Annotated in this window: 213 protein-coding genes, 4 tRNA genes and 1 pseudogene (2 of these 218 cut by a window edge); 102 read left to right on the forward strand and 116 right to left on the reverse strand. The window is 66.4% G+C overall.

Annotated elements, in window-relative coordinates; genetic code table 11:
- On the forward strand, positions 1–143 hold the 3' end of the coding sequence (locus L8G49_RS02985) for a type II secretion system F family protein (RefSeq protein WP_242137890.1). 847 nt of this gene lie to the left of the window's left edge; 143 of the gene's 990 nt are visible here — the last part of the coding sequence; its start codon lies beyond the left edge, outside the window; it ends in the stop codon at positions 141–143.
- A 214-nt stretch (positions 144–357) separates the two neighbouring features.
- Here the strand turns inward: L8G49_RS02985 and ppdK are convergent, their stop codons facing one another.
- From ppdK to L8G49_RS03005, 4 genes are all read right to left on the reverse strand, one after another.
- Positions 358–3,024 carry a pyruvate, phosphate dikinase gene (ppdK, locus tag L8G49_RS02990; protein WP_242182346.1) on the reverse strand — a complete coding sequence of 889 codons (2,667 nt, stop codon included), beginning with the start codon at positions 3,022–3,024 and terminating at the stop codon, positions 358–360.
- A 79-nt stretch (positions 3,025–3,103) separates the two neighbouring features.
- Positions 3,104–5,563, reverse strand: a complete 2,460-nt coding sequence (gene glyS, locus L8G49_RS02995) for a glycine--tRNA ligase subunit beta (protein ID WP_242182347.1) — start codon at positions 5,561–5,563, stop codon at positions 3,104–3,106.
- Positions 5,560–5,838, reverse strand: coding sequence for a hypothetical protein (locus L8G49_RS03000; protein WP_242182349.1), 279 nt, complete (start codon positions 5,836–5,838; stop codon positions 5,560–5,562). Before L8G49_RS03000 ends, glyS begins: the two co-directional genes overlap by 4 nt.
- Positions 5,826–6,722, reverse strand: coding sequence for a glycine--tRNA ligase subunit alpha (locus L8G49_RS03005; RefSeq protein WP_242182351.1), 897 nt, complete (start codon positions 6,720–6,722; stop codon positions 5,826–5,828). The genes L8G49_RS03000 and L8G49_RS03005 overlap by 13 nt, the downstream gene beginning before the upstream one ends.
- Before the next feature lie 118 nt (positions 6,723–6,840).
- Between L8G49_RS03005 and L8G49_RS03010 the strand changes: the two genes are divergently transcribed.
- The 5 genes from L8G49_RS03010 to L8G49_RS03030 all read left to right on the forward strand — a co-directional run bounded on the left by L8G49_RS03010 (position 6,841) and on the right by L8G49_RS03030 (position 11,474).
- Positions 6,841–7,740: a TraB/GumN family protein gene (locus L8G49_RS03010; protein WP_242137542.1), complete on the forward strand. Its 900-nt coding sequence runs from the start codon at positions 6,841–6,843 to the stop codon at positions 7,738–7,740.
- Complete coding sequence (locus tag L8G49_RS03015; protein WP_242182353.1) at positions 7,740–8,603, forward strand: TraB/GumN family protein; 864 nt, start codon at positions 7,740–7,742, stop codon at positions 8,601–8,603. Before L8G49_RS03010 ends, L8G49_RS03015 begins: the two co-directional genes overlap by 1 nt.
- 448 nt (positions 8,604–9,051) lie before the next feature.
- On the forward strand, positions 9,052–9,747 hold the full coding sequence (locus tag L8G49_RS03020) for a 50S ribosomal protein L25/general stress protein Ctc (RefSeq protein WP_242182354.1): 696 nt from the start codon (positions 9,052–9,054) through the stop codon (positions 9,745–9,747).
- 292 nt (positions 9,748–10,039) lie between these two features.
- Positions 10,040–10,609, forward strand: coding sequence for an aminoacyl-tRNA hydrolase (pth, locus tag L8G49_RS03025; protein ID WP_242182356.1), 570 nt, complete (start codon positions 10,040–10,042; stop codon positions 10,607–10,609).
- Positions 10,610–10,859: 250 nt separating this feature from the next.
- The gene (locus tag L8G49_RS03030) at positions 10,860–11,474 is read left to right on the forward strand and encodes a TIGR02466 family protein (RefSeq protein WP_242137546.1); all 615 of its coding nucleotides are present in this window, start codon (positions 10,860–10,862) and stop codon (positions 11,472–11,474) included.
- A gap of 356 nt (positions 11,475–11,830) precedes the next feature.
- Here L8G49_RS03030 and L8G49_RS03035 read toward each other — a convergent pair whose 3' ends face one another.
- A complete protein-coding gene (locus tag L8G49_RS03035; RefSeq protein WP_242182358.1) occupies positions 11,831–12,532 on the reverse strand; it encodes a hypothetical protein in 702 nt (233 codons plus the stop codon).
- 185 nt (positions 12,533–12,717) lie between these two features.
- Between L8G49_RS03035 and ychF the strand changes: the two genes are divergently transcribed.
- From ychF to L8G49_RS03055, 4 genes are all read left to right on the forward strand, one after another.
- A complete protein-coding gene (ychF, locus tag L8G49_RS03040) occupies positions 12,718–13,818 on the forward strand; it encodes a redox-regulated ATPase YchF (protein WP_242182360.1) in 1,101 nt (366 codons plus the stop codon).
- A 38-nt stretch (positions 13,819–13,856) separates the two neighbouring features.
- On the forward strand, positions 13,857–14,174 hold the full coding sequence (locus L8G49_RS03045) for a hypothetical protein (protein WP_242182362.1): 318 nt from the start codon (positions 13,857–13,859) through the stop codon (positions 14,172–14,174).
- Positions 14,175–15,062: 888 nt separating this feature from the next.
- A complete protein-coding gene (locus L8G49_RS03050; protein ID WP_242182364.1) occupies positions 15,063–16,217 on the forward strand; it encodes a hypothetical protein in 1,155 nt (384 codons plus the stop codon).
- A 41-nt stretch (positions 16,218–16,258) separates the two neighbouring features.
- Entirely contained in the window at positions 16,259–17,518 is a 1,260-nt protein-coding gene (locus L8G49_RS03055) for a nucleotide pyrophosphatase/phosphodiesterase family protein (RefSeq protein WP_242182366.1), read from the forward strand.
- An 80-nt stretch (positions 17,519–17,598) separates the two neighbouring features.
- Here L8G49_RS03055 and L8G49_RS03060 read toward each other — a convergent pair whose 3' ends face one another.
- Positions 17,599–18,630, reverse strand: a complete 1,032-nt coding sequence (locus L8G49_RS03060; protein WP_242182368.1) for a hypothetical protein — start codon at positions 18,628–18,630, stop codon at positions 17,599–17,601.
- Positions 18,631–18,780: 150 nt separating this feature from the next.
- On the opposite strand from L8G49_RS03060, the gene L8G49_RS03065 reads away from it, so the two are divergent.
- Positions 18,781–19,230, forward strand: coding sequence for a MaoC family dehydratase (locus L8G49_RS03065; RefSeq protein ID WP_242137553.1), 450 nt, complete (start codon positions 18,781–18,783; stop codon positions 19,228–19,230).
- Positions 19,231–19,358: 128 nt separating this feature from the next.
- On the opposite strand, the gene L8G49_RS03070 is transcribed toward L8G49_RS03065, so the two are convergent.
- From L8G49_RS03070 to petA, 5 genes are all read right to left on the reverse strand, one after another.
- Positions 19,359–19,793, reverse strand: a complete 435-nt coding sequence (locus tag L8G49_RS03070; protein ID WP_242182370.1) for a hypothetical protein — start codon at positions 19,791–19,793, stop codon at positions 19,359–19,361.
- Between the two features lie 82 nt (positions 19,794–19,875).
- Positions 19,876–20,406, reverse strand: coding sequence for an adenine phosphoribosyltransferase (locus tag L8G49_RS03075; RefSeq protein ID WP_242137555.1), 531 nt, complete (start codon positions 20,404–20,406; stop codon positions 19,876–19,878).
- A 164-nt stretch (positions 20,407–20,570) separates the two neighbouring features.
- Positions 20,571–21,389 (reverse strand): cytochrome c1, encoded by an 819-nt coding sequence (locus tag L8G49_RS03080; protein WP_242182373.1) that lies wholly within the window; start codon positions 21,387–21,389, stop codon positions 20,571–20,573.
- Positions 21,390–21,403: 14 nt separating this feature from the next.
- Positions 21,404–22,708 (reverse strand): cytochrome b N-terminal domain-containing protein, encoded by a 1,305-nt coding sequence (locus L8G49_RS03085; RefSeq protein WP_242182375.1) that lies wholly within the window; start codon positions 22,706–22,708, stop codon positions 21,404–21,406.
- Between the two features lie 10 nt (positions 22,709–22,718).
- Positions 22,719–23,294 (reverse strand): ubiquinol-cytochrome c reductase iron-sulfur subunit, encoded by a 576-nt coding sequence (gene petA / locus L8G49_RS03090; protein WP_242137558.1) that lies wholly within the window; start codon positions 23,292–23,294, stop codon positions 22,719–22,721.
- Positions 23,295–23,483: 189 nt separating this feature from the next.
- Here petA and L8G49_RS03095 point away from each other — a divergent pair, with 189 nt between their 5' ends.
- The 3 genes from L8G49_RS03095 (at position 23,484) to L8G49_RS03105 (ending at position 25,626) form a co-directional block, all read left to right on the forward strand.
- Positions 23,484–23,939, forward strand: a complete 456-nt coding sequence (locus L8G49_RS03095; RefSeq protein ID WP_242182377.1) for a tRNA (cytidine(34)-2'-O)-methyltransferase — start codon at positions 23,484–23,486, stop codon at positions 23,937–23,939.
- Positions 23,940–24,175: 236 nt separating this feature from the next.
- Positions 24,176–25,021 carry an oxygen-dependent coproporphyrinogen oxidase gene (gene hemF / locus L8G49_RS03100; RefSeq protein WP_242182379.1) on the forward strand — a complete coding sequence of 282 codons (846 nt, stop codon included), beginning with the start codon at positions 24,176–24,178 and terminating at the stop codon, positions 25,019–25,021.
- A 14-nt stretch (positions 25,022–25,035) separates the two neighbouring features.
- Positions 25,036–25,626, forward strand: coding sequence for a GNAT family N-acetyltransferase (locus L8G49_RS03105; protein WP_242137561.1), 591 nt, complete (start codon positions 25,036–25,038; stop codon positions 25,624–25,626).
- On the opposite strand, the gene L8G49_RS03110 is transcribed toward L8G49_RS03105, so the two are convergent.
- Complete coding sequence (locus L8G49_RS03110) at positions 25,599–26,336, reverse strand: hypothetical protein (RefSeq protein ID WP_242137562.1); 738 nt, start codon at positions 26,334–26,336, stop codon at positions 25,599–25,601. The genes L8G49_RS03105 and L8G49_RS03110 overlap by 28 nt on opposite strands.
- Positions 26,337–26,344: 8 nt before the next feature.
- Entirely contained in the window at positions 26,345–27,181 is an 837-nt protein-coding gene (locus L8G49_RS03115; RefSeq protein WP_242182381.1) for a hypothetical protein, read from the reverse strand.
- A 135-nt stretch (positions 27,182–27,316) separates the two neighbouring features.
- Between L8G49_RS03115 and lipB the strand changes: the two genes are divergently transcribed.
- From lipB to L8G49_RS03130, 3 genes are all read left to right on the forward strand, one after another.
- Positions 27,317–28,003: a lipoyl(octanoyl) transferase LipB gene (lipB, locus tag L8G49_RS03120; protein ID WP_242182830.1), complete on the forward strand. Its 687-nt coding sequence runs from the start codon at positions 27,317–27,319 to the stop codon at positions 28,001–28,003.
- An 89-nt stretch (positions 28,004–28,092) separates the two neighbouring features.
- A complete protein-coding gene (locus L8G49_RS03125; protein WP_242137564.1) occupies positions 28,093–28,359 on the forward strand; it encodes a hypothetical protein in 267 nt (88 codons plus the stop codon).
- 170 nt (positions 28,360–28,529) lie between these two features.
- Entirely contained in the window at positions 28,530–29,204 is a 675-nt protein-coding gene (locus tag L8G49_RS03130; RefSeq protein ID WP_242137565.1) for a hypothetical protein, read from the forward strand.
- Positions 29,205–29,344: 140 nt separating this feature from the next.
- On the opposite strand, the gene queE is transcribed toward L8G49_RS03130, so the two are convergent.
- The 7 genes from queE to L8G49_RS03165 form a co-directional block, all read right to left on the reverse strand.
- Entirely contained in the window at positions 29,345–29,977 is a 633-nt protein-coding gene (gene queE, locus L8G49_RS03135; RefSeq protein ID WP_242182383.1) for a 7-carboxy-7-deazaguanine synthase, read from the reverse strand.
- Positions 29,978–29,981: 4 nt separating this feature from the next.
- Complete coding sequence (gene queC, locus L8G49_RS03140) at positions 29,982–30,680, reverse strand: 7-cyano-7-deazaguanine synthase QueC (protein WP_242182385.1); 699 nt, start codon at positions 30,678–30,680, stop codon at positions 29,982–29,984.
- A 213-nt stretch (positions 30,681–30,893) separates the two neighbouring features.
- Positions 30,894–31,328, reverse strand: a complete 435-nt coding sequence (locus tag L8G49_RS03145) for a DUF3617 family protein (protein ID WP_242182388.1) — start codon at positions 31,326–31,328, stop codon at positions 30,894–30,896.
- Between the two features lie 83 nt (positions 31,329–31,411).
- The gene (locus L8G49_RS03150) at positions 31,412–32,359 is read right to left on the reverse strand and encodes an Hsp33 family molecular chaperone HslO (protein ID WP_242182390.1); all 948 of its coding nucleotides are present in this window, start codon (positions 32,357–32,359) and stop codon (positions 31,412–31,414) included.
- Positions 32,360–32,512: 153 nt separating this feature from the next.
- Complete coding sequence (gene argF / locus L8G49_RS03155; RefSeq protein ID WP_242182832.1) at positions 32,513–33,430, reverse strand: ornithine carbamoyltransferase; 918 nt, start codon at positions 33,428–33,430, stop codon at positions 32,513–32,515.
- A 145-nt stretch (positions 33,431–33,575) separates the two neighbouring features.
- Positions 33,576–34,775, reverse strand: coding sequence for an aspartate aminotransferase family protein (locus L8G49_RS03160; protein ID WP_242182392.1), 1,200 nt, complete (start codon positions 34,773–34,775; stop codon positions 33,576–33,578).
- Positions 34,776–35,064: 289 nt separating this feature from the next.
- Entirely contained in the window at positions 35,065–35,919 is an 855-nt protein-coding gene (locus tag L8G49_RS03165) for an ABC transporter permease (protein WP_242182395.1), read from the reverse strand.
- A gap of 83 nt (positions 35,920–36,002) precedes the next feature.
- Here L8G49_RS03165 and L8G49_RS03170 point away from each other — a divergent pair, with 83 nt between their 5' ends.
- From L8G49_RS03170 to L8G49_RS03180, 3 genes are all read left to right on the forward strand, one after another.
- Positions 36,003–36,743: a GcrA family cell cycle regulator gene (locus L8G49_RS03170; protein ID WP_242137573.1), complete on the forward strand. Its 741-nt coding sequence runs from the start codon at positions 36,003–36,005 to the stop codon at positions 36,741–36,743.
- Between the two features lie 419 nt (positions 36,744–37,162).
- Positions 37,163–39,145 carry a DNA topoisomerase IV subunit B gene (parE, locus tag L8G49_RS03175; RefSeq protein WP_242182397.1) on the forward strand — a complete coding sequence of 661 codons (1,983 nt, stop codon included), beginning with the start codon at positions 37,163–37,165 and terminating at the stop codon, positions 39,143–39,145.
- Positions 39,146–39,174: 29 nt separating this feature from the next.
- Positions 39,175–40,398 (forward strand): hypothetical protein, encoded by a 1,224-nt coding sequence (locus L8G49_RS03180; protein WP_242182398.1) that lies wholly within the window; start codon positions 39,175–39,177, stop codon positions 40,396–40,398.
- 221 nt (positions 40,399–40,619) lie between these two features.
- Here L8G49_RS03180 and L8G49_RS03185 read toward each other — a convergent pair.
- Positions 40,620–40,694, reverse strand: a tRNA-Val gene (locus L8G49_RS03185).
- A 78-nt stretch (positions 40,695–40,772) separates the two neighbouring features.
- Positions 40,773–41,150 carry a response regulator gene (locus tag L8G49_RS03190; RefSeq protein WP_242137576.1) on the reverse strand — a complete coding sequence of 126 codons (378 nt, stop codon included), beginning with the start codon at positions 41,148–41,150 and terminating at the stop codon, positions 40,773–40,775.
- Positions 41,151–41,260: 110 nt separating this feature from the next.
- On the opposite strand from L8G49_RS03190, the gene L8G49_RS03195 reads away from it, so the two are divergent.
- Complete coding sequence (locus L8G49_RS03195; protein WP_242182400.1) at positions 41,261–42,118, forward strand: N-formylglutamate amidohydrolase; 858 nt, start codon at positions 41,261–41,263, stop codon at positions 42,116–42,118.
- 391 nt (positions 42,119–42,509) lie between these two features.
- Here L8G49_RS03195 and L8G49_RS03200 read toward each other — a convergent pair whose 3' ends face one another.
- Together L8G49_RS03200 and L8G49_RS03205 are read right to left on the reverse strand one after the other, a co-directional pair.
- A complete protein-coding gene (locus tag L8G49_RS03200) occupies positions 42,510–43,280 on the reverse strand; it encodes a SapC family protein (RefSeq protein ID WP_242137578.1) in 771 nt (256 codons plus the stop codon).
- Positions 43,281–43,337: 57 nt separating this feature from the next.
- Complete coding sequence (locus L8G49_RS03205; protein WP_242182402.1) at positions 43,338–44,801, reverse strand: FAD-binding oxidoreductase; 1,464 nt, start codon at positions 44,799–44,801, stop codon at positions 43,338–43,340.
- 271 nt (positions 44,802–45,072) lie between these two features.
- Here L8G49_RS03205 and L8G49_RS03210 point away from each other — a divergent pair, with 271 nt between their 5' ends.
- The gene (locus L8G49_RS03210) at positions 45,073–48,258 is read left to right on the forward strand and encodes a TonB-dependent receptor (protein WP_242182404.1); all 3,186 of its coding nucleotides are present in this window, start codon (positions 45,073–45,075) and stop codon (positions 48,256–48,258) included.
- Between the two features lie 88 nt (positions 48,259–48,346).
- Here L8G49_RS03210 and L8G49_RS03215 read toward each other — a convergent pair whose 3' ends face one another.
- Entirely contained in the window at positions 48,347–49,078 is a 732-nt protein-coding gene (locus tag L8G49_RS03215; protein WP_242182407.1) for a hypothetical protein, read from the reverse strand.
- A 289-nt stretch (positions 49,079–49,367) separates the two neighbouring features.
- Here L8G49_RS03215 and cobA point away from each other — a divergent pair, with 289 nt between their 5' ends.
- The 5 genes from cobA to L8G49_RS03240 all read left to right on the forward strand — a co-directional run bounded on the left by cobA (position 49,368) and on the right by L8G49_RS03240 (position 53,412).
- On the forward strand, positions 49,368–50,168 hold the full coding sequence (gene cobA / locus L8G49_RS03220) for a uroporphyrinogen-III C-methyltransferase (protein WP_242137582.1): 801 nt from the start codon (positions 49,368–49,370) through the stop codon (positions 50,166–50,168).
- Positions 50,165–50,461, forward strand: coding sequence for a DUF2849 domain-containing protein (locus tag L8G49_RS03225; RefSeq protein ID WP_242137583.1), 297 nt, complete (start codon positions 50,165–50,167; stop codon positions 50,459–50,461). The genes cobA and L8G49_RS03225 overlap by 4 nt, the downstream gene beginning before the upstream one ends.
- A 159-nt stretch (positions 50,462–50,620) precedes the next feature.
- On the forward strand, positions 50,621–52,252 hold the full coding sequence (locus L8G49_RS03230; RefSeq protein ID WP_242182408.1) for a nitrite/sulfite reductase: 1,632 nt from the start codon (positions 50,621–50,623) through the stop codon (positions 52,250–52,252).
- Positions 52,245–52,664 (forward strand): DUF934 domain-containing protein, encoded by a 420-nt coding sequence (locus L8G49_RS03235; protein WP_242182410.1) that lies wholly within the window; start codon positions 52,245–52,247, stop codon positions 52,662–52,664. Before L8G49_RS03230 ends, L8G49_RS03235 begins: the two co-directional genes overlap by 8 nt.
- The gene (locus L8G49_RS03240) at positions 52,657–53,412 is read left to right on the forward strand and encodes a phosphoadenylyl-sulfate reductase (protein ID WP_242182412.1); all 756 of its coding nucleotides are present in this window, start codon (positions 52,657–52,659) and stop codon (positions 53,410–53,412) included. The genes L8G49_RS03235 and L8G49_RS03240 overlap by 8 nt, the downstream gene beginning before the upstream one ends.
- Before the next feature lie 101 nt (positions 53,413–53,513).
- Here the strand turns inward: L8G49_RS03240 and L8G49_RS03245 are convergent, their stop codons facing one another.
- Positions 53,514–54,896: an RNB domain-containing ribonuclease gene (locus tag L8G49_RS03245; RefSeq protein WP_242182413.1), complete on the reverse strand. Its 1,383-nt coding sequence runs from the start codon at positions 54,894–54,896 to the stop codon at positions 53,514–53,516.
- A gap of 13 nt (positions 54,897–54,909) precedes the next feature.
- Positions 54,910–56,400, reverse strand: a complete 1,491-nt coding sequence (locus tag L8G49_RS03250) for a replicative DNA helicase (protein WP_242137588.1) — start codon at positions 56,398–56,400, stop codon at positions 54,910–54,912.
- Between the two features lie 439 nt (positions 56,401–56,839).
- On the opposite strand from L8G49_RS03250, the gene L8G49_RS03255 reads away from it, so the two are divergent.
- The 3 genes from L8G49_RS03255 to L8G49_RS03265 are packed head-to-tail and all read left to right on the forward strand — an operon-like array spanning position 56,840 to position 58,504.
- Complete coding sequence (locus L8G49_RS03255) at positions 56,840–57,322, forward strand: UPF0262 family protein (RefSeq protein ID WP_242137589.1); 483 nt, start codon at positions 56,840–56,842, stop codon at positions 57,320–57,322.
- 16 nt (positions 57,323–57,338) lie between these two features.
- The gene (locus tag L8G49_RS03260; RefSeq protein ID WP_242182416.1) at positions 57,339–58,028 is read left to right on the forward strand and encodes a GH25 family lysozyme; all 690 of its coding nucleotides are present in this window, start codon (positions 57,339–57,341) and stop codon (positions 58,026–58,028) included.
- Positions 58,025–58,504, forward strand: coding sequence for a cytidine deaminase (locus tag L8G49_RS03265; RefSeq protein ID WP_242137591.1), 480 nt, complete (start codon positions 58,025–58,027; stop codon positions 58,502–58,504). Before L8G49_RS03260 ends, L8G49_RS03265 begins: the two co-directional genes overlap by 4 nt.
- On the opposite strand, the gene L8G49_RS03270 is transcribed toward L8G49_RS03265, so the two are convergent.
- Entirely contained in the window at positions 58,501–59,199 is a 699-nt protein-coding gene (locus L8G49_RS03270; protein WP_242182417.1) for a hypothetical protein, read from the reverse strand. The genes L8G49_RS03265 and L8G49_RS03270 overlap by 4 nt on opposite strands.
- A gap of 95 nt (positions 59,200–59,294) precedes the next feature.
- On the opposite strand from L8G49_RS03270, the gene dcd reads away from it, so the two are divergent.
- Positions 59,295–59,849 (forward strand): dCTP deaminase, encoded by a 555-nt coding sequence (gene dcd, locus L8G49_RS03275; RefSeq protein WP_242137593.1) that lies wholly within the window; start codon positions 59,295–59,297, stop codon positions 59,847–59,849.
- A gap of 9 nt (positions 59,850–59,858) precedes the next feature.
- On the opposite strand, the gene L8G49_RS03280 is transcribed toward dcd, so the two are convergent.
- The 5 genes from L8G49_RS03280 to L8G49_RS03300 form a co-directional block, all read right to left on the reverse strand.
- Complete coding sequence (locus L8G49_RS03280) at positions 59,859–60,755, reverse strand: hypothetical protein (RefSeq protein WP_242182420.1); 897 nt, start codon at positions 60,753–60,755, stop codon at positions 59,859–59,861.
- Between the two features lie 154 nt (positions 60,756–60,909).
- Positions 60,910–61,338: a biopolymer transporter ExbD gene (locus L8G49_RS03285; RefSeq protein ID WP_242137595.1), complete on the reverse strand. Its 429-nt coding sequence runs from the start codon at positions 61,336–61,338 to the stop codon at positions 60,910–60,912.
- A 29-nt stretch (positions 61,339–61,367) separates the two neighbouring features.
- Entirely contained in the window at positions 61,368–61,847 is a 480-nt protein-coding gene (locus L8G49_RS03290; protein ID WP_242137596.1) for a biopolymer transporter ExbD, read from the reverse strand.
- A 93-nt stretch (positions 61,848–61,940) separates the two neighbouring features.
- Positions 61,941–62,747 carry a MotA/TolQ/ExbB proton channel family protein gene (locus L8G49_RS03295; RefSeq protein WP_242137597.1) on the reverse strand — a complete coding sequence of 269 codons (807 nt, stop codon included), beginning with the start codon at positions 62,745–62,747 and terminating at the stop codon, positions 61,941–61,943.
- A 63-nt stretch (positions 62,748–62,810) separates the two neighbouring features.
- Entirely contained in the window at positions 62,811–63,485 is a 675-nt protein-coding gene (locus tag L8G49_RS03300) for an energy transducer TonB (RefSeq protein ID WP_029623784.1), read from the reverse strand.
- A 222-nt stretch (positions 63,486–63,707) separates the two neighbouring features.
- On the opposite strand from L8G49_RS03300, the gene L8G49_RS03305 reads away from it, so the two are divergent.
- Positions 63,708–64,580: a hypothetical protein gene (locus tag L8G49_RS03305; protein WP_242182422.1), complete on the forward strand. Its 873-nt coding sequence runs from the start codon at positions 63,708–63,710 to the stop codon at positions 64,578–64,580.
- Positions 64,581–64,666: 86 nt separating this feature from the next.
- On the opposite strand, the gene L8G49_RS03310 is transcribed toward L8G49_RS03305, so the two are convergent.
- The 3 genes from L8G49_RS03310 to L8G49_RS03320 all read right to left on the reverse strand — a co-directional run bounded on the left by L8G49_RS03310 (position 64,667) and on the right by L8G49_RS03320 (position 66,068).
- Entirely contained in the window at positions 64,667–64,993 is a 327-nt protein-coding gene (locus L8G49_RS03310) for a Rossmann fold domain-containing protein (protein ID WP_242182424.1), read from the reverse strand.
- A 7-nt stretch (positions 64,994–65,000) separates the two neighbouring features.
- Positions 65,001–65,372 carry a dihydroneopterin aldolase gene (locus L8G49_RS03315; protein WP_242137600.1) on the reverse strand — a complete coding sequence of 124 codons (372 nt, stop codon included), beginning with the start codon at positions 65,370–65,372 and terminating at the stop codon, positions 65,001–65,003.
- A 63-nt stretch (positions 65,373–65,435) separates the two neighbouring features.
- Positions 65,436–66,068 (reverse strand): glutathione S-transferase, encoded by a 633-nt coding sequence (locus L8G49_RS03320; protein WP_242137601.1) that lies wholly within the window; start codon positions 66,066–66,068, stop codon positions 65,436–65,438.
- A gap of 109 nt (positions 66,069–66,177) precedes the next feature.
- Between L8G49_RS03320 and L8G49_RS03325 the strand changes: the two genes are divergently transcribed.
- The 4 genes from L8G49_RS03325 (at position 66,178) to L8G49_RS03340 (ending at position 69,126) form a co-directional block, all read left to right on the forward strand.
- A complete protein-coding gene (locus tag L8G49_RS03325; protein ID WP_242182834.1) occupies positions 66,178–66,690 on the forward strand; it encodes an N-acetyltransferase in 513 nt (170 codons plus the stop codon).
- 74 nt (positions 66,691–66,764) lie between these two features.
- On the forward strand, positions 66,765–67,325 hold the full coding sequence (locus L8G49_RS03330) for a DUF1285 domain-containing protein (protein WP_242182836.1): 561 nt from the start codon (positions 66,765–66,767) through the stop codon (positions 67,323–67,325).
- On the forward strand, positions 67,322–67,921 hold the full coding sequence (locus L8G49_RS03335) for a CoA pyrophosphatase (protein WP_242182426.1): 600 nt from the start codon (positions 67,322–67,324) through the stop codon (positions 67,919–67,921). Before L8G49_RS03330 ends, L8G49_RS03335 begins: the two co-directional genes overlap by 4 nt.
- Positions 67,909–69,126: a CCA tRNA nucleotidyltransferase gene (locus L8G49_RS03340; RefSeq protein ID WP_242182427.1), complete on the forward strand. Its 1,218-nt coding sequence runs from the start codon at positions 67,909–67,911 to the stop codon at positions 69,124–69,126. The genes L8G49_RS03335 and L8G49_RS03340 overlap by 13 nt, the downstream gene beginning before the upstream one ends.
- Here L8G49_RS03340 and L8G49_RS03345 read toward each other — a convergent pair.
- Both L8G49_RS03345 and parC read right to left on the reverse strand, forming a co-directional pair.
- Positions 69,096–70,787, reverse strand: coding sequence for a bifunctional diguanylate cyclase/phosphodiesterase (locus L8G49_RS03345; protein ID WP_242137605.1), 1,692 nt, complete (start codon positions 70,785–70,787; stop codon positions 69,096–69,098). The two genes, L8G49_RS03340 and L8G49_RS03345, sit on opposite strands and share 31 nt — an antisense overlap.
- A gap of 186 nt (positions 70,788–70,973) precedes the next feature.
- The gene (gene parC, locus L8G49_RS03350; RefSeq protein WP_242182428.1) at positions 70,974–73,235 is read right to left on the reverse strand and encodes a DNA topoisomerase IV subunit A; all 2,262 of its coding nucleotides are present in this window, start codon (positions 73,233–73,235) and stop codon (positions 70,974–70,976) included.
- A gap of 86 nt (positions 73,236–73,321) precedes the next feature.
- Between parC and L8G49_RS03355 the strand changes: the two genes are divergently transcribed.
- From L8G49_RS03355 to purQ, 5 genes are all read left to right on the forward strand, one after another.
- The gene (locus L8G49_RS03355) at positions 73,322–74,224 is read left to right on the forward strand and encodes an alpha/beta hydrolase (RefSeq protein ID WP_242182429.1); all 903 of its coding nucleotides are present in this window, start codon (positions 73,322–73,324) and stop codon (positions 74,222–74,224) included.
- A gap of 163 nt (positions 74,225–74,387) precedes the next feature.
- A complete protein-coding gene (gene kynU / locus L8G49_RS03360) occupies positions 74,388–75,602 on the forward strand; it encodes a kynureninase (RefSeq protein WP_242182430.1) in 1,215 nt (404 codons plus the stop codon).
- Positions 75,603–75,718: 116 nt separating this feature from the next.
- The gene (gene purC / locus L8G49_RS03365) at positions 75,719–76,498 is read left to right on the forward strand and encodes a phosphoribosylaminoimidazolesuccinocarboxamide synthase (protein WP_010162803.1); all 780 of its coding nucleotides are present in this window, start codon (positions 75,719–75,721) and stop codon (positions 76,496–76,498) included.
- A gap of 237 nt (positions 76,499–76,735) precedes the next feature.
- Positions 76,736–76,966, forward strand: coding sequence for a phosphoribosylformylglycinamidine synthase subunit PurS (gene purS / locus L8G49_RS03370; protein ID WP_242137609.1), 231 nt, complete (start codon positions 76,736–76,738; stop codon positions 76,964–76,966).
- Positions 76,963–77,634 (forward strand): phosphoribosylformylglycinamidine synthase subunit PurQ, encoded by a 672-nt coding sequence (purQ, locus tag L8G49_RS03375; protein WP_242137610.1) that lies wholly within the window; start codon positions 76,963–76,965, stop codon positions 77,632–77,634. Before purS ends, purQ begins: the two co-directional genes overlap by 4 nt.
- A gap of 40 nt (positions 77,635–77,674) precedes the next feature.
- Here the strand turns inward: purQ and L8G49_RS03380 are convergent, their stop codons facing one another.
- The 3 genes from L8G49_RS03380 to L8G49_RS03390 form a co-directional block, all read right to left on the reverse strand.
- Entirely contained in the window at positions 77,675–78,001 is a 327-nt protein-coding gene (locus L8G49_RS03380; RefSeq protein WP_242182432.1) for a Rap1a/Tai family immunity protein, read from the reverse strand.
- Between the two features lie 313 nt (positions 78,002–78,314).
- Positions 78,315–78,590, reverse strand: a complete 276-nt coding sequence (locus tag L8G49_RS03385; RefSeq protein WP_242182433.1) for a hypothetical protein — start codon at positions 78,588–78,590, stop codon at positions 78,315–78,317.
- A 204-nt stretch (positions 78,591–78,794) separates the two neighbouring features.
- A complete protein-coding gene (locus L8G49_RS03390) occupies positions 78,795–79,559 on the reverse strand; it encodes a queuosine precursor transporter (RefSeq protein ID WP_242137613.1) in 765 nt (254 codons plus the stop codon).
- A 78-nt stretch (positions 79,560–79,637) separates the two neighbouring features.
- Here L8G49_RS03390 and L8G49_RS03395 point away from each other — a divergent pair.
- A tRNA-Arg gene (locus L8G49_RS03395) sits at positions 79,638–79,714 on the forward strand.
- 56 nt (positions 79,715–79,770) lie between these two features.
- On the opposite strand, the gene L8G49_RS03400 is transcribed toward L8G49_RS03395, so the two are convergent.
- The 5 genes from L8G49_RS03400 to L8G49_RS03420 form a co-directional block, all read right to left on the reverse strand.
- A complete protein-coding gene (locus tag L8G49_RS03400; protein WP_242182435.1) occupies positions 79,771–81,432 on the reverse strand; it encodes a DUF5597 domain-containing protein in 1,662 nt (553 codons plus the stop codon).
- Positions 81,433–81,476: 44 nt separating this feature from the next.
- Entirely contained in the window at positions 81,477–83,048 is a 1,572-nt protein-coding gene (locus L8G49_RS03405) for a beta-xylosidase (protein ID WP_242182438.1), read from the reverse strand.
- A gap of 38 nt (positions 83,049–83,086) precedes the next feature.
- On the reverse strand, positions 83,087–85,606 hold the full coding sequence (gene galA / locus L8G49_RS03410) for a beta-galactosidase GalA (protein WP_242182440.1): 2,520 nt from the start codon (positions 85,604–85,606) through the stop codon (positions 83,087–83,089).
- Positions 85,603–87,117, reverse strand: coding sequence for a tryptophan halogenase family protein (locus L8G49_RS03415; protein ID WP_242182441.1), 1,515 nt, complete (start codon positions 87,115–87,117; stop codon positions 85,603–85,605). The genes galA and L8G49_RS03415 overlap by 4 nt, the downstream gene beginning before the upstream one ends.
- Before the next feature lie 131 nt (positions 87,118–87,248).
- Entirely contained in the window at positions 87,249–90,113 is a 2,865-nt protein-coding gene (locus L8G49_RS03420; protein WP_242182443.1) for a TonB-dependent receptor, read from the reverse strand.
- Between the two features lie 402 nt (positions 90,114–90,515).
- Here L8G49_RS03420 and L8G49_RS03425 point away from each other — a divergent pair, with 402 nt between their 5' ends.
- The 14 genes from L8G49_RS03425 (at position 90,516) to L8G49_RS03490 (ending at position 103,310) form a co-directional block, all read left to right on the forward strand.
- Positions 90,516–92,066 (forward strand): alpha-L-fucosidase, encoded by a 1,551-nt coding sequence (locus tag L8G49_RS03425; protein WP_242182445.1) that lies wholly within the window; start codon positions 90,516–90,518, stop codon positions 92,064–92,066.
- A 42-nt stretch (positions 92,067–92,108) separates the two neighbouring features.
- Complete coding sequence (locus tag L8G49_RS03430; RefSeq protein WP_242182447.1) at positions 92,109–94,187, forward strand: beta-galactosidase; 2,079 nt, start codon at positions 92,109–92,111, stop codon at positions 94,185–94,187.
- Between the two features lie 210 nt (positions 94,188–94,397).
- Positions 94,398–95,219 carry a hypothetical protein gene (locus tag L8G49_RS03435; protein WP_242182449.1) on the forward strand — a complete coding sequence of 274 codons (822 nt, stop codon included), beginning with the start codon at positions 94,398–94,400 and terminating at the stop codon, positions 95,217–95,219.
- The gene (locus tag L8G49_RS03440) at positions 95,216–96,085 is read left to right on the forward strand and encodes a metallophosphoesterase family protein (RefSeq protein ID WP_242182451.1); all 870 of its coding nucleotides are present in this window, start codon (positions 95,216–95,218) and stop codon (positions 96,083–96,085) included. The genes L8G49_RS03435 and L8G49_RS03440 overlap by 4 nt, the downstream gene beginning before the upstream one ends.
- On the forward strand, positions 96,085–96,453 hold the full coding sequence (locus tag L8G49_RS03445) for a hypothetical protein (RefSeq protein WP_242182453.1): 369 nt from the start codon (positions 96,085–96,087) through the stop codon (positions 96,451–96,453). Before L8G49_RS03440 ends, L8G49_RS03445 begins: the two co-directional genes overlap by 1 nt.
- A 166-nt stretch (positions 96,454–96,619) precedes the next feature.
- Positions 96,620–98,113 carry a helix-turn-helix transcriptional regulator gene (locus L8G49_RS03450; RefSeq protein WP_242182455.1) on the forward strand — a complete coding sequence of 498 codons (1,494 nt, stop codon included), beginning with the start codon at positions 96,620–96,622 and terminating at the stop codon, positions 98,111–98,113.
- A gap of 119 nt (positions 98,114–98,232) precedes the next feature.
- A complete protein-coding gene (locus L8G49_RS03455; RefSeq protein WP_242137625.1) occupies positions 98,233–98,490 on the forward strand; it encodes a GlsB/YeaQ/YmgE family stress response membrane protein in 258 nt (85 codons plus the stop codon).
- Between the two features lie 64 nt (positions 98,491–98,554).
- Complete coding sequence (locus L8G49_RS03460) at positions 98,555–99,172, forward strand: general stress protein (protein WP_242137626.1); 618 nt, start codon at positions 98,555–98,557, stop codon at positions 99,170–99,172.
- 25 nt (positions 99,173–99,197) lie between these two features.
- A complete protein-coding gene (locus tag L8G49_RS03465) occupies positions 99,198–99,506 on the forward strand; it encodes a hypothetical protein (RefSeq protein ID WP_242137627.1) in 309 nt (102 codons plus the stop codon).
- Between the two features lie 143 nt (positions 99,507–99,649).
- On the forward strand, positions 99,650–100,030 hold the full coding sequence (locus tag L8G49_RS03470) for a low affinity iron permease family protein (protein ID WP_242137628.1): 381 nt from the start codon (positions 99,650–99,652) through the stop codon (positions 100,028–100,030).
- A 130-nt stretch (positions 100,031–100,160) separates the two neighbouring features.
- A complete protein-coding gene (locus L8G49_RS03475) occupies positions 100,161–101,651 on the forward strand; it encodes a PAS domain S-box protein (RefSeq protein WP_242137629.1) in 1,491 nt (496 codons plus the stop codon).
- 128 nt (positions 101,652–101,779) lie between these two features.
- The gene (locus L8G49_RS03480) at positions 101,780–101,959 is read left to right on the forward strand and encodes a CsbD family protein (RefSeq protein ID WP_242137630.1); all 180 of its coding nucleotides are present in this window, start codon (positions 101,780–101,782) and stop codon (positions 101,957–101,959) included.
- Positions 101,960–102,015: 56 nt separating this feature from the next.
- Positions 102,016–102,915, forward strand: coding sequence for a hypothetical protein (locus tag L8G49_RS03485; RefSeq protein ID WP_242182457.1), 900 nt, complete (start codon positions 102,016–102,018; stop codon positions 102,913–102,915).
- A gap of 128 nt (positions 102,916–103,043) precedes the next feature.
- Complete coding sequence (locus tag L8G49_RS03490) at positions 103,044–103,310, forward strand: CsbD family protein (protein ID WP_242137632.1); 267 nt, start codon at positions 103,044–103,046, stop codon at positions 103,308–103,310.
- A gap of 65 nt (positions 103,311–103,375) precedes the next feature.
- Here the strand turns inward: L8G49_RS03490 and L8G49_RS03495 are convergent, their stop codons facing one another.
- The 6 genes from L8G49_RS03495 to L8G49_RS03520 form a co-directional block, all read right to left on the reverse strand.
- Complete coding sequence (locus tag L8G49_RS03495; RefSeq protein ID WP_242182459.1) at positions 103,376–104,248, reverse strand: RDD family protein; 873 nt, start codon at positions 104,246–104,248, stop codon at positions 103,376–103,378.
- A complete protein-coding gene (locus L8G49_RS03500; RefSeq protein ID WP_242182461.1) occupies positions 104,229–105,260 on the reverse strand; it encodes a stage II sporulation protein M in 1,032 nt (343 codons plus the stop codon). The genes L8G49_RS03495 and L8G49_RS03500 overlap by 20 nt, the downstream gene beginning before the upstream one ends.
- The gene (locus L8G49_RS03505) at positions 105,260–106,570 is read right to left on the reverse strand and encodes a DUF58 domain-containing protein (protein WP_242182463.1); all 1,311 of its coding nucleotides are present in this window, start codon (positions 106,568–106,570) and stop codon (positions 105,260–105,262) included. Before L8G49_RS03505 ends, L8G49_RS03500 begins: the two co-directional genes overlap by 1 nt.
- Positions 106,571–106,646: 76 nt before the next feature.
- The gene (locus tag L8G49_RS03510; protein WP_242182838.1) at positions 106,647–107,603 is read right to left on the reverse strand and encodes a MoxR family ATPase; all 957 of its coding nucleotides are present in this window, start codon (positions 107,601–107,603) and stop codon (positions 106,647–106,649) included.
- Positions 107,600–108,811: a hypothetical protein gene (locus L8G49_RS03515; protein ID WP_242182464.1), complete on the reverse strand. Its 1,212-nt coding sequence runs from the start codon at positions 108,809–108,811 to the stop codon at positions 107,600–107,602. Before L8G49_RS03515 ends, L8G49_RS03510 begins: the two co-directional genes overlap by 4 nt.
- Positions 108,808–109,512 (reverse strand): DUF4129 domain-containing protein, encoded by a 705-nt coding sequence (locus tag L8G49_RS03520; protein WP_242182466.1) that lies wholly within the window; start codon positions 109,510–109,512, stop codon positions 108,808–108,810. Before L8G49_RS03520 ends, L8G49_RS03515 begins: the two co-directional genes overlap by 4 nt.
- A gap of 135 nt (positions 109,513–109,647) precedes the next feature.
- On the opposite strand from L8G49_RS03520, the gene L8G49_RS03525 reads away from it, so the two are divergent.
- The 3 genes from L8G49_RS03525 to L8G49_RS03535 all read left to right on the forward strand — a co-directional run bounded on the left by L8G49_RS03525 (position 109,648) and on the right by L8G49_RS03535 (position 113,589).
- Complete coding sequence (locus tag L8G49_RS03525) at positions 109,648–110,430, forward strand: hypothetical protein (protein ID WP_242182469.1); 783 nt, start codon at positions 109,648–109,650, stop codon at positions 110,428–110,430.
- A gap of 80 nt (positions 110,431–110,510) precedes the next feature.
- Entirely contained in the window at positions 110,511–110,993 is a 483-nt protein-coding gene (locus tag L8G49_RS03530) for a DUF2141 domain-containing protein (RefSeq protein WP_242137639.1), read from the forward strand.
- Positions 110,994–111,000: 7 nt separating this feature from the next.
- Positions 111,001–113,589 carry an MMPL family transporter gene (locus L8G49_RS03535; protein WP_242182470.1) on the forward strand — a complete coding sequence of 863 codons (2,589 nt, stop codon included), beginning with the start codon at positions 111,001–111,003 and terminating at the stop codon, positions 113,587–113,589.
- Between the two features lie 193 nt (positions 113,590–113,782).
- Here the strand turns inward: L8G49_RS03535 and L8G49_RS03540 are convergent, their stop codons facing one another.
- A complete protein-coding gene (locus L8G49_RS03540; RefSeq protein WP_242182472.1) occupies positions 113,783–114,853 on the reverse strand; it encodes a VacJ family lipoprotein in 1,071 nt (356 codons plus the stop codon).
- A gap of 5 nt (positions 114,854–114,858) precedes the next feature.
- On the reverse strand, positions 114,859–115,464 hold the full coding sequence (locus tag L8G49_RS03545; RefSeq protein WP_242182474.1) for an ABC transporter substrate-binding protein: 606 nt from the start codon (positions 115,462–115,464) through the stop codon (positions 114,859–114,861).
- 295 nt (positions 115,465–115,759) lie between these two features.
- Here L8G49_RS03545 and ispH point away from each other — a divergent pair, with 295 nt between their 5' ends.
- Genes ispH through L8G49_RS03560 form a run of 3 tightly spaced genes read left to right on the forward strand, consistent with a single transcriptional unit; the run spans position 115,760 to position 118,247 of the window.
- Positions 115,760–116,719 (forward strand): 4-hydroxy-3-methylbut-2-enyl diphosphate reductase, encoded by a 960-nt coding sequence (ispH, locus tag L8G49_RS03550; RefSeq protein WP_242137642.1) that lies wholly within the window; start codon positions 115,760–115,762, stop codon positions 116,717–116,719.
- A gap of 8 nt (positions 116,720–116,727) precedes the next feature.
- Positions 116,728–117,873, forward strand: coding sequence for an adenosyl-hopene transferase HpnH (gene hpnH / locus L8G49_RS03555; protein ID WP_242182476.1), 1,146 nt, complete (start codon positions 116,728–116,730; stop codon positions 117,871–117,873).
- A gap of 56 nt (positions 117,874–117,929) precedes the next feature.
- Positions 117,930–118,247, forward strand: a complete 318-nt coding sequence (locus L8G49_RS03560) for a hypothetical protein (RefSeq protein ID WP_242182478.1) — start codon at positions 117,930–117,932, stop codon at positions 118,245–118,247.
- A 7-nt stretch (positions 118,248–118,254) separates the two neighbouring features.
- Here the strand turns inward: L8G49_RS03560 and L8G49_RS03565 are convergent, their stop codons facing one another.
- The 7 genes from L8G49_RS03565 to hpnA form a co-directional block, all read right to left on the reverse strand.
- Complete coding sequence (locus L8G49_RS03565; protein WP_242182481.1) at positions 118,255–119,025, reverse strand: phosphorylase; 771 nt, start codon at positions 119,023–119,025, stop codon at positions 118,255–118,257.
- Positions 119,022–121,082 carry a terpene cyclase/mutase family protein gene (locus L8G49_RS03570; protein WP_242182483.1) on the reverse strand — a complete coding sequence of 687 codons (2,061 nt, stop codon included), beginning with the start codon at positions 121,080–121,082 and terminating at the stop codon, positions 119,022–119,024. The genes L8G49_RS03565 and L8G49_RS03570 overlap by 4 nt, the downstream gene beginning before the upstream one ends.
- Before the next feature lie 10 nt (positions 121,083–121,092).
- Positions 121,093–122,361, reverse strand: a complete 1,269-nt coding sequence (hpnE, locus tag L8G49_RS03575) for a hydroxysqualene dehydroxylase HpnE (protein WP_277923022.1) — start codon at positions 122,359–122,361, stop codon at positions 121,093–121,095.
- A complete protein-coding gene (gene hpnD, locus L8G49_RS03580) occupies positions 122,358–123,197 on the reverse strand; it encodes a presqualene diphosphate synthase HpnD (RefSeq protein ID WP_242182485.1) in 840 nt (279 codons plus the stop codon). Before hpnD ends, hpnE begins: the two co-directional genes overlap by 4 nt.
- On the reverse strand, positions 123,194–124,033 hold the full coding sequence (gene hpnC / locus L8G49_RS03585; protein WP_242182488.1) for a squalene synthase HpnC: 840 nt from the start codon (positions 124,031–124,033) through the stop codon (positions 123,194–123,196). Before hpnC ends, hpnD begins: the two co-directional genes overlap by 4 nt.
- Positions 124,030–125,277 carry a glycosyltransferase gene (locus L8G49_RS03590; RefSeq protein ID WP_242182490.1) on the reverse strand — a complete coding sequence of 416 codons (1,248 nt, stop codon included), beginning with the start codon at positions 125,275–125,277 and terminating at the stop codon, positions 124,030–124,032. The genes hpnC and L8G49_RS03590 overlap by 4 nt, the downstream gene beginning before the upstream one ends.
- A gap of 367 nt (positions 125,278–125,644) precedes the next feature.
- On the reverse strand, positions 125,645–126,643 hold the full coding sequence (gene hpnA / locus L8G49_RS03595) for a hopanoid-associated sugar epimerase (protein ID WP_242182492.1): 999 nt from the start codon (positions 126,641–126,643) through the stop codon (positions 125,645–125,647).
- Positions 126,644–126,803: 160 nt separating this feature from the next.
- On the opposite strand from hpnA, the gene hpnI reads away from it, so the two are divergent.
- The 5 genes from hpnI to L8G49_RS03620 are packed head-to-tail and all read left to right on the forward strand — an operon-like array spanning position 126,804 to position 131,379.
- Positions 126,804–127,982: a bacteriohopanetetrol glucosamine biosynthesis glycosyltransferase HpnI gene (hpnI, locus tag L8G49_RS03600; RefSeq protein ID WP_242182494.1), complete on the forward strand. Its 1,179-nt coding sequence runs from the start codon at positions 126,804–126,806 to the stop codon at positions 127,980–127,982.
- A complete protein-coding gene (gene hpnJ, locus L8G49_RS03605; protein WP_242182496.1) occupies positions 127,979–129,424 on the forward strand; it encodes a hopanoid biosynthesis associated radical SAM protein HpnJ in 1,446 nt (481 codons plus the stop codon). The genes hpnI and hpnJ overlap by 4 nt, the downstream gene beginning before the upstream one ends.
- A 24-nt stretch (positions 129,425–129,448) precedes the next feature.
- The gene (locus L8G49_RS03610; protein ID WP_242182498.1) at positions 129,449–129,646 is read left to right on the forward strand and encodes a hypothetical protein; all 198 of its coding nucleotides are present in this window, start codon (positions 129,449–129,451) and stop codon (positions 129,644–129,646) included.
- Entirely contained in the window at positions 129,643–130,467 is an 825-nt protein-coding gene (hpnK, locus tag L8G49_RS03615) for a hopanoid biosynthesis-associated protein HpnK (protein WP_242182500.1), read from the forward strand. The genes L8G49_RS03610 and hpnK overlap by 4 nt, the downstream gene beginning before the upstream one ends.
- Positions 130,468–130,482: 15 nt before the next feature.
- Positions 130,483–131,379, forward strand: a complete 897-nt coding sequence (locus L8G49_RS03620; protein ID WP_242182502.1) for a ferritin-like domain-containing protein — start codon at positions 130,483–130,485, stop codon at positions 131,377–131,379.
- A 39-nt stretch (positions 131,380–131,418) separates the two neighbouring features.
- Here L8G49_RS03620 and L8G49_RS03625 read toward each other — a convergent pair whose 3' ends face one another.
- Complete coding sequence (locus tag L8G49_RS03625; protein WP_242182504.1) at positions 131,419–132,531, reverse strand: alpha/beta hydrolase; 1,113 nt, start codon at positions 132,529–132,531, stop codon at positions 131,419–131,421.
- Positions 132,532–132,874: 343 nt separating this feature from the next.
- Here L8G49_RS03625 and L8G49_RS03630 point away from each other — a divergent pair, with 343 nt between their 5' ends.
- Complete coding sequence (locus L8G49_RS03630; RefSeq protein WP_242182506.1) at positions 132,875–133,849, forward strand: lysylphosphatidylglycerol synthase domain-containing protein; 975 nt, start codon at positions 132,875–132,877, stop codon at positions 133,847–133,849.
- Positions 133,850–133,969: 120 nt separating this feature from the next.
- On the opposite strand, the gene L8G49_RS03635 is transcribed toward L8G49_RS03630, so the two are convergent.
- Together L8G49_RS03635 and L8G49_RS03640 are read right to left on the reverse strand one after the other, a co-directional pair.
- Entirely contained in the window at positions 133,970–134,353 is a 384-nt protein-coding gene (locus L8G49_RS03635; RefSeq protein ID WP_242137657.1) for a LysR family transcriptional regulator, read from the reverse strand.
- Positions 134,353–134,559 carry a TOBE domain-containing protein gene (locus tag L8G49_RS03640; RefSeq protein WP_242137658.1) on the reverse strand — a complete coding sequence of 69 codons (207 nt, stop codon included), beginning with the start codon at positions 134,557–134,559 and terminating at the stop codon, positions 134,353–134,355. Before L8G49_RS03640 ends, L8G49_RS03635 begins: the two co-directional genes overlap by 1 nt.
- 97 nt (positions 134,560–134,656) lie before the next feature.
- Here L8G49_RS03640 and L8G49_RS03645 point away from each other — a divergent pair, with 97 nt between their 5' ends.
- The gene (locus tag L8G49_RS03645; protein ID WP_242182508.1) at positions 134,657–136,717 is read left to right on the forward strand and encodes an NAD(+) synthase; all 2,061 of its coding nucleotides are present in this window, start codon (positions 134,657–134,659) and stop codon (positions 136,715–136,717) included.
- A 173-nt stretch (positions 136,718–136,890) separates the two neighbouring features.
- Here the strand turns inward: L8G49_RS03645 and L8G49_RS03650 are convergent, their stop codons facing one another.
- Both L8G49_RS03650 and L8G49_RS03655 read right to left on the reverse strand, forming a co-directional pair.
- Entirely contained in the window at positions 136,891–137,223 is a 333-nt protein-coding gene (locus tag L8G49_RS03650; RefSeq protein ID WP_010162756.1) for a DUF6481 family protein, read from the reverse strand.
- 36 nt (positions 137,224–137,259) lie between these two features.
- A tRNA-Ser gene (locus L8G49_RS03655) sits at positions 137,260–137,349 on the reverse strand.
- 149 nt (positions 137,350–137,498) lie between these two features.
- Here L8G49_RS03655 and hspQ point away from each other — a divergent pair.
- Positions 137,499–137,879 (forward strand): heat shock protein HspQ, encoded by a 381-nt coding sequence (gene hspQ / locus L8G49_RS03660; protein ID WP_242137660.1) that lies wholly within the window; start codon positions 137,499–137,501, stop codon positions 137,877–137,879.
- A 72-nt stretch (positions 137,880–137,951) separates the two neighbouring features.
- On the opposite strand, the gene L8G49_RS03665 is transcribed toward hspQ, so the two are convergent.
- Positions 137,952–140,489 carry a TonB-dependent receptor gene (locus L8G49_RS03665; protein ID WP_242182510.1) on the reverse strand — a complete coding sequence of 846 codons (2,538 nt, stop codon included), beginning with the start codon at positions 140,487–140,489 and terminating at the stop codon, positions 137,952–137,954.
- 513 nt (positions 140,490–141,002) lie between these two features.
- On the opposite strand from L8G49_RS03665, the gene rplU reads away from it, so the two are divergent.
- The 3 genes from rplU (at position 141,003) to L8G49_RS03680 (ending at position 142,338) form a co-directional block, all read left to right on the forward strand.
- Positions 141,003–141,353 (forward strand): 50S ribosomal protein L21, encoded by a 351-nt coding sequence (rplU, locus tag L8G49_RS03670; protein ID WP_242182513.1) that lies wholly within the window; start codon positions 141,003–141,005, stop codon positions 141,351–141,353.
- 13 nt (positions 141,354–141,366) lie between these two features.
- Positions 141,367–141,636 (forward strand): 50S ribosomal protein L27, encoded by a 270-nt coding sequence (gene rpmA, locus L8G49_RS03675; protein WP_242137662.1) that lies wholly within the window; start codon positions 141,367–141,369, stop codon positions 141,634–141,636.
- 165 nt (positions 141,637–141,801) lie between these two features.
- Positions 141,802–142,338: a GNAT family N-acetyltransferase gene (locus L8G49_RS03680; RefSeq protein WP_242182515.1), complete on the forward strand. Its 537-nt coding sequence runs from the start codon at positions 141,802–141,804 to the stop codon at positions 142,336–142,338.
- Positions 142,339–142,479: 141 nt separating this feature from the next.
- Here L8G49_RS03680 and L8G49_RS03685 read toward each other — a convergent pair whose 3' ends face one another.
- Positions 142,480–142,857 (reverse strand): hypothetical protein, encoded by a 378-nt coding sequence (locus L8G49_RS03685; protein ID WP_242182517.1) that lies wholly within the window; start codon positions 142,855–142,857, stop codon positions 142,480–142,482.
- A 134-nt stretch (positions 142,858–142,991) separates the two neighbouring features.
- Positions 142,992–143,738 (reverse strand): hypothetical protein, encoded by a 747-nt coding sequence (locus L8G49_RS03690; RefSeq protein WP_242182519.1) that lies wholly within the window; start codon positions 143,736–143,738, stop codon positions 142,992–142,994.
- Between the two features lie 471 nt (positions 143,739–144,209).
- On the opposite strand from L8G49_RS03690, the gene L8G49_RS03695 reads away from it, so the two are divergent.
- Positions 144,210–144,698 (forward strand): BLUF domain-containing protein, encoded by a 489-nt coding sequence (locus L8G49_RS03695; RefSeq protein WP_242182521.1) that lies wholly within the window; start codon positions 144,210–144,212, stop codon positions 144,696–144,698.
- A 538-nt stretch (positions 144,699–145,236) separates the two neighbouring features.
- Here the strand turns inward: L8G49_RS03695 and L8G49_RS03700 are convergent.
- Positions 145,237–146,145 (reverse strand): metal-dependent hydrolase, encoded by a 909-nt coding sequence (locus tag L8G49_RS03700; RefSeq protein ID WP_242182523.1) that lies wholly within the window; start codon positions 146,143–146,145, stop codon positions 145,237–145,239.
- Positions 146,146–146,185: 40 nt separating this feature from the next.
- Between L8G49_RS03700 and L8G49_RS03705 the strand changes: the two genes are divergently transcribed.
- The 10 genes from L8G49_RS03705 (at position 146,186) to lptG (ending at position 156,754) form a co-directional block, all read left to right on the forward strand.
- Complete coding sequence (locus tag L8G49_RS03705) at positions 146,186–146,797, forward strand: TetR/AcrR family transcriptional regulator (RefSeq protein ID WP_242182525.1); 612 nt, start codon at positions 146,186–146,188, stop codon at positions 146,795–146,797.
- A 17-nt stretch (positions 146,798–146,814) separates the two neighbouring features.
- Entirely contained in the window at positions 146,815–147,861 is a 1,047-nt protein-coding gene (gene obgE, locus L8G49_RS03710) for a GTPase ObgE (RefSeq protein ID WP_242137666.1), read from the forward strand.
- A gap of 274 nt (positions 147,862–148,135) precedes the next feature.
- Positions 148,136–148,693, forward strand: coding sequence for a Uma2 family endonuclease (locus L8G49_RS03715; RefSeq protein WP_242182527.1), 558 nt, complete (start codon positions 148,136–148,138; stop codon positions 148,691–148,693).
- A 55-nt stretch (positions 148,694–148,748) separates the two neighbouring features.
- A complete protein-coding gene (gene proB, locus L8G49_RS03720; RefSeq protein WP_242182529.1) occupies positions 148,749–149,855 on the forward strand; it encodes a glutamate 5-kinase in 1,107 nt (368 codons plus the stop codon).
- Positions 149,852–150,766: an NAD(P)H-binding protein gene (locus L8G49_RS03725; RefSeq protein ID WP_242182531.1), complete on the forward strand. Its 915-nt coding sequence runs from the start codon at positions 149,852–149,854 to the stop codon at positions 150,764–150,766. The genes proB and L8G49_RS03725 overlap by 4 nt, the downstream gene beginning before the upstream one ends.
- Positions 150,767–150,825: 59 nt before the next feature.
- The gene (locus tag L8G49_RS03730; RefSeq protein ID WP_010162746.1) at positions 150,826–151,068 is read left to right on the forward strand and encodes an acyl carrier protein; all 243 of its coding nucleotides are present in this window, start codon (positions 150,826–150,828) and stop codon (positions 151,066–151,068) included.
- A 7-nt stretch (positions 151,069–151,075) separates the two neighbouring features.
- Positions 151,076–152,335, forward strand: coding sequence for an aminotransferase class I/II-fold pyridoxal phosphate-dependent enzyme (locus L8G49_RS03735; RefSeq protein WP_242182533.1), 1,260 nt, complete (start codon positions 151,076–151,078; stop codon positions 152,333–152,335).
- 59 nt (positions 152,336–152,394) lie between these two features.
- Complete coding sequence (locus L8G49_RS03740; protein WP_242182535.1) at positions 152,395–154,347, forward strand: ATP-binding protein; 1,953 nt, start codon at positions 152,395–152,397, stop codon at positions 154,345–154,347.
- Between the two features lie 143 nt (positions 154,348–154,490).
- A complete protein-coding gene (locus L8G49_RS03745) occupies positions 154,491–155,663 on the forward strand; it encodes an LptF/LptG family permease (RefSeq protein WP_242137672.1) in 1,173 nt (390 codons plus the stop codon).
- Positions 155,660–156,754, forward strand: coding sequence for an LPS export ABC transporter permease LptG (lptG, locus tag L8G49_RS03750; protein WP_242137673.1), 1,095 nt, complete (start codon positions 155,660–155,662; stop codon positions 156,752–156,754). Before L8G49_RS03745 ends, lptG begins: the two co-directional genes overlap by 4 nt.
- Before the next feature lie 227 nt (positions 156,755–156,981).
- On the opposite strand, the gene L8G49_RS03755 is transcribed toward lptG, so the two are convergent.
- A complete protein-coding gene (locus tag L8G49_RS03755) occupies positions 156,982–158,097 on the reverse strand; it encodes a fatty acid desaturase (protein WP_242182537.1) in 1,116 nt (371 codons plus the stop codon).
- Positions 158,098–158,220: 123 nt separating this feature from the next.
- Between L8G49_RS03755 and L8G49_RS03760 the strand changes: the two genes are divergently transcribed.
- A complete protein-coding gene (locus L8G49_RS03760) occupies positions 158,221–159,378 on the forward strand; it encodes an N-acetyltransferase (RefSeq protein ID WP_242182539.1) in 1,158 nt (385 codons plus the stop codon).
- 50 nt (positions 159,379–159,428) lie between these two features.
- Here L8G49_RS03760 and L8G49_RS03765 read toward each other — a convergent pair whose 3' ends face one another.
- The 9 genes from L8G49_RS03765 to L8G49_RS03805 all read right to left on the reverse strand — a co-directional run bounded on the left by L8G49_RS03765 (position 159,429) and on the right by L8G49_RS03805 (position 167,788).
- Positions 159,429–159,689: a hypothetical protein gene (locus L8G49_RS03765; RefSeq protein ID WP_242182541.1), complete on the reverse strand. Its 261-nt coding sequence runs from the start codon at positions 159,687–159,689 to the stop codon at positions 159,429–159,431.
- A gap of 282 nt (positions 159,690–159,971) precedes the next feature.
- Positions 159,972–160,742: an exodeoxyribonuclease III gene (xth, locus tag L8G49_RS03770; protein WP_242182543.1), complete on the reverse strand. Its 771-nt coding sequence runs from the start codon at positions 160,740–160,742 to the stop codon at positions 159,972–159,974.
- 30 nt (positions 160,743–160,772) lie between these two features.
- The gene (erpA, locus tag L8G49_RS03775; RefSeq protein WP_242182545.1) at positions 160,773–161,114 is read right to left on the reverse strand and encodes an iron-sulfur cluster insertion protein ErpA; all 342 of its coding nucleotides are present in this window, start codon (positions 161,112–161,114) and stop codon (positions 160,773–160,775) included.
- A gap of 47 nt (positions 161,115–161,161) precedes the next feature.
- Positions 161,162–162,373: a M23 family metallopeptidase gene (locus tag L8G49_RS03780; protein WP_242182547.1), complete on the reverse strand. Its 1,212-nt coding sequence runs from the start codon at positions 162,371–162,373 to the stop codon at positions 161,162–161,164.
- A 208-nt stretch (positions 162,374–162,581) separates the two neighbouring features.
- Entirely contained in the window at positions 162,582–163,052 is a 471-nt protein-coding gene (locus tag L8G49_RS03785) for a peroxiredoxin (protein WP_242182549.1), read from the reverse strand.
- The gene (locus L8G49_RS03790) at positions 163,049–165,718 is read right to left on the reverse strand and encodes a DUF294 nucleotidyltransferase-like domain-containing protein (RefSeq protein WP_242182551.1); all 2,670 of its coding nucleotides are present in this window, start codon (positions 165,716–165,718) and stop codon (positions 163,049–163,051) included. The genes L8G49_RS03785 and L8G49_RS03790 overlap by 4 nt, the downstream gene beginning before the upstream one ends.
- A gap of 274 nt (positions 165,719–165,992) precedes the next feature.
- Complete coding sequence (locus L8G49_RS03795; RefSeq protein WP_242182553.1) at positions 165,993–166,640, reverse strand: sigma-70 family RNA polymerase sigma factor; 648 nt, start codon at positions 166,638–166,640, stop codon at positions 165,993–165,995.
- Between the two features lie 94 nt (positions 166,641–166,734).
- Entirely contained in the window at positions 166,735–166,878 is a 144-nt protein-coding gene (locus L8G49_RS03800; protein WP_242137683.1) for a hypothetical protein, read from the reverse strand.
- A 103-nt stretch (positions 166,879–166,981) separates the two neighbouring features.
- A complete protein-coding gene (locus L8G49_RS03805) occupies positions 166,982–167,788 on the reverse strand; it encodes a response regulator (protein ID WP_242137684.1) in 807 nt (268 codons plus the stop codon).
- 243 nt (positions 167,789–168,031) lie between these two features.
- Between L8G49_RS03805 and L8G49_RS03810 the strand changes: the two genes are divergently transcribed.
- The 3 genes from L8G49_RS03810 (at position 168,032) to L8G49_RS03820 (ending at position 170,260) form a co-directional block, all read left to right on the forward strand.
- Positions 168,032–168,229 carry a NepR family anti-sigma factor gene (locus L8G49_RS03810; protein ID WP_242137685.1) on the forward strand — a complete coding sequence of 66 codons (198 nt, stop codon included), beginning with the start codon at positions 168,032–168,034 and terminating at the stop codon, positions 168,227–168,229.
- Between the two features lie 7 nt (positions 168,230–168,236).
- Complete coding sequence (locus L8G49_RS03815) at positions 168,237–169,820, forward strand: histidine kinase dimerization/phosphoacceptor domain -containing protein (RefSeq protein ID WP_242182556.1); 1,584 nt, start codon at positions 168,237–168,239, stop codon at positions 169,818–169,820.
- A 305-nt stretch (positions 169,821–170,125) separates the two neighbouring features.
- Complete coding sequence (locus L8G49_RS03820) at positions 170,126–170,260, forward strand: entericidin A/B family lipoprotein (protein WP_242137687.1); 135 nt, start codon at positions 170,126–170,128, stop codon at positions 170,258–170,260.
- Positions 170,261–170,359: 99 nt separating this feature from the next.
- On the opposite strand, the gene tatC is transcribed toward L8G49_RS03820, so the two are convergent.
- The 8 genes from tatC to argS all read right to left on the reverse strand — a co-directional run bounded on the left by tatC (position 170,360) and on the right by argS (position 176,908).
- A complete protein-coding gene (gene tatC, locus L8G49_RS03825; protein ID WP_242182558.1) occupies positions 170,360–171,139 on the reverse strand; it encodes a twin-arginine translocase subunit TatC in 780 nt (259 codons plus the stop codon).
- Entirely contained in the window at positions 171,136–171,564 is a 429-nt protein-coding gene (locus tag L8G49_RS03830; protein WP_242182560.1) for a twin-arginine translocase subunit TatB, read from the reverse strand. The genes tatC and L8G49_RS03830 overlap by 4 nt, the downstream gene beginning before the upstream one ends.
- A gap of 18 nt (positions 171,565–171,582) precedes the next feature.
- Positions 171,583–171,819 carry a twin-arginine translocase TatA/TatE family subunit gene (locus tag L8G49_RS03835; RefSeq protein ID WP_242137690.1) on the reverse strand — a complete coding sequence of 79 codons (237 nt, stop codon included), beginning with the start codon at positions 171,817–171,819 and terminating at the stop codon, positions 171,583–171,585.
- Positions 171,820–171,846: 27 nt separating this feature from the next.
- A complete protein-coding gene (gene scpB / locus L8G49_RS03840) occupies positions 171,847–172,422 on the reverse strand; it encodes an SMC-Scp complex subunit ScpB (RefSeq protein ID WP_242137691.1) in 576 nt (191 codons plus the stop codon).
- Positions 172,419–173,159 (reverse strand): ScpA family protein, encoded by a 741-nt coding sequence (locus L8G49_RS03845; protein ID WP_242182562.1) that lies wholly within the window; start codon positions 173,157–173,159, stop codon positions 172,419–172,421. Before L8G49_RS03845 ends, scpB begins: the two co-directional genes overlap by 4 nt.
- Positions 173,160–173,451: 292 nt before the next feature.
- Positions 173,452–174,459 (reverse strand): glycoside hydrolase family 3 N-terminal domain-containing protein, encoded by a 1,008-nt coding sequence (locus L8G49_RS03850; protein ID WP_242182564.1) that lies wholly within the window; start codon positions 174,457–174,459, stop codon positions 173,452–173,454.
- Between the two features lie 47 nt (positions 174,460–174,506).
- Positions 174,507–175,184, reverse strand: coding sequence for an SPOR domain-containing protein (locus L8G49_RS03855; protein ID WP_242182566.1), 678 nt, complete (start codon positions 175,182–175,184; stop codon positions 174,507–174,509).
- Complete coding sequence (argS, locus tag L8G49_RS03860) at positions 175,184–176,908, reverse strand: arginine--tRNA ligase (protein WP_242182568.1); 1,725 nt, start codon at positions 176,906–176,908, stop codon at positions 175,184–175,186. Before argS ends, L8G49_RS03855 begins: the two co-directional genes overlap by 1 nt.
- Positions 176,909–177,073: 165 nt before the next feature.
- On the opposite strand from argS, the gene L8G49_RS03865 reads away from it, so the two are divergent.
- Positions 177,074–178,984, forward strand: coding sequence for a CocE/NonD family hydrolase (locus L8G49_RS03865; RefSeq protein WP_242182570.1), 1,911 nt, complete (start codon positions 177,074–177,076; stop codon positions 178,982–178,984).
- A 217-nt stretch (positions 178,985–179,201) separates the two neighbouring features.
- On the opposite strand, the gene L8G49_RS03870 is transcribed toward L8G49_RS03865, so the two are convergent.
- The 22 genes from L8G49_RS03870 to L8G49_RS03975 form a co-directional block, all read right to left on the reverse strand.
- Positions 179,202–180,350, reverse strand: coding sequence for a DUF1501 domain-containing protein (locus tag L8G49_RS03870; protein ID WP_242137697.1), 1,149 nt, complete (start codon positions 180,348–180,350; stop codon positions 179,202–179,204).
- A 5-nt stretch (positions 180,351–180,355) separates the two neighbouring features.
- A complete protein-coding gene (locus L8G49_RS03875) occupies positions 180,356–181,855 on the reverse strand; it encodes a DUF1800 domain-containing protein (protein WP_242137698.1) in 1,500 nt (499 codons plus the stop codon).
- A 220-nt stretch (positions 181,856–182,075) separates the two neighbouring features.
- Entirely contained in the window at positions 182,076–183,248 is a 1,173-nt protein-coding gene (locus L8G49_RS03880) for a deoxyguanosinetriphosphate triphosphohydrolase (RefSeq protein WP_242137699.1), read from the reverse strand.
- Entirely contained in the window at positions 183,245–185,683 is a 2,439-nt protein-coding gene (locus L8G49_RS03885) for an SPOR domain-containing protein (protein ID WP_242137700.1), read from the reverse strand. Before L8G49_RS03885 ends, L8G49_RS03880 begins: the two co-directional genes overlap by 4 nt.
- Before the next feature lie 159 nt (positions 185,684–185,842).
- The gene (gene ftsZ / locus L8G49_RS03890; protein WP_242137701.1) at positions 185,843–187,345 is read right to left on the reverse strand and encodes a cell division protein FtsZ; all 1,503 of its coding nucleotides are present in this window, start codon (positions 187,343–187,345) and stop codon (positions 185,843–185,845) included.
- A gap of 113 nt (positions 187,346–187,458) precedes the next feature.
- Entirely contained in the window at positions 187,459–188,721 is a 1,263-nt protein-coding gene (ftsA, locus tag L8G49_RS03895; RefSeq protein WP_242137702.1) for a cell division protein FtsA, read from the reverse strand.
- 39 nt (positions 188,722–188,760) lie between these two features.
- The gene (locus tag L8G49_RS03900; RefSeq protein WP_242182572.1) at positions 188,761–189,759 is read right to left on the reverse strand and encodes a cell division protein FtsQ/DivIB; all 999 of its coding nucleotides are present in this window, start codon (positions 189,757–189,759) and stop codon (positions 188,761–188,763) included.
- A complete protein-coding gene (locus L8G49_RS03905) occupies positions 189,756–190,676 on the reverse strand; it encodes a D-alanine--D-alanine ligase (protein ID WP_242137895.1) in 921 nt (306 codons plus the stop codon). The genes L8G49_RS03900 and L8G49_RS03905 overlap by 4 nt, the downstream gene beginning before the upstream one ends.
- On the reverse strand, positions 190,639–191,583 hold the full coding sequence (murB, locus tag L8G49_RS03910; protein ID WP_242182573.1) for a UDP-N-acetylmuramate dehydrogenase: 945 nt from the start codon (positions 191,581–191,583) through the stop codon (positions 190,639–190,641). Before murB ends, L8G49_RS03905 begins: the two co-directional genes overlap by 38 nt.
- Positions 191,584–191,623: 40 nt before the next feature.
- Positions 191,624–193,042, reverse strand: a complete 1,419-nt coding sequence (gene murC, locus L8G49_RS03915; protein WP_242182575.1) for a UDP-N-acetylmuramate--L-alanine ligase — start codon at positions 193,040–193,042, stop codon at positions 191,624–191,626.
- A complete protein-coding gene (murG, locus tag L8G49_RS03920) occupies positions 193,039–194,199 on the reverse strand; it encodes an undecaprenyldiphospho-muramoylpentapeptide beta-N-acetylglucosaminyltransferase (protein WP_242182577.1) in 1,161 nt (386 codons plus the stop codon). The genes murC and murG overlap by 4 nt, the downstream gene beginning before the upstream one ends.
- Positions 194,196–195,410, reverse strand: coding sequence for a putative peptidoglycan glycosyltransferase FtsW (locus tag L8G49_RS03925; protein WP_242182579.1), 1,215 nt, complete (start codon positions 195,408–195,410; stop codon positions 194,196–194,198). The genes murG and L8G49_RS03925 overlap by 4 nt, the downstream gene beginning before the upstream one ends.
- A 5-nt stretch (positions 195,411–195,415) precedes the next feature.
- Positions 195,416–196,804, reverse strand: a complete 1,389-nt coding sequence (murD, locus tag L8G49_RS03930; protein WP_242182581.1) for a UDP-N-acetylmuramoyl-L-alanine--D-glutamate ligase — start codon at positions 196,802–196,804, stop codon at positions 195,416–195,418.
- Positions 196,805–197,242: 438 nt separating this feature from the next.
- Positions 197,243–198,313, reverse strand: coding sequence for a phospho-N-acetylmuramoyl-pentapeptide-transferase (gene mraY / locus L8G49_RS03935; protein ID WP_010162697.1), 1,071 nt, complete (start codon positions 198,311–198,313; stop codon positions 197,243–197,245).
- Positions 198,313–199,692 (reverse strand): UDP-N-acetylmuramoyl-tripeptide--D-alanyl-D-alanine ligase, encoded by a 1,380-nt coding sequence (murF, locus tag L8G49_RS03940; protein ID WP_242182582.1) that lies wholly within the window; start codon positions 199,690–199,692, stop codon positions 198,313–198,315. The genes mraY and murF overlap by 1 nt, the downstream gene beginning before the upstream one ends.
- The gene (locus L8G49_RS03945) at positions 199,689–201,116 is read right to left on the reverse strand and encodes a UDP-N-acetylmuramoyl-L-alanyl-D-glutamate--2,6-diaminopimelate ligase (protein WP_242182584.1); all 1,428 of its coding nucleotides are present in this window, start codon (positions 201,114–201,116) and stop codon (positions 199,689–199,691) included. Before L8G49_RS03945 ends, murF begins: the two co-directional genes overlap by 4 nt.
- A 10-nt stretch (positions 201,117–201,126) precedes the next feature.
- On the reverse strand, positions 201,127–202,857 hold the full coding sequence (locus tag L8G49_RS03950; RefSeq protein ID WP_242182587.1) for a penicillin-binding protein 2: 1,731 nt from the start codon (positions 202,855–202,857) through the stop codon (positions 201,127–201,129).
- On the reverse strand, positions 202,854–203,495 hold the full coding sequence (locus L8G49_RS03955) for a hypothetical protein (protein WP_242182589.1): 642 nt from the start codon (positions 203,493–203,495) through the stop codon (positions 202,854–202,856). Before L8G49_RS03955 ends, L8G49_RS03950 begins: the two co-directional genes overlap by 4 nt.
- On the reverse strand, positions 203,495–204,451 hold the full coding sequence (gene rsmH / locus L8G49_RS03960) for a 16S rRNA (cytosine(1402)-N(4))-methyltransferase RsmH (RefSeq protein ID WP_242182590.1): 957 nt from the start codon (positions 204,449–204,451) through the stop codon (positions 203,495–203,497). The genes L8G49_RS03955 and rsmH overlap by 1 nt, the downstream gene beginning before the upstream one ends.
- Positions 204,448–204,948, reverse strand: coding sequence for a division/cell wall cluster transcriptional repressor MraZ (locus tag L8G49_RS03965; protein WP_242137714.1), 501 nt, complete (start codon positions 204,946–204,948; stop codon positions 204,448–204,450). The genes rsmH and L8G49_RS03965 overlap by 4 nt, the downstream gene beginning before the upstream one ends.
- A gap of 372 nt (positions 204,949–205,320) precedes the next feature.
- Positions 205,321–205,638, reverse strand: coding sequence for a hypothetical protein (locus L8G49_RS03970; protein ID WP_242137715.1), 318 nt, complete (start codon positions 205,636–205,638; stop codon positions 205,321–205,323).
- Positions 205,639–205,688: 50 nt separating this feature from the next.
- Positions 205,689–206,681 (reverse strand): cysteine synthase A, encoded by a 993-nt coding sequence (locus L8G49_RS03975; protein WP_242182592.1) that lies wholly within the window; start codon positions 206,679–206,681, stop codon positions 205,689–205,691.
- Between the two features lie 341 nt (positions 206,682–207,022).
- Between L8G49_RS03975 and L8G49_RS03980 the strand changes: the two genes are divergently transcribed.
- The 4 genes from L8G49_RS03980 to aat all read left to right on the forward strand — a co-directional run bounded on the left by L8G49_RS03980 (position 207,023) and on the right by aat (position 210,368).
- Positions 207,023–208,342 (forward strand): type VI secretion protein ImpB, encoded by a 1,320-nt coding sequence (locus L8G49_RS03980; RefSeq protein WP_242137717.1) that lies wholly within the window; start codon positions 207,023–207,025, stop codon positions 208,340–208,342.
- Between the two features lie 101 nt (positions 208,343–208,443).
- Positions 208,444–208,821 (forward strand): hypothetical protein, encoded by a 378-nt coding sequence (locus L8G49_RS03985; protein ID WP_242137718.1) that lies wholly within the window; start codon positions 208,444–208,446, stop codon positions 208,819–208,821.
- Between the two features lie 69 nt (positions 208,822–208,890).
- Positions 208,891–209,616 (forward strand): ParA family protein, encoded by a 726-nt coding sequence (locus L8G49_RS03990; protein WP_242137719.1) that lies wholly within the window; start codon positions 208,891–208,893, stop codon positions 209,614–209,616.
- 32 nt (positions 209,617–209,648) lie between these two features.
- Positions 209,649–210,368, forward strand: a complete 720-nt coding sequence (gene aat / locus L8G49_RS03995) for a leucyl/phenylalanyl-tRNA--protein transferase (protein ID WP_242137896.1) — start codon at positions 209,649–209,651, stop codon at positions 210,366–210,368.
- Positions 210,369–210,403: 35 nt separating this feature from the next.
- On the opposite strand, the pseudogene L8G49_RS04000 reads toward aat, so the two are convergent.
- The 5 genes and pseudogenes from L8G49_RS04000 to L8G49_RS04020 form a co-directional block, all read right to left on the reverse strand.
- Positions 210,404–210,571 (reverse strand): annotated as a pseudogene (locus L8G49_RS04000) (DUF2155 domain-containing protein); the annotation flags it as partial.
- Positions 210,572–210,828: 257 nt separating this feature from the next.
- Positions 210,829–211,221, reverse strand: coding sequence for an NADH:ubiquinone oxidoreductase subunit NDUFA12 (locus tag L8G49_RS04005; protein WP_242137720.1), 393 nt, complete (start codon positions 211,219–211,221; stop codon positions 210,829–210,831).
- A gap of 42 nt (positions 211,222–211,263) precedes the next feature.
- Positions 211,264–211,758, reverse strand: coding sequence for a DUF192 domain-containing protein (locus L8G49_RS04010; protein WP_242137721.1), 495 nt, complete (start codon positions 211,756–211,758; stop codon positions 211,264–211,266).
- A gap of 10 nt (positions 211,759–211,768) precedes the next feature.
- Positions 211,769–212,308: a cold shock domain-containing protein gene (locus tag L8G49_RS04015; RefSeq protein ID WP_242137722.1), complete on the reverse strand. Its 540-nt coding sequence runs from the start codon at positions 212,306–212,308 to the stop codon at positions 211,769–211,771.
- Between the two features lie 176 nt (positions 212,309–212,484).
- Positions 212,485–212,907 carry a RecX family transcriptional regulator gene (locus L8G49_RS04020; RefSeq protein WP_347272037.1) on the reverse strand — a complete coding sequence of 141 codons (423 nt, stop codon included), beginning with the start codon at positions 212,905–212,907 and terminating at the stop codon, positions 212,485–212,487.
- Positions 212,908–213,158: 251 nt separating this feature from the next.
- Between L8G49_RS04020 and L8G49_RS04025 the strand changes: the two genes are divergently transcribed.
- The 9 genes from L8G49_RS04025 (at position 213,159) to modC (ending at position 222,460) form a co-directional block, all read left to right on the forward strand.
- The gene (locus L8G49_RS04025) at positions 213,159–214,928 is read left to right on the forward strand and encodes a fatty acyl-AMP ligase (RefSeq protein ID WP_242137723.1); all 1,770 of its coding nucleotides are present in this window, start codon (positions 213,159–213,161) and stop codon (positions 214,926–214,928) included.
- 91 nt (positions 214,929–215,019) lie between these two features.
- Complete coding sequence (locus tag L8G49_RS04030) at positions 215,020–217,377, forward strand: EAL domain-containing protein (RefSeq protein ID WP_242182594.1); 2,358 nt, start codon at positions 215,020–215,022, stop codon at positions 217,375–217,377.
- A gap of 44 nt (positions 217,378–217,421) precedes the next feature.
- Positions 217,422–217,498 (forward strand) — tRNA-Trp (locus tag L8G49_RS04035).
- Between the two features lie 162 nt (positions 217,499–217,660).
- A complete protein-coding gene (gene secE, locus L8G49_RS04040; protein ID WP_242137725.1) occupies positions 217,661–217,858 on the forward strand; it encodes a preprotein translocase subunit SecE in 198 nt (65 codons plus the stop codon).
- A gap of 16 nt (positions 217,859–217,874) precedes the next feature.
- A complete protein-coding gene (gene nusG, locus L8G49_RS04045; RefSeq protein WP_010162674.1) occupies positions 217,875–218,414 on the forward strand; it encodes a transcription termination/antitermination protein NusG in 540 nt (179 codons plus the stop codon).
- Positions 218,415–218,540: 126 nt separating this feature from the next.
- Positions 218,541–220,001, forward strand: a complete 1,461-nt coding sequence (locus L8G49_RS04050) for an esterase-like activity of phytase family protein (protein WP_242137726.1) — start codon at positions 218,541–218,543, stop codon at positions 219,999–220,001.
- Positions 220,002–220,226: 225 nt separating this feature from the next.
- Positions 220,227–221,003, forward strand: coding sequence for a molybdate ABC transporter substrate-binding protein (modA, locus tag L8G49_RS04055; protein ID WP_242182596.1), 777 nt, complete (start codon positions 220,227–220,229; stop codon positions 221,001–221,003).
- A 3-nt stretch (positions 221,004–221,006) separates the two neighbouring features.
- Positions 221,007–221,690 carry a molybdate ABC transporter permease subunit gene (gene modB / locus L8G49_RS04060; protein WP_242182598.1) on the forward strand — a complete coding sequence of 228 codons (684 nt, stop codon included), beginning with the start codon at positions 221,007–221,009 and terminating at the stop codon, positions 221,688–221,690.
- Positions 221,687–222,460 carry a molybdenum ABC transporter ATP-binding protein gene (gene modC, locus L8G49_RS04065; RefSeq protein ID WP_242137729.1) on the forward strand — a complete coding sequence of 258 codons (774 nt, stop codon included), beginning with the start codon at positions 221,687–221,689 and terminating at the stop codon, positions 222,458–222,460. The genes modB and modC overlap by 4 nt, the downstream gene beginning before the upstream one ends.
- 84 nt (positions 222,461–222,544) lie before the next feature.
- Here the strand turns inward: modC and L8G49_RS04070 are convergent, their stop codons facing one another.
- Positions 222,545–225,778, reverse strand: the 3' portion of a protein-coding gene (locus L8G49_RS04070; RefSeq protein ID WP_242182600.1) for a glycosyltransferase. 150 nt of this gene lie beyond the right edge of the window; the window shows 3,234 of its 3,384 coding nt (coding positions 151–3,384); its start codon lies off the right edge, out of view — the gene reads right to left on this strand; the stop codon is at positions 222,545–222,547.

Genomic DNA, 225,778 nt, shown 5'->3' on the forward strand with positions numbered 1-225,778 from the left:
ACGAACGCATGATGCGCGCCGAGGAAAAGGCGGCCCGCCTGCCCGCGATCATGACGATCCCGCTGATCCTGTTCATCCTGCCCACGCTGTTCATCGTCATTCTCGGCCCGGCGGCCTGTTCCATCGCGGACGCGTTCAAATAAGGGTCAGCCCCCGCGCGACGGGAACGCGCGAGGCAGCCCCGTCACCCCGGCAGAGGCAGTGGCCGGGGCCGGGCAGCCGGCGCGCGTACCGGGCATTCCGGACGAAACCCTGCGGCCCCGGCCTTCGCCGGGGTGACGGGTGCTTTTGCCTTCTCCGGGAGGACGGCGGAGGAGCGGGACTCGCCCCTTCCGCACCCGCCGCTCCGCACCCGCCTCAGTCGCGCTTCGCCAGCGCCGCCTGTGCCGCCGCGAGCCGCGCGATCGGCACGCGGTACGGCGAGGCCGAGACGTAATCGAGCCCGACCTTCTCACAGAAAGCGATGCTTGCGGGATCGCCGCCATGCTCGCCGCAGATGCCGAGCTTGATATCGGGCCGCGTCTTGCGACCTCGCTCCGCCGCCATCGCGATCAATTGCCCGACGCCCTCGACATCGAGGCTGACGAACGGGTCGCGTGCATAAATCCCGCGCTCGACATAGGTGCCGAGGAACCGCGCGGCATCGTCACGGCTGACGCCCAGCGTCGTCTGGGTCAGGTCGTTGGTCCCGAACGAGAAGAACGCGCCGACCTCGGCGATCTCGTCCGCCATCAGGCAGGCGCGGGGCAGTTCGATCATCGTGCCGACATGGTAGTCCAGCGTCGTACCGGTCTGCTCGAACACGATCTGCGCCGCCTTGTCGACGACCGTCTTCATAAGCTCGAGCTCGCGCCGCGTGCCGACCAGCGGGATCATCACCTCGGGGATCGGCGCCGCACCCGAGCGCTGCGCCACATCGACCGCCGCCTCGAAGATCGCGCGCGCCTGCATTTCGTAGATTTCAGGATAGGTCACGCCCAGTCGGCACCCGCGATGACCGAGCATCGGGTTGAATTCGTGCAACTCCTGCGCCCGCCGCTTGAGCACGTCGACCGCGATTCCCGCGGCTGCCGCCACATCCGCGAATTCGGATTCTTCGTGCGGCAAGAATTCGTGGAGTGGCGGATCGAGCAGACGGATCGTCACCGGCAGACCCGCCATCACCTCGAACAGCTGCACGAAATCCGCGCGCTGCTCGGGGAGCAGCTTGTCGAGCGCGGTGCGGCGGCCCGCTTCGTCCTCGGCCAGGATCATCTGGCGGACGTTGGTGATGCGCTCGGCATCGAAGAACATATGCTCGGTCCGGCACAGGCCGATCCCTTCCGCACCGAACTCGCGCGCGACCTTGGCGTCGAGCGGGGTCTCGGCATTGGCACGGACCTTGAGGCGTCGCACGCCATCCGCCCACACCATCAGTGCAGCGAAATCACCCGACAGTTCGGGCTGAACGGTCGGGACTTCGCCCGCCATCACCTCGCCGGTGGTGCCGTCGATCGTCACCATGTCGCCCGCCTTGATCGTGCGCTCGCCGACCCGCATCGTGCCCGCCTTGGCATCGATCGCAATCGACCCCGCGCCCGAGACGCACGGCCGCCCCATGCCACGAGCAACGACCGCGGCGTGGCTGGTCATCCCGCCGCGTGCGGTAAGGATGCCGCGTGCCGCGTGCATCCCGTGAATGTCCTCAGGCGACGTCTCGGTGCGGATAAGGATCACCGCATCGCCGGCATTCGAGCGCTTTTCGGCGGTATCGCTGTCGAACACCGCGTGGCCCGACGCTGCACCCGGCGACGCAGGCAACCCCTTGGTCAGCACGTCGCGCGTCGCGCTCGGGTCGAGCGTCGGATGGAGCAACTGGTCGAGCGCCATCGGATCGATCCGCGCGACCGCTTCCTCGCGCGTGATCAGCCCCTCGTTCGCCATGTCGACCGCGATCTTGAGCGCGGCCTTGGCGGTGCGCTTGCCCGAGCGGGTCTGGAGCATCCACAGCTTGCCCTGCTGCACCGTGAATTCGATGTCCTGCATGTCGCGGTAATGCGTCTCGAGTAGGTCGAACACCTTCGCCAGCTCGCCATACACTTCGGGCATCGCCTCTTCCATCGAGGCGGGCTTGGCCCCTGCCGCTTCGCGTGCGGCGACGGTCAGATATTGCGGGGTGCGGATGCCGGCGACGACGTCTTCCCCTTGCGCGTTGATCAGGAACTCGCCGTAATAGGCGCGCGTGCCGATCGAGGGATCGCGGGTGAAGGCGACGCCGGTCGCCGAGGTCTCGCCCATGTTGCCGAACACCATCGCCTGGATGTTGACCGCGGTGCCCCAGCTTGCCGGAATGTCGTTGAGGCGGCGATAGACTTTCGCACGCTCCGACTGCCACGACCCGAACACCGCGCCGACCGCGCCCCACAATTGGTCATGCACGTCCTGCGGGAAGGGCTTGCCCCATTGCTGCTCGACCAAGCCCTTATACTCGGCGACGAGGCCGCGCAGATCGTCCGCGCTGAGATCGGTATCGAGGAAATAGCCGCGATCTTCCTTGGCGATTTCAAGCGCTTCCTCGAATGCGCCGTGGTCGAGCTCGAGCACCACGTCCGAATACATCTGGATGAAACGGCGGTAGCTGTCCCATGCGAAACGGGCGTCGCCCGACGTGGTCGCGAGACCCTCGACGGTCTGGTCGTTGAGCCCGAGGTTGAGGACGGTGTCCATCATCCCCGGCATCGATGCGCGCGCGCCCGAGCGCACCGAGACGAGCAGCGGGTCGGCGGCGTCGCCGAACGTCTTGCCGGTGATGCCCTCGATATGTGCGATCCCGGTCGCGACCTCGTCGCGCAGGCCCTGCGGGAACTGGCCGTCCTCATCGTAATAGACCGCGCAGAAATCGGTCGAGATGGTGAAGCCCGGCGGGACCGGCAGGCCGATCGACGCCATCTCCGCCAGATTTGCACCCTTGCCCCCCAGCAAATTCCGGTCGCCTTTGCCCCCATCGGACACCCCGCCGCCGAAGCGGTATACGTACTGAGTCATGCGTCTTCCCTCTAACAGGTTGAATTCGCTGGGGAGGCGATTGGAAGGTTAGGCTAAGGTTAGGCTCGAAGCGATTGCATCACCCCTCGATCCGCGAAAAGTCTGCGACATTGTGCACTGCAGCACGAACGCGGTCGAGCAGCGCGAGACGGGCCGTGCGCTTTTCGGGCGCGGGGTCGTTGACGATCACGGTTTCAAAGAACGTATCGATCGGCGCACGCAAACTGGCGAGCGCGGCCATCGCGGCTTCGAAGTCCTCGCGTGCGATCGCAGCGGTGGCGGCGGGTTCGGCGGAGTCGAGCGCGGTGGCGAGCGCAGTCTCTGCTGGTTCGGGCGTGTAGGACAGCGAAACCTTCTCCCTCTCCCCTTCAGGGGAGAGGGTCGGGGAGAGGGGCTGTACTGCATTACCGAGCGAGACGTCTGTGGATGCGTCCCCCTCTCCCCGACCCTCTCCCCGGAGGGGAGAGGGAGAAGAAGGGACGCCCTCTTTCTTCAGGATATTCGCGGCGCGCTTGTAGCCGGCGAGCAGGTTGGTGCCGTCCTCGGTCCCGATGAACTTCTGCAACGCATGGACGCGCGCAAGCAGGCGGACGAGATCATCCTCGCCGCCAAGCGCGAACACCGCGTCGATCAGGTCGTGGCGGACGCCGGCTTCGCGTTGCTGGACCTTGAGGCGGTCGGCGAAGAAGTCGAGGAGATCCTGTTGCCAGCCCGTCGAATTAAGCCAAGTCATCCATTCTAGCAGTGGCTCAACAAGCTTCGCGGAAACCTGAGCGATATTGATTCCGTCTACGGAAACAGCGTGCGTGCCATCCTCATGCCGATTGCCAATAGCCATTGCAGAGGGCTTACCTCGCACTAGAACTTGCATAAGCGGCGAGTTTTGGAAGGTACGGTCTGCTGTCTGAAGGCTTAACGGCAGGAAGACTTCCGCCATTAGCGGAGCTAACCCTACCCGCAAATTGTTCGATTGAAGCAATGATAGGATACCAAGAGCACCGCGCCGTAGGGCGTAGGGATCCTTAGAACCTGTCGGTTTCTGATCGGTAGCAAAGAACGCTACAAGCGTATCCAGCTTATCCGCCAGCGAAACCGCCACCGTCACCGGATCGGTCGGCACGTCGTCGCCCTGCCCGACCGGCTTGTAGTGATCGCGGATTGCGGCGGCGACGCGGGGGTCTTCGCCTTGCGCTGCGGCGTAATAGCCGCCCATCAGGCCTTGCAGCTCGGGGAATTCGCCGACCATGCCGGTGACGAGATCCGCCTTGCAGAGCAGGGCCGCGCGGTACGCGAGGTTGGCGAGCTCTTCCTTTAGCCCCTCCCCTTCAGGGGAGGGGTTGGGGTGGGGCGGTTCAGCAATCTGGCCTTCGGAAGCAGGCACGGCCCCACCCCCAACCCCTCCCCTGAAGGGGAGGGGCTTTATGACGCCCTCTTCGATCAGCCAGCGTGCCAGTTTCGCAACGCGCTCAACCTTGTCCGCGACCGTGCCCAACTTCTCGTGAAACACGATCCGGTCGAGCTTCTCCGCCTGCGCCTCCAGCGGCACCTTCAGATCGGTCTCGTAAAAGAACTTCGCATCCGACAGCCGCGCGGCGAGCACCTTGCGGTTGCCCTCGACGATCTTCTCGCCGCCATCGACCGCATCGATATTGGCGGTACACACGAACGCATCCGCCAGCGCGCCGCTTGCATCGCGGCACACGAAATACTTCTGGTTCACGCGCGCGGTCAGCTGGATCACCTCGGGCGGCACGCTCAGGAACGCAGCATCGAAGCGCCCGAGCAAAGGCACCGGCCATTCGGTCAGCCCGGCATTCTCGGTCAGCAGGCCCTCGTCCTGGACCAGTTCGAGCCCCGCCTTGCGCGCAGCCATCGTCGCGCCGAGCGCGATGATCTGGCGGCGTTCGGCCTGGTCGACGATCACATGGCAGGCGCGCAATTTCTCGACATAATCGTCCGCCGAGCCGATCGTGATGATCCCCGGGCGATGGAAGCGATGCCCGACGGTGGCGGCACCGCTGGTGATCCCGGCGATCTCGACGGGCACGATCTCCTCGCCGAACAGCGCGACGATCCCCTGCAGCGGGCGCACCCAGCGCAGCGATTCCATCGTGGTCGAGGCCCCGCCCCAGCGCATCGCCTTGGGCCAGGGGAAAGCGCGGATGATCGCGGGGATCGCATCCGCCAGCACGCCGGTGGTGGCGCGACCGGGCTTTTCGACCACAGCGAACAGCACGCCGTCGCGCTCGACCAGTTGCTCGCGCGTGAGGCCGGTCTTGCGGAGGAACCCCTCGAGCGCCTGCGGCGGCGCGCTGGCCTTGGGGCCCTTGGTTTCCTCGGACACCGCGGCGGTCTCGGTCGGGAGCCCGCGGGCGATCAGCGCGAGGCGGCGGGGGGTGGCGTAGGTGACGAGTTCGGTCGCGGCGAGACCGGCTTTCGCCAGTTCGGCGGCGAACAGCTTGGCGAGGTCCTCGCGCGCGCGGTCCTGCATCCGCGCAGGGATTTCTTCCGAGCGGAGTTCGAGGAGGAAATCGGTCATGCGGGCACCGTTGGGAGGTTATGTGCAGTCGTGGAGAAGGATTGGCTCGCACAAAGGCACAAAGACACGAAGGGAAGAAGGCGGAGAAGTCGACGGTCGTCAGCGCCAAAGACCGAGCGCAGCTCAATCACAAAATCGGGAACAGACCGACCGTCGGACACGAAGCGCAGCATCTTCGTGCCTTTGTGCCTTTGTGCGAAAAAAACCTTCTTCTCCCGCAAAGCCACAAAGCCACCAAAAGACAAATTGCCTGCGGCGCGGATCACGCCGTCCACCCCGGATAGGCGTCCTGCCACGCAGGCGTGTGCTTTTCGATCCACGCCTGGCAGCTGCCCTTCGCGAGATCGCGCACCCGCCCCATATACGCCTGCCGCTCGGCCACCGAGATGACGCCGCGCGCCTGCAACAGGTTGAACACGTGGCTCGCCTTGATCGCCTGCTCGTAGGCCGGAATCGGCAACCCCGCAGCGAGGCTGTTCTCGCATTCCGCGACATGCTTACGGAACGAATCGAACAGGCTGTCGGTGTCCGCCACTTCGAAGTTCCAGGTCGACATCTCGACCTCATTCTCGTGGAACACCTCGCCATAGGTCACGCCCGCGTCGTTGAACGCGAGATCGTAGACGCTGTCCTTGTCCTGGATGTACATCGCGAGCCGCTCGAGCCCATAGGTCAGCTCGCCCGCGACCGGCTTCATGTCGAACCCGCCCATCTGCTGGAAATAGGTGAACTGGGTGACTTCCATCCCGTCGCACCAGACTTCCCAGCCGAGACCCCAGGCGCCCAGCGTCGGCGATTCCCAATCGTCCTCGACGAAACGGATGTCGTGGCGTGTGAAATCGATCCCGATCGCGGCGAGCGAGCCGAGGTACAGTTCCTGCAGGTCCGCCGGGCTCGGCTTCAGGATCACCTGATACTGGTAATAATGCTGCAGCCGGTTGGGGTTCTCGCCATAGCGGCCGTCGGTCGGGCGACGGCACGGCTGGACGAAGGCGGCGTTCCACGGTTTGGGGCCGAGCGCGCGCAGCGTCGTGGCGGTGTGGAACGTGCCTGCCCCCATTTCCATGTCATAGGGTTGCAGGATCAGGCATCCCCTATCGCTCCAATAGTCATGGAGCGTTAGGATCATCCGCTGGAAGCTCATCGGGCGGTCGGTCATGATGGCGAGGCTTTGGCGCAGTGCCGCAAGGGGGTCAACGCCTCATCGGATGCTGTTAACCCGGGCCGGTTTAGACGATAGCGCGACAGCCACCGAACCGCGCCATGGAATTTCCCGCATGAAGATCATCCGCACGCTCCTTCCGCTGACCATGCTGCTGCTGGCAAGCGCCGCGCCGGCGCAGGTCGCGGCATCCGCCCCGGCGACCATCCCCGCCGATCCCGCGCTGTGGGTCGTGAAGGACAAGGACACGACCGTGTATCTGTTCGGGACGGTGCATGCGTTGAAGCCGCATCTCGGCTGGTTCGATTCGGCGGTGCGCAAGGCCTTCGATTCGAGCGGGCAGCTGATGCTCGAAATTCCCCTGCCCGATCCGGCCACCGCGCAGAAGGTGGTGCTGCCGCTCGCGACCGACACGACGGGCGTGCCGCTGACGCAGAAGCTCCCCGCGGGCGACCGCGCGGCCTATGCCGCGGCGATGACCAGGCTCGGGATCCCGCCCGCCGCGCTCGAGAAGTTCGAGCCGTGGTTCGTCGCGGTGACGCTGTCGCAGCTCGCATTGCAAAAGGCCGGGTTCAGCGCCGCCGACGGTGCCGAGGCGACGCTCACCGCCGCCGCCACCGCGCAGCACAAGCCGATCGCGGGGCTCGAGACGCTGCAGCAACAGCTCGGCTATTTCCACGGCCTGTCGCAGGCCGACCAGGTCGCTTTCCTCGTGTCGAGCGTAAAGGACATCGACAAGTTCGACGGCATGATCAACGCGATGCTCGACCGCTGGAAGGCGGGCGACGCCGAGGGGCTGAGCGCGCTGATGAACGAGGACCTGACCAGCCAGCCCAATTTGTACCGCGTACTGCTGGTCGAGCGGAACGCGCGCTGGGCGACGTGGATCGCGCAACGGATGAAGACGCCGGGGACGGTGTTCATCGCGGTCGGCGCGGGGCATCTCGCTGGCAAGGACAGCGTCCAGGCGCAGCTCGCGAAATACCGGCTCAAGGCCGTGCGCATTCCCTATTGATGCGCTGGCGGGCGGGCCTGGTCGCGGTCGCGGTGCTGCTGGCGGGGTGCGCGCGGCCCGCGCCGCCCGTCGACGCGCGGCCCGCGCTGTGGCGCGTGTCGGACGCGGACACGACGATCTGGCTGATCGGGACGATCCACGCGCTGCCGCCGCAGGTGCGGTGGGAAACGCCCACGGTTCGCGCGGCGATCGCGGCGGCGGATACGCTGGTGCTCGAGGTGCCGCCTGCCGCCGGCGACGCGCATGCGCAGTTCGAGGCGATGGCGCGCGCGCCGGGCCTGCCGCCGCTGTCGGCGCGGGTCGCGCCGGCGGACCGGGCGCTGCTGGCGCGGGGGATTGCGGCGGCGGGCCAATCGGCGGGGGACCTGCAGGGGTATAGGACGTGGGGGGCGGCGCTCGTGCTCGGTTCGGCTGGCGGGCATGTCAGCGATGCTTCCGGAGATCTGGGCGTCGAGCCGGTGCTGGCCGAGCGGTTCCGCGGCAAGGCGATCGGCGCACTGGAAACGCGCGCGGGGCAATTGCGGTTGTTCGACCGTCTGCCCGAGGCAGCGCAGCGCGTGCTGCTGCTGGATGCCGCGCAGGACGCCGTCGATCCGGCGCGGGGGTATCGCACGCTGCTTGCGGCGTGGGTGAAGGGCGACGCGGCGGCGCTGGCGGCAACGCTCGCGTCGGTGCGGCGTAATCCAGCGCTGGCGGACGCGCTGATCGTCCAGCGCAACCGGCGCTGGGCCGACGCGATCGTCCGACGGATGGCGCGGCCCGGGCGGGTGCTGGTTGCGGTCGGCGCGGGGCATCTGGTTGGAGCCGGATCGGTGGTTGATCTGCTGCGCGCGCGCGGCATGAAAGTAGAGCGACTGCAATGACTCGGACTGTAGACGCGGCTTGAACAACGCCGTCACCCCGGCGCAGGCCGGCGCCGCCATGCTAGGGGTAAAACCGGCGATACCGCACCCAGCCGTCCCGCCGCGCCAGGGTAACCACACGGCCCCGGCCTTCGCGAGACCTCTGCGAAAGTCCGTTTACGGATTCTTCGGTTGCTGTTTTCCCGCGAAGGCGGGAATCCAGAGTCAAGCAAAACAACGGCTTACAGTACTCGCGACTCCTGGACTCCCGCCTTCGCGGGAGAACACGTATGGTTTCGCAGAGGTCTCGCCTTCGCCGGGGTGACGGACATCGCTTTTTGGGCCACACCGCGCTCATCCCGCCATCTTGCCTTTTCCGGCTCGCTCCCCTATGCGCTCGCGCTTCGGTCAGGGTCATCCCTGGAGGCTTGGCCGGAACATACCACTTCAAGTATTTCGGAGCATTGCAATGAGCGAACAGATGACGCTCGCAGCCGAGACGCGCGAACAGGTTGGCAAGGGAGCCTCCCGTTTGCTTCGTCGTGAAGGCCGCGTCCCCGCCGTAATCTACGGCAACAAGCAGGAACCCCTGTCGATCCACGTCGAGGAAAAGGCGCTGATGCGTCTGCTCAACACGGGTCACTTCATGAATTCGGTCGTCATGCTCGACGCCGGTGGGAACCAGGTTCGCACCCTGCCCAAGGACGTCACCTTCGACGTCGTCACCGAGCGTCCGGTCCATGTCGACTTCCTGCGGATCGGCGCGCATTCGACCGTCACCGTCAGCGTCCCCGTCGTGTTCACCGATGAAGACGACGCGCCCGGCATCGCCAAGGCCGGCGGCGTGCTCAACGTCACGCGTCACGAGATCGAGGTCGTCTGCGACGCCGCCGAGATCCCCGGCGAGATCACCATCTCGCTCGCAGGGCTCGAAGTCGGCGCATCGATCCACATTTCGGACGTAAAGCTGCCGAACGGCGTCGAGCCGTCGATCTCGGATCGCGACTTCGCGATCGCCACGATCGTGCCGCCGACCGTCCCGACCGTCGAGGACGAGGAACTGGAAGCAGCGGTTGCCGAAGCGCAGTCGGCCGAAGCCGAAGCGGAAGCTGCTGAAGAAGCCGCCGCCGAGGACGACAAGGCCGAGGACGACAAGGCCGAATAAGCCTGTCTGCTCCTTCCTGCGCGCAGGGAGGGGTTGGGAAAGGGGACAGTCTGCGGCGTGCGCGTCCGGCAGGCTGTCCCTTTTTCGTGCATGCGCGACGGGTTCCTCTTGGCCATTCGGTTTACGCCGGCGTCACCCCGGCGAAGGCCGGGGCCGCCGGATTTGGGGCAGCCGTTTCGCAAAGCAACAGGACGGCCCCGGCCTCCGCCGGGGTGACGCGCGAGGCGCACAGGCGCTATGGTCCAGCGCGCGACAAACGGACTGAGCGATACAGAGGTAGGGACCGCAACACATGCAACTCTGGGCCGGTCTCGGAAATCCCGGTGGGCAATACGCACTTAACCGGCACAATGTCGGGTTCATGGCGGTCGATACGATCGCCGAGATGCACGGCTTCGGTAGCGTCAAGAAGGCGTTCCAGGGCTGGACGCAGGACGGCCGGATTGGCCAAGAGAAGATCCTGCTGCTCAAGCCCGCCACCTTCATGAACGAAAGCGGCCGCAGTATCGGCGAGGCGATGCGCTTCTACAAGCTCACCCCCGCCGACGTCACCGTCTTCTACGACGAGCTCGATCTCGACCCGTTCCGCGTGAAGGTGAAGACCGGCGGCGGTGCTGCCGGGCATAACGGCATCCGCTCGACCGCACAGCATATCGGCGAGGACTTCCGGCGAGTCCGCATCGGGATCGGCCATCCCGGACACAAGGACAAGGTGTCGCCTTATGTGCTCGGCAATTACGCCAAGGCCGAGCTGGATCCGTTGAGCGACGTGCTCGGCGCGATCGCGGCCGAGGCGTCGTGGCTGGCGGCGGGGGACGACCAGCGGTTCATGAGCGACGTCGCGTTGCGGCTGGCGCGGTAGCTCGGCTGCTTCCTTCTCGCTTCCTCTTCCTCTTGCTCTCCACTTCCCCGGCGAAGGCCGGGGCCCAGTCGCGAAGGTCGGAGTAACGACGCGCCGCCGCCGCCGTTGACGGCCCTCTCCTGGGCCCCGGCCTTCGCCGGGGAAGGGCAGCCGGGGGAAGCCGCAAGCCGACCGAAGAAAAAGCGCCTCCAGCATCCGCTCGTGCAACCGATCGCTTGGCAACGGCGGCGCACTGGAGGATAGGCAGCCCATGAAAACCTCCCCGGTCCGCAGCCTTTTCGCAACGCCGTTCTACGACGGCAAATTGAAGGACGCGGCGCTGGTGGCCGAGCTCGACCGGTCGTGCCGGATGCTCGCCGAGGACGATCGCGCCGGGCGGAGCTGGTCCAAGGCGCATGGCTATCGCGGCTACACCTCCTATGCGTCGCTCGACGATTTGCCGATGCGCGACCCGGCGTTCGGGGATCTCGTCAAGCTGCTCAACAAGCATGTCGCCAAGTTTGCCGAAGCGTGCGCGTTCGACCTGCAGGGCGGCAAGCTGAAGCTCGACAGCCTGTGGGTCAACGTGATGAAGCCGGGGGGCACGCATTCGGGCCACGTCCATCCGCATAGCGTCATCTCGGGCACGGTCTATATCGCGGTCCCCGAAGGCGCGGGCGCGCTGAAGCTCGAAGACCCGCGGCTGCCGATGATGATGGCCGCGCCGCCACGCCTCGGCGATGCGCGCGAGGACCAGCGCAGTTTCGTCTATGTCGCGCCCGAGGCGGGCAGCGTGTTCCTGTGGGAAAGCTGGCTGCGCCACGAAGTCGCGCCGGGCACCGCGAAGGCAGAGCGGATCAGCATTAGCTTCAACTATCGCTGGTGATGCTTCCGCTCGCGTCACCCCGGCGAAGGCCGGGGGCGGTCGGGTGGCTGGCGCGATACCGCAGTCCGCGCATTCCGCCTGGCGGCCCCGGCCTTCGCGATACCTCTGCGAAAGTCCGTTTACGGACCCTTCGATTGGTGTTTTCCCGCGAAGGCGAGAATCCAGAGTCAAGCAAAACAACGGCTCACAGTACGCGTGACTCCTGGATTCCGTCCTTCGCGGGAGAACACGTATGGTTTCGCAAAGGTCTCGCCTTCGGCGTGATGACGGGAGGGGGTAGATCGCGCGCGGCGCGCGGCCGGAACAGTTGCCGACGACAGCCAGCGTAAACGTGACGCCCGCCCGATGGCCAGGCCTCAGAACGCGTAGGTCATCACCACGTCCGCGACCGGGTTGCGCCCGACCCGGCTGCCGTCGCCCGTGCCCGGGACAGTTTCGTCGGCGTACATCGCGGTCGAGCGGCCGATCATCATGCCGCCTTCGATCCCGACTTTCATGCGGTCGCTGACGAACGTGTCATACCCCGCCATCGCGACCGGGGCGTATCCTTCATAGCCGTTCCGCAAATTCACCGCGCCGACCGGCAGGCGCATCAACGCGCCCGATCCAGCGGCGGCACCCGGGCCCTGTTCCGCGGCGCGATATTGCATGTGGTAGCTGCTCCCGACCGACATGCGCAGACCGTGGTCGCCGTGCAGATAGGCGTCGCGCATGCCCGTTCCGCGCAGCTGGAGATTGCGCTTGATCCTGGCGAGCTTGTTCGGCGCATCGCTCTGCGCGAGCCGCAGGTCGTAGAATCCGTCCGGTCCCCGTGCCCCGGGATCACTGGCCGAGTCGCTACCGGTCAGCCGCGTCGGGAGCGGCGTCATCGCGACGACCGTGGCGCGGGAGGGAAGGCTCAGCACCCGCATCGCGCGCGACCCAGCGCCAGGCGCGACCGCATGCGGCGCAAGCTCCGCGGAAACCGCGCCATTCGCCGTATCGGCGCGCGCCGCCGAAACGATGGCGCACGCCAGGCCGATGACTACGCCACAGGTGAATCGGGAAGGTCCAGGCATCGATTTCACCCCCAGGGAGAACCGTGACACGCCCCGGAGGTTAGCGCTTCACGCGTTTAAAATTCAACAACATATCGCAAGGTTTGTTCCGCCGATGCGCCCCACCCGCGCGTCGCGCTGGCATTCGCGCGCGCAAAGCCCTATCGCCCACGCTTCTTCGAAATATCGCGCTATCAAGGACCATCATGGGATTTCGCTGTGGGATCGTCGGGCTGCCCAATGTCGGCAAGTCCACCCTGTTCAATGCGCTGACGCAGACCGCGGCGGCGCAGGCTGCCAATTACCCGTTCTGCACGATCGAGCCCAACGTCGGCAACGTCGGCGTGCCCGACGAACGCCTCGCCAAACTGGCGGCGGTCGCGGGATCGGCCAAGATCATCGAGACGCAGCTGGGGTTCGTCGACATCGCCGGGCTGGTGCGCGGCGCGTCGAAGGGCGAAGGGCTCGGCAACCAGTTCCTCGGCAACATCCGCGAAGTCGACGCGATCGTCCATGTGCTGCGCTGTTTCGAGGATGACGACGTCACCCATGTCGAGGGCAAGGTCGACCCGATCGCCGACGCCGAGACGGTCGAGACCGAGCTGATGCTGTCTGACCTCGAAAGCCTCGAGAAGCGCGTCCCCAACCTTGCCAAGAAGGCGACGCAGGGCGACAAGGAAGCCAAGATCGGTGCTGCCGTGCTCGGCCAGGCGCTGGAGCTGCTCCGCGAAGGCAAGCCCGCGCGGCTGACGGTGCCGAAGGACGAGGACGAAGCCCGCGTGTTCGCACAGGCGCAGCTGCTGACCGCCAAGCCGGTCCTCTACGTCTGCAACGTCGAGGAGGCGAGCGCCGCCGAGGGCAACAGCCAGTCCGCGCGCGTGTTCGAAAAGGCCAGGGCCGAGGGCGCGCAGGCGGTGGTCGTCTCCGCCGCGATCGAGGCCGAGATCGCAACGATGGACGCCGAGGAACGCGGCGAATTCCTGTCGGAACTGGGGCTGGAGGAAACCGGTCTCGCGCGCGTCATCCGCGCCGGGTACAAATTGCTCTCGCTGCTGACCTTCTTCACAGTCGGTCCCAAGGAAGCGCGCGCCTGGACGGTCCATGCCGGGGCCAAGGCCCCGCAGGCGGCGGGCGAAATCCACACCGATTTCGAGCGCGGCTTTATCCGCGCCGAGACGATCGCCTATGACGACTATGTCGCGCTGGGCGGCGAAACCGGCGCGCGCGACGCGGGCAAGCTGCGGCAGGAAGGCAAGGAATATGTCGTCCACGACGGCGACGTGCTCAACTTCCGCTTCAACGTCTGATGGTGCCGGGCGGGCCTGGACGGCGTAAATCCGCCGCCGTGCTCGCCCGGCTGATCCTTGCGCTGTTGCTCGCGGCCTTCGCCTTTCCCGCGATGGCGAACGGGCCGTGCCATGATGCGCCCGCGATGATGCCGATGGCGCACCACAGGGATGCCCCACGCCACATGCCCGCATCGGACGAGCGCGGCGTTGCGCCGCATGTCTGCATCGGCTGCATTCCCCCGGCGACGATCGCGCCCCGCCCCGTCGCGACGCCCTTCGCCTATGCGCCGATGCGCCGCGCGATCGTTGCCAGCGCGGTCGCCCCCGGATTGCGCGCGCCCCCGATCCTGCCCCCTCCGCGACTGTCGGCCTGACCCGAGCGCGCGCCGCCAGTGCGCGCATCGATCGTACCGTTTCGCGAAGGACTTGAGATGAACCGACCCCTGCTGGTCACGGCCTGCGCCGTGGCCGCGCTGCTGCCGTCTGCGGCACAGGCGCAACATGCGATGATGCCTGGCATGCCAATGGACATGCCCCAGCCGGCGCCGAAGCCGAAGCCGGCGAACCCGCATTCAATCCCACGCCCGGCACCGACCGCCTCCCCGGCGAAGGCCGGGGCCCAGTCGCGCAGCGTCGATCGCCACGCGGGGCATGCGAAGCCCATGGACGCCACAACTGGGCCCCGGCCTGCGCCGGGGAAGGACGTACGCGTGGCGCGGGGCGAGTCTCGATCGGTCGCGGGCGGAACCAACCCTGTCCCCACGTCCACTTCCCCGGCGGAGGCCGGGGCCCAGTCGCGCAGCGTCGATCTTCATGCGCAGCATACAATGCCCATGGACACCACGACTGGGCCCCGGCCTGCGCCGGGGAAGGACGTACGCGTGGAGCAGGGCGAACCTCGATCGGTCGTGGGCGGAACCAACCCTGTCTCCACGTCCGCTTCCCCGGCGGAGGCCGGGGCCCAGTCGCGCAGCGTCGATCTTCAGGCGCAGCATACGATGCCCATGGACACCACGGCTGGGCCCCGGCCTGCCCCGGGGAAGGACGTACGCGTGGCGCGGGGCGAGTCTCGATCGGTCGCGGGCGGAACCAACCCTGTCCCCACGTCCGCTTCCCCGGCGGAGGCCGGGGCCCAGTCGCGCAACGTCGATCACCACGCGCAGCATACGATGCCCATGGACACCACGACTGGGCCCCGGCCTTCGCCGGGGAAGGAAGAGGGGGCCGGCCATGCCAGCGACGCAATGCCCGCCATGCCCGGCATGACGATGCTCCCGATGAACGGCGCGTATGGCGAAGGCTCGGGCACCGCGCGCAACCCCGCCAACGCCGGGCAGATGCTCGGCGAGCATGTCATGGCGGGCGACTGGGCGTTGATGCTCCACGGCTATGCCTGGGCGACCTATACCGACCAGGGCGGACCGCGCGGCGACGCCGACCTTTTCGTCCAGTCGATGGCGATGCTGTCGGCGACCCGCGGCCTTGGCACGGGCGCGCGGCTGCAATTGCGAACGATGCTAAGCCTCGAGCCCGCGATGGGCGCCAAGGGCTATCCCAACCTGTTCGCGACCGGCGAGACCGCCGACGGCGTCACGCAGCTGGTCGACCGCCAGCATCCGCACGACCTGTTCATGGAGCTGTCCGCGCGGATCGACGTCGACGCCGGCAAAGGCGCTGCGTTCCTCTACGGCGGCCCGGTCGCCGAGCCAGCGCTCGGCCCCTCGGCGTTCATGCACCGCGCGTCCGCGACCTATCAACCGATGGCGCCGATCACGCACCACTGGTTCGACAGCACGCATATCACCTATGGCGTCCTCACCGCGGGCTATGCCGCGCCGCGCTGGCAGCTCGAGGCCTCGGCGTTCCGCGGCCGCGAGCCAAACCAGTATCGCTGGGGAATCGAGCGCCCGAGCCTCGATTCGTGGAGCGTCCGCGCGACCTGGACTCCCTCGCCCGCCTGGGCGCTCCAGGCGAGCCACGGGCGGCTCAAGAGCCCCGAACAGCTCGAGGCGTTCCGTGACGAGGCCCGCACCACCGCGAGCGTGCAATATGCCAGCGGCAGGATCGCGACGCTGGTCGCCTATTCCGCCAAGCACAAATTGCCCGGCCGCGTGCTGAGCGCGTGGCTGGCGGAGGCGAACTGGGATCTCGACCGGCACAACACGCTGTTCGCGCGCGGTGAGAGCGTCGCCAATGACGAGCTGTTCCCCGACCCGCGCGATCCGCTCCACGACCGCAAATTCCGGGTCAACAAACTGGAAGGCGGCTATGCCTATCGCCTGCCGCTGGTCGGGCCGTTCGATGCGGCGCTGGGCGGCGCGGTCGGGGTCTATGCCAAGCCCAGGGCGCTCGACCAGGCTTATGGCACGTTCCCGGTCAGCCTGAGCCTGTTCGCGAAAGTGTCGCTGGCGCGGTGAAATGTCATTGAAGTGACGCGGTTTTGGCGCAAGGGCGAGCGATGCGTTGGACCACCCGTATCGTCGCCGCCGCGCTCTGCGCCGCCCTGCAAGCCTGCGTCACCGCCCCGATCAATGCCCCCCGCCCCGACCAGGCTCGAACCAGCCCGGTCGTGGCGGCGGAGCGGCGCGCACCGGTCACGATCCTCATCTCGATCGACGGCTTCCGCCCGGACTACCGCAACCGCGGCGTCACCCCCAATCTCGACGCGCTCGCGGCGGGCGGGATCAGCGCGGCGATGCGACCGAGCTTCCCGTCGATCACCTTCCCCAACCATTATACGCTCGTCACCGGGCTGCGCCCGGACCGGACCGGCATCGTCGGCAATCGCATGGAGGATGCCCGCCGCCCGGGCGAGGTGTTCACGATGCAGACCGACGACCCGTTCTGGTGGACCGAGGCCGAGCCCTTGTGGGTGACCGCCGAAAAGGCCGGGATCCGCAGCGCGACGATGTTCTGGCCGGGTTCGAACGTCGACTGGAAGGGCGTCCGGCCCGACGACTGGCAGCAATATGCGCATGCGGTCGATGATCGCCAGCGCGTCGATGCGGTGATCGACTGGCTCCGTCGCCCGGCCGCGACACGGCCACGGTTCCTGACGCTCTATTTCGATGCGGTCGACAGCGCTGGCCACAAATACGGCCCCGCCGACGCGCATGTCACCGCGACGGTCAAGGACATCGACACCGCGATCGGCCGGTTGCGCGCGGGGCTCGCCGACCTCGGCCAGCCCGCCAATCTGGTGATCGTCGCGGATCACGGGATGGCGGCGATCAGCGCGGACCGCGTCGTCCGGATCGACCGTATGCTTCCGCCCGCGAGCTTCCATGCGATCACCGATGGCCCCTATGTCGGGCTCGATCCCATGCCCGGGCATGAGGCCGAGGTCGCCCGTGCGCTGCTCGGCGCGCACGATCACCTGCGATGCTGGCGCAAGCGCGAGATCCCGGCGCGCTTCCATTACGGCCGGAACGCGCGCGTCCCGGCCTTCGTCTGTCTCGCCGAGACCGGCTGGCTGGCGCTGACGAAGGACGCGCCCGTCGATCATCCGACGGCGGGCGGCGCGCACGGCTTCGATCCGGCGGCGCCCGAGATGGCGGCGCTGTTCATCGCCAATGGCCCCGCGATCAAGCCGCTCGGCACCCTGGCGGGGTTCGACAACGTCGACGTCGCACCGTTGTTGCGCGATCTGCTGGGCCTGCCGGCGGACGGCGCCCTGGACGGCGATGACGCGCCGTTCCGGCCGGCGCTGGCGCGGTAACGGCGGGACGCGCGCGACAGGCGCAGCGCAGAACGATCGCTGCCGGACGCGCCGGTGCGGCGATCGCATGCGCGACGGGGTTACATCGCCTTCGGGTCGATCGTGATGGCGCCGCCCTTCGCCGTCCCGGTGCGTTTTCCCGATCCGACGAGCGCCCAGACCTGCGATGGCGTCGGCAGCGCGGTGAAGGACGGATAGGCGGATACCGTACCATCCACGTCCTGCAACGACACGGTGTACGTTCCGGTCTTGTCCACCATACCCATGACCGACGGATAGACGCTGACAACGCGACCTGCATCGCCCAGGGCGAGCACATACCCCTGCGCGCCACTGTCGGACCAATACACGCCATAATCCGCGTTCGCCTCGGCAGCCCGGCACCAGAGCGACGGCGGGGACGGCGGCGTGGGGGTCTTGTCGTCCGCCCTGGCCTTTGCCGCCACCGACTGCATCATAAGCGTCATCAACAGGTCCGCGCCGCTCGGCTTGGCGACCTTCGCCTTGCCAAACTGCAACGGCGTCGTGCAGGCGGTCATCGGCGCCGCGATACGCGCTTGCGTATCCGCGGCAGGCCAGCGGATCTCCGCGATCAGCTGTTGCAGACGGGTATCGAGTTGCGCGGCGTTCAACGTCGTCGCGCTGATCCGGATGCTGACGACCCATTCCCCGAGCGGAACGATGGCCAGTCCGGTGCTGCTGAGCGCACTCCCGGGGGTCGCGAAAAGCTGTCGCAAGGATGTCGCGGCATGCGCGCCCGCGGCGGCGAAGCTGATCGGCTGGGCGGTCGCAGCCGTCGCATTGCGAAAGATATCGCGGCGCCTGAGCGCGAGCTGCGACCGGTCGAACCAGAGGCTGACGTCGACGACAGCGGGATGGAACAGATAGAGCGTCGCCTGAACGCTGCCATCCGGTGCCGCGAACTGTGCGGCCACGTCCTGTTCGCCCTGCGTCGAATCGCTCAGTCCGGTCCGACGCATGCCGGCCAGCCGGGACATCAGGATGAGACCGGTCTGGGCGTGTTGCCAGCCCTTGTCCGCCGGCACTTGAAGATCGCGCGCGACCGCGGGCGTGGCAACCGCCAGCGCCACCATCAATACCACCGTCTTCATACCGACACTCCCCCGGTGGCAGTGTGTCGCAAGCTCTGGTCGCGGGCAAGCGTATAGGATCGTCGGCAAAATCGGTCGGACACGGTCGTGCCCCGATGGTGTCTGCTTTCCGGGCTTGTCACCGGCGATCAACCGTCCGACACCTATGCCATGCAGTATTTCGAAGACATCGCCGTCGGCACCACACAGGCCTTCGGCAGCTATCGCGTCACGCGCGAGGAGGTCGTTGCCTTCGCCAAGGCGTATGATCCGCAGCCCTTCCACCTCTCCGACGCGGCCGCCGCCGCGACGCATTTCGGTCGGCTGTCCGCGAGTGGATGGCATACCTGCGCGATGACGATGGCGATGGTCGTCGCCAATCTGGAGGCGAACCAACAGGCCGGGCTCGGCTCGCCCGGGATCGACGAGTTGCGCTGGCTTAAACCGGTCTATCCGGGCGACACCCTGCGCTGCGAAACCGAAATCCTCGACAAGCGCCCGTCCCGGAGCCGTCCCGAAATGGGCAGCTATCGCAGTCGGATGACGGTGCTGAACCAGGACGATGTGGCGGTGATGACGTTCATCTCGACCGGGCTGATCCGGACGCGGCCGGCAGTCTAGGGTCTGAGCGCAGCGTCTCGCGGTGATGGCGCCCGCGCGCCTTCGTGCGGTGCGAGCGAGGTTACTTAGGAGACGGACAGGTCGGGACGGGGCGCGCACCACGCTGCCCGTCCCGTCGCGTCCCGCGATCAGCGATGCGGACGGCCGCCACCCGGCCGCCCGCCACCCGGTCGACCACCGCCAAACCCGCCGCGTCCCGGCCGGCCCTGCATTCCGTAATCGCGCCACATCGGGCGCATCTCGCGGTTCGCGCCGCGCCAGCCCTGCGAACGCCCCTGCCAATAGCCGCGCTGCTGGTCGTTCCAGCGATGCCGGCGGTTGCCACGGTCATAGACGTAATAGCCCGTGCCCGGATAATAATAGTCGTTGTTCCAGCCCCAATACGGGTCCCCGGTATACCCGCCGTAATAGGGATCCCAGCCGGCGCTGGCATAACCGACGCTCACGCCCGAATAGCCATAGCCCTCGTTGCACGCCGACAGGCCGACGGTTGCGGTCAGGGCCGCCGCAGCCAGCGCGAGCTTGCCGAGCGGACGGGCGGAAAGAGCGTGGAGAAACGACATGGCGGGGCTTTCGATGGGCCCGGCATTGGTCGAGCTTCACCTGGGATAACCCCTGGATCAAGGCGTCGTTCCGCCGCCCCGCTCAGTGGCCCGCGAAGGCAACCAGCGAATCGACCGTAATCCCGTCGCCGCGCAATGCCGCCGCGCCGCCCAGATCGGGGAGGTCGACGAGGAACTGCGCCTGCTCGACCACGGCCCCCGCCTTGCGGAGCAGCCGTACCGCCGCGCGCGCGGTGCCACCGGTGGCGATCAGGTCGTCGACCAGCAGCACGCGCTTGCCGGGTGCGAAGGCATCCGCATGGATCGCGATCCGGTCGGTGCCATATTCGAGGGCGTAATCCTCCGCGATGGTCACGCCGGGCAGCTTGCCGTCCTTGCGGATCAGCAACACGCCTGCCCCGAGCGGGGCCGCCAGCGCCGCGGCGAACAGGAACCCGCGTGCCTCGATCCCCGCGACGAGATCGACCGGGCCGGCGGTGGCCGCCGCCATGCGGTCGATCGATGCGGCAAAACCCGCGGCGTCGAGCAACAGCGTCGTGATGTCGCGGAACATGATTCCCGGCTTGGGGAAATCCGGAATGGTGCGGATCAAGGCCTTCAGGTCATCGTTCACGGTCGGACATCCCTCGTCACGTCGGCCAGGGCCGGGGCCGCCTCGTACCCGGAAGCCAGCGCGCTTTCACGCAAAAACGCGCCACGCAAAAACGGGCGGCCCGGACCCTGTCCGCGCCGCCCGTCCCTACCAGCGATCGGCCGGCGCCGATCGGCGGCTGCCGATCAGTGTTTGATGTCGCGCCAGATGTTCTGGTACGCGCCGTAGGCGAGCGCACAGAATACCAGCAGGAACAGCAGGACCGCGATCCCAGCCCCATGCCGCGCGGGCAGGTTCGGTTCCGCCGCCCAAGTCAGGAACGCCGCGACGTCCTTGGCATTCTGGTCGACCGTCGACTTGGTCCCGTCGAGATAGGTCACCTGGCCGTCCTGCGTCAGCGGGGGCGGCATCGCGATGTTGAGGTTCGCGAAATACGGGTTGTAATACAGCCCGTCGGGCGTCTTCGCGTCGGGGAACTTCTTGAGCAGCTCGGCCGGCTGCGGCGCATAGCCGGTCAGCAGCGAATAGACATAGGGCGTGCCCTCATGCCGCGCCTTGGTGATCAGCGACAGGTCTGGCGGGTTGCCGAGGCCGGGATAATAGACCGTCGGGAACGGATCGGCGGGCGTGTTCGGCCGCTCGGTCTTGTCGCCCGTCTTGGGGTCGAACACTTGCGCCTTGGTCCCCCAGTCGGCCGCGAACTTCTTTACCTGACCCGCCGAATAGCCGAGCTGGGTGAGGTCGCGGAACGCGACGTGCTTGAGCGAATGGCAGTTCGAGCAGACTTCCTTGTAGACCTGCAGCCCCCGCTGGAGCTGCCGCTGGTCATACGTCCCGAAGAAGCCGTTCGAGGCGAGCTCGAGCTCCTTGGGATGCTTGTGGAAGACGTCGGTCGCGGTGGCGGCGACCGGGTCGGTGATCAGTCCCGATACCGAGCTGAACAGGGCCAGCCCGAGGACGAAGACGAAGGCAGCCCCGACGGCCCAGGAAATATAGCGGATCATGCTCGAATTGCCCCTTATTCGGCCGGAAGCGGGCTACCGCTCACCGCACTGTGCGTCGGGCTGGTGCCCCCCTTGCCCGCCAGGACCGCCTCGGTGATCGAGTTCGGCAGCGGACGCGGCCGCTCGGTCCGCGCGACGATCGGCAGGATGATCAGGAAATGCGCGAAATAATAGGCGCCGCAGATCTGGCTGAGGATCACGTAGATCGGCTCGGCCGGCGATCCCCCGCAATAGCCGAGGACGAGCACGTCGGCGACCAGCACCCAGAAGAAGGTGCGATACACCGGGCGGTAATTTGCCGAGCGCACCGGCGAGCTGTCGAGCCATGGCAGGAAGAACAGCAGCAGGATCGACCCGAACATCGCGAGCACCCCCCACAGCTTGGCCGGAAGGATGAAATCGACGGTGAACGCGCGGAGGATCGCGTAGAACGGCCAGAAATACCATTCCGGCACGATGTGCGCGGGCGTCTGCAGCGGGTTGGCCGGAACATAATTGTCCGGATGGCCGAGATAGTTGGGCGCGAAGAAAATGAGGCCGGCGAAGATCAGCAGGAACACGCCGAGCCCGAAGCCGTCCTTCGCGGTGTAATAGGGATGGAACGGCACGGTGTCCTGCTCGCCCTTGACGTCCACCCCGGTCGGATTGTTCGACCCCGGGATGTGCAGCGCCCAGATGTGCATGATGATGACGCCCGCGATCACGAACGGCAGCAGGTAATGCAGCGAGAAGAAGCGGTTGAGCGCGGCATCGTCCGGCGCGTATCCGCCCAGCAGCCAGACCCGGATCGTCTCGCCGACCACGGGGATCGCCGAGAAGAAGCCGGTAATGACCTGCGCACCCCAGAAGCTCATCTGCCCCCACGGAAGCACATAGCCCATGAAGGCGGTCGCCATCATCAGCAGGAAGATGGTCACGCCGAGCAGCCAGATCATCTCACGCGGGGCCTTGTACGACCCGTAGAACAGTCCTCGGAAGATATGGACGTAGACGACGATGAAGAACATCGAAGCGCCGTTCGCGTGTGCATAGCGCAGGAACCAGCCGCCGTTGACGTCCCGCATGATGTGCTCGACCGAATCGAACGCCACGCCACCGTTGGCGGCATAATGCATGGCGAGGACGATGCCGGTGATGATCTGGATGCCGAGCGCGGCGCCCGCGAGCACCCCGAAGTTCCAGAAGTAATTGAGGTTGCGCGGCACGGGATAGCCCGCGCCGACCGCGCCATAGACGAGGCGCGGGAGCGGCAGGCGCTCGTCGATCCACTTGGTGAACCCGCTTTGCGGTGCGTAATGCTTGGCCCAGGGAAAACTCATCGTTCTATCCTCAACCCACCGTGACCGTCGTTGCCGACGTGAACTTATAGTCCGGGACCGCGAGATTCTTCGGGGCCGGGCCTTTGCGGATGCGCGCCGCGGTATCGTATTGCGAACCGTGGCACGGACAGAAATAGCCGCCATACTGGCCGCGATTCTCGCTCGCCACGATCCCCTGCGGGATGCAGCCGAGATGCGTGCAGACGCCCAGCGTGATCAGCCAGTTCTTCTTGCCCTTGGTCCGCTGCTCCAGCGTCTGCGGATCGCGCAGCTCGGATAGCGCGACCTTGTCGGCGGCGGCGATCTCGGCCGGGGTCAGGTTGCGGACGAACAGCGGCTGTTTGCGGAAGGACGTAATGATGCCGGAACCCGCCTCGATCTTCGACAGGTCGACTTCGGTGGTCGACAGCGCGAGCACGTCGGCGGACGGGTTCATCTGGTTGATCAGGGGGATGATGGCGACGACGCCGCCTACCCCGGCTACCGAGATCGCGGCGATGTTGAGGAAATCGCGACGACGCGGCACTTCCTCATGAAATGGAGCGGGATCTTCCCCAAGTGGCACGGCGGAATCGACTGTTGCCATTGATTAGCCCTTGTACCTCTGCCCTCGCCCATCTGCTCACGGCGACGGTCGTTCGTTTCATATTGGGAAAGCCAGAGGCGTATGCCTCCGCCGTCCGATCGTCCTTTGGACGCTGCCATAAGGACATGGCTTGTTAGACGGCGCAACGTCGTTTTGCCAACAGCAATTTAAGCGTGGTAGCGGGCATGAATGCGCATTGCCCTGTACCAGCCCGATATCGCCGGAAACGTCGGCGCCATTCTTCGTCTTGGCGCGTGCCTCGGCGTTCCGGTCGATGTGATTGAACCGACTGGCTTCACCTGGAGCGACAAGGCGCTCGCGCGTTCGGGGATGGATTATGCCGACGTCGTCCAGGTGACTCGCCATGCCGATTGGGACGCGTTCCTGCCGACCGTGCCGGGGCGGATCGTCCTCCTGACCACGCGCGGGGGGACGCGGCTCGATGCGGCAACCTTCGAGTCGTCCGACACGCTCCTGCTCGGGTCGGAGGGGAGCGGGGTGCCCGATACGGTCCATGCGCTGGCGGACGTCGCGGTGCGGATCCCGCTCGCGCCGGGGATGCGCTCGCTCAATATCGCGGTCGCCGCGGGGATCGGCATCGCCGAGGCACTACGACAGACCGGCGGGTGGCCGGAGACGGCGTGACGTTTCCTAGTCCGCCCTCCCCGCTCCGTCATTCCCGCGGAGGCGGGAATCCATTAGCGCAACCTTTGATCTCAGCAGGCCTGGGCAGCCAGTATGGATCCCCGCCTTCGCGGGGATGACGTCGGAAGAAAATGGAATGATCGAACGAGCCGCCCCCTAAGCACTTCTACCAATGGCCCGCCGCCGACGCCGTGACGAGTACACCGCCCTTCCCACCACAACAGGACAAGCCACCCGTGGACATCGCCCTCGACCCCGAACAAGCCCGCGCCCGCCACTGGTTCGAAGACCTGCGCGACCAGATCTGCGCCGAATTCGTCAGCATCGAACGCGAGGCCGGATCGGACGCGGACTTCGACTACACGGCGTGGGACCGCACCGATCCCGACGGATCGCCAGGTGGCGGGGGCGTGCGCGGGGTGATGAAGGGCAAGGTGTTCGAAAAGGTCGGCGTCAACGTCTCGACCGTCGGCGGCACGTTCGAAGGCGAGTTCGCCAAGTCGATCCACGGCGCCGCCGAGCACCCGCAGTTCTTCGCCACCGGGATCAGCCTGGTCGCGCACATGGCGAACCCGCACGTCCCCGCGGTCCACATGAACACGCGCTTCCTCGTCACGACCAAGCGCTGGTTCGGCGGCGGCGCGGATCTCAACCCGCCGCTGCCCTATGCCGAGGATACCGAGGAATTCCATGCGGTGCTCAAGGCCGCCTGCGATCCCCACGGCGCGGACTATTACGACCGCTATGCCAAATGGGCGGACGACTATTTCTACATTCCCCACCGCAAGGTCCATCGCGGCGTCGGCGGGATCTTCTGCGATCACCTGGAGGGCGCGTTCGACGCCAATTTCGCGTTCATCCAGGACATCGGCCGGGCCTTCCTCGACGTCTATCCGCGGATCGTGCGCCGCCGGATGGACCTTCCCTTCACGTCCGCCGACACCGCGCAGATGCTCGAATGGCGCGGGCGTTACGCCGAGTTCAACCTGGTCTATGATCGCGGCACCTTGTTCGGGCTCAAGACCGGCGGCAACATCGACGCGATCCTGATGAGCCTGCCCCCGCTCGCCACCTGGTCGTAACGGAACCACCGCGCATGGCGCTGATCCCGGTCCGCGAGAATGAAGTCGCCACCGTCGTGACGACGCTCGAGATGCGCAAGCGGCCGCCGCTGCGTCCGCTTCCCGCCGCCCCGCTGCGACTGGTCCATTGGCCCGCGCCCGATCCGGACAGATATCGCACGCTGTTCCGCCGGGTCGGGGCGCCGTGGCTATGGTTCTCGCGGCTGGTGATCGAGCAGGCGGCGTTGCTGCGGATCATCCACGACCCCGCCGTACAGGTCTTCGCCGCGATCGATGCGGCGGGGATCGAAGTCGGGATGGTCGAGCTCGATTTCCGCGAACACGGCGCGTGCGAGATCTCCTATTTCGCGCTGATTCCCGAACTTGCCGGACGCGGGCTGGGGCGCTGGCTGATGGCGGAGGCGCTCGCGCGTGCCTGGAACCAGGACGTCACCCGGGTATGGCTCCACACCTGCTCGCTGGACCATCCCTCCGCGCTCAACTTCTATCGCAAACAGGGGTTCGAGCCGGTCCGCCGCACGGTCGAGACCTTCGTCGACCCGCGCCTGAGCGGACATCTCCCGCCCGAGGCGGCGCCTCACGTCCCCGTGTTGAGACGCCGGTAGAGCGCGACCTGGATCAGCAGCGTCGCGACCATGCCGATCGTCACGCCGGCGGCCGCGCCGACCTCCAGCATCGCGGCGACGACCGGATTGGCCAGCGGCGCGCCCTGCAGCGCCGCGCCGACGCTGCGGAACGGCAACGCCAGAATGTCCCCCAGCAACACGGTGATGCACGCCACCCCCAGCAGGATCAGGCCATGCCCCCGGGTCAGCGCGAAGCTGCGCGTGAAGGCCGCGATCACCCCGATCGACGGGGTATCGATCAGCAGCGGCAACGCCAGCAGCAACCGCCCCTGCAGATACAGGCCCGGCAGGAACAGCAGCAGCGTGCCCACGCTGACCGGAAACGACATCAACAGCGACAGCAGCACGACCCGCGGCAACAAGCTGAGCGCGCGCAACACGGCCGCCTGCACCGTCGGGTGCGACCGGTCGAGGTAGAGCGACAGCACCGTCGCGCTCCCCAGCAGCAGCACGATCGACAGGACAATCACTGGCAGGCTGTAGAGTTGCGACCAGGCCTGCACCGCGGCGAGCCAGGCGGTCATCTCTTCCGCCGCCCCCGGGAGCGCCGGCGGCCGCGCAACGAACATCGCGAGCGCCACCTGCGGCACCAGCAGCAACAGCCCGCAGACCCCCAGCAGCACGTCGCGGTCGCGCTTCGCCATCGCCCAGGCGTCGCGCAGCACGGCGCCGATATCGAGTCTCGTCATACCCTGTTTCATGCAGCCTCGAGGATCGGCGCGCGCGCATCGCGCAGCGCCAGGTAGAGTTTGGCGAGGAACACCACCGCCAGAACCGAAAAGAGCGTCGATACCATGGCGACGACCAGCGCGGTGAGGATCGCGGATGCCGACAGCGGCCCCACGCCGCCCAGCAGCAGCCCGAACACCGCCCCCGCCACCATCCGCGCCGCCAGCCCGGCAATCTGCGAGACGAGGAGATACAGCAGCAGCACGCCCATGATCTTGAGCGCGCTCCCGCGCGTAAGGGCAAAGGAGCGGCCGAACACCCCCGGCCCGCGCCGTTCCGCGACCATCGTCGCGTTCAGCACCGACAGGCGCGCCACCAGCCACAGCAGCACCGGCAGCAGCACCAGCGTGTAGAGCGTCGCGAACAGCACCATCGGTCCATTGATCGCATCGAGCGAGGGCTGTTCGCCGGTCATCTGGGTCATCGGGATCCCGCTCAGCGAGAAACCGACCATTCCCGGCAGGAACAGGACGAACAGCGCGATCAGCGCGAGGACGTTCACGCCGACGACGGGCAGAAAGCGGTGATTCGTGGTGTGGATCGCCCCGCTGCGTCCGGCCGCGGGATCGAGCGCAAGCGCGGTCACCGCGATCGCCCCCCAGTTGCTGGCGAGCGACAGCAGCACGATCACCACGCCGACGACCCAACCGCCGGTCAGCCCGACCGCGCCCATCACCGCGACGAGATTGCCGATCAGCGCCAGCGGGACGAACATGCCGAACAGGACGATCGGCGCCAGCGCGGCCAGATGATCCGCGACGAACGCGCTCGTGCGGTCCCACACGGTACTCATCGTCGCCATCATGTCGCGTCTCCCCGTCGCTAGATCCCGGAGCCTATACGCTCCCCCCGGGCGAAGGCCATGCCGCGCTGTTAGCCTATGGCCAGACAGCTTGCCAATGACTTGCGCAGCGCGCGCGACTGGCGCAATCGCTGCTGCGTGGACCATCTCCCCGACGCTATCGAGTGGCGCATCGCCACCGCCCCCATCGCCTACGAGGTCGCCGTCGCCGAGATGGAGGCGCGCGCCGTCGCCGTCGCCGAGGGAACCGCGCGCGAGCTGATCTGGCTGCTCGAGCATCCGCCGGTCTATACCGGCGGCACCAGCGCCGACCCCGCCGAATTGCGCGACCCGCAGTTCCCGGTGATCGATACCGGTCGCGGCGGGCGCTATACCTATCACGGACCGGGGCAGCGGATCGGCTATGTCGTGCTCGACCTGACGCGGCGCGGACGCGACGTGCGGCAGTTCGTCCATGCGCTGGAAGGCTGGGTGATCGATACGCTCGGCGATCTCGGCATTGCCGCGTTTCGGGCGCCCGGCCGGATCGGGATCTGGACGATGGCGCCGGACGCTTTGTCCCCAAGTGGTACGGCCGAGGCCAAGATCGGCGCGATCGGGGTGCGTGTCCGGCGGTGGGTGACGCTGCACGGCTTCTCGGTCAACCTGTCCCCGGACCTCGCGCATTTCGGCGGGATCGTGCCGTGCGGGCTCGCGGACTTCGCCGTAACCAGCGCCGCCGCCCTCGGTGCGCCGACCGATTTTGCAACTTTTGACACCGCCCTCGCGTTGCGCCTTCCAGCCTTCCTAGAAACTCATTCTTTGGGGCGGCAAAACATGGCTTGAGGGCCAGACGTAATACGACTAATGTCCACCACGGTTTGGGTATTAAAGGTCTCGAGGCCTACCAATCCATATATCTAGGGAGCTTTCCAATGCGTGCATTCATTTCCAAGGTCGCTGCTGGTTCGATGATCGCTGTTGCAGCGATCGCGATTTCGGCTTGCACCCCGAAGACCGAGACGACGACGACCGACAACACGATGGTCACCGACATGAACTCGACCGACACGATGTCGACGACGACTGCCAACGACACGATGACGTCGACCGACGGCGCGATGGCGAACGACGGTGGCATGATGGCGAACGACACCACGATGACGTCGAACACCACGACCACGACCACGAACGCGATGTAATCCTTCTTTCGGGAATGATGATATCCAGGGCCGTCCGGGAAACCGGGCGGCCCTTTCGATTCCGGCACGGGCTCGAATTGTGGTTGGTTTGCGACGAAATGATTGGTTAAAAGAGTTGGGCTGCACCGCAAAAGGCCGTAGGCGCCAAAGCGGGATATGAGAGGGAATGAATGACCGTGTTGCGTATTCTGGCCGCGCTGGCCGCCACTTGCGGCGCCGCGCTGGCAACCCCGGCTTCGGCGCAATTCTTTTTCCAGTCGCATGACATGACGGCACCGCCGATTACCGGCGATGAGCCCGGCCAGCTCGCGCTGCCCGACGCGACCCCGGCGGAGGTCCGCGCCAACCTGGTGTGGAACCTGCGCTCGGCGCTGAACGTGGCGGCGTTGCAATGCCAGTTCGAGCCGACGCTGCTCAACGTCGAGAATTACAATGTGATGATCAACAATCACAAGGACGAGCTGAAGTCGGCGTTCGACACGCTCGTCAAATATTTCAACCGCACCAACAAGGGTCTCAAGGCCGGCCAGGCCGCGCTCGATCGGTTCGGCACGCGGACCTATTCGTCGTTCACGACGGTCGGCGCGCAATATGGCTTCTGCCAGACCGCCTCGCAGATCGCGACCAACGCCGCCTATGCACCACGCGGCGAGCTCTACAAGGTCGCGATCAACGACATGGGCACGCTGCGCAATTCGCTCACCCCCTGGGGCGAACAGCGGTTCGCGCGCCGCCCGCGGATCGAGAACCGCGTCTCGGTCCCGCGCCTCGACGAGATGTGCTGGACCAAGCGTGGCGAATGGGTCGAACGCAAGTGCGGCGCGTACACGCTGACGCCGCGCTGATACGCTCCTGATGGGTCTGGCCGGGGGGCTTTCGGTCACCCCGGCACAGGCCGGCGCTGCCACGTTCCCGCAATGCAACCGTCGCCCCGGCCCGACGGCATCGCCCTTCGCCGGGGTGCCGCTTCGTCCCGGCAGCGCGCTTACCGCAGCCCCAGCGCCTTGTGCGCCTGCAGCGTCAAGCGCCACTTCGGCCGCTCCATCACCAGATCGATCGCCGCGGCGTGATTTTCCGCCGCCGCTGCGCTGTCGAGCGGCTGGATCAGGTGATGCGCGAAATCCCACGTCTCCAGCGCGACGACGTCGCTGCCCGGCTGCGGCCATACCAGCTTGAGCTCGTCCCCGCTGCGCTGAACGACCACGCTGCCCGCCTTGGGACTGATGCAGACCCAGTCGATCCCCGGATGCGCCGCGAGCGTACCGTTGCTTTCCATCGCGATCTCGAACCCGGCCGCATGCAGCGCATCGACCAGCGCATCGTCGATCTGGAGCATCGGTTCGCCGCCCGTCAGCACGACGAAGCGTTCGACCGCGCCCTCCCCCCAGAAGGCCACCGCCGCGGCCGCCAGCGCTGCCGCGTCGGCGAAGCGCCCGCCGCCCGCGCCGTCGGTTCCCACGAAATCGGTATCGCAGAACTGGCAGATCGCGCTGGCGCGGTCCTGCTCGCGCCCCGACCACAGATTGCATCCGGCGAACCGCACGAACACCGCGCGCCGCCCCGCCTGGACGCCCTCTCCCTGGAGCGTCAGGAACATCTCCTTGACCGCATAGCTCATCCGCTCAGACCGCGTAGCGCGTCGGGTCGGGCAGGCCGGCGTCCTCGAACCCCTTCTTGCGCAGGCGGCAGCTGTCGCACGTCCCGCAATGCAGGCCCTCCGGGGTCGGATCGTAGCACGACCAGCTCATCCCCGCATCGAGGCCGAGCGCCGCGCACTCGCGCACGATGTCGGCCTTGGTCATGTGTTGCAGCGGGGCGTGGATCCTGAACGGCTCGCCCTCGACCCCGGCCTTGGTGGCGAGCTCGGCCAGTCCCTCGAACGCGGTGATGAATTCGGGGCGGCAATCGGGATAGCCGGAATAATCCAGCGCATTGACGCCGATGAACAGGTCGCGGGCGCCTGCCGCCTCGGCCCAGCCAAGCGCGAGGCTCAGGAAGATCGTGTTGCGCGCGGGGACATACGTGACCGGTATCCCGGGTTCGACGCCCTGTTTGGGAACGGCGATATCGGCGGTGAGCGCGGATCCGCCGAAGGCAGACAGGTCCAGCGGCAGGACGATATGCCGCTCGGCCCCGAGATGCTCGGCGATCCGCGCGGCGGACTCGAGTTCCAGCCGGTGCCGCTGGTTGTAATCCACCGAAAGCGCGAAGAGCCGGTATCCATCGGCCCGCGCGCGCGCTGCCGATACCATGGAGTCTAGTCCGCCCGACACCAGCACGACGGCTGCCGGGGCGACCTGCGGGGTCGTTTCATCTGTCATGATGCGCCGGTAGGTAAGCGCCACCCTCCCGAAGCGCAAGCGCCGCCCCGCCTGCGGGATCCTCCCCCGGCAGATGGCCAAAAAAATGGGCCGCCCGTAAGCGACCCAGGGGATGCCCGATTGGGGGGGCGTATCAGGAGGAAAGCCTTCCATCACGGAATGCAGTCTCTGCTCTACGCGCGAATCGTAAACTTACTCTTAACGATGCGCGGCTCAATGCGCCTTTGGGTCACCCGCACACGCGCCGACGTAGCGCGCCTCGTACGTTTCCTCGAACGGCGCGCCGTTGATGATGCCCTGCGTATCCATGTTGAAGGACCGTGGCGTGGCAACCTTCACGCTCGTCTGGCCGTGGCTGTTGTGACAGATGAAATGGACCGTGGTGGTGTCGATGTCGTTCTTGACCACGGCATGCTGGCACTGCTCCATCGGATGCTCGTAATGGATCAGCGTGCGCGGATCGGCGAGGCACAGGGTGCGCGACACGCCGTCATCGACGGTCTTCAGCTGCCATTGGCCCCGCTCGACCCGCGCCAGGGCGGTCAATGCGGGCTTGGCGCCGGGCGCAGCGACGGCGAACCCGGTTCCCAACGCCAGCGCGATCCCGCTGGCGCATACCAGCGTCGTTCCCCGTCTCGTCCATCTCATCGCGTCGACCCCGATTGGCCCGCCATACGCCCGCTGCGTCGTGGCAATGGCCCCAGTCCCTTATCTGGGGACCTCCGCCCGACTTACAATGACGGAGACGTAACAATCTCCAGCGCTGCCGGCACCGGGAACTTGCGCGCGCAGAAGGCGCAGTCGACCACGATCATCCCGTCGTCGTCCGCCATGTCGCGCTGTTCCTCGGGCGGGAACTTTGCGAGCACCGACGCGATGTAATCGGGCGAGCAGCGGCAGCCGCGGACGAACCGCGTCTCGCCCTGGACGCGGACCTCGGTTTCCTCGTTGAACAGCCGCCACACCAGCGTCTCCAGCGACAGCGATGCGTCCGCCAGCTCCTCGGGCTTCATCGTCCCGCCGAGGATCGCGACATGCTCCCACTCCGGGTGGTCGAGCCGGGTATGGATCCGGTCGCGCCCGTCTTCGCCTTCGGGGAGATGCTGGAGCAGCAGCCCGCCCGCGACGCGCCCGTCGCGTCCGAGCGGACCGGTGCCGACGCGGATCAGCGTCGGGATCTGTTCGGACTGGAGGAAATAATGCTCCGCCGCCTCGCTCAGCGAATCGCCGTCGAGCGGGACGATCCCCTGATAGCGTTCGCCGGTATCCGCCTGGTCGAAGGTGATCGCGAGATAGCCCTTGCCGAACAAGGCAAACAACGTCGGGTCCTTGGGTGCCTCGGCGAGGCGGTCCGCGTCGAAATCGACATAGCCGCGCAGTTCGCCGCCGCGATAGTCGCACACCAGCAGCTTGACGATCCCGCCCTCGGTTTGCGCCTGCATCGTGAGCTGGCCGCCCGCCTCCTTGAGCGTCGAGCCGATCAGCGCGGCAAGCGTCAGCGCCTCGGTCAGCAACGCCTCGATCGGCGCGGGATAGGCGTGCGCGGCGAGGATCGTGTCGAGCACGGGCGCGAGCCGCACGATCCGGCCGCGCGCGTGGCGCGCGGGGATGGTGAAGCCGATCGCGCGGTCGGTGTCGGTGGGGGTGGGGGAGACGGGGCTGGTGGGAACGGGGGTCATGATTTTCTCGCGGCGATTACGTCACCTAACCGTTCGCCCTGAGCGAAGTCGAAGGGCCCGCGCCACGCATGGGGCTTCGACTTCGCTCAGCCCGAACGGTGGGGAACTAAACGGGACAACAGAACCAAGGAGATAGGAACTCCCAGCCCCCAATCAACCGATCTGCCCGAAGCACCACCGCAGCACTGATTTCTGCGCGTGCAGCCGGTTCTCCGCCTCCGGCCAGATCAGCGATTGCGGCCCGTCGATCACCTCGGCGGTCACTTCCTCGCCGCGGTGCGCGGGGAGGCAGTGAAGGAACTTCGCGTCGGGCTTGGCGGTCGCCATCAGCGCGGCGTCGACCTGATAGGGCCACATCGCCTTCAGCTTGGTCTCGGCATGGTCCTGCCCCATCGAGATCCACGTATCGGTGACGATCACGTCCGCGCCCTCGACGGCTTCCTTGGCGGTGCCGACGACGCGCGCACGGCCCTTGCCGAGCGCGACGTCGCTGTCGGCGGGCATGAACCCCTGCGGGCACGCCGCGACCACGTCGAACTGCATCAGCCCGGCGGCTTCCATGATCGACGCGAGCACGTTGTTGCCGTCGCCGAGCCATGCGACCTTGAGCCCGGGAAGCGGCTTGCCCGCTTCCATCAGCGTCAGCAGGTCGGCCATGATCTGGCACGGATGCGAATTATCGGTCAGGCCGTTGATCACCGGGATGGTGGCGTACCGCGCCATCTCTTCCAGCTTCTCGTGATCGTCGGTGCGCAGCATGATCGCATCGCAATAGCCCGACAGGACGCGTGCGGTATCCGCGACAGTCTCGCCGCGCCCGAGCTGGGTCGTGCCCGCGTCGAGGATCACGCTGTTCCCGCCCAACTGGCGGATCGCCATGTCGAAGCTGACGCGTGTGCGGGTCGAGTTCTTCTCGAACACCATCGCGAGCGTGTGCCCGGCAAGCGGCGCGTCTGCGTCGGCTTTGCCCTTGGGCCAGCCCGCGCGCGCGGCCTTGCGGTCGAGCGCATCGGCGAGCATCGCGGCGACACCATCGGGGCCCGCGTCGGAGAGGCTGAGGAAATTGCGCATCATGCCTCCCTCTCCCCGCTTGCGGGGAGAGGGCAAGCGAGCGCAGCGAAGCGCGGGAGAGGGGCAGTCACTCGGACGGCAGTGTCAGGCACTGCCCCTCTCCCCGACCCTCTCCCCGCAAGCGGGGAGAGGGAGACTTGCGCGCTCACGCCGCCGCCGCCATCGCCGTGAACGCCCGCGCGCCGTCGCTGAGCTTCTGGACGAATTCGGTAATATGCGCTTCCTCGATCACCAGCGGCGGGAGCACGCGGACGACATTCTCCCCCGCCGCAACCGTCAGCAGCCCGTGATGATCGCGCAGATGCGCCACGAAATCGCGCGCGACCGCGGCGTCCTTGAGCTTGATGCCGAACATCAGGCCCTTGCCGCGGACGCCCTCGAAAAGCTGGTCGTGATTGGGGATCAACTGCTCGACCGACGTACGCAACCGGTCGCCCATGGCCGTCACATGCTCGAGGAAGCCGGGTTCGAGCATCACGTCGAGGATCGCCTCGCCCGCCGCCATCGCGAGCGGATTGCCGCCATAAGTCGAGCCATGCGTGCCGAACACCATGCCCTTGGCCGCTTCCTCGGTCGCGAGACACGCGCCGAGCGGGAAGCCGCCGCCGATGCCCTTGGCCGAGGACAGGATGTCGGGGGTGATGCCGTAATGCTCATAGGCCCACATCTTGCCGGTCCGGCCATAGCCACACTGGACTTCGTCGAGCACCAGCAGCAGGCCATGCTCGTCGCACGCCTTGCGCAGCCCTTGAAGAAACTCCGGCGTCGCGGCGGAGACACCGCCCTCACCCTGGACCGTCTCGACCATGAAGCCAGCGGTCGTGTCGTCGATCAACGCGAGCGCCGCTTCGAGATCGTTGAACGGCGCGTAGGCGAAGCCCGGCAGCAACGGCTCGAACCCGTCGCGCATCTTGGGCTGGTTGGTCGCCGAGATCGCGCCCATCGTGCGCCCGTGGAACGCGTTGTTGAAGGTGATCAACGTGGTGCGCTGCGGATTGCCGGTGACGAAGTGATAACGCCGCGCGGCCTTGATCGCGCATTCGACCGCCTCGGTGCCCGAATTGGTGAAGAACACGGTGTCCGCGAACGAGCTTTCGACGATCCGCTGCGCGAGATGCTCGCCCTGCGGGGACCCGTAGAGGTTGGAGACGTGCATCAGCGTTGCGGCCTGGTCGGCGATCGCCTTGACCAATTTGGGGTGGCCGTGGCCGAGCGCGTTGACCGCGATCCCGGCGGCGAAGTCGAGATATTGCGCGCCATCCTCGCCGTAGAGATAGACGCCCTCGCCGCGCACCGGACGCACGCCACACCGTGGGTAAACGGGCATCAGGGCTGGGGTCGACACGACGCGTCTCCTTCAAAAAGCAAAAGGGCGACCTGTACGGTCGCCCGATCACGGTTTTTACGGAGATTGGGGGCGGAGCGCAACACCGTGTGTTGGGCGCTTTTGCCCGGGTCGATGCAGGAAGGGATGATCGCACAAAGCCACAAAGACACGAAGAAAGAAGGAGGCAGATATGATGCTGCCGCAGGCAAAATCTGATGGGCACGCGCACCACGCTGCCTTGCGAGCCTTCCTCTTTGTGTCTTTGTGCCTTTGTGCGATCAAACCCTTCTTGAACCGCCCAAAAACGTCAGTTCTTCAACCGCCACCCGCTTCGCAGCAGCAAATAGCACAGCAGCCCGAGCACGATGTCGATCGCCAGGATGATCACCGACCCAAGCATCACCGGCGAATCCGCCGTCCCGAGGAACCCATAGCGGAACCCCGAGATGATGTAGAAAAACGGATTGGCATGGCTGAACGCACGAAACGCCGGCGCGAGCTTGTCGACCGAGTAGAACGTCCCCGACAACAACGCCAAAGGCGTGATCACGAAGTTGGTCACCGCCGCCGCATGATCGAACTTGTCCGCCCAGATCGACGTCAGCACCCCGAGGAACGACAGGAACGCCGCCCCCAGGAACCCGAACCACAGGATCGCGAGCGGATGCCGCGGCGTGACATGCACGTCCGGATAAATCGCCATCGCCAACCACACCACGAATCCGACGATAAACGCCCGCGTCATCGCGCCACCGACCAGCGCGGTCAGCAATTCCATCGTCGACAAGGGCGGCTGGAGATAATCGACGATCGTCCCCTGGATCTTGCCGACCATCAGCGAGAAGCTCGCATTGGCAAAGGCGGGCCCCATCATCCCCTGGCTGATGATCAGCCCGGGCGCGATGAAATCGGCGAACGGGATCTCGACCCCGCCGACCAGAACCGGGCGTTTCGCGCCGGTTGCGATGGTAAACACGACCAGAAACAGCAGCGTGGTGATCGCGGGTGCCCACACGGTTTGCAACTGCACCTTGAAGAAGCGGCGAACCTCCTTGATATAGAGCGTTCGCAGACCGCCCCAATTGACGCTCCGGATGACCGGGACGCCGGGGGCGTTCATCGCCGTTGTACGAATTTCGCCGATTGGGGGCTGGCTGCTCATGGCATCGTCGCTAAAGACTGCCGCCGCCGCCCGCAACCCGGATTAGAGGTTCGGCGACCCGAGACGATTGGAAACGAGAGCAGATGAGCTGGACCGACGAACGCATCGATACGCTGCGCAAGATGTGGGAAGCAGGGCAGACCGCGAGCCAGATCGCCGAGGAACTCGGTGGCGTCAGCCGTAACGCGGTGATCGGCAAGGCGCATCGCCTGGGTCTCCAGTCGCGCCCGTCGCCGGTCAAGCCCAACGACGGCTCGGCCAAGGCCGCCGCTGCCGCCGCCGCGCCCGCCGCTGCCGCGCCGTCCGCGCCGGCCGAACCCAAGCCCGCCCCCGCCCCGCGCGCGCCGGTCGAGCGAGTCGCGCCGCCGGTCGCCGCGGCACCGCCGCCCCCGCCGCCCGCACCGCGCCCGGCGGTACAGGACGAGATCGAGGACGAGACCGACGACGAGGAGGCCGAGGCGCCCGCCGCACCGGTTCGCCCCGCGCCGCCGATCCTGCGGTCGGTTGGTCCCGGCGGCTTCCTGCGTCAGGCACCCGGTGAGCAGCAGGCCCCGATCACGCCGGCGCCGCCGCGTCGGCTGGTTCCGGCCAAGCCGTCCGCCGACATGGCGGGCAAGACCACGCTGCTCGATCTCAACGACAAGATCTGCAAGTGGCCGATCGGTCATCCGGGTGAGCCCGACTTCCACTTCTGTGGGGAGAAGGTGAACCCGGGCTTCCCTTATTGCGTCGGGCATTGCGGCCACGCCTATCAGGCGCAGCTCCCGCGCCGCGACCGTCGCCCCGCGCCGCCGCTGCCGTTCGGCGGTCCGCGCGCGCGCTGAGCCACGACGGGACGTACGAAAAAGGGGCCGCGCACCATCCGGTTGCGCGGCCCCTTTTTTATGCGTTGCCGCATGGGCGCGTCGTTCTCCCGCGCAGGCGGGAGCCCAGGGATACAGACGCTCCGCCCGTAACCCTGGGTCCCCGCCTGCGCGGGGAAACAGAGACACCCGACTGTGCTCAGAAGCGGAACGTGTCGTCGCTGCGACGGACGTCGGTGCCCGCCGTATTGGGCTGCGAGCACGAACGTGTTACGCATTGAAAACGCCCGGTTGTGCTGTGTCAGCGCCCCAAGCAACGTCCCCTTTGCAGATGGCCGCATTAAACAGGAATTAGTCCCGATGTGTTGCCATCGGGCCACAACGGACCTTTTCCGCGATGCCGCTTGGCAGTTTCGCCCTGCCCGCCGTATAGCGTTCGCATGTCCGACGACCTGTTCGCAGCCAGCCCCAAGCACGTTCCCACCGATTACGATGCAGCGTCGATCGAAGTCCTCGAAGGGCTGGAGCCGGTGCGGCGGCGGCCGGGCATGTATATCGGCGGCACCGACGAGCGCGCCTATCACCATCTCGCCGCCGAAGTGCTCGACAATGCGATGGACGAAGCGGTCGCGGGCCATGCCACGCGGATCGAGATCGAGCTCGCGCCGGGCAACCGGCTGACCGTCTCGGACAATGGCCGCGGCATCCCGGTCGACCCGCATCCCAAGTTCCCCGGCAAGTCCGCGCTCGAGGTAATCCTGTCGACGCTCCATTCGGGCGGCAAGTTCGACGGCAAGGCCTATGCGACCAGCGGCGGGCTTCACGGCGTCGGGGTCAGCGTCGTCAATGCGCTGTCCTCGGATACGGTGGTCGAGGTCGCGCGCGGGCGCGAACTGTACCGCCAGAAGTTCGCGCGCGGCGAGACACTCGGGCCGCTCGAACATGTCGGCGCGGCGCCCAACCGGCGCGGGACGACCGTTGCGTTCACCCCCGATACCGAGATCTTCGGCCCCGACATGGGGTTCAAGCCAGCGCGACTCCACCGCCTTGCACGATCAAAAGCGTATCTGTTCGCGGGCGTCGAAATCCGCTGGAAATGCGCGCCCGAGCTCATCAGCGACGACACGCCCGCCGAAGCGGTGTTCCAGTTCCCCGGCGGCCTCGCCGATCATCTGCACGAGCAGTTGGGAACGCGCGAATGCGCGACGACCGAGCTGTTCGTCGCGCGGCAGGATTTCCCCGGCACCGCGGGCCGCGTCGAATGCGCGGTCGCCTGGCCGCTGTGGAGCGACGGGTCGTACAGCTGGTATTGCAACACCATCCCCACCCCCGATGGCGGCACGCACGAGCAGGGCCTGCGCGCCGCACTGGTCAAGGGGATCCGCGCGTTCGGCGATCTGGTCGGCAACAAGAAGGCCAAGGACATTTCCGCCGAGGACGTGATGACGGGGAGCGAGCTGATGCTCAGCGTCTTCATCCGCGATCCGCAATTCCAGAGCCAGACCAAGGACCGCCTCACCTCGCCCGAAGCGGCGACCTTGGTCGAGCGCGCGGTGCGCGACCATTTCGACCATTTCCTCAGCGACAATATGGACCGCGGCAAGGCGCTGCTAAGCTATGTCGTCGAGCGGATGGACGACCGCCTCGCGCGAAAAGCCGAGCGCGAGGTCAAGCGCAAGACCGCGACGTCCGCGCGCAAGCTGCGGCTGCCGGGCAAGCTGACCGATTGCTCGTCCAACGGGCCCGAGGGCACCGAGATCTTCATCGTCGAGGGCGATTCGGCAGGCGGATCGGCCAAGCAAGCGCGCGATCGCAAGACGCAGGCGATCCTGCCGATCCGCGGCAAGATCCTCAACGTTGCGTCGGCGACCTCGGCCAAGATCCACGCCAATCAGGAAATCGCCGATCTGATCCTCGCGTTGGGGTGCGGGACACGCAAGGACTGCAACCCGGATCATCTGCGCTACCAGCGCGTCGTCATCATGACCGACGCAGACGTCGACGGCGCGCATATCGCGACGCTGCTGATGACCTTCTTCTTCCAGGAAATGCCCGAGATCGTCCGCGCCGGGAACGTCTTCCTCGCACAGCCGCCGCTGTACCGGCTGACCGCGGGGACGAAGAGCCTCTACGCGATGGACGACGCGCACCGCGCGCAGCTCGAGGCGACCGAGTTCAAGGGCAAGAAGGTCGAGATCGGGCGGTTCAAGGGCCTCGGCGAGATGAACCCGATGCAGCTGCGCGAAACCACGATGGACCCCAAGACCCGCTCGATGCTGCGGATCACGCTGCCGCAGGAATATGAGGCGCGCGCGGGGGTGAAGGATCTGGTCGATCGGTTGATGGGGACCAATCCGGCGCATCGCTATGCGTTCATTCAGGAAAATGCTGCCCGGATGGACGAGGACGCGATCGACGCATAGTCTTGCCCGACGAATCGGGAGTCCGGGCGATGGCAGCGACGTGGTGGTCGGTTTTCAGTGCGCTGCTCGTATCGGCCCCGCTCGCGGCGCAGACCCTGCCGCCCCCTGCCGCTGCCGATCGCGACATCGTCGTCGTCGGCAGCCGCGCACCGGACCTGCGCAAGCGTCTGGACGATTGCCTCGCCGCCAGCTGCAAGCCCGACCGCGACATTGCGATCACGCTCGATCTTGCGCAGGCGCAGTTCGAGGCGGGGCATTTTGAGGAGGCGCAGGCCGCGCTGCTCGCCGCGCGCCACCGAACCGCGCGGTTCGCCCGGGAATATCCGGTCGCAGTGGCCAATCTGTTCCATGCCAGCAGCGTGATTGCCGCGCATCTCGGCGATCAGGGTCGCGAATGGTCGAACGCGCTCGATACGGTCAGCGCGATGAAGGCCGGCATGCCCGAGACGGATCCACGCGTCTTGATGGAGCGGATCGGGCTTGGCGACGCCTATGCCAGTGCCGGGCTGTTCAGCGAAGCCGAGGTGCAATATCGCGCGGTCGCGGGCCGCGCGCGCAAACTCGGACTGGTCGAGACCGAAGGGCTGGCGCTGCTTCGGTACGCAACGCTCAACACCCGACTCGCCGCGCAGGTCTATGCCTTTTACGGTCCGATCGCTCGCAGGGCGATCGGCGCATTGCTCGAACGGCGCGAACCGGCGCTGCAGCCCATCGTCGCGTGCGCTGACCAGTTGAACATCCAGTTGGCCGCCCTGACCGCGAGCGACGCCGAGCTCGACCGACTGATCGCGCGCTATCCTCGGCAACCCGCCGGCGCGCCCTCAGTTCTGCTGCACGCCCCACCGGTCCTGATGACCGCGACCGGGCAACGCCGCCCCAATGGCACGGCGGCGGACAGCTACGCGCTGTTCAAGGAGATCCCGCCACCGGTCTTCTCGGCCAACCTGGATTATATGTGGATCGACGTCGCCTACACGATCGGCACGGACGGCCGGGTCCACGGTGCGCATGTCGCGGCGCGCGGCAATCGGGTGTCCGGCACCGGCGACTGGCCCGAACAGATCGTCCAGGCGATCGCGGCGCGGCGCTATGCGACCCAGACGACGCCCGGAAAGGGACGCGAGCGCTTTACCTTCACGTCGAACATGACGATCAAGACCGGGTCCCGCATCCCAATCCACAGCGGTATCCCGCGGCTGGTCCACGCGGACCTGAATCCCGACGCCGTTACCCCGCCGCCCGCCTCGTCCTGAGCCAGCACCCAGACCGTAGCGCCGGAGAGCCGCGGGCCTGTTTTGGGCAGGACAACGGCGACGCGCACCCCGCGTACGTCGCCATATGCGCAGCACGGGGCGATCGCGAACACCCAGCTCGCCCCGACGCGGCGGACGCACAGGCTCGCCAGCCCATCCGAGCACATGTCGTCAGCGAAAACAAAAAGCCCCGCCGATCCAGAGGATCCGCGGGGCTTTAATGGTGGGCGTGGCAAGGATTGAACTTGCGACCCCTGCGATGTCAACACAGTGCTCTACCACTGAGCTACACGCCCACTTCGCTGCGGCAGTGCCGGGCGAGGGGTGGCCTTTAGCGAAGGCTTTCTGCCCACGCAAGCATCACGTGCGCCGATTCAGAAATTTCCGCCGACCCGTTCCAGTTCGAACATGCGGTCCACCTCCAGCACGAGGTCCCGCAGGTGGAAGGGCTTGGACAGGACGCGCGCCTGCGGCATCGACTTGCCCGCCTTCAGCGTCACCGCGGCAAAGCCGGTGATGAACATCACCCGCAGGCTCGGCGCAATTTCGCTCGCCTTTTGCGCGAGTTCGATGCCATCCATCTCGGGCATGACGATGTCGGTCAGCAACAGGTCGAAATGCTCGTCTTCCAGCAACGGGATCGCCGCCGTCCCGCGATCGACCGCTGCGACCGCATAGCCGGAGCGCTCAAGCGCGCGCGTAAGATATTCGCGCATCACCTGATCGTCTTCCGCCAACAAAATCCGAATCATGCCATTCCGTCCTGACGGGCCAAGGCGCCCGCATTTGCGGTAATGTATGCGCGAAGGGCTTAAGATTTTCCAGCCGGATCGGCGGAGCGGCTGTGCTACGATGGGGCGATATGACGCCGCCCCTGCCCTCGTTCGACCTTTTCGGCGATCCCACGCCGGCCAGCCCGGTCGTCCTGTCCGTGCCGCATGCGGGTCGCGACTATCCGATCGCGCTCCAGGCGGCACTGCGGGTCCCGCTCGCCGCGACGACCGTGCTCGAGGACCGTTATGTCGACGCGGTGGCGCGGATCGCGCACGATCGTGAGACGATGCTCATCCAGCGCCGCGCGCGCGCCTGGATCGACCTCAACCGCAGCGAGCAGGAACGGGATCCCGCGATCGACGAAGGCGCCCGGGCGGCGGCCATGCCGATCGCGTCGGCCAAGGTGCGCGGCGGGCTGGGGCTGGTGCCGCGCCGCGTCGCCGGCGCAGGGGAATTATGGCGCGGACGGTTTGCCGCGAACGACATCGCCGCGCGCATCGCAGCGGACTACCGGCCCTATCACGATACGCTGGAGGCCGCGCTGCAGGCGGCACGCGCGCGCTTCGGAGTCGCCGTGCTGCTCGACATCCATTCGATGCCCAGCCTCGGCGCGGGCGCGCCGCGTATCGTGATCGGTGACCGATTCGGCCGTAGCGCCGATGCCCGCTTCGTTGCCGCGCTGGAACGCGTCGCGCGCGCCGCCGGCATCCCCTGCGCGCGCAATACGCCTTATGCCGGGGCGCACGTGCTCGACCGGCATGCCCGTGGCGGCGTGGTCCATGCCATCCAGCTGGAATTCGATCGCACGCTGTATCTCGACCCGGCGGGCGACCTCCCCGGCGATGGGCTCGCCTCGACCGCTTCGACGCTTCGCGCAATGATCGACGCACTCGCCGAAGAGGCCATGGGCTGGCGCGGGCAGACGCTGCCGATCGCCGCCGAGTAACCCGCCGCGCACAAAAAAACCACCGCATGCAGAGCACGCGGTGGCCAAGGTTCAGGGAGGAGACACTCCCGGAGGAGCGTCGCGCGGTCCCGCGAAAGGGGGGAACACGAAACCGCGTGAGACCGATATAGGTAAGCGGTTTTCGGGGTTCAAGGGTGAAATTCAACGCCGTTCCGGACTTTTCCCCGATCGCGTCCTGTCCGTACGAGGACGGGCAACTCCCGCGACCGTTGCCGCGCAAAGGCTCCGCGCCGAGCCCCTTCCCGCGACGAAGGCAATACGGTGCCGGCAGACCGCTGCCGCCGCAATTCTTGTGGGGAGCGGTCCGGTCCGGGACTGCCGTTCCGTCGAGCCGCAAGGGCGGGCCGGCATCGCGCCGGCCCGGGATCGCTCAGTTGATCAGCTGCGGCGCGGGGACCTTGCCGAGCTTGACCTGGCGGTCGAAGATCTGCGGCAGCGTCGTCAACGAGAAGAGATGCGCATAGACGAGCGGCAACAGGCCCGACTTCTGGATCTTGCGCAGCTGGTCGCCGCGCAGGTCGTTGAGCTTTTCCTCGTTCACGATCTGGAAGCCACGGTAGATGAACGGCTGGTCATTGCCCGCCATGTTGAGCGTGAACTCTCCATCCATCAACAGGTCGAGCTCGCGCAGCTCGGTCATGAAATTCGCCGTGCGCGCGCCGGCCTGCTCGAACTGTTCGTTGAAGCCCAGGATGTTCTGGACGAGCTCGGTCGGCTTGCCCTCGGCAAACAGCGCCTCGCCTTCGTCGAACGCGCCGATCGTGTTGCTGGTCGGATCGAAGCAGAGCGACAGGTCCTGCGCATCCGGGCGAAGGCGCGCGAGCATGAACGGATACCGGCGGATGTAGGCCGGGACGTACACCTTGTCCTCGATCAGCTTGCCATCGTCGCCGACGAACACGTTGACGCCCTCGTTCAGGCCCATCAGCGCGATCGGGATCGCGTCCGTCCCCAGGGTGAACACGATCGGCAGCCACGGCTGGGTCGCGACGAATTCGTCGACGGTGACCGGGATGGCATGCTGGTTGACGAGGAACGGTGCCGCGTCGGCGGCATTGAAGCGGAAATTGGCATGCGCCTCGCTCGAAAGCGGCTCGAGCGCATTGTAGAACAGGGGAAGGGCTTGCGGCGCGCTGGCCATGATCGTCTCCATGATGAATGTAGCGCGCAGGTCCCCCACGCCTTACGGACGCTGGCTCTATGGCGCGCGCGCACTTTCCGCAAGGCCGAGGAGCTTGCCCGGGTTCATCAGCCCCTGCGGATCGAGCCCCGCCTTGATCGCGTGCAGCGCGGCCAGCCGAGCCGGCGAGGACAGCCGCGCGAGCTCGTCGCGCTTCATCTGGCCGATACCGTGTTCCGCCGAGATCGATCCGCCCGCCGCGACGACGAGATCATAGACCATCCGGCTCGCGGGCGCGCCGACCTCCTGCCGCCAGCGTTCGGCGGCAGCGCGGTCGTGCTGTAGCCCGGCGGGCGCGTTGACGTGGAAATGGACGTTGCCGTCGCCGAGATGCCCGAAGCCGGTCGCATGGACGCCGGGATAGGCCGCCTCGACCGCAGCGGCGGCGCTGACCATGAAGTCGGGCATCGCATCGACCGGGACCGAGATGTCGTGCGCGATGGTCGGCCCCTCGGCGCGTTCCGCTTCCGAGATCGAGTCCCGCAACCGCCAGAAGGCGATCGCCTGCGCCTCGCTGGCGGCCACCACCGCATCGCGCGCCAGACCATCCGACAAGGCCGGGCCGAGCAAGGTTTCCAGCGCGTCGCGCGCGGGCGGCTGGCCCTGCGGCGTCGCATATTCGATCAGCACCAGCCACGGATACCGGCTGTCGAGCGGTGCGCGGGTCGCGGGAATGTGTTTCAGCACGAGGTCCAAGATCTCGCCAGGCACGAGCTCGAAGCTCTCGATCGCATCCCCCGACCGCCGCTCCAGCACGCGCAGCAGCGCCAGCGCCGCATGCGGGCTGTCGACTGCAATCCATCCGGTCGCCCGGTCCGCCGCAATCGGGACCAGTCGCAGCGTCGCCGCCGTCACCACGCCAAGCGTCCCCTCGGCACCGATCAACAGCTGGGTCAGGTCATAGCCGCGATTGTCTTTGCGGAGCGGTGCCAGGCCATCCTGGACCTGCCCGTCCGGCAACACGATCTCGAGCCCCGCGACGAGCGCGCGCATCGTTCCGAAGCGCAAGACCTGCGTCCCGCCAGCATTGGTCGAGACCAGCCCGCCCACCGTCGCACTGCCGCGTGCCCCGAGCGTGAGCGGAAAGCGCATCCCTTCCGCCTCGGCGGCGGCATGCAGGTCGGCGAGGATCACCCCCGCCTCGGCCACGACCAGCGCGGCATTCGCATCCATCCGCCGCAACCGGTTCATCCGCCGCAGCGACAGGATCACCGCCGAGCCATCGGCGGGCGGGGTCGCCCCGCCGACCATCGACGTGTTCCCGCCCTGCGGCACCAGCGGCACGCCGAGGTCGCCCGCAAGCCGGACGATGCCGGCGACGCCAGCCGTGCTGTCGGGCGACAGGATCGCCGCGCTCGCGCCATGATAGCGACCGCGCCAATCATCGAGCCACGGCGCGATATCGGTCGGATCGGTGGTCACCGCCTTGGGGCCAAGCAAGGCACGGACGGCATCGACGAGACGGGTCTGGGGAGATGTCACGCCACCGATCTAGGGCGGATCACCGGACGTTGCCAGCGCGTCCTGTCGGCTGAAGGTATTCGGGCTGACGAAAGGAACCGCTCGTTGCGCACGGTGTGACACAGCTTTCGGATGGTAGCGATACCTCATACACGAACATTGTGTCGTTTTTGCAACATGTGTTTGCAAAAGTTACTGTATGCGTTGCGAGACTGTCACACTTGCTTGCATCGCCTTCATGAAACGTCCGATTATCCTCCCAATCACAGGGCAAGATAACAAGGGGACCATCATGAAACTCAACCGTTTTCTGCAGGCCACAGCGCTAGTTAGCGTTCTGTCGGCACTTCCTGCAGCGAGCTTCGCGCAGACCGCGACCAGTGGCGACGGCCGCGCTTCCACCCAGACGACGACGACCGTGGGGGCCTCCACGGACGGCACCGACACCGCAGCGCCCCAGGCTGCGCCGCAAGACATCGTGATCACCGGCTCGCGCATCAGCAGCCCGAACGCGACCTCGACCAGCCCGATCACGACGATCACGCCGACCCAGTTGCTCGCAACGTCGCGCGTTTCGATCGGCGACACGCTCAACACCCTGCCACAGCTGCAGAGCACGTTCAGCCAGGCGAACTCGACGCGCTTCCTCGGCACCGCCGGCCTCAACCTGCTCGATCTGCGCGGCCTCGGCACGCAGCGCACGCTCGTTCTCGTCAACGGCCGCCGTCACGTCGGCGCGGACATCCTGAACAACGCCGTCTCGGTCGACATCAACACGATCCCGTCGGACCTGATCGAGAGCATCGACATCACCACCGGCGGCGATTCGGCAGTGTACGGGTCGGACGCGATCGCGGGTATCGTCAACTTCCGTCTGAAGGACCATTTCCAGGGCCTGGAAGCGCGCGTGCAGGGCGGCATCAGCCAGCATGGCGATGCCGGTTCGTATTTCGGCAGCATCCTGGGCGGCAAGAACTTCGCCGATGGTCGCGGCAACATCGCGGTCGATCTGGAATATGCGCGGCAGAATAGCCTGTACGCCTCCGACCGTTCGCGCCTGCAGCAGGTAGACGGCTTCGTCACGACGCAGGTCGACGCTCCGGGTGTCGCCACCGGGCAGACATTGCCGAATTTCAACGGCGTTCCGGACAACATCTTCTTCCGCAACATCCACTCCGCGACGATCGCATCGGGCGGCCTGGTGACCTTCGCAAGTCCGACCGGCGCGTGCGGGACGGACAACACTGCGAAGCGCTTCTCGTGCAACTATCTGTTCCAGGGCGACGGCTCGCTTGTCCAGGAGAATGGCGCACGCGTCGGGATCGGCACCAACACCAGCTCGCCGAGCGGCTCTTCGTTTATCGGCGGCAACGGCGATACCAATCGTGAAGGCCAGCTTCTTCAGATCCAGCCGGCACTCGATCGCTACTCGGCCAACCTCGTCGGCCACTTCGAGATTTCGGATGCGATCGTCCCGTTCGTCGAGGCATCCTATTCGCGGACCGAGACTTATGGCCAGGGCAGTTCCGGCCCGGCGTTCATCACCGGCGGAACGCTCGCCGGGTACGATACGTCGACGTTTGAGCGTCCGCGCCTCGACAACCCGTATCTGAGCACGGCCGCCCGCACGACGATCACCAACGCGCTGATCGCCGGTGGCACGGATCCCGCGACGATCACGGGTGCGACCCGCTTCACGCTCCGCAAGAACCTCGTCGACCTGGGGGTCCGCTCGGAACAGTCCAAGCGCCAGACCTACCGGATCGTCGGCGGCGTGCGCGGCACGTTCAACGGCGACTGGAAGTATGAAGTCGCCGCCAACTACGGCGAGTTCATCGAAGATACGCGCGTTCTCGGCAACCTCAACGTCCAGCGTTTCCTGCTGGGCATGGATGCGCAGCGCAATGCCGCCGGCAACATCGTTTGCGGCTCGCAGATCACCCCGTCGCGTGGTGGCACCGACATCGGCGGCAATCCGGCAATCCTTGCCGCGGACATCGCCGCCTGCCAGCCGATCAACCTGTTCGGCAACGGCAACATCTCCGATGCGGCAAAGCGTTATGTCCTGCAGGACACGGTCTCGCACGGGAAGATCACGCAGCTTGACGTCTCCGCGTTCGTCAACGGCGACACCAGTGGCTTCTTCAACCTGCCGGGCGGTCCGCTCCGCTTCGCAGTAGGCGGGGAATATCGTCGGGAAACCAACTTCTTCAAGCCGGATCCCTTGGTCGAACAGGGATACACCTTCTACAACGCGCTGCCGACCTTCGCCCCGCAGGCTTTCGAGGTGAAGGAAGCCTATGGCGAAATCCAGATCCCGGTCTTCAAGGGGATGCGGTTCGCAGAGGATCTGAGCTTCACCGCCTCTGGTCGCGTTTCGGACTATAACAGCAACGCAGGCACGGTTTACACCTACAACTTCGGTGGCAACTACTCGCCCGTTCCGGACATCAGCTTCCGCGCTTCTTATGCGCGCGCGGTCCGTGCCCCGAACCTGTCCGAGCTTTATTCCTCGCAGAGCCAGAACTTCGCGTCGGTCAACGACCCGTGCTCGGCCAACTTCATCGCAACCGGCACGCAGTATCGCGCCGCAAACTGCGCTGCGGCCGGCATCCCGACCAACTACAACTACCTGTATCAGCAGACGCTCGGCATTCTCAGCGGGGGCAACCCCAACCTGAACGTCGAAAAGTCGGACTCCTACACCTACGGGATCGTCCTGAAGCCCCGCTTCACGCGTGGCCTGACGCTGTCGGTCGACTATTACAACATCAAGGTGGCCAACGTGATCACCGCGCCTTCGGCGCAGCAGATCCTCAACAGCTGCTATGATTCGCCTACCGGCAACAACCAGTTCTGCGGCCTGTTCCAGCGCGTCGCGGCTGGCCAGACCGGACCGAGCGGGGAAGAGCAGTATCGCGTAATCGAAGGCAGCCTGCAGCAGACGCTGCTCAACTACGCCAGCCTGCGCGTCCGCGGCCTCGACGTGAACCTCAGCTACCAGCACGACTTCGGTTTCGTGAAGGCGAGTTCGGTGCTGGTCTATACCCACCAGTTCGAGAATGCGCAGTTCATCGATCCGAGCCAGCCGAACTTCGGCGACAATCTGCTCGGCGAACTCGGCAGCCCCAAGGACAAGGTGTACTGGAACCTCAACGGCGCGTTCGGGCCGTTCGAAGTCAACTACCAGCTCAACTATCTGGGGAAGATGGCGGCCGGCTTCATCGAGGATGTCCAGTCCTACCAGGGGCGTCCGCCGCAGAATGCGGACCGCTACAGCATTCCCTACTATCCTGAAGTGTTCTACATGAACGCGCGTTTCGGGATCAACATCCAGGGCGGGTCGCAGTTCTACTTCGGCATCGACAACCTGACCGACCGCGTTCCGCCGCTGGGCTCGACCGGCATCGGTGGTGGCACCGGCATCTACGAGCCGATCGGCCGCCGCTTCTATGCGGGGTTCAAGGCCAAGTTCTGATCGCCTGATCAGGCTGATACGACCGGGGGAGCGATCGCAAGATCGCTCCCCCTTTTTTGTCATCGTTGCAGATCGGCGCGGTGGCCGGTTACATCGGGGGCGTAAGGCCGTCCTTGCCGATCGCAACGAACTTCGCGCCGGGTGCATCGGCGGTCTTCACGACAAACACCTTCTGGCCCTTGGCGAGCATCGAGCGCTGCGTCGGTTCGAAGCGCACGATCGGCGTCCCGGCCGGCACCAGCACCTTCGCGGTCCCGCCCTTGTACGAAATCGTCAGGCTGGTTTCGCCCGACGTCCCCGCGGTGGAGGAGACCGTGCCGTTGGTCATGCCGCTCTGTTCTTGCACGGTGCCGTTGGTCATCCCGCTCTGCTGCTGCACGGTGCCGTTGGTCATGCCGCTCGCACCGCCGCCACCGTTACCGCCGCTCGCCGCGACGACACCCGGAACATCCCAGCCGTAATGGCCCTCGCCCGACCCGCGCATCGCCTCGGGGAAGATCACCAGCTCGACCGCGCGCAGCGCACTGTCCGGGCCGGACGTCGCGGTGCCGATGAAGTCACCGGTCTTGAGCGTCGACAGGCTCGACCCGACGACCCAGGCGAAGCCCGTCTTGCCGTCGATCGGCACCGTCGTGGTCTTGCCGTCATAGCCCTGAATCGTCACGCCATTGGTATCGACCGACTGGACCACGCCGCGCACCCGCGTCGCCGCGGGGGTTGCGCTGCTGGTGGTGGTGGCGGCGTCGGTCGTCGTCTTGCTGCCGCAACCGGCGAGCAACACGGTCGCTCCGGTCAACAGCATGAGCGTTTTCTTGATCATCGGATGGAATCCTCGACAGGGGGGTACACGCAAATCAGACACTTTGCCGTATCGGGCTAGGCGCTTGGGCGGTACGTCACAAGCGACGTGCTGCGTATCGCCTGCTTCCCGGCCATCATCGCGCGGAATGGGGCGGTCCCGCGCCGGCCGAGCGTTGTCAGGCGGACACGCGGATGAACCCGGCATGACGACGGAGACGCCAGACCGAGCCGGACAATGAAAGATTGCCTACCTCGCCCCAAAGCATCCTTGAATTGCCGTGGCGCCTGGTCCAGCCCATCTGACAGCGATGGCAACCCTCCTCGATCCCACCGCCCGCGGGCGAGTCATCCTCGTCGGCGCGGGGCCCGGCGACCCGGGCTTGCTCACCGTCCGCGCGGTCGAGGCGCTCCGGCAGGCGGATGTCGTCGTGCATGACGGGCTGATCGACCCGCGCGTGCTCGATCTCGCGCCGGCCGACGCGCAACGCATTTCGGTCGCCAAGAAGCGCGCGCGACATACGCTGCCGCAGGAGGCGATCAACGCGCTGATCATCGCGCATGTGAAGACCGGGAGCGTCGTCGTGCGGTTGAAGGGCGGCGATCCGTTCATCTTCGGGCGCGGCGGCGAAGAGGTCGAGGAAGTCCGGGCGGCTGGCCTGCCGGTCGAGGTGATCCCCGGCGTATCGGCGGCGCTCGGCTGTGCGGCGGAAGCGATGCTCCCCCTCACCCACCGCGACTATTCCAGCGCGGTCAGCTTCGTCGCGGGCCAGTGCAAGGGGCTGACCGACCAGGACTGGTCGGGGCTCGCGGGCAAGGGCCGGACGCTGGTGATCTACATGGGCGTGGCGACCGCGACCGACATTGCCGACAAGCTGATGCGCGACGGCGTCGCGCCCGACATGCCGGTCGCGGTGCTCGAGCGCGGGACGCTGGACGGGCATCGCGCGATCAGGACGCTGCTCGCCGACCTCGGGCCGATGGTCTCGCGCGAGCAGGTCGCGTCGCCCGCGATCATCGTCGTCGGCGAGGTCGTCGAGCTGTCCGACGCGGAAGACAAATTGGGGTCCTGGGCGCGCATCGCCGGGACATTGGCGGAGACTGTCGCGTGAAACTGCTGACCGGAAACGACTTGCCCACGGGCGATGTGATCTGGTGGACCGGCAACGGCTGGTCGCGCCATATCGAGGACGCGGGTGACGTGACCGACCAGGGCGAGAGCATCGCGCGCGCGCAGGAAGGCGCACAGCGCGTCACCGGCCCCTATGTGATCGACGCGACGATGACGCCCGAGGGGCCCCGCCCCGCGCACATCAAGGACCGCGTCCGCGCGCTCGGGCCGACGGTGCGGCCGGACCTGACGCTCAAGCCCGCCGATCCGAACGCGGGGAGCTGGGTGATATGACGTCCAATTCCCGTCACCCCGGCGAAGGCCGGGGCCGCCAGGTTACCGCGCGGAACCGCCGTCCGACACCCAACATGACGGCCCCGGCCTACGCCGGGGTGACGGCGTTTCATCTTCCTCACCCAGCCTCGGCAACAACTGCGGCGACGGGAGTTTACCATGTATAAATATGACCAGTACGATCAGTCGATCGTCGATTCCCGCGTCGAGGAATTCCGTGACCAGGTGAAGCGCCGCCTCGCGGGGCAGATCACCGAGGACCAGTTCAAGCCGCTCCGGCTGATGAACGGCCTGTATCTCCAGCTGCACGCCTATATGCTGCGCGTCGCCATCCCTTATGGCACGCTCGACGGGCGGCAGATGCGGATGCTCGGGCACATCGCGCGCAAATATGATCGCGGCTACGGCCATTTCACGACGCGGCAGAACATCCAGTATAACTGGATCAAGCTGTCCGAAGCGCCCGACATCCTTGCCGAGCTGGCGACGGTCGAAATGCATGCGATCCAGACGAGCGGCAATTGCATCCGCAACATCTCGTCCGACCAGTTCGCCGGCGCCGCCGCGGACGAAGTCGCCGATCCGCGCATCTGGGCCGAGCTGCTCCGCCAGTGGAGCACCTTCCACCCCGAATTCAGCTACTTGCCCCGCAAGTTCAAGATCGCGGTGATCGCCGCAAACGAGGACCGCGCGGCGATGCGGCTCCATGACATCGGCATCCAGCTGGTGGAGCGCGACGGCGTTCTCGGCGGGCGCATCTTCGTCGGCGGTGGCATGGGCCGCACCCCGATGATCGCGCCCGAAATCAAGGACTTCATCACCGCGGATGATCTGCTGAGCTATGTCGAGGCGTGTCTGCGCGTCTACAATCGCTACGGCCGCCGCGACAATATCTACAAGGCGCGGATCAAGATTTTGATCCACGAGCTCGGCGCGGACGAATATCGCCGCCAGGTCGAGGAGGAGTTCGTGGCAGTGAAGTCGCTCGGGCTCGATCCGCCCAAGGCCGAATTCGACCGCATCACCGAGATGTTCGCACCCCCCGCCTTCGCCGCGCTGGTTCCGCAGGCCGACACCGCGCCCAACCCCGCGTTCGACGCATGGCGCGCGCAGAACACCGTCGCGCACAAGCAGCCCGGCTATGCGATCGTGACAATCAGCCTGAAGCCCACCGGCGGCATCCCCGGCGACGCTTCGGCCGACCAGATCGACGTCATGGCCGACCTGGCAGAACGGTTCAGTTTCAATGAGTTGCGCGTGACTCATGCGCAGAACATCGTCCTGCCGCACGTCGCCGTAAGCGACCTTCACCATGTTTGGAGCGCGCTCGATGCGGCCGGTCTGGCGCCTGCCAACGTCGATCTGATCAGCGACATCATCGCCTGCCCCGGCCTCGATTACTGCAGCCTCGCCAACGCCCGCTCGATCCCGGTCGCGCAGAAGATCGCCACCCGCTTCGCCGACCCCGAGCGCCAACGTGATCTGGGCGAGTTGAAGCTCAAGATCAGCGGCTGCATCAACGCCTGCGGGCATCATCATGCGGGCCATATCGGCATCCTCGGCGTCGACAAGAAGGGCACCGAGAATTACCAGCTCCTCCTCGGCGGTTCGGGCGCGGAGGACGCGAGCCTCGCGCGGATCACCGGCCCCGGCTTCAGCGAGGACGGCATCGTCGACGCAGTCGAGACCGTGACCAACGTCTATCTCGACAAGCGGGAAGCGGGCGAGCGCTTCCTCGATACCTACCGCCGGCTCGGCATGGATCCGTTCAAGGAAGCGCTTTATGGATAAGTCCGCCATGTCGATCGGCTCCGACGAGCCAGCGGTCACGCTCGACGCGTTCCTCGAGGACCAGACCAACGCCACCGCGGTCCGCCTCGAGGCGGGCGAGGACGCACGCGCGCTGCTCCCGCACCTCGACCGGATCGCGCTGGTCGAGATCAGCTTCCCGAGCTTCCGCGACGGCCGCGGCTATTCCGCCGCCCGCATCCTGCGCGAGGCGGGCTATACCGGCGAACTGCGCGCGCAAGGCGACGTGCTGGTCGACCAGATGCTGTTCATGAAGCGCTGCGGGTTCGACAGTTTCGCACCCGAGGCGGAGATTGACGCGGCTACGCTCGAAGCAGCGCTGACCCGGTACGACCATGTCTATCAGAAAGCCGCCGACGGTCAGGTCCCGGTGTGGAAACTGCGGCATGGCTAGCAGCGCGCGCCGCCTCGACCTGATCGATGTCGCGCCCTTCTCCCCCGCCGATGCGGCGGCGATGGAAGCGCGCTTCGCGGGCGTCGGCACCGGCGACCTGCTCGGAGAGCTGCTGACCGGCGAGCTCAAGGGGCGCATCGCTGCGGTCTCGTCGTTCGGGGCGGAGAGCGCGGTGCTGCTCCACCTGATCGCGCAGGTCGACCGCGACATTCCGGTGATCTTCCTCAACACGCAGAAGATCTTCGGAGAAACGCTGGCGTATCGCGACCAGCTTTCCGAAATGCTCGGCTTCACCGATCTGCGCGTCTTCCGGCCCGACCCGCATCGGCTTGCTGAAAAGGATGCGACCGGGTTGCGCTGGAATTACGACCCCGATGGCTGCTGCGACCTGCGCAAGGTCGAGCCGCTGCGCCGCGCGCTCGCGCCGTTCGATTCGTGGATCTCGGGGCGCAAGGGCTTCCAGGCGGGGACGCGGATCGCGATGCCGCGGTTCGAGGAAGACGAGGGCCGGCTGAAGATCAACCCGCTCGCCGACTGGGACAAGGACCGCCTGGAGGCGTATTTCGCCGAGCACCGGCTGCCCCGCCATCCGCTCGAAGCGCAGGGCTATCCATCGATCGGCTGCGCGCCTTGTACGTCGAAGGTGCAGCCGGGCGAAGACCCGCGCGCCGGACGCTGGCGCGGGTGGGACAAGGTCGAATGCGGGATCCACGTGCCCGAAAAACCGGGCGAGGAACCGGTTTTCTGATCCGCAACGTGCTCCTGCGCAGGCAGGAGCCCAGGGTAACTGAGCGCTGATCGTGCAACTCCGGGTTCCGGCTTGCGCGGGAAAACGGCGCAAGGCCGCCGTCACCCCCGCTCGAACGTCAGCACCCGCTTCTCCGCATCCGCCGCGCGCAGCACCACGTCGATCCGCTCCCCCGGCACCACCCCCGTCGCCGCCACGCGTGCAACCACTGGCTCATCGCACAGCTGGATCCGCGCGGCGTGTGCCTCGACATCGGTGACGACCGCCGCGAACGTCTCACCGACCAACCCAGCCAGCATCACCGCCTCGGCCAGATCGACCACCGCGCGGTCGATCCGCCCGCCAATCGCATCGGCGCGTGCCATCACCGTCGGCAGCGTCTCGAACGCCGCGATCACCGCCTCCGGCACCGGCTGCCCATTGGCGATCGCCAGCGCCGCGCGGATCACATAGCGGTCCGCCAGCCGCCGGAGCGGTGCGGTCGCGTGCGCATAGGTCGCCGCCATTGCCGCGTGCCATGGCACGACGCCGTCGCGATAGGGTGCGTAGCTCGCGCCGCCGCCGTTGCGCCGGATCGCGGTCATGAACGCGGCCTGCTTCGGATCGTGCCCGTCGAGCCGCCGCTCGATCGCATCGAGCGGCACGTCGGCCGCCCAGTCGATCCCGAGCGCCGCCGCGGTGATCCGCAACCGCGCGACCGCATGATCGTCGGGCGCGGCCATCACGCGGAACAGCCCGGTGCGGTGTGCGAGCAGCAGGTCCGCGACCGCCATGTTGGTGGCGAGCGACAGCGCCGCGTTGCGCGCCTCGGACTCCAGCCGCGGCGCGAACCGCAAATCGAACCCGCCGCCGGGCAAGGCGCTCACTTCCTGTTCGGGCGGATCGACCCGCGATGCCCCGCGCCGCGCTTCGGCAGCCTGGACCCGCGCCGACAGCTCGGCGAACCCGTCGGGCAGATCGGTACCGCGGACACTGTCATAGGCGAGTTTCGCGCCGCTGCGGATGATCGCGCGCTCGGCCCCGTCGAGCTTGACCGCGCCATCGGGCGCGACCCGGACGGTGAAGATCACCGCCGGGCGCGGCCCGTCGGGCAGCAGGCTCGCCGCCGCCTCCGCGAGCACCGGCGGATACAGCCCGGCCTTGCCATCGGGGAGGTACAAGGTCGTCCCGCGCTTCCACGCCTCGACGTCGACCGGGTCGCCATCCGCCACGAACCACGCGACGTCCGCGATCGCATAATGGAGCAGCATGTCGTGCCCGCTCCGTTCGATCGCGAACGCCTGGTCGAGGTCGGTCGACGTCGCCGGATCGAGCGTGACGAAACGCATCGCGGTGCGATCGACATGCTCGGTCGGCGCGCGCCGCGCCGCCGCAGCCGCCGCCGCCTCGACCTGTGGCGGGAAGCCGTCCGGCACGGCGAATTCGCGCCGGATCGCAAGCAGCCCCTGCTGCAGCGCATGGCCCGAATCGATCAGCGTCTTCACGAAGCCCGCAGCCTCAGTAGCCGACGTAGTCGCTGAAGCGCGTGACGCTCGGCTCGAACTTGAGGATCACCTTGCCGGTCGCGCCGTGACGCTGCTTGGCGACGATCAGCTCTGCGAGGCCAAAGACGCGCTCCATCTCGAGCGCCCATTGCGCGTGGTCCTCGAACACCTTGGGATTGTCGCCCTCGACCGGACGCTTCGGCTCACGCGCGGCGACGTAATAATCCTCGCGAAACACGAAGAACACGATGTCGGCGTCCTGCTCGATCGACCCCGATTCACGCAGATCCGAAAGCATCGGGCGCTTGTCCTCGCGGCTTTCGACCGCGCGGCTAAGCTGCGACAGCGCCATCACCGGAACGTTCATGTCCTTGGCAAGTGTCTTCAGCCCGCGCGAGATCTCCGAGATTTCCTGCACACGGTTGCCGTCCGAGCTCTTGCCCGATCCGGTCAGCAGCTGGAGATAGTCGACGACGACCAGCCCGATCTCGTTATTGTGCCGCCGCTGGAGACGCCGCATCCGGGTGTGGAGCGCGCCGATCGTCAGTCCGGCGGTATCGTCGATATAAAGCGGCAGATTCTCGAGGTCCGCCGCCGCCGCCGCTAGCTGGTTGAACTCGTTGCGGCTGATCTTGCCCATGCGCAGCGCTTCGGAGCTGATCCGCGCCTGCTCGGACAGGATACGCGTCGCGAGCTGGTCGGCGGACATTTCGAGGCTGAAGAACGCGACCTTCGCGCCGACCGACTCGCTTGGCTTCAACCCGTCCTGCATGTCGCGCATCCAGCGCGCGGCGGCGTTGAACGCGATGTTGGTGGCGAGAGAGGTCTTCCCCATGCCCGGACGCCCGGCGAGGATCATCAAGTCGGAATGATGCATGCCGCCGATCTTGGCGTTGACGCTGTCGAGCCCGGTCGTGATCCCCGAAAGACCGCCCCCGCTGTTGAGCGCCTTTTCCGCATTCTTGACCGCGAGCGTCGTCGCCTGCGCGAAACTCTTGATCGCGGTCTCGCTGCCGCCGTCCGCCGCGACCTTGAACAGTTCTTCTTCCGCTGCTTCGATCTGCGCGCGCGGGTTGACCTCCTCGGAGGTGTCCATCGCGCGATCGACCAGCCCGCGGCCGACCGTCACCAGCGTTCGAAGCATCGCAAGATCGTAGATCTGCTGCGCGAACTGCCGCGCGCCGATCAGCCCGGCGCCGCTGCCGGTCAGCTGCGCGAGATAGGACGGGCCGCCCAGCTCGCGCATCCCGGCATCCTGTTCGAACATCGGTCGCAGCGTGACCGGCGTCACCAGCATGTCGTTCCCGCGCAGCACCTTGATCGCGCTGAAGATGCGGCCGTGGAGCGGTTCGAAGAAATGTTCGGGCTGGAGCTTGTCGACGAGATCGTCGGCGAGCCGGTTGTCGATCATCATCGCGCCGAGCATCGCAGCTTCGGCTTCGACGTTCTGCGGGAGCGAAACGGCTTCGGGGACGACGGGCGGAGGAGCGAATGCGGTGGCCATCCGCGCGGTTTGGACCTGTCGGACCGTCGGCTCAAGCGTGTTGCGCCGGGCCGCACGTCGCAGCTGTGGATAAGTCGGGGATAACCACGGGACGATCGGTGCGTTTCGTGGGGATGACCGGTGGATAAGCCGGCTTGGGCGTACGCGCATTCATCAGAGAGCGTCCCGCCTGCTGTAAGTCGCTCCGCCTTGTCCTCGGGGCTCACCGTAGCCTGCGCGTCCACGCGCAGAACAACAGCAAGATGCCTTGCGGGACGAGGCCGCGATACGGTGGTGGGGAAGTCCGGCAAAAGCCCTGCATAAGTCCGGCATAACGTGGTCACAAACCTGTGGATAAGTCCGGGATAACCCAAGCCGTACGCCGCTCGTGGTTCGCACCGTCCGCGACCCGCGCTAGAATGCGTTGATTCTCCCCACCCTTCCCCTCTACGGCTGGTGCATGGCCGATCCGCGCATCATCGCCGTCACGCTCGACGAACGCACGATCCTGTGGCGGTCGGCAGATATCGAGCAGGAACGGCGGATCGCGATCTTCGATCTGATCGAGGGCAACCACTTCGCACCGCAACGCGAGTATCCCGACGGCTATGCCGGGCCATACCGGATCGCGCTCGCGGTCGAGGAAGGGCGGCTCGCCATCGCGATCCACCGCGCGGACGAATCGCTGCTCGAGACTTATGTCCTCGCGATGGGCCGGTTCCGCCGCCCCATCCGGGATTATTTCGCGATCTGCGATAGTTACTACCAGGCAATCCGCAATGCGACGCCTGCGCAGATCGAAACGGTGGACATGGCGCGCCGCGGCATCCACAATGAGGCGGCAGAATTGCTGCGCGAGCGGCTGGCTGGAAAGATCGAAATCGATTTCGACACCGCCCGACGCCTCTTCACGCTGATCTGCGTCCTCCACATCAAAGCATAATATTAGGGGTAAAGTGTTGACCGTTCGCCGTTTGGGCAGACTGGTCGCGCTGTTCGCAGGTGTCGCCGTGGCACTCGGACTGGGCGCGATCGGGGCATGGGTGTATGCCATGGGCTGGAAGCCGGGCGCACCGTACACATTCCAGGGGATCGACGTCTCGGCGGTCAACGGCCCGGTCGACTGGTGGGCGGTCAAGCGCAGCGGCGCGGACTTCGCCTACCTCCGCGCAACCGTCGGCGCCGACCGGCGCGACACCCGGTTCGAGGAGAATTGGGCTGCGGTCGCAGAGACCGGGATGCGGCGCGGGGCACTGCATCGCTACTCCCTGTGCAAGCCGGCGGTCGACCAGGCGAACAACTTCAACACGACCGTGCCGCGCGCCGACGATGCGCTGCCCGCGGCGGTGGTGCTCGATTTCGCGGCCGATTGCACCGTGCGACCGGCGCCGGCGGCGGTGCTCGCGGGGCTCCGCCAATATCTCGAGATGGTCGAAGCGCACACCGGCAAGCCGGTGCTGATCAAGGTGACCAAGCCGTTCGAGTCCGCTTATGGCGTGACGGCGGCGCTGCCGCGCGGGGTCTGGGCGGTGCAGAATTACCTCGCCCCCGATTATCCGGCGCGATCATGGCGGATGTGGCAGGCCAATGCCGAACGGCGTATCGAGGGCGTCGAAACGCCAGTACATTGGGATGTCGTACGACCATGACGCAGCACGCCTCGACTGACAGCGCTACCGGCGCCGCGCTGATTGCCGCCGCTCGCGGCGCGGCGCTGAACGCGCATGCGCCCTATTCGCGCTTCGCCGTCGGCGCCGCGGTGCTGCTGGCCGATGGTCGCACGGTGACCGCCGCGAATTTCGAGAATGCCAGCTATGGCCTGTCGCTTTGCGCCGAGACGGTCGCGCTGGCGATGGTCAGCAGCGCGGGGGATCTCGCGCAAGTCATCGCGATCGGCGTGATTGGCGGAGCAATGGACGCCGCCGGACGCCCGATCGGGACGGCCCCGGTCGGCCCCTGCGGCCGGTGTCGGCAGGTCATCAACGAGGCGGCGCAGATCGGTGGGCATGACGTGACCGTCTGGTGCGGTGCGGCCGAAGGCGACGCGATCGAATGCTATCCGCTATCGGTGCTGCTGCCGCATGCCTTTGGTCCCGCTGATCTCGGCCTGGGCCCGACTCGCTAACGCACGGCTTCGGCAAACACGCGATCGACGTCGCCATGCGCGGCGCGAAGCAGGGCGTCGACCCGCTTGCGGCCGTGATAATAGAGCAATGCCGGGTGCGCGCGATGCTCGGCTTCGAGCGCCGCGGCCTGCGCATCCGACAGGCTGCCGCCGCCGCTGACGACATCGCAATAGCCCTCGCGCAGCCAGGCGGGGTACCGCAGGTCCGCCAGCAGGCCGTAGCGCGCACGGATCAGTGCATGGGTACGCTCGTGCGCAAGAACGTCCGAAAGCGCGCGACGGCCGCCGATCGCCTGCCCGTTGAAGACGAGGTCGTGCGTCGGATCGCTTCGATTGACGACGATCACGTCGCCGAACGGACGCGAAAAAGCGAACGCGCCGGACGAGCTCAACGCCAGCAACCGCCACCGCCACCCCCCATCGGTCAGGAAGATGCGCCGTCCATACCCCGGCTGGTACAGCGCACTGTGGCGCAGCATCGCATCGCTCCGCGCGAGCAGCGCCGGCATGGTGGCGGGCAGCGGCTGCTCGGCATAGAAGATGGTATCGCCAATCGCCTGCCGATGGGGGAATGCCAGGACCTCGGGCACGAGCGCGACCGTTGCGAGCACGGCCGCTGCAATCGCGATGCCTCCCTGAACCCGTCTCCACCAGCGCCGCATCGCTGCCCCCTGCCCTGCCCCGAGGCTATCCATGGTTGGCACGCCCCGCAACAACGTGCCTTGCCCACACCGCCTTTTCCGGCGAAACGCCACCACGGCCATCGCGCCCTATCGAAGGAAAGAGACGCATGTCGATCATGTCCGACCGCTGGATTCGCACGCAAGCGCTTGAGCATGGCATGATCGAGCCGTTCGTCGACGGCCAGAAGCGTGACGGGTGTATCTCCTACGGCCTGTCCTCCTACGGCTATGACGCGCGCGTTTCGGACGAATTCAAGATCTTCACCAACATCGACAGCGTGATCGTCGACCCGAAGGACTTCGCCGCGAACAGCTTCGTTGACCGCAAGACCGATTGCTGCATCATCCCGCCCAACAGCTTCGCCCTTGCGCGGACGGTCGAATATTTCCGCGTGCCGCGCGATGTGCTGGTGATCTGCCTCGGGAAGTCGACCTATGCGCGCTGCGGGATCATCGTCAACGTCACCCCGCTCGAGCCCGGGTGGGAGGGGCATGTGACGCTGGAATTCTCGAATACCACGCCCTTGCCCGCCAAGATCTACGCCAACGAGGGCGCTTGCCAGTTCCTGTTCCTCGAAGGGAACGAGCCGTGCGAGACCAGCTATGCCGACCGGGCGGGCAAATATATGGGGCAACGCGGGGTAACCCTTCCGCGCTTGTGAGCGGCAGCCCTAGCGGATCGGGGTCGGCTCTGCGGGCGCTGCTTGCACGAGTCGCGTCAGCATCGCGGGCAGCGACCGGCGCGCCGCAAGCTGCAGGGGTACCCAGGTCGCGGCGCTGACGAACTGCAGCGCGTAGCCGGGTGGCGCGGAGACGGCATAGGTCTTGCCTACCGTCCCGGGCGAATTCGGGACCTGCGTCAACGGCTTGCTCCGTTGGGCGTCGAGGCCCGCCCGAATCTCGTCCATGCCGCCGCGGCACAAGACGTCGTCGTTCGCGCGCACTGCCGTGGTCGCGGCTTCGATGTTCAGCGACGTGTTCGCAATGGTCGCGCGAGCGGCCATCGGCAGTCCGCGCAGATAGGCCAGGATCGCGCCATTCTGAGCGAACAGCTGATCAACCCGTCGCCCCGGCGCGGTCCGGTCTGCGCATTTCACGCCATCCACGACGGCGAGATCCAAGCCGTAGAGCATCACCATCGCCGCGCTCTGCTTCAATCCATCGCCCGGTGCACCGGGCACCGCGCTGCCGAGTCGCCACAGGTCGTTCATATACGCATAGGCGATGACAAAGCCCGCGCCGCCGTGAAGGTGCGCCTGCGCCCAGTTCATATCCAGGACGATCTCCGGCGCGGCCTGCGTGGCGCGCAACCTGGCGGTCAGCGCCTGCCAGTCTTGCTTACCGAGCATCGTGTCGAGCGCGGCGGCGTCCGCGGGCATGGCGCGCCCCGGGGGTGCCATTACCGGGGCGAGTTGCGCTCGCAGCGTCGCACCGTCCGTCCGCGGCGGCAGGATCGCCTGGGCCGATGCGGAGGCTGGCACGATGCCGGACCCTAACGCCAATGCTACGACTGTCCGGATACTCCAGAGCGGGACGACCCGTGCGCCGTTGGCGGTTCTGCGCTGCATTGCCACGCGATCCTTCCCCGTGATCCGTTCGTCGAGATGTCCACCGAGCATAGGGCATGGCTGCGCCGCGTGCGATACGAGCCGCGGCCGAACGCAACAAAAAAAGGGCGGCCCCGAAGGACCGCCCCGATTCGTTCGCCGTGGCGACGTTTGATCAGAATTCGCCGCGATACTGCTCGTTGCCGATGAAGCCGAGCTTCGACACGTTCGACCGCTTGATGATCGCCAGAACCTGGTCGACCTTCTCGTAGCGGGCCGCCGGATCCGGCTGGAAGTGCAGTTCCGGCTCCGGGTTCAGCTGGGTCGTCTGCGTCAGATACTGCTGCAGCGTTGCCCCGTCGGTCGGTGCGCCGTTCCACAGGACCACGCCGTCCGGCGTGATGACGATCTTGTTCTTCTGCGGGTCCACCGGCGGCTTGACCTGGTTCGGGTCGTTGATCGGCAGATCGACCTTCACCGCATGCGTCTGGATCGGGATCGTGATGATGAACATGATGAGCAGCACGAGCATGACGTCGATCAACGGCGTCGTGTTCATGTCCATCATGGGCTCGCCTTCGGCGCCGCCTGCACTGATTGCCATGCTAATTACTCCTTGGTGCTAGCGCACGCTTACGATGACGGACCGCCGGTGGGAGGCGGTTCGGAGATGAAGCCAACCTTGGCGAAGCCGGCCGACTGCATCGTGTAGATCGCGCCGCCGATGCACCGGTACGGCGTTTCCACGTCACCACGGATATGCGCCTCGGGCAGGTCCTCGGTCGTCAAGTTGGCGGCACCGCCGGCCTTGTCGACGATTTCCTTCAGCTTGTCGGTCGCGCGCTTGAGCAGCTCTTCGTGGCTCACGCGGGTCAGGCCCCAATAGACGGCACACGCGCCGCTGGGATCGCGCGTGATCGAGAGCGAGACGTTCTCGGGCTTGGTCACGGTCGGGTCGTACCGCACGTCGGGCAGCTTCAGCTTGACGCTCTGCACAATCGCCGGAACCGTGATGAGGAAGATGATCAGCAACACCAACATGACGTCCACGAGCGGGGTCGTGTTGATGTCGGACATCGGGGCGTCTTCTGCACCACCAGTACTAATCGCCATGAAAGGCCATCCTATCCGTATCAGTCAGGCCACCCGGCACGTCCGGGCGGCGAGAAAATCGGGGCCGTCCGGATGGACGGCCCCGGGTCGTCCTTAGACGCGCGTCTGAACGCCACCAGCCTGGCCGGCGGTCGTCGTTGCCGGAGCAGCCGCCTTGGTGCCACCGACCGGCGGGGTACCCTTGACGGGTGCCGCGCGCGACGCTGCCGGGCGGACTGCGCCGTCCGAAGCGAGGTAGCCCAGAACGTCGGTCGAGAACGCGCTCAGATGCTCCGCGATCGCCTTGTTGCGACGCTGCAGGAAGTTGAACGCGAGCACTGCCGGAACTGCGACGACCAGACCGAAGGCGGTCATGATCAGCGACTCACCGACCGGGCCTGCGACCTTGTCGATCGATGCCTGGCCAGCCTGGCCGATGCCGATCAGCGCGCGGTAAATACCGAGCACCGTACCGAACAGACCGACGAACGGTGCGGTTGCGCCGACCGTCGCGAGGAAGGCGAGACCGCCGCCGAGCTGCGAGTTGATCGCAGCTTCCGACCGCATCAGCGAACCGTGCAGCCAGTCATGCGCCTCGACCGGATCGGTCAGGCGGCCGTGCTGCTCCTGAGCGGCCAGGCCGTCGTCGACGATCTGCTTGTAGGCCGAGTTCTTCTCGAGCTTGGCAGCGCCCTCACGCAGCGAGTTCGAGTTCCAGAAGGTCGCGCGAACGCGACGGCCCTGGTTGATGATCTTCTGCTGCTCGAAGATCTTGGTGAACAAGATGTAGAGCGTGAAGAACAGGAAGATGGTGAGGATGGCGGCCGTCGTCCACGTGACGGGGCCGCCCTGCTTCATTGCGTTCATGAAGCCGAAATTGTCTGCGGCCGATGCTCCGGCGGCGAGGATGGTGGTCGACATTGAGGGTACTTCCTTCTCGATTATGAAGCCGCGCGACCCGCCGGGAGCCGCACGGCCGGATGATTATTCGGGCAGACGCCAGACGACGTTGCGCGATTGGCCACTGGTCCGCATCGGCGCACCGTTCTGATCCAGCGCAGGCGTGTACCGCCCACGCCGCGTCAACGCGCTGCAGGCGGCGCGATCGAGCGACGAATTGCCGCTGGACGCGACGATCGTGCAATTCTCGACACGGCCTGCCGGGCTGATGTCCCACCGAATCTTCGTCGTACCCTGGGCCTCGGCGCTCAGCGCGTCGGACGGATAGTCGTCGTTGGTGATCCAGTCGGCCGGGTTCCCCTTCGGACCAGCAGCCTTGCTGACCGTCGGCGCAGCGGGCGGCGCCGGAACGGGAACAGGCGCAGGCGCTGCAGCCCGCACCGTGATCGGTGCGGCCGGGGGCGGCGTGATGACGGTTGTGACCGGCGGCGGCGGAGCCTGCACGCGCACGATCGGCGGCGGCGACACGACCGGCGGGGTCTGCAGCTGCGGCTGTTCGGGCGGCGGGGGCGGCGGCTTGTCAGGCGGCGGGGGTGGCGGTTCGACGACGTCGAACGTGTTTAGCTTCTCGGTAACCTTCTTGATATATTTGAAGGTCAACCCGTTCACGAAGCCCCACGCAAACAGTGCGACGATGACCGAAACGATCACGATCGACACGGCGCGGCTGCCACTTGTATTGCGATCAGCGTAAGCCATTCAGAAACGAAACTCCTCTATTCCGGCACGACGGTCCAAGCCCGATCCGTAACGTCCGCTCGTTATCCGGCCTGTCATGGGTTAATGTATCCTGGACAGGCCGTAACCTCTATCGCGCCCAAAACCACGACGCAAACGCTTTGTCTCACGCAACAAACGTACAACCACTGCGTGGCAGAATTATTTCTGTTTAAAACTGGTACGGTCAGGTAACGCATCCGCATGACGAATGCTCCGAAATGGCTCATCGCCGCCACTGCCCTGACCACCGCTCCGCTCCTTGGTGCAACGCAGCAAACGCCTCTGAAACCGCTGGATTCTGCCGTTTTGCCTCAGGCCCCCGCCATACCCTATGCGGACTATGCGGACCTTGTCGTGGCGGCACCGGTGATCGTCGACGCGACCATTCGGAGCGAAGTGCGGCTCAAACCGGCCGAAGCACCGGACGTGCCACAAAACGCCGCGCGGCTGTATGTCGAGGCCGATGTCACCGCGCTGATTCGCGGAACCGGCGCCGTGCCGCCGAGAATCGGGTATACGATCGATGTGCCCCTGGATGCCCACGGTCGCCCGCCGCGCTATCGCAAGACGCGGGTCCTGCTGTTCGCCCGGGGCGTCGCCAACAACCAGGGCCAGATTCAGTTGGTCCGTTCGGATGCGCAGCGCAACTGGACCCCGGCCGCCGACGCACTGACCCGACAGATCGTCCGCGAGGTGCTCGCCCCCGACACGCCGCCGACGGTAACCGGGGTGGGCAACGCCTTCTTCACCGCGGGCGACTTGCCGGGCGACGGGGAGACTCAGATCTTCCTGATGACCGCCGACAGCCGCCCGATCTCGCTCAACGTGTTGCGGAAGGCCGGGCAACCGCCCCGCTGGTCGGTGGCACTGACCGAAGTCGTCGACCAGGCAGCCCCGCCGCCTGCGGCCCGAACCTTGCTATGGTATCGCCTCGCCTGCAGCCTTCCCGCAACGCTGCCCGACACCGCGCTGCACGGCAGCGAGGGCGACAATGCGATCGTGCGCGAGGACTATGCCACCATCCTCAGCGGCCTGGGCGCCTGCGATCGGACCGCCGTGATGGGGGGACGATAGCACAGACGGGAGCCGGGAACGTCCTGACCACGTCCTAATCGGACGCCCCGGCCATGCTCAACGCCGATCGAACCGACCGCTGGCGCTCAAACGACCCGCAGGTACTGGCCCGTCGTCGACTGCGCGACCGCAAGGTAGGACGCAGCGGCGACGACCCGTTCTTCCGCCGCCCCTTCCGCGACGTCGACCGCCGCGATCCGGACCGGGGCCAAGGCGACCGCCAAGGGTCCCAGCGCAGCCAGCAGCATGGCCCGGTCGATGGCGGCGACGCCCGGCTCGATCAGCAGCACGACCGTATTGCCCTGCCCTGCCGCGCGGAGCGCCGCGATCACGTCGGTCGTGCGCGATGCCGCCGTCGCCACGACCAGAGCGGCGTGCGGACCGACCGCCGCGGCGACCGCCTTGCTCAGCATCCGCCGATCATCGCCGGTGTCGGGTCAGCGTGATCCCGATCGATTCCCCCGCCTCGGCAATCGCGAGCTTGACGATCGTCACCTCGACCCGCGTCACGCGCGTGTCCTGCAGGAACAGCGTCTCGCAGATGTGATCGGCCACGGCCTCGATCAGCGTGAAATGGACTCCTTCCGGCAAGGCCGTCGTCGCGGCATGCTTGAGGTCCAGATAATTCTTCGAAGCGCCGAGCGGGGTATCCGGCTCGTAGCGCTCGGGCACCGTCAGATCGACCGTCAGCGAGATCCGCAGCGGCTGCGGCAAATGGGTTTCCTCGGAATAAATGCCGGTCAGCACCTGCACTTCGAGGTCGTGCACATTCAGTGTCAGTCGGTCGTCCAAGGCGAGCCCTTCAATCGGTACAGGCGCGCGCCATAGCAGATCGGTGGCGCAGGGGAACCGCCCTCACGCCGTCGCGCTGGGCCGGGCCGACGCCGCCGCATGCCACCGCCGCAGGTGCGCCGCCCCATCCGGCACCGCCAGCTTCGCCGCCTTGGCGAAATCGACCGTCACCAGGGCCGTGATGTCCGCGAAGCTATAGGAATCGGTCGCGATCCAAGACCGCCCCGCGAGGTGCGCGTCGAGCGCGCGTACGAACGTATCCCACAGGATGTGCCCGCGCTCGGCCAGTTCCGGGATCTGCGGGATCGCCGGCCACTTCCCCGCCACACCCCGGTCGCGAAAGGCCTCCCGCTGGTTGCGCAGGACATAGACGACGCCGGCATAGCCCTCCGCCTCGATCCTTCGGGTCCAGCCCTCGATCCGCGCAACGTCGAGCGCCGTTTCGCCGAATAGCGCGGATAGCGCGCCGAGCGCTTCGAAATAGCGACAGATGGCCGCGGATTCGCACAGGATCTCGCCGTCGTCGAGTTGCAGCGCTGGAACCACGCCGCGCGGGTTGAGCTTCAGGTACGCCTCGCCCAGCTGTTCGTCGCGGCGCAAGTCGATGCGTTCCCGATCGACCGTAATCTGTTTCTCCGCCAAGTAGATGCGTACCCGCCGCGGGCTTGGCGCCCAATCCGCATCGAAGAGTTTCATCGTCGGGACTCCTTCTTTCTTGCGTTCGGCGGAGTGAAGGCTAAAGCGCGCAGCCCCGCCGGTCCATCCGGGACTGTGCGTCGGCGAGGACGTGCCCGTGGTCAACTCCGTGATCGACATCGTGCCGATTGCCGACATCGCGCCCGACCGGATCGAGCACCTGCTCGATCAGGCGTTCGGCCCGGCGCGTCACGGCCGCACCGCCTATCGCATCCGCGAAGGCATGGCGGCGATACCGACCCTCAGTTTCGCTGCGTGCGATCGCGGCGCGCTGATCGGCACGATCCAGTGCTGGCCGATCCGCTTCGTCGGGGACGACGGCGTTGACGTGGACATGGTACAGATCGGTCCGGTCGCGGTCGATCCCGCGCGCCAGCAAGCCGGCATCGGGCGGACGCTCACTGCGCACGCCCTGGAGCGGGCAGCGCAATCCGGGCTGGCCGATGCGCTGACGCTGATCGGCGATCCCGAATATTATGGCCGGTTCTTCGGCTTCGATGCGCGCCGGACTGCCCTGTGGCGAGTCCCCGGCCCGGTCGAGCCGCATCGTCTGCTGGCGCGCGGCGCGGCCGTTCCGGCCCGTGCGGGGCTGCTTGGACCGAGGATTCCCGCGCTCGCCTGATCGGGGAATGCGGCGTGCCGTCCCGGCACCGCTTTACGCACCGGCTGCGCTGTCCTACCGCCTGCGCCATGCCCATGGAGCCGATCCCCGACCTCGCATCCCTCTCGCTCGCCGACATCGCGCGGTTGGCCGAGGAGCACAAACTTCCGCCCGTCGACCGTTGGAACCCGACCCATTGCGGTGACAGCGAAATGCGCATCGCCCGCGATGGCACGTGGTTTCATCAGGGATCGCCGATCGGGCGGCCCGCGATGGTGCGGCTGTTCTCGACGATTCTGCGACGCGAACCGGATGGCGGCTACGTCCTCGTCACGCCGGTCGAGAAGCTCGACATCGTCGTCGAGGATGCGCCGTTCGTTGCCGTCGAGATGAAGGCCGAGCGTGCCGGCAAGGACGCCGTGCTCGCGTTCCGGCTCAACACTGGCGACATCGTCACCGCTGACGCCGAGCATCCGCTGCGCTTCGAACCCCGCGACGATGGGCCGCGCCCCTATCTGCGCGTGCGGAACGACCTCGACGCAGTGGTCGCGCGATCGGTCTATTATGATCTGGCGCAACGCGCGATCGACGGTGCCGACACCCCGCCCGGCGTTTGGAGCGCCGGCAGTTTCTTTCCAATCGAGCCTGAAGCATGACCCTTATCGATCGATTGCGCCACGCGCTTGAATTCGGCCCGGCCGAAGACGCCGTGCTGTTGACCGGTGATCATGTCGACACCGATCCGCTTCCCTCCGCCCTATCGCAGGCGGCGGTGCTGGTTCCGGTCACCGATCGACCCGAACCCGGTGTCATCCTGACGCGACGCACCGATACGATGAGCCGCCACGCGGGCCAGGTCGCCTTTCCCGGCGGCAGGATCGATCCCGACGACACCGATGCGATCGCGGCCGCCCTGCGCGAAGCCGAGGAAGAAATCGCCCTGCCCCGCGACGCGGTTCATGTCGTCGGCGTGGCGGACCGGTATCGCACGGTGACGGGGTTCGAGGTGACCCCGGTGATCGGCGTCGTGCCGCCCGATCTGGTCTTCACCCCCAATGCCGCCGAAGTCGCCGCCGTGTTCGAGGTGCCGCTCGGCTTCCTGCTCGATTCGGGCAACCACATCGAGGCGAGCGTCGAGTGGCAGGGGCGCAACCGGCATTATTACGAGATCCTCTGGGGCGAGCACCGGATCTGGGGTGCGACCGCGGCGATGATCGTCAATCTGTCGCGTCGGCTGCGATGGAACGCGTGACGCTGCCCGCCGCTGCCTGGCGGGAACGGGCGGACCTGATCGAACTCTGCCGCGTCCTCGGGGCCGACACCGGCACAACGCGGGTGGTCGGCGGGGCGGTGCGCGATACGTTGCTGGCCGGTGCGGTCTCCGACATCGACCTCGCGACGCGCCACGCCCCGGAAGACGTACTGTCGCTGCTGCAACGCGCACGGATCAAGGCGGTGCCGACCGGCCTCGCGCACGGTACGATCACCGCGGTGCTCGCCGATGGACCAGTCGAGGTGACGACGCTGCGCCGCGACCTGACGACCGATGGCCGGCACGCCGTGGTCGCCTTTACCGACGACTGGCGCGAGGACGCCGCGCGGCGCGACTTTACGATCAACGCGCTCTATGCCGATCCGATCACGGGCGAACTGTTCGATTATTTCGGCGGGATCGACGATCTCGCGGCCGGACGCGTGCGCTTCATCGGCGATCCGCTGCAGCGAATCGCGGAGGATCACCTGCGGATCCTGCGCTTCTTCCGCTTCCACGCGCGCTTCGGCGAGGTTGCCGACGCCGACGGGCTGGCCGCCTGCACGTCGCGCGCGAACGACCTGATGGCGTTGTCGCGCGAACGGATCGCGGCGGAACTGCTCAAGCTGCTGGTCGCCCCCGGCGCGGTCCCCACGCTGACCCTGATGATCGCGCACGGCATCCTGCTGCCGGTGTTGCCCGAGATCACGCAGGCCGGCGTTACCCGGCTTAACGAGGTGGCGGGCTATGAAACGGCGGCGGCGATCGCCCCCGATCCGTTGCGCCGGCTGGCGGCGCTGCTCCCGCGCGATCCCGCGCTGGGCGAAGCGATCGCCAACCGCCTCAAGCTGTCGAACGCGCAACGCAAGCGGATCATGTCGGCGCTCGGCGAACCGGGGGGCACCCCGCCCGCGCTGGCCTATCGCCTCGGGCGCGACGGTGCGCTCGACCGCTGGCTGCTGACGACGACTGGAAGCGCGGCGGTGACCGGCGCGCAGGCGATCGCAGAGTTCGTCATTCCGACCTTCCCGCTGACGGGCGGCGCCCTGGTTCAACGGGGAGTCGGCAAGGGGCCCGACGTGGCCCGGATGCTGCGGCAGGTCGAGGACGCTTGGATCGCGGCGGGTTTTCCGGATGCGGATCGCACCGCGCAGCTGGCCGACGCCGCGGTCGATCAGTGGCGGCGGTCGACCAGCATCGCATAGGCGGCATCCGCCTCCAGCGGACGCGCGAAGAAATACCCCTGGCCAAAGCTGCACCCCAGGGCCGCAAGCGTCTGGGACAGTTCGACCGTCTCGATCCCCTCGGCGGTGGTCTGCATCCCGAGGGCCTGGGCCAGGCTCAGGATGGCGCGGACGATCGCGATCTTGTCGCGGTCGGCGAGCATCCCGGTCACGAAGCTGCGATCGATCTTGAGCACGTCGATCGGCAGTTTCTGGAGATAGGCGAGGTTCGAATAGCCCGTCCCGAAATCGTCCATCGCGATCGTGGTGCCGAGCGCCTTCAGCGCATGCATGATCCCGGCGATCCGGTCCGGGTCGCTGACCAGCGCGCTTTCGGTGAGTTCCAGGGTGAACCGTTGCCCGCTCAAGCCGTTGCAATCGAGCGCCGCCTGCACCACGGGCGCGATCGTATCGCGCTGCAACTGGATTGCCGACAGGTTGACCGCGAGCTTTACCCCGCAGTCGCCGCCGAGCCGCGCATCCCAGCCCGCCAGCGTCGCCGCCGCCTCCTGGATCGCCCACCGCCCGAGCGGCACGATCAGCCCGGATTCCTCGGCGACCGGGATGAAATCGTTCGGCGAATATTCCGTCCCCTGTTCGTCGCGCCAGCGCGCGAGCGATTCGAACGCGACCAGCCGCCCCGTCGCGAGATCGACGATCGGCTGATAGCACAAGCGCAGCTGGCCGCGCTCGATCGCGCGACGCAGCGCGGTCTCGATCCCGAACTGTTCGCGGGCGATGTCGAAGGCCTGGGTCTGATAGGCTTCCGATTTTCCCGTCACCTTGGATCGCTTGACCGCGAATTGCGCGTGGCGGATCAGTTCCTCGGCATCGTCGATCTCGGCCGCCCCAAAGGCGATGCCGATCGAGCAGGCGACCCGGATCTCGAAGTCGGACAATCGGAACGGCGTGGCGAGCGCGCCGAAGATGCGTTTTGAAACCTGCTCCGCATCGATCGCGCCGTCCTCCAGCGTCAGCAGGATCGCGAATTCGTCGCCGCCGGTGCGGGCCAGCACGTCCTGCGCACGCAATGCCCCCTTGAGGCGGCGAGCGACGGTGATCAGCAGTTCATCCCCCGCCATCGATCCGAGGCAGGCGTTGACGCGGCTGAAGCGATCCAGGTCGATGACCAGCACCGCATAGCGGTCGCGCTTGAGCGGGTCCTCGATCAGCATTTCGAGCCGGTCGCTGAACCCGGCCCGGTTCGGCAGGCCGGTCAGGCTGTCCGTCAGCATCTCCCGGCGTAGATTGTGTTCGGTCCGCAGTTCGGCGGTCTGGTCCACCAGCGTCAGAATGCAGCGTTGTTCGGGGTTGCGGATCAGCCGCGCCAGCGTCGCCTGGTAATGACGACCGTCGACGACGTCGCCGAAGTCGATCCGGAATTCCGCACGCAGCGATTCGCCGCGGATGAACGCGACGATCTGCGGCTCGATCTGCGCGATCAGCGACGGGCGCCGTTCGGCCGGCCCCAGACCCGCGGCATCGAACGCGCTGTTGGATGCCTCGACCCGTACACCGCCGGGCCCGAGGACGACGAGCACCGCCGGAATCGGCAACAGATCGATCGCGCGCGACACCAGCATGACCGACAAGGCATTGTTGTCCATCGCGATCAGCGCACCGACCACGGGATCTTCCACCAAGACAGGATGAGTCCTGAGCGCCATTGGGATCGTGCTAGGGCCGAATAGTTAACAAGCCGCTGCAACGGCGCGTTTCAGCCATTTCGTCGGGGATATCGCTGGATAGAGCGCGTCACTCGTGCATCCATGTCCCACGACGTCGCTCGAACCGCGCGACGATGCCCGCCGCCCCCGGCAAACGCCGCTTCAGCCGAAGCGATTGTCCCGCGGGAACCCGTTCGGCGGCATCCGGCCGGCAGCCCCGCGCGCCGCGCGCCACGGGCCGAGGTCGGTCTCGGTGCGCACGCGGCCGCTGTCGCCGCCCATTTGCCAGCTCAGCCCGCTTGCAAAGACGAAGGTGATCGCATCCGACAGCCCGCCGTCGCGGAAGCGCATCAACTGCACCCCCTGCCCGCGCGTCAGCTCGGGCAGTTCGGCGATCGGGAAGACCAGCAACCGGCGATTGTCACCGATCGCGCCGACATAATCGTCCTCTGCCGCAACCGGGCGCACGATCTTGAGCTTCGCGCCGAGCCGCGGGGTGACGACCGTCTTCCCCTTGCGGGTCTCGGCATGGATGTCAGCGGTGCGCACGATGAACCCGCGTCCGTCGGTCGCCGCGACAAGCCAGCGATCGGACAGACTCGCGCGGAACACGCCGACGATGCCGATATCGCCATCGAGATCGATCATCAGCCGAAGCGGCTCGCCGAACCCGCGCCCGCCGGGCAACTTGTCCGCAGGGAGCGTAAAGAACCGTCCGTTCTCCGCCGCGACGACGACCTTGTCGGTGGTCTGCGCGTGGAAATCGAACAGCGGCGCGTCGCCGTCCTTGAACTTGACCGCGGCGACCCCGGCGGCATCGACATGCCCCTTCATCGCGCGAATCCAGCCGCGTTGCGACAGGATCACCGTGATCGGCTCGCGCTCGATCATCGCGTCGAGCGGAATGTCGCGCAGCGGGGCCGCCTGTTCGATCGTCGTCCGCCGCCGCCCGAGCGTTGTCTCGGGGCCATAGCGGTCGCGCAGTTTGCCGAAGTCGCGCTTCAGTCGCGTCCGCTGCTTCGCCTCGCTTGCGAGCAGCCCCTCGAGCCCGGCGCGCTCGCGATCGAGCGTGTCGCGTTCCTTGCGCAGCTCCATTTCCTCGAGCCGACGCAAGCTGCGCAGCCGCATGTTGAGGATCGCCTCGGCCTGACGGTCATTGAGCTCGAACTCGGCGATCATCACCGGCTTGGGTTCGTCCTCAGTGCGGATGATCTCGATCACGCGGTCAAGGTTGAGGTAGGCGACGATATAGCCGTCGAGCAGCTCGATCCGGTCCGCGATCTTGCGCAACCGATGTTCGGCGCGCCGCCGCAACACGATGAACTGGTGCTGGACCCATTCGTTGAGCGCCTCCGCCAGACTCATCACGCGCGGCGTGCGGCTCGCGTCGAGCACGTTGAGGTTGAGGCTGAAACGGCTCTCGAGGTCCGACAGCTTGAACAGGCTCTCCATCAGCACGACCGGGTCGACCGTGCGGCTGCGCGGCTCGATCACGATGCGGATCACCGCGTCCGATTCGTCGCGGACGTCCGCCATGATCGGCAGCTTCTTGTCGTTGACGATCGCGGCGAGCTGCTCGATCAACTTGCCCTTCTGCACGCCATACGGAATTTCGGTGACGATCGCGGTCCACGTGCCGCGCCCGAGATCCTCGACCTGCCAGCGCGCGCGCACCCGAAAGCCCCCGCGCCCGGTCGCGTAGCTCTCGGCAATCGCGGCGGGCGAATCGACCACCAGCCCTCCGGTGGGGAAATCGGGCCCGCGGACGTGATCGAGGATGTTGAACCCGGCGAGGTCGCCCGACCGGTCGATCAGCGCGATTGCGGCGTCGTAGAGTTCGGCGACATTGTGCGGTGGGATGTTGGTTGCCATCCCCACCGCGATCCCCGCCGCGCCATTGGCGAGCAAATTGGGGAAAGCGCCGGGGAACAGCTCGGGCTCCTGTTCCTCGTTATTGTACGTCGGCTTGAACGCGACCGCGTCTTCGTCGAGACCTTCCATCAGGTCGATCGCGACCTGCGTCAGCCGGGCTTCGGTGTAACGGAAGGCGGCGGCGTTATCCCCGTCGATATTGCCGAAATTCCCCTGCCCCTCGACCAGCGGATAGCGCACCGAGAAATCCTGCGCGAGCCGGACCATCGCGTCATAGACCGACTGATCGCCGTGCGGGTGGTATTTGCCGATCACTTCACCGACGACGCGCGCGGATTTCTTGAACGCGCTGCTCGGGTCCATCCGCAGCGCCCGCATCGCCCACAGCAAGCGGCGGTGCACCGGCTTCATCCCGTCGCGCAGGTCGGGGAGCGAGCGCGCGGTGATCGTCGACAGTGCATAGACGAGATAGCGATCCGACAGCGCGCTATCGAACGGCGCGTCGGCGATCGCGTTGAAGGGATCATTGGGGTCGATGATGTCGGTCGCCATCTGTTCCGGGTAGCAGGCCGGGGCCGTCTGCGTCCACCGTGACGCTCGGCCTTCGACAAGCCTCAGATGCCGTCGTATCGATGGCAATGATGCTGAGATTCGCTTTTGCCGCCGCCGTGCTGCTCACCGCCCCCGCGCTGGCTGCGCAGGACGCCCCGAAACCGCTGCTTACCTGGCCCGACCTGACCACGCGTCCCAAGCCGCAACCGAATGCGACGGTCGATTATGGCAGCGATCCGTATCAGAAGGTCGACGTGTGGGTACCGGCGGGCAAGGGGCCGTTCCCGACGGTGCTGATGGTCCACGGCGGCTGCTGGACGACCAGCATCGCGGATCACACGCTGATGAACTGGATCGCGGACGACCTGCGCAAGGACGGGATCGCGGTGTGGAACGTCGACTATCGCGGCGTCGACCGGCCCGGCGGCGGCTATCCGGGGACGTTCGCCGATGCCGGCACCGCCGCGGATGCGCTGCGCACCAACGCCCGGAAATTCCATCTCGACACCCGCCGCGTCGTGGCGGTCGGGCATTCGGCGGGCGGGCATCTGGCGCTATGGCTCGCCGCGCGGGGGCGGATCGCGAAGGCCAGCGCGCTGTACCAGCGGCACCCGCTGAAGATTGCGCACGTGATCAGCCTCGGCGGCCTGCCCGATCTGGAGGCGACCGCCGCAAGCCCGGACAATGGTTGCGGCGTCGCGGTCGTCGCCAGGCTGGTCGGTGCGCCCGGGGTGCGGCCTGATGTCTATAGCGACACTTCGGTCCCGCGGTTGCTGCCTGACGCGGTGAAGCAGGATCTCGTCAACGGTCGGGAGGACAAGATCATCCCGCTGCGGATGGGGACGGCGTATGTCGCAACGGCCCGGGCGAAGGGCGACCGGGCAGACCTGCACGTGATCGACCACACCGGCCACGTCGAACTGATCGCCCCCGAGACCGCCGCCTGGGCCGAGGCAAAGACGCTGATCCGAGCAGCCTTCGCGCAATGACCGCCCCCGTCACCCCGAATCACGGCCAAGCCGCATCCCCCCCGTCACCCCGGCGCAGGCCGGGGCCGTCATGTCGGGCGCACATCCTGCGATCACGCGCGAACAGCCAGCCGGCCCCGGCCTTTCCCGGGGTGACGAGCGATTGCGACGGAAGGACTGAATCGTGACCCCCACCGAAGCGCGCGCGCGCGACGCCGCAGATCCCTTGCGCCCCTATCGCGACGCGTTCCACCTGCCCGACGGCGTGATCTACCTCGACGGCAACTCGCTCGGCCCGCTCCCGCGCGCGACTCCAGCGGCACTCGCCGACATCGCCGAGCGGCAATGGGGCGACCGGCTGATCCGCAGCTGGAACGAAGGCTGGATCGAGGCGCCCCGCCGCGTCGGCGCGAAGATCGCAAAGCTGATCGGTGCCGCCGAGGACGAGGTGATCGTCGCCGATTCGACCTCGGTCAACCTGTTCAAGCTGCTCGTCGCGGCGCTCCGGCACGCCGCGCCGCGCACGACGATCCTCAGCGAGACCGGCAATTTCCCGACCGATCTTCACATCGCCGAGGGCGCCGCCGGCTGCGTCCCCGGCGCGCGGCTGAAGGCGGTGGCCCGCGAAACCCTGGCGGATGCGCTCGGCCCGGAGACCGCGGTGCAAATGCTCACCCACGTTCATTACAAGACATCCGAGTGTTTCGATATGTCCGGCTGGTCGGCACGCGCGCATCAAGCAGGTGCGCTGACCCTCTGGGATCTCAGCCATAGCGTTGGCGCAATCCCGATCGACCTGACCGGCGCCGGCGCGGACATGGCGGTCGGCTGCGGGTATAAATATCTCAACGGCGGTCCCGGCGCGCCCGCCTTCCTGTTCGTCTCGCGGCGCTTGCAGAACACGCTCGCCAGTCCGCTGTCCGGCTGGATGGGCCACGCAGCACCGTTCGGCTTCGCCGACGCTTATGCCCCGGCTCCCGGCATGACGCGCTGGCTTGCCGGCACGCCGCCGATGCTCGGGCTCGCCGCGCTCGAGGCGGGGCTCGACGTGTGGCACGGTATCGACCAGCAGCAGGTCGCGCAGAAGAGCGCCGCATTGTTCGATGTGTTGGCGGACATTGGCGGCAAGCTCGGCCTCGCGTGCGTCAGCCCTGCCGACCCGGCCCGCCGCGGCAGCCATATTTCGTTCCGGCACCCGGACGCCTATGCGCTCTGTCAGGCGCTGATCGCGCGCGGCGTAATCGGCGATTTCCGCGATCCCGACATCCTCCGCTTCGGACTGACGCCGCTGTACCTGGGTTTCGAGGACGTGGTCCGTGCCGGCGAGATCCTCGGCGACATCCTTTCCTCCGGCGCATATCGCGACCCGGCCTTCCAGCAGCGCAACGCGGTCACCTGAGCGGCCAAGCGATCGATTGCACCCCCGGCATCGATCCGGTATAGGCGTGGTCTTCCCGCCCCGGCCCGCGTGATCCGCGTTGCCGGGGCCGCTCATTTCCAAGGGTTAGCGCACATATGGCACGCCGCCGCCAGATCTACGAGGGCAAGGCCAAGATCCTGTACGAGGGTCCTGAGCCGGGTACGCTGATCCAGTATTTCAAGGATGACGCCACCGCTTTCAACGCCCAGAAAAAGGGCACGATCAGCGGCAAGGGCGTGCTCAACAACCGGATTTCCGAGCACATCTTCACGCTGCTCGGCGCGATCGGCGTGCCGACGCACTTCATCCGCCGCCTCAACATGCGCGAGCAGCTGATTCGCCAGGTCGAGATCATCCCGATCGAAGTCGTCGTTCGCAACGTCGCTGCGGGCTCGATCTCGACTCGCCTCGGGATCGAGGAAGGCACGCAGCTGCCGCGCACGATCATCGAATATTATTACAAGGACGATGCACTCGGCGATCCGATGATCACCGACGAGCATATCGCCGCATTCGGCTGGGCAGGCCAAGAAGAAATGGCCGACATCGCCGACCTGGCGATTCGCGTGAACGATTTCCTGTGCGGCCTGTTCGCCGGGATCGGCATCCGCCTGATCGACTTCAAGCTCGAATTCGGGCGCGTATGGGACAATGACTATCCCCGCGTGATCCTCGCCGACGAAATCAGCCCCGACGGCTGCCGTCTGTGGGACATGACCACCAACGAGAAGCTCGACAAGGATCGCTTCCGGCGCGATCTCGGCGGCGAAGTCGAGGCTTATCAGGAGGTCGCGCGGCGGCTCGGGTTGCTACCCGAGGAAGCCGATGGCGCGGTGCTCGACATGGAACAGCACCGGCTCAACAAGGGCAAGTAAGCCACGGGGCTGACTTGCTCCGTCTTTCTTCCCCGGCGGAGGCCGGGGCCCAGGTGGACAGGTTCTGGTAACGGGTACAGCCCCGCCATAACCCGCCCTCGACTGGGCTCCGGCCTTCGCCAGGGAAGTGGCATTGAGGGTGCGCGACACGCGATCCCCGCGCATCCACCCCTTGCGACCCGCGCCGCGGGCGAGCATAGCGAGCCGCATCCCCTACCGTCGCAGCAGGACATATCTATGAAGCTCCGCATCTTCGTCACGCTGAAGCCCGGCGTGCTCGATCCGCAGGGTCGAGCGATCCACAAGGCACTCGGTGGCCTGGGGTTCGAGGGCGTCAACGACGTCCGCGCCGGCAAGCTGATCGAGCTCGAGGTCGAGGACAGCGTCGAGGACGCGCAGATCGACGCGATGTGCCGCAAGCTCCTCGCCAATACGGTGATCGAGAATTACCGGGTAGAGCGCGCATGAAGACCGCGGTCATCGTCTTTCCGGGCTCCAACTGCGACCGCGACGTTGCGGTTGCCTTGCGCGAGGTGAGCGGGACCGCGCCGACCATGGTGTGGCATGGCGACACTGCGCTCCCCGACGGAATCGACCTGGTCGCGCTGCCGGGCGGCTTTTCGTACGGCGACTATCTGCGCTCCGGCGCGATCGGCGCGCGGTCGCCGATCATGCAGGCCGTGACCGCAGCCGCCGAGCGCGGCGTGTCCGTGCTGGGCATTTGCAACGGCTTCCAGGTGCTGACCGAGGCCGGTTTGCTGCCCGGCGCCCTGATGCGCAATGCGGGCCTCGATTTCGTCTGCCGCGAAGTCCCACTGACGGTCGAGAACGCGCAGAGCGGCTTCACCAGCCGCTATGCCGCGGGCGAGCGGATCATCATCCCGGTGGCGCACCACGACGGCAATTATTCGGCCAATGCCGAAACGCTCGATCGTCTCGAAGGCGAAGGCCGGGTTGCCCTGCGCTATGCCGAGCCGGTCAACGGTTCCGCGCGGAACATTGCGGGCGTCCTGAACGCGGCGGGCAACGTGATGGGATTGATGCCACATCCGGAACGTCGCATCGACGGTGCTGCGCACGGTGGCGCCGAGGGTCGGCGGATGTTCGAAGGCCTGCTGGAAACCGTCGGCGCATAACCGGTCAACGTCGGAACTGCCGCTCCGACGCTGGCCGGGTTCATTTGCGCTTGCAGGGAAATTCCGCCTTCAGTGCCGTCCGGATCACGAAGGTCGGTGCACTATCCCAGACCTCGCGATGGGTCCGCAGGTACTTGCGCGCCACCGCGACGGCCCGGATCGTCGACGCGCGGGTTGGCGACGGACAGATCTGGTGCGACAGCGACAGCGCGTCGAATGCGCCGAGAATGTAGCCGGTGCAGAACGTCGCGGCCGGATCGGCGTCCTTGCCCTTGCAACGCTCCGCAAGGTCGGCGGTTTGCAGGGAACTGACCACCACCGGCGGCGGTGAAGACGCGGCCAGCGCCAGTACAAGCAACATCATCATCGTTCCTTCGCCTCGTCGAAGCCTCGCTTCCTAGCAGGACGGCGCCCATGGCGACAGCGGGGCGCCGTCATCCGCAGCGGCAAAGGCCGAATGCGCCACCCTCGCGCGTGCGACGAGACGGCCCGGGCGACCGGAGGTCCTCACCCCGCCAGACAGCACGATACGGACGTCGACGCCATTTCCGGCATCGGCGTCCGTATCGCCCCGACCGCGACGCTCGCAACGCGCGCAACGATCCGGGCCGCCTTCATGACACGCGATTGGCGTGCCCGACGAAGCGACCGGTCACTGCAGGAGCGTTGCGATCATCGGCTCAACCGCGCGGCTTGCGCTGGCGCCGCTGCATCTGCTGCTGCATCTGCTGGTCGAGGCCATCGACCCGGCCGTTGATCTGGTCGATCCGCTGCGCATTCTGCTGCGCCTGGCCTGCCGCGGCCTGTGCCTGGCTGAGCGCCTGGCCGGACGTACCCTCGACCGTACGCACGCGACCGTCGATCCCGTCGATGCGCGAGTTCACGGTGGCGATCTCCCGGTTGACGTACCCTTTGGTGGCACAACCGCTAACACCGATCGATCCGACCAGGATCATCGCGACGACTGTAGCCTTTGGAAAATTCGGATGCATATACTCGTCTCTCCGTAATATTGGGGTGGCGATAACAAGCTCGGGCGCGCCGGGCTTGGCAATCGTTAATGGTTAAGATGTGCGTCTTATACGGCAGGGAGCCTGCCGTAGCCCCTTGCGCGGGCTCCCTTCGGGATGCGGGACGCAGCCGAGCAGGCCCGCAGCCGGCTAGACCGAAGCCTTGAACGGCGAGAAATCCGTGCCCCGATCGTACACGTCGATCCCCTCGCGCCGCTTGAGGAAGCCGACCACCAGATACGTGAAGGGGGTCAACAGCACTTCCCACGACACTTTGAGCAGGAACTGGCTGAGCATCACCAGCAGCATGTCGTGAAACGGCCAGTCGGGCGCGCCGGCGAAGGCAAGCGGATAGAAGATCAGACTGTCGAACCCCTGCGCGACGATCGTGCTACCGATCGTGCGGGTCCACAGCATCCGTCCCGCCGTCAGGATCTTGAGCTTCGCCAGCACGAAGCTGTTCGCGATCTCGCCGACCCAGAAGGCGATGACCGACGCGACGATGATGCGCAGCCCGGTCGCGGCCGCCGGGTCCACGAAGATCGATCGACCGAAGACATATTCATAGGCGCCCTGCCCGCTCCAGCCCGACGCCGACGGCAATGCGACGACGATCTGCTCCATCAGCGCCAGGAAGATCAGCGCGCCGAACCCGGCCCAGACGCAGCGACGCGCGCGGGCGTAGCCATAAACCTCGGTCAGCACGTCGCCGATCACATAGCTGACCGGGAAGAACAGGATGCCCGCGCCAAAGGGCCACGGCCCGATCCACGGCAGGTCGACGACCGATCGCTTGCCCGCGCCCACCACGTTGGAGAGCAGCAGGATCACGACGAAGGCGACCATCACGAAATCATAATAGCGGAACGCACGGTCGCCGAGTTCGCGCGCAGTGATGCTCTTCGGTGCGTTCATCGGTCCCCATTCCTCCGCACGCCCGGTATGAAGACCGTTTCGCAGCCGCGCAATCCACGCTACAGGCGAAGCCAGTGCGCGCCCGTAGCTCAGTTGGATAGAGCAAGGAGCTTCTACCTCCTCGGTCGGGGGTTCGACTCCCTCCGGGCGCGCCAATCTCCTCCACGGTCGCGCCCGCCCGGATACCGCCGCTATCGTCAGCCGTCGCGGTTTAGCGATAGTGGCCCATCGTCACCTTCAAGACCTGCGGATGGCTGACGAAATTGAGCCCGTAGTCGGTTTGGTCACCGTTCCACACCCGGCGCATCCGCCATTTGCCGTTGTCGAACGTGCCTTCCTCGACGCGGACGACAATCCCATTGGGACCGGTGCCCGGGGCCCCGGCAAGCGAGACGCGAACGTGGTCGCCCATCACGAGGAATTCGTTCGCCGACAATTGCGCGACCGCGACTCCGCCGACCGGCTCCTTGCCCCACGGCGCCTGGTCGCTCTTAAGCCATTCCCAGTCCTTCATGCCGAACTGCCATTCGCCCCAGGTCGCGGTGATCGTCCAGTCCCCCATGCGCGTGGATTGGACGGCACCATCGTCGGGCTTTGCGGCGCCCCAGGTCGGCTTTTCATAGGCGATGCGCGCCCAGTCGCGCATCATCGACCCGACCGCGGCGTACGGCAGCGCGAACGCGCCCACCGTGGTGGCCGAAAGATCGGCCGCGCCGAGCGGATAGTTGGCATAGCCGGTATCATCCATGCCGAACGGCGCGAAGCCGATCGCCCCCCGACCGAGCGCCGGCCAGAAGAACCGCGCGAAATCGCGCGTGTTGCCCATTTCGGGCACCATCAGCGGATTGTCGGCACGGGCATATTGATCGAGATATTTGATCACATTGGCGCTGGTCTTGTCATAGATATCGGGCGCCTGCAGATCGATCGCGGGCGCAGCCGCCTTCCAGATGTCGAGCACGTCCTGCTGGGGGCCGCCGCTGGCCACGCCGTATGGGTCCGGAACGTTGGACGGTCCCGATAGCGAGGCGTTGACGTACATCGGCAGCGCCTTGATCGCCTTGCCCGCTGCCGCGATCGCGTTGACATAGCTGCCGACATACCAGGTGTTGAACGCCCGGTCGGCCTGCGCGCCGAACGCCGCGCTCCACGTGCCCGACTTGTGCAGTCGTTGCGCCAGGACGGTCGGGATCGGCTTGGCGAACAGCGCATCGGCGGTCGCGGAGAAATCGCGCGGGTTCTTGTAGCTGCCGGTCTCATTCTCGACCTGCACCATGATGACGGTGTTCTGCGGATCGTGATCGCGCAGATAGGTCATCAGCTGGACGAACGCCCGCTTGTCCGCCGCCAGCGTCGCCGCACCGTGCGCGCTGAGCACGCCGTGATCCTTGCCGTCCTTGGTCTTCATGCGCGGGAAGCGGCGATTGTCGAGCTTCACCCAGTCGGGCGTGTAGGAGAAAGACGTGTTCTTCCACGTCCCGAACCACAGCAGAACGACGCGCTTGTCGTGGGCGCGGGCCTGGTCGAGCAAGGTCTGCAGGAAGCTGAAATCGAACGAGCCCTCGCGAGCCTCGACCTGCTCCCAGGCGACCGGCACCTCTACGGTATTGGCGCCGAGCCGATCGAGCACCGGCCACGCCGTGGCGAGCGGCGCCGGATAGTTGCTCGAATTATTGACCTGCGCACCGAGCATGAAGAAGGGAGCGCCATCGACGATCAACGCGTGATGCCCGTTGCGGCTCTCGATCCGCGGCAGCTCGTGCGAAGCCTGTGCCGAAGCGGTGCCGCCTGAAAGGAGCAATCCGGCGGACAGCAACGACGCCATCGCGGCGCGTCGGTGCCGCATGGTCCGGCCAGGGCGGGGGGTGTTCATCGGGATTCTCCACATATCTCTAAGGTCGGTCGCGCCAAGCCGGCTCAGCGCCGCGGGGTGGGCTCGAGCGTCATCAACACCACGTCGTTGGTGGCGAGCGGCACTGTGGCGGCATAGCGTCCGCCCGTGCCGATCCGCACGACACGGTCCTGCTCGGGCTGGTCCAGCGTCAGCGCCTGCAATCGCGCGATCTGCGCCGCGGTGAGCGCCTTCGGGAGGCCCATGTCGATATAGGCCGAATAAGCGTCGTTGTGACGATAGCCGGTGCGATAGGTCCGCAACCGATAGCTGCCGGGCGCGAGGCCGGCGAACTGCACCGCCGCGGGGGTCTGCGGCGTCGCCGGCACCAATCTGGTGTAGAACGGGTGGTTGCTGACCTTCTGGTCGGGCTGGTGCCAATCCCACAGGACGACGCTGGTGCGCCGCCCCTCGCTCGCCGCCCAGCTGTCGGCATCGACCGTCGGCACGGCCTTGCCGCGCAATGCGTTGAGATATTTGTACGCGAACCAGGCCGGCTTGCGGATGCCCTGGGGGTTCATCAGGCCGAAGCCACCCTGGAACGGCGCGGTCGGTGGCCCCGGTTCCTCGAACAGATCGCTATAGGTCCAATAGCTCATCCCCTGGACGCTGCCCTGCACCGCCTTCAACTTGCTGAGGATGTAGGGCGCGCTGACATAGCTGTCGTGGACCGGGTCGCGCGGGGTGTAGCTGGTGCTCCACTCGGTGAAATAGAGCGGGAGCGTCGGGAAGCGCGAGGCGGCGATCTCGGCGCGGACCTTGCGCACGTCGGCGATGATTGCATCGGGCGCGGGCGACAGCTTGGTGTCGCTCTTGCCCTGCTCGTCGAGGAAGCCGCCCTCGACGCCATAGGTATGCGTCGTGACGAAATCGACCGGCGCGCCGCTCTTGGCGACATGGTCGAGAAATTCGGGGACCCACGCAGCACCGGCGGTCGACGGCCCGCCGACGCGCAGTGCCGGATCGACCGTCTTCAGCGCAAGCGCGGTCACGTCGTAAAGCGCGAAGTACGCCTGCTTGTCGGCCTTCTCCCAGAAGCCGTCGAGATTGGGCTCGTTCCATACCTCGAAATACCAGCTCCGCACCTCGGCCGCGCCGTAGCGCTGCTGCAGGTGGCGCGCGAAGGCATCGATCAGCGCCGCCCAGCCGTCGAGCCGCGGGTGCGAGGTGTTGCCCTTCCAGTAGAAGATCGATGCGTCCGACGTCTTGAGCGCCTGCGGGGTAAAGCCGAGCTCGACGAACGGCCGGATGTGCCGCCGCAGCATGTCGTCATACAGCCGATCGATCCCGCTCCAGTCGTACACCGTTCGCCCGTTCTCGATCCGGACCGTCTCGAGCACGTCGTGGAAGATCGCGTGGAAACGCAGGTAGCGAAAACCGAGCTCGTCGGTCGCGATCTTGAGCTGTGCCTGGCTGTCCGCCCGCATCAAGGTGCCGGGATAATCCGAGCCGACCGACAGGTCGTAGAAGCGGTCGACCGGCCCCTGCGCTTGCGCAAGGTCGACCGTGACCACGCGCTGCGGCGCGGCGAACGCCGGTAGCGCTACCAGGGTCGCGGCCGCGACAGCGCCGCCTCCATACAAAGCGATCCGTCGCATAATACCAACTCCCGTAGTTCTGCTGCGCGTTCGGCGCGTTATGACGTAGGCGCCTGGACAGCGGTCAGCCTTACCGATGCGGGCAGGACGGGACTCCCTTGCCCGCTGGCGGCGACCGCGTCGACCATGATCGCACCCGGGCGACCGGTCGATTGCACGATCAACTGCGCGAGGCCGTTGAACAAGGCGCGTTGCGGCGCGGTATCGCTTTCCAGGCTGTTGGGATTGCCGTTGCCGACGCCAAGGAGCTTGCCTGCCCCGGCCACGCTGAACTGCAACGCGTCGTTTGCGGTCGGCACCGGGCGCCCACGGGCATCTAGCAGGTCGACCGTCAGCACCGCGACATCGCGCCCGTCCGCCGCAATCGTCATACGGTCGGCGGCCAGGCGGAGGCGGCGCCCCGGCCCGGTCGTTTCACGACGTTCGCGCAACACGACCTGGCCGTTGCGCCGGCCGATCGCCTCGATCACGCCGGGGGCATACGGCACTTGCCACGCGACATGTTTGAGGCGCGGCATCGGCTTGCGACCGAGGCTCTGCCCGTTCAGCAACAGCTCGATGTCGTCCAGGTTGGAATAGACCCAGACCGAAACCGGCTTCCCCTCCTGCCCGGCCCAGTTCCAGTGTGGGAAGAGATGCAGGCTTGGCGCGGTGCTCCACCAGGCCTTGTAATAGTAATAATAGTCCTTCGGGAAACCACACAGGTCGACGATCCCGAATTGCGAGCTGTTGGACGGCCAGGCATAAGGTGTGGGTTCGCCGCGATAATCGAACCCGGTCCAGGCGAATCCGCCGGCGAGCCAGTCATGCGCGCCATACTGGCTCCACCACTGCTCGGGCGTCGTGCCCCAACCGACGACACCGTCATACGAACTCATGGTGTGTCGCGCGGCATCGGTGCGATATTCGCCGCGCGTGGCGATCGCGCTCGACGTTTCCGATCCGTAGATCGGCCGAGCCGGATGCGCCTTGTGGAACGGCTCCGGAAATTCCGGGTGGTAGTTGAATCCGACGATGTCGAGCGGTTCGGATGGCCCTGCCTCGTTGTTCCAGTTGACCGCAGCCGTGACGGGCCGGGTCGGATCGAGCGCATGGCAGCGATCGACCATCGCCTGCGCGATCCGCGTCCCCTGCGGCGCCAGCGCGCCCTGCTGGAGCAGAAATTCCTCGTTGCCGATCGACCAGCCGATGATCGACGGCGAATTGCGAAACCGCTTCACCATCCGCTCCAGCTCGGCCATCCCGCTCGGGTTCGAGCTCATCTGGCGCGTCTCGCAGAGCATCATCACCCCCATCCGGTCGCACGCCTCGACCCATTCGGGCGTCGGCATGTTGTGCGACGTGCGGACGGCGTTGCAGCCCATGCCCTTGAGCACGCCCAGCCGAAACGCCTGCAGACGATCGGGCAAGGCCGCGCCGACGCCGGCATGATCCTGATGGTTGCACGTCCCCTGGATCTTGATCGGCGTGTCGTTGAGGAAGAAGCCGCGATCGGCGTCGAAGCGCGCGCTGCGAATGCCGAAGCTGACCGTCTCGGCATCGCGGACCGTGCCGTTCGCGACGACCTTGACTACCGCGGTATAGAGATGGGGCGTGTCCAGCGACCATAAGGCCGGGTTCGTCACGCGCGCGCTGGTGCGGTACGTCGCCGATCCCGCCGGCGCGATCGCCTGGACCGGCGCCGTTGCCCGCGCGACCACGGCACCGCGGGCGTCGACGATCGTCCAGTCCAGCGCAGCATCGGCGGGGACGCGCGCCATATTCTCGACGGTGGTGACGAGGTCGAGCATCGCTCCGCCCGCCCCGGGCACGGCCCGCACGACGGTCTCCCACGCGCCGAAATGGACCGGGTCGGTCTTGCTCAGCCAGACGTGGCGATACAGGCCCGCGCCTTCGTAAAACCAGCCGTCGCCGAAACTCGCATCGACGCGAACCGCGATGACGTTCGTCCCGCCATACTCGAGGAAGTCGGTGCAATCGAAGCGGAACGGCGCGTATCCATTGTCGTTGCGACCGATGAAGCAGCCGTTGACGAACACCAGCACGTCGCGCATCGCACCGTCGAATTCGATCGTGATGCGCCGCCCGAGATCGCTTTTGGGAATATTGAAGCTGCGCCGATACCAGCCGACGCTGGTCGCCGGATAGCGCCGCCCGAGCGGGCGATAGCCATGCGAGCGCAATTGCGAATCCCCCGCGCCTGTGTCGTCCTGCACGAACGGCAGCTCGACCGCCCAGTCGTGTGGCAAATCGAGCGATCGCCACGCCTTGTCATCGAACGCCGCCGTCGCGATCTTGATGATCCCGGTCTTCGAGAAATCGGCCTGACCGATACCGAAATCGAAATCCTTCGACGGGTCGGTCCCGTGGCCGAGCGCAAAGCGCCAATCGCGATCGAACCGTATCCGCTCCCGCGGCGCCAGCGCTGCGGGACTGTCCGCGATGCGCGGCGCGCTGCCGTCGGGCTGCGCGGCGGCACGCCCGGGTGGCAATAGCGAAGCGACCGTCGGTAGCGCCAGTCCACCACCCACCAGCAGTCGGCGCGTTATCTGCGTCATGGCTTCGGCTCCCGGCCCATTGGCGCGACGCGAACGCCGCTGAGAAAATCGCGATGGGTTGGCAACACCGACACGCCCTGGCGTATCACCGTGCGCATGCGCTCCAGCTGCGCGCGGACGTGCGCCTCGGGCCATGCGTCCGCGAGCGGGTCATGCCCGCGCGGGACGAGGCCTTGGCCAAGCATCACCGAGAGCCAGCTCGTATCGCGGAACAGCTCGCCCGGATCGAGCAGGACCCGGCCCAGATTGGCGAACACCGCCATCCGCTCCGCCAGGCTGTCGGGGATCGCCATGGCGCGCGTGTGGCGCCAGAACGGCGTGTCGTCGCGGCGCGTCTGCTTGTAATGCAGGATGACGAAATCGCGCACCGCCTCGACCTCGGTCTGCATCAGGCGGTTGTAGAGGTCGATCTCCGGCTGCGCGAAGCCGTTGCCCGGAAAGAGCGACATCAGCGTGACGATGCCGCGCTGGATCAGGTGGATACTGGTCGATTCGAGCGGCTCGATGAAGCCCGCGGCCAGCCCGAGCGCGACGACGTTCTTGTTCCAGGACAGCCGGCGGCGCCCCGTCGTGAATTGCAGCTTGCGGGGTTCCGCGAGGGGCGCGGCATCGAGACCCGCGCGCAATTGCGCTTCGGCGGCATCGTCGTCGATGAACTCGCTGCAATAGACGTGGCCGTTGCCGACCCGGTGCTGCAGCGGAATGCGCCAGCGCCACCCTGCGCTCCCGGCGTGCGATCGGGTATAGGGCAGCGGAGCGCCTGTGACCGCGGTCGGCACGGCAAGCGCGCGGTTCATCGGCAACCAGTGCGACCAGTCGAGGTAACCGGTCCCGAGCGCCTGCTCGATCAACAGTCCACGGAAACCCGAGCAGTCGATGTAGAGATCCGCCGCGAGGCTCTGGCCATCGGCGAGCTGGACGCGATCGACGAAGCCGCTTTCGCCGTCGAGCGTCACATCGACGATCCGCCCCTCCACCGACGTCGCGCCATTGGCGATGGCGAGTTCGCGCAAGACATCCGCATACAGCACGGCGTCGAAGTGGAGCGCGTAGGACATTCGCGACAAGACGTTGCGGGGGTCATCGCTCGGACGGCCGAACTTGCCCGCATAGGCGGCAAGCGTGCACATCGAATAGTCGGGGAGCGCGCCCGCGCCGGTGCGCAGCCAGTGATGATGGAAGGCGACCCCGCCAAGATCGGCGCCATAGCTGCCAAAGGGATGAAAGTAGCGCTCCCCGAGCGCGCCCCAATCGCGGAATTCGATCCCGAGCTTGTAGGTCGCCTGCGTGCGCCGGACGAGTTCGTCCTCGTCTAGCCCCAACAGCGCGTTGAGTTGCAGGATCGGCGGGATCGTCGCCTCGCCGACGCCGACCGTGCCGATCTCGGCGGATTCGACGACCGTCACCGCCAGCGCCTCGGCCGGAAAGCTCTTGGCGAGCACCGCCGCCGCCATCCAGCCGGCAGTGCCGCCGCCCACGATCAACACGCGCTTTACCGGTTGGTGTCGCATCGGCCGCCCTGTTCCGTTCGCCCCGGTCTAAACGAAATCACGCGCACACCGCCAAAAACCTTGGCGGCCACGGATCCCGTGGCCGCCGAAGGAAGGAGAATGCCGGATCGTTGATCGATCTAGCAAGCGCATTACAGCCCGACACGCAACCGGACCGATACGCGCCGATCGTTGATCTGGTAGTTGCGCAGATATTGCGGCTGGCCCTGGTAACTGTAGTTGACGGTGTCCGTGAGGTTCTGACCGTCGAGCGTCAGCGATATGCGCTTCGAGAAATCATAACTGATCGACGCATCGAGCGACCCATAGGATTTGAAGTAGATCGGGATGTTCGCGGCGCCGTTCTCGCTGATCGAATCGAGGAACTTGTCGCGCCAGTTATAGGCCACGCGGGCGTTGATCCCGTATTTGTCGTACAGCGCGATGAGGTTGTAGCTGTTGCGCGACAGGTTGATAAGGGGGATCGACTTGCCGAGCAACTCGGCGGAGGTGGCGCTATCGGCCAGCGTATAGTTCGCCGAGACACCGAACCCGGACAAGGCACCCGGCAGGAAATCGAAGAACTTCTGACCGGCGATTTCAAAGCCCTGAACATACCCCGTCGCGATGTTCGCCACCGACGATACGTTGAACTGCACCGCCCCCACGCTGGGGATCGTCTGCGTTTGCAGGTAGTTGGTGTTGGCAATGACGTTGCGCAGGTTCTTCTTGAACCCCGTCAGCGAAATATAGCCGTCCTTCTGGAAATACCATTCGAGCGACGCATCGAACGACGTGACCTGTTCCGGTTTCAGGTTGGGATTGCCTGATACCGACCCGGTTCCCTGATAGGGGTTGGTCGTCGCATTGTAGGGTTGATTGGAGTTCACCGTCAGCGGCGTCGCGTCCGAGGCGTTGTAGGTCGGCGACAGCGTAAAGCTGGGGTTGAGCTGGTTGAAGGTCGGACGGAAGATGTTCTTCGAGAAAGCCAGCCGCGCCTGCAGCTTGGGCGCGACATGGAAACGCACGTTGAGGCTCGGCAGCCAGAAAGCGTATTCCCGCCCGCCGCTATAGGGCGCCACGATCGATGTGCTGGTCGGGGTCGCCCCGCCTGCCGTGCGATAGCTCAGCACCTGGAAGCCCTGGCCGCTCTCGCTCGTGCGCACATAGCGCAAGCCGGCATTGCCGTCGAAATCGACCCCCGCGAGCGTCGTTCCGAACGCCGCGCGGAAATACGCCGCGTAGTCGTCCTCCTTCACGGTGCTGGTCGTCGATTGCGTCGGATCATCCAGCGATCCGAAGCCGATGGTCTGGCCGCTGATCTGCTTGATATGTGCGAATGCCGACTCGGGATGCTGCGCGTCGTACAGGTTCCATTGCAGGATCGGCCCGAACACCGAGCTCGTGCCGGCACCGCGGAACAGCGTTGCCTGGCCGGGATTGTTCTCGACGAACTCGGGATGCGCCGACACGGGATGGCAATTGGCCGCGCTCGACCAGTTGGCGCAAGTCCCGCCGATCGTCTGCCAGTTGTTGATGTTGGTGTCGCGGTTGATGGCGGTCTTGCCGCTGTAGCGCGCGCCGGCGGTCAGGCTGTGCAGGAACCCTCCATCGTCGAAGTCCCAGGTCAGGTCGGCACGGACGCTGTCGCCCGTGGCGGTGTTCCTGGTGCGATCGGGCTGAACCGCGGTGAAGCCGTAGTTCGCCGGGTCGGCGAAGAAGGTCGAGGCCTTGCCGGTCGCCGGGTCCGTCGCGAGCTGCGTGGGAAAGGCACCCCGGTTGTCGAACGTATAATTGTAGGTCGCGTTGAACACCCCGGCGACCCCGTTGGTGCTGGTGTAGGGATTGATCGTCAGGTTGAGCGAATCCTGATCGACCTTGGCGTCGATGTGCTGATAATCGACGCCCAGATGCAGCCGCCGGGTGATCGCCCATTTGGCGCCCGTGCTGTAGTCGGTGGTGCGCGTCTTGCGGGTCGACCCGTAGGTAACCGACGATCCGCCCGGATTGGCCAGCGAGCCCGACGTCGCGACACCGTTCACGACGGTGTACGTCCCGGTCGGAGCGGCACCCTGGTCGGTCGCGAAATACGACACGCCGGTATCGCGGAACCGATAGTCGCTGGTCAGTACCTGCGCGTAGATGTCGAGATTGCTGGCCGGTCGCCATTGCAGGACGGCCGACCCGCTGATCCGCCGCCGATCGCCCTGCGCGACGTTGAAGCCGCCGCCCTGCTGCACCTGGATATCCTGGTTGGGATAGCCCGGCACCGCCGAGGATTGCTGCGGAGAGCTGTCGGGGCTGGGGTTCGGCCCGTGGTAGATGTACGGCTCGACCTGATCGAGATCCTGCCGGAACGACGTGGTCTGGAACGACCCGTTCAACAGGAAGCCGATCTCGCCGATGCCGGTATGCCAGCGATTGCTGTACAAGGCCGAAAAGCCGTAGCCGTTCTTCTTGGCGAGATCGTAGCGCGTCGCCGATCCGGTCGCCGAGACGATCTGGCCCGACGCATCGAACGGCATGCGCGTGCGCAGATCGATCGTGCCGCCGAGCGACCCTTCGATCATCTCGGCCGAGGGGTTCTTGTAGACGTCGAGGCGCGACAGCAAGTCCGGGCCGACATCCTCGAACGACAGCCCGACGCCGCCATTGGCCGAGAAGATATCGTGGCCGTTGAGTTCGGTGCGGACTTCGCTCAGCCCGCGGATCGCGACGGCGCTGCCTTCGCCGAGATTGCGCTGGATCTGGATTCCGGGGATCCGCTGCAACGCCTCTGCGACGTTACTGTCGGGAAACTTGCCGATGTCCTGGGCCGTGATCGAATCAATGATCTGCTCGGAATTCTGCTTGATCGCCTGCGCAGAGGCGAGGCTGCCGCGCAACCCGGTCACGACGATATCGACCGGCGCGGAAGCATCGTCGGCCTGTCCCGCGGGCGCGGCGGCGGTCGTCACGGTTCCGCTCGGCTGCGGATCGGGCGCCGCCTGGGCCTGCGCCTGGGCAAGCGTCGACATGCTGCAGATGCTGACGGCCAGCCCCGAAACCCCAGCAAGAATGCGTATCGTATCCCTCATCGATCCCCTCCCCATGTCCCTGTCCGGGCTCGCGAGCTGCATACCGCACATCATCACATATGAAAACAGGAATTTATAAGTGCTATCCCAAGCGTGTTTTCGACAGGTCGTGGCTTGCATCCAAGAGAGTTATATTGCACCCATGAAAGCGTTCCTGGGCTCCGTTGCGAGCATGGACCGGGAATGGAATGACGGAGCTGCGCCGACAGGGTCGCAACGTGGCGTTCCGTGGGTTGCTGCGGCTGCGCGTGGCAACGCCGCGACGGCGCGGGGGAAAAACCGGGCGGCAACGGCCGCTCGGGCGATCCAACTGGATGGCACGTCCATCCGCGGGAGAGAGAGATGACGACCTTCAGCAAGCGCGAGATCCTGTGCGGACCGCTCGCCGCCCTCGGCGCCGGTGCGCTAGGCCGCGCGGCGCCCGCGCTGGCCGCACCGCGCGCGATGGCGCCCGGGGCGATTGCCAACGGCCGGTTCGATGCGACGCATGCATCGCTCGCGACGTACAGCACGCCCGAATGGTTCAAGGATGCGAAGTTCGGGATCTGGGCGCATTGGGGGCCGCAGGCCGTTCCGGGCCGCGGCGACTGGTACGCGCGCTGGATGTACGTCCCGGGCCACCCGCATTACGACCATCATCTCAAGACCTACGGTCATCCCTCGGAAAGAGGGTATAAGGACATCATCCCGCTATGGCGGGCCGAGCGCTGGGATCCCGAAGCGCTGATGGCGCGCTACGCCAGCGCCGGCGCGAAATACTTCGTGTCGATGGGCGTCCACCACGACAATTTCGACTTGTGGGCGTCGAAGCACAACCGCTGGAACGCGGCCGCGATGGGGCCGAAGCGCGACGTCGTCGGCGCCTGGCAAACCGCCGCGAAGCGGCAGGGCCTGCGCTTCGGCGTTTCCGAACACCTCGGCGCGAGCCACAACTGGTGGTATCCCAATCACCTGTATGACCAGTTCTGGCCGAAGCTCGGCATTCCCTATGACGGTGCCAATCCGGCCTATGCCGATCTGTATCACGACAATCGCACCGAGCCGTTCATCGACACCAAGGCGAGTTGGTACACCACCAACCCCGCGTATCATCAGCTGTGGCTCAGGCGGATCCGCGACCTGGTCGATGGGTATCAGCCCGATCTGCTCTATTCCGATGGCGGATTACCATTCGGCGCGGTCGGCCGCAGCCTGGTCGCGCACCTGTACAACAGCAGCATCGCGCGGACCGGGCAGCTGGAGGCGGTGTACAACTGCAAGGATTCCGGCACCGGCGAGTTTTTCAAGGAAGGCATGGTGCAGGACGTCGAGCGCGGCGTGCTCAAGGGGATCAACCCGCTTCCCTGGCAGACCGACACGTCCAACGGCGACTGGTTCTACAGCGACGACGTCAAGTACAAGACGTCGAACGAGATCGTCACGATGCTCGCCGACATCGTCAGCAAGAATGGCAACATGCTGCTGAACGTCGTCCTGCGCGCCGACGGGTCCCTGCCGCCCGAATCCGACCGCCTGTTGAGCGACCTCGCCGCGTGGATGGCCGTGAATGGCGAGGCGATCCACGGCACGCGCCCGTGGACGCAATTCGGCGAGGGGCCGACCGAGGCCGCGGAGGGCATGTTTAAGGAAAAGGCTGACTATTCCCCGCGGGACATCCGCTTCACGACCAAGGGCAACCTGCTCTACGCGATCACGCTGGGGGAACCACGGGGCGTCACCGAGATCACCGCGCTGCGCAGCGGCGCGGCGCATTCGCAGGGGCGCGTGGTCGGGGTCGACGTGCTCGGTGCCGGGCCGGTGCCCTTCCGCCAGACCGCCAGCGCGCTGTCGATCGACGTCCCCGCGCGGCTGCCGACCCGCCATGCCAGCGTCTTCCGCATCCACCGGGCCTGACGCCACCCCCCGATACGCGATACGCGATACGAAGGACCTGCCATGAATCGTCGCCCTGCTCGCCTAGCCGGAATTGCGCTCGCGCTCTCGCTCTCCAGCGGCCTTGTGCCGAACGCGTTCACCCCGTCGGCACGCGCGCAGAGCGCGGTCGGCCATCCCGACTGGCCCGGCAAGGGGGCGCTGTTCGTCGGCACCTGCTATCAGCCGATCGATCGCAGCCCCGAACAGATCCGCCAGGACATTGCGATCATGAAGCGCGCCGGCATGACGATGGTGCGCATGGGGGACCTGTCGTGGGATTCGATCGAGCCGGAGGAAGGCCGCTTCGACTTCAAGTGGTTCGACGACGTGATCGCGCAGATGCACGCCGCCGGGATCCGCGTGATCGTCGACATTCCCGGGCAGCCCGCGCCGATCTGGCTGCACAAACACTATCCCGGCGTCGATATCGTCAACCAGGACGGCGTGCGCCTCAACGCCGCGAGCCGCTATTGGGACAATATCAGCGACCCCGACTATCGCCGCCTGGCGGCGCGCCTCGCGCAGAAGATGATGGAGCGCTACGCGCACAATCCGGCGGTGATCGCACTCGGCTATGACAATGAGATCGGCAATGGACACATGTCCTATTCGCCCGCCGATCGGACGCGCTTCGTCGCGTGGCTGAAACGCCGCTACGGTACGATCGCGGCGCTCAACACGGCTTGGGCAACGCAGCGCTGGTCACGCCGGATCAACAGCTGGGACCAGGTCGACCTGCCCTATGAACGCGGCCCCGGCCCGAACGAACGCTACCTCGACCTCCACCGCTTCTGGTCCGACGACACGGTCGGTGCGCTCGAGGAGCTGGAGGCGGTGCGCAAGCAATTCGCCCCCAATTTGCCCGTCGCCTCGAACTTCTGGCCGAACGCAGGATCCAAGGGATTCGACTATCTGCGCGCCTGGGACAAGATCTCGACCTATGGCGCGCAGGGCTTCTATCCAGGTGATCCGGTCGGCGCCGCGTTCGACGTGATGTCCAACCGCGCGGGCCATGACACGCCGATGTGGTTCAACGAATTCACCGCCGGCGGCGGCGGCTATTACGGAACGCCCGGCCGGTCGCGGATGTGGGCCTATTTCGGGCTGATCTATTATACGCAGAGTTTCCTCGCCTGGACCTTCAACTCGCACAGCGGCGGCGAGGAGCAGGCACTGTTCGGGCTGGTCGATCATGACGGCCGGCCATCCTGGAAGGTCGACGAGTTCGCGCAGCTCGCGCGCGAGTTCAAGACGCTGAAGACGCTCGGCTTCCCGCGCTACGATCCGCCGCAAGTGGCGGTGAACTTCTCGTACCAGAGCTATTGGCTGACCAGCCCGCCCCCCGGCCCCAATACGATGCAGGAATATTTCAAGGGTGATTACAGCAAGTTCGAACAGGCGGCCTATCGCCCGCTGTTCGAGGACAATATCGACGCCGCGGTGATCGATTTCGGTCACGATTCGCTCGCCAGATACAAGCTCGCGATCCTGCCGAGCGCCTATGTCATGGACGCTCCGACAGCCGCCGCCGTGCGGAAATATGTCGCGAATGGCGGAACGGTGATCATGACCGGCTATTCGGCGAAGGTCGATGAGACCGGCAAATGGTTCGAGACGCCCCTGCCCGGTCGCCTTGGCGATGTGTTCGGCGTCCGGACCAACGCCTTTTACCGGTCCGAGCAACCGCTGAAGGTTTCGTTCAAGGGCCAGACGCTGACCGGCAGCGACCCCTATTACGAAATCCTCGAGCCGAGCACCGCGACACCGCTCGCCACGTTCGACAATACGCCGCAGAAGAGCCCGGCAATCACGATCAACCATTACGGCAAGGGCCAGGCGATCTACGTCGCGACCGCGCCGCAGTCCGAACTGCTCGGGCCGCTGGTTCGCTCGTTATATCCCGCGCTGGGGATCAAGCGTGGTCCCGACACCCCCGCCGGTGTCATCGCTCGCGACGTCGATGGGCGTACGCTCTACGTCAACACGACACAGGCTCCGGTCACCGTATCGTTCACCGGCACGAAGCGGGGCATATTGTCGAAACAGTCCCACGCCGGCACGCTCGCGCTGCCGCCATATGGGGTGGAGCTCGTTCAGTAGGACCCGGCCGCCGATCCGCTACCTAGGGAAAGCCGCGCGTCGTCCGGGGAGCGTTCCCGACCATCCGTCGCGCGTTGCAAGTTCTTCGCATCCTCGTCCGCGCGCGCTGCCCACCCGAATGGACCCTTGGTGCCCCCGGCGTGTTCCTGATACCGGTTAAGCCGAAGTACAGGCGTTCACCGCAAGGGTCGCGCGGCAAGGAACAGGGCGATGGCGATCAATCCTCCCACGAAATCCGTGGCTGCCGACATGGATCGGATTTTCCGGCCGCTGAACGATCGAAGCGTGCCGGCAATCCCGCTGGCGGACCGCCCGGTACCTGCGCGCCGGTGGCGGAAGGGACGCGCCGTGACGTTCGCGGCGCCCGCGCTCGTGCTGCTCGCGACGACCGCGCTTGCGATCGGCTATGTCCGCCAGGCGCAAACGCCCCCGTCCAGGGCCGCCGCCACGCCCCCGGCAAAGGCTTATGCGGCAGTCGTACCGACGTCCCCCACGCCACCGCGGCCGATGCCGTCCGATATGCCGACCGGATCGGACGATGCGTCACCGATGCCCCAAGAAAATGGCGGCGGGGACGTGACCATGGCGAACGCGGCCGCAGCCGCCGGATCGGTGCCGCTCGCGAGAATGCCGGCAGCCGTTTCGCCACGGCCGAGACCGGCCGTACGACCGGCCTATGCCGCCACCAGAACCCGCTCCGCGACGCCTGCGGCATCGGCGCCCGGCAACCGCGTTTCACCGTCTTTCCGCGCGCGCACCGATGCGGAGGATGCCGCGAGCGCCGGCCGATGCCCACCCGGAAGCAACGAGGATCGCTGCATCTATCAGGACGTCCTGGCGGCCGACGCGCGGCTTCGGCGTGCCTATCGCCAGGCGCGGCAAGGCGGCGTGCCGACGTGGCAACTCACCGAGATCAACCAGCGCTGGCGGCGCGCGCGCGACCTGGCGCAGGATGATCCGGACGGGACGATCCAGCGGTATGACCGGCTCGCCGATCAGCTCGATCGGGCGCGCCAGGGGAACGGTGAGTGACGATCGACGCCGCAATGCCAGCGAGCGGTGTACGGATCTTGCGATCGCCGCATGGGTCCCCCGCGGCCCGCGCACGGTCGACCGACGGCCGGGTCATTTTCGCGATTGGCGATATCCACGGCTGCTATAGACAGCTGTCCGCGTTGCTCGAGGCGATCGTCGCGGACCTTGCGACGCTTGCGAGCGCAGCGCCTCCGTTGTTGGTCTTTTGCGGGGATTACGTCGACCGTGGCCCGGAAACATCGAATGTCCTCACCGCGCTGATCTGGCTTGCGCGCCACCCCGCGCTCGATGTCGTTTTCCTGCGTGGCAACCACGAGGAGATGCTGCTGGGTTTCCTGGAACAGCCGGGCGAAAGTCTCGCGTGGCTGCGGCGCGACGGCGCGCGGACGCTGATGTCGTACGGGGTCGCGGTTGCGGAATCGGACAGCGACACGCTGGAGGAAGACTGCGTCGCGCTACGCGATCAGTTGCTGGACCAGATGCCTGCGTCGCACCTCGACTTCCTGCGCGCGCTGCCGATCCGGCGCGTGTGCGGCGATTACGTCTTCGTCCATGCCGGGCTGCGGCCCGGCGTATCGCTCGCGCGCCAGGAGGACGAGGATTGCCTGTGGATCGGCAAGGAGTTTTTGCGGTCCGACCACCGCTTCGAAAAGGTCGTCGTCCACGGACACAGCTGGAACTCGGACGCACCGGTGGTCACGGCGAATCGGATCGGGATCGACACCGGCGCCTATGCGACCGGCGTCTTGACCGCCGTCCGGCTGGACGGATCCAGCATCGCGTTCATACAGGCGCGCGTCCCCGCCGCCGAATCCTCTGACGTGCGGCCCCGCCCACTCGAGGATGGTCGAGGAGAATCATAATGTTACGACTGCGCCTCTGCGCCGCCATCGTGTCGATCCTGACGCTGGCAACGATCATCATCGCCATCGTGTCGGAAGCCGGGATCGGCGTCGCGGTCGCATTGCTCGCGGCGTCCGCGTGCCTGGCGATCGTCGCACCGTTCGATGCCCCTACCCCCCGGCAGCGCAACCGGGTGCTGGCTGCCTGCGTGGGCTATCTGGTGGCGACCTTCGCCGCGCTGGCGTTCGCGCGCGGGGCCGTGGCTGCAAGCATCCTGATGATCGCGCTGGTCGTCCTGCTGCAACTCGGCGTCGGGCTGACCTGCTGGGCCTTTGCCACGCGAAAGCGGCGCCGGATGCCGCAATCGCGCCGGTATTTCGACAATTGAGGGCGGGTCACGTGAGGATGGGGCACGCCGTGCGACGCCCCGGTTCGGACGGCCGGCGGATCGACCGTGACCGACCGCACGCCCGCGCCAGACATGCCGCGACCGTCGCCGGCGCGGTCCGCGCGGTGTCGGTCCGCTGGGCCGTTGACAGGGAAGATCCAGGCGCATGACCACGACCGCAGCACCACGCGACGAGCAGCCCGACCGGGAGCAGCTGCATCGCATCGTCGAGGACCTCAGCGACGGCGTGATCCTGATCGAGCCCGACGGCCGGATCGTCTGGGCGAACGCCGCCGCGCTTTCCATGCACGGCTGTACCGCCCTGTCCGAGCTGGGCGGTACTGCCGACGGGTATCGACACCGGTTCGACCTGCGCCTGCGCAGCGGCCAACCCGTCCCCCCCGCCGCCTATCCCATCGCCCGGCTGTGCCGCGGCGAGGCGTTTCACGATGTCGTGGTGAATGTCCGCAAGACGCATCAGGCGGAACCCGACTGGGTGCACCGGGAGCGCGGTTTCGTGCTCGATCGCGCGGGGCAGCCGGATTGCCTGGTGCTGATCATCTGCGACGCGACCGAAGCGTTCGAGGCGGAGGAACGCTTCGAAAGCATGTTCAACGCGAACCCCGCGCCGGCGGTGATCGTGCGGCTGGCGGACCTGCGCTACGTGCGGGTCAACGAGGGGTTCCTGGACCTGTCCGGCTGGGAGCGGGACCAGATCGTCGGCCGCTCGCTCTACGATTTCGACATCCTCGACCAGGCGGCCGAGAAGGACAAGGCAAAGGCCCGGCTTGCCGAAGCGGATGTCATCCCGCAGATGGAAGCAGACCTGCCGCTCCCCAATGGCGACACGAAGCTCGTCCTGCTCGCCGGCCACCCGGCGGAAATGCCCAACAACGAGCCGTGCATGATCTTCACCTTCGCCGATCTCGAGCCACGCCGACGTGCCGAGATGGCGCTGCGCCAGAGCGAGGAGCGATTCGCCACCGCGTTCCGCTTCGCGCCGGTGCCGATGCTGCTGACCAGCCTGGACGGGCATCGCATCCTCAACGTCAATCACGCCTTCCTCGCGCTGACCGACTGGGGGCACGACAGCGTGGTAGGCCGCAAGCCCGCCGAAATCGAACTGTTCGAAAGCTCGGCCACGCGGCGCGAGATTGAAAGGAAGGTCTCCGAAAGCGGGTCGTTCCGCGGCTATGAGCTGCAGGTCAAGACGCGGACCGGATCGCTGGTGACGTGCATCGCGTCGGCCGAGACGGTGTCGATCAACGGCCAGTTCTGCATCCTCGCCGCGTTTCAGGACATCAGCGACCGCAAGCGCACCGAGCTCGACCTGATCGCCGCGATCGAGGGCGCCATGCAGGATTCGAGCTGGCTGAGCCAGAAGATCATGGACCGGATGGCAGCCCTGCGGGGTAAAGCCGCCAAGGGCGCTTCGGGCAGCCCGACCGTCGATCTCACCGCGCGCGAACGCGAGGTGCTGGCCCTGATCACCAAGGGCAAGACGGACGATGCGATCGCCAGCGCGCTGTCGCTGAAACGCAATACCGTGCGCAACCACGTGGCGCGCCTGTACGCGAAGATCGGCGCGCACAGCCGCGCCGAGGCGATCATCTGGGCGCGCGACCGCGGGCATCAGCTGGAGTTCGACACGACCAACTAATCGACGCGATTGGTGTCGAGGCACCCATCGAACGGGTGCCCGCGCATCTTTGGCCAACCCTGCCGCCGCCTTAACTTCCCCTCATCCGGGCAGTCGCCCGGCTTGAGAGGAGAACGTCAATGTCCATTCTTGCATGGATCATCCTTGGCCTCGTCGCCGGCTTCATCGGCAGCAAGGTCGTCAACAAGAGCGGTGAAGGACTGCTGCTCGACATCGTCCTCGGTGTCGTGGGCGCCGTGGTCGGCGGGTTCCTGTTCAACCAGTTCGGCGCAGCCGGCGTCACCGGTCTGAACGTCTACAGCCTCGTGGTCGCCGTCATCGGCGCGATCGTCGTGCTCATCCTCTATCACCTGGTGGTCCGCGGCACCGCCCGCTGAACCCTTGCCACGCAACGACACATACGCCCGGACGACTATCGTCCGGGTTTGGGAGAGACATATCATGACACAGACCATCACAGGCTTGTTCGACCGCTACGACGACGCGCGCCGCGCGGTGCAGGATCTCGAAGCCGCCGGCGTCGCCCATCGCGACATCAGCATCGTCGCGCATGACAAGCACGACGACGCGGGTACCGACCGTGCCTCCAACATGGCCGAGCCTGCCGCAGAGGATGCCGGCGCTGGAGCCGGGATCGGGGCCACGATCGGTGGCGTCGGCGGGCTGCTCGCGGGTCTCGGCCTGCTGGCGATCCCGGGCATCGGCCCGGTCGTGGCGGCCGGTTGGCTGGCGGCGACGGCCGCAGGTGCAGCCGGCGGTGCGCTGGTCGGCGCAGCCGCAGGCGGCCTGGTCGGCGCGCTGACGCATGCCGGCGTTCCCGAGGACGACGCGCATGTTTATGCCGAGGGTGTCCGCCGCGGCGGCACGCTGGTCACCGCAAAGGTCGACGAGCCGATGGCAGCCACCGCCCGCACGATCCTCAGCGACGACCGCACGGTACAGGTCGCCGAGCGTCGCCAGGCGTATCAGTCGCAGGGCTGGAACGCGTTCGACGACACCGCGCCGGCCTACTCGGACAGCGAAATTGCTGCCGAACGGGCGCGCTACACGCGCACCTGATCCCCGCATCGAAGGAGTATAAGACATGCGTATCACGACACCGATCCTGCTCGCCGCGGCACTCGCCGCCGGCCCCGCGCTCGCCCAGACGTCCCCCGCCAAGAACAATGTGGCGATCAAGGACGCGCATACCGTCGACGACGGTGCGTCGCGCAGCGGCGCCAACTCGTTCACCCAGGCGCAGGCGCGCGAGCACATTGCCAAGTCGGGCTTCACCAATGTCTCGGGGTTGACCAAGGACGCGCACGGCGTCTGGCGCGGCACTGCCAAGAAGGGCGCGCGTACCCTTCATGTCGGGCTGGACTTCAAGGGCAACGTCTCGACCGGCAAGTAACCTGAAGACCGCGGCAGCGCGGCGTTGACGCGCCGCGCTGCCGCTCTAATCCGATACGACGCGGCGTCGCGCGGGTGGCGGTCTGCGAAACGCCATCGGGTGCAACCGAGGATGGTCTCATGGGCGATCGGACGAAACCTGCCATGCTGAAGCGTCTCTATAATTTCGGATGCAAGCTCTCCGCCTGGGGTTCGACGCTGGCGGGCCATCCGATGGCGATCCTGATCGTCGCGCTCGGTTGTGCGACCTGGTTCATCGTCGGCGGTGCGGCCGCTGAGAATACCCTGACGCTCGTCCTGTCGGTGCTGGCAATCACGCTGACGCAGATGGTGCTCAACCAGCAGCGGCTGAGCGAACGCGCGCTCCACATGAAGATCGACGAGTTGGTCTTCGCGATGAAGGGCGCGCGGAACGAGATCGCCGGCATCGAGGGCAAGACCGAGGAAGAGCTCGAGGCGCTGCGTCGCACCGGCGACGTCGCCGAACACGAGCTCGCGGCGCGTCACCTCGGCCAACCCGGCTGACCGACGGTCCAGGCTCGCGCCATCCCGCGACGATGGTGATGCAGCGGGATCGGAAGCCCTTGGTACCCACATCGCCGGTCCCGCGTTATCCGCCGACCCGCATCCCGCGGCCCTCATGGAAGACGTCGCAATGCCTGCCTTACATCGTACCGGTGTCGATCTCCGCCGCCTCCAGCAGATCGTGTCCGGACTGACCGAAGGCGTCGTGATCGTGTCGCCGGAGCAGGACATCGTATGGGCGAACGAAGCGGGTCTGCGGATGCACGGTGTCGAACGCATCCCCGACCTCGGCAGGACGGTCGACGACTATCGCCAGCGGTTCCGTCTGCGGTATCGCAACAACCACTGGCTCGATCCGGCCGACTATCCGATCGAACGCGCGGTCGCCGGGGAAGCGTTCAGCGAAGTCGTCGTCGAGGTCGTCCGGGAGGGGGAGGACGAAGCGCGCTGGATCCACCAGATCCGCAGCCTGGTCCTGACCGACGGCGACGACCGGCCGGACCTGCTGGTCCTCGTCATCCAGGACGTCTCGCTGCGGTTCGAGGCCGAGGAACGGTTCGAGCAGACTTTCAAGGCCAATCCCGCGCCCGCCGTCATCTGTCGCCTGTCCGACCAGCGCTTCGTCAAGGTCAATGCGGGCTTTCTGGAAATGACCGGCTGGGAACGGGACGACGTACTCGGGCACACGGTCTATGAACTCGACGTGCTCGCCGACGTCACCGATCCCGGTCTCGCCAAGCAGCGCCTGCGCGAAGGGCGGACGATCCCGCAGATGCAGGCCGACTTGCACCTGCCCGGCGGTGGCCGCAAGCTGGTGATCGTCGGTGGCCAGCCGATCGACCTCAACGAACAGCCGTGCATGCTGTTCACCTTCGCCGATCTCGAGCCGCGCCGCCGGATCGAAGGCGAATTGCGGGAGAGCGAGGCGAGATCGCACCGCATGTTCGAGCTCGCGCCGATCGGGCTCGGCGTCGCCACGCTCGACGATCACCGCTTCCTGCAGGGGAACGCCGCGCTGCTGGACCTCACCGGATATACGGCGGACGAATTGCAGCAGCAAACCGCCGGGTCGCTCAAACTCTGGGAAAACGCCGCCGCGCGGGCGGACATCGAGCAGGCGATGCGCCAGGACGGCGGGTTCCAGGCGCGCGACGCGTGCCTGCAACGCAAGGACGGCGCGCGGATCGACGTGCTGATCTCCACCGGGATCTTTCCGATGCATGGCAGCGACTGCGTGTTGTGGGTGGTCCAGGACATCGCCGAGCGGCGCCAGTCCGAACGCGAGCTGATCGGGGCGATCGAGACGGTGATGCGCGATACCAACTGGTTCAGCCGCACGATCGTCGAGAAGCTCGCCAATCTGCGTGCGCCCAGTGCGCAGCAGCATGTCGCCGAGGTGTCCTCGCTGACCGGGCGCGAGCGCGAAACGCTCAGCCTGATGTGCGAAGGGCTGGACGATCCCGCCATTGCGACGGCGATGGGCGTGTCGCGCAACACGGTTCGCAACAACGTGGCCCGCATCTACGGCAAGCTCGGCGTCAATCGACGCGGCGCAGCCATCATCTGGGCGCGCGAGCGCGGTTTCCCGCTCCCCTCCACCCGCCGCCCGGCGTCGCGCTGACGGATACGGAATGGTAAACCTGCACCAGACGATTTGGTGCAGGCGGCTCTAGGGCGCGCCCGTTCCGGTACTATTTCTCTCCCTCAACGGCGGCGCGTGGGCGCGGCCGGAATGGAAGGGACGGCACGATGGACGACCACATCGAAGGCGCTGCCAAGCAGGCGATCGGCTCGATCAAGGAAGCGATCGGCAAGATCACCGGTGACCGGGCAAGGCAAGCTGCGGGCGCCGCCGAAAAAGCGGCCGGCCAGGCGCAGGCCGCCATCGGCAAGGCCAACGCCGCCTCGCACGACCTCCAGAAAAATTAACCGTCCCGTTGGCGTCTTCCGCTGAACGGCGACGTCAACCCAACAAGGAATATCGAATGGCACAATCCTACGTCGATCCGGTCCATGCTGCGGACCACGGGCACGCCCCCGGCGCTGCCGTCCTCCATCGCTCGCGCATGTCGTGGCAGGCGGTGTTCGCGGGCGTGACCATCGCGATCGCCATCCAGATCGTTCTCGGGCTGCTCGGGACCGGGATCGGCATGAGCCTGGTGGATCCGGTCAACGGCTCGACCCCGAGCGCGAGCGGCTTCGGCATCGGTGCCGCGCTGTGGTGGGTGGTCAGCACGATCGTCGCGCTGGGTGCCGGCAGTTACGCCGCATCCCGCCTTGCTGGCCTGAACGAACAGTTCGACGGCTTCGTCCACGGTCTGGTCATCTGGGGCGTGACGCTGATCATCACGCTGTACCTGCTGACCTCGGCGGTCGGGTCGATCATCGGCGGCACGTTCCGCACGATCGGCGGCGTCGCGAGCGCCGCCGGGACCAGCATCGGCGCGTCCGCGCCGACCGTCGCCAAGGCGGCCGGCATCGATGTCCAGGACGAGGCCGCGGCCTATCTCGACACGGCCCCGGCCGACCCGGCCCAGATGACGCCGCAGGAAGCGCAGAAGGAAGTCGCCAAGCAGTTGCCGGCAATGGCGCGTGGCGGTGCCGAAGGGAATCAGGCCGAAGCGCGGATCGTCGACATCGTCGCCGCGCAGCGCAAGATTCCCCGTGCCGAGGCCGCCGCGCAGGTAGCGCGCGCCAAGCAGCAGTTCGTCCAGGCCAAGGACAATACGGTCGCCACCGCCAAGACCGCAGCCGATGCCGGCGCAAGCGCGGCAGCCGGGACGTCCTTCACCGCGGTCATCGCGCTGTTGCTCGGTGCAGGCGCAGCCGGTTTTGCCGGGGCCGCCGCGACGCGCCGCCGCGGTCATGAGGTCCGCCGCGCCTAACCGGCGCCGGCAAGGACGCGCGCCTGCCCCCCGGGCGCGCAGGGAATGGCGGTCGCCGCCTGTAGCGTAGCCTTTGCGGCGGCCGTCATTCCCCAAATTACACTGCCCCCCCCTCACAGGAGACGATCATGGACACGCATCAGGTTACCGGCGAAATCAAGCACACCGCAGGCGCACTCGAAGAAGGCTTCGGCCGACTGACCGGCGATCGCACGACCGAAGTATCGGGCGCCGCGCGCAAGGTCGCCGGGCAGCTCGAGGGTGCTTACGGGGATGCCGTCAGCGCAACGCGCGCAACCGTCGAGCACAGCCCGCTGCTCGCGCTCGGGATCACGGCTGCCGCAGGCTTCCTGCTCGGCGCGCTCGTCACCGGCCTCAGCGCCAGCAAGGGCTAAAGCCCGGCGCTCCGACACCCGATCGGCACCGGCGCGCCCCCCCGCGCCGGTGCCGGTCTTGCAGGTCAGCGCGGCGCGTTGGCGATGAACTTGTCGGGGCGGCGCTTGCCGATCAGCAGCCCGCGTTCCAACCGGACGCACAGGGCCGCGTAATATTCCGTCAGAAACCCGCGATCGTCGCCATCATCCGGCAGATCGGCCTTGCGGCGAATCGTCGCGGCCACGGTCGCCACCGCCGCATCGCTGCCGCTGCGCAGGACGGTCTCCAGCGTCTGCAACTCGAATTCGCCGTATAGCCCCAGCGCCGCTTCGGAAAAGACCCGGCGGGCCGGCACCTCCGGTTGCGCCAGGTCGGACTCGAGCCGTTCCGTCGCGGTTCGCACGACCCATGTTCCCGCGAGCAGATCGCCGACCCGCAGCCGGTCGCGATTCAACAGCGGGAAAAACAGGAAAATGCCGCTCCAGCCGAGCGAAAAGAGCGTCAGGGCCGCATCGGCCTGCCCCTCCAGGGATCGCTGGCCGAGGAAGGTCAGCGGCAGGAACAGTTCGATCTCGCGCATCGCGTTGCGCGCGATCACCGCACCGCCGGTCAGCCGCGCGCCATCGCGCGCGACCACCCGCAACCCCATGATCCGCTTGCCCGGCGTAGCCCCGCGCCCGCCCATTTCGAACAGCGTGAACCAGCCGTTGCGCAGGACGAAGCACCCGAGCAGCCAGATGATCGCCAGGCCGCTGGCGTGGGCCGAGAAGAACAGCAGCAACAGCACGATCGTCGCCGCGACGAGCAGGGCGATGATGGCGACCGCGTCGATCAGGAACGCGGTCACGCGCGCCCCGGCCGTCCCCAGTTCGAGCCGCAGATCGACTCCTTCCGGCGTCACGAAGCTACGCCGCAGCGACGTCGGGCGCGCCGCGCGGTCAGGCCGGGGCGGTCGCATCGGCGCTCCTCGACAGGTAGAAATACAGCAGCCAGGCGACCAGCATGCCGGTTCCGATCGCATAGCGCGTCAGGTCGTCGGTCAGTACCTGCCGCCCGATCCCTTCCAGAATCCCGGCGATCGACAGCATTACGACGGTTCCCGCCATGGCGATCGCGCCCGTCCGCCCCGCCGCCACCGCCGCATCGTTGCGCGTCCTTCGCCCGGGGAAGGCGATCGCGGTGCCGATCCGGAAACCGGCGGCGCCCGACAGGATGATCGCGAACAATTCGGTCGTGCCGTGGATCATGATCCACCCGGTAAAGCCGACACCCAGCCCCTTCGGCACGAACACCGCCATGAACGCCCCCAACATCAGGCCGTTATAGGTGATGAGCAAGGCGGTCGGCACCGCGAAGGCGAACCCCAGCGCAAAGGACAGGATCGCGATCTGCGCATTATGGGTGAACAGGAACGCCGCGAAGGTCGCCAGCATCTCGCGGTGCTCGGTCGTGTAGATCGTCTTGCGGAGCGTCTCGACCGAGGCGGACGGATCGCGGCCGCCCGCCATGCCATCGCCGACGATCGCGAAGAACCAGGCGGAGTCGCCGCGCACGAGCAGATAGCCGACCACCGCCCCCGCCACCGTCAGCAGGAACGAAACCAGCGTCTCGCGCCAAAGCGATTGGACCGCCATCGGCCAGCCATGCGTGAAGAACCGCCCGAGTTGCCCGAGTGCCGACGTCTGGACGCCGTAGATCTGGAAATAGGCGCGGGTGCACAGCTGCTCGAGATACCCGACCAGCGCGCGGTCCAGCGAGGTTTCGCGCGCGACCGACAGGGACGACAGCGTCGTGCGGTACAGCAGCGGCAGCGCGAGCAGATCCTCCTGCGACACGGCGCGGATCGACCGTTTCTCGATTCGACGGATGATCGCGTCCAGCCGCTCCCATTCGGCGGCATGCGCCGCGCGAAAGCGGGTGGCGTTGACCAGCACCGGCTGGCCGAGCGACGGGGCGGCGGCAGTCGCCATCAAAGCAGGTTCCTCCGTTTGAGCGCAACATAGCCCGCCACGAGCCGTTCGCCGACCCGGTCGTGTTCGGCCTCGATCACATGCACCCCGACATGCTCCAGGCGTGCGAGCACCAGGCGGCGGTCGCGCAGCAGCGCCGCCGCGGTCACCGCGCGCGTCACGTCATCCGCGGTCGCGGGCGCGCGGTCCGCGATCGCCTCGACGTCTTCGTCGCGCAGCACGACGACCAGCAGCAGATGCGTCTTCACGATCCGCATCGCCGCCCGCACCAGAAAGTCCGCGCTCGTCAGGTCGGTGAATTCGGTGAACACGACGATCATCGAGCGCCGCGTCAACCGCGTGCCGAGCGTCGTCAGCGCAAAGGTGTAATTGGTTTCCTCACCGCTGTAGTCGATCTCCGCGGCGAGCCGCTGAAGGTTGGCGAAGGCGGGCATGCCCGACACCAGACCGCTCGCGATCCGCGGGCGCGAGTCGAACGCATGGAGCGCAACCCGGTCGCCGAGCTTCAGCGCCACCCACGCCGTCAGCAACATCGCCGACACCGCGCGATCGACGCGCGGCAGTCCCGCCACCGGTTCCGACATCTGCCGTCCCGAATCGATCGCGAAGACGATCTGGTTGTTGCGTTCGGTGCGGAATTCCTTCGCGTGCAGCTTGCGATGCCGCGCCGACTGTTTCCAGTCGATCGCGCGCCGGTCCATGCCCGAACGAAACTCGACGAGCGCATCGAAGTCGGTCCCGTCGCCGCGATCGACCTGCGTCAGCAGGCCCTCCAGCGCGTGGCGGCGAAAGATCTCCGCACCCTTGTCCTTCAGCGCGCGAATATCGGGCAGCACGACGATCCGCGTTGCGGTCGCGATGCTGCGCTGATGCCACACCAGCCCCCATCCCCCGCGCCAGCGCAGCCAGATCCGCTCGATCCGACCCGTTCCGCGGCGCAAGGCGGTCAGCGCGAGCAGCACCGCCCCCGTTCCGCCCCGCAGCGCGACCCAGGCGCGCGCATCGTCCGGTGTTTCGAACACCGGGCCGACCGCCAGGGCAATTTCGGCGCTCCGCGGGGGGGACGCGCCGGCAAGCACCACGGTTACGGTCGCGTCGACGGTCTCGCCGACCGATGCGGTCGCTGGCGCGTCGATCCGCGCCGTGGCGGTACGTGCGCCCGTCACCGCGTCGACCGCCGCCAGCAGCAGCACCGCCAGCGGCCACGCCAGCCCGGCATACCAGCGCTCCGGCATCAGCACGCCGATCACCAGCGCAACCGGCGCCCCCGCCGCCGCTGCCAGCACCGCCATGCGCGTCGGATAGATCACGCGCGCCGTCTCGCGCGCGTCGTGCCGCCGCGCCGGCAGCGAAGACGCACGATGCGCCTGACCTTTGCCGCCAGGCTCACCGCGGCGCTTCGATCGTTTCGATGATCGTCGCGACGACGTCCTCGATCGCGCGCCCGTCGATTTCGGCGGCGGGCGAGAGGATCAGCCGGTGCCGCAGCAACGCCGGCGCCAGCGCCTTCACGTCGTCGGGGATCACGAAATCGCGGCCGTCGATCGCGGCCCGCGCACGCGCCGCGCCCGCCAGCATCGCCCCCGCGCGCGGCGATGCGCCGCTTTCCAGATCGGCGACCCCGCGCGTGCCCCGCACCAGCGCCGCGATATAGTCGATCACCTCATCGACCAGCCGCACGCTCGCGACCGTGTCGATCGCCGCGCCGATCGTGGCTGCATCGGTGCGCGGTTCCACGCCCCATCCCTCCGGCGCCATCGCCTGCTGCTGCGCGCCGTACGTCGCGATGATCCGGCGCTCCTCGGCGGCGGAGGGATAGTCGACGGTCTGCTTGAACAGGAACCGGTCGAGCTGTGCCTCGGGCAAGGGATAGACGCCCTGCTGCTCGATCGGGTTTTGCGTCGCCACCACCATGAAGCGCGCGCCCAGCGGCAGGCTCTCGCCGTCGATCGTGACCGTGCGCTCCTGCATCGCCTCCAGCAGCGCGGCCTGGGTCTTGGGCGGGGTGCGGTTGATCTCGTCGGCGAGCAGCAGATCGGTGAAGATCGGGCCACGCGTCAGCGTGAAGGTGCTGGTCTGGAAATTGAACAGGTTCGCGCCGATGATGTCCCCCGGCATCAGGTCGGGGGTGAACTGGATCCGCCCGAAATCGAGACCGACGACGCGGGCGAAGGTCCGCGCCAAAAGGGTCTTGGCGGTTCCAGGTGGTCCCTCCAGCAGCACATGGCCGCCAGCGAACAGCGCGACCAGCAGGATGTCGACGCTTGCCTCCTGCCCGACCACGGCCTTGCCGATCTCCCGCCGGATCGTCTGCGCGAGGTCGCGCACGTCTTCTACCGTCACCGTGTCTTCTCCCATAACCATTGGTGCAGCGCCTGCGCCGCCGCCAGCATGTCGCGCGGATGCCGCGCCGCCCGCGCGTCCTCGGCCAGCGCGGTGAACCGCGCACGCCCTGCCAGGGCGTCGAGATACCCGTCGAGCGCGTCGTCGCGCAGCCGCGCGGGCACGCCAAACACGCCGACCGCCCGCTCGCGCACGACATCGGCGTAGCGGTCGCCCAATCCCCCCTGCCGCCCCGCCTTGCGCACCAGCGCGGCGGCATTGTCGATCAGCGCAGCCTTGCCGAACGCAATCGCGCGGGCGCGTCGGCGCGGCGCGCCGAACGAGGCGGTCGCCTGGATCCCAGCAAGCAGCAGCGCGGCCGCAAGCGCAAGCGTCATCGCGAGGAACGGCGGCTCCAGCGCTAGCTTGAGCGGACTGGGGGAACGGCCGAAGCCGTTGAGCGTGACGTCGAACACGATCGAAGTCGCGCCGGTCGAATTGAGCCAGTCGAGCAGCGCGAGCGCCGCCCGTGCCTGTCGGGCGTCGCGCATCCCGAGGTTGGACAACAGGTCGGGATCGGCGAGAACATAGAGCGGGCGGCTGCCGACCTGCGCGAGCACGACATGCCCGGCCTGATCGCTCAGCACCGGGCGCATCCCCGGCCCGGTGATCGTCTGCATCGCGCGCGGTGCGGTGAAGCGCAGCGTCGCGGGCATCCACCCCAACGTCTTCAGCGGCTGCCCGCCACCGCGATAGTGCCGTACCCGCAGCGGATATTGCGGGGCGAGCACGCCCTCCGGCTGCGCGGCGGGCAGGACGGCGATGTAATCGGCCCAGCCGTCATGCCGCTGATCCTTCACCGTCAGCCATTTCGGCAGGACGACGAGCGTCGGCTTGACCGCGCGCTGCGCCAGGACGGCGGTCATGTCGGTGGCGGCGCTTTCGGGGGTCAGCACGACCAGATCCTCGGTCCCCAGCGCATGCGGGTTGCGGACGATCTGTGGATTGCGGCCGGTCGCCGCGGCCAGACGGACGAGCCCACTGAACCCCACGGCCGCGTTGGACAGCGCGTGCGCCCCGCCGTTGCGACCCGACCGCCAATCGGGCGCATAGGCGCCCAGCACCACCATCCCGACGAATGCGGCGATACCGACGACCAGGAGGATGGCGACGGTGCGAACCCCGAACGCCCCCTGCTCCGCAGTCCGCGCGATGGCGATATCGCTCATGCGCGCCAGGTCCCGGGCAAGGCGAAATCGGCGTAAGCGGCGCGCGCGCGCGCCCAGTCCGTGGCATCGACCGGGCGGTTGCCGAACAGGCTGCGTTCCACCAGCGCCGCAATGCCGGCGAACAACCCCCGCGCCGCGGGCGGAACCGCATCGGCCGCGCCCAGTTCGCGGCTGGTCAGCGCGGGACGGACGAGGCGGGGCCGGCGGCGCGCGATGTCGTCGACCGAGCGGATCAGCAGCAGATGTACCGCCTCGGCGAAGCGCCCTTCGTCGGCCAGCGCATCGGCCTCGCGCAACCACACGCGGGCCGGGCCGGACTCGGGTTGCCAGTCGGGTGCCTGGTCGCGCGGGGCCGCCTGGCGGGCGCGGGGGCGGTACGGCCAGCGCCATTCGCCATGCCGGATGCGTTGATAAGCCATCCACGCCACCACCAGCGCCAGCGCGACGATCACCGTCCAAAGGAAGATCCTGGCATAAGGCGCGGCCGGCATCTGGCGCGTGATCCAGCCGAGCAGCCGCCCGAGCGGTTCCAGCACGCGTCTGAGCCAATGCAGGAATTGCGACACCCACTGCGGCGGCTGTGGCGGCGGAGTCGGCTGTCCGAGCACGAACTGGACGTTCGGGTCAGCCCTGAGCGCCGCATGGGCGGCAGCGAACCGGTCGCCATCGGCGGCCGCCTGTTGCGCTGTTCCCCCGCTCACTCGGCTTCCCCTGGCAGCACCCGTCGCTACGCCCCGAGCCTAAACCAACACGCGATGCGCGCAATCGCCAAATTGCGCTTTACAGCAATCCGTGGCCGCCTAGGTTCGGTGGGGCATCGTGTGCAGAGGGGTTCCATGGCCACCGTCCCATCCGTTTCCGACCGTCGCGTGTCGCTTGGCCGGGTGCTGAACCGCGCGTTCGCCGCTCTGGGCGCCAATGCGGTCACGATGTTCGGCATTGCCTTCCTGTTCAGCGCGCTGCCGATCGCGCTGCTCAGCCTGTGGCAGTCGGGCATGGGGCCAACCCGCGATTTCGGCACGAACGCCGTGATGACGGGCGCCATCTATCTCGCCAGTTTCGTCCTGACGCAACTGGCGCAGGGCGGCCTGGTCCGCGCGACGATCGCGCATAGCGATCAGCGCCGGGTCTCGTTCGGCGATTGCATCGCCACCGGCGCCCGCTTCGCCCTGCCGCTGCTCGGGCTTGGTTTGCTGCTGGGCCTGGCATTGCTGGTCGGCTTCGCCTTCTTCATCGTCCCGGGCGTCATGCTCTATCTCGCCTGGGCGGTTGCAGTGCCGTCGCTGGTGGTCGACCGGTCGGGCGTATTCGCGGCGTTCGGGCGCAGCGCGTTCCTCACCCGCGGGGCACGCTGGAACATCTTCGGTCTGGGGCTGCTGCTGCTCGTGCTCTATTACGTGCTGATCGCGGCGGTCGGGGTCATCACGCTCGCCGTCACGGGGCTGCCCACGGTCGCGCGGGGGATCGAAGGCTTCACGACCCTGTCGACGCTGCTGACCGCCGTATCGACCACGATCACCACCGCCACGGTCGCCGCGATCCAGACGTCGCTCTACGTCGAGCTGCGCGACTGGAAGGACGGACCGCAGGTCGATCAACTCTCGGAAATCTTCGCCTGACGCCGCCGCCGTGGCGGGTCGAGACCGTGCGCAGGCAATGCGGTCTTAATCTTGGCCGAAATTCCGGCTAGAGGCGCCGCATGACGTCCCTTGCCGCTCCGCGCCGTGCGCGATCCCGCTCCCTGCTGTGTCTTCCCGCGGCCGCCCTGCTCACGGTCGGCGCTGCGCCATCCGGCGGCGTGCTGCACGTCCAGGTCGACAATGTCCGCGCGCGGACGGGCCGGGTCCATGTCGACCTGTGCACCCAGGCCCAGTTCCTCAAGGATTGCCCCATCGCAGCGGACAGCGCCGCGCAGGTCGGAATGACGACCGTGACGCTGCGCGATCTCAAGCCCGGCCGCTATGCCGCGCAGGTCTATTACGACCAGAATGGCAACGGGAAGGTCGACCGCGCGCTGTTTGGCATCCCCAAGGAAGGCGTCGGCTTTTCGAACGATGCCAAGATCCGCATGTCGCCCCCGAAATGGGAGGAGGCCGTGTTCGACTATGACGGGCGCGAACGAACGATCCGGTTGAAGCTGCGCTATTTCCTGGGCCCGAACGCCCCCGCGGCACAGCAGTAGCCGCGGCATGATCGCCCGCCTGCTCCAGCGGCTCGTCGCGCTCGGCGTGCGAACGCCGTTCGCGGTCCTCGGCCTGTGCCTTGCCCTCGTCACGGGGGCGATGCTCTACGCCGCGGGGCATTTCGCGATGACGACCGATACCGCGGCGCTGATCTCGCCCACGATCGGCTGGCGGCAGCAGGAGAAAGCGGTCGAACAGGCGTTCCCGCAGCTCAAGGACGTGCTGCTCGTCGTCGTCGACGGCAAGACGCCCGAACTGGCCGAAGCCGCGACCGCCAGGCTCAGCGCCGCGCTCACCGCCGACAGGAAGCATTTCCGCAGCGTCCAGCGGCCCGATGGCGGCGCGTATTTCGACCGCGAGGGGCTGTTGTTCGGTTCGGTCGACGACGTGCGGAGCTCGACCAAGGCCTTGATCGATGCGCAACCGCTCCTCGGCCCGCTCGCGAGCGACCCGTCGTTGCGCGGGATCGCGGGAGCGTTCTCGACGATGCTGACCGGCGTCGAGCGCGGCGACATCCCGCTCGCGCGGATCGCGCGCCCGATGCGGACGATGGCGGACGCGCTCGATGCCTCGGCGGCAGTGAAGCCCGCCTATTTCTCCTGGCAGGACCTGTTCGCGGGCACCGGCCAGACCGCCCCGCCCCGCCGCCGCCTGATCCTCGCGCAGCCACGGCTCGACTATGGCGCGCTCCAACCCGGCGAGGACGCGGTCGGCGCGATCGTCGCGCAGGCGGCCAGGATCGGCCTCGATCCGGCGCATGGCGTCACCGTCCGCACCACCGGCGAAGTCCCGCTCGCGGACGAGGAGTTCGCGACGCTCGAGGAGAATATCGGCTGGGTCGGTGCGGTGATGGCGCTGGCGATGGTAGTGACCCTGTGGTTCGCGGTGCGCTCGGCCAAGATCGTCGCGGCGATCCTGCTGACGATCGTCGCGGGACTGATCGTCACGACCGCGCTCGGGCTGCTCGCGGTCGGCGCGCTCAACCTCATCTCGGTCGCGTTCATTCCGTTGTTCGTCGGGCTTGGGGTCGATTTCGGGATCCAGATCGCGGTGCGCTTCAACGCGGAACGGCTGGAGGGTGCGGGCACCGGCCCCGCGCTCGAACGCGCGGCCAGCGCGCTCGGCGCGCCGCTGGCGTTGGCGGCGGGGGCGGTGTTCCTCGGGTTCGGGGCGTTCCTGCCGACCGATTATGTCGGGATCGCGGAGTTGGGGATCATCGCGGGGCTCGGCATGCTGGTCGCGCTCGCGGCGAGCGTCACGCTGCTTCCGGCGTTGCTCATGCTGTTCAAGCCCGGAGCACCACGCCGCGAGGTCGGGTTCGCCGAGGCAGCACCGCTCGACCGCTGGTTGCATGCGCATCGCAAGACGGTGCTGTGGGCGTTCGCGCTCTCGATGGCGGGGAGCATCGCGCTCCTGCCGTTCGTCCAGTTCGACTTCAACCCGCTGCATCTGCGTGCCAAGGACGGCCCGGCGATGCGCGCGCTGGCGGACCTGATGCGCGACCCTTTGCGCACCCCCAATACGATCAACGTGCTCGCCCCGAATGCGCAGGCGGCCAAGGCGCTCGCCGCAAAGCTGTCCGCGCTGCCCGAGGTCGCCGAGGCGGTGTCGATCGACGGTTACGTCCCGCAGGATCAGGATGCGAAACTCGCGCTGGTGCAGGATGCATCCTTGTTGCTGGATGCGACGATCAATCCGTTCGACCTCGCGTCCGCGCCGGGCGATGCCGACAACGCCGCCGCCTTGCGCAAGACCGCGACCGACCTCCGCACCGCCGCTGCCGCGCATCCGGGCGCCGCCGCTGCCGATGCGACCCGACTCGCGACCGCGTTCGAGCGGCTTGCGGCGGGTGCGCCCCGGCTCCGCGTCGCCGCGACGGCGCTGCTCGTCCCGCCGCTCGGGACGATGCTCGACCAGATCCGCGCGGCGCTCCAGGCGGAGCCGGTAACGCGCGAGACGCTCCCACCCGAGATCGCGGGCAATTGGGTGGCGAAGGATGGGCGCGCGCTGGTGCAGGTCTTCCCCAAGGGCGACAGCAACGACAATGCCGTGCTCCGCCGCTTCACCGCCGCGGTCCGCACGGTCGCGCCGACCGCGAGCGGCCTGCCCGTCGCGACGCAGGAGGCCGCCCGGACGGTGGCCTGGGCCTTCGTCGAGGCGGGGATCCTAGCGCTCGCGCTGGTCAGCGTGTTGCTCTTCGTGGTGCTGCGCGACGTGCGCGAGGTCGCGTTCACGCTCGCGCCCGTGGTGCTGTCGGGGTTCCTGACGCTCGGGAGTTGCGTGCTGATCGGACAGCCGATCAACTTTGCCAACATCATCGCCTTCCCGCTGCTGTTCGGGGTGGGCGTCGCATTCCACATCTACTTCGTGATGGCGTGGCGCGGCGGCGCGACCGACCTGCTCCAGTCGAGCCTTGCACGCGCTGTGCTGTTCAGCGCGCTCGCGACCGGAAGTGCGTTCGGCAGCTTGTGGCTGTCGCATCATCCGGGGACCGCGAGCATGGGGAAGATCCTGATGATCTCGCTCGCGTGGACTCTGGTCTGCGCGCTGATCTTCGAACCGGCGTTGCTGGGGCCGCCGCGCAAGAAGGCGTGAGGGCTAAACGACGCGGAGCCCTAGCGTTCATCGCGCCACGGTCGTCATTTCCGCGAAAGCGGGAATCCATTCCCTATGTCGCTCGGTAACAGGCACGGTCTGCCAGTATGGATCCCCGCCTCCGCGGGGATGACGGAAAGGGGGGCGGAAGACGTTGCCGGTTCCAGACGGGCAATTTCAACCATAAGTCCGCTTACCGGGATGGAGCGACCGGTGCCGGTGTCGCCGCCGGGTCCTGCAACGGATCGGCCAGCGGATCCGCCGCCCGCGGAGTCGCGGGCGCAGGCGTCGGCGGTTCGGCAACTCGCGCGGGCGCCGCCGGATCGGCCAAAGGATCCGCCAACGGATCGGTCGCCGCCGCCCCGGGCGTCGGCACCGCTACCGGTGCCCCACCCGCCGGATCGGCCAACGGGTCCGCCAGCGGATCCGACAGCGCACCCGCCGCCGAGCCCCGTCTGCCATGCGTCTCCGCGATCCGCCCCGCCCGGTCCTGCAGATAGGACGAGCGCAGCGTCGCGTACGGATCGACCGCCCCCGCGACCAGCGCGTTCAACTCGCCATCCGCCTCGACCCGCAGATCCAGCCCGGTCAGCACGCCTTCCGAAATACGATATTCCGCGCGGTCGAATGGCGTGCCGATCGTGAACGCGAGCGTCTGGCTCTCCGCGATCCCGGCACCCAGGTCGCGGAAGTCGCTCGGCCCGAAGAACGGCAGGAAGATGTACGGCCCCGGTCCGACGCCATAATGGCCGAGCGTGTCGCCGAAGCTGTTGTCGCGGTGCGGAAGCCGGAAATCCTGCGTCTTGGCGACGTCGAGCAGACCACCGAGGCCCACCGTCGTGTTCACCACGAACCGTCCGAGAGTCTTCACCGCGCGCTTTGGCTTGAGTTGCAGCACGTCGTTGGCAAAGACCAGCGGCTCGCCGACGTTGGAGAAGAAGTGCCGGATGCCCTTGCGCGCGACCTTGGGGACGACCGTCTTGTAAAGCATCGCGACCGGGCGGAACAAGATCCGGTCGAACAGCTGGTTCACGGAGAACATCCGGCGGTTGAACCCCTCGAGCGGGTCGCCCTTGGTGCGGTGATGCCGCGCGCGTCCCGTGTCCGGGGCCTGCGCCGCCCCCGCGCGCACCGCGGTTGCCGCCCCGGGGCGCGGTGCCGACGTGTCCGCAGCCGCCTGGACCGGCATTCCCTGTGCCGCGAGCGGTGTCGCGATCAGCGCCGCCGCGACCGCGAGCACGCTGCATTCCCCCCGGAGTCCCACGATGCTTAGCGACCGCTCTTGGTGGCGAGAACGTCGAGATGCGCGATCAGCGCCTTGGCGCCGCCCTTGGCGAACACGCTCGCAAAATCGGCGCGACGGGTCGCGAGCTGGCTGATCGCGTTACGATAATAAACGTCGATCACGCGCCACTTGCCGCCGCTCTGGCGCAAGCGATAGGCGATCGGCACGGCATCCTCCTTGGGCGCCGACAGCGTCGTGCGCACCAGCTTGTCCGCACCGCGCGTCTCGATCCGCGGGTCGATCGTGATCGTATGGCCGGACCAGCTGCTGAAGTTGGTGGCATATTGCGACACCGTCATCCGCCGCATCGCCGAGACGAGCGCGGTCTGGTCGGCGGGCGCGACCTTGACCCAGTCCGGCCCGACCGACAGCCGGGTGATCAGCGGGATGTCGAACGTCTGGTCGACCACCGGGCCGATCTTGCTCGCGCGCCCCTGCAGACCGAGGCTGCTGCCGCCCTTCATGATCGCGAGCAGGCCGTCGTCGAGCGTCTGCACCTGTGCGCGCGCCGGATCTGCGGTCTGCGCCAGCGCTGGGGCGGCGACCGAACACAGCACGCCGGCCACGACGGAACGGATAGCAAAAGTCATGCAAGAACTCCTTGGGGAGACGGAACGACCGCACCCCGCTGTGGGCCGCGCGGTATCATTCCATGTGCGCTAGCACAAACCGCTGTAGCCCCGATGAACGACCAGAATCGGCCACGGATCCGGCGCGAAACCGGCCGCGAATGCCAACATGGTGATAAATGAAGGAGATTTCATGCTTTCGCATATGTTGCAGCGCGACTAGAATATCTATCTGGGGCGTGCGTGACGAACCAGCCCGGTCCTTCTATGGCGGGCATCCGGTTTCAGCACGAGAGCGGACGGAAAGGTTTTTTGCTTGCAAGTGATTCTCGCCAACCCGCGCGGGTTCTGCGCCGGCGTTGTTCGCGCGATCGAGATCGTCGAACGGGCGCTCGATCGTTATGGTGCCCCGGTCTATGTCCGGCACGAGATCGTCCATAACCGCCACGTCGTCGACACGCTGCGCGGCAAGGGCGCGGTGTTCGTCGAGGATCTGGACGAAGTGCCCGAGGGCGCGATGACGGTCTTCAGCGCGCACGGCGTCGCCCGCACGGTCGAGGAAGAGGCCAAGCGCCGCAACCTGCCCGTATTCGACGCGACCTGCCCGCTCGTCACCAAGGTCCATCTGCAGGGCCGCCGCTATGCCAAGGCCGGGCGGACGCTCGTGATGATCGGGCATGAAGGCCATGCCGAGGTGATCGGCACGCGCGGACAGGTCGACGTCCACGTCCACCTCGTCTCGACCGAGGAAGACGTCGCCGCGCTCGACCTGCCGCTCGATACGCCGCTCGCGTACATCACGCAGACCACGCTCAGCGTCGACGATACGCGTGGCGTGATCGCGGCGCTCGGCAACCGCTTCAGCGACCTGATCGGCCCGGACGTATCGGAAATCTGCTACGCCACGCAGAACCGCCAGAGCGCGGTGCGCGACCTGTGCAAGGTCGCCGACCTTATCCTCGTCGTGGGGTCTGAAAACAGCTCGAACTCGAGTCGCCTGCGCGACCTCGGCGCGGACGAGGGGCTGCCGAGCTATCTCGTCGCGGATGGCAGCGCGATCGATCCTGCCTGGTTCGAGGGGATCGAACGCGTCGGCCTGACCGCGGGTGCCTCCGCCCCCGACGAGCTGGTCGACAGCGTGATCGCCGCGTTGCGCAAGCTCGGCCCGGTCGAGGTCAGCCAGCTCGCCGGCGTCGACGAATCGATCCAGTTCGGCCTGCCGCGCGAGTTGCGCGACGTGCCTACCCCTACCCAAGCCGCTGTAATAAGCGCATAGGAGCCGACATGAGCCTCCCCATCGCCCCGCTGGCGCGCATCGGCGCCTATACCCTCAAGAACCACATCAAGGGCGGCAAATACCCGCTCGTGCTGATGCTCGAGCCGCTGTTGCGCTGCAATCTGGCGTGCCCCGGTTGCGGCAAGATCGATTATCCCGATGCGATCCTCAACCAGCGCCTGTCGTTCGACCAGTGCATGGACGCGATCGACGAATGCGGCGCGCCTGCGGTCTCGATCGCGGGGGGCGAGCCGTTGCTCCACCGCGACATGCCCAAGATCGTCGAAGGCTATATCGCCAAGAAGAAGTTCGTCATCCTGTGCACCAACGCGCTGCTGATGAAGAAGAAGATCGACGACTATAAGCCGTCGTCCTACTTTACCTGGTCGATCCATCTCGATGGCGACAAGGGCATGCACGACCATGCGGTCGATCAGGCCGGCACCTATGAGGTCGCGATCGAAGCGATCGAAATGGCCAAGGCCAAGGGTTTCCGCGTCCAGGTCAATTGCACCGTGTTCGACGGAGCGGATTCGACCCGCCTCGCCGGCTTCTTCGACGAAATGGAGAAGCGCGGCGTCGAGATCACCATCTCGCCGGGCTATTCGTACGAGCGCGCCGCCGACCAGGAGCATTTCCTGACGCGCGAGCGGACCAAGAACTTCTTCCGCGACGTGTTCCGCAAGGGCGACGGCGGCAAGGCGTGGACCTTCACCAACTCGCCGCTGTTCCTCGATTTCCTCGCGGGCAACCAGACCTATGAGTGCACCCCGTGGTCGATGCCGCTGCGCACCGTCTTCGGCTGGCAGAAGCCCTGCTACCTCGTCGGCGAAGGCTATGTCGACACGTTCGCCGAGCTGATGGAGGGCACCGACTGGGATCAATATGGCGTCGGCAAATACGAGAAGTGCTCGAACTGCATGGTCCATTGCGGATTCGAGGGTACCGCTGCGAGCGACTCGATCCGCCACCCGCTCAAGATGTTCACGATCGGCCGCAAGGGCGTGAAGACCGAAGGACCGATGGCACCCGACATCGACCTGAGCCACGCGCGCAAGGCGACCGACGTCCACTCGCTCCACGTCGAGCGCGAGCTTGCCAAGATCAAGGCGGCGGATCCCGAAGGCTTCAAGCGCACTCAGCGCGCCGCCTGAAGGAACGCGCGCCGCCGCCCGATGGAGCGATCCGCGGGCGGCGGCGTTGGGCCGTGATGCCACACGCCAGCGACATCGTATATTGCGACGGGCCGGACAGCCCGCACGCCTTCGACATCATCCCGCTCCAGCAGCGCAACGGGATGCTCGATGCGCATTGCCCGATCTGCCACGGCTACGGCCAGTGGAATACCGAGATCGATCTCGTCAGCTTCCGCTGCAAGCGCGCGATCTGCGATCATTGCCACGGTGCGGGCTGGGTCGAGACCGGGAACGACCCGATCGAGGTGCCCGACATCGTGCTGGCCCCCGAGGGCTATCCCAAATGGATCATGCGGCTTGTCCCGCGCGCGGATGCGGGACCGCAGCGGTAGGAAGGGATTACGTGGGCATTTGCGCAACGAACTGCGCAAACCCCTTTGCCTCCATCAGATCAAACGTCCGGCCGAGCGCCTTGAATGCCGCCCCTGCATCGCGCCCGGTGCGTATGAGCGCGGGCAGTTGCGTCGGGTTGCGCGCGAGCGACGCGAGGATCGCCCCGAGCGCTACGCCGCCGTCGGGTTTCATCCCCACCAGCGCGGCGGGGGGAAGCGCTTGGTCGGCGTTGTCGGAAATGGTGCGGATGATGGCGAACGGAAGATCGTGTCGCGCGGCGACGCGGGCGGCGATGTGCGATTCCATGTCGACTGCGATTGCACCGGTATTGGCGTAGAGCGCAGCTTTTTCGGCGACGGAGGCGATGATGGTGTCCGCGCCGACTACGGTGCCGAAATGAGCGTCGGGCAAGCTCTGAAGGAGCCACTCTACCAACGCCCCCCCCACTCCGCTTCCCCGGCGGAGGCCGGGGCCCAGTCGCGGAGGTGGTTGTAACTGAGCGCCACGCGAGATCCTCTTCTGTTCCTCGACTGGGCCCCGGCCTTCGCCGGGGAAGGAATTAGGGGCAAGCACCCCCACTACCACATCCCCCGTGCGCAACGTCGGGTCGAGCGCCCCCGCCACCCCGCACGACAACACCAGCGCGGCACCTCCAACCGCCGCCTCGAGCTCGCGCTCCAGCCGCGCAGAATCCCCGCCGCCCGCCACGACCACGAACCCCGGCCGCGCGAGGATCGCCGCCTCGCGCACCAGCCCGCAGGCGACGAGCACGCTCACATCCCGAACGCCGGCCGCGCGCTGTTCGAGCGTTTCAAATTGCGATACCGCGCCACCGCCCAAAGCGGGAAATACGCCGGATAGCCATGATAGCGCAGATAGAACACGCGCGGGAATCCGCCGCCGGTGTACATCTCCTGCCCCCACAGCCCCTCGTCGTCCTGCGTCGCGATCAAGTGGCGCACGCCGCGCTCGACCGCGGGATGATCCACCTTCCCCGCCGCCATCAGCGCGAGCAGCGCCCAGCCGGTCTGCGACGCGGTCGACGGCGCGGGCGTGTAGCTCTTGTAATCGAGCGCATAGCTGTCGCAGTCCTCGCCCCAGCCGCCGTCGAGGTTCTGGATGTGAAGCAACCAGTCCGACGCCTTGCGCACCATCGGATGCCGCCCGTCGAGCCCGGCGGCATTGAGCGCGCACAGCACCGACCAGGTGCCATAGATGTAATTCACCCCCCAGCGCCCGAACCAGCTGCCATCGGGCATCTGTTCCTTCTCGAGGAAGCCCATTGCCGCTGCCATGCGGGGACTGTCGATCGGCTCGCCGAGTTGCGCGAGCATCGATACGACTCGCGCGGTGACGTCGCTGGTGGGCGGGTCGAGCAACGCGCCGTGATCGGCGAAGGGGATGTTGTTGAGGTAGTGATAACTGTTGTCCGCATCGAACGCACCCCAGCCGCCGTCTTTGCTTTGCAGGCCGACGGTCCATTCGACGCCGCGGAAGATGGCGTGGTCGTAGCCTTCTCCCCTCCCCTTCAGGGGAGGGGTTGGGGGTGGGGACGTCTCACCTTGCCCCGGCGTCTGGTAAACTGCACGGCCCCACCCCAACCCCTCCCCTGAAGGGGAGGGGCTAAAGGGAACCGCACGGTCCATCGCCATCACCACCACGGCAGTGTCATCAAGATCCGGATAATGCGCGTTATTATACTGGAACGCCCACCCCCCAGGCCGGACATCGGGCTTCTCGTCCGCCCAGTCGCCTTTCACGTCGAGCACCTGCAACGGCTTCAGCCACGCCAGCCCCGCCGCCGCGCGCGCCTCGGCCTCCTCGCCCCCCGCCTCGAGCATCGCATGTGCCGCAAGGGCCGTATCCCACACCGGCGAGACGCACGGCTGGCAATAAGCCTCGTCGTCCTTGACCACGAGCAGCTTCTCGACCGACCGCCGCGCCACCGCGCGCGCCGGATGGTCCTCGGGATACCCCAGACAGTCGAACATCATCACGCTGTTCGCCATAGCCGGATAGATCGCGCCGAGCCCGTCCTCGCCGTTCAGCCGCTCGGTCACGAAGGTGACGCACGCGTCGATCGCGCGCGCCCGCGTGCCCTTGGGCCACAGCGGCTCGACGCCCTTCAGCACGACATCGAGCCCGTTGAAGAAGGTCGTCCAGCCCGGTTTGGTCCCCGCGGCCTTGCTCGTCAGCTTCGCGCGTTTCGCGGTGTACAATTCATCGACCCGCACCCCCGACACGTTGCGCGCGACCGGCTTCTTCGCCGCGAGCACCAGCAACGGCACGATCACGGTGCGCGCCCAATAGGACATCTTGGAGAGATGCACCGGGAACCAGCGCGGCAGCAGGATCAGCTCGACCGGCAGGGTCGGCACCGAACTCCACGGCGCGCAATCGAACAGCGCGAGCTGGATCCGCGTGAACACGTTGACCGCCGCCGCCCCGCCCGCCTTGTGGATCGCCGCGCGCGCGCGCGCCATGTGCGGTGCCCCCACGTCGTCGCCGATCATCTTGAGCGCGAAATAGGCCTTCACGCTCGCGCTCACGTCGAACGCGCCGCCGTGGAACAGCCCCCAGCCATGATGCGCCGCCGACTGGATCCGCCGCAGGTACACGCCGATCTTGCGCTCGATCTCGGCATCGCGCGGTTCGCCGAGATAATGCCGCAGCAGCACATATTCCGCCGGAATCGTCGCATCGGCCTCGAGCTCGAACACCCAATGCCCGTCGTCCTTCTGGCGCCCCGCCAGCGCGGCGGCGGCACGCGACGCGGTCGCGTCGGCGGCGGCGACGAGATCGTCGCGGTCAAGGTTCAGCGTCTGTAGTCCCATGTGCGTGGCCTTAGCCGAGCGTCGCGGTCCGCGCCAAGCGGGCAGCGGCCTCGCCCGAACGAATCGCACCCTCGATCGTCGCGGGCAAGCCGGTCTGCGTCCAGTCCCCCGCGAGGAACAGGTTGCCGAACCGAGTCCGCGTTCCCGGGCGGCGCGCGTCCTGTTCGGGCGTCGCCGCGAACGTCGCGCGCTTTTCCTTGACGATCTGCCACGCGGGCATTTCGGCGGGGCCACCGTGGACCGCGCGGATATCCGACCAGAACGCGCGCGCCAGCGCGGTCCGGTCGCGGTCGACCAGGTGATCCGCCGCGCTGACCGTGATAGAGATGCGGTCGGGAAAGGCGAAGATCCACTCCGCGGTCCCGCCCAGGATGCCGACCATCGTCTGCACGCCGGGCGGCGGGGCGATCGCGAAATGCGCGTTGACGATCGCGCGGAAATCGTCGGGTACGGTCAGCTCGGGGACGAGGTCGGCCGCGACCCAGGGCGGCACCGCGAGGATGATCGCCTCGTCCGGCGCGACCGCTTCCTCACCCCGCCCATAGTCGAGCGCGACGACCCGGTCGCCGTCACACCGCAGCGCGCGCAGGCGTGTCCCCAGCGACAGCGAAGTGCCCTTGCCCGCCAGCCAAGCCAGCGCCGGATCGACAAACGCCGCCGCCAGCGTCGGCTCGGCGATCTGCGGCCGCATTGCGCGCCCGCCGCGCCCCAGCGTTTCGCGGATCACGCGCGATGTCAGCACGGCCGAGCCGCTCGCCGACGCGGTGTTGAGCGCGGCGAGCAACACCGGATCGATCAATTTGTCCCACACCGGCCCGCTCGGATCGACCCGGTCCGCGACGATCTGCCCGGGCTTCCCCCCGGCGAGCCCCGCGAGACGCAGATAGTCGCGCACCGTCGTCCCCGGCACGCGGCGTCCGTCGCGGCAGATCCACCACGGCACCGGCCCGTCGTTGATCCGCACCGACCAGCGCGACCCCGTCGTGATGTCGGCAAAGGCGAAATCGGCATGTTTCGGCCCGCTCAACCGATCGCGCGCGCCGATCGTGTCGAGATAGCGATGGACCGCCTTGTTCCCCGACAGGACGAGGTGATTGCCATTGTCGATCGTCCGCCCGAGCTGCGGGTCGTGATAGCTGCGACACCGCCCGCCCGCCTGCGCCGCGCCGTCGACGAGCGTGGCCGCGATGCCCTCACGCGCGAGCTCGACCGCGGCCGAAAGCCCGGCCATGCCCGCGCCGATGATCCGGACGCGCTTCGGAACCGACTCGCGCTTCAACGGAACAGGCTGAGCCGCAGCACAGTCAGCAGCAAAGCTGGCTTGTTGACCCGGATGCGCGTGCGCGGCGCCCCCCAACCGGCCGCCTCCATCCGCCGCAGCAGGGGCGCATAGACCGCCGCCATCAACCGCGGCGCCAGCAGATGCCCGCGCGGTCTTGCCGCCAGGATCGTCTGGGCCGCCGCGAAATGCTCGTGCGCCTTTGCCGCGAGCATCCGGCAAGCGCCCTCGATCCGCGGGTCCGCCACGAGAATCAGCGGTTCGTCGAGCGGGACCCCCGCCGCCACCAGCGGTTCGCGCGGGAGATAGACCCGGCCGATCGTCGCATCCTCGTCGATGTCGCGGAGGATGTTGGTGAATTGCAGCGCGCGCCCGAGATGATAGGCCAGTTCGATTCCGGGGCGCTCGTCCATCCCGAAGATCTTGACCGACAGCCGCCCGACCGCCGATGCGACCCGGTCGCAATACAGATCGAGCGTATCGAACGCGGGCCAGCGGATGTCGCGCTCGACATCCATCGCCATGCCGTCGATCACCGCGAGGAAATCCACCTTCTCCAGCTTGAAGCGATCGACCGCCGCGACGAGCAGCGCCGCCTGGCCGGGGTCACGCCCGGCATAGAGCGACTCGATGTCCGCCCGCCACGCATCGAGCGCAACCGCGCGGTCTGCCCGGTCGCCGCCCTCGTCGTCCGCAATGTCATCGACTTGCCGGCAGAAGGCATAGACCGCGTACATCGCCTCGCGCTCCGCCTTGGGGAGCACGCGCATGCCCGCATAGAAGGAGCTGCCCGAGACTTGCGCCTGCAACTGGGCGGGGGTGGCCTTTGGGTTCATGCCCGACCCTTAACCATTTGCGTGACCGCCGCCAACGCCGCAAGACCAAGCGCCTCGGGCGCACGGTGGTGAACCCGCTGCGACAGCGGATCCCGCCGTTTCAGCCGCGCGTTCAGGCTGACCGCGAGCCGGTGGATGATCGCGACCTCCGCCGCGAGCCGCCGGTCGCGGATCTGCCGCGCGAACCCGGTCGACTGCGCGAGCAGCGCATCGGTGCGCGTCGCCATCTCGACGATCACCGCGCGGAGCGCCGGCGTCGCCGCAGCGCCACCGAGATCCTCGACGCGCGCGCCATGCTGCGCAAGGATATCGCGCGGCAGATAGACCCGCTGGATCGCGCGATAATCCTTGCCGCAATCCTGGACGTGGTTGATCACCTGAAGCGCCGCGCACAGCGCGTCCGACGCCGCCCAGGTGGCATGATCCTCGCCGTGGACGTCGAGCACGTAGCGCCCGACCGGCATCGCCGAATAGCGGCAATATTCCATCAGCCCGGGCCAGTCGTCATAACGGTCGACCGTGCAATCGCGCGCGAAGGCGACGAGCAGGTCGGTCGCATGTTGCGACGACAGGTCGTGCGCGGTCATCGTCCGCCGCAGCGCCAGCGCGGTCGCCTCCGCGTCGCTGTGCCCGAGGATCGTCGCGCGCATCGTGCCGAGCAGCGCGAGCTTCTCGTTCGCCGACGCCGCCGGATTGTCCGCCACATCGTCCGCCGCGCGCGCGAAATGGTAGAAGGCCATCACCGGCGCGCGGTGCGCTTTCTTGAGCAGCACCGAGGCGACCGGGAAGTTCTCGTCCTTATGCCCCTTGCCCGAGGCGAGTGTCGCTGCGGTCATGACGGCAAGCCTTCTTCATGGCGCGCCGCCTGGACGCGCCCCTTCCACAGTCCGCCGCGGCCGCGACCGTGCTGCCACGCCGACAGCAGGGTACACCCGGCATAAAAGGTCGCGATCGCCGGCAAAGCCGGTCCCCAAAGCGGTGAGCGTCGGTAGAAGCGCAGCATCGGCTGGAACGCCAGCGCCATCAACGCCCAGGCGGCGATCGCGGTCATCCGCGTTTCGCCCTGTCCGAAGATCGCGAGAAGCGGCGGCGCAAGATAGGTGATCGCAAGGCCGATCGTCGTCCCCGCCAGCAATACCGGCGAATAGCTGAGTTGCGCATAGGCCGAGCGCGCAATCATCTGCGCGACCGAGTCCCAGCTGTCATAGCGGCGGATGCTGACGGCGCGGTCGGTCAGGCCTAGCCAGATCGCCCCTTGCGTCTTCATCAGCGCGCCGAACGCGCAATCGTCGATCAGCGCGGAGCGCACCGCCGCGATTCCGCCCGCAGCGTCGAGCGCCGTGCGCTCGACCAGCATCACGCCGCCCGCCGCCGCAGCGCGGCCCGAGGCGCGCCGGTTCACCGCTGCGAAGGGATAGAGCATCTGGAAGAACCACACGAACGCGGGGATCAGCGCGCGTTCGGCCAGGCTCTCGCAGCGCAGCCGCGCCATCAGCGAGACGAGCACCCGCTCCTCCGCGACCGCGCGCGCGACGAGGGTGCGCAGCGTATCGGGCGCGTGCGCGATGTCGGCGTCGGTGAGGAGGAGATAGTCGGGCGCGGTGCCAGCGGCGGCGATTCCTTGCGAGACCGCCCACAATTTGCCAGTCCAGCCGTTCGCCAATGCCGCGCCCGTCAGGACCTGCAACCGGTCGCGACCCGCGGCGCGTGCGATGTCGGCGGTGCCGTCGCTGCTCGAATCATCGACCAGGATGATGCGGAAGTCGCCCGGATAATCCTGCGCAGCGAGACTGCCGATCGACCGCGCGATCACCTCGGCCTCATCGCGTGCGGGCACGATCGCGACGACGTAAGGCCACGGCCCGTCTTCTCCCCTCCCTGCAAGGGAGGGGTCGGGGGTGGGTGGGTATGAAGAGAGCGCATCCGCCGCCACGGGCCAACCCACCCCCGGCCCCTCCCTTCCCGGGAGGGGAGCAAGAGGGGACGCATCGCGCTCGCTGGTCTGCCAGAACCCGTCGCGCGCGAACACCAGCACCAGCCAGATCGCCAGCGACAGCAGCGCAATCCAGAACACGATCATCGCGCACACCCCGATTGCCAGGAGGAGCGTCGCCCTTCTCCTCCCCTCCCTGGAAGGGAGGGGTCGGGGGTGGGTCGGTGTGAAGAGCGCGCAGCCGCCGCCACGGGCCGACCCACCCCCAGCCCCTCCCTTCCAGGGAGGGGAGCCAGGTCCATCGTATCGCGCTCGCGCGTCTGCCAGAACCCGTCACGCGCGAACACGAGCACCAGCCAGATTCGCCCTCCTCCTCCCCTCCCTGGAAGGGAGGGGTCGGGGGTGGGTCGGTGTGAAGAGCGCGCAGCCGCCGCCACCACGGGCCGACCCACCCCCAGCCCCTCCCTTCCAGGGAGGGGAGTGCGTGCAGGTCGGTGCGTGCGCTCAGCAACAATCACGCGAGCATCCCCGCCTGCCGGAACCACGCCACCGCATCTTCCAGCGCCATTCGGTAAGGCCGCGCACGATAGCCGAGCTCGGCTTCCGCTCGCGCGCTCGAATAGTACATGTCGTGCGCCGCCATCCGCAGCGCATCCAGCGTCAGGAACGGTTCCTTCCCCGTCGCCCGTGCGATCTGCTCATTCGCCCAGGCCAGCGGAAACAGCGGGCCGCGCGGAATCTGCACCGTCGGGGCCTTGCGCCCTACTATCGCGGCGACGGTCGCGAGCATCTCGCGCAGCGACACGTCCTGCCCGCCGAGCACGTAGCGTTCGCCGATCACCCCGTGCGTCATCGCCGCGATATGCCCGTCCGCGACGTCGTCGACGTGCACCAGGTTCAGCCCGCTTTCGACGAACGCGGGCATGCGGCCGGACGCCGCTTCGACGATGATCCGCCCGGTCGGCGTCGGCCGCGCATCGCGCGGGCCGATCGGGGTCGACGGGTTGACGATCACCGCGGGCAGCCCGCGTTCGCGCACCATCGCCTCGACCAGCCGCTCGGCGACGACCTTGCTCCGCTTGTACGCGCCGACCGCCTGCTCGGGGGTCGCGGGCCGCGTCTCGTCGGATGGCTTGCCGTGATCGGGGCGCAACGTCGCGACGCTGCTGGTATAGACGATCCGCCCCACCCCGGCGTCGAGCGCGGCCATCATCACGGTCTGCGTGCTCAGCCGGTTGTTGCGGACGATCTCCTCCATGTCCGGCGCCCAGATGCGATAGTCGGCGGCAACGTGGTACAGCGCCCCCACCCCCGCCATCGCCCGCGCCATCGCGCCCGCGTCGCGCGCATCGCCCTCGACCAGTTCTCCGGGGAAATCGGTCAGGTTGGTCCGCGCGCTGCTCGCGCGTGCCAGCCCCCGGACACGCACGCCCGACGCGGCCAGCCGCCGCGCGACCGCCGAGCCGACGAAGCCGGACACTCCGGTAACAAGCGTGATGGGTCGATCGGTCACTCAGCCTCCACTCTGCGCGCGCTGTAGAACGCCCGGCGACAAGCGCAAACACTCTCGCTCAATCCGCGTCAAACAAAGGCCGCCGTGGCCAGAACATGACAGCTTTTTCACACGTACGCGCCTATACCGGTCATTCCGGCGACGCTACGGGAGGGGCATCGTGATCCATATCCTGCATCTTTCAGGGCACGCGCTCGGCTGGCTGGCGATCGTCGTGGCCGCGCTCGGCGTCGTCTATTCATCGGCCGCCGCGATCGTCTTCAAACGCTATTTCGCGAGCGCCACGCCCGCCCCGGTGCGCCACGAGGCGGTCACGCTGCTCAAGCCGCTCTATGGCGACGAGCCACGGCTGTACGACAATCTGGCGAGCTTTCTCACGCAGGAGCATCACGGCCCGGTCCAGCTGCTGTGCGGGATCCAGCGCAAGGACGATCCGGCGATCCAGGTGGTCGCGGCGCTGAAGGCGGCCTATCCCGCCGCCGATATCGACCTGGTGCTCGACGGCACCGTCCACGGTGCGAGCGGCAAGCTTTCCAACCTCATCAACATGGAACCGTTCATCCGTCACGACACCGTCGTGCTGAGCGACAGCGACATCGCGGTCGCGCCCGACTATCTCGCGCAGATCCTGCGCGCGCTCGATGCGCCCGACATCGGACTCGTCACTTGCGTCTATGCCGGGCGCGGCGACACCGGCTTCTGGTCGCACTTCGGCGCGGCGGGGGTCAGCTACCAGTTCATGCTCGGCCTCGTCTTCGGAGTCGCGAACAAGCTGGCAGCACCCTGCATGGGATCGACGATCGCGATGACCCGCGAGACGCTGCGCCGGATCGGCGGGTTCACGCGCTTCGCCGACAAGCTCGCCGACGATTATGCGATGGGCGAAGCGGTCCGCGCGCTAGGGCTCGAGATCGCGGTACCCGCAATGCTGGTCGACCATGCCTTTGACGAAACGAGCTTTGCGGCGCTGTGGCGCCACGAACTCCGCTGGGGCGCGACCGTCCGCGACGTCGCCTTCTGGCCTTACGTCGGCATCATCATCGGCCTGCCGCTTCCGGTCGCGGTCTCGTCGGTGCTGTACTGGCCGACCATCGGGCTGATCCTGTGTGCGCTGGCGGTCGTTGCACGGTTGGTGGTTGTGCGGAACGTGGATGCGACTGTAGGGAGGCGCATCGCTCCGTGGTGGATGGCGCTGGCGCATGATGGCATGAGTTTTGCCCTTTATATCGCGAGCTTCTTCGTCCGATCGGTTGATTGGCGCGGCGCGACCCTTACAATGAAGACTGAAGGCCGCATTGTTGCGGCGCACAAGATTCAGAATGCGGAGCAACGGGCATGATGCGGGCGCTTTTCCTCCAGGCGCCGTCTTTTGACGGTTACGACGGTGGCGCGGGTGCGCGCTACCAGATGAAGCGGGAGGTCAAATCCTTCTGGTATCCGACCTGGCTCGCGCAGCCGGCGGCAATGGTCGAGGGCTCGAAGCTGATCGACGCGCCTGCGCACGACCAGTCGTGGGACGACATCAAGCACGAGTTCGACGATCGCGATCTTGTGATCCTCCACACCTCGACGCCGTCGTTCAACCAGGACATCCGCACCGCCGCGTTGATCAAGCAGCGCAACCCGCGGATCCTGATCGGCTTCGTCGGCGCAAAGGTCGCGGTCGAGCCCGACAAGAGCCTTGCCGCCACCCCCGACGTCGATTTCGTCGCGCGCGAGGAATATGACTTCACGATCCTCGAGATCGCGCAGGGCAAGCCGCTGCGCGAAGTCGACGGCATCACCTGGCGCGATTCGGACGGCGCGTTCATCCGCAACCGTGACCGCGCGATGATCGAGGACATGGACTCGCTGCCGATGGTCTCGCCGGTCTACAAGCGCGACCTGCAGATCGACAAATATTTCGGCGGTTACCTGCTCCACCCGTATGTCAGCTTCTACACCGGCCGCGGCTGCAAGAGCCGGTGCACCTTCTGCCTGTGGCCGCAGACGATCGGCGGGCATACCTACCGCTTCCGCTCGGTCGCCAAGGTGATCGAGGAAGTCGAGTACATCATCCGCGAGATCCCCGAGACCAAGGAGATCTTCTTCGACGACGACACGCTGACCGACAACCATGCGCGCGTCGAGGAACTCGCGATCGCGCTCGGCAAGCTCGGCTTCGGCAAGCCCGGCTTCAAGATGTCGTGGAGCTGCAACGCCAAGGCGAACGTCCCGCGCAAGACGCTCGAAGTGCTCAAGGCCAACGGCCTGCGCCTGCTGCTCGTCGGCTATGAGAGCGGCAACCAGCAGATCCTCCACAATATCAAGAAGGGCCTGCGTACCGACGTCGCGCGCCAGTTCACCAAGGACTGCCACGAGCTCGGCGTGGTGATCCACGGCACCTTCATCCTGGGTCTCCCGGGCGAGACGCTCGAGACGATCGAGGAGACGATCAACTACGCCAAGGAAATCGATCCGCACACGATCCAGGTATCGCTCGCCGCGCCTTATCCCGGCACCTTCCTGTACAAGCAGGCGACCGAGAACGGCTGGTTCGACAATTCGCACGAATTGCTCACCGACGGCGGCAACCAGATCGCGCAGCTCAGCTACCCGCATCTGTCCTCGGCGGTGATCTTCGACAAGGTCGAGGAGTTCTACAAGCGCTTCTACTTCCGCCCGTCGAAGATCTGGGAAATCGTCCGCGAGATGCTGACCGACTGGGACATGATGAAACGCCGCCTGCGCGAAGGCGTCGAGTTCTTCGACTTCCTGCGGCGTCGCAAAGAGGCCGTGTAAAGCAGCGCGTGTAAGGCTGGGGCAATGACGACGCTGGCGCGGATGACGGTCAACGAGCGGCTGGAAGCGATGGGCCGGCTCGAGGAATGGAACAGGGCGGTCGAGGCGCGCGACCTCGACGCCATGGTCCTGCTGTTGCGCCGCGTCGCCGCGCCCGACCCGCGCCGGTTCGCGCAAGGCGTCCTTGCCGACCCCGCGTTTTACGGATTTGCCCCGAAATGAAGACCGCGATCATCACTGCCGACGATTTCGGCGTCTCGCTCGAGGTCAACGCCGCGGTCGAGCAGGCGCACCGCGAGGGGATCCTGACCGTCACCAGCCTGATGGTCACGGGTGCCGCCGCAGAGGACGCCGTAATGCGCGCACGGCGGACCCCGACGCTTGGCATCGGCCTGCACATCGCGCTTGCGGAGACGCCCCCGGCGCTGTCGCCGGCACAGATCCCCGACCTGGTCGACGACGCGGGCCGGTTCCGCATCGAGTCGCTCCCCGTCGCGCTCGCGCTGGTCGGCAAGGCCTCGGTCCGTCGCCAGCTCGAGGCCGAGATCGACGCGCAATTCGCTTTGTTCGAGGCGACCGGCTTGCGGCTCGACCACGTCAATTCGCACAAGCACATGCATCTCCACCCTGTGATCGCCGCGACCGTGCTCAAGGTCGGCAAGCGCCACGGCATGACCACCGTCCGCGCGCCGGTCGAGCCGCGCAATGTGCTGGCAAAGTTCGAAAAGGCGACCGGGCTCCATATCGCCAAGCCGTTCGCGCGCAGCGTCCAGCGCCGGATGCGTGGCGGCGGCATGAAGGTGCCCGACCATACGTTCGGCCTCGCCTGGTCGGGCGCGATGCATACCGAACGGCTGCGCGGCGTGCTGCGGCATCTTCCCGATGGCGTCAGCGAAGTGTATCTTCACCCGGCGACCGGACACTATCCGCTGTCCGCCCCCGGCTATCACTATGAAGCCGAGCTGGCGGCACTGCTGGACCCGGTCGCTCGTGGCATCGTTACCGACACTCACATCCGACTGGCGCGTTTTGCCGATCTGTAAACCGGGAGAGCCCCGATGAATTTCATTCCCAAGTCGATCGCGCCTGCAGGCCCCGCGCCCGGCGTCCGCATCAAGCTCGGCAGCCCCGAACACAAGACGCTGTTCTGCCGCACGATGCTCGACACGCACGATCCCTATCGCCCCGCGCTGATCGACTGGCCGGTGCTCGAACCCGAAACGCGCAACAAGATCGTCTCGCTGCCGATCTGGGACATTGCCGTGGCGACCGAAGGCCGCGCGGGGATGAACGTCAAGACGTACGGCGAGCAGATCCACGATCCGCTGCTGCGCGACGCGATCGACATGAATGCCTATGAGGAAAGCCGCCACAAGATCGTGCTGGCGGACATGGTCACCTTCTACGGCATCGTCCTCCAGCCCGAGGAGGAATACAAACGCCCGCGCGACCCCGAGTTCGCGTTCATGCGGACGGGCTTTTCCGAGTGCATCGACAGCTTCTTCGGCTTCGGCCTGTTCAAGGTCGCCGCCGACACCGGCTTCTTCCCGGAGGAACTGATCGACACGTTCGAGCCGGTGATGCGCGAGGAAGGCCGCCACATCCTGTTCTTCGTCAACTGGGTCGCGTGGCACCGTCGCAACATGCCGCTGTGGCGTCGCCCGTGGTTCGAGCTCAAGGTCTGGGCGGTGTGGATCGCGCTGATCTGGGAACGGATCGACATGGCCAAGGGCATGGGCGAGGACAACACCAAGGCGCAGGAAAACAATTTCACGCTCAACGGCTCGAAGGAGCTCGGCGTCGAGATCGAATTCCCCGAACTGGCGGCGATCTGCCTCGCGGAGAACGACCGGCGCCTGGCAGTCTATGACCCGCGGCTGATCCGACCGAAGTTCGTGCCGGGGATGATCCGGCTGGTGCTGCGCTTCATGGGGAAAAAGCCCGTTCGCGTCTGAGCGTTGCGGCCGATCCAAACGGTCGTTTGCCGCCCCGGATCATCGTCGCAGCGTCGTCGCGAGCCATGCCGCCATGTCATCGAGCGGTTGGGCTGCGACCGGCGGCAGCGTATCGTTCTGCGCCGACGCCACCTCACCCAATGAATGGCCGAGCTTGGGATAAGCGATGAGCTTGACACGCTGACGCACGGTCGGCTGGCGGACAAATGCAATCGCCGCGCCGGGGTCGATCATCGAATCGTCCATGCCTTGAAGGATGAGGATCGGGGCATCGGTCGCCGGAAACGCGTCAGCGACACCTCGCAAGGCGCGCGCGGTCGATGACATGCCAAGCCCGCTGTTCGGCGAGTCAACATACCAGGATGCGATCACGGGATCGGCTTCGGCAAAGGTGACACGTCCGTCGGCATTGCCGTCGAGCAGCGGATTGACCCGCTCACCGGGTCGAAACCCCTTGAACATTCGCACAAAAACGTGCGCGAGATCGCCGCCAGGGCCAGCGTCGGCGCGCGCGATCGCATCGCCGTCCAGTGCGCCGTCGACCGCGAAGCGTTCGAGATACGGCTTTCCGATCCGTAGATATTGCGCCTGCGCGACACGCGCGGGCGACTCGACTACCGGCGCCATCAGGACCAGGCCGCGCACCGAACGGTCGCCTGCGGCAACCGCCATCGCCACCGTCGTCCCCTCGCTCCAGCCGACCAGGCCAAGCGGCAGATCGCGCAGATCGGAACGGCCGCGGACGAAGGCGATCGCAGCACGGCCGTCAGCCGCCAGATCGACGCCGTTCAGCTGATCGAATTTCGCTCGATCGACGGTCGTCGGGCCGGAGACGTAGCGCTTGTTGTAGCGGAAGGAAACGAAGCCGGCGCAGGCAAGACGATCGGCCACCTGCAACATCGGTCGCGAGACGATCGTCCCCCCGACGCCCGCGATGGCGCCGTCCATGTCGGCGACGTCGGAACCGGCGAACAGGATGAGGACCCCACGCGCCGCCACGCCCGCAGGCGGCATTTCGACTTCGGCCGCGCTGCTGAATCCGGGAAGCGGCAACTGCGCTGGTTGACGGCGCGGTGCGCAATCGCTCGCCCGCGCAGCCCCTCCGAGGCCGACCAGCATGGCAATCGCGATGACCCCGTAATATCTGCGCATCCCCCTACCCTTTCCTGCCGTCATTCCGTTCGCGCGGCGTTGCACCGACATGTCTGCCAGCCCCCGGCGCGGTTCGCAATCGGCCCGCTTGCCTTGCGATCGGCGCGGAGCTTGCCGCGGCGGTGTCGCACCGGTGACCGTCGCGGCACCGCTTCGGGCCTTTGTGGCGTAGCGCGAGCCCATCCCCGCCCGATCCCGCGTACGGCATGCGATCCGCGCTTGATTGACTCGCACAAAGCCACAAAGACACGAAGATGATGTGCGCACAGCCCGGCTGGTTCCACCCTGTTCCGATGAAGAATGCCGCTCCCCGGATCCGCGTCCCCAGCGGCACCGCCGCGCTATGAGCCGCTCCGCGCGGATCGGGTTGCTGCTGGCCACGATCGTCGGGCTCGGCGTCGCGGTCGGTACCATCGGCACGGTCGGGCTGCAGCAGGTGCTGCGGGCGATGGCGTCGATCGGCTGGATCGGCATGGCAAGCTTTACCCTGTGGTCGGTCGGCGTGCTCGCGCTCCTCGGCATGGCATGGCTCGCGGTCGCACCGGGCCAGCCGGTCGAACGGCTCGGCTGGTTCGTCTGGGCGCGGACGACGCGCGAGGCGGCGACCGATATCCTGCCCTTCTCGCAACTGGGCGGGCTCGTCGTCGGTGCGCGCACGCTGGCGGCGTTCGGCGTGCCGCAACCGGTGATCTATGCCTCGATGATCGCCGACATGACGACCGAGATGGCGGCGCAGCTGATCTTCACCCTGTGCGGGGTCGGGATGCTGTTGCTGGTGCTGTCCGCGGCGCCGGTCCAGCAAGGGATCGTCCCGCTCGCGCTCGGGGGGCTAGGCGCGATGGTGGCGCTGATGCTGTTGTTCGTCTTCGCGCAGAAGCCGATGCTCCGGCTTGCCGGCTCGCTCGGCGCGCGGATGTTGCCGGGGTCGGTCGCGGCGATGGCGGCGGTCCGCGCGGAACTCGACGCGATCTACCGTGCTCCGCGCCGGGTGATCGCGGCGTTCGTCTTCAACCTCGCGGCGTGGCTGGCGAGTGCGGCGGGGGCGTGGATCGCGCTGCGCTTCATGGGGTCGACGATGCCGCTGTGGGCGGTGCTGACGATCGAGGCGCTGATCTTCACGCTGCGCAGCGTCGCCTTCGCGATTCCCGGCGCCGTAGGCGTGCAGGAGGCGGCCTATGTCCTGATCGGCCCGCTGTTCGGCCTGCCGCCTGCGCATGCGCTCGCGCTGTCGTTGCTCAAGCGGGCGCGGGACGTGATCATCGCGGTGCCCGCGCTGCTCGCGTGGCAGGTCGGCGAAGCGCGGCGGGTGGTTTCGTGAGTGCATCAAATTGACGCGATACGCGCATTTCCGTTCGTGCTGAGCGAAGTCGAAGCCCACGGGCGCGGCGCTTGCCCTTCGACTTCGCTCAGGGCGCACGGGCGGTAAGGGTGCGGGTGCCTATCCCTCCTCGCGCACCGGAGGCAGCGGCTCGTCCCGCAGCATCACCTCAAGTCCCGACAGCAATCCTTGCTGCGATGCCGCCGCCAGCCCCGTCTCGAGCGCACGATACGCCCCCAGCACCTCGCGCCCGAGATCGGTCAAGGACGCACCCCGTCCCTGCCCGCCGCCCGCCACCGTCTCGACCAGTTTCTCGCACCAGCAGCGGTTCATGCTGTCGACCAGCAGCCAGCTGCGGCGATAGCTCATCCCCATGGCGCGGCCCGCAGCCGAGATCGACCCCTCGCGTGCGATCGCCTCGAGCAGGTCGGCCTTGCCCGGCCCCATCGCGAGCTCGTCGCCGCAATAGAGCTGGGCTTTGATCTTGAGCGGACCGACGCGCATTATTTCCCGATCAGGACGTCGCTCGCCTTGACGATGACGGTCACCGTGTCGCCGACCGCAAGCGCGAGGTCGCTGATCGCTTCGTTGGTGATGCTCGACGTGACGATCGTACCATTGCCGATGTCGACATGGACCGACCCGTTGACGGCACCCGCGTGCACCGCGGTGACCGTGCCCGAGATCTGGTTGCGTGCGCTGATCTTCATCGAAACACTCTCCTTTGCTGCCGCTCTATCACCGCGTGGGCGCGAGAGCCAATGCGCGCCGGTGGCATCCCATCCCAAACCCCGCTAAGCGCCGGACATGGCGAAAACGAAGGCGCATCCGTTCCATTCGATCCACACGCACGGCCTGATCCGGGTCGGCGCCTGCACCCCGCGCGCCAGCGTCGGCGATGCCGCCGCCAATGCCGCCGAGACGATCGCGCTGGCGCAGCAAGGTGATGCCGCCCATGCCGACCTGCTGGTCTTCCCCGAGCTCAACATCACCTCCTACGCGATCGACGATCTCCACCTGCAGACCGCACAGCACCGCGCGACCGACGCGGCGATCGCCAGCGTCGTGGCGGCGAGCGCAAAGCTGCGGCCGGTGCTCGTCGTCGGGGCGGCGCTGCCGCGCAACGGGCGGCTCTACAATTGCGCAGTGGTGATCGCGCGCGGACGGATCCTCGGGGTGGTGCCCAAGACCTTCCTCCCCAATTACCGTGAATATTACGAGAAGCGCTGGTTCGCGAGCGGGGCCGGGCTGGCCGGGCTCGACATCACGCTGGCGGGCGAGACCGTGCCGTTCGGCACCGACCTGCTTTTTGCTGCGAGCGATCTCGCGCCGTTCGTCTTCCATGCGGAGATTTGCGAGGATTATTGGGCCCCCACGCCTCCCTCGACGATGGGCGCGCTCGCGGGGGCGCTGATCTGCTGCAACCTGTCCGCCTCGAACATCGTCGTGGGCAAGGCGCGCGAACGCGCGCTGCTGTGCGCGTCGCAAAGCGCGCGCGCGGTGTGCGCCTATGTCTTCGCCGCCTCGGGACCGGGCGAGAGCACGACCGACCTCGCCTGGGACGGGCAGGCGATGATCCACGAGATGGGCGAGCTGCTCGCCGAATCGTCTCGCTTCGGTCAGGAACGCGAACTCGTGCTGGCGGACGTCGACACCGGGCGAATCGCGCAGGAGCGGATGCGCGTCGGCACCTTCAACGATTCGGCGCGGCTGGCGGGCGATCCCGAACTGCGCTTCCGCCGCATCGGCTTCGCGCACCAACCGGACTTTGCCGATGCCGGGCTGCTCCGTGAGATCCGGCGTTTCCCGTTCGTCCCCAACACCCCCGAGCGACTCGACGACGATTGCTACGAGGCGTTCAACATCCAGGTCGAGGGGCTGCTCAAGCGATTCGTCGCGTCGCGCTCCGAGCGACTCGTCATCGGGGTGTCGGGCGGGCTCGATTCGACTCATGCGCTGATCGTCGCGGCGAAAGTGATGGACCGCCTCGGCCTGCCGCGCGACCGGATTCTCGGCTTCACCATGCCCGGCTTCGCGACCAGCGACGGCACAAAGTCCAACGCCTGGGCGCTGATGCGCGCGCTCGGGATCGAGGGCGACGAGATCGACATCCGCCCCGCCGCGCGTCAGATGCTCGCCGACATGGGGCACCCGTTCGCGGACGGCGAACCTGCCTATGACGTGACGTTCGAGAACGTCCAGGCGGGCTTGCGCACCGATTACCTGTTCCGCCTCGCCAACCAGCGTGGCGGGATCGTGGTCGGCACCGGCGACCTGTCCGAACTGGCGCTGGGCTGGTGTACCTACGGCGTCGGCGACCAGATGAGCCATTACGGCGTGAATGCGGGCGTGCCCAAGACGCTGATCCAGTTCCTGATCCGCTGGTGCATCCGGACCAACCAATATGACGCCGAGACTGATTCGATCCTCGAGTCGATCCTCGCGACCGAAATCTCGCCAGAACTCGTGCCAGCGGGGGCGGACGGCGCGATCCAGAGCACCGAGGCGCGAATCGGGCCGTATGCGCTCAACGACTTCTTCCTGCATTATGTCGTGCGGCACGGGATGGCGCCGTCGAAGATCGCCTTCCTCGCGCTGCATGCGTGGCACGACGCGAGTGCGGGCCGCTGGCCGCGCGATTTTCCGGTGGCGGGGCGCGTCGCGTACGACCTGCCGGTGATTCGCGCGTGGCTGGAAAAGTTTCTGGTGCGGTTCTTCGCGACCAGCCAGTTCAAGCGGTCGGCCTTGCCCAACGGGCCGAAGGTTTCGGGCGGGGGCGCGCTGTCGCCGCGCGGGGACTGGCGTGCGCCGTCGGACGGGACGGCGCAGGTCTGGCTGGACGAGCTGGCGCGCGGGTTGCCGCGCTAAGCGCGCTTACAGCCCTAATCGCGCTTACAACCCGAGTAGCGCCTCCCCGGCGAAGGCCGGGGCCCATTAGGGAGAGAAAAGACGGCGCGTGCTGCGCTAGATGACCACAGCCTTCTCTACTGGGCCCCGGCCTTCGCCGGGGAAGTGGAAGAGGAATGCAGCCAGACCCGAAATTACTTGCGGCTCTTGCGCGCCGCGTAGCGGGCGTCGCGCGCCGCCTTCTTGTCGATCTCGGCCTGGATCGCGGCCTGCTTGGCTTCTTCGATCGCGCGTTCGGCGGCTTCGGCCTTGGCGATCTTCTCAAGCCGGGCTTCCTCGATCGCCGCCTTCTTCTCTTCGCGCTTCTTGGCTTCGGCAGCTTCCTTCGCCTCGCGCGCGGCGGCGCGGGCCGCGACGACCGCGGGGTCTACCGGCGGCTTGGACTTGAGCTTTTCCAGCGCGCGCTGCTTGGCGTCGGCGGACAGGGCCGCCCGGTCTTTGAAGGAAGGTTCTTTGTAGGATGCCATGTGGCGGGCTTTAACCTCATCGAGGAAAGAAGGAAATGGCGGAGAGGGTGGGATTCGAACCCACGGTACCCGTGAGGGCACGCCGCATTTCGAGTGCGGTACATTCGACCACTCTGCCACCTCTCCGCGAGGTCGTGTGATGCAGCCGTGAAGGCCAGCACCGGTCGGTGAGCGGGCGCCTCTAACGTAGTGGTTCGCGGGACGCAAGCGCTTGCGCACCGGTTTGTCACACAGCAATCGCTTGTGTGGCGCCCGGGAGCGCCTAAATCATCCATATGCACCGCACCCCCATCCCGTCCCCCCCGTTCGACAGCAGCATTGCCCTGCCCCCGGTCAGCCACGCCCGATTCGCGATCGGCGACGTCGTGCGGCACCGGATGTTCGATTTTCGCGGCGTGGTGTTCGACGTCGACCCGATCTTCGCGAACAGCGACGAATGGTATGACGCGATCCCCGAGAACGTCCGCCCGCGCAAGGACCAGCCCTTCTACCACTTGCTCGCCGAGAACATGGAGTCGAGCTACGTCGCCTATGTCAGCCAGCAGAATTTGATCCCGGACGATACCGACGAGCCGGTCGATCACCCGGCGATCTCCGGCCTGTTCGGCGATTATGAGGACGGGAAATATCCGCTGCGGCGCGAACACCGGCATTGATCGCGTCCGAGCGGAACGCCCCGGGAAGGACAGCGTCGACAACCGCCCTTCCGCGCAGGGACCGCGTTCCGGTCAGAACTTGAACGCGATCTTTCCGTAATAATAGCCGCCGTTGATGCCATAGGGTGCCGACAGCGGCGCATCGAGCACGTTGCCGCCGGTCACCAGCGTATTGTTGGTCGTCCCCGGTACCAGCGCAACGGTCGGTGGGCGCTTGTTGAACAGGTTGTTCGCGCCCGCCGTCAGATCGATCCCCGACGTGAGCGCATAACTGACCTCGAGGTCGGCGATGAACGCGGTCGGCACCTTTTGCAGGTAGAAGGTCCCGCCATCCGGGCTCGCATAAGTCGACGATTTTCCATAAAGCGTCCCGCGCACCGTCGTCGTGAACCCGGCGACCGACCAGAGCGCCGAGGCGATCGCCTTGAACTTGGGCGATGCGGTTTCGAGGTTGGCGCGCGCACCCGCGTCGAACAGCGGGATGTTGCCGAGCGTCGCCGGCGCTACCGCAAGGTGCGTGATCTTCGTTTCGTTATAGTTTCCCGACAGGCTCCAGCTGACCCTGCCCCATAGGCCGAAGTCCGAAGGAATGGTCGCGGTCAGCTCGACCCCGCGGGTGCGCGTACTTGCGCCATTGGTGAAAATGTTGATGCCGGTCTGGCTGACGGTCGGATCCAGCACATTGCCGTTGGCGACGATCGCCGCCGTGACGATCGGGAAGTTGGTCGCCCCGCCCGACCCGAAGATTGATCCGGTCCCGAGGATCCGGTCGCGGATCTTGACCTGATAGGCATCGAGCGTGACGGTCAGCTTCCCGGCCCGGACAACCGCGCCCGCGCTCAGATTGGTTGACTTTTCGGGTTTCAGGTTCTGGAAGCCGATCAGCTTGGCGGCGGCGGAGTTGGCGGGCAGCTGCACGAAGGCGGACGTCGGGGAGACGTTGGTCGCGGAATAATAGGATTCCGCCAGGGTCGGCGCACGAAACCCGGTCGAGACCGTGCCGCGCAGCGCAAAGGCGTGCGAAAAGTCGTAGCGGCCGGTTCCCTTGAAGATCACCTTGCTGCCGAAGTCGCTGTAATGTTCGTAGCGTACCGCGCCATCCAGCTTGAGCGCGTCGACCGGCGAGGCGGCGACATCGAGATAGAGCGACTCATTCTCGCGGTCGTGCGTCCCGGCATCGGATGGCCGGAACCCCGGGTAGGACTGCGCCCCCTCCTTGTAGATCGACCCCGGATCGCCCGACCCGATCGCATAGCGGTTCTTGCGATACTCCGCGCCGAACGCGACGTTCAGGGGCAAGGCCAGCCCCATCTCGAACTCGGTCGAAAAGTCGGCGTTGGCGGTCAGTTCGGAGGCGGTGAACGACCCGTTGTAGAAATCGCGCGGCGTGAAGTGCGTATCGACGAACAGCGACCGATTCGCCGAGTCGAGGGTATAGATGAGGTTCTTGTCCTTGCCGTAGGTCGTGCTCAGGTCGAACTTCACCGCGCCGACCTTGCCCTTCAGCCCGCCGGTAAAGGCATAGTCATCCTCGCGGATGCCCTCCCGCGGGTTGAAGCCGTTCGGATAGGGAATCACTTCGCCCGGCGTTGTCAGCGTGCCGCCGACCCCGAGCACCGGCGACGCAATCACGCGATCGGGGACGCGCAGATTCTCGTAAGCGCTGGCGATCCGCTTGCTGTAGGTCCCGAAACTGTAAGCCTGCACCGCGCCGAAATCATAGCCAGCGTTATACTGGCCGTTGGTCAGCCAGGACTTGGCATCCCCGTTGATCCGGTTGACGTACGGGAAGCCCGGGATCGACTGGTACAACGGGCGTTGCGCGGCGCTGAGCGAACCGAGCAGTGCCCCGTTGCCGTCCGTCACCCGTCGATCGAGCCCGCCGACCTGCGTGAAATCGTGGAAGCGGTGGAACACCGTCGCGTTGATGAACCCGGCATCGCCCACGCGCGTCGCCAGGTGCAGCGTGCCGGCATAGGTCGTTCCCCCGACATCGTAATTCTTCCCGGCGGTGGCATAGCCGGACCCGCCCTCGCGATCGTCCTTGAGGATGATGTTGATCACGCCCGCGATCGCGTCCGACCCGTATTGCGCGGCGGCCCCGTCCTCGAGCACCTCGATCCGCGCGATCGAACTGGGCGAGATCAGGTCGAGATCGGCGGTCGCGGCACCCTGGTAGGGGCCCCCGAGGACCGCCAGGTTGGCCGTGCCGTGGCGCCGCTTGCCGTTCACCAGCACCAGCGTGTGATTGGGGCTCAACCCGCGCAGCCGGGCCGAGAGGGTCAGGTTGGCGGTATCGCCGCCAAAGGCCTGGGCGGTGAACGACGGGACGAGCTGCGTCAGCACCTGGTTCAGGTTGGGCTGGCCGACATGCGAGAGCTCGTCGGCGCCGAGGACCTTGATCGGCGTGGCACTCTCGGCCGCCGTCGTACCGATTCGGCGTGTCCCGGTGACGATGATGTCGTCCTGCACGGCATCGGGTGCGGTGGGCGGAGCCGTTGCGGGCGCGGCCGGTTCGCCAGCCCTGGCGTCCGGCGTCGAAGCGAAGGTCGGCGCGGCATGGATGCTCGCGACCGCGAGCGCACAAAGCGAAATCGAATGCTTCAACATGGCTTCAGAGTCCCCCAATGTCAGGTTACTCTCAGGCGCCCCGCTCCCACGGCTATATCGTTGTACGCACGTCTCCATTCGCCATGACCGCAGTTGCGGCCATACGTTTCCCCGTCGCGAAACGCGACATCACAAGTCTTCGCATACTATACCTGAATGCTCGTTCTTCTGCGGAAAGGGCAATTGCGCCTTCCGGACTTTCCCTGATCGTCGGCCGTGCAGCTGAACATTGCATCATGCAACATTGTTGCTTGATTCGGGATCGCCGCATCTGTTCCGATACGGATGACGCCACATCGCGTTTCGCATTGCAACATAAAGTTCATGATCGGCGCGCCATACCGTCCGAAATAGGTAAGTTTCGGCCCGACTATGGCGTTTGGGCAACGATATCGGCCCCTGCGAAGCCAGCTCGGCGGTTGACACAGCGCCACGCTTGGCATAGCTGGCGCTTCTTTCCCGCGCTCGGCTTGCCGTGGCGTGGGGTACAGGCATTTTTGAAAGTGATTTGGCATGTTCGCAATCGTGCGCACAGGCGGCAAGCAGTACCGTGTTGCCGCCGGAGACAAGATCGTCGTTGAGAAGCTCGACGGCGAAGCCGGTGCGTCGATTACGCTCGGCGACATTCTGCTCGCGGGCGAAGGCTCGGAGCTGCATTCGGTCGAGGGCCTGACGGTCTCGGCGGAAATCATCGCGCAGGCGAAGGCGGACAAGGTCATCGTCTTCAAGAAGCGTCGCCGTCACAACTATCGCCGCAAGAACGGTCATCGCCAGCGTCACACGATCCTGCGCATCACCGCGATCGGCAACAATGACACGCAGGCAGCACCGGCCAAGGCCGATGCCCCGGCCGCTCAGGCGTAAGGAGTAGTTCGAGATGGCACATAAGAAAGCAGGCGGCTCTTCGCGCAACGGTCGCGATTCGGCAGGCCGTCGCCTTGGCGTGAAGAAGTTCGGTGGCGAGATCGCCATTCCGGGCAACATTCTCGTGCGTCAGCGCGGCACCAAATTCTACCCGGGCACCAACGTCGGCATCGGCAAGGACCACACCTTGTTCGCGCTCGTCGAGGGTCGCGTGACCTTCCACCAGGGCAAGCTTGGTCGCAAGTTCTGCTCGGTCGAGGAAATGGCGCAAGCCGCCGAATAACGGGCAACCGGACGGGTTGCCCACCAGGGCGACCCGCGTATCCGCAAGGATACCGAAACAAGGGAGACGGGTCCGCCCCGGCTCCCTTTTTTCATGTCTCCCGCGCCTGCTGTCGTGTCCATGTCATCCCGGCATGCGAACGACGGCGCACGAGGAGAGATTGTGATGTTCGCTCGGACTCCGAGATTGACGCTGCGCCCCGGCTGGCCCGAGGATGCGCCCGCGCTGGTCGAAGCGATCGCGCACGAATCCGTCTGCACCATGCTCGCGCGCGCGCCCTGGCCCTATACGCTAGAGGATGCCGAGGCGTATCTGGCGCTGCCGCGCGACGATCACAGCCCACGGATGCTGATCCTCGCACACGACGGCGCACGGCCGGGGCTCGTCGGGGGAATCGGGCTGACGCAGGACGAATCGGGTCACGAGTTCGGCTATTGGCTGACGCCCGACGCCTGGGGCCGCGGCTATGCGACCGAGGCGGGCCGCGCGGTGATCGACATCGCGCGCCATGCGCTCGGGCTGCGGCATGTCCATGCGGGGCACTTCCACGACAATCCGGGATCGGGCCGCGTGCTGCGCAAGCTCGGCTTCCGCGAAACCGGGGTCGCGCCGCGCGCCTGCCGGGCGCGGGGCCCGGACGTGGCGGGCGTCACCTACGCGCTGGAGCTGGCCCCGGCGCGGGCGATGCCGCTGGCGGCGTGAGCGGCGTCGCGGCGTCAGTCCGCGGCCCGGTGTTCGAAGCGCACTGTCAGTGTGCACAACCGTCGATGCCCTTGGCGCACGCTATTCGCGATGCTGCACTTGGGTCCTTGAGGACGGGCAGCGTTCCCTGGCATCGAAGCACTACTGTTCAGATAACTGCCAGGGAAAGCGACGAGTGGTTAGCCAGCAGGCACCGACCATAATGCCCCAGCTTACCATGCAGTCGATCACAAGCATGCCTTGGACCAAGCCCTTCGCTGGCAAATCACGGTGTCCAACCAAAGTCCGCTCGAAATATAGCGCCGCTAAATGAATAAGCCCGAGGCCTACGGTGGTTGGCCAATACCAGTTTGAAGATCGAAAACGCCAGAATGGGGCCACGGCAACGCCGATCGCGAGGGCGCTACCAGACACCCAAAAATACTGACTTGGGTACCCATAGCTGCCGACGAAGATCAGCCCGCACAACCAGACCGCAAGCAGGCCCAATGTGAGAAGCGCCTTCTTCCACCATGCCATCGTTAGTCAGCCTTTCAGATCTCCTGTTATAACTTAACACCCAGGAGGGGTGCGGCAACGTTCAATATGGCTTCACCTGACCCCGAAAGCCCCCGGAGGCTATCCACCTGTTTTTCGCATCCATGATGCGAAACTCACAAGTTTTGCATCACGCTCGGAACGGCGAGATCCTGGGCATTGCAGTGATGCAGAAATCCGATGCGATGCCGGTGGCGCATGTCTGGGCTTGGGTGGAAAGCGGACATCGTGGGCGATCTCGAATCAGAAACCAAGTTTCCGATTGCCGAAATCTTCGCGATGGCATCTGCGAACGATGCTTGGAGCATGGCATTCGCGGCCTCGGCGTTATTTTTGTTTCCGTTTTTCGGCGGAGCTGTTCTTGCCGCATCCCGCACAACCTTCACCGCCTCCTTCGACGATCCGAAGTTGCGAAATACGTAAATCGTTTGCAGTTGGGCGTACACGGCTGTTCGATAGGTAGTTAGCCCCACCAAATGCAGCTCGGCGTAGCAACTAGACTCCGAATCGACTTCCCTGGGTCCGTCGCCGACATGTTTATCGATAAAGTTAGCGAACCGGGTCTTTTCCGGCGCCTCGTGCAAGATGATCCTGTACCCGGCCAAAGGCGAATTTTCGTTAGGAATGGTGGCTTTAATCAAGCGGCTTTGTATATCCGGATCCAACGCACCGCGCATCTCGGCGCGCACCCGGTCCATTGGAGAAAGGTACATCGTGAGGGTAAAGGCACCCGGCCCCGCGTAGGTTGGCATCGCGCCGTGAAATACCGCGTTGTACGCGCGTGTCGGCCACACATGAAGTTCGCACTGTGCAGAGCGTGGTGTTGCACTCGTTTGCTGTGAATCAGCGGCGTCAGGCAGCATCAGGACCGCTGTTACTAAGGCGAAACAAGCAATTACTGATCTCATCTGAGCAAAGTCTCTGCAGCCCTCAATCTTTTATTTGTACCGCATTGGCCAATGTCTGCAAGTGGGCGGAAGCGGACTGGCAGCTTTTCTGCCCATTAGCTGCCGGTCGGCTTTGGGGCGGCTTGATAGCTTTAGCATGTCGTGAACGGCGAAAAGTGGTGGGATGCTGCCGTTGGCGAAACGCTAGGCTAAGCTTCATTCTCAGTATGAACGGACGTGCTGGCGGCGCGACCGTCAACAGCGTCATCGAATACAACCTGCCGATGCGACCAGCCGGTCGACAAACAGTTTCCGTTCAGCAAATCGATTATACTGCGACAATATTTAAATATCCGTGGTACCGCTCTCATATCGTCACCGATCATGCCGCGAGCAGGATGACGACCGAGAGCCGGGATAGCTTTCGCTTGCAGTCTAAGGCGAGCGATGAAAGCAACCTCAGCGACATTTGTCGCGCCGACGCAGCAAATACTGTATGTTAGCGTCAGTACGGTCCCCGGCGACGGAGCCGATCTTGCCGGCATCCTAGAACAGTCTCGGCATAACAATGCGTTAGACGGCATTACAGGGCTTCTGTGGTCCGATGGAATGCACTTCCTTCAAGTGATAGAAGGCTCCCCTGAAGGCGTGACAGCTGCCTTTGCGCGCATCCGGGCTGACGGTCGGCACCATCATCTTCGCCTGCTTAGAGATTGTATGATACCGCTACGTGAGTTCGGTTCCTGGACAATGGTTCATCGGCGTGCCGCCGATTCTCCCGATCTGTACGACGCGAGGATGCGACGGCTGCTGTCGGAAACTTCGCAGCCGATCAAGCAGCACTTTATGATGTTGATCGCCGGAAAAACCGAACCGGCTCTCGAAAAGTTCGGATCACAACCAGAGGCCAGGCCCTTATTTCCGCGCGCGATCTAACGATCCCTGCTGCTGGCAATCTTCAGTAAATTGAGCGACGGCCCGATCCCTCTTTTATTGCCCACGTGAACGACCGTAAGTGGGCGACACCTGCCATTCCGACCGCCTCAAAAAGAACCCATAGTGCGACAGTCGTCGGTTGGTTGCGCCAATAGCCGCCCGAAGCATCCCCTTCCCTGAAATCTGCTACCTATTGATCTGTCCCGGAACCACCTGTCCCGGGCAGCGAACGGAATGATCGCGCTCGCCGAATGGCGGCTTTCCGAAAACCCGTTCGCAAGGGTCAGCGGCCGCGTGACGGCGTTTCCCGACACCCCCATGTCCTACACCGCCTCTTTTTGCTAAACGTCCCGCGCGCTCTTTGACAGGTCCGATCCAGCCATGCCGACCGCGCAAGGGGCGCGGCGCAGCGGCGTGCCGATACGCCTAACTTTCCCCTAACCTTCCGATCGCCGTCCACTCCGGCGGACCAGGATCACAAAGCCCATTCGTGCGGTTTTCCCGAGGCTTACGTCACCCGAGGCGGGCAACAGCGCGGTCAGGCCGCCGCCACCGCTACGCGTGGCAACACCGCATCGGCATAATCGCTCTCCGCAAGCGCGATCAGCGCGCGGTCGTCATGTTTCCACGGGTGGAAGCCCGGCAGGAAGAACGCGATCCACGCCCCCAGGATCTTGCGCGCCATGCCGGGCCGTCCGAGCGCGTACCACAGGATGCCGCGATGCGCGCGCCAGCCGGTGATCCCGTCCTGCCGCAGCAGCTCGAGCATCCCCTTGTACCGTCCGGCGAAAAACTTCTGCGTCGTCGCGAGCATGACGATCGCCTTGACCATCCAGCGCCGCCGCCGTGGCCAGTCGCGCGTCGCGTGCAGCCAGGTGTCATAGGCGACGCCCTTATGCTCGATCTCCTCGGCGGCGTGCCACCGCCACAGCGCCGCCGCCTGTTCGTCGCCCCCCGCCAGATGGCGCGGGTTGGCGATCAGTTCATGCGCCAGCATCGCGGTGAAATGCTCGAGCGCCATCGTCGCGGCGAGCGCGCCGATCGGCGGCTTGCCCTTGGTGAGCGCGAGCGCCTCGTCGATATGCCGTTCGAGCAACCGCGTGTCATAGCCCTGGTCGGTGACATGCCGGTTGAACGCGACATGCTCGCGGGTGTGGATCACTTCCTGCTTGATGAACGCCTGGATCTCAGCGCGCAGCCGCGGCGGCGTGCCCTCGCGGAAAGTGCGGACGCTGTCGACGAAGAACCCCTCCCCCTTCGGGAAAGTGACCGACAGCGCATTGTAGAAAGCGGTCGCGAACGGATCGTCGTTGAGCCACCAGCGCCGCATCGTCGTGCCCCGGCCGAAGCGCAGGTCGCGCGGCGTGATCGTCAGGTCGGCGGGAGTGGTTGCTTTCGCCACGAAATCCTCCAAGTGTTGGTGGACTGCAGCGCTCCGTAGCGGCATGCGCTGCTGACAGTTCTGTCAATAGGCCATACTTACATCCGTGTCAATAACTCGCAAACGCCTCAGCCCAGAAGAGTCGCGCGACGCCGCGATCGAAGCCGCCCGCGCGCTGTTGATCGAACAGGGGCCGCAGGCGGTCACGCTCAAGGCGGTCGCCGAGCGGATCGGGCGGACGCACGCCAATTTGCTCCACCACTTCGGGTCGGCGGCGGATCTGCAGCGGGCGCTGATCACGCATCTCGCCGATACGATCACCGCGGAAATCGGTGCCGCGGCGAAGCGTGCGCGCGCGGGCGAGGCGGACCCGCGCGAGATCGTCGACCTGACGTTCGATGCGTTCGCCAATGGCGCCGGGGCGATGGCCTCGTGGATGATCCTGTCGGGCAACCACGATGCGCTCGACCCGGTGCTGACCGCGATCCACCGCTTGGTCGACGAGCTGGCCGAGGGCGATGAATCGGGCAAGGCGATCTATGAGGAAACGCTGCAGCTGGTGCTGATGGCGATGGGCGATGCTCTCCTCGGTCGCGCAATGGCAAGCGCGCTCGGGCTGCCGCCCGAAGCCGCGCGGACGATCGCGACTCGCGCGCTGATCGCGTCGCGGAGTGGCGAATCACCGGCCGCTGCGGCTAGTCTGGCTAAAATCGCATAATCCGCTAAGGAGCGGCCATGCATTTTCTTGACCAAGCAAAGATCTTCGTCCGCTCGGGCGCGGGCGGCCCCGGCGCCGTCAGTTTCCGGCGCGAGAAGTTCATCGAATATGGCGGCCCCGACGGCGGCAACGGCGGCAAGGGTGGCGACATCATTTTCGAGGCGATTCCCGGCCTCAATACGCTGATCGACTTCCGCTACACCCAGCATTTCCGCGCGCCACGCGGTGCCGGCGGATCTGGGTCGAATCGCACCGGCGCGGGCGGTGACGACCTCATCATCCGCGTACCGATCGGGACACAGGTCCTGTCCGAGGATCAGGAGGAAGTGCTCGCCGACTTCACCGTGCCCGGCGAGCGCGTCGTGTTCCTCCGCGGCGGTGACGGCGGCCGCGGCAATGCGACCTACAAGACCTCGACCAACCGCGCCCCGCGGCAGCACGGCACCGGCTGGCCGTCGCAGGAAATGTACGTCTGGCTGCGGTTGAAGCTGCTGGCCGACGCCGGGCTCGTCGGGCTCCCGAACGCGGGCAAATCCACCTTCATCAACGCGGTGACCAACGCGCAAGCGAAAGTCGGTGCCTATCCCTTCACGACCGTGCGCCCGCAATTGGGCGTGGTCAGCCGCTACAATCGCGAATTCGTGATCGCGGACATCCCCGGCCTGATCGAAGGCGCCGCGGATGGCGCGGGGATCGGCGACCGCTTCCTCGGGCATATCGAGCGGTGCAAGGTGCTGCTCCATCTGGTCGATGCGACAGAGGATAACCCTGTGGATAACTACAGGATCGTCCGTGGAGAACTCGAGGCGTACGGCGCGGGGCTTGTGGATAAGCCGCAGGTGATCGGCCTCAACAAGGTCGACGCGCTCGACCCGGCGGACGTCAAGAAGCTGATCACCAAGCTCAAGCGCGCGAGCAAGGCCGAGGTGCTCCCGCTGTCAGGCGCGAGCGGCGACGGGATCGATGCGGTGCTCGACCGGCTGATCGAGGCGATCGGCCCGGCCGAGACGGTGGCGAAGCGCGAAGACGGCAGCGACGAACCGGCGGAGTGGTCGCCGGTTTAAAGGGGCTGGGGGGCTCTGCGAAAGTGGGTTTACTGATCCCTTGTTTGCTGTTTTCCCGCAAAGGCGGGAATCCAGGGCTCAGTAAAACAACGGCTTACAGCTTGCGCGACTCCTAGGCTCCCGCCTTCGCGGGAGAACAGGTCCGGTTTCGCAAAGGTCTTGCCTTCGCGGGTGACGGTTATCGGCCGACCACCGGAGTCGGCAGGATCGACGTGCCCGAACGGGCGGCGTGGTCGCCGGTTTGAGGGGGGCAGTCCGTCTGGTATAAGGGCGTATGGCAACACATCTCGTTTACCCGCTGCTGACCGCCGAAGCGTTCCTCCAGATCGATTTCGGGGATCAGAAGGCTGAACTCGACAATGGCGTCATCCGCATGATGGCCGGCGGGACGGCGCGGCATGCGCGGGTGCAGGGAAACATCTTCCTTGCGCTCGCGCTCCGGCTGCGGGGGTCGGGATGCACGCCCTATAATTCGGACATGGCGGTTCGGACGCGACCCGATTCGATCCGCTATCCCGATGTCTCGATCTTCTGCGGACACGATGGCGAAAGCGATGATGACGCGATAGCCTTCGACGATCCCCGCGCGGTGTTCGAGGTGCTGTCCGATGGCACCGCCCGGACCGACCTGCGCGTCAAGCTCGACGAATATCGGGCCTTACCGAGCGTCGATACGATCGTCTTCGTCGATATTGCGCACGAACGCGTGCGGATCGTGCAACGCACCGGTCCGGGCGGCTGGGTCGACAACAGCTTTGACGATCCGACCGAGGTGACGATTCCCACCCTCGGCATCGCCATCCCGCACGCCGAGATCTTCGCGCGCGACTGATCCCCGGCCGAGGCCATTGGCGTGGCGGGCGGGTCACGCTAACGCAAACGGACGCATGTCCGTCTTCCCGCCCCCCTCCTGCCCGCGACTGATCGTCAAGGTCGGCTCCGCGCTGCTCGTCGCGCCCGATGGAACGGTGCGGCGCGAGTGGCTCGAAGGGCTGGTCGCCGACATCGCCGACCGTGCCCGTGCCGGACAACAGGTCGCGGTCGTGTCCTCCGGCGCGATCGCGCTCGGCGCGCGCAGGCTCGGCCTTGCCAAAGGTGGTCGTGCGAGTCTCGAGGATGCGCAGGCCGCCGCCGCTACCGGGCAAATCGCGCTGAGCCAGGTCTGGGCCGAAATGCTCGCCGCGCAGGGCCTGACTGCCGCGCAGATGCTGGTGACGCTCGACGATCTGGAAGACCGGCGACGCTATCTCAACGCCGCCGCGACGCTTGGACGGTTGCTGTCGCTCGGCGTGGTGCCGATCATCAATGAGAATGACAGCGTCGCGACCGAGGAGATCCGGTTCGGCGACAACGACCGGCTGGCGGCCCGCGTCGCGCAGGCGGCGGGCGCACAGGGCGTCGTGCTGCTGAGCGACATCGACGGCCTGTACGACCGCAATCCGGCGCTCCCCGGCGCGCAGCATATCGGCCGGATCGAGCGGATCGACGCCGGGATCGAGGCGATGGCGGATCGCGGGTCGGCGTCGGGAATGGGCAGCGGCGGGATGGTCTCGAAGATCGCTGCCGCGCGCATCGCCAACGCCGCGGGGGCGACGCTCGCGATCGTCAGCGGAAAGATCGACCATCCGTTGTCCACCCCCGCGCGCCACAGCGTCTTTCTGCCCGAAAAGAGTGCCACGGCGCGCAAGGCATGGCTCGCGGGCGGCCTCACCGCGATGGGCGAGATCACGATCGACGCAGGCGCCAGTGCGGCGCTCAAGAACGGCAAGAGCCTGCTCGCGGCGGGGGCGACCAGGATCGTCGGCAGCTTCACCCGCGGCGATCTGGTAACCGTCATCGACCCCGAAGGCCGCACGCTCGCGCGCGGCCTGAGCGAATATCACGCCACCGAAGCCGCCGCGATCATCGGTCTTCGCAGCGAGGCGCAAGCCGCCATCCTCGGCTACGCGCCCCGCGCCGCGCTGATCCACCGCAATCATATGGCGCTGCTATGACCCAGAAGATTCTCGCCATCACCGGCGGCACCGGTTTCGTCGGGAGCCGACTGATCGATCTGGCGCTGGCGGCGGGACATACTGTGCGCGCGCTGACACGCCGGCCGCAGCCCGAACGGTCAGGCGTCACGTGGATCCCGGGCGCGCTCGACACGCCCGACGCGCTCGACACGCTGGTCGCGGGTTCGGACGTCGTGCTGCACGTAGCGGGGGTGGTCAACGCGCCCGATCGTGCGGGGTTCGTCGCCGGGAACATCGCCGGCACCCAGGCGGTGGTCGATGCGGCCATGCGCGCGCGGGTCCGCCGGTTCGTTCATGTCTCCTCGCTGGCCGCGCGTGAGCCCGACCTCTCGATCTACGGCTGGTCCAAGCGAGAAGCCGAATCGGTCGTCGCGGCCTCCACGCTCGACTGGACGATGATTCGCCCCCCGGCGATCTACGGACCCGGCGACATGGAGATGCGCGACCTGTTCCGCATGGCGAGCAAGGGGATCGCCTTGCTGCCCCCCGGCGGTCGCCTGTCGGTGATCGAGGTCGGCGATATCGCTACGCTGCTGCTGGCGGTCGCGGAGACCGATCCGGGCAAGCTGATCCTGGAGCCTGACGATGGCCGACCCAATGGCTGGAGCCATGCCGAACTGCTCGGCGCGATGGGCATCGCCGCGGGCCGCAAACGCGTCGTGCCGATCGCCCTCCCCCGCTTCGTCCTCGATCTGATCGCGCGGGGCGATACGATGCTACGCGGAAAGGCGGCGAAGCTGACGCACGACCGCGTCGGCTACATGTGCCATTCCGACTGGACGATCGACCCGGCCAAGCGGCCATCCTCAGATCTATGGACCCCGCAAGTTCCCACCGCGCAGGGCCTCGCCAACACCGCGGCATGGTATCGCGCGAACGGCTTGCTATAGGCGGTGCATAAAGCCGCCGCATTTTGGCGGCACAGCGTACCCAGTTTCAAGGACCGAGCATGAGCGACCGCCAATCCATCTACGACACCGTCACCGCGCAGATCGAGCCGTTCAACAAGAAGGGCGTGACGCTGAGCGACGCGACCACCTTCCAGGGCGATCTCGAATGGGACAGCCTGACCGTGATGGATTTCGTCGCCGCGATCGAAGACGAGTTCGACATCATCATCACGATGAACATGCAGGCCGAAATCGAAACCGTCGGCCAGCTCGTCGACGCCGTCGCCAAGCTCAAGGGCTGATTTTACGATGACCGAAGCCGCTGCCACCGCCCACGCGCTCGCCGAGCCCGAGACTGTCGCCCCGGAACGCGACCTGATGAGCAAGTTCGACGGCCTGATCGCCGAACGTCAGGCGCTGCAGGATACGGGCGTGCGTGACCCGTTCTCGATCGTGATGGACGAGGTCAAGTCGCCGACCGAAGCGGTCATCAAGGGCCGCGACACGATCCTGCTCGGCACGTACAATTACATGGGGATGACGTTCGATCCCGACGTGCTAGCGGCGGGCAAGGACGCGCTCGACAAGTTCGGGTCGGGCACCAACGGCAGCCGGATGCTCAACGGCACCTTCCACGATCATATGGAAGTCGAGCAGGCGCTGCGCGATTTCTACAGCGTCAGCGGCGCGATCGTCTTCTCGACCGGCTATATGGCGAACCTCGGGATGATCTCGACGCTCGTCGGCAAGGGCGAGTACATCATCCTAGACGCGGACAGTCACGCCTCGATCTACGACGGCTGCAAGCAGGGCAATGCCGAGATCGTCCGCTTCCGCCACAATGACGTCGCGGATCTCGACAAGCGGCTCGGCCGCCTGCCCAAGGAAGCGGGCAAGCTCGTCATCCTCGAGGGCGTCTATTCGATGCTCGGCGACATCGCGCCGCTCAAGGAAATGGTTGCGATCGCCAAGAAGCACGGCGCGATGGTGCTATCGGACGAGGCGCATTCGATGGGCTTCTTCGGTCCGAACGGACGCGGCGTGTACGAGGACCAGGGCTGCGAGGCGGACGTCGACTTCATCATCGGCACCTTCTCCAAGTCGGTCGGCACGGTCGGCGGGTTCTGCGTCTCGAATCACCCGAAGTTCGAGGCGATCCGCATGGCGTGCCGCCCGTACATCTTCACCGCATCGCTGCCGCCGTCGGTCGTCGCCACCGCCGCGACCTCGATCCGCAAGCTGATGCACGCGCACGACAAGCGCCGCCAGCTCTGGGAAAACGCGCGCGCGCTGCACGGCGGGCTCAAGGCGCTCGGGTTCCGACTCGGCACCGAGACGCCGCAGTCGGCGATCCTCGCGATCATCCTCGAGGACCAGACGCAGGCGGTCGCGATGTGGCAGTCGCTGCTCGAGGGCGGGCTGTACGTCAACATGGCGCGTCCCCCAGCCACGCCGGCGGGGACCTACCTGCTGCGCTGCTCGCTGTGCGCCGAGCATACGCCTGCCCAGATCGCCACAGTACTTCGGATGTTTGAAGCCGCCGGTCGGGCGGTTGGCGTGATCGCCTAATGTCGTTACGGGCGCAACCGCCCCTATCAACGGACCTGACCATCGGCTAAGATCGCGTAATGACCGGGGACATGGGCGAGACGGCGGGGGGCGCGGCGTCGGGCACGACGTGGCGCTCTTTCGCGCTGGTGACGATGGCGATACTCGGCGTGCTGGTGCTCGTCGCGCTCAGCTGGACGTTGCGGGAAGCAGACCGGCAACGGGATCGCGCCCTGGCTCTTCAGAAGCATAGCTATGAAGTGATGATCCTGTCGGCCAACCTGTCCGGCACGCTCGCTCGCGCCGAGGCGTCCCTCGGACGATACGTCATCAGCGTCGACGATCGTCTGGGCCAGGCCTATTCGGCCGATTGGCAACTGGCCTCCCAGCAGATCAGCCGCCTGAAGCAGATCACGCACGACAATCCCGACCAACAAGGGGCGATCGAAGCGTTGCGGCGGGCATTCCGGGTGCGCAGCAACGAACTCGGCGATATCGCGCTGAACACGTTCTACAAGCGCAACGATCAGGCGCTGGCGTTGTATTATAAGGCCCGCCAGGCCCCATCGCGCATGGCGATCGACACGTTGCTCGACACGATCGGGACTCAGGAACGCACCGTACTCGACCAGCGCACCGGCGCAGCGCTTGCATCGGTCGCCCGTTCCAGTGCCATCGCGAGCACGCTCGGCGTTTTTGGCGTCCTGATCCTGCTTGGCGCGCTGGCAATGGGCTGGATGACGGTCACCGCGCTCGGTCAACGCGCGGCCGCCCGGGCGGAGGCAGAAACCGAGCGCGACCGCTCGTTGGAGCTGGAGGCTGCGGTCGCCAAGGCATCGGCGGAATTGCTCAAGCAGGAAGCCAAGCTGCGGCAGGTTCAGAAGCTCGAGGCCGTCGGGCAGTTGACCGGCGGTATCGCGCATGACTTCAACAATATGCTGGCGGTCGTGATTGGCGGGCTGGAGCTGGCGCGCCGGCATGTCGGCGATGATCCGCAAGCCGCGCAACGCCATATTGCAAACGCAGCCGAAGGCGCGGATCGGGCGGCCGCCCTCACCCGACGCCTGCTCGCCTTTTCGCGCGAGGAATCCCTGCGATCGGAAACACTCGATCCGGCAACGCTGATTGGCGGCATGTCGGACTTGCTCGACCGCACGCTCGGGGATGGAATAACCGTCGTCGTGCGGCACGAATCGGACGGAGGCTGGATGGTCCGGTCCGATCGCATCCAGCTGGAGAACGCCGTTCTCAACCTCGCGGTCAACGCCCGCGACGCGATGGATGGACGCGGCCAGCTCACCATCACCGTGTCGCATGCGACTTTTGCCCAGGGTGACATCGGCACATGCGCTGCCGGAGACTTTATCGCGCTTGCCGTGTGCGACACCGGGTGCGGCATGCCGCCTGAATTGGTCGAGCGGGTGTTCGAGCCGTTCTTCACGACGAAGCCCTCCGGCAAGGGTACCGGGCTGGGGCTGAGCCAGGTTTTTGCCTTCGTGCGGCAAGCCGCCGGCGAAGTGGTTCTGGAATCGACCGTCGGCGTGGGAACGACGGTCACCTTATACCTGCCGCGCCACATTGCGCCGACCACGACCTCGGTGATCGGTGCATTCCCGGCGGCGGCCAAGCCGGAGCGCACCGCGCTCGACATTTTCGTGGTGGAAGACGACCCGCGGGTACTCAACGCGACCATGGGCGCGCTGGAGGAACTCGGGCACCGGGCGGTCGCGTGCGACGATCCGATCATTGCGCCCGGCGTGCTCGACGGCCTCGGCAACGTCGATCTGATCATCTCGGACGTCCTGATGCCGGGGCGTACGGGGCCCGAGCTGATCGACACCGTCACCCCGCAGCGGCCCGACATGGCCGTCCTGTTCGTCACCGGCTATGCGGGAGAAGCCGGCGGAGAAGCCCAGTTCGGCGGGCGCCACGTGCTGCGCAAACCGTTTACGCTGGCGGGCCTGGCCCGCGCCATCGACGCCGCCGTACAGGATCGTCCTCCGCACCCCGTCGACAGCATTGCCGCCGAATAACAGCCTGGTGGCGGACTTCCTCGCAAGCCGGGACAAGGATTAGGTAGCTCCGCCCGCATCGCCACGATATAGCCGGCGCATACCCGGCATCCGCACGGGTCAGAGGCCCTCTTCCTGCCATCATGAAGTCCATCGACCGCTACATGGCCCGGCTTATCGCGGTGCCGCTGTTTTCGACGCTGATCATCTCCGCGATGCTGCTGGTGCTCGACCGGATGTTGCGGTTGTTCGACTTCGTTGCGACCGAAGGCGGGCCGGTCAGCGTGGTGTGGCGCATGCTCGCCAACCTGCTCCCGGAATATCTAGGTCTCGGTATCCCGATCGGACTGATGCTCGGCATCTTGCTTGCCTTCCGAAAGCTCGCCACGTCGTCCGAGCTCGACGTGATGCGGGCGGTGGGGATGAGCTATCCGCGGTTGCTGCGCGTTCCGTACATGTATGCGATCGCGCTCGGCGCGATCAATCTGGCGATTGTTGGCTTCGTCCAGCCGGATGCGCGCTATGCCTACGAAAAGCTGCGGTATGAGCTGCGTACGGGCGCGCTCGGGGCATCGATCAAAGTGGGCGAGTTCACGCATTTCGGCAACGACATGACCCTGCGGATCGAACAAAGCCATGAATCCGGACGCAGACTTTCCGGGATCTTCCTGCGGCGTGACGACAAGAAAGGCGGATCGATCGCGATCACGGCTGCCAACGGCCAGTTCTTCGCGACGGACAATCCCGACGAGATCATATTCCGGCTCGACGAGGGAACGCTGGTGCGGACCGAGGCGAAGGTCCCGACGCCACGCGTGCTGCGCTTCACGGTGTTCGATCTGCCGATCCCACTTCCAAAGACGGAGAATTTCCGCGTCCGGGGGGCCGAGAACCTCGAACGGACCCTGCCCGAATTGGCGCGTATCGGCAGCGACCGGGCCGCGCCGCGGGAATTGCGCGATACCAGCCGCGCCGCCTTCCACTTCCGCACCGCCGAGGTTCTGACGATCCTGTTGCTGCCGCTGCTAGCAATTTCCCTGGGCGTCCCGCCGAAACGCTCGACATCGGCGCTGGGCGTCTTCCTGTCGATCATCATGATCGTCGCCTATCACAAGGTCAACGAGTACGCCCAAGCCGTCGGCGGCCTTGGCAAGATTGATCCGCTGGTCGCGATCTGGGTACCGTTTCTGATTTTCGCAGGGCTTACGCTCTGGATGTTCCACACCATTGCCTTCGTTCCGGGCGGTCAGCCGATCGGTGCGCTGGAGCGCGTGTTTGCAAAGCTTGGCAAGGCGATCCTCAAGCTGCTTCCGGGCCGCCGGGAGAAGACAGCATGATCCGCGCCCTGTTCCCGTCGCGAACCATCGCCATCTACATGGGACGCATGTTCCTGATCCGGACCTTCGCGGTACTGGCGATGCTCGTCCTCATTCTCCAGGCGCTCGACCTGCTCAGCGAATCGGGCCACATCCTTGCGCATCCCGGCAACGGCGAACCGCAGGTGTGGCAGTATCTGACGCTGCGGATCCCGGAGATCATTGCGCAATTCCTGCCCTTCTCGGTGTTGCTTGGTACGATCATCACCCTGTCCACGCTCAACCAGAACAGTGAGGTCATCGCGCTGAAGGCGTCCGGCCTGTCGGCGCACCAGGTGCTGGCGCCGCTGTTGATCACCAGCCTCGGCGTTGCCCTCATCTCGTTCACGTTCAATGACCGGGTCGTCAGCCGTGCCACCGCAACGCTCGATGCCTGGCAGAAGGTCGAATACGGTCCGATGCCGATCGATCGCGGCGACCGGACCAACGTCTGGGTGCGCGATGGTGACGATCTGATCCAGGTCGAGCGCGTACGCGGCATGGGCGACCACGCCAAGCTGACCAACGTCACGCTGTTCGACCGCACCAACGGGTCCCTCGTCGCGATCGTTACCGGTCAGAACGGCGTGCGCGACGGCCATGGCTGGAAACTTACGCCAGCGACGCGATTCGATGTCGCGACTGGCAAGAAGACACAACTTCCGGCCATCGTCATCGGGCAGTCTGTCCGCCCAGATCAGTTCACCTTGGCGACGATCGACGCGGGCGGCTTGTCGTTCGGTGCATTGCGATCCGCGATCGCGGATCTTGGTGCGGGCGGGCGTCCGACCAAGGCCCTCGAAGGTGCGATGTGGCATAAATTGTCAGCGCCGTTGTCGTCGATCCTCATGCCGCTACTGGGTGCCGTCGCCGCCTTTGGCCTGGCACGATCGGGAAAGCTGTTTGTCCGCGCCGTGATCGGGATGATGCTGGGATTTCTCTATTTCGTCGCCGACAACTTCGCGCTCGCGATGGGTAACATCGGCGCGTATCCGCCGTTCCTGGCAGCTTGGGCGCCGTTCCTGCTGTTCTTCATGATCGGCGAAGCGGTGTTGATCCGAACCGAGGAATGACGGGGGTCAGACGGCTGAACCCGCAACCCGTAGCGTTGCTGACGCGGCACCGGCTTCACGCTCACACGCTGGCCGGCACCAACGACAGGCCGCGTAGCCCCCGGACTGTTTATGGAACGGTAGACGATGGCCGAACCGTTCGTCCGACGTCTGGTCGAACCGTTGCTACGGGCACTCTGCCAAGATCCCTGCCCGCTCCCGGCACCCGTCGGATGCCGTGCGCGACCCTAGCGGGCGCGGACCATCGTGCTGCGCACCAGCCGGGCAACCAGGCCAGGAAGCCCCGCATAGTTCGATTTGTGATACGGCGAGTCCGGTGCGAGCGTCGCGACCAGGCGCCGATGCGCCTCGTTGAGGGCATGATACGGAACGCTCGGCAGCAGGTGATGCAGCGCGTGATAGCGCAGGCCCACGGGTGCCCAAAGCACCGGCAGAAGCGCAGGCGGCGGCACGTTGACGGTATCTAGATACTGCGCCGTGACCGTCATCGTTTCCCCGTCGTTGTCCCAAAGATGCGCGACCAGAGTCCGCACCTGGTTCAGGACATAGACGCCGGAGGCAACGCCAAGCGCAATCGCGAACATGTGCAACGGGAACACGCCGGCCACTACCGAAGCTATCAGGCCGATTGCCCATACGCTGCACGCGCCCTCGAGCCAGCGCCATTGCGCCGCCACTTCGCCTTCGGGCATGCGCCGACGGAACTGCGGATTGATCGACAACGACGAAAAGCGCGAAACCAGCAGGGTCCGCATGCCCGGCACGACCAGCGACAACGGCGTCAGCACCGCATAGCGGAACAGCAAGGCCATCGGCGCGAGGATCGAGGACACCAGGAACAACGGCAGGGTCCACGGCTCCATATGCGCCAGCGGTAGATACTCGGGATCTTCCGCTGTCCCATACCGCGTCTTGGCGTGGTGAAGGTTGTGCACGCCTTCATACATGAAGGACGGCACCAGCAGCGGAACGCCGACCACCGTGTTGAAGCCCAACCGGAACCCGGGCACCGCGCTATGCTTCATGTGCGACACTTCGTGGATGAACATACCCGCCCGATACAGGCCGAGAATCGCCACCACCGCCGCAACCAGGGCCCAGCCAACCGACCCGATCGTCATTGCGACGACGAGGCCCGCATAACCCACCGCAGCCGAAGCCAGCAGGTCGGTCCAGTAGATAGCGGGCTTGGGGGCATTCAGGTCGCGCGTAAGCTCGACCACCGCCCGCAGCATCGCCTTGTCGTCGGTGATGGCCGACAACGGCACGCGCGAAGGCGGCGTCGAGCGCTCATCGGCGCGGCGGTCGAAGGTCAGCATCGTTGTCGTCATGGAGGTAGCCATTGCAGGAAGATAGTGGCTAGATCTTGGCAAAAACAGGGGTCCAAGCCGTATCGGCCATGCAACGACTTGACTTAGCGTACCGGGCGCGGGAGGGCGCATGCTTTCAGCAAGGTGACTTATCCCGTGACCAGTGCTTCCATCGCCATTCGCCCGATCGCCAGCAAGGCTGATCGGAAGCAGTTCGTCGATCTCCCGTTCCGACTGTATAAGGGCGATCCCAACTGGGTGCCGCCGCTGAAAGGCGAAGCGCTCGGCCTGATCACGCCCGAAAAAAACGGCTGGTTCAGCCATGCCAAGGCGCAGCTGTTTCTCGCCGAACGCGGCGGCAAGGTCGTCGGGCGAGTCGCCGCGCACATCGACACGCTCGCGCTGACCATGAACCCCGCGCAGGGCTTCGGCCCGGGGTGCGGACAGTTCGGCCTGCTCGATGCCGAGGATGGAATCGTCGCCAACGCGTTAATTACTGCTGCCGAAGGCTGGTTGCGGCATCAAGGCATGAACCGCGTGCTCGGACCGATCAGCATGTCGGTATGGGAAGAGCCCGGACTCCTCGTCGACGGATATGATCACCCCCCGACGATCATGATGGGCCACGCCAAGCCCGAATATCGCGACTGGATCGAGAATGCAGGGTACACGCGGGTCAAGGAACTGCTTACCTACGAACTCGACATCACGCTTCCCTTCCCGCCGCTGCTGCAACGGATCATCGCTTCGGGCGAAAAGAACCCGCGGATTCGCATCCGCGAGGTCGACAAGACCAAGTTCGACGAAGAAGCGGCGATCATCCTCGCCATTCTGAACGACGCCTGGTCCGACAATTGGGGCTTCGTTCCGCTGACGGAGCCTGAGATCAAGGACGTTGGCGTCAAGCTCAAGCCCATCGTCTTCAACGACCTGATCCGGATCGCCGAAGTGGACGGACGGCCGGTCGCGTTCATGATCACTTTGCCCGACCTGAACGAGGCGATCGCCCCGCTGAACGGCAATCTGCTGCCGTTCGGCTGGGCCAAACTGCTGCTGTGGTTGCGCAAGCCCAAGGTCAAGACGATGCGCGTGCCGTTGATGGGCGTGCTCAAGGAGTTGCAGTCGTCCCGCATGGCGAGCCAGCTCGCCTTCATGATGATCGAATATATCAAGCGCGCCTCGGTCGCCAATTACGGCGCGACCCGCGGCGAGATCGGCTGGATCCTCGAGGACAATCAGGGAATGCGCTCGATCGCCGATGCCATCGGGTGCCATGTGAACAAGCGGTACTGGATCTACGAAAAGGCGCTGTAGCGCCGTCGGGGCGGCGGGCTTGCGGCGGACGGGCCGCAAGCCCCCTCCGCTCATTTGGCAGTCGGGTCGAAGCCTTCCGCAAGCCACTGCGCGCGTGTTTTGCATGTCCGATACACGATATGCGACCCGGTCGGGGTATCGACGATGCAATAGCGCTGAGGGTTGGAGGCATCCGCCGTCTGGGACGGTGCGTTCGACGACACGGCGGTCGGCGCGGCCGCTCCGCCATCGGGCTTGGCGTGATCGCGAGCAACGGCTGGGCTAGCGGCCGCTACCGCGCCTCCGACGAGCATAGCTACGAGCTTGAACATGATTTCCTCCGCATACCGTTGCCAGGATTGGCGCCGGTATGCGTGTTACTGCATTATGCGTGCCATACACCTCGCACGTGCGATTTCCATCACTTAGTGACCTTTCGTTACGAGGCCGCTGGGATATCTTGCCAACATTGCGAAAGTTTCGCCATTCTATGGTGCGACGTCCGGTTGGCTTGGATACCGATGGGTAATCTCTTTCCGCCAGGCCGCGCGGCTTCCCCGCAGCTGGCCTAACACCGCCAGCGCAGACCGATCTGATGGCCTTTACCGTCTGCGTTACCGCAGTGTGACCCAGGTCGGCGCGTGATCGCTGGCTTTCTCGCGCGCGCGATAATCCTTGTCGACACCGGCGTCGGTCAGCCGATCTGCCGCGATGGGGCTGAGCAGCAGGTGGTCGATCCGGAAGCCTGCGTCGCGCTGCCAGGCGCCGGCCTGATAGTCCCAGAAGGTCCAAACACCGCCCCCGGGATGCCGCGTGCGCAATGCGTCCGTCCAACCTTGCGCGATCAGCGCGCGCAGGCCAGCGCGGCTTTCGGGCTGCATCAACGCGTCTTCCTGCATCGCCCTGACGGAATAGGTATCGTCGTCATTGGGAATGACGTTGTAATCACCTGCCAGCACGACCGGGCGCTCCTCCGCCAACAAGTCCCGCGCGCGTGCGGAGAGCCGGTCGATCCAGCGCAGCTTGTAATCGAATTTGGGTCCTGGGCGCGGGTTGCCGTTCGGGAGGTAGATCGACGCAACGATCAAATCGTCGATCTCGACTTCGAGATAGCGGCTGTGGTCGTCTTCGGGTTCGCCGGCGAGACCACGCTGGCGCTCGACGGGTTCGGCCCCGCGCGCCAGGATCGCGACCCCGTTCCAGCTTTTCTGACCGTGCCAGACCACGCCATATCCGGCAGCCCGAATGTCGGCCTCGGGAAAGGTTTCGTCGCTGGTCTTAAGTTCCTGGAGGCACACCACATCGGGCTGCTGCTCTGCCAGATATTCCAGCAAACGCGGCAGACGCGCCTTGATGCCATTGATATTGTAGGTGACGATTTTCACGTGCGGGGCCCCTGCTGGTCGGGCCGGACGTTACACCGAGAAGCTGGAACCGCAACCGCAACCGGACGCCGCATTCGGGTTGGTAACCCGAAACGCCGCGCCACCGAGTTCCTCGACATAGTCCACCGCCGCACCGCGAACGAGATCCAGGCTGACCGAATCGACGACCAGGCGCACCCCATCCAGTTCGGCAACCGTATCGTCGGCGTCGACCGTGTCGGCGAAACCAAAACGGTATTGGAAACCCGAACAGCCCCCGCCATCCACCGCCAACCGCAGGATCGCCGGCTTGCCCTGCTTGGCGGCGGTCGCTGCCACGCGCGCGGCGGCCGAGGGTGTCAGCGCGATTTCAGGAGCGAGCGATGTAGCCATGGATGAAAGATAGGCTCTCGTGACGGCATCGGCAACCGGCAGCCGGATCAGTCTGCCGCGTCTGCCGCCGCCGGGCCTCCAACCGATACCGGGATCGCGTGGATCGACTTGTCCTGAGCGGCGACGAGATAATCGGCGGTCTGCAGGAATGGCACCGGATTCACCGCGTGGCCATCGATGCGCACTTCATAATGAAGATGGGGCCCCGTGGAGCGACCCGTCGAACCGAGCAACGCGATCAGTTGTCCGCGATGGACATGGGTCCCCGCCTCGACGAGGAGCTTCGACAGATGGCCGTAGCGCGTCTGGATGCCCTTGCCATGATCCAGCTCGACCAGGTTGCCATACCCCCCGGCACGCTCCGCACGGTCAACGACTCCGTCGGCAGTTGCATAGACGGGCGTGCCCATCGGGCCAGGAATGTCCACGCCAGCGTGCATCGCGGCTGTGCCGCGGAATGGATCGGAGCGGATACCGTAGTTGCTGGTGTAGGCCAGATGCTCGACCGGCTGCGCCGACGGAATGGCAATGACCCCCTGCTGCAACGTATCGAGCTTCTTCCACGTCATGAACAACGAGCGGAACTGCGTGTCGGCGCGGAGGTCCGCCTCGGCGGCGGCGCTGCTGGCAGCCTCGAACGGCCCGCCCATCGCAGGTCGCTGACGTTTCACGAGGCGCTCCGGCGCGATACCGAGGCTGCGAATGTGCGCAACCGTGCGGGATAGCCGCTGATCCGCCACGCGCCGAACGTCGCCTGCTGCGGCGAGTTGCTGCGCCTCGACCTTCTTGAGCGGTGCCACCACATCAGCTGCGACCGCGTCGGCCTTGGGATCGATGATCGGGGTGGGCTGCGACAGCAATGCGACATCCGCTTTGCCGCCTACCGCCGCGACCAGCAATGCCTGGCGTTGATCGACGCGAACCGCATGCGCCGCGACCGCAGCGCGGATGGTGGCGACGTCGTGCTGGAGCCGCGCGACACTGAGCCGCATCTGCGCGACCTTGATTTCCGGTGATTGCGGGGTTGCGACAATGCCGGTCATCGTTGCGGCGCCAACAGCCGCCTGGGCTACGCCATACGCCGAAAAACACATGGACACCGCAGCAACCGACGCTGCCACGGCCTGGGCGCGGGCGCCGATGCGGAAACGCTTGAGGTCGCGGCCGTCCTGCAGAATGAAATCGCGGGTCTTGAAGTAGGTGCCGACGCGCGAGGCGAACCGCGCTGCGGACGCAATCGAAATGATATTCGTTTTCATTGGACCCCGACGACCATTTGCGATTGCCGGAAATTCCAGCTCCCGCTCCTCTTCGACCGGTCTCAGCCCCCCGAAACCAGCCATGATCGTTTTGACGGAACTTTTTCCCATACGGCAAGTCGCGTAGCGCCCGTGCGCGTCGAAACGGCTGAACGCTACGGCGAGTCGTTGAATTGGCCGTCGGACGCCACGTTAACCATGCGAATCGTCAGGAAAGCGTCCGCACGGCGTCGAGGACCTGGTCCACGTGGCCAGGCACCCGCACCTTGCGCCAAACCCGAACGAGAATGCCGTCTGCATCGAACAGGAAGGTCGATCGATCGATCCCCATGTAGGTCTTGCCGTAGAGGGTCTTCTCGACCCACGCACCAAACGGCTCGAGCGCCGTCTCGGTATCGTCCGAGGCCAGCGGCACGATCAGGTCGTGTTTGGCGGCAAACTTGCGATGCTTCTCCGCCGTATCCCGGGAGACGCCCAACACTGCCGTACCCAAGGCGCGAAAGTCCTCGTAAGCGGCGCTGAAGTCCTGCGCCTCGCGCGTACATCCGGGCGTGTCGTCCTTGGGATAAAAATAAAGGACGAGCGGCTTGCCGACGTAGCTGCGCAGATCGATCCGGCTCCCATCGGACGCACACAGGTCCACGGCCGGAATCATCCCGCCTTCCGCCAACGCCGTCATGCCCCGCCTCCTTCCACTTGCGCCAACCATGTCGCCACTTCCTGCCGCGTGGCATCGAGCGACGCAACCACCTGTTGCCAGTCGGGCATGTGGAGCGCTTCGGCTATCAGCACTTGCGTCGCCACCCCCGGCGGCTGCGCGGATGGCGCGACCAGCCGCAGCGTGACAAGCAGACGGGCCAGCACGTCATACGCCCGCGCCATGCCAGCCGGAGCCACGCCCGCCTCGATCAGGGCATCGATCGCGCGGTGCAGATTGGGGTCGAAGCCGAGCCGATGGGTCAGCTGGGCCATATGGACCGCGAATTCGAGATCGACCAATCCGCCCGGCAGCAGCTTGGCGTCCAGCGGTCCAAGCGGCGGTTTGTGCTGCGCCATTTCACGCCGCATGCCGCCAGCGTCGGCAAGGATGTCCCGCTGTGGACGGTTGCCCCGCAATACGTCGCCGATGATCACCTGGACGGCCGCCCGCGCATCGTCGGATCCGAAGATGGCGCGCGCCCGGGTCAGCGCCATATGCTCCCAGGTCCATGCTTGCGCGCGCTGATAGTGCGCGAACCCGTCGACCGAAACGGTGAGCGGCCCCTGCGTGCCGGAGGGGCGCAGCCGCGTATCGATCTCGTACAATGGACCCGACGCCGTCGGCACCGACAGGGCCGCGGTCAGCCGCTGCGCCAGCCGATTGTAATAAAGCACCGCACCGAGCGGCTTTGCGCCATCCGACTCCGCTAGATAGTCCCCGGTGAACAGATAGATGAGGTCAAGGTCGGACGCATGGGTCAGCGCACCGCCGCCAAGGCGCCCCAACGCCAGGATCACCAGCTCGCTACCGGGAACGACCCCGTGCACCTGCGCAAAAGCCTCGATCGTCGCCTGCGCGAGCACGCCGATCGCCGCCTCGGCAACCCTTGCATAGCCGGCCGACACGTCCAGCGGATCGGCCACCCCCGCCACGATCTGAGTGCCGAGCGCAAACCGCTTTTCGCCGACCATCCGGCGAACGTGATCCAGTTTCGCCTGATAATCCTCGCCGCCGGCCATCTCGTGCATGAGAGCAGCCACCGGGCCGACCGGATCGAGCGCGCTCGCATCGATCAGGCCGTCGAACAGTTCCGGGCGCCCCGCGAGGTCTTCGGCGAGCGTTACGGCATGGCTCAGGACGAGGCCCAACAGCCGCGCGAGCGCCGGTCGCGCTTCCAGCAAACGGAAGAAATTGACCGCGCTCGTCAGCCGCGCCAGCATCCGGTCGAGCCGGATGATCGCGTCATGCGGATCGGGCGAACGCCCGAGCGCGAGGATCAGCCCCGGCAACACCGCCTCCAACGCAGCGCGGGCCGCTGGGCTGCGCAAGGCCGGATAGCTGCCGCTCCGCCATTGCTCGATACGCTGCACGGCGGTCGTGGTGTCGACAAACCCGGCCGCAGCGAATTGCGCGGTCAACGCGGCCCGGTCGAAGGACAACGCATCGCCAGCATCCGGGTCGAGGCCGTCATAGGTCCGCGCCGTCGCCGCGACGTGCGGCGAAAGCACCGCAAGCAACGCGGCGCCGTTCGCCACCCCGTGCAGCCGTGCCACGCCTTCCAGCGCATCACCGTCCGGCAACGTGTGCGTCTGGCGGTCCTCGATCATCTGGACACGATGTTCGATCGTACGGAACAGCGTGTAGGCATCGCAGAGCGCGTCCGCCTCCTGCTGATCGACCCACCCCGCCCTGGCCAGCGCCGCCAGGGCATCGCGGGTTGCGGGTACGCGCAGCGCGGGATCACGACCGCCGTGGATCAACTGATGGATCTGGGTGAAGAATTCGACCTCGCGAATCCCTCCCCTGCCACGCTTGAGATCAAACCCGGGCCCGAAGGCCTGACCCTGCGCATAATGGTCGCGAATGCGGCGCGATATCCCGCGGATCTCGCCGATCGCCCCGAAATCCAGGGCACGGCGCCAGACGAACGGTGCGACGGCGGTGAGGAAGCGCGCGCCAAGCGCAACATCGCCCGCGGCGGCGCGCGCACGAATGAACGCCGCGCGCTCCCACGGCAGGGCAAGCGATTCATAGTAGGAGATCGCGGCGTCCACCGACAGGGCGATCGGTGTGACCTCGGGCGACGGCCTCAGCCGCAAATCCACGCGCAGCACATACCCGTCGCCATCGCGCGCCTGGAGGAGCTCCACGACGCGCCGTGCGATCCGAACCGCCGCTACCTCAGGCGCTTCGCCGCGCCGACACGGCAGGGTTTGCGGATCGTAGATCAGGATCGGGTCAATATCGGACGAATAGTTGAGCTCGCGACTGCCCTGTTTGCCCAGCGCGATTGCCGCAAAACCAACCGGCCGCGCGTCGGGCGTCCGTTCCTCGATCGCGGTTCGGATCGCCGTATCGAGCGCAAGATCCGCGAAATCGGACAGCGTTCGCGTAACCGTGGTGAGATTGTCGATCCCGGCGAGGTCGCCAATTGCGACGCGAAGCGCCAACCGCCGTCGCGCGAGACGCAGACGCTGCGCGACCGGCAGACCGTCCAGATCCTCGGTCAGCCCGTCGAGCGGCGGGAGTTCGCCCCGCATCAAGGCCTGCGCCAGCACCGGCTCGCGGTCGAGAATCAGCGCGAGAAACGGAGCATCTCGCCGCGCTCGCTGGACCGCCCACACCACAGCTTCGTCGACTTGCATCGTTCAATACGCTCCGCCGCAATTCTTATCGACTTCCCGGCGCGCAGAGCAACAATACGGCGCATCGATCGTTATGGCATGATGCGCACGCTTTCTGCCATTCCTTCGGAACTGTCGATGCACGCTGCGTGCGTCATCGCTGCCCCACGGCGCGGCGACATGTTGAGCGCGTCTTTGAAGTGCGCTTACCAGTGTGAAGCGGACAACCCGTCAGACTTCGATCATCTTCTGAAGGCACTCGACCAGATTGGTCTGGGCTCCGTAGGCACTACGATCAGGACCGGCGATCGCGACTGAGATCGTCTACTTCGCCCATGATCGTGTCGAGGGCGCTCATTCCCGGCTCATTGGTATGCGTGCGGCGCGACGGTAGCGAATTGTCCCCCATAACGGCTTCAAGCGCAACGCGACCACGCGCGACGCGGCTCTTGATGGTTCCTACGGCAACGCCGCAGATTTCAGCCGCTTCCTCATAGGCGAAGCCGCCTGCGCCCACCAGGATCAGCGCTTCTCGCTGCGGCTGCGGGAGATGCAGCAATGCGCGCTGCATGTCACCCAGCTCGACATGCTTGTCCTGGCTGGCAGGCGCGGCGAGGATCCGATCCGCGACCAGATCGTCCCACTCGCCCTTGAAGCGCGCACGACGCATCTGCGAAAGGTAGAGATTGCGCAGGATGATGAAGGTCCATGCGCGCATGTTCGTGCCAGCCTGGAACCGCTGCCGTGCGGCCCAGGCTTTCATCAGGGTTTCCTGCACAAGATCATCGGCAAGATCGCGATTGCCGGACAGCGATCGTCCGAACGCGCGGAGATGCGGAATGACCTGCGCCAATTCCTTTTTGAATTCGGGATCGGACAACGCAACGTGCTCGACCGCTGGCGCGTCGTCCTGAATGTCGTCCTGATCGATCGCGTCGGTCATGAAATCCTGTCTCGTAGCGGCCTACGCCACACATGGGGACAACTTGCCGCAAAGTCCATCATCGACCCTGCGGTTATCCCCGTACCAATAAAGTTTAGCGGTTGAAAACCAGCAAGATGACCGCAAAAAGTACGACCACCAAGGCAAGCGATATGCCCAGGACGTACCGCGTCACATGGGGCGTCGCACCGGCGCGGGCATCATCGCGGCCAACCCTGATCTTGTCGTCGTCGGCCATCCGTGCCCCGCTTCGTTCTGATTCCGTATCGTATGGAACCCTAACTTACGGACCCCGCCAAGGGTTCCCGACGACCGACGGGAACCCTCGCAGGCATCGGCATTTAGATCGCGGGAACGGTCGTCTGGTCGAAGAACAACGCTTGGGCGATCGCCGCCTTGACGGTCGAACGCTGGAACGGCTTGGTTATCAGGAAGGTCGGCTCGGGACGCTCCCCGGTCAGCAGGCGCTCGGGGAAGGCGGTGATGAAGATCACCGGCACTTCGAACTCGGCCAGAATGTCCTTTACGGCATCGATGCCCGAGCTGTCGTCGGCCAACTGGATGTCGGCGAGCACGAGGCCCGGACGATCCTCCATGGCGAGCGCAACGGCCTCGTCGCGCGTAACCGCGACGCCCGTCACATCATGCCCGAGGTCGCGCACGATCGTCTCGATGTCCATCGCGATGATCGGTTCGTCCTCGATGATGAGCACGCGCGCCCGGGTCTGCTTCTCGATCTCGGACAAGGCTTCGGCCACCAGTGAATCCACTTCCTCCGGCTCTACCTCGATCAGGTAGGCCGCGTCTTCCGGGGTAAAGCCCTCCATCGCCGTCAGCAAAAGCGCCTGCCGCGACAACGGGGTCATTCGAGCGAGACGGGCCCGCGCGATCGCTTCCTGCCCGTCGCCATCCCCCGCGCTCATGTTCTCCGGCGTTTCATCGTAGTTCGTCGACGTCCAGATCGCGTGGAACATGCGATACAGACCAAGCCGCGGATCGACGTCGCGCGGGAACTCCTCTGGCGCCGCGACGATTGCCTCCAGCGTCGCACGAACATACCGGTCGCCGTGCGTCTGGCTACCGGTCAGGGCGCGGCCGTAGCGGCGCAGAAAGGGAAGATGGGGGGCGAGCTGCTGTCCAAGCGACATGGCTGTCGGGGTCTCCGTGATGGGTCGGTCGGGTGGTCTTGTGGAAGCGCCCCCCGGCATATGCAACGCGTTTTCTGGCTTCGACATGGTCGAAACTTAATTTCGCATCGGAAGGGGAACAATCGAAGCGCTATTTGGTTTCATGACCCAATCGGGCCGATTGCATTCTTCGTGCAGCGGTTTTCTCAAGCCGGATTGTTACGGCAGCATTTTGACTCTATCCGGGATCCGGATCTTAGGGGGATGGCATTGCGTTCGGGCGACGACTCTTTGAAAAAGCCGGGAGCGGCCGTGGCGCCGAAGACCGGGGGCTCTGCCGCGGGTGCGAAGGTGCAAAGCAAGGATCGCGACATGGGCGCGGCTCTGCGAACCGTGTATCAGCGCACGGTCGAGGAGGAGATCCCGTCAGAGATGCTCGACCTTCTTGGCAAGTTAGACTGATCCTGCGGTGACCGAATTCGCGGGCGACACTACCCCCGCGCGGACAGGCCGAAAGATCGACCGCGTCCCGACGGGAGCCAAGGTCTTTCTGATCCTCAGCGCGGCGCTGTTGCCGTTGGCCATCATCGCATTCTTCGCGACGCTACGGACGGCCGAGCTGGCCGATGAGGCGACGCGTGCGCAAATGCGGGTCACTACCACCGAAAGTGCCCGCAAGCTGGCGATCGAACTGATCGGCGACATGACGGCGCTGCGGGTATCGCTCAACGCGCTGGAACTCGATGCAGGCGACGCACCGAGTTGCGCCCGGGCGCAGGGCGTCTTCGCGCCCCAGCTCACGGCAGGCACGCGGTTCGCGATTACCGACGCACGCGGGCGGGTGATTTGCGGTGCGCCCCTGCCGGTTGCCGCGTCGGCGGCGCCGCCCAGCCTGGATGGCCCCGTCACGGCGCGGATCTACCCGGGTCGCGGCCTGACGCTGTCGACCACCAGCAGTTCGGGCCGGACGCGCGCGGCGGCGTATTTCCCCGCCGCGGTGCTCGAGGCGGTCTCGGCTCCAAGCGCATACGCCCAAGCGTACGAATCCGAACTCGTTCTGGATCGACGCACGCTCACGTTGCAACAGCTCCCACGCCAGAACCCGCTCGAACGCCGGACAGCGCTCTCGATGCCGATCGGCGTCGATGACATTGCGCTCGTGACCCGTACGCCGACCGCGCCGATCACGTCTCCGGTCCTGATTGCACTGGTCCTGCCGATCGTGATGTGGGCGGCTGCCGCCGGGATCGGCTGGTTCGTGGTCGATCGGTTGCTGATCAGGTCGCTTCGCCAGTTGCGGAGCCGCGTAGCCCTCTTCATTCCGGGCGAAGAGATCGATCCGGGCGTGATGCATGCCCTCCCCGCCCAGGAAATTCGGGAACTTGGCGAGACCTTCCGCGCCATCAGCCGTACCGTCGCGGAGCACGAGGCGGGGCTGGCCGAAGGGCTTGTCCGCCAGACCAGACTGACCCGCGAAGTGCATCACCGCGTGAAGAACAACCTTCAGGTCATTTCCAGTCTCATCAATTTCCACGCGCGCGCCGCCCGCAGCCGCGAAGCCGCCGATGCCTATGCGTCGATCCAGCGTCGCGTCGACGCGCTGGCCGTGGTGCATCGCAACCACTTTGCCGAGATCGAGGAAAATCGTGGCCTGCAGCTGCGCTCGGTGATCGGCGAACTTGCCGCCAACATCCGCGCCACCGCACCGGAAGAGGCGCAGCTGAGCATAGCGCTGGATATCGCGCCGTTTCTGGCCAACCAGGACATTGCGATCGCGATTGCCTTCCTGATTACCGAGATCGTCGAACTCGCGATCACCGTCAACGCGACCACGCAGGTGCGGATCTCGGTATCGAGCGATCCATCGGAGCAGCGCGCCCTATTGCGGATCAACTCGCCGTCGCTCGTCGATAGCGATGCGATGCGGACCCTGGTGCAGGAACGCTACGGTCGCGTCATCGAGGGGCTGTCACGGCAGTTGCGGTCGAAACTGCACTATGATCCGCTGGTCGGTGCGTATGAAATTTCCGTCGCGATCACCGGCCGCGACTGACGTAACCGTCATTACGAAAAATACGCAGACGCGATGTTTTTGCTGGAACCAGACAGCGGGCAGTCCGTTTTATGCTTCGGATAGCGAATTTATGCCCCCCCGCTCTCGCTATCCGCAACATGGGCCCGGTCGCGCTTACCCCTCCCCCCCCCGGTGGCGCGTCCGGGCCCAATTCTCTTCAGCATCGTCGGAATTGTCTTCGAGCGCGCCGATCGCGCGTTGGAGCCGGAACGATCTTGCCGCTGGATCATTCCGTCCCCAGGCATCCAACCTTGGCTGGAAGCTGATCGTCAAAGGAGATTCGTATGCGTAAGGTTCTTAGTCTCGCTCTCATCGCCAGCGCCGTTCTGGTCAGCGCCTGCAACACCGTCGAAGGTGTCGGCAAGGACGTGAAGTCGGCCGGCAACACCGTTGCCAAGACGGCAGACAGCGCGAAGTAAGCGACGCTTCAGCATTGAAAAAGGCCGTCCCCGGGTGCCGGGGGCGGCCTTTTTTTTTGGATAGGTAAGCCAGGGAACCGCAGCCGGCTGACCGATCGGTCAGCTTTCGACGAGATCGGTCATTTCGGCCTTCTTGCGGCCGCGCTCCGAAAACCAGATCGCGATCAGCGCAAGTTCGTAGAGCAGCACCAGCGGCACCGCGAGCATGATCATCGATCCAGCATCCGGCGGCGCAAGAACGAGCGCCAGCGCAAAACATCCGACGATCGCATAGCGCCGGGCGGCAACCAGCTGCTTGCGGGTAACGAGGCCGGCACGTTCGACGATCATCAGCACGACCGGCATCAGGAATGCGATCCCGAAGCCAAACAGGAACTGCATGATGAAATCGAGGTAGCTCGCCACCGACGTCAGGGCTTCCTGATGCACGCCCCCGAGGTTGCCCTGGAAACTGAGCAGGAAGTGGAGCGCCGCCGGAACGGCGACGAAATAGGCCATCGACGCGCCCATCGCGAACAGGACGGGCGTGGCGATCAGGAACGGCAGCAAGACGCGTTTCTCCTGCCGATACAGACCCGGCGCGACAAAGCCCCAAAGCTGGTTCGCGATGACCGGAAAGGAGATCATCAGCGCCGCGAACAGTGCGATCTTGAGCTGCACGAAAAAGCCGTCGAACACGCCGATCGTGACGATCTTCGTCTGTCCTGCCTTCAGCAGCGGCTGGACCAGAATGGCGAAAATATCCCGCGAAAAGACATAGGTCACGATGACGGCGACGAACACGGTCGCCAGCGAATAGAAGAGCCGCCGCCGGAGCTCGATCAGATGGTCGAGCAACGGGGCGCGGCTCGCCTCCAGATCATCGACGGGGGCGTTCATGACTGGACCGCGCGGGACGCGGGCGAAGCGGGACCTGCCGGGGGCGTATCGGCCGCCGCAGGCTGCGCCGGGCCGGCCGGCCCGCCATGTGGCGGCAGCAGCACGGGCTGCTCGACGGTATGCGGTGCCGCATCCTCCTCGGCGGCGGAGGCAGCGGAGTCCGCTGACGGCAGCATCTGGACCGGCGTCGGTGGATGTTCGCGCATGATGCGCTCATTCTCCGCCGCCCATTTCTTTTCCATCTCGTGCAGTTCCGCCTCACGCAGCATCGAATCGAAGCCCGATCGGAACTGCGTCGCAACCCCGCGCACCCGCCCGATCCAATAGCCTGCCGTGCGCATCGCCTTGGGCAGGTCCTTGGGCGGGATGACGAGCAAGGCTACGACCCCGAGAATGATCACCTCAGACGATGCGACGTCGAACATGCAGCTACCGGTCCGAAATCAGACTTCGCGGTCGCGAACGCGATTGCCGTCGCGGTCGAACACAGGGTCCGCTGCCGCCTTGGCTTCGATCCGGCTCGGCTCGCGGCCCGGCTCGTCGTCTTCGGCCATGCCCTTCTTGAACTGCTTGATGCCCTTGGCGACGTCACCCATCATGCTGGAGAAGCGACCGCCGCCCAGCACGAGGATGGCGATGACGCCGAAAATGAGCCAGTGCACAAGGCTGAAACCACCCATGGTCAATCTCCTAGGAATTCATTCTATCTAGTCTTCATCGTACGCGTTTGCCACCTCCATAGTTTCAAACGCGAGATCGATGGGATCAAGAAGCCCTGCCGCCTTGAGGTCCTCCAGCCCGGGGAGATCCCGACGGCTGGCCAATCCGAAGTGCGCAAGGAACTCGGCCGTGGTCGCATATAGCAAGGGACGGCCCGGCACTTCGCGCCGCCCGGCGGGCCGGATCCACCCGGCCTCCATCAACACGTCGAGCGTTCCCTTGGAAATCTGAACCCCGCGGATCGCCTCGATTTCCGCGCGTGTCGCGGGTTCGTGATAGGCGATGATGGCCAGCGTCTCGATTCCCGCGCGACTGAGCTTGCGCGGTTCCTCGTGGGTGCGCCGCAGCAGGTGCGCCATGTCGGACGCTGTCTGAAAGTGCCAGCGATCCCCCCGCCGCACGAGTTCGATCCCGCGACCGGCGTAATCGGCCTGCAACCGCGCAAGCGCCGGCTTGACCTCGACCCCGCCGAGATGGGTCCGGATCGCATCCGCGGTCATCGGTTCGGTAGCCGCGAACAGCACCGCCTCCACGGCGCGGACCGTTGCGTCGGGCGGCGTCACGCAGCGCCCGCCACGATCGCGCGGATATACAGTGGCGCGAACGGTGACTGCTGGCGCAGCTCGACCTTGCCTTGCTTCGCCAATTCGAGCGCGGAGAGAAAGGAGGATGCGAGCGCGGACTTGCGGAACGGACCGTTCGCATCGTCGGGCAGGAACGTCTCGATGACGCTCCAGTCGATCTGCGCGCCCACCAGCCGCGACACGCGCGCGAGCGCTGCCTCCAGCGTCATCACCGGGCGCTGGGCAACGATGTGCATCACCGGCCTGGTTCGTGCCGTGATCACCCCATAGGCCGATATCAGATCGTAGATTTCCGCCTGCCACAGCGCCTTGCGCATCGTCCGCAATCCCTCGGGCGCGCCCCGCAGGAACACGTCGCGCCCGACTCGGTCGCGGGAGACCAGCCGCGCACCCGCTTCGCGCATCGCACTCAAGCGTTCGAGCCGAAGGTGCAGGCGCAACGCCAATTCCTCCGGCGATGGCTCGATTTCGGGATCGCGCGGCAACAGCAGCGCTGATTTCAGATAGGCCAGCCACGCTGCCATCACGAGATAATCGGCGGCCAGCTCGAGGGTCGCCTTGGCATCCTCGACAAACCGCAGATATTGGTCGACCAGCGCGAGGATCGAGATCTGCTTGAGATCGACTTTCTGGTTCCGCGCGAGGGCGAGCAGCAGGTCCAGCGGACCTTCCCAGCCTTCGATATCGAGCGTGAGGGTTTCGGGCGTGTCGGTCATGCGTTGCGCGGCACGCTACCAAATTCGCGCATGGAGGGGGAGCGGCTTGTCACGTTGACGCGGTGAAGGGCGGAGTGATGAATCCCCGTCACCCCGGCGGAGGCCGGGGCCGCCAAGTTTGCCGTTTTCCCGCGAAGGCGGGAATCCAGAGCCGAGCAGAACAACGACCTGCAGTTCTTGCGACTCCTGGACTCCCGCGTTCGCGGGAGAACAGCAAAGGTTTCGCAAAGGTCGCGCCCACTCCGGGGTGATGCGTGTACTGCGGCTGCGCCAATCTGCGCCCCCCGCCCCCTCAAACCAGCGCAAGCAACGCATCCCGCTTGGCGATCAGCGCGGCCATGTCCCCCTCGGGCACCACCCCCGCAACCGTTGCCATCGCGCGATCGAGCCGGTCGCGCGACACTGCCGCCATCTCGCCGAGCCGCCCCGCGATATCGATCATCTCGTCCATCCGTGCCCAGCAATCGAGGACCAGGTCGCACCCCGCGGCGATCGCTCCGGCGGCCTTGTCGCCCGCGCTCCCCGACAGCGCCTTCATGTCGATGTCGTCGGTCATCAACAGGCCATCGAAGCCGATCCGCTTGCGGATGATCTCTTCGATGACGATGGGCGAAAGCGTGGCGGGTCGATCGCGATCCCACGCCTCGAACACGATATGCGACGTCATGCCCATCGGGGCGTGCCTGAGGCTGGCAAAGGGCTGCAGATCGACGGCAAGCTCCGCATCCGTCGCGGTGACGGTCGGCAGGTGATAGTGCGTGTCGACCCGCGCCCGCCCGTGGCCAGGCATATGCTTGACCACGCCGACGACGCCCGCAGCCCGCAACCCATCGAGGATCGCCCGCCCCATGGCGGCAACGCGCAACGGTTCGGAGCCCAGCGCCCGGCTGGTAATCGCCTCGGTCGTGTCGGGTTGCGCGACGTCGAGCAGCGGCAGGCAATCGACCGTGATCCCCACTTCGGCGAGCATCAGGCCGATCGCCTGCGCGTTGACTTTTGCCGCCTCGATCGCGGAGATCGGTGCAATATCGTAGAGCGCGTCGAACGCGGGTCCGGCTGGGAATTCCGGCCATTCGGGCGCGCGCATCCGCGCGACGCGGCCGCCCTCCTGGTCGATCAGGATCGGCAGGTCCGCCCGCCCCGACACAGCCCGGAGACTGTCAGTCAGCGCGCGGAGCTGGCTCCGGTCCGCGATATTGCGCTTGAACAGAATATAGCCGGCGGGCTCCACGGCGCGAAAAAAAGCGCGTTCGTCGGGCGTAAGGGTCAGGCCGGACAGGCCGAAAATGACAGGCTTCATGCGCCCGTCCTATCGCCCCGTGCCCGCCGCGTCACCCCGCTGCCGCGTCAGATCCTGGGAACGAAGCACGCCTGGCCGGCCGCCGCCAGCTTGCCGCACAGGCTGGTCGCCTGGCCCGCGCTGCCGGCATTGACGCGCAGTCGGTAGACGGTTCGGCCATTGACCTGCGCCATCTGTACCGATTTGCCCAGCGGGGCGAGATAGCCGAAGCGCCTGGTGATCCGCGTCCAGCTCTCGTTGGCGTCTGCCTCGCGGTCGAACGAGCCAAGCTGGACGACAGCCCCGCCGGACCGTTCGCCCGAAGCGGTCGGAATCGCGGAAATCGCCTTGCTGGAACCTGCGTCGATCTTGGTGGGTACCACCTTCTTTCCCGCGATCGGCGTTTCGGGCGCGGCCGCCATGTCGATCGAGGAATTGCCCATGCCGACGCCGTTGCTCGTCGCGATCGCAGTATCCCCCTCGCCATCGACCACCATTCCGCCGGGCTCGGTCGGACGGATCTTATAGTCGCCAGCCGGTGCAGCGATCAGCGCGCCGTTGCCGTTGATCCCCCGGTGGGTGTCCCAATAGCGGTAGCCGAGGATCGCGACCGCAACCAGCAGGAGCAGGGCGACGATGATCAGCACGATCCGGATAACGGGCGTGCGGCCGTCGTTGACCTGCTCGACCGTCTCCAACCACGGCAGCCGGTCGTTGTCGCGCATCTCCCGCTCGCTCAGCGCCATCAATTCATCTCCTGCACCGCCTGGACGCCCATGATGCCCAGGCCATTGCGAATGATCTGCCCGATCCCCTCCGCCAAGAACAGCCGCGCGCACGTAACGCCCGGGTTGTCCGCCAGCAGGAAACGCCGGTCCGGGCGATCGTTGCCGACATTCCATAGCGCATGGAGCGAAGCCGCCAAGTCATAGAGATAGAAAGCAATTCGATGCGGCTCGCGCGCCGCGGCGGCGGTGTCGACGATGCGCGGGAACTGTGCCGCCAGCTTCACCAGTGCAAGGTCTTCCGTATCAAGCCGGGACAGGTCGACCACGTCGCAGGTGATTCCCGCCTCGGTCGCGCGGCGGTGCAGCGACGCGATCCGCGCGTGGGCGTAATTCACGTAGAAGACGGGGTTGTCCTTCGACGCCTCGACCACCTTGGCGAAATCGAAGTCCATCTGCGCATCGGCCTTGCGCGTCAGCATGGTGAAGCGGACGACGTCCTTGCCGACCTCGTTCACGACATCCGCCAGCGTGACGAAATTGCCCGCGCGCTTCGACATCTTGATCGGCTCGCCGTTGCGCATCAGCCGCACCATCTGGACGAGCTTGACGTCGAACCGCGTCTTGCCCCCGGTCAGCGCCTGCACCGCCGCGACGATCCGCTTGACCGTCCCCGCATGGTCGGCACCCCAGATGTCGATCAGCGCGTCGGCGGTCTGCGCCTTCTGGTAATGATAAGCGAGATCCGCGCCGAAATAGGTCCACTGCCCGTTCGACTTCTTGATCGGGCGATCCTGATCGTCGCCGAACTGGGTCGAGCGGAACAGCGGGAGCACGACCGGCTCCCAATCCTCGAGCTCCTGTCCCTTGGGCGCTTCGAGCACACCGTCATAGATCAGGCCCCGCGCACGCAGATCGTGCTCCGCCGCCTCGGGCTTGCCTGCCGCCTGAAGCTCGGCTTCCGAGGAGAACAGGTCATGGTGGATGCCAAGCTGCGCGAGATCCGCCTTGATCAGCACGAGCATCGCCGCAACCGCGCGGGTCCGGAACAGCACGAGCCATTCGCCCTCGGGCTTGCCGACATACGTATCGCCGAATTCGTTGGCGAGCATCTGCCCGACGGGAACGAGATAGTCGCCCGGATACAGGCCCTCGGGGATCTCGACCGTCTCGCCGAGCGCCTCGCGGTAGCGCAGGTGGACCGAGCGTGCGAGCACATCGACCTGCCCGCCCGCATCGTTGACGTAATATTCGCGGATCACCTTATGCCCGGCGAACTCGAGCAGCGCGGCGAGCGCATCGCCGACGACCGCGCCACGGCAATGCCCCATGTGCATCGGGCCGGTCGGATTGGCCGAGACATATTCGATGTTGACCGTCGTCCCCGCGCCACGGGTCGACCGACCGTAATCGCCGGCGGCATCGTGGATCGCGGACAATTCGGTCCGCCACGTGTCGTCGGTCAGCGTCATGTTGATGAAGCCCGGCCCCGCGACCGACACGCTCGAAACCTCGTCGAGCGCCTCCAGATGCGCCGCGATCTTCTCGGCGAGCGCGCGCGGGTTGGTCTTGGCGGGCTTGGCCAGCACCATCGCGGCGTTGGTCGCAAGATCCCCATGCGTGATGTCGCGCGGCGGCTCCACCGTCACGTTCGCGCGCGACAGGTCGGCGGGCAGATCGCCCGCGGCGACGAGAGCATCGAGCGCCGCATCGATGTGCGCGGCGAAACGGGTGTAGAGGGTCATGATCGGTCCGGTCTTGTCAGCGAGCGCGGCGCATAGCCGAGTTGCGCGCGCGGGGCAAAACATCGCGCATATCGCGACAAAAGCAACCGGCCACCATCATCAGTGATTGATTACGCTGCGACACCTTGCCTACCATCGCGGCAACATCTTCTGGAAAGGTCGCTCATGCATTCCAAGTCACTCCTGCTCGCCGCCACAGCGGCGTTGTTCGCGCTTACCCCGGCCATAGCGCAGGACAAGGCGGCGGCGCCCGCGGGCGGCGACATTCCCAAGACCTTCACCCCGCCAGAGACCGGCCGCGACTATGTCAAGCGCGAGGCGATGATCCCGATGCGCGACGGGACCAAGCTCTACACCGTGATCGTCTACGCCAAGGGCCTGACCAACGCACCGATCGTGCTGACGCGCACACCCTATAACGCCAAGGGCCGCGCCAACCGGACCGACAGCACGAGCGAGCTGTCGACGCTGCCGCTCGCCGACGAGATGTTCGTCAAAGGGGGCTACATCCGCGTCTATCAGGACATTCGCGGCAAATACGGCTCGGAGGGCGATTACGTCGTCACCCGCCCGGTGATCGGCCCGCTCAACAACACCAAGGTCGATCACACGACCGACGCGTACGACACGATCGACTGGCTGGTGAACAAGGCGAACCTGCCGCAGTCGAACGGCCGCGTCGGGATGATCGGCTCGTCCTACGAGGGGTTCACCGTCGCGATGGCGCTGCTCCACCCGCACCCCGCGCTCAAGGTCGCGGCGCCGCAGAGCCCGATGGTCGACGGCTGGATGGGCGACGACTGGTTCCACTATGGGGCGTTCCGCCTGCCCAACATCGGCTGGCTCGGGTCGCAGACCGGCTACAAGGGCGCCGGCAAGTCGCCCCCCTCGGGCGGATACGACGATTACGACAATTTCCGCACGATCTCGGCGGGCGATTGGGCGAAGAAGTCGGGCTACGACCAGCTTCCCTACTGGAACCGCATGGTCCAGCATCCCGCCTATGACAGCTTCTGGTCGGGCCAGGCGCTCGACACGTTGCTCGCCGCGAGCCCCTCGAACGTCCCCACGCTGTGGGAACAGGGCCTGTGGGATCATGAGGACATGTGGGGCGGGATCCACGCCTATGAGGCATTGGTGAAAGCGGGCCACCAGTCGAACAACTATCTGGTGATGGGCCCGTGGCGCCACAGCCAGGTCAACCGCGACGGCCGCACGCTCGGCCCGCTGACGTGGAACGGCGACACCGCGCAGCAATATCGCGAGGACATGGTGCTGCCCTTCTTCAACCAGTATCTGAAGGACGGCCCCGCCGTCACCCTGCCCGCCGCCGCGATCTACAACACCGGCGCGAACCATTGGGACAGTTTCCCCAAATGGCCGTTGTCCTGCGACAAGGGCTGCGACACGCCGCTGACACCGCTGTATCTCCAGGCGGACAAGGGCCTCGGCTTCCAGCGGGCGGCGAACGGCGGGGACAGCTATGTCTCCGATCCCGCCAACCCCGTCCCGTACCTGCCGCGTCCGATCAATTTCGAGGACGGCCGCTGGGGCGACTGGCTGGTATCCGACCAGCGTTCGGTCGACGGCCGCACCGACGTGATGAGCTATTCGACCCCGGTGCTGACCAAGACGGTCAAGGTCTCGGGCGTGCCATGGGCGGACATCTTCGCCAAGACGACCGGATCGGACGGCGACGTCGTGGTCAAGCTGATCGACGTCTATCCCGACGAGGTCGCGAGCAACCCCAAGATGGGCGGCTATCAGCTCGCGATCAGCCTCGACATCTTCCGCGGCCGCTATCGCGACAGCTTCGCGAAGCCGACCGCGATTCCGGCGAACAAGACGCAGGAATATCGCTTCCGCCTGCCCGCGGTGAACCACGAATTCCTGCCGGGTCACAAGATCATGGTGCAGGTGCAGTCGTCGCTGTTCCCGGTCTATGACCGCAACCCGCAGACCTTCGTTCCCAACATCTTCCTGGCGAAGCCCGGCGATTACAAGAAGGCGACCGTGACGATCCAGCACGGCAGCGTCGGGGCAAGCGCGGTGTTGCTGCCGGTGGTGGCGCAGTAAGCGACCTTCAGACGACGCTTCCCCCTTTAGACTACGCTTCCCCCTTCAGACTACGCTTCCCCGGCGAAGGCCGGGGCCCAGTAGCGAGAACCAAGGTAACTGGTAACAGCGCCTAGTTACCTCGACCTTCGCTACTGGGCCCCGGCCTCCGCCGGGGAAGTGAAGGTTTGGGACGTGAAGGGTTTGGGACGCGAAGCGGTGGAGAACAGCAACGGTGCTACACCAGCCCCGCCACCGCCGCCGTTCCCTTGGACGACGGGAACAGCGCAGCCATCGCCTTAGCCGGCTCCACCCCGAAATGCCCCGCAACTGCGCCACCAATAAACGCGTCGAGCTGCATCGTCGGCCGCAAATCGCGCCCCTCGAACAGCGCGGCCTGCGCCAGCCCCGGCCAGTCGGCCAGCACCCGCCCGCCGCGCACCGCGCCGCCGAGCAACATCGCCGAACTGCCGGTCCCGTGATCGGTCCCGCCGGTCCCGTTGACCGCGACGGTCCGCCCGAACTCGGTCGCGACCAGCACCATAGTATCGTTCCATAGCGGCCCGAGCCCGGTCTGGAGCGCGCCGATCATCGCATCCAGCCCCTTGAGCTGCGCGCTCAACCGTCCACGCTGCCCGGTATGCGTGTCCCAGCCGCCGGTCTCGATCATTGCGATCCGCGCGCCGTTGGCGGGCGCCATCAGCCGCGCGGCGAGTGCGCCCGTCGCGGCGGCATTGGCCCCACCGCCCGCCGCCAGATCCCCGGTGAGCGCACGCGTCCCCATCGCCTCGCTCCACAAGGCGTGGAGCTGGCTGTCGCCCTCGTACAGCATCGAGACGCGCTGCATCAGATCGTCCGAAGCCTGTGGCAGGCTCGACGGCGCGTAGGACGAGACGTCGTTTGGCCCGCGCAACGCAAGCGGCACCGTGGCCGATACCGCGATCGCCTTGGCCTGGGTCGGCGGCAGCACGCCGAGCAGCCGGTTCATCCAGCCGTCCTTGAGCTGATACGCCCCGGTCCCGCCGCTCTCGAGCACGTTCTGTCCGTCGAAATGCGAGCGATCGCGATAGGGCGACGCGACCGCATGCGCGAACACCGCCTGCTTCCTCGCGTACAGCCCCTGCAGCGTCGTCATCGTGGGATGCAGCGCGAACATCGAATCGAGCTTGGGCGCGCTCGCAAAATCCAGCGCGAGATCGCCCCGTGCCCCCACGAAGGCCGGGTCGCCGACGGGCGCGACGATCCCGAGCCCGTCCGCCGCGCCCCGCTGGATGATGAAGACGAAGCGCTTGTCGGTCTCCGCCTTGGCGAACGCCATGCGTGGGCTGAGTGCGGCAAACACGGCGCCGGCGACGCCGGCACCAAGGAACGAACGACGATCGTACATGGCGATTACCTCCGCAGGAATTCGGGCGTGACGAGCAGCAGGGCGAGCGCCTGCGCCGGGCTCTCGCAATTGGCGAGCGCGGCCTGGGTCGCGGGGCTGACCGCTCCGGGCAGCACCTTGGGTGCCAGCGCGCGTGCATCCACGTTCGCCGCGCGCGACGCGAACCGTTCCGCCGCCTCGACCCGGCGCAGCACCGCGTCGGGCCCCGCCCAACTCGCGGCAATATCGTCGTAGCCGATCGGCTGCCCCGGCTTCCAGGTCGGTTGCCCGAGCTGATTGAGCAGCCCGACCATCGCCTGCGGTTCCGCCGTCTTGACGTTCAGCGCGCGCATCGACGAGATCGTCCATTCCCACGGCGTCTTGAACTTGAGCGGGCGCTCGACCCAGACTTCGGGCGCGGCGATCAACGCGCGATAGACGGTCGGCAAGTCGCCGCCTGACGAAAGGAAGGCGGTCTGGAGGCGCGCGACGAGTGCGGGCGGCGGGGCGTCCCCCGCAAAATGCCGCGCGAGCTTTGTCATGACATGCGTCGCAGTGGCAGGTGCGATCGACACGTCCTGCAGAACCGCACGCGCCTGGTCGACGCCACCGGCCGGATACCGCTTGCCCATGATCGTGCGATCACCCGGCTCGTGGATCGGCGCTGCAAAGATGAAATCGCCCGGCAAACCGTCCATTCCCGCAGCGGCCGCCCCCGGACCCCGTCCGATACCCGCGACGGTCCACCCCGTCATCGCGCGGGCGAATTCGGTAACGTCCGCCTGCGTGTAGCCGGTCCGCACGCCAAGCGTGTGCAGTTCCAGGATCTCCCGCGCGAGATTTTCGTTGAGACCGACCTTCCGATTGCCGCGCGCCGCGATCTGCAGCCCACGCGGAGAGGTGGGCCCGACCGACACCGCCTGATCCAGATACAGCAACATCGCGGGGTGCTGTTCCACCGCGATCAGCATGTCACGGAACGTCCCCAGCACATGCGGGCGGATCGCCTCGAACTCGAGCGTCCCCGAAAGGCCGATGATTTCGAGCTTGTCCGCCGAAACCGCGAAATGGTTCGCCCAGAAATGGACGAGCCGCTCGACGAACGGCGTGTCGGTCACCAGCGCATTGGTCGCGCGCGCGCCGACCGCGCCAGCGTAATCCTCCCGACCGGTGCGCTGCGCAAACTGCCGCGCCTGTTTCATCGCGTCATCCTGCCCGCCCCCGGCCACGGGGGGCACAGCCATGCCCGGCTTACCCGGCAGCTGCATCGGCATCATGCCCGCAGCCGTCGGCGCAGCTATCGGCGGCCGATTGCCCTGCATCATCCGCAGGGACCGCTGCTGCCGGAAATAGTCAGCCAATTCGGCGGACACGGCGGCGCTCGTCGGTGCATTGGCGATGACATCGGGATGCGGGTCATAGGTCGTCAACTGGCCGGTCAACCAGCCGACGGGATCCGATGGAACCGGCTGATCGCCACGTGCTCCGAGCCCGAACCGATTAAGCGCAATACTTGCCTTGGTCACGCGAACTGTCCCGATCCTGAGTCGTGAAGCACGGTATGGACCTGCTTTGTCGCAAGACTATGCCTGTGCGCCTACCCCCACGGTCACGCAGGCAACCGGTCGCGCGGGCTTGGCGCTTGGGACGAATGCTGCAGCACGATATCGTCGCGCCGTCGGGTTTGGAAAGGATGCTGACCGGCGACGGTGCGCGAGCGCGAAGTCGCCGTGCGCCGAAGGTCCGTTAGAAGCCGTCTGGAAGATCGATCGGGCCGACCGCTTCGCGATACCGCGAAACGGCATACCGGTCGGTCATGCCGGCGATGAAGTCGGCGATATGGCGGCTGCGCCATGGTTCGTCGTCGGGCAGGGACGCCGCCCAGTCGCCAGGCATCAGCGCGGGGTCCGCCCGATAGGCGGCGAACAGGCTGGAAACGATGCCCTCCGCCGCACGCGCCGCTTCGAGCTGGCGCGGATGATGGTAGAGGTTGGCGTACATGAAGCGCTTCAGCGTCCGCTCGTCGTCCCGCATCGCATCCGAGAAGCCGACCAGGCATCGCCCGGCGGCGCGGACATCCTCGATATCGCCGATGCCGTCGAGCCGACGCTGCGTTTCCGCGATCAAATCGTTGACCATGGTGCCGATCTGCGTGCGGATCAGCTCGCCGATCAGGCGGTCAGGCGCCACGTCCGGGAACCGGGCGCGGACGCCATCCCATTCGCGTGCCACCACCGGCACTGCCAGCAATTGCTCGCGCGTCAGTAACCCGGCCCGCAATCCGTCATCGATGTCGTGATTGTCGTAAGCAATATCGTCGGCGATCGCCGCAACCTGCGCCTCGAGGCTCGACCAGCGGTGCAGGTCCAGCGGGAAGGCGGCGTCGCAGTCCGCCAGGGCCCAGCCGGGCTTGGTGATCGGCCCGTTGTGCTTGGCCAGCCCCTCGAGCGTTTCCCATGTCAGGTTGAGCCCTTCCCACCGGGGATAGGGACTGTCGATCCGCATGAGCGCGCGCAGCGTGTGCCCGTTGTGATCGAACCCGCCCTGCGCCGCCAGCGCTCGTTCCAGCGCATCCTCGCCCGCATGGCCGAACGGCGGATGGCCGATATCATGCGCCAGCGACAGCGCCTCGGTCAGGTCCTCGTTCAGGCCAAGCGCGCGCGCGATCGTCCGAGCGATCTGCGCGACCTCCAGACTGTGGGTGAGCCGGACCCGGAAATGGTCGCCGTCGGGCGCCATGAAGACCTGCGTCTTGTGGCGAAGGCGACGAAAGCTGATCGAGTGGACGATCCGGTCGCGATCCCGCTGGAACGCGTCGCGCGGTCCTCGCACCGACGTGGCAACCGCCCCGGCCGGTTCTTCGTGGAGACGGCCGCGGCTCTGCTCCGGGCGGCTCGCCCAGCGCGCGGGTATGTTCATTTGGCAGGCAACTTCGTGACTTTCTGGCCGGCTTCGCTGGCAAAGACGAAGCCCGACATGCCCTGTTTGGCAAGACTGTTGACGAACGCCTGCGCCTCATCCTCGGTCTTGAACGGGCCGGTCAGGATTCGATTGGTCGCACGCTGCGGCGTGGCATAGCCGACACGCCCGCCGAGCGCCTTGGCGTTCTTCGACTTCAGCTTCGTCCATTGTTTCGACAGGTCGTTTTCGTTGGCCCCGCCGGCGACCTGCACCCAATAGCGCTGCGGCTCGAGCAGCTTCGGATCGTTCCTGCGTTTCTCCTCGGCCTTCTTGGCGTCGGCGAGCTTCTTCGCATCCGCGGCTTTCTTGCCCGATTTGTCGAGCCGGTCGCTTCTGGTCCCCTTGCCGGGTGTCGCGCTGCCGTCCGTCTCCTCGGTGCTGTCGACCTTGCCGTGTCGGTCCTTCAGCGTCTTCTTGTCGGCCGGCCCCTTGCGGGACGTGGCGGCTGTCTCCGGCGGCTGATCGTCCTCAACCGGCGGCTTGACGATAGCCTTCCGCGCGATCGTCCTGCGGTCCGCCATCGCCGTGTCCGAGCGCGCCGTATTCGCGCCCGCGCTGTCGGTTTGCCCCTGGTGCAGCGCACGGTCGCGCACGGCACCCGACATGCCATGCGGCCGAACGGCGACGGGCTCGGCACCAAGCGGACGGCTCGGGATCGCACGCTGGATCGGCGGTGGCGTCGTTACCGCCATGCGCTCGGGCGCAACGCCCAGCTCAGCGCCTGGCACGTTGATATCGGCGATGATCGCGGCGAGGATCGACTGCTCGCTGCGCATCGGCGCCGGCGCAGCGACAGCGGGGGCTGCGGCCACGCCAACGACCGGGGCGACTGCGACTGCCGACACCGGCGGTGGGGATGACGACGGCGGCGGAGCCACGGTAGCCGTAGCGGCCGGCATCGCGCCGCTGACGGGCACCACCGTGACGGGTCGATACGGCGGCGTCGCGCTCACTACCGGGAAGGACGGAACCTCTGCTCTTGGCGGGATCGTCCCCGATGAAGGTGCTGCCTGGACGGATGTCGGTGTGGGTGTGGGTGTCGCAGAAGCCGCGTTGGCCCGCTGCGTCGGCGTGAGCGCGCCATACACGGTCGCTGCCGGTGGTCGCGCCAGACTCGCTGAAGCGGTTGCCGGAGGCGCGCCACGATAGGGCGTTACCAGCGTCGATGATCCAAGCGCCACCGACGATGGCAGAGACGCAGCGCCAGGCTGCGTCGGAACCGATGGGCTTGGCACCGCCCGCGCGAAGCGCGTCGTCGCTTCGGGCGTCCGCAGCGCGTTCGCCGCCGCCAGATTGGCGGCGCGCGTGCCGCTCGATGCAGGACGGCTGACGCCTTGATAGCGTGGTCCCTGATACGGTGCCTTCGCCATTACCGTCTGTGCGACATAAGCGGGCGGGGCCGGTAGCGGCACGACCGGCGGCGTGGTTGCGGCGACGATCGTGTCCCGCTGACGTTCCTTGCGCGACCGTCGATCCCTGCGCGCCGGAACGGCGACGGCGCTGGCAGCTGGCGTGGGGCGGCTCATCGCCGCGACTTCGACCGGCGCGCTCGTGTCCGGACCGAGCGCAGCCATCGGTGGCGCCATGCGCGCGTCGGCGATCCGCGTGGGCGAGGCGCGCACTTCTCCGAAGTGAACCGCGAACGCACGATCCGCCGGGCGCAACGTCGGCAGAAGGTCAAAGAACGGCTGGAGCCCCTGCGCCATGCCGGCGGGCATCATCGTCGTCGCGATCCGCTCGGCGCCGGGGCGATCCCCGCCCATCGCCAGGATGAAGGCACGCGAACGCCATGCGCCGCGATCGCTCTTGCGGAGCAGCGGTTCGATTTCCTTGAGCGCGAGCTCACGCTTGCCCGATATGCCGAGCGACAGCGCATAGCGTCGGCGCGTCTCGTCATTTTCGACCGCTCGTAGCGCCAGGCGGTAATCGCGCTGTGCGCGCTCCTGCTCGCCGAGCAGATCGTAGGCCAATGCCCGATCGGCAGCGAAAGTGCGAACGTCCCCACCAAGGGACTCCGCTTCCGCAAAATGCCGGAGCGCTTCGCCTGGACGCTCCGCGCTGACCAGAAGGCTTCCCTCACCCGCCTTCACCCGGGCGTTTCGCGGATCTATTCGTGAAGCGCGCGTGAAGAAGGCCGCGGCAGCCGTGTCGTCACCCAGTTTCAGGGCGAGCTCGCCCGCGCGCACCAGCGCCTGGACGTTATTGGGATCGGCGGCCAGCAAGCGGATTTCGCCGGCGAGACTGTCCGCGTCGCTCACCGGCTGAACCGTGGTCGACGTGCCCGTGGGATAAGGCGAAGGATAGGCCAGCGGTCGGGAAGGCTGGACCTGTGCAACCCCTGCCCCGCTCGCGGTCAGGGCGATGATGGAAGCAGCAAGGCGAACGGTGCGCATGAACTATCCTAAAGCCCGTCGCCGCTGAACCGGCAATGACGGGCTGCCTCGGCTTGCGCCAAAACGAAACGGATCGGAGGCGGGTGGCAAACGTCGATGCGCGGCCCGGGGTCGACTGCCCCTGCCGCACGCGCCTGGGCCGTGCGGCAGGGGAAGGTGTTACTGGTTGTTCTGCCGATGCAGGAACCGCGGGATATCGAGCGGATCCTTGTCGGACGAGGGTTCGTCCTCGCGAGCCGCACCCCGGGAAACGCTCGACATGCGCTCGAACAACGTACCGCCGAGCTTGACGCGCGGCGCGGGAGCGACCGGCTCGGCCGCTGCCGGAACGGGCGCATCTTCCGAAACCGCGGCCCCGGGCGAGAGCCAACGGCGACGTGTCGGCGCGTCGGCCGGCGTATCGTCGCTGGCGGGCGCGGGCGCCTCGACATCGCCGTAGACGCGCTTTGCCGGCGGCATCGCTGCTTCGCTGCCGAGGACGAGCTCATCGGACTCGGGCGGCGCGCTGGCTGCGACCGGAGCGGGCGCAGCGGCCACAGGGGCTGCAGGCGCAACCGACGCCGCGGGGGCAGGCGATGGCGTCGGCGCCTGCGCAGGCGCGGCGGTCGCAGCGGCGGAGGCGGGCTCGTCACTCTTCTTGCTGGCGGAGAAGCTGAAAGCCCGAGCGGCGGGCGCCTGAGCTTCGGCCGGGCGCGCTTCCGCCTCTATACCGGTGGCGACCACCGAGACGCGGATCTTGCCCTCAAGGTCGGGGTTGAACGCCGAGCCCCAGATGATGTTGGCGTCGTCATCGACCAACTCGCGAATGTGGTTCGCGGCTTCGTCGACTTCGAGCAGGCGCATGTCGTCGCCGCCGGTGATCGACACGATGACGCCCTTCGCGCCCTTCATGCTGACGCCGTCGAGCAGCGGGTTGGCGATCGCCTTGGACGCCGCCTCGATCGCGCGATTGTCGCCATCGGCCTCGCCCGTGCCCATCATCGCCTTGCCCATTTCCTGCATCACCGAACGGACGTCGGCGAAATCGAGGTTGATGAGGCCGGGCATGACCATCAGGTCGGTGATCCCGCGGACGCCCTGCTGCAGGACCTCGTCCGCCATCTGGAACGCTTCCTTGAAGGTCGTGTTCGCGTTCGCCACCAGGAACAGGTTCTGGTTCGGAATGACGATCAGCGTGTCGACGTACTTCTGCAGTTCCTCGATGCCCGCTTCGGCGCTCTTGGCGCGACGCGTGCCCTCGAAGGCGAACGGCTTGGTCACGACGCCGACCGTCAGGATCCCCATGTCCCGCGCCGCCTTGGCGATGACGGGTGCAGCACCGGTGCCGGTGCCGCCGCCCATGCCGGCCGCGATGAAGCACATGTGCGAGCCTTCGAGCATCTTGGTGACCTGCTCGATCGTCTCCTCGGCCGCCGCACGCCCGATCTCGGGACGCGAACCGGCGCCGAGCCCCTGCGTGATCTTCACGCCGAGCTGGATCTTGTGGCTCGCCGCCGACTGCTTGAGCGCCTGCGAGTCGGTGTTGGCGACGAGGAACTCGACGCCTTGCACGTCCGCGCGCATCATGTTGGCGATAGCGTTGCCGCCCGCGCCGCCGACGCCGATCACCGCGATGCGCGGCGTCAGTTCGTCGACTTCGGGGGGCAGAAATTCGATGCTCATGTCCCAGTCTCCAACGGGCAGCTACGGCCCGACGCACTCATTACTTCAAAGGCGGTTCTGCACCATCGCTGCCATGCGTTCCAGCGCGAACCGCCCGTTCGTGTCGTTATTGTTTAATAATTTGCACGGGCTGCCGCCATCAGGCGACGAATCACCGCAAATCCCTTCGGACGGTGCACGAGCTGCTGCTTGCTCGACAAGGCGCGCAGGTCGATCGGATCGGCGGCGGCATAGAAGGCCAGACCTGCAAGCGTCGTGAACGCCGGGGTGGCGTGTGCTTCCGGCAGGCCCGTCAGACCACGTGGCCGACCGATCCGGACCGAGCGGCCGAGCGCCGCCTGCGCGTAATCGGCGATGCCCTTGAGCTCCGCGCCACCCCCGGTCAGCACGACCTGCCGCCCAACCGGGCCCTCGAACTTGAGGTCCTTGAGCGCCTTGGACACTTCGCCGATCAAATGGTCGAGCCGCTGGCGGATGACCGCGATCAACTGCGCCTTGGTGATGCGCGTCCCGTCGCTCGCGTCTTCCTCGGCGGAAATCGGGGCGACGTCGATCATCTCGTGATTGTCGCGCGGCGACGCATTGGCCGAGCCGTGGACGCACTTCATCCGCTCCGCCTGCGCGCGGCGCGTGCCAAAGGCCGAGGCGATGTCGTCGGTAATGTCCTGCGCGCCGATCGGAATCGACATCAGCCCGACGAGCATCCCGCCCGCGAACAGCGAGACGTTGGTGATCCCCGCGCCCAGTTCGACCAGGGCGACGCCAAGCTCGCGCTCCTCGTCGCTGAGGCACGCCATTCCGGTCGCGACCGGCGAGGCGATGATCGACTTCACTTCGAGATGCGCGTTGGCCACGCACAGCCCGAGGTTGCGGACCGGCGAACCGTCCGCCGCAACGACGTGAATGTGAACCCCGAGCCGGTCGGCGTGCAGCCCGAGCGGACGCTTCACCCCAGTGAGGCCGTCGAGCGTGTAGAGCGCAGGCTGCGCATGGAGAACCATCCGCCCCGCCGGATCGATCGAGTCCCGCCCGGCCTGGAGCAACGCATCGATATCGGTCTGCTCGACCCGGTGCCCACCCAGCTCGAACTCGATCGACGCGACGTCGGACACCAGTCCGCCCGCTGAGAAGCTGACCCAGACGTTCTCGATGTTGAGACCCGCGATCCGCTCGGCCTGCTCGACCGCCTCGCGCACCGCGACTTCGGTCGCGGCGGCATCGGCGATATAGCCGCGCTTGACGCCCTTGCTCTCGCGCTGGCCGGTGCCGAGGACGATCAGTTCCCCGCCATCGCCCTTCTGCGCGATCATCGCCGACACCTTCGACGATCCGATGTCGAGTGCGGTGATCAACCCTTCCGGTGCGGTTTTCGCCATGCCCTTACCCCTGTTCCCGCCAACCCTTAACGCAATCGGTTAAGCCTGTGAATCCGTGCTCGTTCTTTTTAACGCCGTCAGCCGCGGCGCGCTGCTTTCGGAAGCCGCCGGGCTCGGCGTCGCCGATGGCGCCGCGGTGGGTGCCATGCCGGGCGCGGCCCCGGGGTCGGTGATCGCCTTATTGGTCGTCACCCCCGGCTTGCGCGCCACCAGCCGCGTCGGGTCGCGCATGTCGAACCCGAGCCAGCCCTTGCCGAGCAACGGCCGGACCCCGTCGAGCTGCGCGAACTTGACCAGCGCCTTCGCTGCCTCGGTATCGCCCTCTGGCAAGGCGAGCGTCTCGCCGGTCTCGAAGGTCAGCGTCCAGCGCCGGTTGCCGACCCAGGTCGCCGCCTTGACCTGCCCCTTCAGCGCGGGCGCCGCGTCGAGCAGGGTGCGGTAGGAGACCTCCTGTTCGTTCGCATGCGGGCCGATCACCACCGGCAGATCGGGCATCGCCTGCGGGTCGACCGGCTCGAGCCACGTCCCGTTCGCGGCGATCAGCGCAAGCTGCCCCTTGTTCTGCCAGATCGCGCTCGGCTGGCGCTCGATCACATTGACCAGCAGCGTGTCGGGCAAGCGCCGCGAGACATGCACGTCCTCGATCCAGCCGCTGTGCGAGACGAGGTCCTGACGGATCTTCTCGAGGCTGACGAGCGGCATCGCCATCGACGGCTGGTTCGCCGCGATCTTGTAGATGACGTTGTGGTCCATCCGGTTAAGCCCGGTGATCTGGATGTTGGTGACCTTGAAGCCGGCATCGCCGATCCCCTCGCCGATCGCGGTGCCTATCGCGCCGGGGATCCCGAAAAACGACGCGAGCGCGATCAGACCCGCACCGACCACGCCGGTGATCGTCCAGGTCGCGGCCTTGCGCAATGTCACCTCGCTCACCGGAAGCGCGGTGATCGCGCGGTCGATGACCGAGGGCTTGGCGGCTTGCTTCCGCTTGGGCTGGACCGGGCGGCGGACGGTGCCGCGCTTGATCGTGCCGCTCATGGCGAACCCGCCTTCGCCGCTTTGTCCTTGAGCGCCTCATCGATGATGATCTGGACGAGCTGCGGATAGTCGATCCCGCAATGCCGCGCCTGCTCAGGGACGAGGCTGAGCGCGGTCATCCCGGGCTGGGTATTGACCTCGAGCAGGAACAGCCCATCGACGCCCTGCTGGTCATCCCAGCGGAAATCCGAGCGCGACGTGCCCTTGCAGCCGAGGAGCCGGTGCGCGTCGAGCGCGATCCGCTGGCAGGCTTGCGCGATCTCGTCGGGGATGTCGGCGGGAAAAACGTGTTCGGTCAGCCCGTCGGTGTATTTGGCGTCGAAATCGTACCAGCCGGTCTTGGGCTTGAGTTCGGTAACGCCGAGCGCCCGGTCGCCGAGCACTGCGGTCGTCAGTTCGCGGCCGCGAATGTACGGTTCGGCGAGCAATTCCTCGAATTCGGTCCACGGCCCCGCCACGCCGCGCGCGATCGGGTTGCCGTAATTGCCCTCGTCGGTGACGATCGCAACCCCGACCGACGAGCCTTCGTTGACCGGCTTGAGCACATAGGGGCGCGGCAGCGGGTCGCCCTCGTACAGCGACTCCGACTTGACGATCCGTCCGCCCGGCATGGGGATACCGCCGGGGACGAGCAGCAGCTTGGTCAGCTGCTTGTCGATCGCAATGACCGACGTCGCGAGGCCGCTGTGCGTATAGGTCAGCCCCATCAGGTCGAGCAGCCCCTGGACGGTGCCATCCTCTCCCGGCGTGCCATGGAGCGCGTTGAACACGACGTCGGGGTTCGCTTCCGCGAGCCGCGCCGCGACGTCCTTGCCCATGTCAATCCGGGTGACGCGGTGGCCGAGCGATTCCAGTGCGTCGGCCACGCCAGTGCCCGACTTAAGCGAGACTTCGCGTTCGGCGGACGGGCCACCCATAAGCACGGCTACGTGGAGTTCGCTCACAACACGTCACCCCGACCCGCTGGATTTCCCACGTCAATTCAACCCCCGATTGTGCCTTCACGCGATCCCGAACCTCTTCCCCCAGCGCCTCGATCTCGGCGCTGGACGCTGCCCCGAGGTTGAGCAGAAAGTTGCAATGCTTCTCGCTGACCTGCGCGTCGCCCCGCGTCAGTCCGCGACACCCGGCGGCGTCGATCAGCGCCCACGCCTTGTGGCCCTCGGGGTTCTTGAACGTCGACCCGCCCGTCCGCGAGCGGAGCGGCTGCGACGCTTCGCGCTCTGCCGCGATACGGTCCATCTCCGTCTGGATCACCGACGGTTCCTCCGGATGCCCGCGGAACGTCGCGCTGACGACGACGCAGCCTTCGGGCAGCGTCGAATGCCGATAGCTGTACCCAAGCTCCCCGACCGACAGCACCCGCCGCTCGCCAGACCGCAGCACGATCTCGCATTCGACCAGCACGTCCCTGGTCTCGCATCCGTAGGCGCCGCCGTTCATCCGCACGAACCCGCCGACCGTGCCCGGGATCGAGCGCAGGAACTCGACCCCGCCGATCCCGGCGTCGCGCGCCGACGAGGATACCAGGATCCCGCTTGCCCCGCCTCCGCACACCAGCGTCGTCGCGTCGATCGCCGCGACCTTGGCAAACGGCTTGCCGAGCCGGATCACCACGCCCGGTACCCCGCCATCGCGGACGATCAGGTTCGAGCCCAGCCCGAGCGGCATCACCGGCACCGAAGGATCGAGCGCCGCGAGGAATTGTGCCAGATCCTCCGCATCGCTCGGCTCGAACAGCCAGTCGGCCGCGCCGCCCGACTTGAACCATACGAGCGGCGCAAGCGGTGCATGCCGCGTCAGACGACCGGCTACGATCGGCATCGGTTCGGCCGTGGCTGCCGTCGGATCCTGATGCGCCGCCTCAGGCACGCGCCGCCTCGATCGCGCCGGCAAGACCCGCCGCCCATTTCGTGATGTCGCCAGCACCAAGGCACACGACCATGTCCCCGGCCTGAACCAGCGGGGCCAGCACCTGCGCCAGCGCCCCGGCGTCGGCGATCGTCGCCGCCGAGCGATGCCCGCGCCGCTTGATTCCCTCGACCAGCGCGTCCGCGTCGACACCCGCGACCGGCTGCTCGCCCGCGGCATAGACCGGGGTCACCAGCACCATGTCGGCATCGTTGAACGCGCCCTGGAACTCCTCCATCAGATCGCCCAATCGCGAATAGCGATGCGGCTGCACCACCGCGATCACGCGGTTGCGCACGCCCTCGCGCGCCGCGGCGAGCACCGCGCGGATCTCGACCGGATGATGCCCGTAGTCGTCGATCACCGTGACGACCCCGCCGGGCACCACGATTTCGCCGACCTTGGTGAAGCGCCGCTTGACCCCGCCGAACTGTGCGAACCCCTGCTGGATCGTCGCGTCCTCGATCCCCAGTTCGAGCGCGACCCCGATCGCGGCGAGCGCGTTCTGGACGTTGTGGCGGCCGGGCATCGGCAGCTCGATTCCCTCGATCGAGCGGCTCGTCCCGTCGCGGTGGCGGATGATCACCTCGAAGCGGTTGCCACCCGGCACCGGCGTCACGTTGACCCCGCGCACGTCGGCCTGCGCCGCGAAGCCGTAGGTCACGACGCGCCGGTCGCGGACGCGCGGGATGATGTTCTGGACCTCGGGGTGATCGAGGCACAGCAACGCAGCACCATAGAAGGGCACGTTCTCGATGAACTCGACATAGGCGTTCTTGGCGTGCTCGAAGCTGCCATAATGGTCGAGATGCTCGGGATCGATGTTGGTGACGACCGCGATCGTCCCGTCGAGCCGCAGGAAGCTGCCGTCGCTCTCGTCCGCCTCGACCACCATCCAGTCGCTCGCGCCGAGGCGCGCGTTCGAGCCGTAGCTGTTGATGATCCCGCCATTGATGACGGTCGGGTCGACCCCGCCCGCGTCGAGCAGCGCGGCGACCATGCTGGTCGTCGTCGTCTTGCCGTGCGTCCCCGCGACCGCGACGGTCGATTTGAGCCGCATCAGCTCGGCCAGCATTTCCGCGCGCCGCACCACCGGGATACGCCGCTCGAGCGCCGCCTCGACCTCGGGGTTGCCGCGCTTGATCGCGGTCGACGTGACGATCACCGCCGCATCGCCGAGATTGTCGGCGTGATGCCCGATCAGGACCGGAATGCCCTTCTCGCGCAGCCCCTCGATGACATAGCCCTCGGCCACGTCGGACCCCTGCACACTGTAGCCGAGGTTCTTCATCACCTCGGCAATGCCCGACATGCCGATCCCGCCGATGCCGACGAAATGGATCGTGCCGATGTCGGTTGCGACACCCTTCATGCGAATGCTGCCTTCTGACTGGGTTTGCGCGGTCGCGCCGCGCCGATCGGCATGTCGCCGTGGGGATTGGCGAGGCTCTCGACCAGATCCGCGAGATCGCTCGCCGCTTCGGGGCGACCGCACGCGCGCGCCCGCGCGGCGGCATTCTGCAACGCCGCCGGGTCGAGCCCGAGCTTCTGCATCTGCTTGGCGAGTTCCACCGGCGTAAAGCTGCGCTGGTCGATCGTCCGCGCGCCCCCCGCCTGCGTCATTTCGCGTGCGTTGACGGTCTGGTGGTCGTCGGTCGCCGACGGCAGCGGCACGAGGATCGCCGGACGCCCCGCACACGTCAGCTCCGCGAGCGTCGAGGCGCCCGCGCGCGCGATCACGACATGCGCCCACGCCAGCTGCTCGGGCAGGTCGGGCAGATAGGTCGCTAGGTCCGCCGCGATCGACAGCTCGGCATATTTCGCGCGGCAGGCGTCGATATCCTCGATCCGCGCCTGATGCGTCACCTGCAGCCGCCGCCGGAATGCGAGCGGCAGCAGCGACAGGCCGTCGGGGACGACCTGGCTCAGCACGCTCGCGCCCTGGCTGCCACCGGTGACGAGCACGCGGAAGATCCCGTCTTCCTCGAGCAGCGGATACGGTTTGGCGCGCAGCGCCAGCACCGCGTCGCGCACTGGGTTGCCGACGAGATGGGTCTTGGCGCGCATTCCCGGCTTGAGCCGCTCGACCTCGGCATAGGAGGTGGCGATCGCATCGACCTTGCGCGCGACCAGCCGGTTGACCCGGCCCAGCACCGCATTCTGTTCGTGCACCGCGGTCGGGATGTTCTGGTTGAACGCGCCGAGCAGCGCGGGGAGCGCGGGGTAGCCGCCAAAGCCGATCACCGCATCGGGACGAAAGCTCTTGTAGAGCTGGATCGCCATCGCGCGGCCCTTCAGCATCGCCGAGGCCGCCTTGGCATAGCCGATCGGCCCACCCCCCGGTCGCCCGGCGGGGAGGATATGCGTCTGGATCCCCTCGAACAGGCCGGGGAAGCGCACGCCACGCTCGTCGCTGATCAGCGCAACATGATGGCCGCGGCGCATCAGCTCGGTCGCCAACGCCGCCGCGGGCACCATGTGCCCGCCGGTCCCCCCGGCAGCCAGTACGAAATGTCTCGCCACGCTCATTCGCCGCTCCATCGTGCGATATATTTGGATCGCATGACGAACGGATTGCGTCGGGTAAACGCCAGCAGCAAGCCCATTCCGATCGACAGCGCGACCAGCGACGACCCACCATAGGAAATGAACGGCAGCGTCATTCCCTTGGAGGGGGCGATCCCGGTGTTGACCGCCATCGAGATGAGCGCCTGCACGCCGAACTGCGTCGCCAGCCCGGCCGCTGCGAACAGCCGGAATTCATCCTGCTCGTCCAGCAACTTGACGAACACGCGCACGACGATCGCGAGGAACAGCAACGCGATGATCATGCAGGCGATCAGCCCGAATTCCTCGCCGATGACCGAGAAGATGTAATCGGTATGCCCCTCGGGCAGCCGGAACTTCATCGATCCGCCGCCCGGCCCGGTCCCGCGCCAGCCGCCCGCCGTAATCGTATCGTGCGCCGCATTGGTCTGATAATGATCCGCCGCGCCGACGCCGTCATGGTCCGGGAACAGGAACGCGTTGATCCGCGCCCGCGCCGTGCCGTAGAACATATAGGCGGCGGTCAGCCCGGCGGGGACCGCGGCGACCAGCCCCGCGATGATCCTGGGCGACGTCCCCGAGATCAGCAGCAGCGCCATCCACACCGTGCAGAACACCACCGTCTGCCCGAAATCCGGCTGGAGCATCAGCAGCACCGCGACGAGCGCGGTCATCCCCGCGGTGATCGTGACCACGGGAAGCGATTCATCCTGCGCCCGCATCGACAGCACCCAGGCGGCGGTGACGATGAAGAAGGGCTTGAGGAATTCGGATGGCTGAAGCAGCGAAACGCCGAGATTGAGCCAGCGCGTCGCGCCGTTCTTCTCGACGCCGAACACGGGGACCAGCATCAGCAGGACAAGGCACGCGACCGTCCCGATCAACGCCATCCGCCGCGCGACCGGAACCGGCAGCATCGATACGGCCAGCAATACCGGGAGCGATACGCCGACCCACGCCAGCTGCCACCACAGATAGAACAGCGGCGCGACGTGATGCTTTTCGTCCGAATAGCGCGTCGCCGCGGCGGGCGACGCCGCGCCGACCGCGACCAGCCCGACTGCGATCAGCAGCAGCGTCAGCAGCAGTAGCATCCGGTCGATATCCCAGAACCACGTGCCGAGCGGCGACCGGTCGCCGCGTCCGCCGCGACCCTTCATGCTTTTCCACAATTTCGGCGGGCTATTGCTCATGTCGTTCACGCGAGCGCCTCGACCAGAGTGCGGAACTGGTTCCCACGATCCTCGAAATCCCGGAACTGATCGAACGACGCGCACGCCGGCGACAGCAGTACCGTATCGCCCGGCGCAGCCGAGCGCGCCGCAGCGGCGACGGCGGTGGCAAGGTCACCGCATTGTTCGACCGGCACTTTCCCCGCGAGGATCGCGGCGAAGCGCGGGCCGGCGGCGCCGATCGTATAGGCGCTGGCGATGTGCCCGAATTGGGCTGCGCAGGCGTCGAGATCGTCGGACTTGGCTTCCCCGCCGAGGATCCAGTGGATCCGGTCGAACGCGGCGAGCGCGGGGGCGGTAGATTCGGGGTTGGTCGCCTTGCTGTCGTTGACCCAGGCGACGCCATTGTGGGTGCGGACACGCTCCATCCGGTGCGGCAGACCGGTGAAGCTGCGCAAGCCCTCGTCGATCGCGGCTTCGCTGACGCCAAGCGCCTGCGCCACCGCGATCGCGGCGAGTGCGTTCTGGGCGTTGTGCGGACCTTGCAGCGACGGCCAGCGCGACTGGTCCATGCACACGCCGGGCGCGATCTTGGTGAGCTGCTCGCCGCGCGCGGACAGGCTGCGCGCGATCAGCGCCGAGGGGGTATCGCCGATCCCGATGATCGCGGCGTGCTCGGGCGACTGCATTTCGAACAGGCGGGCCTTGGACGCGGCGTAGGCGTCGAACCCGTCGTAGCGGTCGAGATGATCGGGGGTGACGTTGAGCAGCACCGCGACGTCGCAATCGAGGCTCTGCGTCAGGTCGATCTGGTAGCTCGACAATTCGAGCACATAGACGCCGCCTTCGGGCAGCGGCTGCTGCTCGAGGATCGGCAGGCCGATGTTGCCGCCCATCAGGCTGGGGATGCCTGCCGTTTGCAGGATGTGGTGGACGAGTGCGGTGGTGGTCGACTTGCCGTTGGTGCCGGTGATGCCGACGACCTTGTGGCGCGGCAGGGTGCTGCGCGCCTGGGCGAAGAGTTCGATGTCGCCGAGAATGGGGACGTTCGCCGCGCGCGCGCGCGCGGCCACCGGGTGGCGGTTGAGGGGGACGCCGGGGGAGACGACGAGGGCGTTGAAGGCCGAGAGGTCGAAGGTTTCGGGATCAGCGAAATCTAAAAGCCCCTCCCCTTCAGGGGAGGGGTTGGGGGTGGGGGAAGTCTCACCGAGACCTGCGCCTGGTACAGCCCCACCCCAACCCCTCCCCTGAAGGGGAGGGGCTTGAGAAAGAAGAGCGTCTCGCCTTGCCGCGCTGGAATCCCACGCAACGACCTCAGCTCCGCCCGCAACCAGCGAACGCACGCTCGCCACGCCCGACCGCGCAAGCCCCAGCACGGCGTAGCGCTTCCCAGCCCAGGTCGGCGAAATAATCACAGCAGCACCACCACAGGAAAAAGCCCCTCCCCTTCAGGGGAGGTGTTGGGGGTGGGGGACGTCTCTCCGAGATCAGCGCCTGGTACAGCCCCACCCCAACCCCTCCCCTGAAGGGGAGGGGCTACAGAAAGAAGAGCGTCTCGCCTTGCCGCGCTGGAATCCCACGCAACGACCTCCGCGCCGCCCGCAACCAGCGAACGCACGCTCGCCACACCCGACCGCGCAAGCCCCAGCACGGCGTAGCGCTTTCCAGCCCAGAGAGAGGAAACGATCACGAGAGCGTCACCATCAAGAAAAAGCCCCTCCCCTTCAGGGGAGGGGTTGGGGTGGGGCAGTTGCAAGCGTTGCCCTCGGTGAGACACGCCCCACCCCCAACCCCTCCCCTGAAGGGGAGGGGCTTGAGCAAGAGGCGCACGCCGCCCAAGATCCTCGAAACGATCACCGCAACTTCAACGTCGAAAGACCCGCCAGCGCCAGCACCAGCGCAATGATCCAGAACCGGATCACGACGGTCGGCTCACTCCAGCCAAGCTGTTCGAAATGGTGGTGGATCGGCGCCATGCGGAACACGCGCTTCCCCGTCCGCTTGTAAAAGAACACCTGGATGATCACGCTCATCGCCTCGATTACGAACAGCCCGCCGATGATCCCGAGCACGATCTCGTGATGCGCGACGACCGAAATCGCCCCGAGCGCGCCACCGAGCGCAAGGCTCCCGGTATCGCCCATGAACACCGCGGCCGGCGGCGCGTTGAACCACAGGAAGGCAAGCCCCGCCCCGACGATCCCGCCACAGAAAATCGCCAGATCACCCGCATGCGGCACGTGTGGAATGCCGAGATAGGCCGCGAACTTCGCGTTGCCCGCCAGATAGACGATCAGCATGAACGCGACGCTCGCGATGATCACCGGCATCGTCGCCAACCCGTCGAGACCGTCCGTCAGGTTCACCGCATTGCCGAACGCGACGATCGTGAACGCTGCGAACACGATGTAGAACCACCCGAGCTGGATCACCGGCCCGGTATAGAACGGCAGATACAGATGCGTCCCGTTCTGGTGGACGATGATCGCGCTGGCGATCAGCGCGATCGCGAATTCGCCGAGCAGCCGCAACCGGCTCGAGACGCCCGCGGTGCTCGCCTTGCGCACCTTGTCGTAATCATCAAGGAACCCGATCGCGCCGAACCCGAGTGTCACGAAGGTGCACGCCCAGACGAACGGGTTGGACAGGTCCATCCACAACAGGCTGGAAATCACCAGGCTGGTCAGGATCATCAGCCCGCCCATCGTCGGCGTGCCGCGCTTCGACAGATGCGATTGCGGGCCATCGAGGCGAATCGGCTGCCCCTTGCCCTGCCGCACGCGCAGCCAGCCGATGAAGCGCGGGCCGATCAGCATGCCGAGGAACAGCGACGTCGCCACCGCCCCGCCGGTGCGGAACGAGAGATAGCGGAAGAGGTTGAGCGCCCCCGGGAATCCCAGATATTCGGCGATGAAATAGAGCATTACTGTGTCCCGCTCCGTAGGCTTGCGACGACTGCCGCCAACCCCACGCCGTTCGATCCCTTGATGAGCACCGCGTCCCCCGCCGCCAGCATCGTTGAAAGGCTGGCACGCGCGGCGGCGGCGTCCGCGACATGGACGAAATCGCCCTTCCCCTCAAGCGCGTTCGCCAGCGGGGCGATGCGTTCACCGACCAGAATGCCCGCTTCGACCCCTGCCGCGAGGATGGGCTCGGCAAGCGCCGCATGATAGGAATCGCTGTCGTCGCCAAGCTCGCGCATCTCGCCGAGCACGACGATCCGCCGCACGCCCTTCTCCGCCGCCAGCACCGCGAGCGTCGCGCGCATCGAGGCGGGGTTGGCGTTGTAGCTCTCGTCGATCACCAGCGCAGACCCGCCCGCTGCCGCGACCGCGAACCGCGCGCCCCGCCCCGCGAGCCCGCCCATTTCGGCGAGCGCCAGCCCGGCGGCGGCGAGATCGCCCCCGACCGCATCGACCGCCGCGAGCACCGCGAGCCCGTTCGACACCCAGTGCATCCCCGGCTGCGCCATCGTGAAGCTGAGTTCGCGAGTGCCGACGCGTGCGGTGACGAAGGTCGCCCCGCGCGCGGTCCGCATCGTCTCGATCGCATGGACGTCGGCGGCCTTGTTCAGCCCGAACGTCACGATCCGCGCCGCATATGGGGTTGCCGCCGCGATCAGCCGGTCACGGTGCGGGCTGTCATAAGGGACAATTGCGACGCCGCCGGGTTCGAGCCCGGCGAAGATCTCACCCTTGGCATCCGCGATCGCTTCCTCGCTCGCGAAGAATTCGGTATGCGCGGGCGCGATCGTCGTGACGATCGCGACGTGCGGGCGGACGAGCTGCGTCAGTTGTGCGAGTTCGCCCGCATGGTTCATCCCCATCTCGAACACGCCGAAGCGCGTCGCGGCGGGCATCCGCGACAGGCTGAGCGGCACGCCCGTATGGTTGTTGTAGCTCTTGACCGAGCGATGCGCGCCACCCGGCGCGCCGCGATCGAGCGCCTCGAACAACGCCTCCTTGGTCCCGGTCTTGCCGACCGACCCGGTCACGCCGATGATCTTGGCAGACGTCCGCGCCCGCGCCGCCCGCGCCAGCGCGTCGAGCGCCAGCGTCGTGTCCGCGACCAGCACGTGCGGGTGCGCCGTAGGCTGCGACACGATCGCCCCCGCCGCGCCTTGCGCAAACGCGGCGTCGAGGAAACGGTGGCCGTCGCTGAACTCGCCGTGCAGCGCGATGAACAGGTCGCCCGGCCCGACCTCACGCGAATCGAAGGTGACACCGCTGGCGGCAAAGTCGGCAGATGCATTGCCACTGGTCGCAGCGGCAACGTCGGCGGCGGTCCACAGCGGCGCGCTCATGCGCTCAGCTCCTGCGCCATCTCGCGCGCGACGCCGACGTCGTCGAACGGCAGCACCAGATCGCCGACGATCTGCCCCTGCTCATGCCCCTTGCCCGCGATCAGCACGATATCCTGCGGCCCCGCCCCCGCAATCGCCGCGCGGATCGCCTCGCGCCGCGACCCGATCTCGACCGCGCCCGGCGCGCCTTCGAGCACCATCGCGCGGATCGCGGCGGGGTCCTCGCTGCGGGGATTGTCATCGGTAACGATGACATGATCGGCCTGTTCGATCGCGACGCGGCCCATGTCCGCGCGCTTGCCTTGATCCCGGTCCCCGCCCGCGCCGATGACGACGATCAACCGCCCGCCCGCATGCGGCTTCAGCGCCGCGATCGCCGCATCGAGCGCATCGGGCGTATGCGCATAATCGACATAGACCGGCGCGCCGCCGGACGTGATGACCGCGCGTTCCAGGCGACCCCTAACTGGTTGTAAATGTGCGATATTTGCCAATGTCTTGGCGACATCCCCGCCGGTCGCGATCACCAGCCCAGCCGCGGTCAGCGCGTTCGCCGCCTGATACGCGCCGATCAGCGGCAGGGTGATCTTGTACGTCGCGCCATCCGCCTCGATCGTCAGCGCCTGACCCAGCAGGCTCGGCACCCGCCCGACCAGCCGGAGGCGATCCCCAGCCGCCCCGACCAGCGCCACCGCAACGCCACGCGCCTGTGCAACCTTGGCAACCTTTGCGCTCGCCGCATCGTCCGCCCACAGCACCGCCGTCCCGTCGTCTGCCAGCACTTCCGCGAACAGCCGCAGCTTCGCATCCAGGTAAGCATCCATCGTCCCGTGATAATCGAGATGATCGCGGCTGAGATTGGTGAACGCCGCCGCACGCACCGCCAGCCCCTCGGTGCGATATTGCGACAAACCGTGGCTAGACGCCTCGAACGCAACGTGGCTGACGCCTTCGCGCGCAAGCCCAGCGACATTGGACAGGAAGGTGACGACATCGGGCGTCGTCAGCCCGGTCGAGACGCGGTCGTCGCCCGTCGTCACGCCGAGCGTCCCGATCGAGGCCGCGTGATACCCCGCCATCCGCCACAATTGCCGGACCATCTCGACGGTCGAGGTCTTGCCGTTGGTCCCTGTCACCGCGACCGCCACCGCCGGGAACGGCGCGAAGAAGCGCGCGGCAAGCCGGGCGAAGGCGCGACGCGGGTTGGCATCGGCGATATGCACCGCGCCCGTCACCTGCGCCTCCGGCCGCGCGACGATCCCGATCGCGCCACCCGCAACCGCTGCTTCGATAAAGTCTTCGCCGTTGACCGCAGCCCCCTGGAAGGCGCCGAACACCGTCCCCGGCGCGACCTTGCGGTGGTCGATCGCGAAGCCGCTTACCGTGGCGTTCTCGTTTCCGCCGGTCAGCGCACCCAATTTCACGTTACATCTCTCATTCTGCGGTCGGGACGAGTTTCTTCTCCCCGGTCCATACCAGAGGCAAAAGCTTGGATACATCGATGTCTCGCGACGTATCCGGCGTCACGCCGAGCATCGCCCCGGTGCGCGAGATCACCCGCCCGACGACGGGGGCGGCGTTCCACGCGGCAGTGGTCAGGCCGAAGGTTTCCTTCGTCCCGTTGGGCGAATCGAGCATTGCGACGACGACATAGCGTGGCGCATCCATCGGGAAGGCCGCCGCGAAGGTCGACACGTTCTTGCTGCGCGAATAGCCGCCCGCGCCCGCGATCTCGCCGGTTCCGGTCTTGCCGCCGACCCGGTAGCCCACGGCGTCGCCCTTGCGGCCCGTGCCGAGCAGAACGACCAGCCGCAGCAACTGGCGCATCCGTGCGCTGGTCTCTTCGGTCAACACGCGGCGCCCCTTGGAGGCAGCACCCGGCGCGATCTTCCGCAGCGTCGTCGGGCGATAGATCCCGCCGTTGACGAGCGTGGCATAAGCGTTCGCCAGATGCAGCGGCGTCACCGCGATGCCGTGCCCGTACGCGGTCGTCATCACCGTCGTCCGGCCCCAGAAGCGCGGCCAGATCGGCCCGGCGCGCTCGCGCAACTCGGTCGCGGGACGTTCACCGAACCCGAGCGCGGTGAACATCGCCGCCATCCGATCCTTGCCCATCTTGTCGGCGATCTGCGCGGTCGCGACGTTCGACGAATAGACGAGCGTCTCGGGAATGTTGAGCCAGCGTTTGGGGTCACCGCGATCGTCATGGATCGTGAACCGGCCAACCTTGAGCGGCTTGGTCGCATCGAACCGGCGGGTCATGTCGGTGATGACACCGTCGTTGATCGCCGCTGCAATCGCGATCGGCTTGAAGGTGGAACCGAGCTCATAGACCGACTGCGTCACGTTGTTGCGCAGAGCGTCGCTGCTGGAGCCGCTGATCCTGTTCGGGTTGTAGACGGGCAGCGACACCATCGAGATGATTTCGCCGGTATGGACGTCGAGTACCACGCCGGTTGCGGCCTTGGCGCGGAACGATGTCATCGCGCGCCCGAGTTCACTTTCCATCGCGGCCTGGACGCGGGCATCGATCGACAGCGCGATCGGCTCGCCCCGCCGGCGCGGGTCGCTCAGCCGCTCGTCGAACGCGCGCTCGATCCCGGCACGGCCGGCGATATGCGCGTCAGTCGCGGTCGGGCCAATGTAGCCGAGCACGTGCGCCGCCATCGTCGATTGCGGATACAGTCGCTCGGGCTCGCGTGCGAAGACGATGCCGGGTTCGCCGAGCGCATGGATCTGGTTCACCAGGTCGGGCGACGCGTGCTTTTCGAGATAGGTGAACTTGCCGCGCATCGTCAGCCGCTGGAAATACCAGCTCGAATCGTGCCCGGGCAGCAACCGCGCCAGCGAGTCCGCCAGCACCTGCCGGTCGCCGAGCAGCTGCGCGGGCCGGACGCCAATCGTCCATGCCTCGATCGTTCGCGCCAGCGGCTGGCCGTTGCGATCGAGAATGTCGCCGCGCACCTGCGGGTTCGCGACCAAATTGGCGGCCCCTGCCGGCGTGCCGAGTATCCCCAGCAACGCGATCCGCCCGATCACCAGCAGGAACCCCGCCATGATCAGCAGCATCAGCATCATCAGCCGCACGTGCGCGACCGCGACCAGCGCGTGGCGCTGGTCGTTACCCCGTCGCGCGGGGACCGGCCGGGCGACGAGCGTGGTCACCGACGCGACCGGGTTTCGGCACGCGCGCCGCTGCGCAGGTCGCCCAACATGCTGTCGTCCAGCAAGGCGCGATCAAGCATCGCCACCGCCGCGCGGGGCTTGGGCGCGGCCACCGCTGCCATCGCGGTGCGTGCGACCGGCGCCGCAGCCCGTACCGGGGTCGACTTGGCGTGCGGTGCCGCAGCCACCGTTGCGACCGACGGCTGTGCCCGTGGCGTCGACAGCGCCGCCGTCTGGACGGCGGCAGCCTGGACCGGGGCGGCCGCATCTGCCGTGGTCGCGGTGGCGGTCGCCTCAGGCAGCGGCGCGAGCGGCTTGAACGATGCGAGTTGCGGCGCGTTCGGCGCGCTCGGCTCGATCGCGGCCAGCGCCGCCTCGTCCGCGACGAACTGGCCCGCCGACGGCGCGACGAGGCCGAGCTTCTCGGCGTTCCATTTGTCAAGCTGCGCGAGATTGGCGCGCGTGTCGAATTCGGTTTCCAGCGCGCGGATATCGCGCTCGGCCCGCGCGATATCCCCGACGGTGCGGTCGAGCTTCTTGCGCTCGGCCGCAACCTGCAACGGCACGAGCAGGAAGCCGAGCGCGACAGCGACGCTCGCCAGGAACCATCCCAGACTCTTCCAAGCCAGCCCAAGCATTACAACGCCCCTTCCGTCCAGGCGGCAGCACTCGTACGCCGTGCCGTCCGCAATGTTGCCGATCGTGCGCGCGGATTGCGCGCGATTTCGTCTTCACTGGGTCGCACGCCGCGACCGACCGCCTCGAAACTGGGTGCATGCGCCGCCGCCACTTCGGGCAGATGGCGCGACCCCGACGGCAGCCCCCCCGAGCGCTCGCGCAGGAAGCGCTTGACCATCCGGTCCTCGAGGCTGTGGAACGTCACCACCGCCAGCCGCCCACCGGGTGCAAGCACGCGTTCCGCGGCGGCAAGACCATCGGCCAGTTCGCCCAGTTCACGATTGATATGGATGCGGATCGCCTGGAAGGTCCGCGTCGCCGGGTCCTTCTTGTCGTGCGCCTTGTAGCCAAGCGCGCGGCGAACGACATGTGCCAGCTCGCCGGTCCGCGTGATCGGCCGTGCCGCGACGATCGCGCGGGCGACCCGGCGCGAGCGGGGCTCGTCGCCATACTGGTAGAGCACGTCCGCGATCGCGCCTTCATCCGCCATGTTGACGAAATCCGCAGCGCTCTCGCCTTCCTGGCTCATCCGCATGTCGAGCGGACCGTCCGACTGGAAACTGAACCCGCGTTCGGCCTGGTCCAGCTGCATCGACGACACGCCGATATCCATCGTCACGCCGTGCACCGGCACGGCATCGCGCGCGGTGAGTTCGGCTTCCAGCGCGGAGAAGGTCGCGGGCACGAGCATCAACGCACCGTCGGCCGCATCGACCATCGCCGCCCCGGCGGCGATCGCGTCCGGATCACGGTCGAACGCAAACACGCGCGCGCCGCGCGCCAGCATCGCGCGGGTGTAGCCGCCCGCGCCGAAAGTCGCGTCGACATGCACGTCGCCCGCGGCAATGGCGAGCGCGTCGATCACTTCGTCGAGCAGGACGGGGACATGCGGGGCGGTGGCGGGACGATCGCTCACAGCGCGACTCCCTTGGTCTTGCAATGATAGCGGCAAGCGGCCTGCATCACCGGATCGACGTCTTCTGCATCGAGCAGCGTCTTCGGATCCCAGATCTCGATCCAGTCGAGCGTTCCCCAGAAGAAGGCATGCTCGCCAATCCCGGCATAGTCGCGCGGAAAACCGGGCATGATGAACCGCCCCGAACCGTCGAACGGCACGGGCTCGCCGCTCGCGCCGCGACGCTTGAAATTGTAATTGGGTTCGCCGTCGGCGCCGGTGTGCGCGGCTTCGCGCGCATCGAGTTGCGCGCGCAGGATGCGGACATAGGCCGGATCGTAGGCGCGCAGGCATTTGTGCTTCGGGTGAACGCCGACAATCACCGTCCCGCCGTCCTTGCCGTCAGGACGCGGCGCGTTCGCCGCCAGCGTTGCGCGGAGCGAAGCAGGAATCGCGACCCGGCCCTTGTCGTCGACAAGGCCAAGACCGTCCCCCTGATAATCTCCGCGTTCGTCCACGCTTACCCCGCACTAGGCGGGCAAGCCTCCCCCGTACCGAGAATCGCATCTCTGCAATCTCAGCGCCGCGAAATGCAGGCGAGTTCGGTCTGCCCCTGTCGCTAAGGAGGTATCACGGGGAGCGGCGGGGATACAAGGGGAAACCCGGGGATTGGACGGGACTAAAGTCTAATCCGAAGGTTTTCGGCGCAAAAATACTTTCATCAATTTAGCCCGTTCCCGGTGTGTTCGAATGGTTGATAGCCGGAACAGAGCGAATCTCTTCCCTCAGGGGCTCGGAGCATCGGCTTTCCCGCAAATTCCCCGCCTCACCCGGCCTGATGACTCGGCCCAAAAATGCCTGGATCGCACCCATGCGAGCGATGGTGTCTGTCACCGCGCGCTTTGCGCCTGCGGTTTCATCGCATTGTCGATGGCGGTCGCGTTATCCAGCTCAGCGCTGGGGGCGACCCCAAGCTCGGCGAGCGGCTCCCGATTCGCCGCCGCCCCCGGCGCACCGGCATCGCCCGATACCATGTTGGCGACGACATCGGCGCGCGCGCTGCCGATTGCCACGACCTGGCGATCATGATTGGCCGTCGAGAAGATGGCGGCAACGAGTCCGATGAACAGCAGGACCGCGGCGAGTCCGATCATCCCGACCCGGAACCGCTGCGTCGTCTGCGCTGCGTCTTTTGCGATGATTTTCATAAGCTGTGGCATAAATGTAACGTCTTAAAACGTCTTTGTCGATGCCACCCTCAATCGGCCACCAGCCACGGCGGCACGGCGAGCCCTTTCTGCTCGAGCCAAGCCCGGTTATACAGCGTGGAAAGATAGCGGAATCCCGTGTCGCACAAGATAGTTGCCACCCGTGACCCGGGCCCCAGGTGCCGCGCCAACCGCACTGCGCCGGCAACGTTGATCCCCGACGAAAGGCCGAGGCAGAGCCCTTCCTCCGCGAGCAGGCGCGTCACCCACTCCATGCCTTCGGCATCGGAAATGCGGAATTGCGTATCGATCGGCGCGCCTTCCAGATTCGCCGTGATCCGCCCCTGCCCGATGCCCTCCGCCACCGACGAGCCTTCCGACTTCAATTCCCCGTGCGCGTAATACTCATAAAGCGCTGCGCCATGCGGATCGCTGAGCGCGATGCAGATGCGCTCGTCATGCGCCTTGAGACCAAGGCCGACGCCTGCAATCGTACCGCCGGTCCCCGCGGCGCACGTGAACCCGTCGACCCGACCGTCCATCTGCGCCCAGATTTCCTCTGCCGTGCCGGTGATATGCGCGCGACGATTGGCGATATTGTCGAATTGGTTCGCCCAGACCGCATTCGGCGTTTCCTCCGCGATCCGGCGCGAGGTGTGCACGAAATGTCCGGGATTCGAATATGGCGCGGCCGGCACGAGGACCAGTTCCGCCCCCAAGGCGCGCAGCGTATCCATTTTCTCCCGGCTTTGCGTCTCCGGCATGACGATGATCGTCTTATACCCCTTCGCATTGGCGACCAGCGCAAGCCCGATGCCGGTATTGCCCGCGGTTCCCTCCACGAAGGTGCCGCCGGGCGCGATCTGATCGCGGGCCTCCGCATCCTCGACGATGCCGAGCGCCGCCCGATCCTTGACCGAGGCACCTGGGTTGGCAAATTCGCACTTGCCGTAGATTTCGGCACCAGCCGCCTCGCTGGGGCCTTTCAGCAGCACGAGCGGGGTATTGCCGATCAGGGCGAGCGTGTTCGGGGTCGTATGCATACTTGCCTAGCTATGCGTCCCGATCCCGACCCGCAAGCAAGCTTCGCTTGGCCGGCCTCATGGCAAAATGCGCGATCCCGCAGTGACGCCCGGCATAACGAGGCGGGAAGCCGCTGACCGGCCAATCGCTGACGTTTACGGCACGAGACTATGCCATGAACTACGTAATCCCGAACATCTTCCTCCATGCGACGACCGTTTACGCCTTGCTGCGGAGGAGGAGCGTCGCCCTGGAGGAATTGGATTTCTGGAAAGACGCCTAAACTTTCGCACCGGAGCCGCTGCCTCCTGTTCGGGGCGTCCTGTTCGGGGGCGCGATGTTCTGCTATCGTTCCGCAGTGATGAGCGCCGCACCCGAGTCCCCTGGCGCCATGCTGGCGTTTCCACCCCGACCGCTGCGCTGGCTGTTTCTGGACCTCAACAGCTATTTCGCCAGCGTGGAGCAGCAACTGAACCCGGCGCTGCGCGGCAAGCCGGTGCTGATCGCGCCGGTCGACAGCGACACCACCGTTGCCATCGCCGCCAGCGTCGAAGCCAAGCGCTTTGGCATCAAGACCGGAACGCCCGTGTGGGAAGCCAAACGTCTTTGCCGCGACCTGATCGTGACACCTGCGCGCCACGACAAATACGTCGAATTCCATGAGGCGATCGTTGCCGAGATCTGGCGGCATATTCCCGTCACGAAGGTCTGCTCGATCGATGAAGTGGCATGCCGCCTGCTCGACAACGAGAACAGCATCGAGGCGGCAACGGCACTGGCCTATCGTATCAAGGCCGGAATACGCGCCAATGTCGGGGCGTGCATGACGAGCTCGGTCGGGATCGCGCCCAACCGGCTGCTCGCCAAACTCGCCTCGGATCTCCAGAAGCCCGATGGCCTCATCATCTTCCATGCCGAGACCCTGCCGCAGCGGCTGTACGATCTTCAACTGCGGGACATCGCGGGAATCGGTGCGAAAATGGAGCGGCGCTTGGCGCAAGAGGGGATCAACGACATCCGCCAATATTGCGAGCGCCGCCCGCGCGACGCTGGCACCGCATGGGGCGGCACCAATGGAGACCGCTTATGGTATCTCCTGCACGGGGTCGATCTTCCCGAGAAGGCAACACAGAGCCGGTCGATCGGGCATAGCCACGTCCTCTCTCCCGGGAAGCGCGGCGCGGTACCTGTGCGACTGACCGCCCGCCGGCTGGCATTGAAGGCGACGAGCCGGCTTCGCCGCAAAGCCTATCGCGCCCGCCTGCTGGTGCTGCATGCCCGGTTCGAGGACGACAAATCGACGTGGCGCTGCTCGGTAAAGCTGCCCGCGACCCAGGACAGTTTCGTAGTCCTCGCGGCCCTCGAAACGCTCTTCCCACGCCTCCTGGCGGCCGGAAAGGCGCGACCCGGCGATTTCCAGGTCAGAATGGTCGGCGTTACCCTGGCCGAGATCGAGCCGGTGAGCGGGGAACAGGAATCGCTGTTCGGCTTGCTCGATCCTGACGACCCGCTCGCCCGTGAAACGCGCACGCTTGCGCTGAGTCGTGCGATGGACCGGATTAACGAAAAGTTCGGCAGGCACGCGGTCAGCCTGGGGCCGCAACATGGGGGAAGAATAGACCGCGTCGGAACAAAGATCGCCTTTGGACGCATCCCTGATCTCGACGAGTTTCACGAATAATGATGACGTTACCATGAACTATTTGTTGCAGCGCATGAAAGCGTGATCGGCCACGACCGTCGGGTCTTGACGCATTCTACCGCGTGCGCGAAGAAAATCGAATGCTCAACCGACTCCTCCCCGCCGCTGCCGTTGCGCTCCTCGCGCTGTCGGCCTGTGACAACAAGCCAACCGAGGTCAGCTCGGTCACGCCCGACCCGATGGCTGCCGAAATTGCCAACCGCGCGCCGGTCGAACTGCCGCCCGCGATCAAGAAGGAAGTCACCTTCCGCTGCAAGGACAATAGCCTGGTCTACGTAACCTTCTTCGAAGGCGACAAGCAGGCGCTGGTGAAGACGACCGAGACCGGCACGCCGACCAAGCTCACCGCCGAAAAGGCCGGCGACCCGCTCAAGGCCGACGGCTATGAGATGACGGGTACGGTCAAGGCCGTGACGCTGACTCAGCCGGGCAAGCCGAAGCAGCTCTGCGACCTCTAACCCGCCGCCATTGTTGCGCACTACGTCGGCATCCGTCACGATAGCCATTCCTGAGCGAAGGGCCTGCCGGTGTCGACGATTGCGATCTACAGTCTGAAAGGCGGCGTCGGGAAGACGACGCTCGCCGTCAATCTGGCCTGGTCCGCCGCGATCCAATCCGCGCGGCGGACCCTGCTGTGGGATCTTGATCCACAAGCCGCCAGCAGCTTCCTTCTGACCACCCGCAACGACGGGACCAAGCTGCGCGACCTGGCGCAGTCGGTCTTCGCCAAGGACGTCGAACCCGAGCGGTTGATCGAAAAGACTGCCGTCCCGCGTCTCGATCTGCTCGGCGCCGACGCTTCGCTGCGCGGCCTGGACTTGCTGTTCCACGAGATGGACAAGAAGAAGCGCCTGCAAAAGCTGCTGACGGGCCTTCGCAAGAGTTACGATCGCATCCTGCTGGACTGTCCGCCCGGATTGACCGAGACGAGCGACCAGGTCATGCGGGCGGCCGATCTGATCGTCGTCCCGGTCATCCCCTCGCCGTTGTCCGAGCGTGCCCTGGCGGAGGTGGTCAAGCATCTGGGCAGCCGTGCCGACATCATGCCGGTCCATTCGATGGTCGATCGCCGTCGAAAACTGCACGCCGATGCGCTGGCGCGACACCCGGACTGGCCGGTCGTTCCGATGGCGAGCCTGATCGAGCAGGTCACCGCACGACGCGCGCCGGTCGGTAGCTTCGCGCCGCGCTCCGCCGGCGCCGCCGCCTTCGCGCAATTGTGGCAGGCGATCGAGCGCCGTATCGCAGCGTGAGCAAGGCCCCGAAGCGCGCAGGCGAGGCCGAGATGCTCGACCCGAACCTCGTGCTTGGCGCCTATGCCGTGGGCGTGTTTCCAATGGCCGACAGCAGGACCGCCGACGAAATCTACTGGGTTGAACCCCAGGATCGCGCAGTCCTCCCGCTCGACGGGTTTCATCTGTCGCAATCCCTGCGCAAGACGGTGGTGCGCGATCACTTTAGGGTAACGGCCGATCGCTGTTTTGCCGACATGATGCGGCTGTGTGCCGAATCGGTCCCCAATCGGCCCGACACGTGGATCAATCCGCAGATCGAACAGGTGTTCAATCGGCTCCATACCCTCGGCTTCGCGCATTCGATCGAAGTTTGGGACGGTGAGACGCTGGTGGGCGGCCTCTACGGACTGGCGCTGGGACGTGCCTTCTTTGGTGAAAGCATGGTCAGCCGGGCGCGCGACGTCTCGAAGGTGGCGATGGCATGGCTGGTCGCCCGGCTACGGGTCGGCGGTTTCGTCCTGCTCGACTGCCAGTTCATGACCGAGCATCTCGCATCGATGGGCGCGGTCGAAATTCCGCGCGCCGCCTATCTCGTGGAATTGTCGAGTGCGCTGTCGGGCGTCGTCGGCGGCGACGCCTCGGCCTCGGGCGTCGGCGACTTCTTTGCGCTGGACCGGGGGGCTGCGGCATTGGAGGCTGCTCCCGCCGGGATCGACTCCGGCCCGCCTTCCGGGAAGCTCATCGCGCAGCTCTTGGTCCAGACATCGTAAATCGGGTGTTGGACGACGTTCAGGCCGGGACGTTCCTTGAACAACCATCCCGAAAAGACCCGACGCCAGACCTTGTCCGTGCCTGACACGTCGACCTGTACAAACGCTCCGGTGTAATGCTCCTGCTCCCAGGGGGCAGTCTGCTCACAGGCTTTCAGGTGCAGCACGACATCGCCGACGCGGACTGTCTCGCCCGGCTTCAACGTCACATCCCGCGCCTGTCCATTGCGCTTGTTGAGCAGCCCGAGCGTTGCGACACGCTGCGCCATCGGCGTGGCGCCCAGGCTCGGATCGACGCCCCCCGCGACATCGACGGTCACGACGTTCTGCGCGCTCGTATCCGCATCCAGCGCGGTTTCCGCGGTTTCCGTAGGCGTGGGCTCGGGCGCCTTGGCAGCCCGGTCACATCCGCTCGTCGCTATGAGCGCGGCCAGGGCGCCGACGCCCAGCGCGCGCCGGATCACGCGTCCGGCGTCCAGGCTTCGTAGTCGCCCGTGGCCTGCGCGCGGACCCCGCCCTTCTCGAGCGCGCCGCTGGGACGATAGGCCAGTGTCGTGCCGGTAAGATTGGGTTCGGCGGGCAATTGCCACGCACGCGGAGCAGGAAGCGCACGCGCCGGCACGTCCGCCACCTGATGATGCAACCAACTGAACCATTCCGGAGCGATACGGCTCGAATCGTTCACCCCGTTGTAGATGACCCACCGGCGCGGGTTGCCCGCGGTATCGCGGCCACCCTCGTAATAGACGTTGCCGAGCGAATCCTCGCCGACCCGCGCCTTGCCACGGAGACCGAATGCCGTGCCCCAGCTCGCGCCGGTCCACCAGGTGAAGGGATTAAGATTGATGCCCATGGTGTAGCGCTTAGCGCGCCGCGCTGTCGCCTTCAACCGGCATCAACGCGCCGTCGATGCGCGCCAGCTGACCGTGTCGCCTTCCCTTATCCCGAGGTCGAGCGATCGCCCCCCGCGGATCTCCAGGACGGCAGCCACCGGCTCGCCCGAGGATACCGGCACCTCGGACTGCGGCGCGGCATTTTCCGCGATACGCGCGATCGTATGGTCCGCCCGGACAAAGATGATGTCCAGCGGGGTCGGCGTGTCCTTCATCCAGAAACTGGCCTCACGCGGAGGTCCATTCGGTGGATATGGCGCAAACAACATGCCGCCATCCGCAGCCAGATCGGTTCGGAACATCAGCCCGCGCCGCTGCTCTTCCGCCGTTACGGCCGGCTCGACCAAGAAGCGATGCCGTCCGTTATGGCTTGCGACCGTAACGGCAACGAGGCCGGACGCCGCGTCGACGGGCGGCTTCGCTGGCGCGCCGTCGTCACAACCTCCGGTTGCGACCAGCATCGCGAAGCCGATGACATTCGCGAAACGCTGGCGCACAGGGCGGCTCCTAGACTTTCTGTTCGACCGTAACCGCAAGCGGCCCTTTTTCGCCGGCCACCATGCGGGCGTAAAGAAACTGTCCGGGCTCGACCTCTTCCAGGCCGGCGCGGCGAAGCGTCTCGACGTGTACGAAGATATCGCCCGAATTGTCTTCGCGCACCAGAAATCCGTACCCCTTCAACCGGTTGAACCATTTGACCGTGACCGGCTCAAACGGTCCGGCCCCTTCGATCAAAGCCGCAGGATCCGGTCGTTGCGGCTCGCTGCGGGGCTTGGGTGGTGGTTCGACGGCATTGCTCAGGTCGATCGACAGGATTTCGCTCGCCTGCAATCCGCGCTCGCGCAGCGAAGCGATACATTCCAGGCGCGCCCCTTCCGGCAGGCTGCGTCGACCGTGCGGCCGCAGCACCGAAAAGTGAATCAGAATATCGCTGACGCCCTCCTCGTCGGCAACAAGAAAGCCGAACCCACGCGTCATGTCGAACCATTTGAGTACGCCTGTATAATGTCGCGATTCTTCGTTCGCGATATGTGCGCCGTCATCCATTCGACCCTCGCGATCCGGCTCCCCAAACGCCGGAATCGGTACATTTCGCATCGTAGCAAGTCCCCCGCTCGCGCCCATAGCATGACATACAGCCCGATCCAAAGCTCTGTAATGCCGTGTCCCACAATCTTTTCTTAAACATTACGGAAATGGGGGTTCTATATACTATGACAAGGCTATTCATCAAATGAAGGACTTTCTCCGGGCAGAAGATTCGCAATCATTCGGGCCATCGAAAAACTGTGACCGCCCCGAATCATTGCGGCGATATGTTTCTCGCGCTGTGGCCGATCCACCGGCGCCAGGGCAAACGGCCCGATCCGCCGACGCCGCGCGAAGGCAAGCGCGGTTTCGAGCGCACGATCGGCCATACCGGGAGCGATCGCGGCGCTATCGGCCTCGTCCAATCCGGCCTGACGCAACGCACCGCTGACTCGCCGCTCGCCCAGACCCCGCCGACCCATCGCCGCAGCACGCGCCTCGCCGAACGCACGGTCGTCGATATAGCCGAGCTCCGCGAACTTTTCGGCGATCTCGGCCGGGTCACGCAGCGCCCCTTCCCAGCCGCGTTCGCGGATCTTGCGAACCAGATAGGTCACGAGGCGTGCGCGGGTCGTTGAAAAACGCTCGACATAGCGTAAGGCAAGTCGTTCCAATGCTCCGCTATCTAGTGGTGGGATTGGCTTTTTTTCCCGTGTTCGGGATTGGTTCGTGGGGCGTTGGTGCATGGCGCCATCATTGTGCCACAGTCGAACCGGATTTTGAACGCTTGGCATAAGCAGGGGTGCTTGCCGAAAGGGACCATAAGCGCGGCCGCTGAATGATGCCGCGATCGAGGGCGCAGATACAGATGACAGTTGACGTTGCGGGCACGCACGACCTTGAGGCCGAAACGCCGAAGCCGGTCGCCACGCCCACCGAAGATTCGCTGCCGCGGCGCTTCGCGGATTTCGAAACGCTTGGGGCGGCCCTCGATTACGCCGCCACAGGTCAACGCGGGCTTAATTTTCACGACGCGCGTGGCGCACTGACTCGCGCCTATCCGTTTGCCGAACTTCAAGGCGATGCGCTGGCAATGGCACGGCGCCTGGTCCATGCCGGCATCAAGCCGCAGGATCGGGTGGCGATCGTCGCCGAAACGAGCCCGGAGTTTGCCGCGTTGTTCTTTGGTGCCGTCTATGCCGGTGCGTGGCCCGTTCCATTGCCCTTGCCAACGTCCTTCGGCGGCCGCGATTCCTACGTCGAACAGCTGCGTGTCCAACTGTCGAGCTGCGAGCCGGTCGTCCTCATCTATCCGCCCGAACTCGCGCACATGGGCCAGGACGCTGCCCGTGCCGCTGGAACCGACGGTATCGACTGGTCCGAACTGGGCCAACGCCCCGCCCCGATGATCGCCCTGCCCGAAGCAAGCGGCCAGGACGTCGCCTATCTCCAATATTCGAGCGGCTCGACCCGGTTTCCGCATGGCGTCGTGATTACGCATCACGCGCTGCTCAACAATTTGACCGCCCACGCCTATGGCATGCAGTTGGTCGACCGGGACCGCTGCATCTCGTGGCTTCCCTGGTATCATGACATGGGCCTGGTGGGCTGCTTCCTGTCGCCGGTCGCCAACCAAGTTTCCACCGATTATCTCAAGACCGAGGACTTCGCACGCCGTCCCTTGGCGTGGCTCGATCTGATCAGCCGCAATCCGGGCAATTCGATCAGCTACTCGCCGACGTTCGGCTATGACATTTGCGCGCGACGCATCTCGAGCCAGACCAAGGCGTCAGATCGCTTCGACCTGTCGCGGTGGCGGCTGGCGGGCAATGGGGCGGACATGATTAGGCCCGACGTGATGCAATGTTTCGTCGACGCCTTCGCCGACGCCGGGTTCAAGGCCAGTGCGTTCCTGCCCAGCTACGGCCTGGCCGAGGCTACGCTGGCGGTGTCGATCATGCCCCCGGCCGAAGGCATTCGCGTGGAACTGGTGGAGGAAACACAACTTTCGGGAGTCGCGGCAGGCGAGGATCGCCCGCAGCGATATCGCGCGATCGTCAATTGCGGGAAGCCGGTCAAGGACATGAAGGTCGAGATCCGCGAGGAGGACGGCACGCCCTTGCCGGAACGCGCAATCGGCAAGCTCTGGTGCTCCGGCCCCTCACTGATGGTCGGTTATTTCCGCGATCAGGCGGCGACCGACGCCTGCCTCGTCGATGGCTGGCTGGACACGGGCGACATGGGCTATCTCTCCGATGGCTATGTCTACATCGTCGGCCGCGCCAAGGACATGATCATCGTCAACGGTCGGAATCACTGGCCGCAGGACATCGAATGGGCGGTCGAGCAGCTGCCAGGGTTCAAGGCGGGCGATATTGCGGCTTTCGCGATCACGACCCCGGGCGGCGAGGAAACGCCGGCCGTGCTCGTGCAGTGCCGCAGTTCGGACGATGCCGAACGGGTACGCCTGCGCGAGGAAATCCGTGAGCGGGTCCGTTCGGTCACCGGAATGAACTGCGTGATCGAGCTGATCCCGCCCCGGACCCTGCCGCGCACCAGTTCGGGCAAGCTCAGTCGGGCAAAGGCGCGCAATCTTTATCTCAGCGGCGACATCAAACCCTACGATCTGGCGGCATAATCAAGCGAAATGATGGGTCAGCGCGCCCAATCCGGGCCATGGCGTACCGCTCTAACGATCCGCTAACCTTAGGGGGCGTATCGGTGTGCGGGTGAGCAACTCATCCTCCTCCCAATTCGCCAAGCCGCGCATCGACGCACGCGCGCTGCTGGGTCTGCACGATCCGGCGGACACGACGGACTGGGGGCCCATTCGGGCAGCCCAGCTCCATGCCGGAAGCCAGCTGGCACTGTTCCTGGTTGCAGCGAACGTCATCGGCGCCGCGCTGGTGACGCTGACGCTCGCGCATTGCGCGCCGCTCTGGGCGCTCGCCTTGTGGGGCACGGTTGCCGCCGTGGTCAGCGTTGCGGTCGCCGTTCGCCGCCTCGCCACCCGTCACCGCGCCGCCTATACCGCAAGCCTGCGTGACGTGCGCGCCACGTTGCTCGACGGCCTGCTGCTTGGCCTGGTCTGGTCGATCCCACCCTTCGCCTGCGGCATCCGGGCCGATACGACGACCGCCCTCAACCTCTGGGTGGTCCTGTCGCTGCTGATGACCGCCTCCGCGGTAGCCATGGCCGCGTTGCCGCTTGCGACGCTGAGCTTTCTCGGCATTCTGGGCGTCGCGATTGCGGCGATGATGCTGTGGACGGGAGGACCGGTCCTGGCGTCTGCGGTGGTGCTGTTCACCGCATTGCTGATGATCGGCTGCTTCACGCGCGCAAAGGCGCTGGTTGTCGTTCGCGCCAGCGAGATCGCGCTTGGGGAACGGGACGAAACCGTCAGCTTGCTGCTGCGCGAGGCCGAGGAACATTCGTCGGACTGGTTATGGGAAACCGACGCGCAGCGGCGCGTGGTGCGCGCTTCGCCGCGGTTTGCCGAGTCGGTCGGGCTCGACACCACGACGGTCAACGGCAAGTCGCTGCTCGAGGTCCTTGCCGGCCCGACCTGGGAGGCGGGCAATTTCGCCTCGGGGCTGCGGGACCTCGCTGAATATCTCAAAGGTCGCGAGCCATTTCGCGGGCTGTTGTTGCCGGTTCAGGTCGGCGAGAGCGAGCGCTGGTTCGAGATCGCCGCCAATCCGCGCTACGATGAACGCGACATCTTCATCGGGTTTCGCGGCGTCGGCTCGGACGTCACCGAACAGCGCGCGTCCGCCGACAAGATCAACCGCATGGCGCGCTTCGACACGCTCACCGGCCTGCCCAACCGACTCTACATCAACGAATCGCTGGCGCACGCAATGACGGATGCGGCGAAATGGGGCAGCCGCTGTGCCTTCATGATGATCGATCTCGATCGCTTCAAGGCCGTGAACGACACGCTGGGACATCCGATCGGCGACCGGTTGCTGGGCCGGGTGTCGGAACGGCTCGCCGTGCTGATGACCGAAAACGAAATCATCGGACGACTCGGCGGCGACGAGTTCGCCGTCGTCGTGCGGGACGCGAGCGACACGGCGCGGGTCGAACGGCTCGCGCAGACGATCGTGGATGCGCTCTCGCGTCCGTACGAACTGGACCAGCACACGCTTTACACCGGCGCCAGCGTCGGTGTCGCCACTGGTCCACGCGACGGTCGCACCGCCGAAATGCTGATCCGTTCAGCCGATCTGGCGCTCTATCGGTCCAAGGACGCCGGCGGCGGGACGTACCATTGCTACGAACCGCAACTGCACATTGCCGCAGAAGAGCGCCGTGTCCTCGAACAGGCACTCCGCCTCGCCCTGCAAAAGGACGAATTGCACATCTGCTACCAGCCCGTGGTCGATGCCGGGAGCGAACAGCTGACCGGGTTCGAGGCGCTGGTGCGCTGGACGCACCCGGAGCTCGGCGTCATATCGCCGGCCAAGTTCATTCCGCTCGCGGAGGATGCGCGACTGATCGCGCCGATCGGCGAATGGGTACTCCGCAATGCTTGCATGGAGGCGGCGCGCTGGCCCGGACAGGCGCGGATCGCGGTCAACGTCTCGCCCGAACAGTTGCACAACCCCGGGTTCGTTGCCGTCGTCACATCGGCGCTCAGCAATTCGGGCCTTCCGGCGGGCCGGCTCGAACTGGAAGTGACCGAGAGCGTCTTCATGCGAGACGATACCGCGGCGGTGAAGGTGCTCGAGCGGATCCTGGATCTTGGCGTACGGCTCAGCCTGGACGATTTCGGAACGGGATATTCCTCGCTCGGCTATCTCAGCCGTACGCGATTCTCGACGATCAAGATCGATCGCAGCTTCGTGACCGGCGCCTCGAAGGGCGTCCGCGAGGCGCTGGCGATCGTCCGCGCCGTCGTGGCGCTGGCGCAGAGCCTGGGCATGGCGACGACCGCCGAGGGGGTTGAGACCGAGGAGGAGCATCGCATGGTGCAGAACCTCGGCTGCACCAAGGTCCAGGGCTATTATTTCGGCCGTCCCCTCCCGGTCGAGGATGCGCGCGGCGTGGCGCAACGGGCCGCGCGGGATCGCGCCGCTGCTTGATCCGCTTGCGATCCGCAAATTGTCGCGATAGAGAGGCCCTCGATAGGGGTGTAGCTCAGTTGGTTAGAGCGTCGGTCTCCAAAACCGAAGGCCCACGGTTCGAGTCCGTGCTCCCCTGCCACCTATTCCGATTCGCTCCCGTTCCGCCCGCAGCTTGATTTAAACGCCGGCGCGGATTAGGGTCGTATCATTCCGAAATTGGGAATGACCGTCATCGGCCCTTCACAGGGCCGGGCAGCGGGCCCATGTCCCATCCTTCGGCGAAAAACACGAGTGCAGCACAGTGGCGAAGACGACCCCTCTCGAATTCATCCGTCAGGTCCAGGCCGAGACCAAGAAGGTCGTCTGGCCGACGCGACGCGAAACCCTGATGACCGGCGTGATGGTCGTCATCATGGCGACGCTGCTGGGCGTCTTCTTCTTCGTCATCGACACCGCGTTCGAGGCAATCGTCCACCTGCTGCTCACCCTCGCGAAATAACGGACAGACAGACGACATGGCACGTTGGTACATCATCCACGCCTATTCGGGTTTCGAGGGCAAGGTCCGCGACGCGATCATGGCGGAAGCGACCCGCATGGGGCTCGAGCAGCTGGTCGAGCAGATCGAGGTTCCGACCGAGACCGTGACCGAAGCCCGCCGTGGCAAGAAGATCGCGGTCGAGCGCAAGTTCATGCCGGGCTACGTCCTTGCCAAGCTGAACATGAACGACGACGTCTATCACCTCGTCAAGAACACCCCGAAGGTGACCGGTTTCCTGGGCCCGAACGGCAAGCCGCAGGCGATTCCGGAATCGGAAGCCGCCCGGATGCTCAACACCAAGGACGAGGCCGCCGCCGCTGCACCCAAGCAGAAGGTCAAGGTCGATTTCGAGATCGGCGATTCGGTCAAGGTGCTCGACGGCCCGTTCGCGAGTTTCAACGGCATCGTCGAGGAACTCGATTTCGACCGCAGCCGCGTCAAGGTGTCGGTGTCGATCTTCGGTCGAGCCACCCCGGTCGAGCTCGAATTCGAGCAGGTCGAGCGCAGCAAGTAAGCGCCCCTCTGGCCGGGCCCATGTGTGCCCGGCCGTTCGGCATATTTCTCTATGTGACTGACTTATTGCTGTAATTGTACATCGTTAACGCCGCGTTCATCTTTTACGAACGCGTAGGACAGGTGTATGATGATCCGTTTCCGCTCGGCTGCAATCACGGTTGCCGCGTTGCTTTCCGTTCCCGCGACCGCCGCGCCGATCTACCTCGCCAACGGCTCGATCAACGGCAGCAGCGCTGGTGCCAACGTCGATCTGTCGGGGCTGACCGGGACGCTCGAGAACGGTCTGCCGGGGAATATTCTCGGTGGGATCGGCTCGGGGCTGGCCTATGCCGGCGGCAACACCTTCATCGCCACGCCGGACCGCGGCCCCAACGCCACCGCGTATAATTCTGCGGTCGACGATACCACGTCTTACATCAGCCGCTTCCAGACGCTGTCGCTCGCGCTGACCGCCAACACCTCCGGCAGCGGCCTGCCGTTCGGCGTGACCGCCGCGCTGACCGGTACGACGCTGTTGTCGAGCCCGACCGCGCTGAATTACGGGACGGGCGCTGGCCTCGGCAACAGGATCGACGGCACGCCGCTCGGTTCTGGTGCGCCTGCCCAGAACAGCGCGGGCGCTTATTATTTCACCGGTCGCTCGGACAATTACGCGTCCGGCCTGTCGACCGATTCGGCGAATGCGCGATTCGATCCGGAGTCGGTCCGTGTCTCGAACGATGGCAAGAGCGTCTTCGTCTCGGACGAATATGGCCCCTATGTCCGCCAGTTCGATCGCGCCACCGGCAGCCTGGTCAAGACCTTCACGCTCCCGGCCAACCTCGCCGTGACCAACCAGTCGCCCAGGGGCGACGTCGAGATCGCGGGCAATACGGTCGGCCGCGTCGCCAACAAGGGCATGGAAGGCCTCGCGCTGACGCCGGACGGCAAGACGTTGGTAGGGATCATGCAGGCACCGCTCGAGCAGGACCCGGCGAAGTTCGTGCGGATCGTGACGATCGACGTCGCGAGCGGCACGACGCATGAATATGGCTACAAGCTCACCACCGGATCGGGCGTCAGCGACATCGTCGCGATCAACGACCACGAATTCCTGGTCGACGAGCGCGACGGCAAGGGCCTCGGCGACGGCACGAACGCCGCGGTCAAGCAGTTCTTCCGGATCGACCTGAACGGCGCGACCGACATCACCGCGCTGTCAGGGACCGACGCAAGCAAGGCGACAGCGGTTACCAAGGGAACGACGCCGTTCCTCAACCTCGTCACCGCGCTGACCGCGGCGGGGATCCCCGCTTCGCAAATCCCAGCGAAGATCGAAGGTCTCGCGTTCGGGCAGGACGTGACTTACAACGGACAGCTGCTCCACACGCTGTTCGTCGCGAACGACAATGATTTCGTTCCGGCATCCGCCGGGCAGAACCAGTTCTTCGTGTTCGGGTTCAGCGACGCGGACCTGCCCGGTTTCGTCGCGCAACAACTGACCGGCGCCGTGCCCGAGCCTTCGACCTGGGCGATGATGCTGGCGGGCTTCGCGGGCATCGGTGCCATGGCGCGGCGGCGCAAGACGACCGTCCGCTACGCTTGACGCTCGGCTCAGCCTCGATCCCGGCATTTTGCCGGGATCGACCGTAGTTCCCGGTCCCCGAACGGGAACCTGACGTAGCGGGTGCCGGAACAGTCCCGGCCCTTCGGGTGGAGGGTAGCGCGACCGTGTCACTGCGCCACGCGTCGCTGAAAGCAGTCCGCCAAGCCTATCCGCCGGCCTCCGATCCGCTATATGTCCCGCGATATAGCACCCGATCGGACTTCCATGAACCGCCGCACTCTCCTGACATCCTTTGCCGCGATCGCCGCTGCGATCGGCTGCGGAACGGCCCAGGCCGCGCCCCCGCCCCCCGTTACCGTGTTCGCCGCGGCGTCTCTGACCGACGCCCTGCAGGCCGTGGGCAAGGCCTATACCCAGCGTACCGGCGTTCCGGTGCGCTTTTCCTTCGCTTCGAGCAGCCTGCTTGCGCGACAGATCGAATCGGGTGCCAAAGCCGACCTTTTCGTCGCGGCCGATCTCGTCTGGATGGACCATGCACAGAAGGCGGGGCGAATCGACGTCGCCAGCCGAAGTACGCTCTTGCGCGGCCGCCTCGCCTTGATCGCACCGGCCGACAGCAACGTCAACGTGCGGATTGCGCCGCGCTTTCCGCTTACGACACTGCTCGGACACTCCGGTCGGCTCGCCGTTGGCGACCCCGCCTATGTTCCCGCCGGAATCTATGCCCAGACCGCACTGACGCGGCTAGGCGTCTGGGCGAGCGTGCAGGGCCGGCTCGCCCGGGCGGACAATGTCCGGGTCGCACTGTCCTATGTCGCCCGTCACGAGGCACCGCTCGGGATCGTCTATGAGACCGACGCACGCGCCGAACCGGGTGTACGAATCGTCGGCATCTTCCCCGAAGCCAGCCACGCCCCGATCGATTATCCCGCCGCCCTCGTGCGCGGCGGAAGCGGGGCGGCGCGCGGCTTCCTCGGCTATCTCCACAGCCCGGCCGCACTGGCGGTGTTCCGCCGCTATGGCTTCCGGACGGCCGGCTAGAGCGTGCTCACCGCCGCCGAATGGGACGTGCTGGGGCTCAGCGTATCGATCGCCGGCCGTGCCGTGCTGGTCGCGCTGCCGGTCGCGCTGTTGCTTGGCTGGATGATGGCGCGGACGCGATTCCCAGGGCGTACCGTGCTCGACGCGGTGTTGCATTCGTCGCTCTTCCTTCCGCCGGTGGTGGTCGGGTTCGTGCTGATCCTATTGTTCGGCGCGGACGGACCGATCGGACGTTTCCTGGCCAGCCTTGGCATCCGGCTGATCTTCACCGCCAATGGCGCGGCGCTCGCGGCCGGCGTGATGGCGTTCCCGCTGATGCTGCGCGCCTGCCGGCAGGCGATCGAGGCGGTCGACCCCCGGATCGAGGCGGTCGCGGACAGCCTTGGCGCAGGCTTCTGGGATCGGACGCTGTCGGTGACGCTGCCGCTCGCCGCGCCCGGGCTGATCGCCGCTGCGGTCATCGGCTTTGCCGCCGCGCTTGGCGAATTCGGCGCGGTCATCACCTTTGCGGCCAACATTCCGGGCGAGACGCAGACGCTCGCGCTCGCCATCTATGCCGCGCTCCAGCAACCCGGTGGCGAGGCGGTCGCGTTGCGCCTGGCGGGGATCTCGTTCGGCGTGGCGATCGTCGCGCTGCTCCTGTCGGAGGCGTTGCTGGCCTATGGCCGGCGGCGGAGTGGGCAATGATCTCGGTCGCGATCAAGCGCAGGCTCGGCGAATTCACGCTCGACGTGGCGTTCGAGGGTGCGGCCAACGGCGTGACAGCGCTGTTCGGCCCTTCGGGCGCCGGCAAAAGCGCGACGCTGGCCGCAATTGCCGGGAGCGGCATGATCGAGGCGGGGCGGATCGTGCTGGGGGACCGCGTGCTGTTCGATCATGGTTCCCGGGTCAACGTGCCGCCGCGCGCGCGCCGGATCGGCTGGGTGTTCCAGGACGCGCGGTTGTTCCCCCACCTGCGGGTGGATGCGAACCTGCGTTACGGACTGAAGCGCGCGCCGGGGCCGCATCGCATCGGGTTCGACCAGGTCGTCGCGACGCTCGACATCGGCCATCTGTTGCGGCGCGGCGTTCGCGACCTGTCGGGTGGCGAGCGTCAGCGGATCGCACTCGGCCGCGCGTTGCTGAGCCAGCCCGAGCTGCTTTTGCTGGACGAACCGCTCGCCGCGCTCGATGGCGCGCGCAAGGACGAGATCCTGGCATATATTGCGCGGCTCAAGGCCGATTTCGCGCTGCCGATGCTGTATGTCACCCACAGTCCGGACGAGGTCCGCGCGGTTGCGGATCACGTCGTGATGCTCGAGCACGGGCGGGTGGTGGCGACCGGAGGGCCGTCGATCGTCGGAGGGGATCGCATCACCGCCCGGATCGTCGCGCGCGATCGCGACGGGGTGCTGATCCGCGTGCCGCGCGGGGACGTGACGACGGGCGACCGGCTGGATCTGCTGATCGATCGCTGATGTGACGCCCCACGCCTCCCGATGACGACCAAGCCCCGGCCGTCGCCGGGGAAGCGCGGTGCCTGGTTCCCTCGAACGCCCAGCCTAGACGTTCACGCGCCCGGTCCGCACCAGCTTGCCCCATCCCACGCTTCGTCCGCGCAGCGCCTGGGTAATCGCCTTCAACACGACATAATACATGATCTGGCGATAGCCGAAGCGCTGCGGCACCAGCAGCCACAACAGCCGCCAATCCTCGCGCCGTTCCAGCGCGAACGCGACCGTCGCGGCGAGCAGGTCGATCAGCGTGAAGACCAGCCAGTAGATCAGCATCTTCTCGACATCATGCTGCGTCTGCGCCCAGCCATGCGCCAGCACGGCGAGATAGGTCATGACGAAACTGACGATCAGCGCGAGATCGATGATCGGTGAAATCGCAGCGAACACGATCTGGAACAGGATCGCCTGCGGCAGCCCGACGCGCGCGAGCCCGCGGGGTTTGCCCGTGGCCATGATCACGCCGTGCTTCCACAGGCATTGCAGCGTCCCGAACGCCCAGCGGAAGCGCTGCTTGGCGAGGCCCTTGATCGTCTCGGGCGATTCGGTCCAGGCGACGGCATATTGGTCATAGGTGACCTTCCATCCGGCGCGCTGGATCGCGATCGTCAGGTCCTGGTCCTCGGCGAGCGTGTCGTCCGGGTAGCCGCCGACCTGCTTGATCGCCGACAGACGCCACGCGCCCACCGCGCCTGGCACCACCGTCATCGCATCGAGCCGCGCGAGGGCGCGCCGTTCGAGGTTCTGTGCGGTAATGTATTCGACCGCCTGGAACCGCGTGAGCAGATTGACGCGGTTGCCAACCTTGGCATTGCCCGCGACTGCCCCGAGCGCGGGGTCGACGAACCAGCGCGCCAGCCGCGCGATCGTGGTCGGCTCAAACTGCGTATCGGCATCGAGTGCGATCACGATCTCGCCGGTCGCCAGCTCGATTCCCCGATTGAGCGCGCGCGCCTTGCCGCCATTCTCGAGCGTCAGCAGCTTCACGCGGGCATCGCCGGCAAATGCGGCCTGAATCACCGCGCTGGTCCCGTCGGACGAGCCGTCGTCGATCACGATCACCTCGACCCGGACGTCGGTCGACGCGAGCACGCCGCGCACCGCGCGCTCGATCACCAGTTCCTCGTTGAACGCGGGGATCATCACCGTGACGAACGTGGTCGGGTCGATCGGCGGGAACACCATCCGCCCCTCGCGCCGCGCCTGGATCAGTGCAAGCGCCGACAGGACGATCGCGCGGGCGATCCCAATCGAGATCGCAAAGAAGAAGATCCAGCCAAGCGCGATGACGATACCGCCCAGCGCGCTGAAGATGAACAGGTTGAACTGCGCAGCGACCTGTTCGCTCTCGGTGATCGGCGGCATCGCGAGGTTGCGCGGGATGCCGGCCAGTTCCGACACCGGCACGAAGCGGTACCCCTTGGCCCGGAGCTGATCGATGATCTGCGGCAGCGCAGCCACGGTCTGCGAACGATCGCCGCCCGCGTCGTGGAGCAGCACGATGTTGCGGCTGCACTGCGGCTCACCGTCACCCGTGCACCGCCCGACCGGATCCGTGACGTCGTCGACCGTGCTGTCGATGATCGACTGCGTGCCCGGTCGTTTCCAGTCACCCGGATCGACGTGCAGACCGACCGAGATGTAGCCGCGGTTCTGCGCCTGCAACGCCGGATCGATTTCGTCCGCGGTGGTCGGCTCGGCATCGCCGAAATAGGGCGCGCGGAACAGTCGCAAGGAATGCCCCGTGAACGCCTGGAACAACCGTTGCGTGGTGTTCAGCTGGAAGCTCGTCTCGGTTTCCGAGGCACCCGCCAGATTGGGGTGGGTATAGGTGTGGCTGCCGATCTCATGGCCTTCGCGCATCATCCGTTCGAGCAGGCGGCGCTGGGTCAGCGCATTCTCGCCGATGATGAAGAACGTGCCCGGAACCTTCTTTTCCTTCAGGATGTCGAGAATGCGCGGGGTCCAGGTAGGATCGGGCCCGTCGTCGAACGTCAGCGCCACCAGGCCGGGGCGATACCCGGTCCGCGCGACGATGTACGGCGATGGCAACTGGACGAAACGAACGTCGCCGATCCCGCCGCGCGCATTGGCCACCGCTTGGCGAACACCCGCGACCGGTACGCCCGCGATCTTGAGGATCTCGCCGCTGCCCTCGATGTCGACGTCGGTACCCGCCGGGATCGCGTTGATCGCCGAAGGCGCGGGCAACGTGCGGTGCGAGCGACCGAAGACGGACCAGAGCCCGGGATCCTCCGCGCCCAGGCGCCACACCGCGACGCCGTTCAGCCCGACGCGGTTGAGGAATTTCATCTCGTTATACGCGGACGCCGCATCGAGCAGCCAGACGACATGGCGACTCTTGCCTTCCATATAGGCGAAGCTGGTGTTGCCGCTTGCCTTGTCGAACACCGGCATTGCGCTCGATTCGCGCGCGTTCTGCCATGCCTCGTCGATCGAGAGTGGTTCGCCGCCGCCGTCGTGCCAGTCATAGCCATAGCTGCCGATCGCGACGACGATCTTGCTGCGCGGGACACCGCGCACCGCGCGTGCGACCGACTGTTCGAACCACCCCTGCGAGGCGATCGGTCCGGACTCGCCGCCGACCTCGTGCTCGTCATAGGCCATCAGGAACACGCGATCGACGATGGCGGCGAACGCCCCGATGTTCCAGCCGTCCTCGCCCTCGGCCGCCCCGATCGGGACCGCGATCGCGATGACCCAATTGTGCCTGGCGAAGCGCGCCTTGGTTTCGCGCAGGAAGGTGCGGAAGTCGGCCTGCCCGCGCGGACTCAGTTCCTCGAAGTCGAAGAACGCGCCACCCGCGCGATTCTGCGCCAGCCAGGGTTCCAGTCGGTCGAGGAACGCCTTGCGTTGCGCAGCCGAGCGCAACAATGCCTCCATGCCCTTCGCGTCCCAATTGCCGTCCTTGGCGTTCTGGATCATCGGCAGCAGCAACGGGCGATGCGGCGAGCGGTTGAGGATCTCGCGCCCAGCGGTATCGCGATAGACGGTGATGTCGTGTGCGGCGCCCGTCACCGATACCCAGCCGGGGATCAGCCAGTCGAGTTCCCCGATGTGACGCCTCAACGACGCGACGCTCGACTGATCCCATGGCACGTGAAAGGCGATCGCCAGCGGCTGGTCGACCGCTGCCCCGACCCCACGCGGCGGCGCGGCGCCCATCAACCGTGCATAATCGATGATCCTCCGCCGCGCGCGCTTGAGCAACGGATCGTGCGGCGGGGGCAGCTTGGTAAAGGCCGCATGTTCCGCTTCTAC

The sequence above is a fragment of the Sphingomonas sp. CARO-RG-8B-R24-01 genome (assembly GCF_022662295.1).
Lineage (GTDB): Bacteria > Pseudomonadota > Alphaproteobacteria > Sphingomonadales > Sphingomonadaceae > Sphingomonas.

What these genes read in the sequence shown, in the direction of transcription:
- L8G49_RS03085 (WP_242182375.1), bottom strand. Translation starts at nt 22,708, where the DNA reads ATGAGTTTTCCCTGGGCCAAGCATTACGCACCGCAAAGCGGGTTCACC.
- L8G49_RS03645 (WP_242182508.1), top strand. Translation starts at nt 134,657, where the DNA reads ATGGCGAAAACGAAGGCGCATCCGTTCCATTCGATCCACACGCACGGC.
- murB (WP_242182573.1), bottom strand. Translation starts at nt 191,583, where the DNA reads ATGCCGATCGTAGCCGGTCGTCTGACGCGGCATGCACCGCTTGCGCCG.
- parC (WP_242182428.1), bottom strand. Translation starts at nt 73,235, where the DNA reads ATGGCGACCGACATCATCGACCCCAATGATCCCTTCAACGCGATCGCC.
- L8G49_RS03620 (WP_242182502.1), top strand. Translation starts at nt 130,483, where the DNA reads ATGAATTTCATTCCCAAGTCGATCGCGCCTGCAGGCCCCGCGCCCGGC.
- L8G49_RS03015 (WP_242182353.1), top strand. Translation starts at nt 7,740, where the DNA reads ATGCGCTGGCGGGCGGGCCTGGTCGCGGTCGCGGTGCTGCTGGCGGGG.
- L8G49_RS03810 (WP_242137685.1), top strand. Translation starts at nt 168,032, where the DNA reads ATGGCATTGCGTTCGGGCGACGACTCTTTGAAAAAGCCGGGAGCGGCC.
- L8G49_RS03805 (WP_242137684.1), bottom strand. Translation starts at nt 167,788, where the DNA reads ATGTCGCTTGGACAGCAGCTCGCCCCCCATCTTCCCTTTCTGCGCCGC.
- L8G49_RS03545 (WP_242182474.1), bottom strand. Translation starts at nt 115,464, where the DNA reads ATGACTTTTGCTATCCGTTCCGTCGTGGCCGGCGTGCTGTGTTCGGTC.
- L8G49_RS03390 (WP_242137613.1), bottom strand. Translation starts at nt 79,559, where the DNA reads ATGAACGCACCGAAGAGCATCACTGCGCGCGAACTCGGCGACCGTGCG.
- L8G49_RS03560 (WP_242182478.1), top strand. Translation starts at nt 117,930, where the DNA reads ATGCCACACGCCAGCGACATCGTATATTGCGACGGGCCGGACAGCCCG.
- L8G49_RS03630 (WP_242182506.1), top strand. Translation starts at nt 132,875, where the DNA reads ATGAGCCGCTCCGCGCGGATCGGGTTGCTGCTGGCCACGATCGTCGGG.
- L8G49_RS03165 (WP_242182395.1), bottom strand. Translation starts at nt 35,919, where the DNA reads ATGAGCAGCCAGCCCCCAATCGGCGAAATTCGTACAACGGCGATGAAC.
- L8G49_RS03215 (WP_242182407.1), bottom strand. Translation starts at nt 49,078, where the DNA reads ATGATCAAGAAAACGCTCATGCTGTTGACCGGAGCGACCGTGTTGCTC.
- murC (WP_242182575.1), bottom strand. Translation starts at nt 193,042, where the DNA reads ATGAAGGGTGTCGCAACCGACATCGGCACGATCCATTTCGTCGGCATC.
- tatC (WP_242182558.1), bottom strand. Translation starts at nt 171,139, where the DNA reads ATGAACGCCCCCGTCGATGATCTGGAGGCGAGCCGCGCCCCGTTGCTC.
- L8G49_RS03115 (WP_242182381.1), bottom strand. Translation starts at nt 27,181, where the DNA reads ATGATGGCGACGATGAGTACCGTGTGGGACCGCACGAGCGCGTTCGTC.
- L8G49_RS03850 (WP_242182564.1), bottom strand. Translation starts at nt 174,459, where the DNA reads ATGAAGCCTGTCATTTTCGGCCTGTCCGGCCTGACCCTTACGCCCGAC.
- L8G49_RS03730 (WP_010162746.1), top strand. Translation starts at nt 150,826, where the DNA reads ATGAGCGACCGCCAATCCATCTACGACACCGTCACCGCGCAGATCGAG.
- L8G49_RS03105 (WP_242137561.1), top strand. Translation starts at nt 25,036, where the DNA reads ATGGCGCTGATCCCGGTCCGCGAGAATGAAGTCGCCACCGTCGTGACG.
- L8G49_RS03590 (WP_242182490.1), bottom strand. Translation starts at nt 125,277, where the DNA reads ATGATCGTGTTCTGGATTGCGCTGCTGTCGCTGGCGATCTGGCTGGTG.
- L8G49_RS03735 (WP_242182533.1), top strand. Translation starts at nt 151,076, where the DNA reads ATGACCGAAGCCGCTGCCACCGCCCACGCGCTCGCCGAGCCCGAGACT.
- L8G49_RS03955 (WP_242182589.1), bottom strand. Translation starts at nt 203,495, where the DNA reads ATGCTTGGGCTGGCTTGGAAGAGTCTGGGATGGTTCCTGGCGAGCGTC.
- purQ (WP_242137610.1), top strand. Translation starts at nt 76,963, where the DNA reads ATGAAGACCGCGGTCATCGTCTTTCCGGGCTCCAACTGCGACCGCGAC.
- L8G49_RS03380 (WP_242182432.1), bottom strand. Translation starts at nt 78,001, where the DNA reads ATGATGATGTTGCTTGTACTGGCGCTGGCCGCGTCTTCACCGCCGCCG.
- L8G49_RS03180 (WP_242182398.1), top strand. Translation starts at nt 39,175, where the DNA reads ATGGCAGCGACGTGGTGGTCGGTTTTCAGTGCGCTGCTCGTATCGGCC.
- L8G49_RS03685 (WP_242182517.1), bottom strand. Translation starts at nt 142,857, where the DNA reads ATGGCATGGTGGAAGAAGGCGCTTCTCACATTGGGCCTGCTTGCGGTC.
- L8G49_RS03425 (WP_242182445.1), top strand. Translation starts at nt 90,516, where the DNA reads ATGACGACCTTCAGCAAGCGCGAGATCCTGTGCGGACCGCTCGCCGCC.
- L8G49_RS03785 (WP_242182549.1), bottom strand. Translation starts at nt 163,052, where the DNA reads ATGACGGCGTTGGCGGAAGGCGGGATGATTCCGGCCGTGGACCTGTGT.
- L8G49_RS03490 (WP_242137632.1), top strand. Translation starts at nt 103,044, where the DNA reads ATGGACACGCATCAGGTTACCGGCGAAATCAAGCACACCGCAGGCGCA.
- L8G49_RS03855 (WP_242182566.1), bottom strand. Translation starts at nt 175,184, where the DNA reads ATGGCGCTGAGCGAGCGGGAGATGCGCGACAACGACCGGCTGCCGTGG.
- L8G49_RS03800 (WP_242137683.1), bottom strand. Translation starts at nt 166,878, where the DNA reads ATGGCCGACGACGACAAGATCAGGGTTGGCCGCGATGATGCCCGCGCC.
- ychF (WP_242182360.1), top strand. Translation starts at nt 12,718, where the DNA reads ATGGGATTTCGCTGTGGGATCGTCGGGCTGCCCAATGTCGGCAAGTCC.
- cobA (WP_242137582.1), top strand. Translation starts at nt 49,368, where the DNA reads ATGGCAACCCTCCTCGATCCCACCGCCCGCGGGCGAGTCATCCTCGTC.
- L8G49_RS03285 (WP_242137595.1), bottom strand. Translation starts at nt 61,338, where the DNA reads ATGGCAATCAGTGCAGGCGGCGCCGAAGGCGAGCCCATGATGGACATG.
- pth (WP_242182356.1), top strand. Translation starts at nt 10,040, where the DNA reads ATGCAACTCTGGGCCGGTCTCGGAAATCCCGGTGGGCAATACGCACTT.
- L8G49_RS03835 (WP_242137690.1), bottom strand. Translation starts at nt 171,819, where the DNA reads ATGGGTGGTTTCAGCCTTGTGCACTGGCTCATTTTCGGCGTCATCGCC.
- L8G49_RS03535 (WP_242182470.1), top strand. Translation starts at nt 111,001, where the DNA reads ATGATCGCCCGCCTGCTCCAGCGGCTCGTCGCGCTCGGCGTGCGAACG.
- L8G49_RS03725 (WP_242182531.1), top strand. Translation starts at nt 149,852, where the DNA reads ATGACCCAGAAGATTCTCGCCATCACCGGCGGCACCGGTTTCGTCGGG.
- L8G49_RS03415 (WP_242182441.1), bottom strand. Translation starts at nt 87,117, where the DNA reads ATGCGACACCAACCGGTAAAGCGCGTGTTGATCGTGGGCGGCGGCACT.
- L8G49_RS03470 (WP_242137628.1), top strand. Translation starts at nt 99,650, where the DNA reads ATGCTGAAGCGTCTCTATAATTTCGGATGCAAGCTCTCCGCCTGGGGT.
- aat (WP_242137896.1), top strand. Translation starts at nt 209,649, where the DNA reads ATGCTCGACCCGAACCTCGTGCTTGGCGCCTATGCCGTGGGCGTGTTT.
- L8G49_RS03980 (WP_242137717.1), top strand. Translation starts at nt 207,023, where the DNA reads ATGAGCGCCGCACCCGAGTCCCCTGGCGCCATGCTGGCGTTTCCACCC.
- L8G49_RS03255 (WP_242137589.1), top strand. Translation starts at nt 56,840, where the DNA reads ATGGCCGATCCGCGCATCATCGCCGTCACGCTCGACGAACGCACGATC.
- L8G49_RS03010 (WP_242137542.1), top strand. Translation starts at nt 6,841, where the DNA reads ATGAAGATCATCCGCACGCTCCTTCCGCTGACCATGCTGCTGCTGGCA.
- L8G49_RS03450 (WP_242182455.1), top strand. Translation starts at nt 96,620, where the DNA reads ATGACCACGACCGCAGCACCACGCGACGAGCAGCCCGACCGGGAGCAG.
- hpnK (WP_242182500.1), top strand. Translation starts at nt 129,643, where the DNA reads ATGAAGACCGCGATCATCACTGCCGACGATTTCGGCGTCTCGCTCGAG.
- L8G49_RS03320 (WP_242137601.1), bottom strand. Translation starts at nt 66,068, where the DNA reads ATGAAACTCTTCGATGCGGATTGGGCGCCAAGCCCGCGGCGGGTACGC.
- L8G49_RS03230 (WP_242182408.1), top strand. Translation starts at nt 50,621, where the DNA reads ATGTATAAATATGACCAGTACGATCAGTCGATCGTCGATTCCCGCGTC.
- L8G49_RS03430 (WP_242182447.1), top strand. Translation starts at nt 92,109, where the DNA reads ATGAATCGTCGCCCTGCTCGCCTAGCCGGAATTGCGCTCGCGCTCTCG.
- L8G49_RS03065 (WP_242137553.1), top strand. Translation starts at nt 18,781, where the DNA reads ATGCAGTATTTCGAAGACATCGCCGTCGGCACCACACAGGCCTTCGGC.
- L8G49_RS03765 (WP_242182541.1), bottom strand. Translation starts at nt 159,689, where the DNA reads ATGTTCAAGCTCGTAGCTATGCTCGTCGGAGGCGCGGTAGCGGCCGCT.
- murF (WP_242182582.1), bottom strand. Translation starts at nt 199,692, where the DNA reads ATGAGCGCGCCGCTGTGGACCGCCGCCGACGTTGCCGCTGCGACCAGT.
- L8G49_RS04005 (WP_242137720.1), bottom strand. Translation starts at nt 211,221, where the DNA reads ATGGGCATCAATCTTAATCCCTTCACCTGGTGGACCGGCGCGAGCTGG.
- L8G49_RS03300 (WP_029623784.1), bottom strand. Translation starts at nt 63,485, where the DNA reads ATGGCTTACGCTGATCGCAATACAAGTGGCAGCCGCGCCGTGTCGATC.
- L8G49_RS03900 (WP_242182572.1), bottom strand. Translation starts at nt 189,759, where the DNA reads ATGAGCGGCACGATCAAGCGCGGCACCGTCCGCCGCCCGGTCCAGCCC.
- L8G49_RS03005 (WP_242182351.1), bottom strand. Translation starts at nt 6,722, where the DNA reads ATGACCGACCGCCCGATGAGCTTCCAGCGGATGATCCTAACGCTCCAT.
- hpnJ (WP_242182496.1), top strand. Translation starts at nt 127,979, where the DNA reads ATGATGCGGGCGCTTTTCCTCCAGGCGCCGTCTTTTGACGGTTACGAC.
- lptG (WP_242137673.1), top strand. Translation starts at nt 155,660, where the DNA reads ATGATCCGCGCCCTGTTCCCGTCGCGAACCATCGCCATCTACATGGGA.
- L8G49_RS03515 (WP_242182464.1), bottom strand. Translation starts at nt 108,811, where the DNA reads ATGAGCGATATCGCCATCGCGCGGACTGCGGAGCAGGGGGCGTTCGGG.
- hspQ (WP_242137660.1), top strand. Translation starts at nt 137,499, where the DNA reads ATGCACCGCACCCCCATCCCGTCCCCCCCGTTCGACAGCAGCATTGCC.
- L8G49_RS03070 (WP_242182370.1), bottom strand. Translation starts at nt 19,793, where the DNA reads ATGTCGTTTCTCCACGCTCTTTCCGCCCGTCCGCTCGGCAAGCTCGCG.
- L8G49_RS03880 (WP_242137699.1), bottom strand. Translation starts at nt 183,248, where the DNA reads ATGAACATACCCGCGCGCTGGGCGAGCCGCCCGGAGCAGAGCCGCGGC.
- L8G49_RS03500 (WP_242182461.1), bottom strand. Translation starts at nt 105,260, where the DNA reads ATGGCGACTGCCGCCGCCCCGTCGCTCGGCCAGCCGGTGCTGGTCAAC.
- L8G49_RS03310 (WP_242182424.1), bottom strand. Translation starts at nt 64,993, where the DNA reads ATGCTGAGCAAGGCGGTCGCCGCGGCGGTCGGTCCGCACGCCGCTCTG.
- glyS (WP_242182347.1), bottom strand. Translation starts at nt 5,563, where the DNA reads ATGACCGATTTCCTCCTCGAACTCCGCTCGGAAGAAATCCCTGCGCGG.
- L8G49_RS03265 (WP_242137591.1), top strand. Translation starts at nt 58,025, where the DNA reads ATGACGCAGCACGCCTCGACTGACAGCGCTACCGGCGCCGCGCTGATT.
- L8G49_RS03305 (WP_242182422.1), top strand. Translation starts at nt 63,708, where the DNA reads ATGACGAATGCTCCGAAATGGCTCATCGCCGCCACTGCCCTGACCACC.
- L8G49_RS03790 (WP_242182551.1), bottom strand. Translation starts at nt 165,718, where the DNA reads ATGCAAGTCGACGAAGCTGTGGTGTGGGCGGTCCAGCGAGCGCGGCGA.
- L8G49_RS03985 (WP_242137718.1), top strand. Translation starts at nt 208,444, where the DNA reads ATGCTCAACCGACTCCTCCCCGCCGCTGCCGTTGCGCTCCTCGCGCTG.
- L8G49_RS03270 (WP_242182417.1), bottom strand. Translation starts at nt 59,199, where the DNA reads ATGGATAGCCTCGGGGCAGGGCAGGGGGCAGCGATGCGGCGCTGGTGG.
- L8G49_RS03235 (WP_242182410.1), top strand. Translation starts at nt 52,245, where the DNA reads ATGGATAAGTCCGCCATGTCGATCGGCTCCGACGAGCCAGCGGTCACG.
- L8G49_RS03905 (WP_242137895.1), bottom strand. Translation starts at nt 190,676, where the DNA reads ATGGGTGGCCCGTCCGCCGAACGCGAAGTCTCGCTTAAGTCGGGCACT.
- L8G49_RS03485 (WP_242182457.1), top strand. Translation starts at nt 102,016, where the DNA reads ATGGCACAATCCTACGTCGATCCGGTCCATGCTGCGGACCACGGGCAC.
- L8G49_RS03475 (WP_242137629.1), top strand. Translation starts at nt 100,161, where the DNA reads ATGCCTGCCTTACATCGTACCGGTGTCGATCTCCGCCGCCTCCAGCAG.
- L8G49_RS03680 (WP_242182515.1), top strand. Translation starts at nt 141,802, where the DNA reads ATGTTCGCTCGGACTCCGAGATTGACGCTGCGCCCCGGCTGGCCCGAG.
- L8G49_RS03030 (WP_242137546.1), top strand. Translation starts at nt 10,860, where the DNA reads ATGAAAACCTCCCCGGTCCGCAGCCTTTTCGCAACGCCGTTCTACGAC.
- ftsA (WP_242137702.1), bottom strand. Translation starts at nt 188,721, where the DNA reads ATGGCGAAAACCGCACCGGAAGGGTTGATCACCGCACTCGACATCGGA.
- L8G49_RS03055 (WP_242182366.1), top strand. Translation starts at nt 16,259, where the DNA reads ATGCGTTGGACCACCCGTATCGTCGCCGCCGCGCTCTGCGCCGCCCTG.
- L8G49_RS03340 (WP_242182427.1), top strand. Translation starts at nt 67,909, where the DNA reads ATGGAACGCGTGACGCTGCCCGCCGCTGCCTGGCGGGAACGGGCGGAC.
- hpnH (WP_242182476.1), top strand. Translation starts at nt 116,728, where the DNA reads ATGAGCCTCCCCATCGCCCCGCTGGCGCGCATCGGCGCCTATACCCTC.
- erpA (WP_242182545.1), bottom strand. Translation starts at nt 161,114, where the DNA reads ATGGCTACATCGCTCGCTCCTGAAATCGCGCTGACACCCTCGGCCGCC.
- purC (WP_010162803.1), top strand. Translation starts at nt 75,719, where the DNA reads ATGGCACGCCGCCGCCAGATCTACGAGGGCAAGGCCAAGATCCTGTAC.
- galA (WP_242182440.1), bottom strand. Translation starts at nt 85,606, where the DNA reads ATGACGCAGATAACGCGCCGACTGCTGGTGGGTGGTGGACTGGCGCTA.
- argS (WP_242182568.1), bottom strand. Translation starts at nt 176,908, where the DNA reads ATGACCCTCTACACCCGTTTCGCCGCGCACATCGATGCGGCGCTCGAT.
- L8G49_RS03970 (WP_242137715.1), bottom strand. Translation starts at nt 205,638, where the DNA reads ATGAAAATCATCGCAAAAGACGCAGCGCAGACGACGCAGCGGTTCCGG.
- modA (WP_242182596.1), top strand. Translation starts at nt 220,227, where the DNA reads ATGAACCGCCGCACTCTCCTGACATCCTTTGCCGCGATCGCCGCTGCG.
- L8G49_RS03150 (WP_242182390.1), bottom strand. Translation starts at nt 32,359, where the DNA reads ATGACCCCCGTTCCCACCAGCCCCGTCTCCCCCACCCCCACCGACACC.
- L8G49_RS03640 (WP_242137658.1), bottom strand. Translation starts at nt 134,559, where the DNA reads ATGAAGATCAGCGCACGCAACCAGATCTCGGGCACGGTCACCGCGGTG.
- L8G49_RS03925 (WP_242182579.1), bottom strand. Translation starts at nt 195,410, where the DNA reads ATGAGCAATAGCCCGCCGAAATTGTGGAAAAGCATGAAGGGTCGCGGC.
- L8G49_RS03125 (WP_242137564.1), top strand. Translation starts at nt 28,093, where the DNA reads ATGCGTGCATTCATTTCCAAGGTCGCTGCTGGTTCGATGATCGCTGTT.
- L8G49_RS03095 (WP_242182377.1), top strand. Translation starts at nt 23,484, where the DNA reads ATGCGCATTGCCCTGTACCAGCCCGATATCGCCGGAAACGTCGGCGCC.
- L8G49_RS03635 (WP_242137657.1), bottom strand. Translation starts at nt 134,353, where the DNA reads ATGCGCGTCGGTCCGCTCAAGATCAAAGCCCAGCTCTATTGCGGCGAC.
- L8G49_RS03495 (WP_242182459.1), bottom strand. Translation starts at nt 104,248, where the DNA reads ATGCGACCGCCCCGGCCTGACCGCGCGGCGCGCCCGACGTCGCTGCGG.
- hpnD (WP_242182485.1), bottom strand. Translation starts at nt 123,197, where the DNA reads ATGAACCCAAAGGCCACCCCCGCCCAGTTGCAGGCGCAAGTCTCGGGC.
- L8G49_RS03455 (WP_242137625.1), top strand. Translation starts at nt 98,233, where the DNA reads ATGTCCATTCTTGCATGGATCATCCTTGGCCTCGTCGCCGGCTTCATC.
- L8G49_RS03250 (WP_242137588.1), bottom strand. Translation starts at nt 56,400, where the DNA reads ATGGCCACCGCATTCGCTCCTCCGCCCGTCGTCCCCGAAGCCGTTTCG.
- rpmA (WP_242137662.1), top strand. Translation starts at nt 141,367, where the DNA reads ATGGCACATAAGAAAGCAGGCGGCTCTTCGCGCAACGGTCGCGATTCG.
- L8G49_RS03700 (WP_242182523.1), bottom strand. Translation starts at nt 146,145, where the DNA reads ATGCCGCTACGGAGCGCTGCAGTCCACCAACACTTGGAGGATTTCGTG.
- L8G49_RS03445 (WP_242182453.1), top strand. Translation starts at nt 96,085, where the DNA reads ATGTTACGACTGCGCCTCTGCGCCGCCATCGTGTCGATCCTGACGCTG.
- parE (WP_242182397.1), top strand. Translation starts at nt 37,163, where the DNA reads ATGTCCGACGACCTGTTCGCAGCCAGCCCCAAGCACGTTCCCACCGAT.
- queE (WP_242182383.1), bottom strand. Translation starts at nt 29,977, where the DNA reads ATGAGCTATGCGGTCAAGGAGATGTTCCTGACGCTCCAGGGAGAGGGC.
- L8G49_RS03170 (WP_242137573.1), top strand. Translation starts at nt 36,003, where the DNA reads ATGAGCTGGACCGACGAACGCATCGATACGCTGCGCAAGATGTGGGAA.
- L8G49_RS03110 (WP_242137562.1), bottom strand. Translation starts at nt 26,336, where the DNA reads ATGACGAGACTCGATATCGGCGCCGTGCTGCGCGACGCCTGGGCGATG.
- L8G49_RS03830 (WP_242182560.1), bottom strand. Translation starts at nt 171,564, where the DNA reads ATGTTCGACGTCGCATCGTCTGAGGTGATCATTCTCGGGGTCGTAGCC.
- murG (WP_242182577.1), bottom strand. Translation starts at nt 194,199, where the DNA reads ATGAGCGTGGCGAGACATTTCGTACTGGCTGCCGGGGGGACCGGCGGG.
- argF (WP_242182832.1), bottom strand. Translation starts at nt 33,430, where the DNA reads ATGCGCAATTTCCTCAGCCTCTCCGACGCGGGCCCCGATGGTGTCGCC.
- L8G49_RS03420 (WP_242182443.1), bottom strand. Translation starts at nt 90,113, where the DNA reads ATGTCGACGCTTGCCCAGGCGCAGGCCCAGGCGGCGCCCGATCCGCAG.
- L8G49_RS03435 (WP_242182449.1), top strand. Translation starts at nt 94,398, where the DNA reads ATGGCGATCAATCCTCCCACGAAATCCGTGGCTGCCGACATGGATCGG.
- L8G49_RS03845 (WP_242182562.1), bottom strand. Translation starts at nt 173,159, where the DNA reads ATGACCGACACGCCCGAAACCCTCACGCTCGATATCGAAGGCTGGGAA.
- L8G49_RS03625 (WP_242182504.1), bottom strand. Translation starts at nt 132,531, where the DNA reads ATGCGCAGATATTACGGGGTCATCGCGATTGCCATGCTGGTCGGCCTC.
- L8G49_RS03465 (WP_242137627.1), top strand. Translation starts at nt 99,198, where the DNA reads ATGCGTATCACGACACCGATCCTGCTCGCCGCGGCACTCGCCGCCGGC.
- L8G49_RS03080 (WP_242182373.1), bottom strand. Translation starts at nt 21,389, where the DNA reads ATGATCCGCTATATTTCCTGGGCCGTCGGGGCTGCCTTCGTCTTCGTC.
- L8G49_RS04015 (WP_242137722.1), bottom strand. Translation starts at nt 212,308, where the DNA reads ATGGATGACGGCGCACATATCGCGAACGAAGAATCGCGACATTATACA.
- L8G49_RS04025 (WP_242137723.1), top strand. Translation starts at nt 213,159, where the DNA reads ATGACAGTTGACGTTGCGGGCACGCACGACCTTGAGGCCGAAACGCCG.
- L8G49_RS03050 (WP_242182364.1), top strand. Translation starts at nt 15,063, where the DNA reads ATGACGATGCTCCCGATGAACGGCGCGTATGGCGAAGGCTCGGGCACC.
- L8G49_RS03020 (WP_242182354.1), top strand. Translation starts at nt 9,052, where the DNA reads ATGAGCGAACAGATGACGCTCGCAGCCGAGACGCGCGAACAGGTTGGC.
- L8G49_RS04050 (WP_242137726.1), top strand. Translation starts at nt 218,541, where the DNA reads ATGATGATCCGTTTCCGCTCGGCTGCAATCACGGTTGCCGCGTTGCTT.
- L8G49_RS03870 (WP_242137697.1), bottom strand. Translation starts at nt 180,350, where the DNA reads ATGTACGATCGTCGTTCGTTCCTTGGTGCCGGCGTCGCCGGCGCCGTG.
- L8G49_RS03885 (WP_242137700.1), bottom strand. Translation starts at nt 185,683, where the DNA reads ATGCGCACCGTTCGCCTTGCTGCTTCCATCATCGCCCTGACCGCGAGC.
- L8G49_RS03865 (WP_242182570.1), top strand. Translation starts at nt 177,074, where the DNA reads ATGCATTCCAAGTCACTCCTGCTCGCCGCCACAGCGGCGTTGTTCGCG.
- L8G49_RS03665 (WP_242182510.1), bottom strand. Translation starts at nt 140,489, where the DNA reads ATGTTGAAGCATTCGATTTCGCTTTGTGCGCTCGCGGTCGCGAGCATC.
- L8G49_RS03480 (WP_242137630.1), top strand. Translation starts at nt 101,780, where the DNA reads ATGGACGACCACATCGAAGGCGCTGCCAAGCAGGCGATCGGCTCGATC.
- L8G49_RS03715 (WP_242182527.1), top strand. Translation starts at nt 148,136, where the DNA reads ATGGCAACACATCTCGTTTACCCGCTGCTGACCGCCGAAGCGTTCCTC.
- modC (WP_242137729.1), top strand. Translation starts at nt 221,687, where the DNA reads ATGATCTCGGTCGCGATCAAGCGCAGGCTCGGCGAATTCACGCTCGAC.
- L8G49_RS03295 (WP_242137597.1), bottom strand. Translation starts at nt 62,747, where the DNA reads ATGTCGACCACCATCCTCGCCGCCGGAGCATCGGCCGCAGACAATTTC.
- L8G49_RS03755 (WP_242182537.1), bottom strand. Translation starts at nt 158,097, where the DNA reads ATGGCTACCTCCATGACGACAACGATGCTGACCTTCGACCGCCGCGCC.
- L8G49_RS03525 (WP_242182469.1), top strand. Translation starts at nt 109,648, where the DNA reads ATGGCCACCGTCCCATCCGTTTCCGACCGTCGCGTGTCGCTTGGCCGG.
- L8G49_RS03385 (WP_242182433.1), bottom strand. Translation starts at nt 78,590, where the DNA reads ATGATCCTGGTCGGATCGATCGGTGTTAGCGGTTGTGCCACCAAAGGG.
- queC (WP_242182385.1), bottom strand. Translation starts at nt 30,680, where the DNA reads ATGACAGATGAAACGACCCCGCAGGTCGCCCCGGCAGCCGTCGTGCTG.
- L8G49_RS03570 (WP_242182483.1), bottom strand. Translation starts at nt 121,082, where the DNA reads ATGGGACTACAGACGCTGAACCTTGACCGCGACGATCTCGTCGCCGCC.
- rplU (WP_242182513.1), top strand. Translation starts at nt 141,003, where the DNA reads ATGTTCGCAATCGTGCGCACAGGCGGCAAGCAGTACCGTGTTGCCGCC.
- L8G49_RS03400 (WP_242182435.1), bottom strand. Translation starts at nt 81,432, where the DNA reads ATGAACACCCCCCGCCCTGGCCGGACCATGCGGCACCGACGCGCCGCG.
- L8G49_RS03210 (WP_242182404.1), top strand. Translation starts at nt 45,073, where the DNA reads ATGAAACTCAACCGTTTTCTGCAGGCCACAGCGCTAGTTAGCGTTCTG.
- L8G49_RS03610 (WP_242182498.1), top strand. Translation starts at nt 129,449, where the DNA reads ATGACGACGCTGGCGCGGATGACGGTCAACGAGCGGCTGGAAGCGATG.
- L8G49_RS03975 (WP_242182592.1), bottom strand. Translation starts at nt 206,681, where the DNA reads ATGCATACGACCCCGAACACGCTCGCCCTGATCGGCAATACCCCGCTC.
- L8G49_RS03795 (WP_242182553.1), bottom strand. Translation starts at nt 166,640, where the DNA reads ATGACCGACGCGATCGATCAGGACGACATTCAGGACGACGCGCCAGCG.
- ftsZ (WP_242137701.1), bottom strand. Translation starts at nt 187,345, where the DNA reads ATGAGCATCGAATTTCTGCCCCCCGAAGTCGACGAACTGACGCCGCGC.
- L8G49_RS03650 (WP_010162756.1), bottom strand. Translation starts at nt 137,223, where the DNA reads ATGGCATCCTACAAAGAACCTTCCTTCAAAGACCGGGCGGCCCTGTCC.
- L8G49_RS03145 (WP_242182388.1), bottom strand. Translation starts at nt 31,328, where the DNA reads ATGAGATGGACGAGACGGGGAACGACGCTGGTATGCGCCAGCGGGATC.
- L8G49_RS03280 (WP_242182420.1), bottom strand. Translation starts at nt 60,755, where the DNA reads ATGCAGCGCAGAACCGCCAACGGCGCACGGGTCGTCCCGCTCTGGAGT.
- mraY (WP_010162697.1), bottom strand. Translation starts at nt 198,313, where the DNA reads ATGCTCTATTTCATCGCCGAATATCTGGGATTCCCGGGGGCGCTCAAC.
- L8G49_RS03330 (WP_242182836.1), top strand. Translation starts at nt 66,765, where the DNA reads ATGGAGCCGATCCCCGACCTCGCATCCCTCTCGCTCGCCGACATCGCG.
- obgE (WP_242137666.1), top strand. Translation starts at nt 146,815, where the DNA reads ATGCATTTTCTTGACCAAGCAAAGATCTTCGTCCGCTCGGGCGCGGGC.
- L8G49_RS03190 (WP_242137576.1), bottom strand. Translation starts at nt 41,150, where the DNA reads ATGATTCGGATTTTGTTGGCGGAAGACGATCAGGTGATGCGCGAATAT.
- L8G49_RS03690 (WP_242182519.1), bottom strand. Translation starts at nt 143,738, where the DNA reads ATGCTGCCTGACGCCGCTGATTCACAGCAAACGAGTGCAACACCACGC.
- L8G49_RS03195 (WP_242182400.1), top strand. Translation starts at nt 41,261, where the DNA reads ATGACGCCGCCCCTGCCCTCGTTCGACCTTTTCGGCGATCCCACGCCG.
- ppdK (WP_242182346.1), bottom strand. Translation starts at nt 3,024, where the DNA reads ATGACTCAGTACGTATACCGCTTCGGCGGCGGGGTGTCCGATGGGGGC.
- L8G49_RS03820 (WP_242137687.1), top strand. Translation starts at nt 170,126, where the DNA reads ATGCGTAAGGTTCTTAGTCTCGCTCTCATCGCCAGCGCCGTTCTGGTC.
- L8G49_RS03240 (WP_242182412.1), top strand. Translation starts at nt 52,657, where the DNA reads ATGGCTAGCAGCGCGCGCCGCCTCGACCTGATCGATGTCGCGCCCTTC.
- L8G49_RS03355 (WP_242182429.1), top strand. Translation starts at nt 73,322, where the DNA reads ATGATGCTGAGATTCGCTTTTGCCGCCGCCGTGCTGCTCACCGCCCCC.
- petA (WP_242137558.1), bottom strand. Translation starts at nt 23,294, where the DNA reads ATGGCAACAGTCGATTCCGCCGTGCCACTTGGGGAAGATCCCGCTCCA.
- L8G49_RS03335 (WP_242182426.1), top strand. Translation starts at nt 67,322, where the DNA reads ATGACCCTTATCGATCGATTGCGCCACGCGCTTGAATTCGGCCCGGCC.
- L8G49_RS03405 (WP_242182438.1), bottom strand. Translation starts at nt 83,048, where the DNA reads ATGCGACGGATCGCTTTGTATGGAGGCGGCGCTGTCGCGGCCGCGACC.
- L8G49_RS03060 (WP_242182368.1), bottom strand. Translation starts at nt 18,630, where the DNA reads ATGAAGACGGTGGTATTGATGGTGGCGCTGGCGGTTGCCACGCCCGCG.
- L8G49_RS03035 (WP_242182358.1), bottom strand. Translation starts at nt 12,532, where the DNA reads ATGCCTGGACCTTCCCGATTCACCTGTGGCGTAGTCATCGGCCTGGCG.
- L8G49_RS03530 (WP_242137639.1), top strand. Translation starts at nt 110,511, where the DNA reads ATGACGTCCCTTGCCGCTCCGCGCCGTGCGCGATCCCGCTCCCTGCTG.
- L8G49_RS03130 (WP_242137565.1), top strand. Translation starts at nt 28,530, where the DNA reads ATGACCGTGTTGCGTATTCTGGCCGCGCTGGCCGCCACTTGCGGCGCC.
- L8G49_RS03460 (WP_242137626.1), top strand. Translation starts at nt 98,555, where the DNA reads ATGACACAGACCATCACAGGCTTGTTCGACCGCTACGACGACGCGCGC.
- L8G49_RS03200 (WP_242137578.1), bottom strand. Translation starts at nt 43,280, where the DNA reads ATGGCCAGCGCGCCGCAAGCCCTTCCCCTGTTCTACAATGCGCTCGAG.
- proB (WP_242182529.1), top strand. Translation starts at nt 148,749, where the DNA reads ATGTCCGTCTTCCCGCCCCCCTCCTGCCCGCGACTGATCGTCAAGGTC.
- L8G49_RS03290 (WP_242137596.1), bottom strand. Translation starts at nt 61,847, where the DNA reads ATGGCGATTAGTACTGGTGGTGCAGAAGACGCCCCGATGTCCGACATC.
- L8G49_RS03745 (WP_242137672.1), top strand. Translation starts at nt 154,491, where the DNA reads ATGGCCCGGCTTATCGCGGTGCCGCTGTTTTCGACGCTGATCATCTCC.
- purS (WP_242137609.1), top strand. Translation starts at nt 76,736, where the DNA reads ATGAAGCTCCGCATCTTCGTCACGCTGAAGCCCGGCGTGCTCGATCCG.
- L8G49_RS03695 (WP_242182521.1), top strand. Translation starts at nt 144,210, where the DNA reads ATGAAAGCAACCTCAGCGACATTTGTCGCGCCGACGCAGCAAATACTG.
- hpnC (WP_242182488.1), bottom strand. Translation starts at nt 124,033, where the DNA reads ATGACCGCAGCGACACTCGCCTCGGGCAAGGGGCATAAGGACGAGAAC.
- L8G49_RS03740 (WP_242182535.1), top strand. Translation starts at nt 152,395, where the DNA reads ATGACCGGGGACATGGGCGAGACGGCGGGGGGCGCGGCGTCGGGCACG.
- L8G49_RS03780 (WP_242182547.1), bottom strand. Translation starts at nt 162,373, where the DNA reads ATGAAAACGAATATCATTTCGATTGCGTCCGCAGCGCGGTTCGCCTCG.
- dcd (WP_242137593.1), top strand. Translation starts at nt 59,295, where the DNA reads ATGTCGATCATGTCCGACCGCTGGATTCGCACGCAAGCGCTTGAGCAT.
- nusG (WP_010162674.1), top strand. Translation starts at nt 217,875, where the DNA reads ATGGCACGTTGGTACATCATCCACGCCTATTCGGGTTTCGAGGGCAAG.